General features: G+C 62.8%; 219 protein-coding genes, 2 tRNA genes and 2 pseudogenes. 120 read left to right on the forward strand and 103 right to left on the reverse strand.

Annotated elements, in window-relative coordinates; all coding sequences use genetic code 11:
• Positions 1–376: 376 nt before the first annotated feature.
• Both argC and ACXYMS_RS17040 read right to left on the reverse strand, forming a co-directional pair.
• Positions 377–1,330 carry an N-acetyl-gamma-glutamyl-phosphate reductase gene (gene argC, locus ACXYMS_RS17035; protein WP_458908025.1) on the reverse strand — a complete coding sequence of 318 codons (954 nt, stop codon included), beginning with the start codon at positions 1,328–1,330 and terminating at the stop codon, positions 377–379.
• A 56-nt stretch (positions 1,331–1,386) separates the two neighbouring features.
• On the reverse strand, positions 1,387–1,851 hold the full coding sequence (locus ACXYMS_RS17040) for an SRPBCC family protein (RefSeq protein ID WP_458908026.1): 465 nt from the start codon (positions 1,849–1,851) through the stop codon (positions 1,387–1,389).
• 123 nt (positions 1,852–1,974) lie between these two features.
• Between ACXYMS_RS17040 and deoD the strand changes: the two genes are divergently transcribed.
• Entirely contained in the window at positions 1,975–2,688 is a 714-nt protein-coding gene (deoD, locus tag ACXYMS_RS17045) for a purine-nucleoside phosphorylase (protein WP_458908027.1), read from the forward strand.
• Positions 2,688–3,053: a DUF1304 domain-containing protein gene (locus tag ACXYMS_RS17050; RefSeq protein ID WP_458908028.1), complete on the forward strand. Its 366-nt coding sequence runs from the start codon at positions 2,688–2,690 to the stop codon at positions 3,051–3,053. Before deoD ends, ACXYMS_RS17050 begins: the two co-directional genes overlap by 1 nt.
• A 68-nt stretch (positions 3,054–3,121) precedes the next feature.
• Here the strand turns inward: ACXYMS_RS17050 and ACXYMS_RS17055 are convergent, their stop codons facing one another.
• A complete protein-coding gene (locus ACXYMS_RS17055; protein ID WP_458908029.1) occupies positions 3,122–4,510 on the reverse strand; it encodes a M20/M25/M40 family metallo-hydrolase in 1,389 nt (462 codons plus the stop codon).
• A gap of 149 nt (positions 4,511–4,659) precedes the next feature.
• Here ACXYMS_RS17055 and ACXYMS_RS17060 point away from each other — a divergent pair, with 149 nt between their 5' ends.
• Positions 4,660–5,427, forward strand: a complete 768-nt coding sequence (locus ACXYMS_RS17060; protein ID WP_458908030.1) for a FadR/GntR family transcriptional regulator — start codon at positions 4,660–4,662, stop codon at positions 5,425–5,427.
• Positions 5,428–5,438: 11 nt separating this feature from the next.
• Here ACXYMS_RS17060 and ACXYMS_RS17065 read toward each other — a convergent pair.
• Together ACXYMS_RS17065 and ACXYMS_RS17070 are read right to left on the reverse strand one after the other, a co-directional pair.
• A tRNA-Ala gene (locus tag ACXYMS_RS17065) sits at positions 5,439–5,514 on the reverse strand.
• Between the two features lie 85 nt (positions 5,515–5,599).
• On the reverse strand, positions 5,600–6,628 hold the full coding sequence (locus ACXYMS_RS17070; RefSeq protein ID WP_458908031.1) for an SDR family oxidoreductase: 1,029 nt from the start codon (positions 6,626–6,628) through the stop codon (positions 5,600–5,602).
• Between the two features lie 71 nt (positions 6,629–6,699).
• Here ACXYMS_RS17070 and ACXYMS_RS17075 point away from each other — a divergent pair, with 71 nt between their 5' ends.
• A complete protein-coding gene (locus ACXYMS_RS17075) occupies positions 6,700–7,263 on the forward strand; it encodes a TetR/AcrR family transcriptional regulator (RefSeq protein WP_458908032.1) in 564 nt (187 codons plus the stop codon).
• Here ACXYMS_RS17075 and ACXYMS_RS17080 read toward each other — a convergent pair.
• Positions 7,260–8,270, reverse strand: a complete 1,011-nt coding sequence (locus ACXYMS_RS17080; RefSeq protein ID WP_458908033.1) for a Gfo/Idh/MocA family protein — start codon at positions 8,268–8,270, stop codon at positions 7,260–7,262. The two genes, ACXYMS_RS17075 and ACXYMS_RS17080, sit on opposite strands and share 4 nt — an antisense overlap.
• A 183-nt stretch (positions 8,271–8,453) precedes the next feature.
• On the opposite strand from ACXYMS_RS17080, the gene ACXYMS_RS17085 reads away from it, so the two are divergent.
• The 3 genes from ACXYMS_RS17085 to ACXYMS_RS17095 all read left to right on the forward strand — a co-directional run bounded on the left by ACXYMS_RS17085 (position 8,454) and on the right by ACXYMS_RS17095 (position 10,985).
• Entirely contained in the window at positions 8,454–9,809 is a 1,356-nt protein-coding gene (locus tag ACXYMS_RS17085) for a hypothetical protein (protein ID WP_458908034.1), read from the forward strand.
• Complete coding sequence (locus ACXYMS_RS17090; protein WP_458908036.1) at positions 9,806–10,624, forward strand: COG3904 family protein; 819 nt, start codon at positions 9,806–9,808, stop codon at positions 10,622–10,624. Before ACXYMS_RS17085 ends, ACXYMS_RS17090 begins: the two co-directional genes overlap by 4 nt.
• 82 nt (positions 10,625–10,706) lie before the next feature.
• Positions 10,707–10,985, forward strand: a complete 279-nt coding sequence (locus ACXYMS_RS17095) for a hypothetical protein (protein WP_458908037.1) — start codon at positions 10,707–10,709, stop codon at positions 10,983–10,985.
• Here ACXYMS_RS17095 and ACXYMS_RS17100 read toward each other — a convergent pair.
• Both ACXYMS_RS17100 and ACXYMS_RS17105 read right to left on the reverse strand, forming a co-directional pair.
• Complete coding sequence (locus ACXYMS_RS17100; protein WP_458908038.1) at positions 10,975–12,180, reverse strand: GGDEF domain-containing protein; 1,206 nt, start codon at positions 12,178–12,180, stop codon at positions 10,975–10,977. The genes ACXYMS_RS17095 and ACXYMS_RS17100 overlap by 11 nt on opposite strands.
• A gap of 78 nt (positions 12,181–12,258) precedes the next feature.
• The gene (locus ACXYMS_RS17105) at positions 12,259–13,266 is read right to left on the reverse strand and encodes an LLM class flavin-dependent oxidoreductase (protein WP_458908039.1); all 1,008 of its coding nucleotides are present in this window, start codon (positions 13,264–13,266) and stop codon (positions 12,259–12,261) included.
• Positions 13,267–13,506: 240 nt separating this feature from the next.
• On the opposite strand from ACXYMS_RS17105, the gene ACXYMS_RS17110 reads away from it, so the two are divergent.
• Complete coding sequence (locus ACXYMS_RS17110; RefSeq protein ID WP_458908040.1) at positions 13,507–14,076, forward strand: acyloxyacyl hydrolase; 570 nt, start codon at positions 13,507–13,509, stop codon at positions 14,074–14,076.
• On the opposite strand, the gene ACXYMS_RS17115 is transcribed toward ACXYMS_RS17110, so the two are convergent.
• On the reverse strand, positions 14,073–15,263 hold the full coding sequence (locus ACXYMS_RS17115) for a BaiN/RdsA family NAD(P)/FAD-dependent oxidoreductase (RefSeq protein WP_458908041.1): 1,191 nt from the start codon (positions 15,261–15,263) through the stop codon (positions 14,073–14,075). The two genes, ACXYMS_RS17110 and ACXYMS_RS17115, sit on opposite strands and share 4 nt — an antisense overlap.
• Positions 15,264–15,677: 414 nt before the next feature.
• On the opposite strand from ACXYMS_RS17115, the gene ACXYMS_RS17120 reads away from it, so the two are divergent.
• Together ACXYMS_RS17120 and ACXYMS_RS17125 are read left to right on the forward strand one after the other, a co-directional pair.
• Positions 15,678–16,721: an aspartate-semialdehyde dehydrogenase gene (locus ACXYMS_RS17120; RefSeq protein WP_458908042.1), complete on the forward strand. Its 1,044-nt coding sequence runs from the start codon at positions 15,678–15,680 to the stop codon at positions 16,719–16,721.
• Positions 16,722–16,890: 169 nt separating this feature from the next.
• Positions 16,891–17,772: an EamA family transporter gene (locus tag ACXYMS_RS17125; protein WP_458908043.1), complete on the forward strand. Its 882-nt coding sequence runs from the start codon at positions 16,891–16,893 to the stop codon at positions 17,770–17,772.
• Positions 17,773–17,815: 43 nt separating this feature from the next.
• Here the strand turns inward: ACXYMS_RS17125 and ACXYMS_RS17130 are convergent, their stop codons facing one another.
• The 3 genes from ACXYMS_RS17130 to ACXYMS_RS17140 all read right to left on the reverse strand — a co-directional run bounded on the left by ACXYMS_RS17130 (position 17,816) and on the right by ACXYMS_RS17140 (position 19,530).
• On the reverse strand, positions 17,816–18,136 hold the full coding sequence (locus ACXYMS_RS17130) for a hypothetical protein (protein ID WP_458908044.1): 321 nt from the start codon (positions 18,134–18,136) through the stop codon (positions 17,816–17,818).
• Between the two features lie 156 nt (positions 18,137–18,292).
• Positions 18,293–18,544 carry an EF-hand domain-containing protein gene (locus ACXYMS_RS17135; protein WP_458908045.1) on the reverse strand — a complete coding sequence of 84 codons (252 nt, stop codon included), beginning with the start codon at positions 18,542–18,544 and terminating at the stop codon, positions 18,293–18,295.
• Positions 18,545–18,891: 347 nt separating this feature from the next.
• Positions 18,892–19,530: a carbonic anhydrase gene (locus ACXYMS_RS17140; protein WP_458908047.1), complete on the reverse strand. Its 639-nt coding sequence runs from the start codon at positions 19,528–19,530 to the stop codon at positions 18,892–18,894.
• Positions 19,531–19,603: 73 nt separating this feature from the next.
• Here ACXYMS_RS17140 and ACXYMS_RS17145 point away from each other — a divergent pair, with 73 nt between their 5' ends.
• The gene (locus ACXYMS_RS17145) at positions 19,604–19,810 is read left to right on the forward strand and encodes a DUF1737 domain-containing protein (RefSeq protein ID WP_458908257.1); all 207 of its coding nucleotides are present in this window, start codon (positions 19,604–19,606) and stop codon (positions 19,808–19,810) included.
• 73 nt (positions 19,811–19,883) lie between these two features.
• Here ACXYMS_RS17145 and ACXYMS_RS17150 read toward each other — a convergent pair whose 3' ends face one another.
• Positions 19,884–20,480 (reverse strand): NUDIX domain-containing protein, encoded by a 597-nt coding sequence (locus tag ACXYMS_RS17150; RefSeq protein ID WP_458908049.1) that lies wholly within the window; start codon positions 20,478–20,480, stop codon positions 19,884–19,886.
• A 350-nt stretch (positions 20,481–20,830) separates the two neighbouring features.
• Between ACXYMS_RS17150 and sdhC the strand changes: the two genes are divergently transcribed.
• The 6 genes from sdhC to ACXYMS_RS17180 all read left to right on the forward strand — a co-directional run bounded on the left by sdhC (position 20,831) and on the right by ACXYMS_RS17180 (position 25,932).
• A complete protein-coding gene (sdhC, locus tag ACXYMS_RS17155) occupies positions 20,831–21,217 on the forward strand; it encodes a succinate dehydrogenase, cytochrome b556 subunit (RefSeq protein WP_458908050.1) in 387 nt (128 codons plus the stop codon).
• Position 21,218: 1 nt separating this feature from the next.
• A complete protein-coding gene (gene sdhD / locus ACXYMS_RS17160) occupies positions 21,219–21,611 on the forward strand; it encodes a succinate dehydrogenase, hydrophobic membrane anchor protein (RefSeq protein WP_458908051.1) in 393 nt (130 codons plus the stop codon).
• A 4-nt stretch (positions 21,612–21,615) separates the two neighbouring features.
• Entirely contained in the window at positions 21,616–23,427 is a 1,812-nt protein-coding gene (gene sdhA / locus ACXYMS_RS17165) for a succinate dehydrogenase flavoprotein subunit (protein WP_458908052.1), read from the forward strand.
• Positions 23,428–23,551: 124 nt separating this feature from the next.
• Positions 23,552–23,842, forward strand: coding sequence for a hypothetical protein (locus tag ACXYMS_RS17170; RefSeq protein ID WP_458908054.1), 291 nt, complete (start codon positions 23,552–23,554; stop codon positions 23,840–23,842).
• Positions 23,843–23,907: 65 nt separating this feature from the next.
• Positions 23,908–24,690: a succinate dehydrogenase iron-sulfur subunit gene (locus ACXYMS_RS17175; protein WP_458908055.1), complete on the forward strand. Its 783-nt coding sequence runs from the start codon at positions 23,908–23,910 to the stop codon at positions 24,688–24,690.
• Between the two features lie 168 nt (positions 24,691–24,858).
• The gene (locus tag ACXYMS_RS17180) at positions 24,859–25,932 is read left to right on the forward strand and encodes a FecR domain-containing protein (protein WP_458908056.1); all 1,074 of its coding nucleotides are present in this window, start codon (positions 24,859–24,861) and stop codon (positions 25,930–25,932) included.
• A gap of 61 nt (positions 25,933–25,993) precedes the next feature.
• Here ACXYMS_RS17180 and ACXYMS_RS17185 read toward each other — a convergent pair whose 3' ends face one another.
• The 4 genes from ACXYMS_RS17185 to ACXYMS_RS17200 all read right to left on the reverse strand — a co-directional run bounded on the left by ACXYMS_RS17185 (position 25,994) and on the right by ACXYMS_RS17200 (position 29,352).
• Entirely contained in the window at positions 25,994–27,082 is a 1,089-nt protein-coding gene (locus tag ACXYMS_RS17185) for a hypothetical protein (RefSeq protein ID WP_458908057.1), read from the reverse strand.
• A 79-nt stretch (positions 27,083–27,161) separates the two neighbouring features.
• A complete protein-coding gene (locus tag ACXYMS_RS17190) occupies positions 27,162–28,109 on the reverse strand; it encodes a DMT family transporter (protein WP_458908058.1) in 948 nt (315 codons plus the stop codon).
• A gap of 90 nt (positions 28,110–28,199) precedes the next feature.
• Positions 28,200–29,129, reverse strand: a complete 930-nt coding sequence (locus ACXYMS_RS17195; protein WP_458908060.1) for a tyrosine recombinase XerC — start codon at positions 29,127–29,129, stop codon at positions 28,200–28,202.
• 43 nt (positions 29,130–29,172) lie between these two features.
• Positions 29,173–29,352 carry a hypothetical protein gene (locus ACXYMS_RS17200; RefSeq protein WP_458908062.1) on the reverse strand — a complete coding sequence of 60 codons (180 nt, stop codon included), beginning with the start codon at positions 29,350–29,352 and terminating at the stop codon, positions 29,173–29,175.
• A 124-nt stretch (positions 29,353–29,476) separates the two neighbouring features.
• Between ACXYMS_RS17200 and ACXYMS_RS17205 the strand changes: the two genes are divergently transcribed.
• The 7 genes from ACXYMS_RS17205 to ACXYMS_RS17235 all read left to right on the forward strand — a co-directional run bounded on the left by ACXYMS_RS17205 (position 29,477) and on the right by ACXYMS_RS17235 (position 39,361).
• Positions 29,477–31,645 (forward strand): primosomal protein N', encoded by a 2,169-nt coding sequence (locus ACXYMS_RS17205; protein WP_458908063.1) that lies wholly within the window; start codon positions 29,477–29,479, stop codon positions 31,643–31,645.
• A 262-nt stretch (positions 31,646–31,907) separates the two neighbouring features.
• Positions 31,908–32,510: a F0F1 ATP synthase subunit delta gene (locus ACXYMS_RS17210; RefSeq protein WP_458908065.1), complete on the forward strand. Its 603-nt coding sequence runs from the start codon at positions 31,908–31,910 to the stop codon at positions 32,508–32,510.
• Positions 32,510–34,045 (forward strand): F0F1 ATP synthase subunit alpha, encoded by a 1,536-nt coding sequence (gene atpA, locus ACXYMS_RS17215; protein ID WP_458908067.1) that lies wholly within the window; start codon positions 32,510–32,512, stop codon positions 34,043–34,045. The genes ACXYMS_RS17210 and atpA overlap by 1 nt, the downstream gene beginning before the upstream one ends.
• Before the next feature lie 22 nt (positions 34,046–34,067).
• Complete coding sequence (locus ACXYMS_RS17220) at positions 34,068–34,955, forward strand: F0F1 ATP synthase subunit gamma (RefSeq protein WP_458908069.1); 888 nt, start codon at positions 34,068–34,070, stop codon at positions 34,953–34,955.
• Positions 34,956–34,976: 21 nt separating this feature from the next.
• Positions 34,977–36,416, forward strand: coding sequence for a F0F1 ATP synthase subunit beta (gene atpD, locus ACXYMS_RS17225; protein WP_458908071.1), 1,440 nt, complete (start codon positions 34,977–34,979; stop codon positions 36,414–36,416).
• Between the two features lie 144 nt (positions 36,417–36,560).
• Entirely contained in the window at positions 36,561–36,983 is a 423-nt protein-coding gene (locus ACXYMS_RS17230; protein ID WP_458908072.1) for a F0F1 ATP synthase subunit epsilon, read from the forward strand.
• A gap of 212 nt (positions 36,984–37,195) precedes the next feature.
• On the forward strand, positions 37,196–39,361 hold the full coding sequence (locus ACXYMS_RS17235) for a methyl-accepting chemotaxis protein (protein ID WP_458908073.1): 2,166 nt from the start codon (positions 37,196–37,198) through the stop codon (positions 39,359–39,361).
• 7 nt (positions 39,362–39,368) lie between these two features.
• On the opposite strand, the gene ACXYMS_RS17240 is transcribed toward ACXYMS_RS17235, so the two are convergent.
• From ACXYMS_RS17240 to ACXYMS_RS17325, 18 genes and pseudogenes are all read right to left on the reverse strand, one after another.
• Positions 39,369–40,070, reverse strand: a complete 702-nt coding sequence (locus ACXYMS_RS17240; protein WP_458908074.1) for an aspartate/glutamate racemase family protein — start codon at positions 40,068–40,070, stop codon at positions 39,369–39,371.
• A complete protein-coding gene (locus ACXYMS_RS17245; RefSeq protein ID WP_458908075.1) occupies positions 40,063–40,602 on the reverse strand; it encodes an RNA pyrophosphohydrolase in 540 nt (179 codons plus the stop codon). Before ACXYMS_RS17245 ends, ACXYMS_RS17240 begins: the two co-directional genes overlap by 8 nt.
• Positions 40,603–40,611: 9 nt before the next feature.
• Positions 40,612–41,745: a divergent polysaccharide deacetylase family protein gene (locus ACXYMS_RS17250; RefSeq protein ID WP_458908077.1), complete on the reverse strand. Its 1,134-nt coding sequence runs from the start codon at positions 41,743–41,745 to the stop codon at positions 40,612–40,614.
• An 86-nt stretch (positions 41,746–41,831) separates the two neighbouring features.
• Positions 41,832–43,268 (reverse strand): S41 family peptidase, encoded by a 1,437-nt coding sequence (locus tag ACXYMS_RS17255; RefSeq protein ID WP_458908079.1) that lies wholly within the window; start codon positions 43,266–43,268, stop codon positions 41,832–41,834.
• A gap of 7 nt (positions 43,269–43,275) precedes the next feature.
• Positions 43,276–44,682 carry a murein hydrolase activator EnvC family protein gene (locus tag ACXYMS_RS17260; RefSeq protein ID WP_458908081.1) on the reverse strand — a complete coding sequence of 469 codons (1,407 nt, stop codon included), beginning with the start codon at positions 44,680–44,682 and terminating at the stop codon, positions 43,276–43,278.
• A 100-nt stretch (positions 44,683–44,782) separates the two neighbouring features.
• The gene (gene rlmH, locus ACXYMS_RS17265) at positions 44,783–45,265 is read right to left on the reverse strand and encodes a 23S rRNA (pseudouridine(1915)-N(3))-methyltransferase RlmH (protein ID WP_458908082.1); all 483 of its coding nucleotides are present in this window, start codon (positions 45,263–45,265) and stop codon (positions 44,783–44,785) included.
• Positions 45,266–45,280: 15 nt separating this feature from the next.
• Positions 45,281–45,673, reverse strand: a complete 393-nt coding sequence (rsfS, locus tag ACXYMS_RS17270) for a ribosome silencing factor (RefSeq protein WP_458908083.1) — start codon at positions 45,671–45,673, stop codon at positions 45,281–45,283.
• 190 nt (positions 45,674–45,863) lie between these two features.
• Entirely contained in the window at positions 45,864–46,496 is a 633-nt protein-coding gene (locus tag ACXYMS_RS17275) for a nicotinate-nucleotide adenylyltransferase (protein WP_458908084.1), read from the reverse strand.
• Positions 46,497–46,499: 3 nt separating this feature from the next.
• Positions 46,500–47,783, reverse strand: coding sequence for a glutamate-5-semialdehyde dehydrogenase (locus tag ACXYMS_RS17280; RefSeq protein ID WP_458908085.1), 1,284 nt, complete (start codon positions 47,781–47,783; stop codon positions 46,500–46,502).
• Positions 47,770–48,927, reverse strand: a complete 1,158-nt coding sequence (gene proB, locus ACXYMS_RS17285) for a glutamate 5-kinase (protein ID WP_458908086.1) — start codon at positions 48,925–48,927, stop codon at positions 47,770–47,772. The genes ACXYMS_RS17280 and proB overlap by 14 nt, the downstream gene beginning before the upstream one ends.
• A gap of 151 nt (positions 48,928–49,078) precedes the next feature.
• The gene (gene obgE, locus ACXYMS_RS17290) at positions 49,079–50,122 is read right to left on the reverse strand and encodes a GTPase ObgE (protein WP_458908087.1); all 1,044 of its coding nucleotides are present in this window, start codon (positions 50,120–50,122) and stop codon (positions 49,079–49,081) included.
• Between the two features lie 21 nt (positions 50,123–50,143).
• Entirely contained in the window at positions 50,144–50,710 is a 567-nt protein-coding gene (locus ACXYMS_RS17295) for a GNAT family N-acetyltransferase (protein WP_458908088.1), read from the reverse strand.
• Positions 50,707–51,231, reverse strand: coding sequence for a GNAT family N-acetyltransferase (locus ACXYMS_RS17300; protein WP_458908089.1), 525 nt, complete (start codon positions 51,229–51,231; stop codon positions 50,707–50,709). Before ACXYMS_RS17300 ends, ACXYMS_RS17295 begins: the two co-directional genes overlap by 4 nt.
• Positions 51,222–51,749, reverse strand: a complete 528-nt coding sequence (locus ACXYMS_RS17305) for a GNAT family N-acetyltransferase (protein ID WP_458908090.1) — start codon at positions 51,747–51,749, stop codon at positions 51,222–51,224. The genes ACXYMS_RS17300 and ACXYMS_RS17305 overlap by 10 nt, the downstream gene beginning before the upstream one ends.
• Complete coding sequence (locus tag ACXYMS_RS17310) at positions 51,746–52,285, reverse strand: GNAT family N-acetyltransferase (RefSeq protein WP_458908091.1); 540 nt, start codon at positions 52,283–52,285, stop codon at positions 51,746–51,748. The genes ACXYMS_RS17305 and ACXYMS_RS17310 overlap by 4 nt, the downstream gene beginning before the upstream one ends.
• A gap of 116 nt (positions 52,286–52,401) precedes the next feature.
• Positions 52,402–52,668 carry a 50S ribosomal protein L27 gene (rpmA, locus tag ACXYMS_RS17315; RefSeq protein ID WP_458908092.1) on the reverse strand — a complete coding sequence of 89 codons (267 nt, stop codon included), beginning with the start codon at positions 52,666–52,668 and terminating at the stop codon, positions 52,402–52,404.
• 138 nt (positions 52,669–52,806) lie between these two features.
• A pseudogene (rplU, locus tag ACXYMS_RS17320) lies at positions 52,807–53,223 on the reverse strand (50S ribosomal protein L21); the annotation flags it as partial.
• Positions 53,224–53,460: 237 nt separating this feature from the next.
• A complete protein-coding gene (locus ACXYMS_RS17325; protein WP_458908093.1) occupies positions 53,461–54,234 on the reverse strand; it encodes an MBL fold metallo-hydrolase in 774 nt (257 codons plus the stop codon).
• A gap of 221 nt (positions 54,235–54,455) precedes the next feature.
• Between ACXYMS_RS17325 and ACXYMS_RS17330 the strand changes: the two genes are divergently transcribed.
• From ACXYMS_RS17330 to panC, 5 genes are all read left to right on the forward strand, one after another.
• Positions 54,456–54,545 (forward strand) — tRNA-Ser (locus ACXYMS_RS17330).
• An 86-nt stretch (positions 54,546–54,631) separates the two neighbouring features.
• Complete coding sequence (locus ACXYMS_RS17335; RefSeq protein WP_458908094.1) at positions 54,632–55,198, forward strand: pseudouridine synthase; 567 nt, start codon at positions 54,632–54,634, stop codon at positions 55,196–55,198.
• A 116-nt stretch (positions 55,199–55,314) separates the two neighbouring features.
• Positions 55,315–56,133 (forward strand): 3-methyl-2-oxobutanoate hydroxymethyltransferase, encoded by an 819-nt coding sequence (panB, locus tag ACXYMS_RS17340; protein WP_458908095.1) that lies wholly within the window; start codon positions 55,315–55,317, stop codon positions 56,131–56,133.
• A 3-nt stretch (positions 56,134–56,136) separates the two neighbouring features.
• Positions 56,137–57,348 carry a bifunctional phosphopantothenoylcysteine decarboxylase/phosphopantothenate--cysteine ligase CoaBC gene (coaBC, locus tag ACXYMS_RS17345; protein ID WP_458908096.1) on the forward strand — a complete coding sequence of 404 codons (1,212 nt, stop codon included), beginning with the start codon at positions 56,137–56,139 and terminating at the stop codon, positions 57,346–57,348.
• Positions 57,345–58,199, forward strand: a complete 855-nt coding sequence (panC, locus tag ACXYMS_RS17350) for a pantoate--beta-alanine ligase (protein ID WP_458908097.1) — start codon at positions 57,345–57,347, stop codon at positions 58,197–58,199. Before coaBC ends, panC begins: the two co-directional genes overlap by 4 nt.
• On the opposite strand, the gene ACXYMS_RS17355 is transcribed toward panC, so the two are convergent.
• A complete protein-coding gene (locus tag ACXYMS_RS17355; protein ID WP_458908098.1) occupies positions 58,179–58,580 on the reverse strand; it encodes a YciI family protein in 402 nt (133 codons plus the stop codon). The two genes, panC and ACXYMS_RS17355, sit on opposite strands and share 21 nt — an antisense overlap.
• Before the next feature lie 45 nt (positions 58,581–58,625).
• The gene (locus ACXYMS_RS17360; protein WP_458908099.1) at positions 58,626–59,516 is read right to left on the reverse strand and encodes an EamA family transporter; all 891 of its coding nucleotides are present in this window, start codon (positions 59,514–59,516) and stop codon (positions 58,626–58,628) included.
• A 396-nt stretch (positions 59,517–59,912) separates the two neighbouring features.
• On the opposite strand from ACXYMS_RS17360, the gene ACXYMS_RS17365 reads away from it, so the two are divergent.
• The 5 genes and pseudogenes from ACXYMS_RS17365 to ACXYMS_RS17385 all read left to right on the forward strand — a co-directional run bounded on the left by ACXYMS_RS17365 (position 59,913) and on the right by ACXYMS_RS17385 (position 65,999).
• The gene (locus ACXYMS_RS17365) at positions 59,913–60,974 is read left to right on the forward strand and encodes an aldo/keto reductase (protein ID WP_458908100.1); all 1,062 of its coding nucleotides are present in this window, start codon (positions 59,913–59,915) and stop codon (positions 60,972–60,974) included.
• Positions 60,967–61,650 (forward strand): fumarylacetoacetate hydrolase family protein, encoded by a 684-nt coding sequence (locus ACXYMS_RS17370; protein ID WP_458908101.1) that lies wholly within the window; start codon positions 60,967–60,969, stop codon positions 61,648–61,650. Before ACXYMS_RS17365 ends, ACXYMS_RS17370 begins: the two co-directional genes overlap by 8 nt.
• A complete protein-coding gene (locus ACXYMS_RS17375) occupies positions 61,650–62,741 on the forward strand; it encodes an ATP-dependent DNA helicase (RefSeq protein ID WP_458908102.1) in 1,092 nt (363 codons plus the stop codon). The genes ACXYMS_RS17370 and ACXYMS_RS17375 overlap by 1 nt, the downstream gene beginning before the upstream one ends.
• 235 nt (positions 62,742–62,976) lie before the next feature.
• Positions 62,977–64,851 (forward strand): annotated as a pseudogene (locus ACXYMS_RS17380) (cation:proton antiporter domain-containing protein); the annotation flags it as partial.
• Positions 64,852–65,570: 719 nt separating this feature from the next.
• Complete coding sequence (locus tag ACXYMS_RS17385; protein WP_458908103.1) at positions 65,571–65,999, forward strand: RrF2 family transcriptional regulator; 429 nt, start codon at positions 65,571–65,573, stop codon at positions 65,997–65,999.
• Between the two features lie 327 nt (positions 66,000–66,326).
• On the opposite strand, the gene purU is transcribed toward ACXYMS_RS17385, so the two are convergent.
• The 6 genes from purU to ACXYMS_RS17415 all read right to left on the reverse strand — a co-directional run bounded on the left by purU (position 66,327) and on the right by ACXYMS_RS17415 (position 72,436).
• The gene (gene purU / locus ACXYMS_RS17390; RefSeq protein ID WP_458908104.1) at positions 66,327–67,181 is read right to left on the reverse strand and encodes a formyltetrahydrofolate deformylase; all 855 of its coding nucleotides are present in this window, start codon (positions 67,179–67,181) and stop codon (positions 66,327–66,329) included.
• Positions 67,182–67,647: 466 nt separating this feature from the next.
• Positions 67,648–68,151, reverse strand: coding sequence for a DUF1579 domain-containing protein (locus ACXYMS_RS17395; protein ID WP_458908105.1), 504 nt, complete (start codon positions 68,149–68,151; stop codon positions 67,648–67,650).
• A gap of 227 nt (positions 68,152–68,378) precedes the next feature.
• On the reverse strand, positions 68,379–69,185 hold the full coding sequence (locus ACXYMS_RS17400) for an ABC transporter permease subunit (protein ID WP_458908106.1): 807 nt from the start codon (positions 69,183–69,185) through the stop codon (positions 68,379–68,381).
• A 1-nt stretch (position 69,186) separates the two neighbouring features.
• Entirely contained in the window at positions 69,187–70,140 is a 954-nt protein-coding gene (locus tag ACXYMS_RS17405; protein ID WP_458908107.1) for an ABC transporter permease subunit, read from the reverse strand.
• Complete coding sequence (locus ACXYMS_RS17410; protein WP_458908108.1) at positions 70,137–71,291, reverse strand: ABC transporter ATP-binding protein; 1,155 nt, start codon at positions 71,289–71,291, stop codon at positions 70,137–70,139. The genes ACXYMS_RS17405 and ACXYMS_RS17410 overlap by 4 nt, the downstream gene beginning before the upstream one ends.
• 62 nt (positions 71,292–71,353) lie before the next feature.
• On the reverse strand, positions 71,354–72,436 hold the full coding sequence (locus ACXYMS_RS17415; RefSeq protein WP_458908109.1) for a polyamine ABC transporter substrate-binding protein: 1,083 nt from the start codon (positions 72,434–72,436) through the stop codon (positions 71,354–71,356).
• Positions 72,437–72,874: 438 nt separating this feature from the next.
• On the opposite strand from ACXYMS_RS17415, the gene ACXYMS_RS17420 reads away from it, so the two are divergent.
• Complete coding sequence (locus ACXYMS_RS17420) at positions 72,875–73,810, forward strand: pseudouridine-5'-phosphate glycosidase (protein WP_458908110.1); 936 nt, start codon at positions 72,875–72,877, stop codon at positions 73,808–73,810.
• Positions 73,807–74,691 (forward strand): carbohydrate kinase family protein, encoded by an 885-nt coding sequence (locus tag ACXYMS_RS17425; RefSeq protein WP_458908111.1) that lies wholly within the window; start codon positions 73,807–73,809, stop codon positions 74,689–74,691. The genes ACXYMS_RS17420 and ACXYMS_RS17425 overlap by 4 nt, the downstream gene beginning before the upstream one ends.
• A gap of 2 nt (positions 74,692–74,693) precedes the next feature.
• Here ACXYMS_RS17425 and ACXYMS_RS17430 read toward each other — a convergent pair whose 3' ends face one another.
• A complete protein-coding gene (locus tag ACXYMS_RS17430) occupies positions 74,694–75,338 on the reverse strand; it encodes a DUF2726 domain-containing protein (RefSeq protein ID WP_458908112.1) in 645 nt (214 codons plus the stop codon).
• Positions 75,339–75,425: 87 nt separating this feature from the next.
• Positions 75,426–76,235 (reverse strand): siderophore-interacting protein, encoded by an 810-nt coding sequence (locus ACXYMS_RS17435; protein ID WP_458908113.1) that lies wholly within the window; start codon positions 76,233–76,235, stop codon positions 75,426–75,428.
• 137 nt (positions 76,236–76,372) lie between these two features.
• Between ACXYMS_RS17435 and ACXYMS_RS17440 the strand changes: the two genes are divergently transcribed.
• Positions 76,373–76,894 carry an HPP family protein gene (locus ACXYMS_RS17440; RefSeq protein WP_458908114.1) on the forward strand — a complete coding sequence of 174 codons (522 nt, stop codon included), beginning with the start codon at positions 76,373–76,375 and terminating at the stop codon, positions 76,892–76,894.
• A gap of 5 nt (positions 76,895–76,899) precedes the next feature.
• Here ACXYMS_RS17440 and ACXYMS_RS17445 read toward each other — a convergent pair whose 3' ends face one another.
• Positions 76,900–78,213, reverse strand: coding sequence for an NAD(P)H-dependent oxidoreductase (locus ACXYMS_RS17445; RefSeq protein ID WP_458908115.1), 1,314 nt, complete (start codon positions 78,211–78,213; stop codon positions 76,900–76,902).
• A gap of 278 nt (positions 78,214–78,491) precedes the next feature.
• On the opposite strand from ACXYMS_RS17445, the gene ACXYMS_RS17450 reads away from it, so the two are divergent.
• The 6 genes from ACXYMS_RS17450 (at position 78,492) to ACXYMS_RS17475 (ending at position 83,604) form a co-directional block, all read left to right on the forward strand.
• Complete coding sequence (locus tag ACXYMS_RS17450) at positions 78,492–78,821, forward strand: STAS domain-containing protein (RefSeq protein WP_458908116.1); 330 nt, start codon at positions 78,492–78,494, stop codon at positions 78,819–78,821.
• On the forward strand, positions 78,818–79,183 hold the full coding sequence (locus ACXYMS_RS17455; RefSeq protein ID WP_458908117.1) for a response regulator: 366 nt from the start codon (positions 78,818–78,820) through the stop codon (positions 79,181–79,183). The genes ACXYMS_RS17450 and ACXYMS_RS17455 overlap by 4 nt, the downstream gene beginning before the upstream one ends.
• 39 nt (positions 79,184–79,222) lie before the next feature.
• Entirely contained in the window at positions 79,223–81,571 is a 2,349-nt protein-coding gene (locus ACXYMS_RS17460; RefSeq protein WP_458908118.1) for a chemotaxis protein CheA, read from the forward strand.
• Positions 81,572–81,666: 95 nt separating this feature from the next.
• A complete protein-coding gene (locus tag ACXYMS_RS17465; RefSeq protein ID WP_458908119.1) occupies positions 81,667–82,155 on the forward strand; it encodes a chemotaxis protein CheW in 489 nt (162 codons plus the stop codon).
• A 184-nt stretch (positions 82,156–82,339) separates the two neighbouring features.
• Complete coding sequence (locus ACXYMS_RS17470; RefSeq protein WP_458908120.1) at positions 82,340–83,290, forward strand: sodium-dependent bicarbonate transport family permease; 951 nt, start codon at positions 82,340–82,342, stop codon at positions 83,288–83,290.
• Positions 83,287–83,604 (forward strand): DUF190 domain-containing protein, encoded by a 318-nt coding sequence (locus tag ACXYMS_RS17475; RefSeq protein ID WP_458908121.1) that lies wholly within the window; start codon positions 83,287–83,289, stop codon positions 83,602–83,604. Before ACXYMS_RS17470 ends, ACXYMS_RS17475 begins: the two co-directional genes overlap by 4 nt.
• Before the next feature lie 110 nt (positions 83,605–83,714).
• Here ACXYMS_RS17475 and ACXYMS_RS17480 read toward each other — a convergent pair whose 3' ends face one another.
• On the reverse strand, positions 83,715–84,068 hold the full coding sequence (locus tag ACXYMS_RS17480; protein WP_458908122.1) for a hypothetical protein: 354 nt from the start codon (positions 84,066–84,068) through the stop codon (positions 83,715–83,717).
• A gap of 166 nt (positions 84,069–84,234) precedes the next feature.
• Between ACXYMS_RS17480 and ACXYMS_RS17485 the strand changes: the two genes are divergently transcribed.
• The 18 genes from ACXYMS_RS17485 (at position 84,235) to ACXYMS_RS17570 (ending at position 106,228) form a co-directional block, all read left to right on the forward strand.
• Positions 84,235–84,825 carry a chemotaxis protein CheD gene (locus ACXYMS_RS17485; RefSeq protein WP_458908123.1) on the forward strand — a complete coding sequence of 197 codons (591 nt, stop codon included), beginning with the start codon at positions 84,235–84,237 and terminating at the stop codon, positions 84,823–84,825.
• Between the two features lie 202 nt (positions 84,826–85,027).
• Positions 85,028–86,578: a methyl-accepting chemotaxis protein gene (locus ACXYMS_RS17490; RefSeq protein ID WP_458908124.1), complete on the forward strand. Its 1,551-nt coding sequence runs from the start codon at positions 85,028–85,030 to the stop codon at positions 86,576–86,578.
• 33 nt (positions 86,579–86,611) lie between these two features.
• The gene (locus ACXYMS_RS17495) at positions 86,612–87,454 is read left to right on the forward strand and encodes a CheR family methyltransferase (RefSeq protein ID WP_458908125.1); all 843 of its coding nucleotides are present in this window, start codon (positions 86,612–86,614) and stop codon (positions 87,452–87,454) included.
• On the forward strand, positions 87,454–88,512 hold the full coding sequence (locus ACXYMS_RS17500; RefSeq protein WP_458908126.1) for a protein-glutamate methylesterase/protein-glutamine glutaminase: 1,059 nt from the start codon (positions 87,454–87,456) through the stop codon (positions 88,510–88,512). The genes ACXYMS_RS17495 and ACXYMS_RS17500 overlap by 1 nt, the downstream gene beginning before the upstream one ends.
• Before the next feature lie 115 nt (positions 88,513–88,627).
• On the forward strand, positions 88,628–89,017 hold the full coding sequence (locus ACXYMS_RS17505; protein ID WP_104892861.1) for a response regulator: 390 nt from the start codon (positions 88,628–88,630) through the stop codon (positions 89,015–89,017).
• 268 nt (positions 89,018–89,285) lie between these two features.
• Positions 89,286–91,820: a methyl-accepting chemotaxis protein gene (locus tag ACXYMS_RS17510; protein WP_458908127.1), complete on the forward strand. Its 2,535-nt coding sequence runs from the start codon at positions 89,286–89,288 to the stop codon at positions 91,818–91,820.
• Positions 91,821–91,960: 140 nt separating this feature from the next.
• Positions 91,961–94,021 carry a methyl-accepting chemotaxis protein gene (locus ACXYMS_RS17515; protein WP_458908128.1) on the forward strand — a complete coding sequence of 687 codons (2,061 nt, stop codon included), beginning with the start codon at positions 91,961–91,963 and terminating at the stop codon, positions 94,019–94,021.
• A gap of 275 nt (positions 94,022–94,296) precedes the next feature.
• Positions 94,297–96,336 (forward strand): methyl-accepting chemotaxis protein, encoded by a 2,040-nt coding sequence (locus ACXYMS_RS17520; protein WP_458908129.1) that lies wholly within the window; start codon positions 94,297–94,299, stop codon positions 96,334–96,336.
• A gap of 153 nt (positions 96,337–96,489) precedes the next feature.
• Entirely contained in the window at positions 96,490–98,562 is a 2,073-nt protein-coding gene (locus ACXYMS_RS17525; protein ID WP_458908130.1) for a methyl-accepting chemotaxis protein, read from the forward strand.
• A gap of 291 nt (positions 98,563–98,853) precedes the next feature.
• Positions 98,854–99,489 (forward strand): methyl-accepting chemotaxis protein, encoded by a 636-nt coding sequence (locus tag ACXYMS_RS17530; protein ID WP_458908131.1) that lies wholly within the window; start codon positions 98,854–98,856, stop codon positions 99,487–99,489.
• Positions 99,490–99,572: 83 nt separating this feature from the next.
• Positions 99,573–99,866 (forward strand): hypothetical protein, encoded by a 294-nt coding sequence (locus ACXYMS_RS17535; protein ID WP_458908132.1) that lies wholly within the window; start codon positions 99,573–99,575, stop codon positions 99,864–99,866.
• Entirely contained in the window at positions 99,863–100,225 is a 363-nt protein-coding gene (locus ACXYMS_RS17540; protein WP_458908133.1) for a DUF1801 domain-containing protein, read from the forward strand. The genes ACXYMS_RS17535 and ACXYMS_RS17540 overlap by 4 nt, the downstream gene beginning before the upstream one ends.
• Before the next feature lie 111 nt (positions 100,226–100,336).
• Positions 100,337–101,890, forward strand: a complete 1,554-nt coding sequence (locus ACXYMS_RS17545) for a protoglobin domain-containing protein (RefSeq protein WP_458908134.1) — start codon at positions 100,337–100,339, stop codon at positions 101,888–101,890.
• 79 nt (positions 101,891–101,969) lie between these two features.
• Positions 101,970–102,332, forward strand: a complete 363-nt coding sequence (locus tag ACXYMS_RS17550) for a methylglyoxal synthase (protein WP_458908135.1) — start codon at positions 101,970–101,972, stop codon at positions 102,330–102,332.
• A gap of 107 nt (positions 102,333–102,439) precedes the next feature.
• Positions 102,440–103,222: an ABC transporter ATP-binding protein gene (locus ACXYMS_RS17555; RefSeq protein WP_458908136.1), complete on the forward strand. Its 783-nt coding sequence runs from the start codon at positions 102,440–102,442 to the stop codon at positions 103,220–103,222.
• Positions 103,223–103,224: 2 nt separating this feature from the next.
• Positions 103,225–103,929, forward strand: coding sequence for an ABC transporter ATP-binding protein (locus ACXYMS_RS17560; protein ID WP_458908137.1), 705 nt, complete (start codon positions 103,225–103,227; stop codon positions 103,927–103,929).
• Between the two features lie 2 nt (positions 103,930–103,931).
• Positions 103,932–104,936, forward strand: a complete 1,005-nt coding sequence (locus ACXYMS_RS17565) for a branched-chain amino acid ABC transporter permease (RefSeq protein ID WP_458908138.1) — start codon at positions 103,932–103,934, stop codon at positions 104,934–104,936.
• Positions 104,933–106,228 (forward strand): branched-chain amino acid ABC transporter permease, encoded by a 1,296-nt coding sequence (locus tag ACXYMS_RS17570; RefSeq protein WP_458908139.1) that lies wholly within the window; start codon positions 104,933–104,935, stop codon positions 106,226–106,228. The genes ACXYMS_RS17565 and ACXYMS_RS17570 overlap by 4 nt, the downstream gene beginning before the upstream one ends.
• On the opposite strand, the gene ACXYMS_RS17575 is transcribed toward ACXYMS_RS17570, so the two are convergent.
• Positions 106,225–106,821, reverse strand: coding sequence for a class I SAM-dependent methyltransferase (locus ACXYMS_RS17575; RefSeq protein WP_458908140.1), 597 nt, complete (start codon positions 106,819–106,821; stop codon positions 106,225–106,227). The genes ACXYMS_RS17570 and ACXYMS_RS17575 overlap by 4 nt on opposite strands.
• A 152-nt stretch (positions 106,822–106,973) precedes the next feature.
• The gene (locus ACXYMS_RS17580) at positions 106,974–108,170 is read right to left on the reverse strand and encodes an ABC transporter substrate-binding protein (RefSeq protein WP_458908141.1); all 1,197 of its coding nucleotides are present in this window, start codon (positions 108,168–108,170) and stop codon (positions 106,974–106,976) included.
• 231 nt (positions 108,171–108,401) lie between these two features.
• Between ACXYMS_RS17580 and ACXYMS_RS17585 the strand changes: the two genes are divergently transcribed.
• From ACXYMS_RS17585 to pyc, 7 genes are all read left to right on the forward strand, one after another.
• Positions 108,402–109,439, forward strand: a complete 1,038-nt coding sequence (locus ACXYMS_RS17585) for a glycine betaine ABC transporter substrate-binding protein (protein ID WP_458908142.1) — start codon at positions 108,402–108,404, stop codon at positions 109,437–109,439.
• Between the two features lie 251 nt (positions 109,440–109,690).
• The gene (locus ACXYMS_RS17590; RefSeq protein WP_458908143.1) at positions 109,691–110,719 is read left to right on the forward strand and encodes an ABC transporter substrate-binding protein; all 1,029 of its coding nucleotides are present in this window, start codon (positions 109,691–109,693) and stop codon (positions 110,717–110,719) included.
• Between the two features lie 135 nt (positions 110,720–110,854).
• Positions 110,855–111,724 carry an ABC transporter permease gene (locus ACXYMS_RS17595; RefSeq protein ID WP_458908144.1) on the forward strand — a complete coding sequence of 290 codons (870 nt, stop codon included), beginning with the start codon at positions 110,855–110,857 and terminating at the stop codon, positions 111,722–111,724.
• A 1-nt stretch (position 111,725) separates the two neighbouring features.
• On the forward strand, positions 111,726–112,778 hold the full coding sequence (locus tag ACXYMS_RS17600; RefSeq protein ID WP_458908145.1) for a quaternary amine ABC transporter ATP-binding protein: 1,053 nt from the start codon (positions 111,726–111,728) through the stop codon (positions 112,776–112,778).
• A gap of 187 nt (positions 112,779–112,965) precedes the next feature.
• On the forward strand, positions 112,966–114,468 hold the full coding sequence (locus tag ACXYMS_RS17605; RefSeq protein WP_458908147.1) for a putative bifunctional diguanylate cyclase/phosphodiesterase: 1,503 nt from the start codon (positions 112,966–112,968) through the stop codon (positions 114,466–114,468).
• Between the two features lie 167 nt (positions 114,469–114,635).
• A complete protein-coding gene (locus tag ACXYMS_RS17610; protein ID WP_458908148.1) occupies positions 114,636–115,052 on the forward strand; it encodes a protein tyrosine phosphatase family protein in 417 nt (138 codons plus the stop codon).
• A 102-nt stretch (positions 115,053–115,154) separates the two neighbouring features.
• Entirely contained in the window at positions 115,155–118,595 is a 3,441-nt protein-coding gene (pyc, locus tag ACXYMS_RS17615) for a pyruvate carboxylase (RefSeq protein WP_458908149.1), read from the forward strand.
• 160 nt (positions 118,596–118,755) lie between these two features.
• Here the strand turns inward: pyc and ACXYMS_RS17620 are convergent, their stop codons facing one another.
• Positions 118,756–119,046 (reverse strand): YkvA family protein, encoded by a 291-nt coding sequence (locus ACXYMS_RS17620; RefSeq protein ID WP_458908150.1) that lies wholly within the window; start codon positions 119,044–119,046, stop codon positions 118,756–118,758.
• A 277-nt stretch (positions 119,047–119,323) separates the two neighbouring features.
• Here ACXYMS_RS17620 and ispG point away from each other — a divergent pair, with 277 nt between their 5' ends.
• Both ispG and ACXYMS_RS17630 read left to right on the forward strand, forming a co-directional pair.
• Positions 119,324–120,565: a flavodoxin-dependent (E)-4-hydroxy-3-methylbut-2-enyl-diphosphate synthase gene (ispG, locus tag ACXYMS_RS17625; RefSeq protein WP_458908151.1), complete on the forward strand. Its 1,242-nt coding sequence runs from the start codon at positions 119,324–119,326 to the stop codon at positions 120,563–120,565.
• Between the two features lie 143 nt (positions 120,566–120,708).
• A complete protein-coding gene (locus ACXYMS_RS17630; protein WP_458908152.1) occupies positions 120,709–121,560 on the forward strand; it encodes an SH3 domain-containing protein in 852 nt (283 codons plus the stop codon).
• Between the two features lie 49 nt (positions 121,561–121,609).
• On the opposite strand, the gene ACXYMS_RS17635 is transcribed toward ACXYMS_RS17630, so the two are convergent.
• The 6 genes from ACXYMS_RS17635 to ACXYMS_RS17660 form a co-directional block, all read right to left on the reverse strand.
• Positions 121,610–122,053, reverse strand: a complete 444-nt coding sequence (locus tag ACXYMS_RS17635; protein WP_458908153.1) for a PACE efflux transporter — start codon at positions 122,051–122,053, stop codon at positions 121,610–121,612.
• Between the two features lie 127 nt (positions 122,054–122,180).
• Positions 122,181–122,798 carry a class I SAM-dependent methyltransferase gene (locus tag ACXYMS_RS17640; RefSeq protein ID WP_458908154.1) on the reverse strand — a complete coding sequence of 206 codons (618 nt, stop codon included), beginning with the start codon at positions 122,796–122,798 and terminating at the stop codon, positions 122,181–122,183.
• Positions 122,795–123,193: a hypothetical protein gene (locus ACXYMS_RS17645; protein ID WP_458908155.1), complete on the reverse strand. Its 399-nt coding sequence runs from the start codon at positions 123,191–123,193 to the stop codon at positions 122,795–122,797. The genes ACXYMS_RS17640 and ACXYMS_RS17645 overlap by 4 nt, the downstream gene beginning before the upstream one ends.
• Positions 123,194–123,670 (reverse strand): YbaK/EbsC family protein, encoded by a 477-nt coding sequence (locus tag ACXYMS_RS17650; RefSeq protein WP_458908156.1) that lies wholly within the window; start codon positions 123,668–123,670, stop codon positions 123,194–123,196.
• Between the two features lie 9 nt (positions 123,671–123,679).
• Positions 123,680–124,321, reverse strand: coding sequence for an MOSC domain-containing protein (locus ACXYMS_RS17655; RefSeq protein ID WP_458908157.1), 642 nt, complete (start codon positions 124,319–124,321; stop codon positions 123,680–123,682).
• A 3-nt stretch (positions 124,322–124,324) separates the two neighbouring features.
• On the reverse strand, positions 124,325–125,227 hold the full coding sequence (locus ACXYMS_RS17660) for a polyprenyl synthetase family protein (protein WP_458908159.1): 903 nt from the start codon (positions 125,225–125,227) through the stop codon (positions 124,325–124,327).
• Between the two features lie 203 nt (positions 125,228–125,430).
• On the opposite strand from ACXYMS_RS17660, the gene ACXYMS_RS17665 reads away from it, so the two are divergent.
• The 3 genes from ACXYMS_RS17665 to fumC all read left to right on the forward strand — a co-directional run bounded on the left by ACXYMS_RS17665 (position 125,431) and on the right by fumC (position 127,982).
• Positions 125,431–126,141 carry a transglycosylase domain-containing protein gene (locus ACXYMS_RS17665; RefSeq protein WP_458908160.1) on the forward strand — a complete coding sequence of 237 codons (711 nt, stop codon included), beginning with the start codon at positions 125,431–125,433 and terminating at the stop codon, positions 126,139–126,141.
• Positions 126,142–126,278: 137 nt separating this feature from the next.
• Positions 126,279–126,458, forward strand: a complete 180-nt coding sequence (gene rpmF / locus ACXYMS_RS17670; RefSeq protein WP_458908161.1) for a 50S ribosomal protein L32 — start codon at positions 126,279–126,281, stop codon at positions 126,456–126,458.
• Between the two features lie 123 nt (positions 126,459–126,581).
• The gene (gene fumC / locus ACXYMS_RS17675; RefSeq protein WP_458908162.1) at positions 126,582–127,982 is read left to right on the forward strand and encodes a class II fumarate hydratase; all 1,401 of its coding nucleotides are present in this window, start codon (positions 126,582–126,584) and stop codon (positions 127,980–127,982) included.
• 63 nt (positions 127,983–128,045) lie between these two features.
• Here the strand turns inward: fumC and ACXYMS_RS17680 are convergent, their stop codons facing one another.
• The 3 genes from ACXYMS_RS17680 to ACXYMS_RS17690 form a co-directional block, all read right to left on the reverse strand.
• A complete protein-coding gene (locus ACXYMS_RS17680; RefSeq protein WP_458908163.1) occupies positions 128,046–128,636 on the reverse strand; it encodes a DUF1989 domain-containing protein in 591 nt (196 codons plus the stop codon).
• Positions 128,636–129,337 (reverse strand): guanitoxin biosynthesis heme-dependent pre-guanitoxin N-hydroxylase GntA, encoded by a 702-nt coding sequence (gene gntA / locus ACXYMS_RS17685; protein ID WP_458908164.1) that lies wholly within the window; start codon positions 129,335–129,337, stop codon positions 128,636–128,638. Before gntA ends, ACXYMS_RS17680 begins: the two co-directional genes overlap by 1 nt.
• A 94-nt stretch (positions 129,338–129,431) precedes the next feature.
• The gene (locus ACXYMS_RS17690) at positions 129,432–129,914 is read right to left on the reverse strand and encodes a VOC family protein (RefSeq protein WP_458908165.1); all 483 of its coding nucleotides are present in this window, start codon (positions 129,912–129,914) and stop codon (positions 129,432–129,434) included.
• A 181-nt stretch (positions 129,915–130,095) separates the two neighbouring features.
• Between ACXYMS_RS17690 and ACXYMS_RS17695 the strand changes: the two genes are divergently transcribed.
• Entirely contained in the window at positions 130,096–130,548 is a 453-nt protein-coding gene (locus tag ACXYMS_RS17695) for a hypothetical protein (RefSeq protein ID WP_458908166.1), read from the forward strand.
• Positions 130,549–130,557: 9 nt separating this feature from the next.
• On the opposite strand, the gene ACXYMS_RS17700 is transcribed toward ACXYMS_RS17695, so the two are convergent.
• The gene (locus tag ACXYMS_RS17700; protein ID WP_458908167.1) at positions 130,558–130,818 is read right to left on the reverse strand and encodes a hypothetical protein; all 261 of its coding nucleotides are present in this window, start codon (positions 130,816–130,818) and stop codon (positions 130,558–130,560) included.
• 148 nt (positions 130,819–130,966) lie between these two features.
• A complete protein-coding gene (gene gloB / locus ACXYMS_RS17705) occupies positions 130,967–131,734 on the reverse strand; it encodes a hydroxyacylglutathione hydrolase (RefSeq protein WP_458908168.1) in 768 nt (255 codons plus the stop codon).
• Positions 131,735–131,835: 101 nt separating this feature from the next.
• Here gloB and ACXYMS_RS17710 point away from each other — a divergent pair, with 101 nt between their 5' ends.
• The 3 genes from ACXYMS_RS17710 (at position 131,836) to ACXYMS_RS17720 (ending at position 135,122) form a co-directional block, all read left to right on the forward strand.
• Positions 131,836–132,567, forward strand: a complete 732-nt coding sequence (locus tag ACXYMS_RS17710; protein ID WP_458908169.1) for a class I SAM-dependent methyltransferase — start codon at positions 131,836–131,838, stop codon at positions 132,565–132,567.
• Between the two features lie 492 nt (positions 132,568–133,059).
• Positions 133,060–134,154 carry a histidinol-phosphate transaminase gene (hisC, locus tag ACXYMS_RS17715; RefSeq protein ID WP_458908170.1) on the forward strand — a complete coding sequence of 365 codons (1,095 nt, stop codon included), beginning with the start codon at positions 133,060–133,062 and terminating at the stop codon, positions 134,152–134,154.
• Entirely contained in the window at positions 134,151–135,122 is a 972-nt protein-coding gene (locus tag ACXYMS_RS17720; RefSeq protein WP_458908171.1) for a prephenate/arogenate dehydrogenase family protein, read from the forward strand. Before hisC ends, ACXYMS_RS17720 begins: the two co-directional genes overlap by 4 nt.
• A 45-nt stretch (positions 135,123–135,167) precedes the next feature.
• Here the strand turns inward: ACXYMS_RS17720 and ACXYMS_RS17725 are convergent, their stop codons facing one another.
• Positions 135,168–136,139 (reverse strand): DUF2125 domain-containing protein, encoded by a 972-nt coding sequence (locus ACXYMS_RS17725; protein ID WP_458908172.1) that lies wholly within the window; start codon positions 136,137–136,139, stop codon positions 135,168–135,170.
• Positions 136,140–136,293: 154 nt separating this feature from the next.
• On the opposite strand from ACXYMS_RS17725, the gene ACXYMS_RS17730 reads away from it, so the two are divergent.
• Positions 136,294–136,878 carry a gamma-glutamylcyclotransferase gene (locus ACXYMS_RS17730; RefSeq protein WP_458908173.1) on the forward strand — a complete coding sequence of 195 codons (585 nt, stop codon included), beginning with the start codon at positions 136,294–136,296 and terminating at the stop codon, positions 136,876–136,878.
• On the opposite strand, the gene ACXYMS_RS17735 is transcribed toward ACXYMS_RS17730, so the two are convergent.
• The 4 genes from ACXYMS_RS17735 to ACXYMS_RS17750 all read right to left on the reverse strand — a co-directional run bounded on the left by ACXYMS_RS17735 (position 136,866) and on the right by ACXYMS_RS17750 (position 139,795).
• Entirely contained in the window at positions 136,866–137,207 is a 342-nt protein-coding gene (locus ACXYMS_RS17735) for a hypothetical protein (RefSeq protein WP_458908174.1), read from the reverse strand. The genes ACXYMS_RS17730 and ACXYMS_RS17735 overlap by 13 nt on opposite strands.
• A 121-nt stretch (positions 137,208–137,328) precedes the next feature.
• Positions 137,329–138,141 carry a lysophospholipid acyltransferase family protein gene (locus ACXYMS_RS17740; RefSeq protein WP_458908175.1) on the reverse strand — a complete coding sequence of 271 codons (813 nt, stop codon included), beginning with the start codon at positions 138,139–138,141 and terminating at the stop codon, positions 137,329–137,331.
• A 69-nt stretch (positions 138,142–138,210) separates the two neighbouring features.
• Positions 138,211–139,140, reverse strand: a complete 930-nt coding sequence (locus ACXYMS_RS17745; protein WP_458908176.1) for a cell division protein FtsX — start codon at positions 139,138–139,140, stop codon at positions 138,211–138,213.
• Positions 139,133–139,795, reverse strand: coding sequence for a cell division ATP-binding protein FtsE (locus tag ACXYMS_RS17750; protein ID WP_458908177.1), 663 nt, complete (start codon positions 139,793–139,795; stop codon positions 139,133–139,135). Before ACXYMS_RS17750 ends, ACXYMS_RS17745 begins: the two co-directional genes overlap by 8 nt.
• 212 nt (positions 139,796–140,007) lie before the next feature.
• Between ACXYMS_RS17750 and ACXYMS_RS17755 the strand changes: the two genes are divergently transcribed.
• Complete coding sequence (locus tag ACXYMS_RS17755; protein ID WP_458908178.1) at positions 140,008–140,979, forward strand: DUF3426 domain-containing protein; 972 nt, start codon at positions 140,008–140,010, stop codon at positions 140,977–140,979.
• 10 nt (positions 140,980–140,989) lie between these two features.
• On the forward strand, positions 140,990–141,400 hold the full coding sequence (locus ACXYMS_RS17760) for a response regulator (protein WP_458908179.1): 411 nt from the start codon (positions 140,990–140,992) through the stop codon (positions 141,398–141,400).
• A 3-nt stretch (positions 141,401–141,403) separates the two neighbouring features.
• On the opposite strand, the gene lysA is transcribed toward ACXYMS_RS17760, so the two are convergent.
• The 3 genes from lysA to argH all read right to left on the reverse strand — a co-directional run bounded on the left by lysA (position 141,404) and on the right by argH (position 145,010).
• The gene (lysA, locus tag ACXYMS_RS17765; RefSeq protein WP_458908258.1) at positions 141,404–142,660 is read right to left on the reverse strand and encodes a diaminopimelate decarboxylase; all 1,257 of its coding nucleotides are present in this window, start codon (positions 142,658–142,660) and stop codon (positions 141,404–141,406) included.
• 122 nt (positions 142,661–142,782) lie between these two features.
• Positions 142,783–143,502: a gamma-glutamylcyclotransferase gene (locus tag ACXYMS_RS17770; protein WP_458908180.1), complete on the reverse strand. Its 720-nt coding sequence runs from the start codon at positions 143,500–143,502 to the stop codon at positions 142,783–142,785.
• A gap of 59 nt (positions 143,503–143,561) precedes the next feature.
• The gene (gene argH, locus ACXYMS_RS17775) at positions 143,562–145,010 is read right to left on the reverse strand and encodes an argininosuccinate lyase (protein ID WP_458908259.1); all 1,449 of its coding nucleotides are present in this window, start codon (positions 145,008–145,010) and stop codon (positions 143,562–143,564) included.
• A 19-nt stretch (positions 145,011–145,029) separates the two neighbouring features.
• Between argH and ACXYMS_RS17780 the strand changes: the two genes are divergently transcribed.
• Complete coding sequence (locus ACXYMS_RS17780; RefSeq protein ID WP_458908181.1) at positions 145,030–145,692, forward strand: TlpA family protein disulfide reductase; 663 nt, start codon at positions 145,030–145,032, stop codon at positions 145,690–145,692.
• Positions 145,693–145,797: 105 nt separating this feature from the next.
• Here ACXYMS_RS17780 and ACXYMS_RS17785 read toward each other — a convergent pair whose 3' ends face one another.
• The 6 genes from ACXYMS_RS17785 to ACXYMS_RS17810 all read right to left on the reverse strand — a co-directional run bounded on the left by ACXYMS_RS17785 (position 145,798) and on the right by ACXYMS_RS17810 (position 148,810).
• A complete protein-coding gene (locus ACXYMS_RS17785) occupies positions 145,798–146,007 on the reverse strand; it encodes a hypothetical protein (protein ID WP_458908182.1) in 210 nt (69 codons plus the stop codon).
• 10 nt (positions 146,008–146,017) lie between these two features.
• Entirely contained in the window at positions 146,018–146,200 is a 183-nt protein-coding gene (locus ACXYMS_RS17790) for a putative motility protein (protein ID WP_458908183.1), read from the reverse strand.
• Between the two features lie 93 nt (positions 146,201–146,293).
• A complete protein-coding gene (locus ACXYMS_RS17795; protein WP_458908184.1) occupies positions 146,294–146,977 on the reverse strand; it encodes a rhomboid family intramembrane serine protease in 684 nt (227 codons plus the stop codon).
• 109 nt (positions 146,978–147,086) lie between these two features.
• Entirely contained in the window at positions 147,087–147,683 is a 597-nt protein-coding gene (locus ACXYMS_RS17800) for a cob(I)yrinic acid a,c-diamide adenosyltransferase (protein WP_458908185.1), read from the reverse strand.
• 10 nt (positions 147,684–147,693) lie between these two features.
• A complete protein-coding gene (locus ACXYMS_RS17805; protein WP_458908186.1) occupies positions 147,694–147,888 on the reverse strand; it encodes a twin transmembrane helix small protein in 195 nt (64 codons plus the stop codon).
• 1 nt (position 147,889) lies between these two features.
• Entirely contained in the window at positions 147,890–148,810 is a 921-nt protein-coding gene (locus ACXYMS_RS17810) for a LysR family transcriptional regulator (protein ID WP_458908187.1), read from the reverse strand.
• A gap of 89 nt (positions 148,811–148,899) precedes the next feature.
• Here ACXYMS_RS17810 and ACXYMS_RS17815 point away from each other — a divergent pair, with 89 nt between their 5' ends.
• Both ACXYMS_RS17815 and ACXYMS_RS17820 read left to right on the forward strand, forming a co-directional pair.
• Positions 148,900–149,847: an NAD-dependent epimerase/dehydratase family protein gene (locus ACXYMS_RS17815; protein WP_458908188.1), complete on the forward strand. Its 948-nt coding sequence runs from the start codon at positions 148,900–148,902 to the stop codon at positions 149,845–149,847.
• Positions 149,844–150,242 carry a DUF4260 domain-containing protein gene (locus tag ACXYMS_RS17820; protein WP_458908189.1) on the forward strand — a complete coding sequence of 133 codons (399 nt, stop codon included), beginning with the start codon at positions 149,844–149,846 and terminating at the stop codon, positions 150,240–150,242. The genes ACXYMS_RS17815 and ACXYMS_RS17820 overlap by 4 nt, the downstream gene beginning before the upstream one ends.
• Here ACXYMS_RS17820 and gluQRS read toward each other — a convergent pair.
• Complete coding sequence (gluQRS, locus tag ACXYMS_RS17825) at positions 150,239–151,084, reverse strand: tRNA glutamyl-Q(34) synthetase GluQRS (RefSeq protein ID WP_458908190.1); 846 nt, start codon at positions 151,082–151,084, stop codon at positions 150,239–150,241. The genes ACXYMS_RS17820 and gluQRS overlap by 4 nt on opposite strands.
• Between gluQRS and ACXYMS_RS17830 the strand changes: the two genes are divergently transcribed.
• The 3 genes from ACXYMS_RS17830 to ACXYMS_RS17840 all read left to right on the forward strand — a co-directional run bounded on the left by ACXYMS_RS17830 (position 151,083) and on the right by ACXYMS_RS17840 (position 153,087).
• A complete protein-coding gene (locus ACXYMS_RS17830; RefSeq protein WP_458908191.1) occupies positions 151,083–151,778 on the forward strand; it encodes a DNA-3-methyladenine glycosylase family protein in 696 nt (231 codons plus the stop codon). The genes gluQRS and ACXYMS_RS17830 overlap by 2 nt on opposite strands.
• Positions 151,775–152,440 carry an alpha/beta hydrolase gene (locus ACXYMS_RS17835; RefSeq protein ID WP_458908192.1) on the forward strand — a complete coding sequence of 222 codons (666 nt, stop codon included), beginning with the start codon at positions 151,775–151,777 and terminating at the stop codon, positions 152,438–152,440. The genes ACXYMS_RS17830 and ACXYMS_RS17835 overlap by 4 nt, the downstream gene beginning before the upstream one ends.
• A gap of 89 nt (positions 152,441–152,529) precedes the next feature.
• The gene (locus ACXYMS_RS17840) at positions 152,530–153,087 is read left to right on the forward strand and encodes an HNH endonuclease (RefSeq protein WP_458908193.1); all 558 of its coding nucleotides are present in this window, start codon (positions 152,530–152,532) and stop codon (positions 153,085–153,087) included.
• Between the two features lie 2 nt (positions 153,088–153,089).
• Here ACXYMS_RS17840 and ACXYMS_RS17845 read toward each other — a convergent pair whose 3' ends face one another.
• Positions 153,090–153,590, reverse strand: coding sequence for a disulfide bond formation protein B (locus ACXYMS_RS17845; RefSeq protein ID WP_458908194.1), 501 nt, complete (start codon positions 153,588–153,590; stop codon positions 153,090–153,092).
• Positions 153,591–153,670: 80 nt separating this feature from the next.
• Positions 153,671–154,501, reverse strand: a complete 831-nt coding sequence (locus ACXYMS_RS17850; RefSeq protein ID WP_458908196.1) for a DUF72 domain-containing protein — start codon at positions 154,499–154,501, stop codon at positions 153,671–153,673.
• A 155-nt stretch (positions 154,502–154,656) separates the two neighbouring features.
• Between ACXYMS_RS17850 and ACXYMS_RS17855 the strand changes: the two genes are divergently transcribed.
• Both ACXYMS_RS17855 and ACXYMS_RS17860 read left to right on the forward strand, forming a co-directional pair.
• Positions 154,657–155,469, forward strand: a complete 813-nt coding sequence (locus ACXYMS_RS17855) for a thermonuclease family protein (protein WP_458908197.1) — start codon at positions 154,657–154,659, stop codon at positions 155,467–155,469.
• Positions 155,466–156,944, forward strand: coding sequence for a M48 family metalloprotease (locus tag ACXYMS_RS17860; protein WP_458908198.1), 1,479 nt, complete (start codon positions 155,466–155,468; stop codon positions 156,942–156,944). Before ACXYMS_RS17855 ends, ACXYMS_RS17860 begins: the two co-directional genes overlap by 4 nt.
• 27 nt (positions 156,945–156,971) lie before the next feature.
• Here ACXYMS_RS17860 and ACXYMS_RS17865 read toward each other — a convergent pair whose 3' ends face one another.
• From ACXYMS_RS17865 to ACXYMS_RS17890, 6 genes are all read right to left on the reverse strand, one after another.
• On the reverse strand, positions 156,972–157,184 hold the full coding sequence (locus tag ACXYMS_RS17865; protein WP_458908199.1) for a Flp family type IVb pilin: 213 nt from the start codon (positions 157,182–157,184) through the stop codon (positions 156,972–156,974).
• 115 nt (positions 157,185–157,299) lie between these two features.
• A complete protein-coding gene (locus ACXYMS_RS17870; protein ID WP_458908200.1) occupies positions 157,300–157,707 on the reverse strand; it encodes a (deoxy)nucleoside triphosphate pyrophosphohydrolase in 408 nt (135 codons plus the stop codon).
• The gene (locus ACXYMS_RS17875; protein WP_458908201.1) at positions 157,704–158,453 is read right to left on the reverse strand and encodes a GNAT family N-acetyltransferase; all 750 of its coding nucleotides are present in this window, start codon (positions 158,451–158,453) and stop codon (positions 157,704–157,706) included. The genes ACXYMS_RS17870 and ACXYMS_RS17875 overlap by 4 nt, the downstream gene beginning before the upstream one ends.
• 1 nt (position 158,454) lies before the next feature.
• Complete coding sequence (gene argJ, locus ACXYMS_RS17880) at positions 158,455–159,690, reverse strand: bifunctional glutamate N-acetyltransferase/amino-acid acetyltransferase ArgJ (RefSeq protein ID WP_458908202.1); 1,236 nt, start codon at positions 159,688–159,690, stop codon at positions 158,455–158,457.
• A 96-nt stretch (positions 159,691–159,786) separates the two neighbouring features.
• Entirely contained in the window at positions 159,787–161,778 is a 1,992-nt protein-coding gene (locus ACXYMS_RS17885) for a BCCT family transporter (RefSeq protein WP_458908203.1), read from the reverse strand.
• A 105-nt stretch (positions 161,779–161,883) separates the two neighbouring features.
• Entirely contained in the window at positions 161,884–162,114 is a 231-nt protein-coding gene (locus tag ACXYMS_RS17890; RefSeq protein ID WP_458908204.1) for a hypothetical protein, read from the reverse strand.
• 99 nt (positions 162,115–162,213) lie between these two features.
• Here ACXYMS_RS17890 and ACXYMS_RS17895 point away from each other — a divergent pair, with 99 nt between their 5' ends.
• Positions 162,214–162,849, forward strand: a complete 636-nt coding sequence (locus ACXYMS_RS17895) for a TetR/AcrR family transcriptional regulator (protein ID WP_458908205.1) — start codon at positions 162,214–162,216, stop codon at positions 162,847–162,849.
• Positions 162,850–162,905: 56 nt separating this feature from the next.
• Here the strand turns inward: ACXYMS_RS17895 and ACXYMS_RS17900 are convergent, their stop codons facing one another.
• On the reverse strand, positions 162,906–163,832 hold the full coding sequence (locus ACXYMS_RS17900) for a peptidylprolyl isomerase (RefSeq protein ID WP_458908206.1): 927 nt from the start codon (positions 163,830–163,832) through the stop codon (positions 162,906–162,908).
• 411 nt (positions 163,833–164,243) lie between these two features.
• Between ACXYMS_RS17900 and secA the strand changes: the two genes are divergently transcribed.
• Positions 164,244–166,958, forward strand: a complete 2,715-nt coding sequence (gene secA, locus ACXYMS_RS17905; protein WP_458908207.1) for a preprotein translocase subunit SecA — start codon at positions 164,244–164,246, stop codon at positions 166,956–166,958.
• Positions 166,959–167,012: 54 nt separating this feature from the next.
• Here secA and ACXYMS_RS17910 read toward each other — a convergent pair whose 3' ends face one another.
• From ACXYMS_RS17910 to ACXYMS_RS17930, 5 genes are all read right to left on the reverse strand, one after another.
• Positions 167,013–167,705, reverse strand: coding sequence for a hypothetical protein (locus ACXYMS_RS17910; RefSeq protein WP_458908208.1), 693 nt, complete (start codon positions 167,703–167,705; stop codon positions 167,013–167,015).
• 133 nt (positions 167,706–167,838) lie between these two features.
• Positions 167,839–168,876, reverse strand: coding sequence for a L,D-transpeptidase family protein (locus ACXYMS_RS17915; RefSeq protein ID WP_458908209.1), 1,038 nt, complete (start codon positions 168,874–168,876; stop codon positions 167,839–167,841).
• 219 nt (positions 168,877–169,095) lie between these two features.
• Positions 169,096–170,049 carry an acetyl-CoA carboxylase carboxyltransferase subunit alpha gene (locus ACXYMS_RS17920; RefSeq protein ID WP_458908210.1) on the reverse strand — a complete coding sequence of 318 codons (954 nt, stop codon included), beginning with the start codon at positions 170,047–170,049 and terminating at the stop codon, positions 169,096–169,098.
• 155 nt (positions 170,050–170,204) lie between these two features.
• A complete protein-coding gene (locus ACXYMS_RS17925) occupies positions 170,205–171,113 on the reverse strand; it encodes a site-specific tyrosine recombinase XerD (protein ID WP_458908212.1) in 909 nt (302 codons plus the stop codon).
• Positions 171,110–171,331 carry a hypothetical protein gene (locus ACXYMS_RS17930; RefSeq protein ID WP_458908213.1) on the reverse strand — a complete coding sequence of 74 codons (222 nt, stop codon included), beginning with the start codon at positions 171,329–171,331 and terminating at the stop codon, positions 171,110–171,112. Before ACXYMS_RS17930 ends, ACXYMS_RS17925 begins: the two co-directional genes overlap by 4 nt.
• Before the next feature lie 167 nt (positions 171,332–171,498).
• On the opposite strand from ACXYMS_RS17930, the gene ACXYMS_RS17935 reads away from it, so the two are divergent.
• The 3 genes from ACXYMS_RS17935 to ACXYMS_RS17945 are packed head-to-tail and all read left to right on the forward strand — an operon-like array spanning position 171,499 to position 174,496.
• A complete protein-coding gene (locus ACXYMS_RS17935; protein ID WP_458908214.1) occupies positions 171,499–172,083 on the forward strand; it encodes a shikimate kinase in 585 nt (194 codons plus the stop codon).
• Positions 172,080–173,201, forward strand: a complete 1,122-nt coding sequence (gene aroB, locus ACXYMS_RS17940) for a 3-dehydroquinate synthase (protein ID WP_458908215.1) — start codon at positions 172,080–172,082, stop codon at positions 173,199–173,201. Before ACXYMS_RS17935 ends, aroB begins: the two co-directional genes overlap by 4 nt.
• Positions 173,198–174,496, forward strand: a complete 1,299-nt coding sequence (locus ACXYMS_RS17945; protein ID WP_458908216.1) for an HlyC/CorC family transporter — start codon at positions 173,198–173,200, stop codon at positions 174,494–174,496. Before aroB ends, ACXYMS_RS17945 begins: the two co-directional genes overlap by 4 nt.
• Here ACXYMS_RS17945 and ACXYMS_RS17950 read toward each other — a convergent pair whose 3' ends face one another.
• The gene (locus ACXYMS_RS17950) at positions 174,497–174,766 is read right to left on the reverse strand and encodes a BolA family protein (protein ID WP_458908217.1); all 270 of its coding nucleotides are present in this window, start codon (positions 174,764–174,766) and stop codon (positions 174,497–174,499) included.
• Positions 174,767–174,809: 43 nt separating this feature from the next.
• Between ACXYMS_RS17950 and ACXYMS_RS17955 the strand changes: the two genes are divergently transcribed.
• The 4 genes from ACXYMS_RS17955 (at position 174,810) to ACXYMS_RS17970 (ending at position 179,551) form a co-directional block, all read left to right on the forward strand.
• Entirely contained in the window at positions 174,810–175,433 is a 624-nt protein-coding gene (locus ACXYMS_RS17955) for a J domain-containing protein (RefSeq protein ID WP_458908218.1), read from the forward strand.
• A 116-nt stretch (positions 175,434–175,549) separates the two neighbouring features.
• Positions 175,550–176,533, forward strand: coding sequence for a cobaltochelatase subunit CobS (gene cobS / locus ACXYMS_RS17960; RefSeq protein ID WP_458908219.1), 984 nt, complete (start codon positions 175,550–175,552; stop codon positions 176,531–176,533).
• A gap of 127 nt (positions 176,534–176,660) precedes the next feature.
• On the forward strand, positions 176,661–178,550 hold the full coding sequence (gene cobT / locus ACXYMS_RS17965) for a cobaltochelatase subunit CobT (protein WP_458908220.1): 1,890 nt from the start codon (positions 176,661–176,663) through the stop codon (positions 178,548–178,550).
• A complete protein-coding gene (locus ACXYMS_RS17970) occupies positions 178,547–179,551 on the forward strand; it encodes an esterase-like activity of phytase family protein (RefSeq protein ID WP_458908221.1) in 1,005 nt (334 codons plus the stop codon). Before cobT ends, ACXYMS_RS17970 begins: the two co-directional genes overlap by 4 nt.
• A gap of 149 nt (positions 179,552–179,700) precedes the next feature.
• Here ACXYMS_RS17970 and ACXYMS_RS17975 read toward each other — a convergent pair whose 3' ends face one another.
• Both ACXYMS_RS17975 and rpmB read right to left on the reverse strand, forming a co-directional pair.
• Positions 179,701–180,336, reverse strand: coding sequence for a VUT family protein (locus ACXYMS_RS17975; RefSeq protein WP_458908222.1), 636 nt, complete (start codon positions 180,334–180,336; stop codon positions 179,701–179,703).
• Positions 180,337–180,509: 173 nt separating this feature from the next.
• Positions 180,510–180,797 (reverse strand): 50S ribosomal protein L28, encoded by a 288-nt coding sequence (rpmB, locus tag ACXYMS_RS17980; RefSeq protein WP_458908223.1) that lies wholly within the window; start codon positions 180,795–180,797, stop codon positions 180,510–180,512.
• 242 nt (positions 180,798–181,039) lie between these two features.
• Between rpmB and ACXYMS_RS17985 the strand changes: the two genes are divergently transcribed.
• On the forward strand, positions 181,040–181,822 hold the full coding sequence (locus ACXYMS_RS17985; RefSeq protein ID WP_458908224.1) for a DUF3108 domain-containing protein: 783 nt from the start codon (positions 181,040–181,042) through the stop codon (positions 181,820–181,822).
• A gap of 365 nt (positions 181,823–182,187) precedes the next feature.
• Here ACXYMS_RS17985 and ACXYMS_RS17990 read toward each other — a convergent pair whose 3' ends face one another.
• Positions 182,188–182,520: a nuclear transport factor 2 family protein gene (locus ACXYMS_RS17990; protein WP_458908225.1), complete on the reverse strand. Its 333-nt coding sequence runs from the start codon at positions 182,518–182,520 to the stop codon at positions 182,188–182,190.
• Positions 182,521–183,014: 494 nt separating this feature from the next.
• On the opposite strand from ACXYMS_RS17990, the gene ACXYMS_RS17995 reads away from it, so the two are divergent.
• The 4 genes from ACXYMS_RS17995 (at position 183,015) to ACXYMS_RS18010 (ending at position 187,858) form a co-directional block, all read left to right on the forward strand.
• Entirely contained in the window at positions 183,015–186,023 is a 3,009-nt protein-coding gene (locus ACXYMS_RS17995; RefSeq protein WP_458908226.1) for a helicase-related protein, read from the forward strand.
• 3 nt (positions 186,024–186,026) lie between these two features.
• Entirely contained in the window at positions 186,027–186,437 is a 411-nt protein-coding gene (locus ACXYMS_RS18000; protein WP_458908227.1) for an RNA-binding S4 domain-containing protein, read from the forward strand.
• Between the two features lie 153 nt (positions 186,438–186,590).
• Complete coding sequence (gene fdxA, locus ACXYMS_RS18005; protein ID WP_458908228.1) at positions 186,591–186,929, forward strand: ferredoxin FdxA; 339 nt, start codon at positions 186,591–186,593, stop codon at positions 186,927–186,929.
• Positions 186,930–187,288: 359 nt separating this feature from the next.
• A complete protein-coding gene (locus ACXYMS_RS18010; protein WP_458908229.1) occupies positions 187,289–187,858 on the forward strand; it encodes a CarD family transcriptional regulator in 570 nt (189 codons plus the stop codon).
• Positions 187,859–187,915: 57 nt separating this feature from the next.
• On the opposite strand, the gene ACXYMS_RS18015 is transcribed toward ACXYMS_RS18010, so the two are convergent.
• From ACXYMS_RS18015 to ACXYMS_RS18025, 3 genes are read right to left on the reverse strand one after another with little or no spacing between them, the layout of a single operon-like run.
• Positions 187,916–188,467 (reverse strand): AAA family ATPase, encoded by a 552-nt coding sequence (locus ACXYMS_RS18015; protein ID WP_458908230.1) that lies wholly within the window; start codon positions 188,465–188,467, stop codon positions 187,916–187,918.
• Between the two features lie 2 nt (positions 188,468–188,469).
• Complete coding sequence (locus ACXYMS_RS18020) at positions 188,470–189,117, reverse strand: glutathione S-transferase family protein (protein WP_458908231.1); 648 nt, start codon at positions 189,115–189,117, stop codon at positions 188,470–188,472.
• Entirely contained in the window at positions 189,114–189,956 is an 843-nt protein-coding gene (locus tag ACXYMS_RS18025) for a methyltransferase domain-containing protein (protein ID WP_458908232.1), read from the reverse strand. The genes ACXYMS_RS18020 and ACXYMS_RS18025 overlap by 4 nt, the downstream gene beginning before the upstream one ends.
• Positions 189,957–190,010: 54 nt before the next feature.
• Between ACXYMS_RS18025 and ACXYMS_RS18030 the strand changes: the two genes are divergently transcribed.
• Genes ACXYMS_RS18030 through ACXYMS_RS18055 form a run of 6 tightly spaced genes read left to right on the forward strand, consistent with a single transcriptional unit; the run spans position 190,011 to position 192,774 of the window.
• On the forward strand, positions 190,011–190,370 hold the full coding sequence (locus ACXYMS_RS18030) for a double zinc ribbon domain-containing protein (protein ID WP_458908233.1): 360 nt from the start codon (positions 190,011–190,013) through the stop codon (positions 190,368–190,370).
• On the forward strand, positions 190,333–190,818 hold the full coding sequence (locus ACXYMS_RS18035) for a ComF family protein (protein ID WP_458908234.1): 486 nt from the start codon (positions 190,333–190,335) through the stop codon (positions 190,816–190,818). The genes ACXYMS_RS18030 and ACXYMS_RS18035 overlap by 38 nt, the downstream gene beginning before the upstream one ends.
• Before the next feature lie 36 nt (positions 190,819–190,854).
• Positions 190,855–191,109 (forward strand): glutaredoxin 3, encoded by a 255-nt coding sequence (grxC, locus tag ACXYMS_RS18040; protein ID WP_458908235.1) that lies wholly within the window; start codon positions 190,855–190,857, stop codon positions 191,107–191,109.
• Positions 191,110–191,114: 5 nt separating this feature from the next.
• Positions 191,115–191,942: a carbon-nitrogen hydrolase family protein gene (locus tag ACXYMS_RS18045; RefSeq protein WP_458908236.1), complete on the forward strand. Its 828-nt coding sequence runs from the start codon at positions 191,115–191,117 to the stop codon at positions 191,940–191,942.
• Between the two features lie 59 nt (positions 191,943–192,001).
• On the forward strand, positions 192,002–192,424 hold the full coding sequence (locus ACXYMS_RS18050) for a DUF1178 family protein (RefSeq protein WP_458908237.1): 423 nt from the start codon (positions 192,002–192,004) through the stop codon (positions 192,422–192,424).
• Positions 192,421–192,774, forward strand: coding sequence for an MmcQ/YjbR family DNA-binding protein (locus ACXYMS_RS18055; RefSeq protein ID WP_458908238.1), 354 nt, complete (start codon positions 192,421–192,423; stop codon positions 192,772–192,774). The genes ACXYMS_RS18050 and ACXYMS_RS18055 overlap by 4 nt, the downstream gene beginning before the upstream one ends.
• Positions 192,775–192,920: 146 nt before the next feature.
• Here ACXYMS_RS18055 and ilvD read toward each other — a convergent pair whose 3' ends face one another.
• Together ilvD and ACXYMS_RS18065 are read right to left on the reverse strand one after the other, a co-directional pair.
• Positions 192,921–194,765 (reverse strand): dihydroxy-acid dehydratase, encoded by a 1,845-nt coding sequence (gene ilvD / locus ACXYMS_RS18060; RefSeq protein ID WP_458908239.1) that lies wholly within the window; start codon positions 194,763–194,765, stop codon positions 192,921–192,923.
• A gap of 315 nt (positions 194,766–195,080) precedes the next feature.
• Positions 195,081–195,800, reverse strand: a complete 720-nt coding sequence (locus ACXYMS_RS18065) for a helix-turn-helix transcriptional regulator (RefSeq protein WP_458908240.1) — start codon at positions 195,798–195,800, stop codon at positions 195,081–195,083.
• 87 nt (positions 195,801–195,887) lie between these two features.
• On the opposite strand from ACXYMS_RS18065, the gene ACXYMS_RS18070 reads away from it, so the two are divergent.
• A complete protein-coding gene (locus ACXYMS_RS18070) occupies positions 195,888–196,838 on the forward strand; it encodes an alpha/beta fold hydrolase (protein ID WP_458908241.1) in 951 nt (316 codons plus the stop codon).
• A 128-nt stretch (positions 196,839–196,966) separates the two neighbouring features.
• Here ACXYMS_RS18070 and ACXYMS_RS18075 read toward each other — a convergent pair whose 3' ends face one another.
• The gene (locus ACXYMS_RS18075; protein ID WP_458908243.1) at positions 196,967–197,572 is read right to left on the reverse strand and encodes a hypothetical protein; all 606 of its coding nucleotides are present in this window, start codon (positions 197,570–197,572) and stop codon (positions 196,967–196,969) included.
• 168 nt (positions 197,573–197,740) lie between these two features.
• Between ACXYMS_RS18075 and ACXYMS_RS18080 the strand changes: the two genes are divergently transcribed.
• Both ACXYMS_RS18080 and ACXYMS_RS18085 read left to right on the forward strand, forming a co-directional pair.
• A complete protein-coding gene (locus ACXYMS_RS18080; RefSeq protein WP_458908244.1) occupies positions 197,741–198,112 on the forward strand; it encodes a hypothetical protein in 372 nt (123 codons plus the stop codon).
• Between the two features lie 209 nt (positions 198,113–198,321).
• Complete coding sequence (locus ACXYMS_RS18085; RefSeq protein WP_458908245.1) at positions 198,322–199,209, forward strand: hypothetical protein; 888 nt, start codon at positions 198,322–198,324, stop codon at positions 199,207–199,209.
• A 74-nt stretch (positions 199,210–199,283) separates the two neighbouring features.
• Here the strand turns inward: ACXYMS_RS18085 and ubiG are convergent, their stop codons facing one another.
• Positions 199,284–200,030 carry a bifunctional 2-polyprenyl-6-hydroxyphenol methylase/3-demethylubiquinol 3-O-methyltransferase UbiG gene (gene ubiG, locus ACXYMS_RS18090; RefSeq protein ID WP_458908246.1) on the reverse strand — a complete coding sequence of 249 codons (747 nt, stop codon included), beginning with the start codon at positions 200,028–200,030 and terminating at the stop codon, positions 199,284–199,286.
• 329 nt (positions 200,031–200,359) lie between these two features.
• Here ubiG and ACXYMS_RS18095 point away from each other — a divergent pair, with 329 nt between their 5' ends.
• The 7 genes from ACXYMS_RS18095 (at position 200,360) to clpB (ending at position 213,488) form a co-directional block, all read left to right on the forward strand.
• Entirely contained in the window at positions 200,360–203,491 is a 3,132-nt protein-coding gene (locus tag ACXYMS_RS18095) for a PAS domain S-box protein (protein WP_458908261.1), read from the forward strand.
• Positions 203,492–203,610: 119 nt separating this feature from the next.
• Entirely contained in the window at positions 203,611–204,876 is a 1,266-nt protein-coding gene (locus ACXYMS_RS18100; RefSeq protein WP_458908247.1) for an aspartate kinase, read from the forward strand.
• A gap of 69 nt (positions 204,877–204,945) precedes the next feature.
• Complete coding sequence (gene ptsP, locus ACXYMS_RS18105; protein WP_458908248.1) at positions 204,946–207,216, forward strand: phosphoenolpyruvate--protein phosphotransferase; 2,271 nt, start codon at positions 204,946–204,948, stop codon at positions 207,214–207,216.
• A 391-nt stretch (positions 207,217–207,607) separates the two neighbouring features.
• Positions 207,608–208,684 (forward strand): peptide chain release factor 1, encoded by a 1,077-nt coding sequence (gene prfA, locus ACXYMS_RS18110; protein ID WP_458908249.1) that lies wholly within the window; start codon positions 207,608–207,610, stop codon positions 208,682–208,684.
• A 23-nt stretch (positions 208,685–208,707) separates the two neighbouring features.
• On the forward strand, positions 208,708–209,565 hold the full coding sequence (gene prmC / locus ACXYMS_RS18115; RefSeq protein WP_458908262.1) for a peptide chain release factor N(5)-glutamine methyltransferase: 858 nt from the start codon (positions 208,708–208,710) through the stop codon (positions 209,563–209,565).
• Positions 209,566–209,911: 346 nt separating this feature from the next.
• On the forward strand, positions 209,912–210,505 hold the full coding sequence (locus tag ACXYMS_RS18120) for a DUF4167 domain-containing protein (protein WP_458908250.1): 594 nt from the start codon (positions 209,912–209,914) through the stop codon (positions 210,503–210,505).
• A gap of 367 nt (positions 210,506–210,872) precedes the next feature.
• Entirely contained in the window at positions 210,873–213,488 is a 2,616-nt protein-coding gene (clpB, locus tag ACXYMS_RS18125; protein ID WP_458908251.1) for an ATP-dependent chaperone ClpB, read from the forward strand.
• A gap of 54 nt (positions 213,489–213,542) precedes the next feature.
• On the opposite strand, the gene ACXYMS_RS18130 is transcribed toward clpB, so the two are convergent.
• Positions 213,543–214,550, reverse strand: coding sequence for an MBL fold metallo-hydrolase (locus tag ACXYMS_RS18130; RefSeq protein ID WP_458908253.1), 1,008 nt, complete (start codon positions 214,548–214,550; stop codon positions 213,543–213,545).
• Positions 214,551–214,646: 96 nt separating this feature from the next.
• Here ACXYMS_RS18130 and ACXYMS_RS18135 point away from each other — a divergent pair, with 96 nt between their 5' ends.
• Both ACXYMS_RS18135 and ACXYMS_RS18140 read left to right on the forward strand, forming a co-directional pair.
• On the forward strand, positions 214,647–215,558 hold the full coding sequence (locus ACXYMS_RS18135) for a LysR family transcriptional regulator (protein ID WP_458908254.1): 912 nt from the start codon (positions 214,647–214,649) through the stop codon (positions 215,556–215,558).
• Between the two features lie 97 nt (positions 215,559–215,655).
• Positions 215,656–215,994 (forward strand): VOC family protein, encoded by a 339-nt coding sequence (locus ACXYMS_RS18140; RefSeq protein ID WP_458908255.1) that lies wholly within the window; start codon positions 215,656–215,658, stop codon positions 215,992–215,994.
• A gap of 6 nt (positions 215,995–216,000) precedes the next feature.
• Here ACXYMS_RS18140 and ACXYMS_RS18145 read toward each other — a convergent pair whose 3' ends face one another.
• Positions 216,001–217,965: a M23 family metallopeptidase gene (locus ACXYMS_RS18145; protein WP_458908256.1), complete on the reverse strand. Its 1,965-nt coding sequence runs from the start codon at positions 217,963–217,965 to the stop codon at positions 216,001–216,003.
• Positions 217,966–218,882: the final 917 nt, after the last annotated feature.

Consider the following 218,882-nt stretch of genomic DNA (forward strand, 5'->3'; position numbering starts at 1 on the left):
GCACGAAAAGGGGTGTAAGTTGATGCGAGGCGGTCGCAGGACCGCTGACAAACTTCGCGCACCCCGACATCCGCGGACTAGGGTTTAACAGTCCACGACCGGGGTCTGCGGGGAACCCGCCCCTTACCTTTGATTTCCATTGCGTCCCCACTCAGGTGGCTGGAGAATAGGTGGTGATGTTAAAGACATCGCCCTCCGCTTGACCGCGATTCGCATCATCGAGGTCAGCTTTTCTGAGTGACTGCCCACAAGCCGCCAGTCCGCAAACCACCCCGTTCCAGACATCAAGCGCGGAGCCCTCGGCTCAAGGCCGGGGGTGACGGTCGGTGTTGGTGGTAGCGGCCAGAGCTGATGTCCGGTCCGCCTGTCACGCAGATCAGGCCGCGAGACTTTCTCTCGCACCAACACCCAGCATGATGTTGAGGTTCTGCACCGCCGCGCCGGAAGCACCCTTGCCCAGATTGTCATAAACCGCGCAGATAACGGCCTGGTTGGCCGCGTCATTGGCGAAGACAAAGAGGGTCATGGTGTTGGTGCCGTTATGCGCCTGCGGGTCGAGCGCCGGAGTTTTGGCGAGCGATGCGTCATAGGGAGCGACACGGACGAAGCTATCGGGAATGGCTGCGTAGAAATCGGAGAGGGCCGCATGGAGGTCCTTGCCGGTGGGGATATCGGCGACCATGTCGGTGTGGACCGGCAGGGACGTCGTCATGCCTTGCGCGAAATTGCCGACCACCGGCTCGAACAGCGGCGCGCGGTTGAGCTTGGCGTAAAGCGCCATTTCGGGCAGGTGCTTGTGCTGGAAGGTGAGGGCGTAGGGCATGAACTGGCTGGGAGATGCTCCAGGCGCCTCGTATTCCTCGATCATCTGCCGTCCGCCGCCGGAATAGCCGGAAATGCCGTGATAGGTGAGCGGGTAGTCGCCGGGCAGCAGTCGTGCCTCGACCAGCGGCCGCGCGGCGGCGATGAGCCCCTGCGGCCAGCAGCCGGGATTGGCGACATAGCGGGCCTTGGCGATCTCGTCGGTCTGGCCGATATCCATTTCGGCAAAGCCATAGGCCCAGCCCTCGGCGGTCCGATGGGCCGTGGAGGCGTCGATAACGCGGGTGGTGTCATTCTCGATCAGCGCCACGCTTTCCCTTGCCGCGTCATCGGGCAGGCAGAGGATGGCGACGTCTGCCGCGTTGAGCAGGCGCTTGCGTTCGTCCTGGTCCTTGCGCTTGTCATGGGCGATGGAAATGACTTCGAGGTCGCTGCGACCGGCCAGGCGCTCGCGGATCTGCAGACCCGTGGTTCCAGCTTCGCCATCGATGAAAATCTTTGCGACCATTTGTTCCATGCCTCCAGATTGCGGCGGGCCGTAAATGAGGCCCTGTGGCGCCGGCGTCAAGCGTTCAGGCGCAGCGTCATGTCGATGGCGTCGAGCATGTTCATCCAGGCGCGCTCGGTCTGGGGCAGCCAATCGGCCCATTCGGCACCCATCTCGTTGTAGAGGGTGACGATGGCGCCGTTGCCGCCGGGTTCGGGTTCGATGATGATGGTGACAAGGGAGGGATCATCTTCCTCGCTCTGGTCGACAAGGAAGGTGTAGCTGACCCTGGTGGGGCGATCGAGCGCGAGAAAAGTGCCCCAGCTTTGCGATTGTTCGCCGTCCCGTACCCCCTCGATGCGGTATTGGCCGCCCATTTGCGGGTCGTAGCTGAAACCGGTGATTTCGCCCTTGCCGCCATGGTGGTTGAGCCAGGCCTCCTGCCAGAGTCGGACGAGGGCCGGATCGACAAAGGCGTCAAAGACGCGGTCGGGGGGAGCCGGGAAGCGGTGGGTGACCTTGGCTTCGATCTTTTCGGGCATCGGGCGTCGCCATTGTTGCATCAAGGGCAAATGCGGGTCGCGGTGCAAGCGTTCCGCTCGCGATGTTGTCAAGCCAGCGTCCCGATGGCAATGATTTGACCAGAAGGACAAAGGAAACGCGCCATGACCACCCCGCACAACCACGCCAAGCCGGGCGACTATGCCGAAGCGGTCTTGCTGCCGGGCGATCCGCTGCGCGCCAAATGGATTGCCGAGACGTTTTTCGAGAACCCGAAAGTGGTCAATTCGGTGCGCAATTGCCTTGGCTATACCGGCAGCTGGAAGGGCAGGCCGGTTTCGGTGCAGGCCTCCGGCATGGGGCAGCCGTCGCTGGCGATCTATGTGCATGAACTGATCAATGTCTATGGGGTCAAGTCGCTCATCCGCGTGGGCACCTGCGGGGGCTTGAATGCAAATGTGAAAGTGCGCGACGTGATCCTGGCGCAGGGCGCCTCTACGGACTCGTCCATTGTCAAGGGGCGGTTCGGGGCGTTCAATTTTGCGCCGATTGCCGATTTCGGCCTGTTGCGCTCGGCCGCCGACAAGGCCGATGCCAGGGGGCTGCGCTACCATGCGGGCAATATGCTTTCGTCCGACATCTTCTACCATGAAGACGGCTTTGCCGGGTATGACAAGCTGCCCGATCACGGGGTCATCGGGGTCGAGATGGAGGCGGCGGCGCTCTATACGTTGGCGGCGCGGTTCGGGGTCAAGGCGCTGACCATCTGCACCATGACCGATTGCCTTATCACCCATGAGGAGATCGACGCCGAGGCGCGGCAGACCTCGCTCAAGGACATGGTCGAGCTGGCGCTGGACGTGGCGGTGGAGGCATGATGGATGCCATTGCCTTCGTGCTCATTGCGCTCGTGGCACTGATCCACGTCTATATCATGCTGCTCGAAATGGTTTGGTGGGACACGCCGCGCGGCCGCAAGGCCTTTGGGATGACGCCGGAATTTGCCCGCGAGACGAAGGTGCTTGCAGCCAATCAGGGGCTTTATAACGGGTTTCTGGCAGCCGGGTTGATCTGGAGTCTTGTGCATCCCGATCCAGCCACGCGCTGGCAGATTGCCCTGTTTTTCCTCAGTTGCGCGGCGGTTGCGGGGATTTTCGGGGCTGCGACTGCGAAGAGCCGCAAGATATTGTTCATCCAGACCGTGCCGGCAGTGCTGGCGATTGTGGCGCTGGTGCTTGCCTGAGGGCGCTACGCTGATCGGCACCGCCGCGTAGGCGAGGATGACAGGCGGTGGGCGCCAATGCCCCAGTGTTAATCCGCCAGCGCCCCCAGCACCCGGACCCAGCTCCGGATGCCGCGATGGAAGCTCTCAAGATCGTATTTCTCGTTGGGCGAGTGGATCTGGTCGTCCACATGGGCAAAGCCGATCAGCAGGGTGTCGAGCCCGAGGATGGACTTGAAATCCCCCGCAACCGGGATTGAACCACCCGAGCCGGTGATTACTGCAGGCTTGTTCCATTCGTCCGAGAGGCCTTTGAGGGCAAGGCGCAGATGCGCGCCATCGGCCGGCACGGTGATGGCCGGCGATCCACCGTGAGCCGTGAATTTCACCGAGCAATCGGGCGGGATCATTTTTTCGACATGGGCGCGGAAGGCGGCGCGGATTTTGTCAGGCTGCATGCCCGAGACCAGTCGGAATGATATCTTTGCCGAAGCCTTGGCCGGAATGACAGTCTTGAAGCCGTCGCCGGTATAGCCCCCGATCATGCCGTTGATTTCGCAGGTGGGGCGGGCCCAGAGCATTTCGAGGACGCTGCGGTCCTGCTCGCCGGCGGGGGACGAAAGGCCCGCTTCGCCAAGGAATGCCTTGTCGTCAAAGCCAAGGCCGGCCCATTGAGCTTTGAGTTCGGGCGAGATTTCGGCCACGTCGTCGTAAAAGCCGGGCACGGTCACCGAGCCGTCAGGGGCGCGCAGGCTGGCGATGATTTCGGCCAGCACCTGATTGGGATTTCGGGCGGCATTGCCGAACATTCCTGAATGCAGGTCCTTGTTGGCGGCAGTGATTTCCACTTCTTCGGCGACCATGCCGCGCAGCATGGTGGTGATGGAGGGCGTCTGGCGATCCCACATGTCGGTGTCGCAGACCAGCGCTATGTCTGCTTTCAGTTCATCGGCATGCTCGCGCATGAAGGGCGGCAGGTTCTTGCCGCCGGATTCTTCCTCGCCCTCGAGCATCAGCGAGATGCGGATGGGGAGTGCGCCAGTGGCGGCCTTCCAGGCGCGGCAGGCCTCGATGAAGGTCATCATCTGGCCCTTGTCGTCGGAGGCGCCGCGCGCCACGATCACTTTCCGCCCGTCCTTTTCCCGGATCTGCGGCTCGAAGGGATCGGTGTCCCAGAGGTTGAGCGGATCGACGGGCTGCACATCGTAATGGGCGTAGAACAGCACATGGGTGCCGGGCTGTTCGGGACCATGGGCCACAACCACCGGATGGCCCGGCGTCGGGCGCGCCGCAGCATCGAAACCCAGGCCATCAAGTTCGCCGGCAATCCAGTCGGCGGCTTTCCGGCATTCGGCGGCATAGGCCGGATCGGTGGAGATGGACTTGATGCGCAAGAGGTGGAACAGCCGATCCAGGCTTTGATCAAGCCCCGAATCGACGGCGGAAAGCACTTTGTCGATGGTGGCTGGGCTGATCATGCTATGCATCCTTGAAGCGAATCCGGTCTGGTGGCCGGCACCATGGCGCGACGGATCGGGCTCTGTCCAGTCCGGCGCAGCTTCGTCTTATTGTCATACTAATGAGCCTGTGGTTAGTTCGATTGCAATCAGGTTGGAGCATCTCGGGCATGGATAGATCGGGTGGACGCGCACGGCATTCGGGCGATCTGATCGCGTCGCTTTCCGGACGCAATCCGGCCCGCAACCTGCATTCGGACGTCTTGTGGGCGCTGGGCCTGGCCGTGGTCTCGGGCACTTATGCAGAGGGGGCCATCCTGCCCTCGGACAGCGAAATGCTGGAGCGGTTCGGCGTGTCGCGCACCGTGTTGCGGGAGGCGCTCAAGACCCTGGCGGCCAAGGGGTTGATCGAGGCAAGGGCGCGGATCGGCACACGGGTTCTGCCGCGCAATCGCTGGAACCTGTTCGACGCGGACGTACTGGCCTGGTTCTTCGAACTGGGGCCGGATGTGTCCTTCCTGCGAAGCCTTGCCGAAGTGCGGATCGGCATCGAGATCGAAGCGGCGGCGCTGGCGGCGGAGCGCGCCGAACCGGGCGAGGCCACAGCCCTGATGGGCTGGGTGGACAGCATGGCGGGGTCAGAAACCCCGGCGGATTTCGCGCGCTATGACCTAGAATTTCACAAGGCGGTGGCCGAGGCTTCAGGCAATCCCTTCATGGCGTCGATCAGCGCGCTGGTGGAAATGGCGCTGACGGCAGCCTTCACCATTTCTTCCCCGGTCAATGATCCGGAGGCGCTGGCGGAAACGGTGGGCGTGCATCGCCGCATTGCCGACGCCATCGGCAAGCGTGATCCCGCGGCGGCGCGGCTGGCCATGCGCGAAGCCATATCCCAGGGTTTCGACCGGGCGGCGGGACGGATGGAACAGGGGGATTGAATCGGGTGGCATGGTGGAGCTGAGCGGGATCGAACCGCTGACCTCGTCATTGCGAACGACGCGCTCTCCCAACTGAGCTACAGCCCCGCACCATGGCGGTATATGGACAGAATCGGGCCAAACGGCAAGAGGGGCGGGGTTGATGTGATGGCATCTGCGCCCGCCCCCAATGTCAGACGAGCTTGTGTTCGACCAGGCTTTGCGCGGTGGCGAAGAGGGCATCGCGGGTCGGGATCAGCGGACGGCCAAGCAGGGCGATGGCGGGGCCGGAGTCGAGGCGCTTGGCATAGCCGAGTTCACCAAGATTGCCGCGTACATCGCGGTCGAAAAGGGCATAGAGCCGCACGGCCCAGTCTGGCATTTCCAGGCGCGGAATCCTGTAACCGGGGAATTGGCTCCGCAGGATCCGCGCGACCTCGATGAAGTAAACCGGTGCATCGGCCATGGGGAAGCGCTGGCCGCCCGCCTCGGGGCTGGTCATGGCCGCGACATGGGCGGCGGCGACATCGCGCACATCGATCGCCGTCACGGGGATACGCGGGGCCGCTGGCACCGAGCCGTCGAGCATGCGCTTGACCAGAATAGCCGAGGTACCGGGGTCCTCATCGAGCAGGGGGCCAAAAATGGCGCTGGGATTGATGGTGGCGAGGTCGCCGCGACGACCGGCTTCTTCCATCAGCTCCCAGGCGCGGCGCTCGGCACGGGTCTTGGATTCGACATAGGCATTGATGGGGCGGCCATCGAGCCGGGTCCAGTCGCTGGCGGTAAAGAGCGTATCGCGCGTTCTTTCGTGGCCATAGGCAATGGCGGCCATGGAGGAGGTGAGGACGATCCGCTCCACCCCGGCGCGCAAGGCTGCGCTAACAGCCCGCTCGGTGCCGGCGACGGCCGGGCCGATCAACTCGTTGCGGTCATCGGGCATCTTGAGCACGAAGGGCGAAGCTGTGTGCTGGAGATAGCGCGCACCCTGCATGGCCTCGTTCCAGCCCGCATCCCTGGTCAGATCCAGTTCGACAAAATCGAGCCGGGTTGTCTCAGCGCCGGCGCGGGCCAGGGTGTCGCGCACCTTGTCGGCCCGCTTGAGATTGCGCAGACTGCCGCGAACATGGAAGCCGGCATTGAGCAGGGCGAGGGCAATATGACCGCCGAGAAAACCCGATATGCCGGTGAGAAGAACAGTGTCGGACGCAGGCTGGGACATGAGGTACTCCTTGAACTGAACGAAATATACGTCTATCGTTCAATGTGTTCAATAGGGCCGCGGAGAGAAACGTGACGGGCAGTGCCGATCGCATGCTGGAAAAGCGGGAGCGTATCCTGGTTGCGGCCAGGAAACTGTTCCTGCGCAATGGCTTGCGAGCCACCACCATGGAGGCGATTGCCCGCGAGGCGCAGATCGCCAAGCCGACGCTCTATGCCCATTTTGCCGACAGGCATGCGGTATTCGGGGCGTTGCTGGAGCAATTGGTGCGCGACAAGCATGCGGCCTTCGATGCGGCGCTGGCCGGCGACGGACCGGTGGTGGACCGCATCGGGCGGGCGCTGGCGGCCAAGTTCGGGGTGATCTCGGCGGCGGTCGCCGGTTCGGCCCATGTGGATGAGCTGTTTGCCGCCCATCATGAAGGGGAAGAGCTGTTTGCCGCATCGAACCGCTGCATCGCCGACAAGCTCTCGGCGTGCCTCCAGGCGGCTGGTGCCGCGGAGCCGCAGCGCCTGGCCCTGCTGCTGCTGGCGGCCGCCAAGGGCGTGGCGGAGGCGGGCATTGCCTCGCCGGCCCTGGCTGATGACCTGATGCTGTTGTCCGCGCGGCTGGTGGGGCCGGCTGTACCCTCCTAGCGCGCCACCTGCGCCCAGGCGCCGGTCTTCTCACTCTCGAAAATGGCGTCGATCACCCGCATGGAGGCAATGGCATCGTCCACGCCATAGGGCAGCGGGGTCTTGCCCAGGACTGCCTGGGCAAAGGCCTCGGCCTGGGCGGTATATTGGTCGCAGACGGGCAGGATTTCGCGGCGGGCCAGGCCGCCATCAAAGGGGGCGCCGATATCGACGGTAATGGCGGTCCGCTCGTCGGGCGGGGCGTTGAAAGGAATAATGATCTCGGCCTTGGCCCTGGTGCCGAAGATCTGCACGCGCTGATGCGGGGTGGCCTGGGTCGAGCAGGTAAAGCTCAATTGCCGTCCGCCGCCGAAATCGGCCATGACGCTGGCAAGCCGGTCGGTACCGAAAGCGGGATCGCGCTCGACCAGCGAGACGACGCGGCTGGGTTCGCATTCGAAGAAATAGCGCGCGGCGGTGATCGGGTAGCAGCCGATATCCATGATGCCGCCGCCGCCGATATCGGCCTGGTTGCGCACATTGTTGGGGTCGACATTGTGGTAGGTGAAGACTGCATTGATCGAGCGGATGTCGCCCAGTTCGCCAGAGCGGATGATCTCGCGCATGCGGTGCCATTGCGGGTGGAAGCGGACCATGAAAGCTTCCATGAAGACAATGCCGGGAGGAATTTCGCGCAATTGCTCGGCCTCCGCGGCGCTGAGAGCAATGGGCTTTTCGCACAGAACATGCTTGCCGGCGCGGGCGGCGGCCAGGGTCATGGGCACATGGAGATGATTGGGCAGGGGGTTGTAAATGGCGTCGATGTCGGGATCGGCAAACAGCTCCTCATAGGAGCCATAGGCCTTTTCGATGCCGAGCTGATCGGCGGCGGCGCGGGCTTTTGCGGCATCGCGCGAGGCAATGGCGACCACTTCGGAACTGGGGGAGAGCTGGATGGCCGGCGTCACCTTCTGCATGCCGATATTGGCGGTGGACAGAATGCCCCAGCGGATCTTTTTCGATGTCATCACTTGCTCCCTCATCGTGCAGGACGTGGGTAAACCTGCTTGCCACTCCGGCGCAAGGGGCGCGCTCACCGAGACGTCATCGCCCGGTATTAACCTTGCTCCCCTCTGCCGCGATTCTGCCGGGATGCTTGTGTTAACCTCAGGTTAAGGCCCGGTGGCGGGCCAGGACAAGTCGGGGCCCACATGCAGCTCAAGCCGAATGCCTTCCGCCTGCATGAGACCGCACGCGGCGTCGAAACCATGAGCCGGTTTGCGCTCGCCGTGCTGGCGCTGGCCTCGGGTGTCTATACTTATCTCGGGGTCAGGGGGCTGCTCGACGGGTCGGCGAGCTTTGTGTTTTTTGCCGCCATCATCTATTCGGCCGCCGTGTCGGTCGCGATCTATGCCTTCTGGACCTATATGATGCGCTTCCTGCCGCTGGTGATCAGCGGCGTGCAGCGTCTGGCGCTGTTCGCCACCATGCTGATCGGCTGTGTCATGATCGTAGCGATGAGCTCCTGGCTCAATGCTGCGGCCCTGGCCGGCTCGGCTGCGCTGGAACAGCATATGGCGGTGACGCTTCAAGGCTATGCCGAAGACCTAGACAATGCCCATGCCAAGGCATTGGCCAGCCAGAGCCTGTTGCCGGACGTCGAACGCGCCGCGGCGCGTTTTGCGGCGCTGGCGCAGGACGAGCGCGACAGCGGGGCGCTGACCGGCACCCAGGGCTCGGGCAGCGTGGTGCAGCTTCTCAGCCAGATGAGCACGCAGATGACCCAGTTGGCCGGCACCATTTCGGGCTCGCGCGAAGAAGCGGCGGGGCTTTTCACCCAGGGTTCCGAGCGGCTCGCCACCATGCGTGAGCTGGTGTCAACGCCGGGCCAGATCGAGCCGCGTTCCGACGCTTTCCAGGCCGAAGCAGTACAATTGTCCGCCATCATCGCCGCGCTCGAGCAGACCGATATCGCCGCCTCGGTGAAGCGCGCCGCGACCGATCTTTCGGCCGGATTCATTGCGCCGGTGGCCGATGGGCGGGTGGGCGACCTGGCGATGCGGCAGAACCAGGTGATGGCAACGGTGCAGGCCTCGGTGGATGCGCAATCGGCGGCGCTGGTGGCGGCGGCCGACGAGATCCTGGCTGTGCCGGCGGTTGAGCAGCGCCGTTTCGTCCCCCTGTCTTCGGCCGAGGCCGTCATCCGCTATTGGGGTGATTTCATCCCCTCCTGGGCCGGTGCCATTTCCATCGACCTCCTGCCGGTGGTGCTGGTGCTGGTGCTGATGATCGTCAATGACGCCATGCGGCGCGACGCCGAGACCCTCAAGGAGGCCGAGACCATTACCGCCGCCGAAATGCTGCGGGCCATGGCGCTCTATCGGCGCATGGAAGCCGAGGGCGCCAGCGAGGCCGCTGCGGCGCTGGCGCCGCAGATCGAGGAGTTAGAGGCACGAGGTGCCCCGGACGCTTCGCCCGTGGAGGAAAAGGTTGTCGCCGAGGACGGTACCGTGACCCCGATCGAAGCCGCGCAGCGCAAGCGTGGCGATGGACCGCGCCCGGCATGAAGAGTGACGCCAATGCCCGCGCGGCGAGCGATGCGGGACCATTCTATCGCCATATGATTGCCAAGCTGGCGCAGATCGAGGATGGCGCGATCCTGCGCTTCGCCTTCTTCACGCTGCTGGCCGGAACGATGGGGGTGCTCTATGTCGATTATCGCGAGTTGAGCGCCGGTGCGCCCGAGGCGCTGACATTCGCCCCGCAACCCATATTGCCGCCAGCGACAACCGAAGATGGCGGAGGGCGGGCGCGTCCGGCGCTGACCACCGCGCCTGAAGTTCTCGACGAACCGCTGCGCATCGAACTGGGCAGCAATGGTGAGCTCAGCCTCACTGGCACGATCGATCCGGGAGCAGCGCAAAGATTTGAAGACGAAATCGCCGCGCGGGGCGAATATGTGTCAACCGTACTGCTGGATTCCCCCGGCGGCTCGGTGGACGATGCCCTGGAAATTGGTCGGCTGATCCTGGAAAGGGGGTTATCGACGGAAGTGCGGGATGGCAAGCTATGCGCCTCGTCCTGCCCGGTGATCCTTGCGTCCGGGACGGAGCGGATTGCGGGGCGCGATGCGGCGATCGGCGTGCACCAGATCTATGCGGCAGCGTTGAGTGGAACGACGGTGGATGCGTTGAGCGTTGCGGGTGTGGCCATGGCCGATGCGCAATTGGCAACAGCGGAAATCACCCGGCACCTTAATGAGAGCGGGGTCGATTCTGCCCTTTGGCTGCATGCGCTGGAGACGCCGCCGGACCGGCTTTACTATTTGTCGCCCGAGGAGATGGAGCAGTATCGGCTCGTCACCGAATGGGCGCAAAATTGATCGTGTGAACAGGGAACCGGTGGAGGACTGGCTCGGTTTCACGAAGTGAACGTCAAGGTTGATTGCGGCGAGGAGGCCACGCATGACACAAGCCCATATGTTGATCCGGCACCGGGACATCCAGAACTGGGTCAATGACCGGCAGGGCCGCCCGGCCATTGCCCGTGTGCGGGACCGGTTCGGGGATGAGCGCGCTCAGCTCAAGCTGCGTTTTGCCCATAATGCGGAGGGGCGAGAGGATGTCGGCATGAGCCCGGTCTCCTGGACGGCCTGGCTGGCAGAGCTGGACCGGCAGCAGCTGGCCCTGCGGGTTGAGCCGACCGGCGATTGTGAGCTGGTTTCGCGTCAGGTCATGAACTGAGATTGCCGCGCCGGCGCGCCGCAGAGAGCGGGCGTGCCGGTTCGCTCATGGCCATGCGGACGCAGTCGCGACCATCGGTCTTGGCCTGGTAAAGAGCTGCATCGGCGCGCCGCAACAGGTCGGACAGGTGATCGAATGGCATGAGCTGGGCGACGCCGAACGATGCGGTGGCCGGTTCGCTGATGCCGGTAGCGTCGAAGGGCAGGTTGCGGAAGGCATTGCGCACGGTTTCGGCATAGAGCTTGCCTGCGGCCAGATTGGCGCCCGGCAGAAGGATTGCAAATTCCTCGCCCCCCAGGCGCCCCAGCACCGCGTGCTGAGTATCACAATCGCGCATTACGGTGGCGAAGCTGGCGATGACCTTGTCGCCGGTCGCGTGACCATATGTGTCGTTGATCTGCTTGAAATGGTCGAGGTCGGCCACGACCATCACCGTCGGCACGCCAGCCCGGGCGGCCAGGTTCATGGCCTTGTCGCCGCGATCCTCAAATCCCCGCCGATTGAGCAATTGCGAGAGGGTGTCGGTCTCTGAGCGGGCCGTCATATCCGCCATCACGTCGCGCACGATGATGAGCAGCATCAAGAGGCCATTGGTGATCAGCAGTACCGCGCCCACGGTTTGGGACACCGCGGCATAGGTGGAGGTGATATAGGCCTGGGGCGCTTCGCCGGAGCCGATGGCCATGGCGAGAAATGGTTTGGCGAGGAAGTGGAGCGCCGAGAGGGCGAACAACGCGATAAGCGCTATGTCGAGCGGCCCCTTGCGCTGGTTTCTCATAATCACGGCGAGGGCAATGACCTGCACCAGCGCATAGGGCGCCTGATACAGCAGATTGCGCGCAAAGCTGGCTCGCGGCATGTCGAGAATGGCGATGTTGACCAGCAGCGAGGCGACGACTGCGAGTGCGAGCAGACGCCAGGGCGGGGTCAGCCGGTAATGATGCGCCATCCCGATCACGCAGCCGCTCAGGGCGAACAGGAAGATTGCGAAAATGCTGAAGCTGACCAGGCGATGATCGTCCTGGAAGGGCAGGATGAACTCGAACACCACATTGAGGACGCCGAGGCTATAGGCCAGGGCCAGCCAGCGCGCGCCAAGGGCCGAGCGTTGGTAGGCCGCCACGACGCCGAATGCCGTGGCAAAGATACCCGCGACAAACAGGTTTATGGCGAGCACAAAGGCTGCGGCACTCATGGATAATCAGTCCGGTCTCAGATGCGCGCTATTCTAACCACCCCGGCAAAACGAGACGTTAACAAATTCATGCTGCTGCTATCGCGTTGCCACGCCCAGGGCCTCGGCGAGCAGGGCAAAGGACCGGCGGCGTAGGGCATAGGAGTGGATGGTGGTGGTGATCATCACCTCGTCGGCCCTGGCGGCGCGGGCCTTTTCGGTGATGGTTTCCGCCAATTGCTCGGGATTGCCCACCAGCCACAGGCTCGACTGGTGTTCGATGACCTGTTGCTGCTGCGGCGACAGCACGCGGACAGAGGCCTCTTCGGGGGGCATCAGGTGGCGCTGTTCGCCGGTGACGAACAGCGCCCAGCTCACCGCCTGCGAGGTGGCGAGAAATTTCGCCTCTTCCTCTGTCGGGGCGCAGATGGCGGAGAGACAGAGGATCGTGCGCGGTTCCGGGAAATCGGCGCTGGGCTGGAAAGCCTCGCGATAGGCGGCAAAGGCGGGCGCGGCGGGGGTGTGGCTGAAATGGGCGGCAAAGGCGTAGCCGAAGCCCAGTTGTCCGGCGGCCTGGGCGCTGGCGCCGGACGAGCCGAGTAGCCATTTGGGTGGCAGGGTGATGCCGCCGGGCGAGACGGGCACGCGCGAATAGGGGTGGTCGGGGGGAAAGCTCTCCTCGTCAAAGGCCATCAGTTCGGAGAGATACGCCGAAAATTCCTTGCCGCCGCCGCTGCGGAGCGCGCGCATGGCATAGCCATCGCCGCCGGGCGCGCGGCCCAAGCCGAGGTCGATGCGGCCGGGATAGAGGGCTTCGAGCGTTCGATAGGCCTCGGCAATGCGCAGCGGCGCATGGTTGAGCAGCATGACCCCGCCCGAGCCGATGCGGATGTTGCTTGTGGCCGCAGCGGCGCTGGCAATCAGGATTTCAGGAACCGAAGAGGCAATGGAAGGCATGCCGTGGTGCTCGGCATACCAGAGCCGCGAATAGCCCAACCGATCGGCCTCTTCGGCCAGACGCACGGTTTCGGCCAGGGCCTGCTGGGTGGTCGACCCCTCGGCGATGGGGGCAAGATCCTGGAGCGAGAGGGCGAAGGGGGCGGGCATGGCAATGGCTTTCGAGGGCAATGGATCATCGGTAGATCACGATGGAAAGGCGAAAGGTCAAGGCCCGGGAATGCAATTGTGCGGCGAGATTGTCCTCAAGGCCATGTTAGCGATAATTATCCTGGACCGCGCCGGACCCTGTTACATGCAGACTGTGTTTGGCGTCCCAGCGGCACAAAGGGCCTTGACCGATCGGGGGGTGCTGCGTGCTAGATGCGCGGCAGGCGGAGAGCGGATGCGATGAAACTGACAATACTTGCGGGCTGGACCCTGGCACTGGTGGTGGCGATGGCGCTGACACAGGCGGCGCGCGCGCAGGATCTTACCCTGTCAGAAGTGCGCGGCGGCATCTTTGCCCATAGCGTGGACGAGCCGGGTGCGTTTTTCGGCGTCTTCGACACCTCCCGTGTGCAGGACCTCAATGTCGAAATGCTGTTCGAAGTGCCCAGCCTTACCCAATGGGTCAGCTGGGGCGTGGTGCGTCCGCATCTGGGCGCCACAGTCAATTTCGGCGGGCTGGAAAGCATGGTCTATGGCGGCGTCACCTGGACAGTGCCGGTCTTTGACAGCCCGGTCTTCGTCGAAGCCAGCTTTGGCGGCGCCGTCCATAATGGCGCGGTGGCGGGAGCGGCCTATCCGGCGCGCAATCTGGGCTGTTCGGTGATGTTCCGCGAATCGGCCAGCATTGGCGTGATGATCAATGACAATGCCTCGGTCATGGCCACGATCGAGCACGCCTCCAATGCCAATCTCTGCGCTGACAATCGCGGCCTGACCAATATGGGCGTGCGCTTCGGCTGGAGGTTCTAGGCTGCCTGGCCTGCGGCCCAGCCCGAGGCCCAGGCCCACTGGAAATTATAGCCGCCCAGCCAGCCAGTGACGTCCACCGCCTCCCCCACGAAAAACAGCCCCGGCACGTCGCGGGCCATCATGGACTTTGCGTCGAGGCCCGTGGTGTCGATGCCGCCCAGGGTCACTTCGGCGGTGCGGTAGCCTTCCGAGCCAACGGGCTTGAGGCTCCAGCGCTGCACATGCTCGGCCGCGGCTGCCAGCTTCTTGTCGGAAAAATCGCCGATCATGCCGGGCTGGTCGATGAGATCACCCACCAATTGAGCGAGACGCTTGGGCAGCTTTTCGGAGAGCACGGTCTGCAGGTGCAGGCGCGGTGTCGCCTTGCGGGCGGTACGGAAGAATTCGAGCGCATCCTCGCCGGGCAACAGGTCGACAGAAATGGTCTCGCCCTCGCGCCAATAGGACGAGATCTGGAGGATGGCCGGGCCGGACAGGCCGCGATGGGTAAAGAGCAGCGCCTCCTCGAAGCGGGTCTTGCCATGGCCGACCACTGCATTGGTGGATACACCAGCCAGGGGTTTCAATTGTTCGAGCGCGCCGGGTTCGAAGGTCAGAGGCACAAGGGCCGGGCGGGTTTCGGTCAGCTTGAGGCCAAACTGGCGCGCCAGGTCATAGGCAAAACCGGTGGCGCCCATCTTGGGAATGGATTTTCCCCCTGTGGCGACGACGAGGCTCGTGGTGGTCACCCGCCCGTCGCCGACCATGACATCGAAGCCGTCCGCGGTCTTTTCGACGCTGCCGATGCTGCGGCCGGTCCAGGTGGTGGCGCCAGCAGCGCGCAGGTCATTGGTCAGCATGGTGACGATCTGGGTGGCCGGCCCGTCGCAGAACAGCTGGCCCAGGGTCTTTTCGTGAAACGCGATGCCCTGCTTCCTGACCCGTTCAATGAACATTTCGGGGGTGTAGCGCGACAGGGCCGAGAGAGCGAAGCGCGGATTGTGGCTGAGGAACCGCTCGCGCCCCGCCACATGATTGGCATTCACATTGGTGAAATTGCAGCGCCCGCCGCCGGAAATGCGGATCTTTTCGCCGGGGTCGCGGGCGTGGTCGACCACCAGAACCTTGCGGCCGCGCTTGCCCGCCTCGATGCCCGCCATCATGCCGGCAGCGCCGGCACCCAGAATGATTACATCGAAGTCGGGCATTTTTGGTCCTCGGTTCGGGCATATCCAACAGCGCGGGGCCGCCCTCGGGCGTGACCCGAGGGCCTGTTGTCACGCGGTATGCGCCGGGAATGGTCCCGGGATCAAGTCCGGGGAACGGTTTGGCGTCTCCGAAGCGCTCGAATGCAACTTCATTGACTTTTTCCTATTTCCCAGTATGAGAAGTCCTGCTTTTCATAGGAAGCATTGTTCGTCATGCGCAGCCACAGCAGCCTTATCGCCGCTCTTGCCACCACCCGGCCTCTCGCCGGGGGCATGCTGGCCATGACCAAAACCACCAAAACCGCCTGACGCTTTTCCCCGGGTCGCTCTCCCGACGGGGAGAGGCTCAAAACCAGGACCGCGACGGGCTAGCCGTCGCGCGGGGGTGAGTTGGTAAGGGACTGGAGTTCCATCATGGGTTATCGCGTCGCTGTCGTCGGAGCCACAGGCAATGTGGGCCGCGAAGTTCTCAACATTCTGGCCGAACGCAAGTTTCCGGCCGACGAGGTGATCGCGCTCGCCTCGTCCCGTTCCACCGGGCGGGAAATCTCCTATGGCGACAAAATCCTGAAGGCCAGGAATCTCGACGATTTCGACTTCAAGGGCGTCGATTTCGCTATCATGTCGGCCGGTGGCAGTATTTCCAAGGACTGGGCGCAGCGCATCGCCGCCTCGGGCTGCATCGTCATCGATAATTCGAGCTATTGGCGCTATCATTCCGATGTGCCGCTGGTGGTGCCGGAAGTGAACGCGCATGTGCTCGATCGCTGGCTCGCCGACCCCAAGCGCAGCAACATCATCGCCAATCCCAATTGTTCCACCGCCCAGCTGGTGGTGGCACTCAAGCCCCTGCACGACCTTGCCAAGATCACCCGTATTGTCGTTTCGACCTATCAGTCGGTGTCTGGCGCCGGCAAGGAAGGCGTCGACGAGCTGTGGAACCAGACCAAGGGCATTTTCGTCAATGACAGCCCGACGCCGGGCAAGTTCCCCAAGCAGATCGCCTTCAATGTCATTCCCCATATCGATGTGTTCATGGAGGATGGCTACACCAAGGAAGAGTGGAAGGTGCTGGCCGAAACCAAGAAGATCCTCGATCCCAAGATCAAGGTGACCTGCACGGCGGTGCGGGTACCGGTATTCGTGGGCCATTCCGAGGCGGTCAATATCGAGTTCGCCAACCCCATCTCCGCCGATGAAGCGCGGGATGCGCTGCGCGAGGCGCCGGGTATTTCGGTGCTCGACAAGCGCGAAGCCGGTGGCTACGCGACCCCGGTCGAGACGGTGGGCGAATACGACACCTTTGTCAGCCGCATCCGCGAGGACAATACGGTGGAAAATGGCCTGGTTATCTGGGTGGTGAGCGACAATCTGCGCAAGGGCGCGGCGCTCAATACCGTGCAGATCGCCGAGACGCTGATTGAAAAGGGTCTCAAGGCGCGCGCTCTGGCGGCTTGATCAGGGCCGGGTGGAGGAGTAAGGCCCCCTCACCCGGTTCTTTGGACCGACCTGTTCTTCAAGGGAGAGGTGGCGCCGTTGCGGCGTCGGTTCCTTCTCAACATCTCCCTCTGGGGGAGAGGTCGCGCGCAACGCGGGTGAGGGAACCTTTCTTCAACGACGGTGCCCCATGCCCCTCCGCCACATCCTCCTCGCCCTGTTGGTCGTCGCCATCTGGGGCTTCAATTTCGTGGTCATCAAACTGAGCGTCGAGGCGCTGCCGCCGATCCTGGCGGCGGCGCTGCGCTTTGCGGCAGCGGCCTTTCCAGCGGTGCTGTTCGTGCGGCCGCCCAAGGCACCCTGGTGGATCGTGGCCAGTTTCGGGCTGGCCTTCGGGGTGGCGCTTTATGGCTTTCTCAACCTGGGGATGGCCTGGGGCATGTCGGCGGGCCTGTCTTCCCTCGTGCTGCAGACCCAGGCCTTCTTCACCATGGTCATGGCCTTCGTGCTGCTGGGGGAGAGGCCGAGCCGCTTCCAGATCATCGGCGCCGGCATTGCCTTTGCCGGGATTGCGGTGATTGCCACCGAAAGGTTGCAAGTGACCAATCTGGTGCCGCTGCTGCTGGTGCTGCTGGCCGCGCTGAGCTGGGGTCTGGCCAATGTGCTGACCAAGAAGGCGGGCAAGGTCAATGCCGTTTCGTTCACGGTCTGGGGCGTGCTGGCGGCGCCGTTGCCATTGCTGGCCCTGTCGCTGGTCACCGAAGGCTGGCCGGCCATTGCCTCCGCCATGGCCGAATTTTCATGGGCCGATGCGGGGCTGATCGCGTTTCTCGCCTATCCCGCGACGCTCTTGGGTGGGGGCATCTGGAGCTGGCTCCTGGGCAAGCATCCCGCTTCTGTCGTGGCGCCATTCACGCTTCTGGTGCCGATCACCGGGCTGGCGTCGGGCTATCTGGTGCTGGGCGAGACCATTACCCGCATCGAGGTGTTCGGTGCCCTTTTGGTGATCTGCGGGCTGATCGTGACACTGCGCAAGGCGAGAAAGAGCGAACCGCCGATCCGGCTCGATTAGCGCGGCAAGGCCACTCCCCGGGGGAGGGGAGCGGCCTGGCAGGTCAGTCGGTGGTATCGAGCAGGGATTCGTTGTCACCAAGGGGCACAGCAGGCGCGGACATGCCACCATCGAGGGGCGCAGGTGCAGGCAGCGTGCTGGGCTGCAACCCGCTGAGCTCGTCGGCACTGAGACTGCCATTCATATCGAGATCGACGGTGTTGAACTCGTCCTCGGTGAGGTCGGGCCACACGGCCTGCAATTCTGTGAAGCTCAGCTCACCGCTGGCATCACTATCGACATCGACGAAATTGAGCGGCGCCTGGGCGAAGGCGGGCGCGGCAAAAAGGGTGAGGGCAGCAAGGCCCAGTGCAATCTTTTTCATTTTGATCGTTTCCTTGTTTGGGGTGTCTTCACCCCATTTCTGATGTGAGGCAGCCACCCCGGGGGATTGAGGTGGCTGGCTGGACTGCCCCCACAGGGAGGTGAGCATCCGGCGCGAACGACTGGCCGGTGGACGCTTGGGGGCAGACGGCGCGCCTTACTGGGCTGCAGGTGCCGCTGATGCGGCTACATGAGCCTCGTATTCCTCGGCGGAGAGTTCGCCATTGCCATCGGTATCGGCGGCGGCGAAGGCCTCTTCGGTCAGACCAGGCCAGGCCAGCTGGGCCTCGGTCAGCGACACACCACCGCTTGCGTCGGTATCGACCGAGACAAAATCGGTTGCCGCCTGGGCCATGGCGGCGCCGGACAGGCCAAGGGCGAACAGCGACGTCAGGACGATCTTCTTCATGGGTATCTCCATGTTGACTTGGAAGGAGCGGCATTGGAGGGGTCCGTTGCCGGCGACCCGCTCACTGGCGGCCCGCGACCCAGACAGTCGTGGCCCAATGTGGCCGGCGCTGGTCTTGAGCTTGGCGCTGCTGGACAAATGTCGCGACGATTTGCGGGCGGTCGGAAAGGCCGGGAAACCGGCGTTCTTGAGTCGCGGCTATTCGTCCGCGCGGTGAAGCGGAGAATAAAACCGGGCTTTAGTGCTCACGATTACGTCAGCGCAGGTACAAGTTTGCGGCAAAATGCCGGTCCGGTGATCACGCGCAAGTGATCGACTTCAAGAACGCTCGTCCCGTCGTGACGAAATCAGAGCACAGGGCGGATAAAGTCGCCGTTGGCGTCCATGATCCACAATTCGCCGGTGGAAATGTCAAACCAGGCGCCGTGGACGGCCAGCTTGCCCTCGGTCTCGAGCGCGGCAACATAGGGGAAGGTGCGCAGGTTGCGGATGGAATTGCGGATGGACACCCGCTCCAGCGCGGTCTGCCGCTCCGTGGGGGTCATGAGAGTGTTCTGCCCCAGTTGGCCGGGCAGCTCGCCCAGCATGCTCATCCACTTGCCGATGAAGTCGCCGCTGTCGAGCGGTTCCAGATTGGGATCGAGCGCCGCCTTGATGCCGCCACAGCGCCCATGGCCCATCACCACGATATTGGAGATGCTGAGGCCCTTGATGGCGAATTCGATGGCTGCCGAAGTGCCGTGCTGGCCACCATCGGGCTGATAGGTCGGAACCAGATTGGCCACGTTGCGCAACACGAACAGTTCGCCCGGCCCCGAATCGAAGATCATCTCGGGCGCGGCGCGGCTGTCGCAGCAGGCAATGATCATGGTCGTCGGCTTCTGCCCGACCTCGGCCAGGTCGCGAATGCGCTCTTTCTCCCGGGAATAGCGTCCGGACATGAAATTGGCGTGGCCATCAAGCAGGTGCTGAGGAAAGCTGTGCATGATCCTTCGATTAGCTGTAAGACGCGACAAGATCAATCACCGGCACGCCACTGCCGGCACATGGGGGACTTGCATGCTGATCTACCGTTTCCTCTCGGGCGAGGATGACAGCGCCTTCTGCCACAAGGTCACCAAGGCGCTTTCGGAAGGCTGGCAGCTGCATGGCGGCCCGACCTATGCCTATGACGCGGTCTCCAAGAAGATGCGCTGCGGGCAATCCGTCACCAAGACGGTCAAGGACCAACCCTATGATCCGGACAAGAAGCTGGTGGAATACTGACCGGCCAAATGCGAAATCTGTCTGGTGGAGCGATTTCAGGTCAGGAGGCCATGAGGCCATGAGGCCATGAGGCCTATGGCGAATGGCGAATGGCGAGAGGCTCTTGCCGCAGCGCCAGGTGCTGGAGCAGGACGATCGTCTTCGCATCCATGATGCGGCCGTCGCGCGTCATGGCCAGAGCCTCGGCAAAGCCGAGTTCGACCAGCTCGATCTCCTCACCCTCCTCAACCAGCCCGCCGCCGGCATGGCGCAGGGTCGCCTGGTCATAGGTGCCGATATAGAGGCTGACCTTCTCGGTCACTGAGCCGGGGCTCATGTAAGCGTCGCACACATGACGGACGTCGCGGGGTTCGTGTCCGGTCTCTTCAAGCGCCTCGCGTGCGGCCGCAATTTCGGGCACATCGTCGTCGAGCAGGCCGGCGCAGACTTCGAGCAGGTCGGGGTGATCGCCATTGAGCATGGGCGGGTAGCGGAACTGACGCACCAGCAGCACGGTGTCGCGTGCCGGGTCGTGCAACAGCATGGCGGCGGCATTGCCATGGTCATAGACTTCGCGCGCCAAGCGCTGCACCGCGCCATCGCGGCGGCGATAGTCGATTGTGGTGCTTGTCAGCCGGCCCCAGTTCTCCGCCAGGGTCTTGGTCGAAACAATGGTCACCCTGGGGCTCATCCCGGTCTCCTCTTTGATCTCGGGCGACATAGCCCGTTGCGTCGTCCGCCGGAAGGCCCCGAGGCGGCATGGGCGGGTGGCGAAAGCTGAACAGCAGTTAAATGGCGAGTTCACGCTGGCGTGAAGTTGGTTCCACCAGAAGGCGCACGCGGCCCTGACGTCGTCAGCCAAGAACCGGCGGACGTCGAACAGTCTGTGCGCTATACGAACAAAGTGCGGAATGCGCCGAAAGTTGGGTCCCAGACCGGGTTGGGGGCTTTGATTTCGTAACCATTGGGCGCTAAAGACTCGAACCATTCCAAACTAGACGTGGCATCACGCCGCATCAGGAAAGGCCCCGGATACGCCCCATGTCGGTCAGAGCTCGCCCCACATCCCCGCATCTGCAAATCTATCGCTGGACCGTCACCATGGCGATGTCCATTTTCCACCGCGCCACCGGCATCGCCAATTATGGCGGCATGGCTCTCCTGGCGATCTGGATGGTGGCTGCCGCCAGCGGCCAGGAGGCGCTCACCGCCATCAATTACATCTATGGCAGCTGGTTCGGCCAGTTCGTGCTGTTCGGCTTCACCTGGAGCCTTGTGCACCACATGCTTGGCGGGCTCCGGCACTTCATCTGGGATTTTGCCGTGATGATGGAGCCGGGCCAGCGCGAGGCGCTTGCCTGGGCCAATCTGGCCGCCTCGGTGGTCATCACAATCCTGATCTGGACCCTCTTTGTGTGGATGGCCTGACATGCGCGACACCGTGATCACCAAGGACATCATTGCCGATCCCAAAAGCCATTACGGGGATGCGAAAGCCTCGACGCGCCATTTCCTCACCCAGCGTATCACCGGCGCGATCAACATCGTGTTCCTCGGTTTCCTGCTGTTCATCGTGGTGCGGCTGGCCGGGCAGGATCGCGCCGACATGGTCGCCGTGATCGGCCAATACTGGATCGGCCTGCCATTCGCGGTGCTGATCGGCATCGTCGCGATCCACATGCGCAATGGCATGCGCGAAACCCTGGAGGATTATCTCCACGGTTCGGTTTATCGCCTGGCCATGCTGCTCAACACGTTCTTCTGTCTGCTTGTGGCCCTGGCCGGTATCGGCGCAGTGCTCAAAATCGTCTTCTGGGGTTGATCTCATGGCTAGTTACGAACTGATCGACCACGAATTCGACGTGGTGGTGGTTGGCGCGGGCGGCGCGGGGCTGCGCGCGACGCTGGGCATGGCAGAACAGGGGTTCAACACCGCCTGCATCACCAAGGTGTTCCCGACCCGCAGCCATACCGTGGCGGCACAGGGCGGCATCGCGGCCTCGCTGCAGAACATGGGGCCGGACAGCTGGCAGTGGCATATGTACGACACCGTCAAGGGGTCGGACTGGCTGGGCGACAATGACGCCATGGAATATCTGGCGCGCGAGGCGCCGGCGGCGATCTATGAGCTGGAACATTACGGCGTGCCGTTCAGCCGTACCAATGAGGGCAAGATCTACCAGCGCCCCTTTGGCGGCCACATGACCGAGTTTGGCGATGGTCCGCCGGTGCAGCGCACCTGTGCCGCCGCCGACCGCACCGGCCACGCCATCCTGCACACGCTTTACGGGCAGAGCCTCAGGAATAACGCGCAATTCTATATCGAATATTTCGCCCTCGACCTGATCATGGGCGAGAATGGCGAATGCCAGGGCGTGATCGCCTGGAAGCTCGATGATGGCACGCTGCACCGCTTCCGCGCCAAGATGGTAGTGCTGGCGACGGGCGGCTATGGCCGCTCCTACTTCTCGGCGACCTCGGCCCATACCTGCACCGGCGACGGCAATGGCATGGTGGCGCGCGCCGGCCTGCCGTTGCAGGATATGGAATTCGTGCAGTTCCACCCCACCGGCATCTATGGCGCGGGCGTGCTGATCACCGAGGGCGCACGCGGCGAGGGCGGCTATCTCACCAATTCGGAAGGCGAGCGCTTCATGGAGCGCTATGCGCCCAACGCCAAGGACCTGGCCTCGCGCGACGTCGTTTCGCGCTGCATGACGCTCGAAATCCGCGAAGGCCGGGGCGTGGGTCCCAAGAAGGACCACATCTATCTCCACCTCGATCACCTCGACCCCAAGGTGCTGCATGAGCGCCTGCCGGGCATTACCGAATCGGCAAAGATCTTTGCCGGCGTCGATCTGACCCGCGAGCCGATCCCGGTGCTGCCAACGGTGCACTACAATATGGGCGGCATCCCGGCCAATTATCATGGCGAGGTGCTCAACCCGACCGCCGAGGATCCCAATCGCATCGTGCCGGGCCTGATGGCCGTGGGCGAGGCCGCCTGCGCCTCGGTGCATGGCGCCAATCGCCTGGGCTCGAACTCGCTGACCGACCTTGTGGTGTTTGGCCGCGCCGCGGCGCTGCGGGCCGGCAAGGTGCTGGACAAGGCGGCGCCAGTGCCCGGCATCAATGCCGCTGAGGACGAGAAGATCCTCGCCCGCTTCGATCGCCTGCGTCACGCCAATGGCTCCCAGCCGACGGCAAAGCTGCGCGACGAGATGCAGCAGACCATGCAGGCCGACGCCGCCGTGTTCCGCACCGATGCCTCGCTCAAGAACGGCGTTGCGGCGATGAGCGAAATCTACAAGCGCCTGCCCGACGTCAAGGTCACCGACCGCTCGCGGATCTGGAATTCGGACCTGGTAGAAACCCTCGAGCTCGAAAACCTCATGACCTGCGCCATCGCCACGGTGGTGTCGGCGGAGGCGCGGCACGAAAGCCGAGGCGCCCATGCCCATGAGGATTTTCCCAATCGCGATGACATTGAATGGCGCAAGCACACGCTGGCGACCGTCGATGTCGACACTGGCGGGGTGAGCCTGAGCTATCGTCCGGTCATCATCGATCCGCTGACGCCGCAGGACCAGGGCGGAATTGATCTCAAAAAGATCGCGCCCAAGGCGCGCGTCTACTAAGGCCCTGGCATGTGCCATCTCTGCGAGGAGCGCAGCTACGATACCTTTCGGCCGAGGCCCTGTGCTCCGGCCGAGGCGGACAAGCCGAGGGCGCACAAGAGCCGCCCCGATCAAGGAGCCAAAGATGGGAAAGTCATTACTGATCTTGCCGATGCTGCTGTTGGGCCTGACGCCGGTGCTGGCGGCTCCGCCGACCGGCGCGCAAAAGGATGAGTTCTACAGGGTCTGTGTCGACATTTCGCAGAACACCGAGCTTTGCGGGTGCAAGGCCGACGCGGCCATGACGCTGATCGACGAGCGGTTCATGACTGTGGTGATCAAAGCCATGAAGGGCGGCGCGACCGAACCTGGCCAGGGCGACGCCTATAACAGCTACTTGTTCAAATCGAACCAGATCTGCAAGCCGAATTACTGAACCGGCGACACGACGAAATTGCCTTGGGGTCCGTGGCCCCGATGTTGAGAAGGAAAGTGCGAAAAATGGCCGAACTGACATTGCGCAAGGCCGATCAGCCGCAAAAGGGCAAGACCTGGCCCAAGCCGGAAGGCGCGACCCGCCTGCGCGAGTTCCACGTCTATCGCTATGATCCGGACAGTACCGACAATCCGCGCATCGACACCTATTTTGTCGATCTCGACAATTGCGGGCCGATGATCCTCGATGCCCTGCTTTACATCAAGAACAATACCGACCCGACCCTGACGCTCCGGCGCTCCTGCCGCGAGGGCATTTGCGGCTCGTGCTCGATGAATATCAACGGGCTCAATACGCTGGCCTGTACCAAGGGCATGGACGACAGTTCGGGGCCGATCAAGATCTACCCGCTGCCGCATATGCCGGTGGTCAAGGACCTGGTGCCGGACCTTTCCAATTTTTACGCCCAGCACCGCGCCATCGAGCCATGGCTCAAGACCACCTCGCCCACGCCGCAAAAGGAATGGACGCAGTCGGTGGAAAGCCGCGCCAAGCTCGACGGGCTCTATGAATGTATTCTGTGCGCCTGCTGCTCGACCTCATGCCCGTCCTATTGGTGGAATGGCGAGAAATATCTGGGACCGGCGGCGCTACTGCAGGCCTATCGCTGGCTGATCGACAGCCGCGACGAGACCCAGTCCGAGCGACTTGATAATCTCGAAGACCCGTTCAAGCTCTATCGCTGCCACACCATCATGAACTGCGCCAAGGTGTGCCCCAAGGGGCTGAACCCGGCCAAGGCCATTGCCCAGATCAAGAAGATGATGGTGGAACGTAAGGCGGCGTAATTGCTGCGCCCGCTACCGGCCATGCCGACCAAAATGGGCAGTTCTTTTCCAATAATGACTTAACCATTGCAGGCGGTGTGAACGCACGCCTCCTGTCGAGAAGGAAGTTGGCAAGGAGTAAAGCGCTCCATTGATGCGTGCGAAACTAGCCGCATATGGAGGAACAGAATGTTCAGAATTCTACTTGCCGTTATGCTTGTGTGCATGGCGTCCGGCAGCGTTGTTGCCCAGGAATGGGTGGCGTCTCGCCTGCGCGGTGAGGTGCAATTGTTCGAACGGGGACAGTGGGTGCCGCTTCAGCGTGGCGACAGTGTGGACAATGGGGAGAAGGTGCGGACCGGTCCCGGAGGTCAGGTCGAATTAGTTCGCGGACAAGAATCGATATCCTTGGCGGCTTCGACTGAAGTTGAAATTCGCGATGAGGCCGGGCGCAAGATGACGAGCGTCCTGCAGCGGCACGGGGCTGTGACGATCCAGGCCGAACGCCGCAATGTGCAGCACTTCTCGGTACAAACGCCGGTATTGGCGGCCGTGGTCAAGGGCACCCAGTTCACAGTGATCTACAGCAATGGTCAGGCGCGGGTGGATGTTCGAGAAGGGGTCGTTCAGGTTCAGGATTCCGGGCATGAGACCGTGGTTGATGTGACACCGGGACAAACTGCCGAGGCGAGCCAATCGCGCCCTGTAGCAGTGTCAGGCCCGGGGGCGGACCGCACCGTCTATCTTATCGAAGGACATGCGGTTCCGGCGCCGGCCCGGGAGGCCGTGCTGAGCAATGCCATCAGTCCCGCCGAGGTTGAGCGTCTAACAAAGTCAGGCGATTTCAAAGATGTTCGAGACCTTGTGAAACAGGCCGAAAAGGCTGCCAAGGAAGCGGAAAAGGCGACCGGGGACGCTGCCAAGGCCGCCGCGAACGTTCAGAAGGACGCTGAGAAAGCTGCCAAGGAAGCGGAAAAGGATACGGAGAAAGCTGCTAAGGAAGCGGAAAAGGATACGGAGAAAGCTGCTAAGGAAGCGGAAAAGGCAGCCGAGAAAGCTGGAAAAGAGGCCGAAAAGGTTGTGAAGGAAGCTGAGAAGGAAGCCGAAAAGGTTGTGAAGGAAGCTGAGAAGGAAGCCGAAAAGGCGGAGAAAGAAGCCGAGAAGGCTGCCGAAGAAGCCGAAAAAGAGACCGAAAAGGCGGCGAAGGAAGCGGAAGAGATAATCGAGAAGGCCGAAAAGGAAGCGGAAAAGGCAAACAAATGACGCCCGATGGCAGGGGCCAAAGCAATCCCTGCGTGAGCGGATAGCCTGGCCCCTCCAGAGTTTAGCGCAGCATGATCATGCCTGCATCATACGCCCATCGACAGTCGGTGGCATCTCTGGCGATATCAATCTGGTCGAGCCTCTTACCCATTGTCTCGCCTGCAAAGCGCAGATCATCACATTCCCCGTCGTTCGCCCATTCCGAGGTATCGTCGCCGAAATTGATGGAGGGTTCGGCTACGCCCGACTTCAAGCTGGCTGTACCAGCCAGAAAGGCCGCGCGGCAGTCACTGGCATCTTTCTGGCGTTCGCTTTCTGCGGATTCAGGAACCACACCCGGGCCGAAAAAGTCGGGATCGTCGCATTCATTGTCATTGGGCCAGGTGCCGCTGTCGTCACCGAAGTTAATGCGGGCAGCCAGGGCTTCGATTACTGAGCCGGAGACCGGCGTCATCGGCGGTTCGTCCGGCGCATCCCTGGCCAGGGTGATGGTGCCGTCCTCATAGGCCTGGCGGCAGTCAGAGGCGTCACGCATGATATTGACGTTGTCCAACTCGCTGGCCATGGCCGAACCGGCAAAGCGGGGATCGTCGCATTCCTGGTCCTTGGCCCATTCCGAGGTATCGTCGCCGAAGTCGATATCGGCCGTGGTGGTGGGGTCGTTGTCGCCAATCAGGGTGATGGAGCCGGCCTCATAGGCGGTGCGGCAATCGGTGGCGTCGCGGGCGATGTCCACATCCTCGAGTTCGATGGCCATGCTGGCGCCGGCAAAGCGCGGGTCGTCACATTCCCCATCATTGGCCCAGCTGGAGGTGTCGTCGCCGAAATCAATATCTGCCGGTCGAGCGGTCACAGGCGCGGTCGCCTGGTCGTCGCCCTCATCGGGCTCCGCCAGGGTGATGGAGCCGGCTTCGAACAGCGATTGGCAATCGGTGGCGTCGCGGGCGACGTCGGCGTCCTCCAGTTCCTCCGCCATCCCGGTGCCGGCAAAACGCATGTCGTCGCATTCGCCGTCATTGGCCCATTCCGACGTGTCGTCGCCAAAATCGATCCCGGTGCTGCTGTCCTGTGCCCAGGCCGGAGCCGCAATCCCGGTCACAAGAAGCAATGCCAGGCCGGTTGCGCCCAGGCGCATGTTGATTGCACGCATCGGTCGTTCTCCCTCAACCATTGTGTCGCCCACATGGTCCCATCCTATAGCGGCTTTGTGGCGGCCAGAAGTGGGAAAGCTATGCTTCTTCGGCCCGATTGCGCGTTTCGCGCCGGGCGAAGATCCATGACCCGAACAGCACCATGGCGGTGCCGAAGGCATGGAACAGCGTAAAATCCTCGCCCAGGATCACCACGGCCAGTACGATAGTGATGACGGGACCGAAAGAGGCGGTCGAAGAGGTGGCGCGGGCGCCGATGCGGGCAATGCCGGCATTGAGCAGGAAGGAGGGCAGCACCGTGCCGAAGACACCCAGCATCAGGCCAAGATACCACACATAGGGGCTATAGCTGGCATAGGTCTGGGGGCCATCGATCACCAGGCTCTGCCCGATAGCCAGGATCGCGGCGGTGGACATGCCGATGCAGGTAAACAGTGCCGAGCCCAGGATGAGCATCTGCCGCCGCGCCAGGTGCTGGTAGAAGGCGAAGGTGATGGCTGAGCCAAGCACCAGAATAGTGCCGACGAGCAGACCCTCGGGGCGCACGCTCAGGTTCCAGGTGAAGATAACCAAGAGGCCCCCATAGCTGAGCATCATGGCGGGTACCAGGTTCCAGTTCATGCGGTCGCCGAAAAACCAGGCGCCGAACAGGAGCACGAAGAACGGATAGGTGAAAAGCACCAGTCGCTCATATTGCGCAGAGACGAAGGCGAGCCCGGAAAAATCGAGATAGCTCGAGACATAATAGCCCAGCACTCCCACAGCCATGGTGGCAAGGAGGCGAGGCGGCGTCAGCAAGGGCAGTAGCCTGGAATTGCGGCGCAGCAACGAGGCAAGGATCACCAGATAGACCGGGACGGCCACCAGCATGCGCAGGGCCAGCGTCGCCTCGGTGGAGACGCCTTCGGCAAAGGCGAGCTTGATGAAGATACCCTTGGTGGAAAACAGCGCGGCGCCGAAAAAGGCAAGGCCATAGCCGATGATATCGATCGTAGGGGGTGTCGTTACCGGATTGGATGGGGTCATCAGGTAGATCCTTCGCACGAGCTTTAGGCCCGGGCGCGGCGCATTCAAAGCCGCGATCGTGCGAAATCGTCCATTTCCAGGGGCCGTCCGTCAGCCGCGCGGATGGGCTTTGGAATAGCTTTCAAGCAGCCTTTCGGTATCGACGGCGGTATAGATCTGGGTGCTCGAGAGGCTGGCATGGCCCAGCAATTCCTGGATGGCGCGCAGGTCGCCCCCCTTGCCCAGGAGGTGGGTGGCAAAGGAGTGCCTGAGCGCGTGCGGGGTGGCCGAGGGCGGCAGGCCCAGGGCACCGCGCAGCTGGGCCATGCGCAACTGGATGAGGCGGGGCGACAGCACGCCGCCGCGCACACCGCGAAACAGGGGATCTTCGGGCCAGAGCTTGAAGGGGGCGAGGCCAAGATAGGTATCGATGGCCTGCCGGACCACGGCAATCAGGGGCACCATGCGTACCTTGCCGCCCTTGCCGGTGACCCGGAGCGTATCAGTCTCGAGATCGGCCTTGGTCAGGGACAAGGCTTCGGAAATACGCAGACCCGCACCATAGCAGAGCGAAATTACCGCCATGTCGCGGGCCGCGACCCAGGGACGGTCTTCGAGTTCATTAGTGGTGTCGATGGTGCGCCTGGCCTCTACCACCGACAGCGCCTTGGGCAGGGAGCGCGGGATTTTCGGGGTGCGAATGACATTGAGCGCCTCGGTGGCCAGGGTCCCCTCGCGTTCGAGAAAGCCGAAAAAGCTCTTCAGCGCCGAGAGCACCCGGGCCAGCGAGCGCGAGCCAAGGCTTTCGCTGCGGCGCTGGGCCATGAAGGCGCGGATGTCGGCGCCGCGCAGATCCTTGAGAAATTGCAGCGAGACCGGCCCACCCAAATGGGAGGCAAGAAAGCCCATGAACTGGCCGAGGTCACGGCCATAGGCCTCGAGCGTCCTGGGGGCGAGGCGGCGAACTGAACCCAGTTCGCGCAGCCAGGCCTCGATGCGGGCGCGGACAAACTCATCGGTGGCAAAGGCGCTGTCAGTCATGAGGGCAGTCTAGGCTGATCCGGTTAGCAATCCACCACCAGCCTCACCTGACCCAGTGTCGTTCATGCGGCGGCGCCAGGCCCAGGTCGGCGTAAAGCCGGAGTGGCACAGGCTGCGGTCGCCGACGGATGTGGGTGAGCCCGATCAGCCATTCATGAAGGCTGGCCTGGCCAGTAATTCCGGCCAGGCTGGGTTGCGCCTCAAGATGATTTCTGTCGGCCATAGCATCCTCCTCTTTGCAAGCGAGCCTGAGAACATTAGAAGAACAACATGACGGCTTATGTCAGCAGCCTATTGGCAGAATCGCTTGCAATGGCAGCGTGTGAATGCGAGCAGAACAGGCATAGATGATCGAACGTCCTGACATCGTGGCGGTAATGGTGGGGGTGGCCGTCGAGGGTCCCTATAGCTATCGCGTGCCCGAAGGGACAAGCGTGGAGCGCGGCTCTATCGTGGCGGTGCCGCTGGGGCCGCGGCTGATTCTGGGCGTGGTCTGGGGGCCGCCCAAGGACATGATCGCCCACAACAGGTTGCGCGACATCGCCCATGTCTATGATGTGCCGCCGCTGTCGGAAGAACTGCTCAGAACGGTGGAATGGGTGGCGCGCTATACGCTGACCGCACCGGGCCAGGTGCTGCGTGGCGTGCTGCGCTCGCCCGAGGCGCTCGATGCGCCAAAGCCGGTCATTGCCTATCGCCGCACGGGACAGGAGCCGGAAAAACTGACGCCGGCCCGGCTGCGGGTGCTCGATTGCCTGATGGACGACATGGCTTGGCCAAGGCCGGCGCTGATCGGGGCCAGTGGCGTCTCGATTTCGGTCATCGATGGACTCGAGCGGGCAGGCGCACTGGAAAAGCTCGAAATGGCGCCGCCGCCCGTGGTGATGCCGCCGGACCCGGATGACAATCCGGCAAGGCTCAATCCAGAGCAGCAGAAGGCACTCGACCAGATCCTGGCGCTGGATGCTCATGCCTTCGGGGTGGCGCTGCTCGATGGGGTGACCGGGGGTGGCAAGACCGAGGTGTTCTTCGAGGCGGTGGCCGATACGCTGAGGGCCGGGCGGCAGGCGCTGGTGCTTTTGCCCGAGATCGCGTTGACCAATACGTTTATCGACCGCTTTACCCGCCGCTTCGGCACGCGACCGGCCGAGTGGCATTCGGACATGACGCCGGTGCAAAGGTCGAAGGTCTGGCGCGGCGTGCTCGATGGCACTGTACGGGCGGTGGTGGGCGCGCGTTCTTCGTTGTTCCTGCCGTTTCGCGAGCTTGGACTGATGGTGCTCGATGAGGAGCATGACGGGGCCTACAAGCAGTCCGATGGCTTTACCTATCACGCCCGCGACATGGCTGTTGTGCGGGCCAATCTGGCGCAGGCGCGGGTGGTGCTGTCCTCGGCAACGCCCTCGGTTGAGTCGCGCAACAACGCCAATGCCGGACGCTATGCGCATGTGACGCTGGAAAGCCGCTTCGCAGAGGCGGCCATGCCTGATGTCACCGCCATCGACATGCGCATGGACGGACCGGAAAAGGGAGAGTGGATCGCCCCGGCCCTGGCTCGCGAAGTGTTCGCGGCACTCGACCGGGGTGAACAGGCGCTCTTGTTCCTCAACCGCCGGGGCTATGCGCCGCTGACATTATGCCGGTCCTGCGGGCATCAGTATCAATGCCCGGATTGCTCGACCTGGATGGTGGAGCATCGCTTTCGCGGCGTGCTCATGTGCCACCATTGCGGGCATAAGATGCGGACGCCCAAGGTATGTGGTGAATGCGGGGATACAGAGAGCCTGGTGGCAGTCGGGCCAGGGGTCGAGCGGGTGGCCGAGGAGGCTGCGGCACGCTTCCCTGACGCGCGACGGGTGCTGCTCTCCACCGACATGGGCAGCCATGCCCAATTGCGCGAGCGTTTCAGCGAGATAGAGCGGGGGGATTATGATCTCATCATCGGTACCCAGCTGGTATCCAAGGGACACCATTTCGAAAAGCTCTCGGTGGTGGGTGTGCTCGATGCCGATCTGGGGCTGGCGCATGGCGATCCGCGCGCGGCGGAAAAGACCTTCCAGATCTTGACGCAGGTGGCGGGCCGCGCCGGCCGTGCATCACGGCACGGCAAGGCGTTTCTCCAGACCTACCACCCTGACCACCCGGTGATGAAGGCCATGGTCAGCGGTGACCGGGAGGCTTTCTATGCGCAGGAACTGCTGGCACGCGAGGCGGGGGGCATGCCGCCTTTCGGCCGGCTGGCAGCTCTGATCATCTCCGCCAATAGCCAGCAGTCCGCCATGGCCCATGCAAGGCTACTGCTCTCGGCGGCGCCCATGGCCGAGGGGGTGCGGCTGTTCGGGCCAGCCGATGCACCCATCGCGATGATCCGGGGGCGCCATCGCGTAAGGCTGCTGGCCCAGTCGGGCAAGGATTTCGACCTCTCGGGCTATATGCGCTTCTGGCTCGGGAGCGCTGAGAAGCCCAAGGGCGACCTCAAGGTGCAAGTAGACATCGATCCGATGAGCTTCATGTGAAGCCAGTGAAGTTAGCAGGAGGGCCGGTTCCAAGCATTGGCGCTCAGCTCTCATGGCCGCCTCACCTCGAATCTGTCCACTGGACAGATTGCTCCAAGGGGTCGGCTCGACATGCGACACTTTCGCCCCATTTGAATCACACCCCCAAGCCTTGCAAGCCGCGCAAGCCATGTGCTAGAGCGAGCGCGACTTACGAGGGGTCCGGCTCGCGGCCCGTTTCCGAGCACGTCCAAGCGTTCATAACCCGCCCGGGTTCCGTTCAATGGAATCAATGAAGGGCCGGACAAAAGAGGGTGAAGCGGCATTGGCAGCGCAGAATTCAGTGCTTACCCAGATCGCGCGGCCATATGCGTCCGCGCTGTTCGATCTTGCCCAGGGCGAGAACCAATTGGCCCAGGTGGAAACCGGGCTCTCCGACATCTCCCGGCTGATCGGTGAAAGCGACGATTTTTCGCGCTATCTCCGCTCCCCGGTCATCTCGGGCGACGTCAAGGCGTCCGCCCTCGAGGCGATCCTGAACAAGGCCAAGGTCAATACGCTGCTGGCCAATTTCCTGCGCCTGGTGGCCAAGAACGGGCGCCTGTTTGCGCTCGATACCATTATTGCCGTGTTCCGCGAGCTGGCCGCTACAGCCCGCGGCGAAGCGACGGCCGACGTCACGTCGGCTGCCCCCCTGACCGATGCGCAGGCCAAGTCGCTGGCCGAGACGCTCAAGGCCAAGCTGGGCAAGACCGTGACGCTCAACCAGTTCGTTGATCCCTCGCTGATCGGTGGCCTTCAGGTGAAGGTCGGCAGCCAGATGATCGACTCATCCCTCAAGACAAAACTCGCTGCGATGAAGATCGCCATGAAAGAGGTCGGATAATGGACATCAAAGCCGCGGAAATTTCTGCGATCCTCAAGGACCAGATCAAGAATTTCGGCCAGGAAGCCCAGGTTTCCGAAGTTGGTCAGGTGCTCTCCGTCGGTGACGGTATTGCCCGCGTCTATGGTCTCGACAATGTGCAGGCCGGCGAACTGGTCGAGTTCCCCGGCGGCGTCCGGGGCATGGCGCTGAACCTTGAAACCGACAATGTCGGCGTCGTGATCTTCGGCAATGACCGCGCCATCAAGGAAGGCGACGTGGTCAAGCGGACCGGCGCCATCGTTGATACTCCCGTTGGTCCGGGCCTGCTCGGCCGCGTGGTCGATGGCCTGGGTAACCCGATCGATGGCAAGGGCCCGATTGAGCACACCGAGCGTCGCCGCGTCGACGTCAAGGCTCCAGGCATCCTGCCGCGCAAGTCGGTGCATGAGCCGATGTCGACCGGCCTCAAGGCCATCGATGCGCTGATCCCGATCGGCCGCGGCCAGCGCGAGCTGATCATTGGCGATCGGCAGACCGGCAAGTCCGCCATTATTCTCGATACCTTCCTCAACCAGAAGCCGGCGCATGACGCCGATGCTTCGGACACAGACAAGCTCTACTGCATCTACGTCGCTGTTGGGCAGAAGCGCTCGACCGTCGCCCAGTTCGTGAAGCAGCTCGAAGAAGCCGGTGCCTTGCAGTATTCAGTGGTGATCGCCGCGACTGCTTCGGAAGCCGCGCCGCTCCAGTACATCGCGCCCTTCACCGGCTGCGCCATCGGCGAGTGGTTCCGCGACAATGGCAAGCATGCCGTGATCGCCTATGACGATCTGACCAAGCAGGCGGTTGCCTATCGCCAGCTCTCGCTGCTGCTGCGCCGTCCGCCGGGCCGCGAGGCCTATCCGGGCGACGTGTTCTATCTACACAGCCGCCTCCTCGAGCGCGCCGCCAAGATGAACGAAGACCACGGTCTTGGTTCGCTCACCGCCCTGCCGGTTATCGAGACCCAGGCGAACGACGTGTCGGCCTATATTCCGACCAATGTGATCTCGATCACCGATGGCCAGATCTTCCTTGAGACCAACCTCTTCTTCCAGGGCATCCGCCCGGCCGTGAACGTGGGTCTGTCGGTGAGCCGCGTGGGCTCCTCAGCCCAGATCAAGGCGATGAAGCAGGTGGCCGGTTCGCTCAAGGGCGAGCTGTCGCAGTACCGCGAAATGGCGGCTTTCGCCCAGTTCGGCTCTGACCTTGATGCTGCAACGCAGCGTCTGCTCAACCGCGGTGCGCGCCTGACCGAGCTGCTCAAGCAGCCGCAGTTTTCGCCTCTCAAGACCGAAGAGCAGGTGGCTGTGATCTTTGCCGGCGCCAATGGCTATCTGGACAGTATCCCGGTTTCCAAGGTCAGCGATTTCGAGAAGACGGTGCTCAGCGCCATGCGCTCGAAATATTCGTCCATCCTGTCGACCATCGCCACCGAGAAGGCGCTGAGCGACGACACCCGGGCCCAGCTCAAGTCGGCTCTTGACGAGATCAAGAAGACCTACGCGGCTTAAAGCCTGAAGGAGACGACAGGCCATGCCGTCGCTAAAGGACTTAAAGAACAGGATCGACTCGGTCAGATCGACCCAGAAGATCACCAAGGCCATGCAGATGGTCGCGGCGGCCAAGCTCCGTCGCGCCCAGGAAGCTGCCGAGGCCGCGCGCCCCTATGCCGAACGCATGGGCAAGGTGCTTGCTGCACTTGGCGCGGTCTATGACGGCCAGGAAAACGCACCGGTGCTGCTCGGCGGCAACGGCAAGGACCAGGTGCATCTACTGGTGGTTGCCACCGGCGAGCGCGGCCTGGCCGGCGGTTTCAATTCCTCGATTGCCCGCCTTGCCCGTGATCATGCCCAGAAGCTGATTGCCCAGGGCAAGACGGTGAGGCTCCTCACGGTGGGCCGCAAGGGACACGATATCCTGCGCCGGCAATATCCGGACCTGATCGTGGACACGTTCAACTTCCGCGAAGTGCGCCAGGTTGGCTTTACCCAGGCCCAGCAGGTTGCCGACAAGGTGCTCTCGATGTTCGCCGCTGGCGAATTCGATGTTGCCACACTTTACTTTGCCAAGTTCGGCTCGGTGATCAGCCAGGTGCCGACGGCCCAGCAGATCATTCCGGCCAAGCTCGAAGTGCCCAAGGGCCAGGGCGATCTGGCTGCAAGCGCCGTGCCCTATGAATATGAGCCAAGCGAGGAAGCGATCGTTGAAGATCTGCTGCCGCGCAATATCTCGGTGCAGGTGCTGCGTGCCCTGCTCGAAAACTCCGCCTCGTTCTACGGTGCGCAGATGTCCGCGATGGACAATGCCACCCGCAATGCCGGCGAAATGATCAACAAGCTGCAGCTGAGCTATAACCGCCAGCGCCAGGCCCAGATCACCAAAGAACTCATCGAAATCATTTCGGGCGCGGAAGCGCTCTAACCCATCAGCGAGGACGAACAAATGGCAGAGAAGAAGGCCGGTCGCGTTTCGCAGGTCATTGGCGCCGTCGTTGACGTGGTGTTCGACGATCACCTGCCCGCCATCCTGAACGCGCTTGAAACCACCAATAATGGTCAGCGCCTGGTGCTCGAAGTAGCCCAGCATCTTGGTGAGAATGCCGTGCGCACCATCGCCATGGACACCACCGAAGGCCTCGTGCGCGGCGCCGAAGTGACTGATCTGGGCACCGCAATTTCGATTCCGGTTGGCGAAGCGACACTGGGTCGCATCATGAATGTGATCGGCGAGCCGATCGATGAGGCGGGCCCGATTGTTGGTGAAGCGATCCGCGAAATTCACCAGGAAGCTCCGAACTTTGCCGATCAGAACCCCGAAAGTGAGGTTCTGGTGACCGGCATCAAGGTGGTGGACCTGATCGCCCCTTATGCCCGTGGCGGCAAGGTTGGCCTGATGGGCGGCGCCGGCGTGGGCAAGACCGTTCTGATCCAGGAACTGATCAACAACGTCGCCAAGGCCCATGGTGGTTACTCGGTGTTCGCCGGCGTTGGTGAGCGCACTCGCGAGGGCAATGACCTCTACCACGAAATGATCGAATCGGGCGTGAACAAGGACCCCAAGGAAAATGGCGGTTCGGCTGCAGGCTCCAAGGCAGCTTTGGTGTTCGGCCAGATGAACGAGCCCCCGGGTGCGCGTGCCCGCGTGGCCCTGACCGGTCTGACGATCGCCGAGAACTTCCGCGACAAGGGTCAGGACGTGCTGTTCTTTGTGGACAACATCTTCCGCTTCACCCAGGCGGGCGCTGAAATGTCGGCGCTGCTGGGTCGCATTCCTTCCGCCGTGGGTTACCAGCCGACCCTGGCGACGGACATGGGTGCGATGCAGGAACGCATCACCACCACCAACAAGGGCTCGATTACCTCGGTGCAGGCCGTGTATGTGCCCGCTGACGACTTGACCGACCCGGCCCCGGCAACCTCGTTTGCCCACTTTGACGCCGTGACGGTGTTGAACCGTGCGATTTCGGAAAAGGGCATCTATCCTGCCGTGGATCCGCTGGCCTCAAACTCCCGCATTCTCGATCCGCACGTGGTTGGCGAGGAGCACTACCAGGTCGCTCGCGACGTGCAGGCGATCCTGCAGAAATACAAGGCGCTGCAGGACATCATCGCGATCCTGGGCATGGACGAGCTTTCTGAAGAGGACAAGCTGACCGTGGCCCGCGCCCGCAAGATCGAGCGCTTCATGAGCCAGCCCTTCGACGTGGCTGAAGTGTTTACCGGTTCGCCCGGCGTGTTCGTGTCGATCGAAGATACCATCAAGGGCTTCAAGGGCCTGGTGGCTGGCGACTATGACCACCTGCCGGAAGCCGCCTTCTATATGGTCGGTACCATCGACGATGCCGTCGCCAAGGCCCAGAAGCTGGCCGCGCAGGCTGCCTGATTTCGGTTGCGGGCCCTCGGGGTCCGCGCCATCTCGTCATGGGGCCCGGATGACAATGCGGGCTCCAATGGACAATAAAGGCCGCGCGGTCGAACCGCGAAAGTAGAGTCACTTTCGCTGACCACGCTTCAGAGGACCAAAAGAATGGCTGAAGGCCTCAAGATCGAGATTGTGTCGCCCGAGCGGCTGGTGCTGTCCGAAACCGTGGTTTCGGTCACCGTGCCGGGCACGGAAGGCTATTTCACTGTGATGGACGACCACGCGCCGTTCATGACGACGCTGAAGCCCGGCTTCATCACCGTGACCAAGGAAAGCGGCGCGACCGTCTATTTCGTCAAAGGTGGCTTTGCCGATGTGTCGCCCACCGGCCTGACCATTCTGGCCGAGCAGTCGGTGCCGTTCTCCGAGTTCGACCATGGCGACCTGCAGGCGCAGATCAAGGCCGCCGAGGAAGAACTCAATCGTGCTGCAACGCCGGAAGACAAGTCCTATGCCCAGGATGTGGTGTCGGGCCTGTTGAACCTGGCCATCGAAGCCCAGCATATCGACGGAGCCCATGTGCACTAGCGGGCTGTGTGACGCTGTTGATTGACTTTGGAGGCCGCCCATTGGGCGGCCTTCTTGCTTTTTATTTATGCAACAAGCATAACATTTGTGCAAGTCATTGATATTGCAGAGAAATTCTTCCATCTCAACCTGTGCTTAACCCTTGGGGTCCAGTGTCCACTCGGGACACACGGAAAGCTGGCCAATGGCGGCCGGACTTCGGGGGCACGATCATGGGTTCATTCCTGCGCAATATCCGTCTGACCTTCGCCATTTCCAGCATGACCATTGGGGCCATCGCCATTGCGGTGCTGGCAGTGCTGGGCGGGCTCTATGTGAGCCTGAGCGCCTCGGTGGCGCAGGACGAAGACAAAGCGCTGACCGATACGATGCGCATCGCGGCGCAAATCTTCCAGGTCAACCTGCCAAGCCTGGAAGTGGGTGTGGACGAGACCGGCAATGTGATGGCCCTGACGGCCCGCAACATGCCCCGCTTCCGGAGCCATGACGTGATCGACGCCGTTGCCAGGGTCGCGGGCCAGCATGTCGCGGTCTATGTCTTTGACCCTGAGACCAGTCCCGACATGGTGGTGGGCAGCACGAGCCTGCTGGATACCGCCGGCGAACGGCGCATGGATGCGAGGCTGGTCGCGGGTAGTCCGATATTCGAGAGCCTGGTCGGGAATCACCCCGTGCTCTCGCAAGAGGCCTATGACGGCGCCAGTTATCTCCTCAGCTACAAGCCGATTGCCACCACCGACGGGATGGTGATCGGGGCGCTGATGGTGGCTGTCGATCGGGGCCCGCTCGCAGAGGTGCTGGGCCAGACAATGACGGTGCTGGGGGCGATGGCGCTGCTTGGCATGCTGGTGACGGGCGTGTTGGCGCTGCTGCTGGCGCGCAAGCTGATGCGGCCCATTCCGGAACTGGCCGGGGTGATGGGCGCGCTGGCCAATGGCGCGCTCGATAGGTCGGTGCCTCACACGGGACAGGGCAATGAAATTGGCGCCATGGCCCGCGCCGTTGAGGTGTTTCGAGCCAATGCGGTGGAAAAAGCCGCGCTCGATGCGCAAGCACGGCAACATCTGGCCGAAGCCGCCGATCATACCGGGCAGCTGCAGGCCATTTCGCGCAGCCAGATCGTGGTCGAGTTTGATCTCGATGGTACGGTGCTGGCAGCCAACGAGAATTTTCTGGCGCTGCTGGGTTATGGTCTTGAGGACGTGGTCGGACGGCCCAATGCGCTGTTCTTGTTCGATGCCGACCCGGCCAGTCAGAGTTATCGGCAATTCTGGCAGGACCTGGCCGCGGGCGCCTTCAAGAGTGGGGAATATCGCCGCCGCAGCCGCGACGGGCAGGACGTCTGGATCCAGAGCACCTTCACACCCATTTCCGACGCAGACGGCGTTCCCTATAAGGTGGTCCAATTCGCTACCGACGTGACAGCACGCAAGAAATCGGTCGCTGCCATTGGCGCCGGGCTGCAAAAGTTGGCCGCGGGTGACCTGACCAGCACCATCCCATCTCCCTTTCCGCCTGAGTTCGAGGATTTGCGCGTGGCTCTCAATGGCACCGTGGAGCGCTTTGCCGATGTGGTGGGGCAGTTGCGGTTGACCACGCGTTCGCTGCGCACCGCCAGCGGGGAACTGCTTTCGGGGGCCAATGATCTTTCCGAACGCACAACCAGACAGGCTGCGACCATCGAAGAAACATCCGCGGCCATGGAAGAGCTTGCGGCCACGGTCGCAAGCAATGCAGGCATGGCCGAAGACGCCGCCAGCAAGGCCGACACGGTGTCGAAAGCTGCCTCGGAAAGTGGTGCGGTGATGGACGAGGCGACCGGGGCCATGGAGCGCATTACCCAGTCGTCCAGCAAGATTTCCAACATCATCGGCATGATCGACGACATTGCCTTCCAGACCAATTTGCTGGCGCTCAATGCTTCGGTCGAGGCGGCCCGCGCCGGAGATGCCGGCAAGGGGTTTGCCGTGGTGGCGGTGGAAGTGCGGCGGCTGGCCCAAAGCGCCGCGCAGGCCTCCTCAGAGGTCAAGGCACTGGTTGAAAAGAGCGCGGGCGAGGTCAAGACCGGGTCTGGCCTGGTTGCTGCGGCCGGTGACCGGCTTCGGGCAATGCTCGACGCGGTCGCAGAGAACAGTGCTCTGGTCCGCTCGATCGCCCTGGCCAGCCGCGAGCAGGCGGCCTCGATTGACGAGGTGAGTGTCGCTGTGCGGACCCTGGACCAGATGACCCAGCACAATGCGTCTCTTGTTGAACAGACCAATGCGGTGATCGAGCAGACCGAAGGTCAGACCCAGGCGCTGGATCAGATCGTCGACGTGTTCAAGCTGCAGGAAGATGGCGCCGGGGCGCTATTGCAGACGGGGCGAAAGGCAGCCTGACTGTTGCCTAGGCCAGCGCTGCACTCACCAGCGCCCGAGCATGCAGGTCCGTGGTGTCATAGGTCGGCAGGGAACTGGTGCTGTCATCGATCAGCATGCCGATCTCGGTGCAGCCCAGAATGACGGCCTGGGCCCCGCGCGCCGCCATGCGGTCTATCGCCGCCTGATAGACGCGGCGCGATTCCTTGCGCACGATGCCCTTGCACAGTTCGTCATAGATGATGCCGTTGAGATTGGTGTGGTCCACTTCGGGGACGAGCGCCGTCAGGCCCCGGGCGGCCAGCCGCTCCTTATAGAAGTTCATCTCCATGGTGAAACGCGTGCCCAACAGGCCGATGGTATCAAAACCATCGACCAGCAGCGCGTCAGCTGTCGGTTCGGCGATGTGGACGAAGGGTATGGTCACGCCCTCCAGCATGAGATCGGCAACAACATGCATGGTGTTGGTGGCAAGGCCGAGAACCTGGGCACCGGTGGCTTGCAGCGAGAGCGCGATTGCGTTGAGTTGGCGGCCGGCTTCATTCCAGCGCCCTGCCGCCTGCAATGCTGCTATGGGCGCAAAATCCAGTGAATGCAGGATGACCGGTGCTGAATGCAGGCCACCGAGCCGCGCTGCCGTCTCCTCATTGAGGATGCGGTAATAATGGGCGCTCGATTCCCAGCTCATGCCGCCGACCAGCCCGATAGTCTTCATATTGGCTTCAGACATGGGTGAAACGCCGCGGGATATCGCGGAATGCCTCGACGACCTGTTCGTAAGCAGGGCGCTTGAAGGGCACAATGAGCGATGGGGTGCGGCTGAGCTTTTCCCAGCGCCAGGCATTGAATTCCGGTTTAAATCGGCCACCACCGGGGCTGTCGACGTCGATCTCGCTGTCGGGACCGGTAAAGGCGAAGGCAAACCAGCGCTGGCGCTGGCCGCGATATTTGCCATTCCATGCCTGGCCCAGCACATCGTCGGGCAGGTCGTAATAGATCCATTCCGGTGCCTCTGCGAGCAGGCTCACCGAGGTTATGCTGGTTTCCTCATGGAGTTCACGCAGCGCCGCTCGGAGCACATCCTCGCCCTTGTCGATGCCGCCCTGGGGCATTTGCCAAGCCGAACCATGGGCCGCCGACTGGTCGGGATCGCCAGCGGACTTGCGATGGCCAAGGAACACATTGCCATGGGCATTGAACACAGCGATCCCCACGCAGTCCCGATAGGGCATGGAATCGCGTTCGGGCCGACTGGTTGTCATGGGAAGCCTCTATTTCATCAGGGCGCTGACCGGAACCAGTGCAATGCCCTTGGCATCGAGTTCCTGCGCCCAGTCGGACACGGCCTGCACCGAGATGGGCAGAGCGCTCACAATACCAATAGCGCTGCCCGATTCCATGGCCTGGGCCTCAAGGCTGGCAAGCGCTGCGAGTATGGATGTCCGGGCGGGATTGGCATCGATGACCTGGCCGGCGCGACCGAAGGGCACACGGTTGGACGCAGCCAGTTGTGCGGCAACGGAACGATTGGACGATCCGTCATCGAGATAGCCGAGGCCCCGGGCGCCGAACTCTTCCATGATCGGGGCCATATCGGCGGCCGAGGCAGTGAAGCGGGCGCCCATATTGTTGATGATGCCGAAATAACCGCCGAACCGCGCCATCAGCCAGAACAGCTTTTCCAGGTTGTCGCGCGGCGTTTCGCCAGTCAGGATCGTATGCGGACCGGGGTCGTTCTGTGGATAGTCGAAGGGTTCCAGTGGCACTTCGAGCATGACTTCATGGCCCGCGGCACGGGCCGCTGCAACGCTGTTCTGCAAGGACCGTCCATAGGGCGCAAAAGCAAGGCTTACCTCGTCGGGCAATTGGTCGATGGCATGGAGGGAGCCCTGTTCGTTGATCCCCAGGCCCGTGACCACGATGGCAATCATCGGTCCGCCCGCCGCGAGCACGCCGCCGGCCGGGCGGCGATAGGCGGCGAAGGGCGTGAGCCCGGTGCCCGACATGCGCGGAATGGTGCCGGCCGACGTTTCCTCGCTCAGGTCGAGCAGGGCGCCGAAGCGATCGGGCATCTGGCCCAGAGCAGTGCCGGCACCGGCGGGCGGGGGCACCGCCCCTACCGAGCCATTGGCCGGAACCTGTTCTGGGTCAGCCGTGATGGTGGCCGGACGGCTGGCCGCTGAATTGGCAACCTGGTTGTTGTCGCGGGTGGAGGTAATGGCCACTTCTTCGCTGGGACGACCGCCGTCAGGGTCCTCGACCAGCACCAGGCGCAGGGCGACGCCGCCGATAATCAGGAAGATCAGGATGAACAGCAGGCGGGCCATCGGAAAGTGGAAGCGTCCGGAACGGGCCTGGTTCCGGCGCCCGCGTCCGGTCAGCGGCGTGGACAGATCATTGGCCATAGGCGGTTCACTCATCCCCGGCTGGGCAGGTGCGGGATGCGGCACGAATCAAGCCGCCGCATCCCCAGTCTATCATGGACCAGGCCCTATTCCGCCTTGGGCGGGTAGGCCGGGTCGGTCTCGTCACCCTTGATGAGGCTGAGGGCATATTGCAACTGGGTGTCCTCTGCCTTTTCCACCGGGACATAGACCGACGATCCAACGGTGGATTCTTCCTGGCCTTCAATGGTGATGTGGCCCTCGAGCCCGGCTTCCCCGATGATCTCGTCGCGACCCTGGAATTCCTCGGGCACGACCTGGCGAACTTCGATGTCCGGGGTGATGCCGAGGGCCTGGATCGAGCGGTTATCGGGCGTGTAATAGCGCGCCGTGGTCAGGCGCATGGCGCCATCTGGCCCGAGCGAGATGATCGACTGCACCGAACCCTTGCCGAAGGAGCGCGTCCCAACGAGCGTCGCGCGCTTGTGATCCTGGAGCGCGCCGGCGACGATCTCGGATGCTGAGGCCGAACCGCCATTGATCAGCACAACCATGGGTACGTCGGCAATGCGGGCGTCGAGCGGGTCGGGAACCGCGTCATAGCGGGCGCTCTCGCTTTCACTGCGGCCGCGGGTCAGCACGACTGCGCCGCGATTGAGGAAGGCATCGGCCACGTAGACCGACTGGTCGACCAGTCCACCCGGATTGTTGCGCAGATCAAGGATGATGCCCTTGGGCGCCACGCCATCGCGTTCTTCATAGATGGATTCAATGGCCCGCTCGACACCAACAAATGCCTGTTCGGAGAAGCGCGACAAACGCAGCAGGGCAATGTCGCCTTCGCCCTCGGTCTCGCCGCCCTCCATCGACCAGCGCACGGCCCGCATCGAAATTATGCCACGCGTAAGCGTGAACTCGATCGGATCGGTCACGCCCTCACGCAGTACGGTGAGGGTGACGTCGGTGCCAACGCGGCCGCGCATCTTCTCGACCGCTTCGTCCTGGGTCATGCCCTGAACTGGCAGGCCATCGATCTCATAGATCAGGTCATTGGCCATGATCCCGGCGCGGGCAGCCGGGGTGTCATCGATGGGGGAGACCACCTTTATGAGGTCTTCTTCCATGATGATCTCGACACCCAGTCCGCCGAATTGCCCCGAGGTATCCTCGCGCATTTCGTCGTAGTCGGCAGGCGGCAGATAGCCCGAATGCGGGTCGAGCGAGGTCAGCATGCCCTGGATGGCGGCGCGAATCAGTTCTTCCTCGTCCGGTGGATCGACATATTCGGCGCGGATGCGGTCGAAAATTTCGCCGAACAGGTTGAGATCGGCATAGATTTCGAGCGGATCGCGGGCGGCCTCGGCGCGCTCTGCTGCCGTCGGCTCGGGCTCTTCGCCGCTAGGATTGGGTTCAACCTGCTCTTCCACCGGTGCCGGATCGACCGGCGCCTGGTCGACCGGGTTTTGATCCTGGGCGATCAGGACGGTGGCGGGCACCAGCACTGCCGCAGCAAGAGCGGCAAGGCGAAGGGTGGTCAGGCGCATGGGTTCGTTATCCCGTCTGTTCGTTTTTGGCCCACCACCCGGCCGGGTCGAAAGGCTCGTTGTCTTGTCTCAGCTCAATATAGAGGGTCGGCTGCGCGTTTCCAGCATTGGTGGTTACGGTCCGTCCAATTGTGCGTGATCCCATCATCCCCAGGGGCTCGCCCATCTGCACGAACTGGCCGATCTCGGCGGTGATGGTGTCGAGGCCGGCGAGCAGGGCCGTGTAGCCGCCGCCGGTATTGAGAATGACGATCTGGCCATAATTGAGGTAAGGCCCCTTGTAGAGCACCCATCCATCGGCCGGCGCTACCACCTGAGCCTCGGCACGGGTGACGATAGACTGTCCCTGGGCGATGCCGCCCAGCCCGTCATTCGTGCCGTATTCAACAACGGTCACGCCATTGGCCGGCGGGGGCAAATAGCCACGGGCCAGGGGGAAGGGTACGGCGGGCTGGGTTCTGGCGGCGTCGGCAAAGGCCAGTTCGATAGCCTCGGGCGAGAGTTGGGGCAGGTCCGGATCGGTGGTTGCGGGAGCCGTGGTCGCACCCGTGGCGGCCCGCTCGGACAGGGCGCCAATCAGCTCGCGCAGAGAACTGGCCCGTTCGGCCAGCGCCACGGCTTCCGCCTCTTCGGCCAGAAGTTCTGCGCTCATCTGGGTGATGCCCTGCTTGCGTGCCGCGATCAGGGTGGCAATGCGCAATTGCTCTTCCTCGAGCACGTCATAATTTGCCCGAAGGGTTGCTTCTTCGGCTAGGGCAGCGACCTTTATGTCGGTCAAGGCCTTGAGGTCAGCGGCCACATCATCGGCCCTTCCCCGCAACTGGGGCAGGATGGCGGCGATCAGCATGGCGCCGCGCGCTGACCCCAGAGCATCGTCGGGATCGACGATGAGCGCGGGGGGCGGATTGAGTGAAATGCGTTCCAGGGCCGCCAATACATTGGCGATCTCTGCATCGGCACCATCGAGCCGGCCGCGCACCTCGAGTTCGCGCACGATCAGGTCAGCGATCCGCTCCTCGACATCGGCGACCTCGATCTCGGCCAATTTGACCCGCTGGGCCGCGGCAATGAGTGCGGCATTCTGCTGAGTGCGGTCGCCCTCCATGGCCGCAATCTCGGCCTTGAGCTCGTCAATGCGCTCGCGACTAAGGCCCAGCGAGGCCTCCACTTCCTCGAGGTCGACGGCACTGGTCGCAGCAGGCAGTGGGGGCCCATCCGTTTCCGACGCCGGATTGGCCGGAGCCGGTGCATTCGTGTCGGAGGCAGGCTCTAGCGCCAGTGAGGGTCGCAACTGGATATCCTCTGGCTCAGTCGGCGTCGTGTCGGTCTGCGCCAGCAAGGGCGAGGCGCCGAGCCCGGCGAGAATAGTGCCCGCCAGCAGGGCCTTCACAATGCTCGCCGGCCGCAGGGGCATGGCATCTCCTCTGGAGGGGCGGGACCCCGAATCATTTCGCGCACTCTAGCAAGCGGGCGGCAAACTGCCGGTTAACATTGCCTAACCATGCCGTGAGAGCTCAATCGCCGCGATGATAGGGATGGCCCGAGAGTATGGTGGTGGTGCGGTAGAGCTGTTCGGCCAGCATGATACGTACGAGCTGGTGCGGCCAGACCATGGGCGAAAAGCTGACGACGAGGTCGGCGGTCCGTACGAAGTCGGGATCAATGCCATCGGCGCCGCCAATGACAAAGCCGATCGCGGGCCGCCCGTCGTCGCGCCAGCGGCCGATCTGGGCGGCAAAGGCGTCCGAGGTGATCGCCTTGCCGCGCTCGTCGAGCATCACCTTTATGCCCTCGGGTAAGCTCGCCCGCAGAGACTTTGCTTCCTCCGCCTTGCGAGCGGCAGCCGAACCGGCGCGGGATTCATTGATCTCGGTTACCTCGAAGCCAGTGAGGGCCAATGGCTTGCCGCTGGCGCTCGCGCGCTCAAGATAACGGGCCACAAGCTCGCGCTCTGGCCCGTTCTTCATCCGGCCGATGCCCGCAATGCTTATCCGCATGTGGTCAGGGTGGTTCTAATGCTGATCGGCGGCGAAATCGGCCTGCCACATCTTCTCGATGTTGTAGAACTCGCGCACTTCCGGGCGGAAGATGTGCAGGATCACATCACCCGCATCCACCAGCACCCAGTCGCAATGAGGCAGGCCCTCGACGCGCGGCTTGCCATAGCCGTTTTCGCGCAGGGCGTTGACGACCTGGTCGGCAACCGCGCCGACATGGCGCTGCGAACGGCCGGAGGTCACGATCATGTGGTCGGCCAGCGACGACTTGCCGGTGATGTCCACCGCGACCGTTTCTTCGGCCTTGGCGTCATCCAGCGTATCGAGAATGAGGTCGATCAGGGGCTTTTGCGCACCGGCCACGGAGGCGGGCGAAGCGGGGAGGGTGTTATCGGGCAGCGCGGCCATCAGAAACGGCCTTCCGCCCATGCGTGGGCATGGGTCATGCGAAAGTTAAGCATCCTTGGTTGTTGATCGGAATGTTGCGGCGTCGTGTAAACGGCAAGCCGTCTGTTCCTGTTCCGGTGACAATGATCACACTTGGTGCTGAATATGCGCTTTCGGCGCAGATTTCGCAAGGTCGAGGCGACCGGAAGCCTTAATTTGTGCCATTGGCGGCCCGGATGGCGGTCGAAGAAAGCCCCGACTGCCGGCCCTGGAGGTAGATCCATGCCGGCGGTCTGGCGCCCGCCAGCAGGGGCGCATCGGTCCCGTCGAGCTGAGCATGGTCAAGCGCCGCCGCCGCGCGCGAGGCCAGGGCACGCCGCGACGCGCCGGGACGCACATAGACGGCAATGGGTATTTTGGCGGCCATACCGCGCCAGCGCTGCCAGCGGTGGAAATCGGCCAGGCTATCGGCGCCCATGATCCAGACAAAGCGCCGGTCCGGCATTGTCGAGGTCAGGAAGTCGATAGTCTGCCAGGAATAGGCAAATCCCCTTGCCGCCTCGAAACCGGTGACCCGGATGCGTGGGTCAGCGACGAGCGCGCGCGCGGCGCGAACCCGTGTTTCCAGCGATGGCAGGCCGGCATTGTTCTTGAGCGGGTTGCCCGGCGTCACCAGCACCCAGAGGCTGTGCAGATCCAGCCGCCTGAGCGTTTCCTCCATGACCAGAAGGTGCCCGTCATGCATGGGATTGAAGCTGCCGCCAAACAGACCAATGCGCATGCCCGGCGCGGAGGGCGGAATCTCGGTGATGCCGGGGATGCGGAGGGGTGGGCGCAGGGTCAAATCTTATGGTCTCAACTGCCCATTGCCGCGGACGCGATATTTGAAGCTGGTCAATTGTTCGACACCGACGGGACCACGCGCGTGCATCTTGCCGGTGGCGATGCCGATTTCGCCGCCAAAGCCAAATTCGCCGCCATCGGCGAACTGGGTGGAGGCATTGTGCATGAGGATGGCGCTGTCGATCTCGTTGAAAAACTTTTCGACGGCGGCGGGGTCCTCGGCGATGATCGCCTCGGTATGGTGGCTCGAATAGTGTTCGATATGGGCGATGGCCGCTTCGATATTGCCCACCACCTTCACGGCGATGATGGCGTCTTCGTATTCGGTCTGCCAGTCGGTCTCGGTGGCCGCCGTGGCTTCGGGGATCATCGCCATAACCGCCGCGTCGCCGCGGATTTCACATCCCTTGGCGACCAGCGCGTCTATGATCGGCCGCAGATGGGTCTCGACCACATCCTTGTGCACAAGCAGGGTTTCCGCGGCCCCGCAAATGCCAGTGCGGCGCATCTTGGCGTTGAGAGTGACGCTGACGGCCTTTTCGAGGTGGGCGCTCCTGTCGATATAGACATGCACGAGGCCCTCGAGATGGGCAAAGACTGGGACACGCGCTTCGGACTGGACGCGGCCCACCAGCGTCTTGCCACCACGGGGCACGATGACGTCAATATTGCCATCAAGACCCTTGAGCATTTCGCCCACGGCGGCGCGGTCGGTCGTGGGGACCAATTGCACGCATTCGACCGGCAGGCCGGCCAGATGCAGCCCATCGAGCAGGCAATCAACGAGGGCACGGCTGGAATGGAAACTGTCGCTGCCGCCGCGTAGGATGACGGCATTGCCGGACTTGATGCAGAGCGCGCCGGCATCGGCTGTGACATTGGGGCGGCTTTCAAAGATCACACCAATGACCCCAAGCGGGGTGCGGACGCGCTCGATATGAAGGCCATTGGGCCGGTCCCATTCGGCAATCACGGTGCCGACGGGATCGGGCAGTTCGGCAATGGTCCTGACCGCTTCGATGATGCCGTCGATACGGGCGTCGGTGAGCAGCAGCCGGTCGAGAAACGCCTTGGAAATGCCCTTCTGCTCGGCCGCCTGCATGTCGAGTGCATTGGCAGCGAGGATCTGCTTGCGATGAGCGTTGATGGCACCGGCGGCCGTCAGCAGCGCGGTGCGCTTCTGCTCAGGCGCGGCGATCTTGAGCGCATTGGCGCCGATGCGGGCGTTGCGACCAATTTCTGCCATCAAGGCGGGGATGTCGTTGGAAACGGCTTCAGCCAGGCTCATGGTTGGCCTCCAGATGCTTGATGTCGTCCTGCGTGCCGGTCAGCACCAGATTGTCGCGGTGCACCATGGCGCCCCGATTGCCCGATCCGAGCAGTTCGATTACCGCATCGCTGCGCTTGCCGATCACCAGACGCGCGTCCTCGCTGTCGAAACTGACCAGACCCCTGGCGATCTCGCGCCCATCGGGATTGAGCACAGCCACGGTGTCACCCCGTTCGAAATCACCGTCGATCTGGGTTACGCCGATGGGCAATAGCGATTTTCCCAGTGTCAGGGCGCGGGCGGCGCCTGCATCGACGCGGATGGTTCCGGCCACAACCAGGGTACCCATGATCCAGCGCTTCCGCGATTGGGCGCGGGTGGTTGCGGGGTGAAACAGAGTGTGGCGGCCGCCCTCGATCAGAAGTCGTATGGAGTGGGCCTCGGTGCCCTTGGCGATGACCATGGCGGTGCCGGCCAGGGTCGCGATCTTGGCGGCCTCGATCTTGGTGGTCATGCCGCCGCGTGACAGATGGCTCGCAGCGCCACCGGCCATGGCCTCGATGGCGGGGGTGACCTGTTCGACGACCGGAATATGCGTGGCGTCAGGAACCTTGGCCGGAGGCGCGGTATAGAGCCCGTCAATGTCCGAGAGCAGGACCAGGAGATCGGCCTCGATCATGGTGGCGACGCGGGCCGAAAGGCGGTCATTGTCGCCATAGCGGATCTCGGCGGTGGCCACCGAGTCATTCTCATTGATGATGGGAATAGCCTTCAAACCCAGCAGCGTCTGGATCGTGGTGCGGGCATTGAGGAAATAGCGGCGTTCCTCGGTGATATTGGGGGTGATCAGGATCTGCCCGGTGACAATGCCATGCTGTCCAAGGGCCTCGGCCCAGGCCTGGGAGAGCGCGATCTGTCCCGCGCTGGCAGCGGCCTGAGACTGTTCGAGCGTCAGGGCCAGGGCCGAAAGGCCCAAGAGGCCACGTCCCAGCGCGATTGCGCCCGAGGAGACAATGACGATCTCGCGGCCTTCGGCCTGGAGCGCGGCGATATCCTCTGCCAGCCCGGCCAGCCATGCGGACCGCAGCTTGCCGGCCGCGTCGACCAAAAGGGCCGAGCCGATCTTGATAGTGATGCGGCGATAGGGGGCGAGGGGGTTCATTGGGAGGCAAGCTCGATCAGCACCCTCCCCCTTGCGGGGAGGGATGGGGAGGGGGGATGACCGGCAGGATGTCGAGTGCGTGAGCACCCCCTCCCATCCTCCCCCGTCAAGGGGGAGGTGCCGAACCGAGTGCGCGGGAGCGCCGCAGCTTTCAAGGCGTCCATTTCTCTTCGACCTTCTTGCGCTCGGCTTCGGCGGTGGCAGCCTTTTCGGCATCGAGGATAGCGAGCACGTCATAAAGAATCTGCTCGACGCCTTTACCGGTGGCGCCTGAAACCTGGCGAACTTCGGCCTTGGACGCTTTCTTCAATGCCTTGACCTTGGCGTTGAGTTCGTCGGGGGTGAGGGCGTCGACCTTGTTGAGCACGACGATCTCTGGCTTGTCGGCCAGCACATCGGCATAGGCCGCCAGCTCGTAGCGGACAGCCTCATAGGTATGGGCGACATCCTCATTGGTGCCATCGATGAGATGGATCAGGACGCCGCAGCGCTCGATATGCCCCAGGAATCGATCGCCAATGCCGATGCCCTCGCTGGCCCCTTCGATCAGGCCCGGAATATCGGCCAGCACGAATTCCCGCTCGCCGATACGCACCACGCCCAGATTGGGGTGGAGCGTGGTGAAGGGATAATCGGCGATCTTGGGCTTGGCGGCCGAGACGGCAGCAAGGAAGGTCGACTTGCCGGCATTGGGCTGACCGACGAGGCCCGCATCGGCGATCAGCTTGAGCCTGAGCCAGATGCCCTTTTCGGTGCCTTCCTGCCCCGGATTGGCCCGGCGGGGCGCCTGGTTGGAAGAGGTCTTGAAATAGGCATTGCCGAAACCGCCATTGCCCCCTTTCAGGAGCACGACGCGCTGGCCCACTTCGGTGAAGTCGGCGATCAGGGTTTCCTGGTCTTCCTCGAAGATCTGGGTGCCAATGGGGACGCGCAGAATGATGTCCTCGCCATCGGCGCCGGTGCGGTTCTTGCCCATGCCATGCACGCCGATACCGGCGCGGAAATGCTGCTGGTAGCGGAAGTCGATCAGGGTATTGAGACCATCGGCGCATTCAGCAATGACATCGCCGCCGCGCCCGCCATTCCCACCGTCGGGGCCGCCGAATTCAACGAATTTTTCGCGCAGGAAGCTGACGGCGCCAGCGCCGCCGGAACCGGACTTGATATAGACCTTGGCTTGGTCGAGGAATTTCATGCCTGTCGTGCCTTCCGGCGGCTAGTGCGCCGCGCTGCCGGCCCGCGCCATCGGCGGCCGACTGTTGTGGAAACGCTGTCGCGTCAACTTGGTGTCGATATGCTCCAGCTCGGCGCCACGCGCAAGGCAGAGCAGGGAAGAACGGCCAGTCTCGGTAAATCCCAACCGCCGCTGGATGGCCAGCGAGGCGGCGTTGAAATGAAAGACGCCGGAATAGATGGCGGGTGCATCGGTGGCGCCAAAGAACCAGTTTATGGCGGCCGTGGCCGCCTCGGTCATGATGCCGCGACCCCAATAGGGCTTGCCCAGCCAATAACCGATGATCGCATTGTCGCCCAGCGGCTGGTAGCCGATATGGCCCACATAGCCGGCCCCTGCAAGCTCGATGGAGAAATTGGCCTCGTGGGGGGACTGGTCGGCCTGCTGGGTCCGCAGCCAGGCTCGGGCATCGCTCAGGTGATAGGGAAAGGGTACGCGCGCCAAATTGCCGGCCACTTCCATGTCATTGAGAAAGCAGGCAATGGGCTCGGCATCGCCTATTTGCGGGGCGCGCAAAAGAAGCCGGGGGGTTGTCAGGGTCGGGATCACGCCTGCCACTCCATCACCAGCAGGGATTTGCCGCGATGCCGCTCGACCACACTGTGGGTTCGCTCAATAGTGACGAAGCCGCTTTTTTCCAGAACCCTGATCGATCCAGTATTGGCGGCAAGGACGCGGGCGCGGATAGGCCGCAACCCGATTGCGGATGCAGCGCCGAGCAGCGCGCTCACGGCTTCTGAAGCAAGGCCCTGCCTCCAATGCGCCTCGCCCAGCCAATAGCCCAGCTCAGCAGGCTTTTGCTCATCGAAGTAGACGCCCAAGACACCCACCAACCGGTCATCCTCGCGTCTCGCAAGCACATAGGAGCGCTTATCGGGATGATGCACGACGCGTTCGATAAAGCCGCGACCATGCTGCTCCAAGTAGGGGAAAGGCAGGCTTGCTGTGGGTTCGAGCACGCTCCAGTTGTTGGCCTTGGCGACAAGGGCGTCGAGATCGGATGTACGCGGGTGCCGCAGTACCAGCCTTTCAGTTTCGATCCGGTCGGGCAGGGCGTCTCTCAGGCGCATTCTCGGGTCTCCAGCGTCAGCCACTGGCTGCGCGTCAGTCTGGTTAGCACATGTTGCACATTGTGCTGCAAGGCCTGGGAAAAACGCATGTCGCGGCCGACCTGTTCAAAACCCAGCTTGGCCTTAACGCGCAGCGAAACCAGATTACCCTCCTGGGCGCTGGAATTGATTGCCTCGGCCGAACCACGCGAAAAGTGCCAGTCGACAAGGGCGCTGGCGGCTTCGGTGGCATAGCCACGGCCCCAGTGCGGCCGGGCTATCCAGAACCCCAGTTCATCGGCAAGGGCAATGCAGCCGATCAGGCCCCGCCCCGGGAGCTCGATGATGAACATGGCCTTGTCAGGCTCGTCGGCCGGTGCGAGGCGGAGCCAGTCATTGGCCATGGCGAGGGTAAATGGAAAGGGCAGCGGCGTCAGCCAGCGGGCAACGGCGAAGTCGCTGACCCCCAAGGCAAAGCGGGGTGCGTCGCCGGGCCGAGCCGGGCGGAGGATCAGGCGGGATGTCTCAAGCTCGGTCATCTCGATAAAACCTGCCGCATGAGGACCATGGTCCGGCCAGCCAGATTGGCATTCGCCTCGATCGCTTCGCCAACCTCGATAAATCCCGACTTGGTCAACACCTTGCGCGAGCCGGCATTGTCCGTGAGCGCGCGGGACCGTAAGGCGGTCGCGCCCGCCGCTCGGGCGGCCTCAACCAGCGCAATGGCCGCCTCGGTGGTGTAGCCATGGCCCCAATGCGGTTCGCCCAGCCAATAGCCAAGCTCGGGTGCCTCGCCATCGGCAAAATGCAGCCCGACGACCCCGAGGAATGTGTCCTCCTGGGTGATCGCCAGGCAGAATTCCTCGGCGCTGGGTACAATTTCGTTGATGAAGAATTCCGCGTCGCTCAACCCATAGGGAAAGGGGAGCCGCGCCATCCATTTGTGCACATTGGCATTGTTGGCGAGGGCGGCGATCGCGGGAGCATGGGCCATGGTCGGGGTGGTCAGCACCAGGCGCGCGGTGCGGATCGTGGTCGGCAGGCGGTCCTTGAGGGGAGTGGCGACGATGGTCATGGCTATGCTCCAGAAACGAAAAGGGGAACCGGCTGACCGGTTCCCCTTGATTTGTCGTGTCTGTCGCCAAACGCGCCGGGGAACTGGTCTCCGGCGGGTCTATCAGGCCTGCCGGGTTATTCGGCGGCCTCTGCCGGGAGGACAGAAACGTGTACTTTGGAGTTCGCACGGGTGCGATACGCCACAGTGCCGTCGATCAGCGCAAAAATGGTGTGATCCTTGCCCAGGCCGACGCCGGTGCCCGGAGCCCACTTGGTGCCGCGCTGGCGGATGATGATGTTGCCGGCGATCACAGCTTCGCCGCCGAACTTCTTGACGCCGAGACGACGGCCAGCGGTATCACGACCGTTGCGGGATGAACCGCCTGCTTTCTTATGTGCCATGGTCTAAGCTCCTTATTCCTTGTCGGCCTTGGTTGCGGCCTTCTTGGCCGGGGCCTTCTTCGCCGGCTTCTCAGCGGCGGTGTCTTCCTTGGCGGCAGCGGCCTTCTTGGTGGCCGGCTTCTTGGCGGGGGCTGCTGCGGCAGCTTCAGCCTTGGGAGCAGCCTTGGTCTCTGCCTTCTTGGCCGGGGCCTTTTCGGTCACTGCTTCGGTCTTTTCGGCCTTGGCAGCCGCCTTGATCGTCGGCTTGGCGCCACCGGTCAGGATTTCGGTGATGCGCACGGTGGTCAGCAACTGGCGATGGCCATTGCGGCGACGCGAATTGTGACGGCGGCGCTTCTTGAAGATGATGACGGTCTTCTGCTTACGGGTCTCGACCAGTTCAGCAGCAACCAGAGCACCTTCCACCAGCGGCGCGCCGATGGTGTCGCCAACCATGAGAACCTGGTCGAAGGTGACGATGTCACCGGCCTCGGCCTCGAGCTTTTCGATCTTGATGACGTCGTTGGCAGCAACTTTGTACTGCTTCCCGCCCGTCTTGATAACGGCGAAAGTCATAGTTCATGCCACGTGATTTTTTCACGCGGTCCCTTATCTGTCGCGCCCTGCGGCGCCGTGGATTCCATGCCGATCCACGGGCTTGCGAAGTGTGTGGGCCAAAAATTTCGGCCGGCAGCCTCGAGCAGCGTTTTCAAACAAAACCAGCGCACCGGACGGACCAGTGCGCAGATTGGTTGGGCTTATCGGAGGAAAGGCCTCAAGAGTCAAGCCATTTGGTCAGGCATTCCGCCCGTTTCAGCCCCCATTGGGATACCAGTTTCTGAGGCGCACCTCGGTGGCGCTGTCCACATCGGTTTCGAGCGGGCCCAGATCGCTATCACCGTAATGGTAGGGATAGATCACGGCTGGCTTGAAGGTGTTGATGGCCTCGACCGCCTGGGCGGGTGTCATCGTATAGGGCAGGTTCATGGGCAGGAAGGCGACGGCGATATCGGTGAGACCCAGCATGTCCTCGGTCGGTTCGGTGTCGCCGGCGATATAAACCTGCTTGTCTGCAAAAGTCAGGACATAGCCATTGCCGACCCCAACCGGATGGTAGCGCATCCGGTCTTCGGTGATGTTGTGGGCGGCGATGGCGCGGATGGGCAGGTCGATGATAGTGCCGCTCTCGCCATTTGCCAGCGCAGTGGCTCGGGCCTTCAGGCTCTCGGGCAGTTTGCCCAGGACATCGGCATTGACGATCAGCGGCGCATCTCCGGCAATGGCTTCGAGTGTCGGCACGTCGAAATGGTCGCCATGCCCATGGGTGATGAGAATGGCCGAAGGGGCGGGCAGCGCGGCGTAACGCTCGGCCCCGCCCACGGGATCGACATAAATGGCCTTGCCATCCCATTCGAGCACGAGGCTAGCGTGATCCACCGGCTGGATAATCAGATCGCCTGCGCTGGTGGTGAGCGTATCGGCCACGGGTATCTCCTGAGCATGGACTTTGCTTGGTGTCAGAGTGGCGGCAAGGCTGGCAAAGGGCAAGCCAGCCAGGCCGGCAACGAGCGTACGGCGTGTAACCATGACGAAGTCTCCCATTCTGTCTTGATGACAGGGAGCTTAACGCCTTGAATGGGGCCTGGATCAGGCTGCACACGATTGTGACAGGCTCGGCGATCCACCCTGCTGGCCTCGGTTTTACGTGCCCGCGGACGCACAAGGGGTGTTGCAGGCGCGATTGGGCTATGTCATAAGCCGCCCCGTATCGACCAGCCGCGCCTCTGCTTGGGGCGTTTCGATCTCGCGGAGAGATGGCAGAGCGGTTGAATGCACCGCACTCGAAATGCGGCATAGGGGCAACTCTATCGGGGGTTCGAATCCCTCTCTCTCCGCCAGCTTCCTTCGCGGATATTGACAAGGTGCGCTTTGGTGGCCATGCCCAGCCCCTGATTGTGCATATGCCGTGATGGATCCAGTTTCGATGGCCCGTCTTGTCCTTCTCAACAAGCCCTTCGGAGTCTTGTCGCAATTTACCGGCGGCGGGCCGGGCGAGACGCTTGCCGATCTTGTCGAAATACCCGGCGTCTATCCGGCCGGTCGGTTGGACAAGGATAGCGAAGGCCTGTTGCTGCTGACAGATGACGGGGTCTTGCAGGCGCAGATTTCCTCGCCTCGCTACAACAAGGCCAAAACCTATCTGGTGCAGGTCGAGGGCATCCCCAGCGACGACGCGTTGGCGCAATTGCGGGCGGGTGTGACGCTCAAGGACGGGCCGACGCGGCCGGCGCGGGTTTCCCGCATTGATCCGCCGATTTTGTGGGAGCGCGATCCGCCGGTGCGGTTTCGCAAGAGCGTCCCCGATTGCTGGATTTCGATCACCATTACCGAGGGACGGAACCGGCAGGTGCGGCGGATGACGGCGTCCATCGGCCATCCGACGCTGCGGCTGGTGCGCTGGCAGGTGGGCGACTGGACGCTTGAGGGCATCGCGCCGGGCACATGGCGCGAGGTTCCAGTGGGGCCGTTGCGCCGCGGCCCGGGTCACTAGAGGCTGCTCGCCAAGCGCATAGCACCAATGAAGGGCTGGCGCCGGGCGGTCGTTTGCCCTATCTCCCCCGGAAATGGGCGGGCCATGTTGGACCCGGCCGGGTTGGAGGACTGAATTTGTCGACCCAAACCCCTCTCAAGCGCCTGACCACGCGAGATATTGCCGCCATGCGACGGCGTGGCGAGGCCGTGGCTATGCTCACCGCCTATGACGCCACCATGGCGGCGCTGGTCGAAATGGCCGGTGTCGACATCATCCTGGTGGGCGATAGCCTGGGCAATGTGGTGCTCGGGCACGAGACGACGCTGCCGGTGATGCTGGACGACATGATCCGCCATGCGGCGGCGGTCAAGCGCGGCTCGTCGCGGGCGCTGCTGGTCTGCGACATGCCGTTCGGATCGGTCACCGATCCCGATATAGCGCTCCGCAATGCGGTGCGGGTGATGAAGGAAACCGGGGTCGAGGCGGTCAAGCTGGAGGGTGGCCTGGCCATGGTGCCGACTGTGGAGCGGCTGGTGGCCCATGGCATTGCAGTGGTCGCGCATATTGGCCTGACGCCGCAGCATGTGCACCAGATGGGCGGCTATTACATGCATGGCAAGGACGAGGCCTCGGCCGAGCGCTTGCGGGCTGAAGCCAGGGCGCTCGAAACTGCCGGGGCCTTTGCCATCGTGCTCGAATGCGTCACCCCGGCGCTGGCTGCCGAGATCACGCATATGCTGACCATTCCCACCATCGGCATCGGCTCGGGCAAGGATTGTGCGGGGCAGGTGCTGGTGGTCAATGACCTGATCGGGCTCAATACCAGCCCGCCGCCCAGCTTTGCCAAGCCGCGGGCCGACGTGGCCTCGGTCATCAAGGCGGCGGTTGGTGAATATGTCAGCGAAACCAAGGCATTGCGCGGTCCCATTCCGCTGCCGCGCCGGGCGGACTGAGCCATGTCCAATATCCTTATCGCCATTTCCGGATCGATCTCTGCCTATAAAATTGCTGATGTGGTGTCCGAACTGAGCAAAGCCGGGCATCAGGTGCAGTGCCTTCTTACCAAGAGTGCCACCGAGTTCGTGAGCCCGCTGGTGCTGGAGACCTTGAGCGGGCGGAAGGCGCGGTCGGAGTTGTTCGGGTCGGATGTTTCGGGCACCGAGCATATCGATTTTGCGCGGTGGGCGGAGGTGATGGTTTTTGCGCCGGCGAGCGCTAACATGTTGGCGCGGCTGGCTTTAGGGTTGGCGGATGACCTGCCGAGCACCGTGGCGCTGGCGAGCGAAGCGCCGATCCTGATTGCCCCGGCGATGAATACCGTCATGTGGGAAAAACCCGTTGTGCAACAACACCTCGCGACGCTGGTGGAGCGTGGCGCGACGGTAATCGAGCCGGCTTCGGGGCTCCTGGCCTGTGGCGAAGTGGGGATGGGAAAGCTGGCGCCGGTGGCCGATATCGTGGCTGCAATCGAAGCCGCGATCCCTCCGAACCGGGTCCTGGACCTCGTTCATGAACGAATTCTGATCACGGCGGGGCCGACGACGACGGCGATCGATGCGGTGCGCTATATCACCAATCATTCGACCGGGCGGATGGGCGCGGCCATGGCCGAGGAAGCGCTCAGGCGCGGGGCGGTGGTGGACTATGTGCTTGGCGTGGACAAGGGCGTCGTGCGGCCCGTGCCGCCACGCGGGACGGAAGGCCATTTGCATCTGGTCGAAGTGCGGACCGCCGAGGAGATGGCGGCGGCTTCATTGGAGCGGTTGCCGAACGCGACCGGCGTCGTGGCGACGGCGGCGGTGATGGATTATTCGGTGGCTGCGCCATCGGCCAGCAAGCTCAAGCGAGCGTCGGATGCCATTGCGTTGGACCTGATGCCTTCCACCGATGTGCTGGGCAGCCTGAAGCAGGCGGCGAGCGGGCAGTGGTTCCTCGGCTTTGCCGCCGAGACCGACAATGTCGAGGCCCATGGGCAGGGCAAGCTCGAAGCCAAGGGGCTCGATTTTCTCTTTGCCAATAAAGTCAGCAAGCTTGGCGCAGCCGGTCAGACCGGCTTTGCCGTGGGCACCAATGCGGGCGTGCTGCTGAGCGCCAAGGGCGGGCGCCATGAACTGGTGCTGGGCAGCAAGGCCGATATCGCCCGGCAGATCTGGGACTTGATTGCATGACGCTGATCCTGCGGGACAAGGAGAGTCTCAGGGCCTGGCGCGGCAAGCTGACCGAGGGCACGCGCCTCGGCTTCGTGCCGACAATGGGGGCGCTGCATGAGGGGCATATGAGCCTTGTGGCGCAGGCGCGAAGTGCGGCGGACGTGGTCCTTGTCTCGATCTTCGTCAATCCGCTGCAATTCGGTCCGAACGAGGATTTGAGCCGTTATCCGCGTCCCATCGAGGCTGATATCGCCAAACTGGAGGCGGCGGGGGTCGATGCGCTGTTCCTGCCAAGTGTCGAGGACATGTATCCCACCGGCGCCTCGACGCTGGTGGAGGAGAATAGGGTTTCCGGGCCGCTTTGCGGCGCCATGCGGCCGGGGCACTTCCGCGGCGTGACCACGGTGGTGCTGAAGCTCTTCAACCTGGTGCAGCCGCATGTGGCCGTGTTCGGGCAGAAGGATGCGCAGCAATGCGCCGTCATCGAGCGCATGGTGCGCGACCTCGACGTACCGGTGGAGATTTTGCGCGGCGCCATCGTGCGGGAAGCCGATGGCTTGGCGCTGAGTTCGCGCAATGTCTATCTCTCGCCCGAGGACCGGGCGGCGGCGCCGCTACTTCACCAGAGCCTCAAGGCGGTGGAAGCGGCCTATCAAGCCGGGGAGCATGATGCGGAAAAGCTCGGTGTCATCGGCATGGCGGTGCTGGCGCAGTCTGAGCGGATCAAGGTGCAATATTTCGAGGTGCGGGATCCCGAGAGCCTGGGCGCCATTGCGATTGTTGGCGCGCGCGGGGCGCTGGTGGCTGTCGCCGCGCATCTGGGCGCGACGCGGCTGATCGACAATCTGCTACTCGGCAGCGACGTTTAGCAATTCAATGCTGTTCAGCTTGTTGTCACCAAAGTAGCGCATGGGCCGGATTTCGTAGGAGCCAAGGCCGGGATTGGCGATCGCGAGCTGCTTGGCGAAGTCGAGCGCTTCGTCCATGGTTTCGCAATCGGCGACATAGAAGCCCAGAAACTGTTCCTTGGTCTCGGCAAAGGGGCCGTCGAAGACGACCGGCTGACCATTGGATTTCTTGAGGGTCTTGGCCTCGTCGGTGTTCCACAGGCGGACCACAGGGCCGAGCTTGCCTTTGGCGCTCATGCCGGCCTGCACTTCACCCAGCCGCATCATGCAGGCTTCGTCCTCTTCCCGGGTCCAGGTGGCGACGGCGTCTTCGTCGTTGTAGCAAAGAATGGCATAGAGCATGGCGGAACCTCTTGCTGGGCTGGGCGGGACTATGCCCCCATCGGATCAGGATTCCAAGACCTCGGGCGGCGGCACGCGGCGGGCAATGGTGAGGGTCGCGCCAATAGAGGCGGTCACGATGGCGGCCATGCCGGCGAGTTGAACCAGAGTCAGCGTCTCGCCCAGGATGACGAGGCCCGAAAGCGCGGCCAGGGCCGGCTGCCCGCTCATCAGGATGCCGAAGAGGCGCGAGGGGATATGGGGCAGAGCCACCATGTCGAGCGCATAGGGAATGGCGCTGGAGAGCAGCGCCACGGCGAGGCCCAGCATCAGGATATAAGGATCGAGCAGGGCCGGGCCGGCGGTCGCGGCGCCAAAGGGCAGGGCGATGATCGCGGCCGTGCCGACGCCGAGCGCGGCAATATGAGGCCCCCCGGCTCCATCTTCTCCTGACTGCCCGGCGCGCTGGCCGAAAATTATATAGCCGGCCCAGCAGGCGCCGGCGCAGAGGGCGAGGACCACGCCGATGGGCGAAATGTCGCCCTGGGTCTGGGTCCAGGGCAGCAGCAGAGTGAAGCCGGCAAGGGCGAGGACAATCCAGAAGAAATCGAGCGGCTTGCGGGCGCCAAAGAGGGCGACGGCGAGCGGCCCGGTGAATTCGAGCGCCACGGCAATGCCGAGGGGGATGTGTTCGAGGGCGGCGTAGAAGAAGAGGTTCATCGCCCCCATGGCGGTGCCGTAGAGCAGCACGGAACGCCATTGCCTGGTATTTAGCCGCCGACGCCAAGGGCGGAAGACGAGAATAAGGACGAGGGCGGCCAGCGTCAGCCTGAGGGCCGTGGCGCCCCCGGCGCCGACCAGTGGGAACAGCAGCTTGGCAAAGCTGGCGCCGGTCTGGGTGAAGACCATGCCCAGGGTGACGAGGAGGACAGGGAGGAGGATGGAGTTTGGCCGCACGGGAACGGGCTTTCGGAATTGCTGCCTCGGCTCTAGCAGAGATTGGCTACATCGTCAGGTAGTCCTGCGCCGTTTGTGGCGCAACTTTCCCCCCACCCTACCTTCGCTAGCGCCTGATCGGCGCTGCCGCGCTACCCTCTCCTCAAGAGGTGGTGGGCGCCGGTGTATGCCTGGAGTGCCTGAACAAATCACTGGTCCGTCCTCGGGCGTGACCCGAGGACCTGAGGCATCAAAAGGGGCAGTTGTGTTTGGCGTGAGTGGCCCTCGGGTGGAGCCCGAGGGCGGTTCGGTGGTAGGGGGTAGTTTGGTGTGCAGCGCAAACTTCGCTGGCATGAAGATTGACCCGACTCCCTGCCCCCTTTAGTCCTTGGCGTACTGGAACAAAGGAGGAATATCATGGAATATCGTTATCTCGGTCGGTCGGGGCTGAAAGTCTCGGTGTTGACCATGGGGACCATGACCTTTGGCGGCAATGAGCGTATCGGCAATACCAGCCCGGCGGATGCTGCGCGGCAGGTGGATATGTGCCTCGACGCGGGGATCAATCTCTACGACACGGCCAATGTCTATAATGCCGGAGTGTCCGAGGAAATCCTGGGCGGGATTCTTGCCGAGAACGGGCGCCGGCAGAAGGCGCTGGTGGCCACCAAGGTGCGGTTCAAGATGGGCGAGGGGCCCAATGAGACCGGGCTCTCGCGCCACCACATCATCGATCAGTGCAAGGCGAGTCTCAAACGCCTCAAGACCGATGTGATCGATCTCTACCAGGTGCATGAATGGGACGGCATGACGCCCATTGAGGAAACGATGGAGGCGCTCGACATTCTCGTGCGCCACGGGCATGTGCGCTATATCGGCTGCTCGAACTATTCGGGCTGGCATATCATGAAGGCGCTGATGGCGGCCGACCGGCGGCAGGGCGAGCGCTTCGTGTCCCAGCAGATCCATTATTCGCTGCATAGCCGCGACGCCGAATATGAGCTGGTGCCGATCAGCCAGGACCAGGGCCTGGGCATTCTGATCTGGTCGCCGTTGGCGGGCGGACTGCTGTCCGGAAAATATCGCCGCGACAGCGGGCCGGAGAGCGGACGCCATGTCGGCGGGTTCCGGGAGCCGCCGGTTTATGACGAGGACAAGCTCTATGACACGATTGATGAGATCGTCGCCATTGCCGAGGCGCGCGGGGTTTCGGGCGCACAGGTGGCGCTGAGCTGGCTGCTGGGGCGACCTGGCGTCACTTCGGTGATCATCGGCGGGCGCAATGAGACCCAGTTCGCCGACAATATCGCTGCCGCCGATTTCAGCCTCAGCGACGCGGAGCGGGCAAAGCTCGACGCGGTCAGCCGGCCGCCGCTGCTCTATCCCTATTGGCACCAGTCGTTCTCGGCCCAGGACCGGTTGAGCCGGATCGACATGGACCTGATCGGGCCCTATGCCGAGGAGTTCACGCGTGGCTGACCTGGTGTTTCCGGCGCCCGCGCCGGTGCTTGTTCCCGTGGCCGGCGGGGGCTTATTTCCGGTGCGCCGCATCTATTGCGTGGGGCGCAATTACGCCGAGCATGCCCGCGAAATGGGCCATGACGAGCGTGAGCCGCCGTTCTTCTTCGCCAAGCCCGCCGATGCGGTGGTGATCGAGGGCGGTTCAATCGGCTATCCGCCGCAGACGGAGGATCTGCATCACGAGATTGAACTGGTGGTGGCCATCGGCAAGGATGGCACGGGGATTGGCGAGCATGAGGCGCTAAGCCACGTCTTCGGCTATGCCGCCGGGCTCGACATGACGCGGCGCGACCTGCAGGCGATTGCCAAGAAGGGCGGCCGCCCGTGGACCATGGCCAAGGGGTTCGACCAGTCGGCGCCCATGGGCACCATCGCCCCGGTCAGTGTCATCGGTCATCCAGATCGCGGTGCGATCAGTCTTTCGGTCAACGGTGCTGAACGGCAGCGCGGGGATCTCGCCGACCAGATCTGGAGCGTGAGCGAAACCATTGCCTTTCTCAGCCGGCTGGTGACCCTGAGGGCCGGTGACCTGATCATGACCGGAACGCCGGCCGGGGTCAGCGCCGTGCGGCGGCGCGATGTGCTGGAAGGCGCAATCGAGGGTGTGGGAAGCGTGTCGACGGTGATCGGCTGATGGCGCCGGTCTGGTCGAGCCAGCAGGACGCGGCGCTGGTCGCGGTTTCGCAATGGCTCAAGGACAAGAGCGGGCCGCAGGTGTTTCGCCTGTTCGGCTGGGCCGGGACCGGGAAATCGACGCTGGCGGTGCATCTGGCGCAGGATGTGCGCTCAGTGAAATATGCAGCCTTCACCGGCAAGGCGGCGCTGGTGATGCGCAAGCGCGGCTGCAAGGGCGCCCAGACCATCCATAGCCTGATCTATACGCTCGTCTCCGAGAAGGAAGGCGAGCCGCGCTTCGTGCTCGACCCGGAAAGCCCGGCGGCCGATGCCGATCTGATCGTCATCGACGAGGTGTCGATGGTGGACGAGATGCTGGGCAAGGACCTCTTGAGTTTCGGGGTGAAGGTGCTGGTGCTGGGCGATCCGTTCCAGCTGCCGCCGGTGCAGGGGGCGGGGTTCTTCATTGCGGAAGAGCCCGACATCATGCTGACCGAAATCCATCGCCAGGCGGCGGATAATCCGATCATCCAGCTGTCGATGGCGGTTCGCGAGGGCGGGTATCTTGAGCATGGCCGTTATGGGGAGAGCCTCGTGGTCGGGCGCGACAAGGTGGATCGCGACGCTGTGCTGGAAGCCGACCAGGTGCTGGTGGGGCGCAACAAGACGCGGCTGACCTATAATGACCGCTTGCGCGAATTGAAGGGCCTGCCCTTCCACGAGCCGGTGGTGGGCGACCGCATGGTGTGTTTGCGGAATAATCCGCGCAAGCGCCTGCTCAACGGACAGATTTGGATCGTCACCGACACGACGCGGCGGTCAAACGGCAAGTGGAGCCTCTTGCTGGCCGACGATGAGGGCAAGGGCGAGGCGCGCGTGCTCACGCACAAGGCCTTCTTTTCGGGCGAGGAGGACGCCATGAGCTGGCCGGAACGGCGGCAGTTCGACGAGTTCACCTTCGGCTATTGCCTCACCGTCCACAAGGCGCAGGGCAGCCAGTGGGACAGCGTCTATCTCTTCGACGAGAGCTTCGTGTTCCGCGAGGAGCGGGCGCGCTGGCTTTATACGGGGATCACGCGGGCGGCGGAGAAGATAACGATTGTGAGCTGAGGGAGATGCGCATGGTGAATGAATGGCTCGGGTGGAGCCGTGAGCGCTATGCTTGGATGGTGGTGCAAGGCTATAGCCGCGAAGGGTCAAAGTTCAGACATACTTGACCTCATTTATAGGGATAGCGCGCGAGTGCGCCGAATGGCGGAGATGCCGGACGGAATCGGCTCTTGCGTGGCCGGGGGAAAATACCCCATTCTTTCGATAGACTTACCCCAGATGGCCGGAGGCGCGGATGCACCATGACACCCCCCTGATCTCAACGATCGTTGCGGGTCTGGTGCTGGCCTATATTTTCGGCATGGTCGCCAATCGTCTGCGCATGCCGCCGCTGGTGGGGTACCTGTTCGCCGGCATTATCGTAGGGCCCTATACGCCGGGCTTCATCGCCGACCAGGCGCTGGGGGCTGAACTGGCCGAACTGGGGGTGATCCTCCTGATGTTCGGGGTGGGGCTGCATTTTTCTTTGAAGGACCTGATGAGCGTGCGGGCGCTGGCCATCCCGGGCGCCGTGGCGCAGATGGGCTTTGCGACGCTCTTGGGTGCGGGCCTGGGGCTGATGCTGGGTTGGGACCTGTTCGGATCGATCCTGTTCGGGCTGGCGCTGTCGGTGGCCTCGACCGTGGTGTTGCTCAAGGCGCTGCAGGACCGGCGGCTGATCGAGAGCGAGCGCGGGCGCATTGCGGTGGGCTGGCTGATCGTGGAAGACCTGGCCATGGTGCTGGCCCTGGTGCTGGTGCCGGCCATCGCCAGCATCAATGGCGGCGGTACGGGGGTGCACGATCCCTTTGTGTCCTTCGTGACGCGGCTTCTGGGCCTCAATATCGGCATTTGGGGCATTCTGGGCCTCACTGTGCTCAAGGTCGCGGCCTTTGTGGGGTTCATGCTGGTGGTGGGCCGGCGGGTCATCCCCTGGGCGCTGCACGCCACCGCCCATACCGGCAGTCGCGAACTGTTCCGGCTGGCGGTGCTGGCCATGGCGCTGGGGGTGGCGCTGGGCTCGTCGGTGTTGTTTGGCGTGTCGCTGGCGCTTGGTGCCTTCTTTGCGGGCATGATCCTCAGCGAAAGTGAGCTGTCCCATCGTGCCGCGCAGGAGACACTGCCGCTGCGCGATGCCTTTGCGGTGCTGTTCTTTGTCTCGGTGGGCATGCTGTTCGACCCCACCATCATCGTCACCCAGCCGCTGCTGGTGCTGGCCACGGTGTTCATCATCGTCATCGGCAAGTCGTTGGCGGCGTTCTGGATCGTGGTGCTGTTCAAGCGACCCGTTTCAACAGCGCTGACCATTTCGGCCTCGCTGGCGCAGATCGGCGAATTCTCCTTCATCCTGGCCAGCATGGGCGTTGCGCTGGCGGTGATGCCGCCCGAGGGGCAGGACCTGATCCTGGCGGGCGCGCTGATTTCCATCGTACTCAATCCGGTAGTGTTCTTCGTGCTCGACCTGGTCAAACCGCGACTCGAAGCCAAGGTCGCGGCGCGCCGGGGAGATGCTGCCGAACTTGCCAGCGCCGCACGAATGGAGCCCTCAAGGGCAGCCGTTGGCCCAGCAACAACCGACATCCCCAGTGAGGGTGCGGTCGATCGCGGCGCCCATGGGGCCGATGACGATACCGGCGAGCCCTCGCACCAGACCGGGCATACCGTGCTCGTCGGCTATGGCCAGGTCGGGCGGATCGTGGCTGCCGGCATCAAGGCGGATGGCGGTGGCCTCGTGGTCATCGAGGATTCCGACCATGACGTGGCTGCGGCGCGGGCCGAGGGCTTTGAGGTCGTGTTCGGCAATGCCGCCAGCCAAGACGTTCTCAAGCTCGCCAATCTTGGCGCGGCCAAGGCTTTGCTGGTGGCTATTTCCAATGGCTTCGAGGCTGGATCGGTCTGCGAGAGTGGGCGCAAGCTCAATCCGGGTATCGCCATCATTTCGCGCGCCTATTCGGAGGAGGAAGAGAGTTTCCTCCGCAATCTGGGTGCGACCACGGTCATTCGTGGCGAACAGGAAATCGGCAAGGGCATATTGGCGTATTTGCGCAGCGATGCCGGCAAGGACCGGACAGGGGTCGCCATGCCTGGCGAGCCGAAACTGCCGACTGCGGAAAACATTCTCGCCACTGCGGCCATGGGAGCGGCACTGACCGAGGCGGCGCTGAACGAGCCGGAGCCGGACATTGCGGCAGACGGGGTGTCTGAATTGGAGGCGCCACTCGACCAGTCGGAGCCCGACAGTGTGGTGGACGAGGCGTCACAACCCGAGGCAAAGGACGCCATTGCCGTCGTCGAGACTGTCACCCCGGAAACGCCGGAGACACATGCGGGCACTGAAACTGTCGACGTAATCGAAGTGCCGCCGGCGACGGAGACGAACATAAGCGAGCCGGAGCTGGAAAACGAGGCGAATGACGCTGATGTTGAAGGGCCGGAGGCTGAGACCAAGGACGAGATCGCCGTGGTCGAGGCGGTCACTCCGGAGGCGCCGGAGGCTGTCGTGGCCGGGGAAACTGCCCACGTGATCGAGGTGCCGCCGGCGACAGTCGAGCCCCTGGCATCGACGCCATCCATTGGTGAAGCGCCAGCGGACATAGACGAGATCGTCAAAGTACCGGCAATTACCGATGCGCCTGAAACGGCGCCGGAAGGGGCCGAAGATGCGGCCGATGACGATGCGGCCGATGACGAGGGTGACGATAGCAAGGCCGATGAGGACGAGGGAAAAGTGGTGCCACCGGTGGAGCCGGAGCCAAAAACCTAATTCCGTGTTTGTCGCGTTTCCGAATCGCAAAACCGTTGCCACTTTTGCTGGAAGCGCTCTGGGGCGATCAACGCCGGGGGGAATGAATGATTTCGCAGAAGGCAAAATATGCCTTGCGGGCACTGGTGTCGCTGGCCCGGGCCGGGCGCGGCCAGAGCCGAATGATTGGGGAAATTTCCAGGGATCAGGCGATCCCCAAGAAGTTCCTCGAACAGATCCTGCTCGAACTCAAGCGCGCTGGCATGGTCAATTCGCGGCGCGGCCGCATGGGTGGCTATGAACTGCTTCGGGCGCCCGAGGAGATCACCTATGGCGAAGTGCTGCGGCTGATCGACGGGCCCATTGCACCACTGCCCTGCCTTTCCAAAATCGCCTATCGCAAATGCGTCGACTGCCAGGACGAGGGGTCTTGCGAAATCCGGCACGTCTTCGAGCGGGTGACACTGGCGACGCGCGCGGTGCTGGACCAGACGAGTCTCGCGGATTCGCTCAATCTGGAAGAACTGCCGGTTTAGGCTCAGTCGCACACTGTTGCCTCACCCACGATCCTTCCTTCCCGCAGAAAGAAATGACGTGCAGACCTAATGGTATGCGCACCTTCAGGGGTCAGGAACCTCGACCCGACGCGCCTTTTTCCACCGGGAAGAATAGGTGCACCGTCAAACAAAAACCGTGCGTCCCAGCCCCGGAATGGGGGCTCCGCAGTCGTTGTGCATGGGCAGCCGTATCCGGAGGTAACAGGATTTATCTTGCCGCCAGCGCTCTGCGGGTAAAGCAGCACGTCCGCAAACAGGTCTGGTTCAAGCACGCCCATTTGTCTTGCTGCCTACGCAACCGGGTCCCTAGCCGAACACCACCGTCTTCTTGCCATTGAGCATGACCCGGCTCTCCAGGTGCAGCTTGACGGCGCGGGCGAGGACGCGGCTTTCGATGTCGCGGCCGGCGGCGACCAGGTCGTCGGGGCTCATGGCATGGGTGACGCGGGCGGTTTCCTGCTCGATGATCGGGCCTTCGTCGAGGTCGGGGGTCACATAATGGGCGGTGGCGCCGATGATCTTGACGCCGCGCTCATGGGCCTGGTGATAGGGCTTGGCGCCCTTGAAGCTGGGCAGGAACGAGTGGTGAATATTGATCACCTGGCCGAAAAGCCGGGTGGAGAGATTGTCGCTCAGCACCTGCATATAGCGGGCCAGCACGACAAGATCCGCGCCGCTCGACTTGACGATGCCCAACACCTGTTCTTCCTGTGCCGCCTTGGTGTCCTTGCTGACCGGCAGACAGTGGAAGGGGATGCCCGCATCCTCGGCGATCTTGCGTGCATCCTGATGGTTGGAGACCACCGCGGCGACTTCGGCTTCGAGCCAGCCGACGCGGATCTGGTAGAGCAGGTGCAAAAGCGTATGGTCGAATTTGGAGACCAGGATGACGATCCGTTTCCTGCGGCTTTCATCGCTGAGGGCGGTCTTCATGTCGAAGCGCTCGATGGGCGATTTCAGCGCCTTTTCGATCATGTCGCGTCTGACGCCTTCGGGCGCGGCAAAGGCCAGACGCATGAAGAAGCGGCCGGTTTCGCGGTCCCAGAACTGATTGCTCTCGGCAATATTGGCCTTGAGCGCCGCCAGTTCGGTGGTGACGGATGCCACGATGCCGGGGCGGTCGGTACAGGAAAGGGTGAGGACGAAATTGGCCGAGGACAAGGCTGCCTCCAAAGATAGGTTGGCAGCGGTATCAATGGCTTGGCGCCCGCCGTCAAGCCCGCGCGGCGCTCATGGTGAAAGACGGCGGAAACAGAAAAGGGCTGCCCTTTGCGGACAGCCCTTCCTGAGCTTGTCGGCCTCGAGGGCCAGGAGATGCGTGTTGTTAGCCGAGATCACTCCCAGTCAACACGCGAAAACCCAGACCTTCTTCGAGAGCCAAAACCTCATAAGACACTGGATCACCTCCTTTGCTTTGGTTGAACATGAGGCGAGCATGCGCCCGTTTGACGGGGCTGTAAAGTCACGAAAAAGGCAGGCGCGCTGGCGGTCGCTCTGATGGAAACTTCTGCAACTGACCCGTTTCGCTCATTGGTGGAAGATTGGATCACCATCTAAGGCGGTCATTCCCCCACTCAGGAATTCATTGGATCTTGGCTTCCGTGTGGTGGTCATCAACTCCCCAGAGCTAGATGACTTTGTTGGGACTGGGATCGAGCCGCGAGAAATCCATGGTCCAGTTCGTTTCCCACGTCACACCGTCGTCAATGGACATCGCCTGTTCCCAACGTGGTGTTGCAGAATCTGTTTCCAGCCAGAGAAAACGAGTAACGACGGGTTTGCCCTCTATCATCTCGTTCGCGAAGAAACTGCCAATCCCGTTGTGGAAACTGCCTGTTACCGGAACTTCGAGCCGATGCGGATCGGCAGAAGAAAGCCACCAGATCGCCCATGACTTTTGCTGGGGATTGTAGGATCGGAGTGCGATCGCACGGACCAGCCCAGTAGGAGTCTCAAGGAGATTGTCTTCCACATTGCCGTTGCCGCCTAGAACCAGACGGGTCTCCGAGACGCCGTTGAAAACATCCCACTCGTCGCATGCAACGAGGCGTGCACGCAATCGACGATGTTGAACGTGCCAGTTCCCAATCTCAAAATCAAAATCCGGAGAAATCGCGGAAATATTTTGCATCCAAGCACTCCAAGCAACGCCACGAACGGGCCAAATTGCACCTCGCCGCGAATACGACCATCCTATCTGCAGACGCCCGATTTTTGGCCGCTGAGAGGTGCCAACCGCGCTATCAGCACTTCCTGCCACAATACGTCAGTAGCAGGGCGAATTCTTCAACCGGCGAAGGTCAGCTTGCCCGCTCTACTGGCCACAAGCGGATAGGCCGCCACCCACCCCAACCCATGTCAGGCGCTCCGCTTCGGTTTACTCCGCAACTGGATGATGGTGGCGGCCAAGACGCCCAGGGCCACGATGCCGATGATGATGGTGGCCAGGGCATTGACGTCGGGCGAGACGCCGAGGCGGACCTTGGAGAAGATCACCATGGGCAGGGTCGAGGAGCCGGGGCCGGAGACGAAGCTGGCAATGACCAGATCGTCGAGGCTGAGGGTGAAGCCCAAGAGCCACCCCGAGACCAGCGCCGGGGCGATGATGGGCAGGGTGATGTCGAAGAAGGTGCGGACGGGCGAGGCACCCAGGTCCATGGCGGCTTCCTCGAGGCTCCGGTCGAAATCGGACAGGCGCGATTGCACGACGACGCAGACATAGGCGGTGCAGAAGGTGGCGTGGGCAATGACGATCGTGAGCATGCCGCGGCCCTGCGGCCAGCCGAGCATGGATTCCATGGCCACAAAGAGCAGCAGCAGCGAGAGGCCGGTGATGACATCGGGCATGACCAGTGGCGCCGAGACCATGCCGGAAAACAGCGTCCGGCCCCTGAAGCGCCGGAAGCGCACCAGCGCCACGGCGGCCAGTGTGCCCAGGACCAGGGCGATCGTGGCGCTGAGCGCCGCGATCTGCAGGCTCAGCCAGGCGGCGCCCAGCATTTGCGGGTCGTTGAGCAGTTCGCCATACCATTTGAGAGAAAAACCCGACCAGACAGTAACCAGCCGGTTCTCGTTGAACGAGAAAATGACCAGTGAAGCGATGGGCGCGTAGAGGAACGAGAAGCCCAGTGCCGCTGCGATGGGAAGAAACCAGCCCCGGCGCATCTTACTTCTCCACCACGGCGCCCTGGGCGCGTTGCAACAGCATGATCGGCACCACCACCACGATCAGCATGGCGCAGGCCACGGCGGCGGCACGCGGCCAATTGGTATTGGTGAAGAACTCGTCCCAAAGGACGCGGCCGATCATCAGGGTTTCGGGGCCACCGAGCAGCGAGGGAATGACGAATTCGCCAATGGCCGGGATGAAGACCAGCATGGAGCCGGCAATGACGCCGGGCAGCGAGAGCGGCAGGGTGATGAAGAGGAAGGTGTGGATCGGCCTTGCACCCAGATCGGCGGAGGCCTCGAACAGCGAGACATCGAGCTTCACCAGCGTCGTATAAAGCGGCAGGATCATGAACGGCAGGTAGGTGTAAACAATGCCTACATAGACCGCGAAATCGGTCTGCATTATCACCAGCGGCTCGAACCCGAAGAGGCCGATGAACTGGTTAATCACCCCATTGCCGCGCATGAAGCCGGTCAGCGCATAGACCCGGAGGAGGAAGGAGGTGAAGAAGGGCAGGATCACCAGCATCAGCAGGATATTGCGCCAGCGGTCGGACGAGCGGGCAATGGCATAGGCCATCGGGTAGCCGACGACGAGAGTGATCATTGTGGCGATGGCGGCGATGCGAATGGAGCTGAGATAGGCCGCCACATAGAGATTGTCGGTGAAGAGGCGAATGTAATTGTTGAGGTGCAGGGTGAGTTGCACCGTGCCCTCCTCACTGGTGAGGAGCGGGGTATAGGGTGGGCGGCCGAACTGCTTGCTGGCGAGCGAAATGCCGAAGACAACGGCCAGCGGGATCAGGAAAAAAACCAGCAGCCAGATGACCGGCGCGGCCAGCACCAGCATGCGTCCGGTAATACCGACACGGGCCAGGCCGCGCTCGACGGCGACCCATGGCTTGAGACGCCGGGGCGGCGGGATCGTGGGGTCGCGGGTGGCGGTCATGAGGTCAGCACCGAGCCGGCGTCCTCGTCCCACGTGACATGGACAGTTTCTTCCCAGGTGATGGCGTGGGGATTGCCGCGCACCGAATTGGTCTGGCTGACGCGCAGGCGTTTGCCGCTTTCGAGCGCGATCTGATAGACCGAGATATCCCCCAGATAGGCGATTTCCTCGACGATGCCGGTGGCTACATTGGCGCCATGCAGACCTGCGGGCTTCTCACGGCTGAGCACCATTTTCTCGGGACGAATGGCCCACCAGAGCAGCTGGTCGGGCGCGCAGTCGACGCCGTGGCCGACATAGATGTCGCAGCCCAGTTCGGCCGAACGGATGCGGACATGGTCGGGCTCATCCTCGGTGACGACGCCCTCGACCATATTGGCCGAGCCGATGAAATTGGCGACGAAGCGCGAATTTGGAAATTCATAGATATCGGTGGGCTCGCCTATCATGGCGATTTCGCCCTGGTTCATCACCCCAATGCGGGTGGCGAGGGTCATGGCCTCTTCCTGGTCGTGAGTGACGACAATGAAAGTGACGCCGAGCTGTTCCTGGATCTTGACCAGTTCGAACTGGGTTTCCTCGCGCAATTTTTTGTCCAGAGCGCCCAAGGGCTCATCAAGGAGCAGCAGTTTTGGACGCTTGGCGAGAGCGCGGGCAAGGGCGACGCGCTGGCGCTGTCCGCCGGACAACTGGTGCGGTTTGCGCTTGCCGTAGTCCTGTAATTTCACCAGCGCCAGGAGCTCGGCCACCCGCTCGGCAATCTCGCCGCGGGGCAGGCCGTCGCGCTTGAGGCCATAGGCGATGTTCTGTTCGACAGACATGTGCGGGAACAGCGCATAGGACTGGAACATCATGTTGACAGGGCGGTTATAGGGCGGCACCGCGGTCATGTCCTGGCCGTCGATCTCGACTGTGCCCGAGGTGGGGGTCTCGAAACCCGCCAGCATGCGCAGCAGCGTCGACTTACCCGAGCCCGAACCGCCCAGCAGGCAGAAGAGTTCGGAGCGGTAGATGTCGAGCGAGACCTCGTGGACGGCAGAAATGTCGCCGAATTTCTTGGTGACGTTCTTGATGCGCACGAAGGGCTTGTTGTTGGCCGTGTCGCGCCAGGGGCGGGTGGCGATCGCCAGTTGCTGCGGCTTCTTTGCCATGTGCGCTCTCTATCGAGAAGGAAAAAGGGGCGGCGGGCGCCGCCCCCTTGCTCAGGGTGAACTTACTGGCCGGTCTTGATGCGGGTCCAGGTGCGGGTGAGGACTTCCTCGAAGTCCGGCGAGTGCGCCTTCATCACGAAGGCCTTGGCGATGGTCTCGGCCGGCGGGTAGATGCCGGGGTTGGACTTGACTTCGTCATCGACGAATTCCAGCGCCGGCAGGTTGGGATTGGCATAGAACACATAATTGGTGATCGCGGCCACCACTTCGGGTTCCAGGATGTAGTTGATGAAGGCATGGGCGTTTTCCGGATGCGGGGCATCGGCGGGGATGGCCAGGAAGTCGAACAGGGTCGCCGCGCCTTCCTTGGGGATCAGGTAATTGACTTCGACGCCCTCGGCGGCACTGTCGGAGGCAATGAAGATATCACCCGAATAGCCCAGGGACAGGCAAACCTCGCCATTGGCCAGATCGTCGATGTACTGGCTGGAATGATAGTAGCGCAGCGAGGGCTTAATGGAGTTCATCAGCTCCTCGGCCTTGGCCAGGTCTTCCTCGTTTTCCGAATTGGGATCGAGGCCGAGATAGTGAAGCGCAATGCCCATCACCTCGGAGGGGCTGTCGAGCACGGTCACGCCGCAGCCGGCCAGCTTTTCCACCACTTCGGGCTTGAACAGCAGGTCCCAGCTTTCGAGATCGGCATCGGGGCCCAGCGCCTCGGTAACCTTGGCGACATTGTAGCCGAGGCCAATGGTGTTGATCATATAGGGCACGGCATGGCTGTTATCCGGGTCCTGCTCGGCGGCGGTGGCCATGACGGCCGGATCAAGATTGCCGAGATTGGGCAGCTTGGACTTGTCGAGCGGCAGGATCAGGCCGGCCAGGATCTGGCGTTCGAGGAAATTGCCCGAAGGCACGACGATATCATAACCGGAATTGCCGGCCAGCAGCTTGGAGTCGACGATCTCGTTATTATCATAGACGTCGTAATTGACCTTGATGCCGGTCTCCGCCTCGAAATTGGCGATCGTGTCTTCGGCGATATAGTCCGACCAATTGTAGATGTTGAGGACCGGCTCTTCCTGCGCAAGGGCAGGGTTCGCGACCAGAAGAGCGCCAAAGGCAATGGCGAGGGACTTTTTCATGGGCTTAGTCTCCTGTGGGGACCATGGTGGAGGCGATTGGCGTCCCAATGGGACAGCCGGTTCGATGCGCCAGGCGCGCTATCCGCGGAAAGAGCCGCGGCTCAACCCCGGAGCCTCATCTTTGAGGGCCCGGAAACGGTGAAGGTGACGTCGTAAGGTGCGTGATGGAGGGACGCCGGCAAGCGCCCGGTGCCGTCGCTGCGATCAGCCCGAGGCCGGGCGCGTATCGAGGCGCTGACAATGCGCCCGCAATGCTGGACCTGTTCAGCGAAGTGCCCTTTCCCTCTCTTGCAAAAGGCAAATTATCGTCAAAGTCCGGGGCCGACAAGGCGGATAAGTGCAAGAATTGGCAAGGCTTGACCGGTCTTTGCCAGCGGCGCACAAGCTCGTCTAAATCAGTTGCCAAAGGCAAGGCGAAACAGTGACGGAGCGTAGAACATGAGCGCAAAGGCCTATCTTTCGGTCTCGGGCGAGGTGAAGGCGGCACTGGCTGCGGGTCGGCCGGTGGTGGCGCTGGAATCCACCATCATCACCCATGGCATGCCCTATCCACAGAACCTGGATATGGCGCGGGACGTCGAGGACGTGGTTCGCGCCCATGGCGCGGTGCCCGCGACCATTGCCATCATGGACGGACGAATGTGTGTCGGGGTTTCGGGTGAAGACCTGCAGCGCCTGGCCGAGGAAGGGCATGCAGCGGCCAAGGCCAGCCGGCGCGATATGGCGAGCCTGCTTGCCGGGGGCGTCATGGCGGGCACCACCGTTGCCACCACCATGCAGATCGCGGCGCTGGCCGGCATCAGCATCTTCGCCACGGGCGGCATTGGCGGCGTGCATCGCGGCGCCGAGGACAGCTTCGACATTTCGGCGGACCTCGAGGAACTGGGCCGGACGTCGGTAGCGGTGATCTGCGCGGGCGCCAAGTCGATCCTCGACATCGCCAAGACGCTCGAAGTGCTCGAAACCAATGGCGTGCCGGTGCTCGGCTTCGGCACTGAGGATTTCCCCGCCTTCTGGGCACGGACCAGCGGATACAAGGTCGACCAGCGCTTCGATACGCCGGAGGACGTCGCCAGAATGCTGGCCATCCAGTCGGACCTCCATATGGGCGGCGTGCTGATCGCCAATCCGATCCCGGAGGCGGATGCCTGGGAGGCATCGGCTATCGAGGGCTTCATCGGCCAGGCCCTGGCCGATGCCGAGGCGCAGGGGATCAAGGGCAAGGCGACGACGCCGTTCCTCTTGCAGCGCATCTTCGAATTGACCGGCGGCAAGTCGCTGGAAAGCAATATCGCGCTGGTCAAGAACAACGCGAAAGTGGCCGCCCAGATTGCCGCGGCGCTCTCGGCTTTGCAGGCGTCGCGCCCCGCATGAGTGCACGGGTGCTCGTCATCGGCGACGTGATGACCGACATCATCGTGCGGCCAGAGGGGCCTATCGTGCCCGGTTCGGACCGGCGGGCGGAAATCCGCAACCGGCCGGGTGGCTCGGGCGCCAACCAGGCCGTGTGGCTGGGGGCGGCAGGGGCGAACGTGCTGTTCGCGGCGCGGGTCGGGGCCGATGAGCGGGCCATGTACGAAAACTATTTTCGTGGCTTGGACGTGGTGCCGGCGCTTGCGGGGGACAGGGAATTGCCCACGGGGGTCCTCGTGACCATTCTCGATCGGGGCGGCGAGCGGAGCTTTCTCACCGACCGGGGCGCCAATCTCAATCTCAATTCCGACGACCTGCCGGAGAGCCTTCTCGACGGGGTCGGGCTGGTGCTGGTGTCGGGGTACAGTTTCTTTGCCCCGGGGCCGCGGCTGGCGGTGCAGGGCCTGCTCGAGGCGGCCCGGCGGCGCAGCGTGCCGATTGGCGTGGATCCGGCTTCGGCCGGCTTTCTCGATGAGGTGGGGCCGCGCGCGTTCTGCGACTGGGTCGGCAAGGCCGACTGGCTGTTTGCCAATGAAAGTGAAGCCGAACTGCTTACGGGCGAGGCCGAATGCGAGGCACAGATGCGGGTGCTCGGCGAGCAGTTCACTCATGTGGTGATCAAGCGCGGCCGGTTCGGCGCGGTGCTCGGCGGGCGCGACGGCGTGCTCGAGAGCCGGCCCGCGCCCATCGTCAAGGTGGTCGATACCACGGGGGCAGGCGATGCCTTTGCCGCCGGGTTCGTGGCAGCGTTACTCAGGGGCGGGGGTCATGCGACCTGCCTGGAGGCTGGCATTGCCAGCGGCGCCAAGGCGGTGCAGGGGGTGGGCGGGCAGCCGCAATAAGGTCAGTCGCGATCCGCCCGAGGAGAGGGTACTGCGGCAGCTGTCGGCGGCCTGCTGCGTTCGATCGCACCCGAAACCAGCGAGCAGATATCCTCGGGTTGATGGTGCTGGAATATTTCCAGGTATTCGATTCCGGCTCGCCGCAAGGCCTCCCGCTTGACCGCGTCTCGGGCGGCGGCATCATTCTGGTAGTGGCCGGTGCCTTGATGTTCAATGGCGACGACCGCGAAGCCGAAGGTGTCGATAACAACCATGTCGACACGCTTGGAGTTGATCGAGCTATGGGCGGACGGGTCGGCAGACTTGATAAATTCGCCCATGCTGGTCTGCGCCATGAGGCGATAACCAGGGCCACAGCGCCGCAAATGCGTCTCGACGACCCGAAAGACGTCATACTCGGATCGCGACATCAGCCGGGTTTTCTCGAACGACGCATTCATGACCACGCGCAATTGGTCAGATGAATCGAGGACGGGCGTGGACCTTGGGACAGGTCGCGGGTAGGCGTTCTGCGGCGTCGAGGCTGTGCGCTTTGGGCCGGAATAGGGCTCACGCCGTCCCGAAGGCCTGAATAGCCGTTGCTTGCGGCCTGAACCAAAGGCGGCATAGAGCGCCGCTGCGGCCAGCAGCAGAAACAGTATCTCCACCCACCCCTCCATCAAATACCCGCCCGGATGGCGAAGCATTCGGACCAACGGCGAGACCTGTCAATCAACGGGTTCTTCCGTCGGGCGTTAATGATCCTCGTGGGCGTCGGCCACGCCCAGGTGCCAGTAGCCGGCAGCCTTGACCCATTCAGGGTTGAAGCCGCGTTTGTCCACCAGGTGCGCCTTGACGGCGCGGGCCATGTTCACTTCGCCCGCGATATAGGCATAGGCGTCGCCTTGCGGCAGGGTGGCGGCGGCAATGGCGTCGGGGACCAGCGTGGTGGTGCCGGCGGCAGCGCCATTGCGGTGGACATAGGTGAGGCTGAGGTCGGCTGCGGTTTCGAAGGCCTGTTCTTCGGCCTTGTTTTCCACCTCGATCACAGCGACCACTTTGGTTCCGGCCGGCAGCTCCTCGATGCGGCGGCCAATGGCGGGCAGGGCGGTTTCGTCGCCGGCCAGGAGGTACCAGTCAAAGGCCAGCGGCACGACCTGGGAGCCACGCGGGCCGCCGATGACGAGGGTATCGCCGGGCTTGACCGATGAGGCCCAGCCCGAGGCGGGGCCATCACCATGCAGCACGAAATCGAGGTCGATCCAGCCTTCCCCGACATTCCAGTGGCGCGGGGTATAGTCGCGCATTTCGCGGGTGGTGCCGGGCGGGAACTGCGCGCCATTGGGGCCGACGGGCGGCAGTTCGGCCGGGGTGCCGTCGGCGAAGAAGAACGCCTTGATGTGATCGGCATGGCCGAACGAAGCGAAGCCGGTCATGTCGCCGGCAAGCCGCACCCGGCGCACCAGCGGGGTGATGTCGGTGACGGCAGTGACCGTCAGCAGGCGCAGGCGGGTGTCGTGGCGGTGGCGCTTGATGGCGCGCGGGTCGGTCGCTGTCTCGGGCATGTTTTATTCCTGATAATCTGGATCAGCAATTACGTCATGGGTCCCGGCTTGGCAAGCACAGGGCAAGCTTTCCTAATCTGGACATTTGGGGCCGGGGGCGGAGTTTTGTTGTGCGGCCGGGTCTGGCAAAAAAGGGAATGCACAAGCTGATCGCCCGTTTCATCGCCAGGCATGAACCCCGCAATGACTGGCGGGTGCATGCCAAATCGGCCGCCGCCGCGGCGGCAGCGGTGACGCTGATCGGCTATCTGTCGGCGGTCACCGGCCTGCCCTTGCTGTTGGCGCCGCTAGGACCGACCGCCCTGGTGATTTTCGGGCAGCCCGATTCTCCCAATGCCCAGCCCATCAATATCTTTGCCGGCTATTTCATCGGCACGGTGGTGGCGGTGTTGGCCATGATGGTGGTGCCCGAGCCGTTCTGGCTGGCAACGCTCTGCGTCGGGCTGGTGATGCTGATCATGCTGGCGCTGCGGGTGACCCACCCACCGGCGGCGGCCGTGCCGCTGCTGACGATGACGGGGCCAGTCGAGCCGCTGACCCTGTTTCTCGTGCTGTTCCTGGCCTGCCTGCTGCTGGTGGGGCTGGGCATGATCATCCACCGATTGCCTCCCAAGCGACGCTATCCATTGCCGCTGGTCGAGGAAATCGAGGGGGAGTGAGGAACTCAGTATCCAAGCATTTTGTCCTGCTCCTGCCGCAGCGCAAAGAGCCTTGTCGTGACATCGGGCTGGGCATTGGCGCTGGTGAGCAGTTCGCCCTTTTTCACGGCCGCCGTGACCTTGCCGCCTTCGAGCAGGCCGACGGGCCAGGCACCGGCGGCGCGGGCGTCCGTCACTTTCATGGCAAAGGAGCGGTAGCAAGTTTCACCGATGGCATCGAGCGCCTCACCGGGCTTTAGATCGCGCTTGGCGACGGAGCAGACTTCGGCCACCGGGCGGGGCAGGGGGACCATGTCCGGCCTGCCGGTCAGTATGATGCGGGCACAGGTCAGCGGCACTTCAAGGCTGGTCAGGTGATAGGGCCGGAAGAACGCATAATAGGGGCCGTGGCCGATATGCAGATCATCCATGCGCTCAATGATGCGAGGGTGCTCGGCCTTGACGATGACGAAGACGCCCGGCGCCACGCCCTTGCCGATGGTGAAATCAACCACGCCCGAGCCGTTGAGAATGCCGCCATCGGCTTTGGGGATGAGTACTTTTGCCATATCGTCGCGATCGGCGGCGGGGCCGTGCATGCCGGGAATGTCCGGCATCAACCCGGTGGCGTTGGCGATGGCGGTCATCTCGACGGCGGTCTTCGAGCCATCGACGAACTCGACCAGCATGCGCGGGTTCATGTTGCGGCGGGTCGCTTCGTCGCGATAATCGTCGGGGACAGCATCGTGCTTCAGGGGGTTGTTCTTGCCCTTGCCGGCGGCGATCACGTCGAGCCCGAGGACCGAGACGAACTCGATCAGTTCCATGCAGGAAGAGGGTTCATCGCCGGCGCCGACCGAATAGACGACCCCTAGCCGGTCGGCCTGAGCCTTCAGATAGGGGCCGATGGTGACGTCGGCCTCGACATTCATCATCACCAGATGCTTGCCGTGTTCCATGGCCATCAGATCGTAATCGGCGGCAACGCCCGGCTTGCCGGTGGCGTCGATGACCACGTCGATATTGGGCGTGGTGACCAGGGTCTCGGCCGAGGTGATGGCGATCTTGCCCTGCTCGATGGCGGCGGTGGCGGCGGCGGGTGTGTCGCAGACCTTGCCCATGGAATCCTCGCCATAGGCGATGGTCATGGCCTCGAGCGCGGTATGGGGGCGGCGCGTGGCGATGGCGGCCATCTCGATGCCGGTCATCAGGCTCATCTGGGTGACGAGGTCGGTGCCCATCTCGCCCGAGCCGATGACGCCGACGCGAATGGTCTTGCCCTCGGCAGCGCGCTGGGCAAGGTCACGGGCGAGGCCGGTCAGGGCTATTCTGGTGGGCATGGGGCGGTCCGGTTTGGTGTCGGGGATGCGATAGCGCTGTGCGGGGGCGGGGGCAAGGATTTCTCTTGTGCAAGGGGGCGTAGCCCAGCCATTCGAGCGTAGCTCCCATGGCCTCTGTGCCTCCAATCGCTCCACTGGAGCGCCTGGCCCGCTGGGACGGCGGATCGCCCTGCGAGCGTAGCTCACCGGGCCTATGACCATCCAGTCGCGCCACTGGCGCGCCTGGCCCCTGCGGGTACTGGTCATAGTTAGCACTTCTTAAACCGTTCGCGCTGAATATGCCGCTTGGAGCGGAGTCCGGGGGCACCCTTACGAACATGGTCAAGCAAACCAAGAAGACGGTCACCTTGCCTGAGGTTATCGATCTGGATGCGATCGATGGCATTCGCGATCTGCTGATCGACGCGCTGGAGGAGGGGCCGGCGACGGTCGAGGCCAGCGCGGTCGAGCGGGTTTCCACCAATGCTCTCTTGCTGCTGGTGAGCGCGGCCGAAACAGCCCGAAGACACCATTTTGATTTTACGATTGAAGCGCCGAGCGCGGCCATGAGTGCCGCCATCGAGCGACTGGGCCTTGAGGCCCGGTTTTCGGGGATGATGAAACAATGACGCTGCGCGTACTCACCGTCGACGATTCGCGGACAATTCTGGCGATGCTGCACCATACCCTCTCCAATGCCGGCTTCGAGGTGTTCCAGGCCGAGGATGGCAAGCAGGGACTGGACGTGCTCAAGGCCCAGGCCGTGGATGTGGTCATCACCGACATCAACATGCCGGTGATGGATGGCATCGAGTTCATCAAGAATGTGCGCGCCACCGGCCAGCACAATTCGCTCCCCATTCTGATCCTGACCACCGAAACCAGCCAGGACAAGCGCGACCAGGGCAAGGCGGCCGGCGGCACCGGCTGGATCGTCAAACCCTTCGATCCGGAAAAGCTGATTTCGGTCATTCATCGCGTCGTGCACTAAACCCAATGAAGCAGACCCAGAAGGGTTGGAAGCGTAAGAATGAGTGATCTCGACGACTTCAAGGCCACCTATTTCGACGAATGTTCCGAGCTTCTGACCGAGCTCGAGGAGCAGTTCGCTGTCATCGAGCAGGGCGAACGCGGGGCCGATCGCCTCAACGCCGTGTTCCGGGCCATTCACTCGATCAAGGGCGGCGCCGGCGCCTTCGGCTTCTCGGCTCTGGTGGGCTTTGCCCATGCCTATGAAACGCTGCTCGACTATGTGCGCGACGGGCGGGTCGAATTGACCGACGATGTGGTGAACCTCTGCATCAAGGCCAATGACATTGTCGCCGATCACGTCAACGCCGCCCAGTCGGGCGAGGCGCTGGCGGCTGATTACGGCGCCGAGGAAAAGGCGCGTTTCGACGCCCTGGCGCGCGGCGAGGCCGCTTTGGAAGACGACGACACCGGCGGCGAGATGGTCGAGGAATTCGACATCGACTTCACCCCGGTGATGGTCAATTTGGACGGCGCTGCCAGCGGCGAAGCGCCGGTGGAGGACGTGTTCGACAGCGCTCCCATGGCGGCGGCCGAGGGGCAGTGGGAAATCCGCTTCACCCCGCACCGGGCGCTTTATGCGCGGGCCAACGACCCGCTGTTGCTGTTCCGTGAACTGGCGGCGCTGGGGAATATGAGCGTCCGCGCCATGCTGGGGGACGTGCCGCCGCTGAGCGACTTCGAGCCTTTTGCGGTCTATTGCGCCTGGGAAATCACCCTGGTGGCGCCGGGGCTGACCGAGGCCTCGATCCGCGAAGTCTTCGAATTCGTGGACGGCGACTGCGATATCGTCATAGCCCAGGCCGGCATCGTGCCCAGTCTTGCTGATGCGGGCTTTGACATTCCCGAGCCCGAGAGCGCCGTCGCGGCACCGATTGACACCGAGAGCGGCGAGGCGGATCTGTCGAGCCTGTTGGCCCTAACCGAAGAGGAAGTGGCGGCTCCGGCCGAACCGGTTGCGCCGCTTGCCGATTTCACGCCCGACCCGACACCCGAGCCGATCAGCGAACAGGACAGTTTCGAGGAACCGCCGGCGCTGAGTTTTGCCGATATCGCCGCTGAGATCGCGCCGCCCCCACCGCCGAAGCCCAAGGTCGAAGCGGCGCCCGTTGCCAAGGCGATGCCAAGCGGTGGCAATGGCGAGAGCGAGGAAGGCGGTGGCCGTTCGGTCGGCGTGCAGTCGATCCGCGTCGATCTCGACAAGGTGGACCGCGTCGTCAACATGGTGGGCGAACTGGTCATCACCCAGTCCATGCTGACCCAGCAGATGGATGAGACGCTGCGCGCCCGCTACACCGAACTGGTGCGCGGCCTCGAAGTGCTGGCGCAGACAACGCGCGGTTTGCAGGATTCGGTGATGGCCATCCGTGCCCAGCCGGTCAAATCCGTGTTCTCCCGCATGCCGCGGCTGACGCGCGAACTGGCGACCAAGACAGGCAAGAAGATCAAGCTCGAGACCATCGGCGAGAACACCGAAATCGACAAGACGGTGATCGAACAATTGTCCGATCCGCTGACTCACATGATCCGCAATTCGGCCGACCACGGCATAGAGACCCCGGACAGGCGCCTGGCCGCCGGCAAGCCCGATACCGGCACGATCCGGCTTTCGGCCGAGCAGGCGGGTGGCAATATCCTGATCATCGTCGAGGATGACGGCGCCGGCATCAATCGCGAACGCGTGCTGAAGCTCGCCCGCGACAAGGGCATCGTGGCCCCCGACATCACCCCGACGGACGAGCAGATCGACCAGTTGATCTTTGCTCCGGGCTTCTCTACCGCCGAGGCGGTGAGCGATATTTCCGGGCGTGGCGTCGGCATGGACGTGGTGCTCTCCAATATCAAGAAGATCGGCGGCTCGGTGCATGTCCGCTCCTGGACCGGCAAGGGCACGCGCATGACGCTGCGGCTGCCGCTGACCCTGGCGGTGCTCGATGTCATGCTGGTCAAGGTCGGGGACAGCCCCTATGTGGTGCCGCTGAGCTCAATCGTTGAAACCATGCAGTGCTCGCGCGCCAGCTTCGAGCGCGTCCCCTCCGGTGGTCGCGTGCTGCAGGTGCGCGGCGAATATGTGCAGGTCATCGACCTGGGCCAGCGCTTCGGCCTTGCTACAGAGGTCGCGGAATCCGAGCAGTTCGTGGTGCTATGCGAGACCGAGGGCAATATGAAGGTGGCGCTGGTGGTGGACGACATCATCGGCCAGCAGCAGGTGGTCATCAAGAGCCTCGAAGAGAATTTCGAGCGCGTCGATGGCATTGCCGGCGGCACCATTCTGGGCGACGGCAATGTCGCGCTGATCGTGGATGTGCAGGGCCTGCGCACCACCCATCTGCACCAGAACGCAGCTTAGCAATTCGGGCAGTGCCGTTAAGAGATTGGCGTCGATTGACGCAGTATAGTTGAGTCAAAGGCGCCCAGGACGGGCGGGATGAAAAGGCGAGAAAGATGGAAGCGCTGAGCCTTCGCGACGACATGAGCGACAAGTCGGCCGTTGCCGGCCAGAACACATTGCAGCTGATTGCTTTCTCGATCGGCGAACAGACCTATGGCGTGGAAATTACCACGGTGCGCGAAATCCGTGCCTGGAATGGCGCGACCCCGCTGCCCAATACGCGTGAATATGTGCGCGGCGTGATCAACCTGCGCGGCACCATCGTGCCGATCTTCGACCTGCGCGCCCGCTTCGGCGACGGCCAAACCTCGCCCACCAAGAACCATGTGGTGGTGGTGATGAGCGTCGGCGACAAATGGGTTGGCATCCTGGTGGATGCGGTCTCGGACATTCTCACGGTCAACCGCGACGACATCCACAATGTGCCCGAGGGTAATTCCATCGACACCGAACTGCTCAATGGCATCGTCACCCATGAAAGCCGGATGGTGGGGCTGATCGACCTGCATTCGGTGGTGACCGGGGCCAAGATGGACGGCTAGGGCTGGTCCAGACCCGCCGGCATGACGCATAAAGGGCGCTTCGGCGCCCTTGGCATTTGTGAATGCTTCGCACGGCTCGATGCTTTGATGTCTCGTCCTGGGTGTCCCGTGCGGATATGGTCCCCAGATGAGCCGCGCCCACTATGGTGCAATGGTCTTAGGTATCGGCCCGAAGGGGTGATTTTTGGAAACCTTACTCTCGCCGGTTGTCCTGTTCTTTGTTCTTGGTGCTTTGGCGGCATCGCTACGCTCGGACCTGTCGATCCCAGAGGCCGTTGGCAAGGGCATCTCGCTGTACCTGATGGTGGCGATTGGCCTTAAAGGTGGTGTCGAAGTATCCGAGGCGGGATTTACAACGGATCTCATGGTCGCGGCACTGGCCGGTGTCGGACTTAGCTTTGTGATCCCGATACCGGTATTCCTGATCCTGCGCAGCGTGGGCGCCCTTAGCGCGGTCAATGCCGCTGCGGTTTCGGCACACTATGGTTCAGTATCCGTGGTGACCTTCGTGACCGGGCTCGAAATTCTGGCCCGACAACAGATGCCGGCAGCCGGCTACATGGTTGCCGTACTGGCGCTGATGGAGACGCCGGCCATTATCTCCGGCCTGTTGCTCGCGCAACGCTATGGCGTGGCGGGAGCGCGACCCGCGCGGGAATTGGTGCATGAGACCCTGACCAATGGCTCGGTAATGCTGCTGGTTGGCAGCTTTGCCATTGGCCTTGTGGTCGGAAAGCCCGGGTTTGTGTCGATTGCGCCTGTGTTTGAGGGTGCCTTCCGAGGCGTTCTCTGCCTGTTTCTGCTCGACATGGGCCTGGTGGCAGCCAAGCGTCTGAAAGAGGGCCGCAGCCTTACTCCACGGCTGATTGGTCTTGCCGTAGCGATGGCGTTGACGAACGGAACGCTGGGCGTGCTGCTGGGCAGCCTGCTCGGTCTTGACGCGGGAACTGCTGCTGCACTTGGCATCCTTGCGGGCAGTGCCAGCTACATCGCGGTGCCGGCAGCCATGCGTCTGGCACTGCCACAGGCCGATCCGGGCCTTTATCTGGGCATGTCGCTAGCGGTGACGTTTCCGTTCAACATCCTGTTCGGTATTCCCTTTTATGTCTGGCTAGCCCAGTGGGTGGTGAGATGATTCAACTCGGCGTGGAACGCACGCGTATCGAAGTGCTGGTGGATGCTCCATTGGTACAAGAACTGGTCGGCCTGCTCGAAAAGCATGGAATCACCGGCCATACGGTCATGCCAACTCTATACGGGCAAGGCGCATCTGGAAGCTGGAGTGACGATCTCATCACCAGCGCACAGCACAAGGTGACCCTTCTGACAGTGGCGGAGCCGGCACGTGCCGAAGGCTTTGTGAATGACTTGCGCCCCCTGCTCGACAGCTATGGAATGCTGGTGATGATCAGCACCGTGAATGTGCTCAGGCCCGACAAGTTCTCCTGACCCGATCGGGTCTGCGGGAAGCCTGCGCGATTGTATGGTGAGGTTCGTACCTCGGCCAGAAATGCAAAAGGCGCCAGAGGCGCCGTGCTGAAAAGCCGGATCGTGGAAGGCTAGAACAGTTCGGCGTCGCCGTGGGCCTGGTGGGCGGCGATGCCCGAGAGCGCGGGGACGCGCAATTCATCAAGGGTGAGACTCGCCCAGATCTCGTCATAGACCGAATCGGGGGCAGTAGGGGGCAGCAAGGCGAACTGGCGCACCGCCAGCGCCATATTGTGGCAGCGCTGTTCGATACGGTCCTGGCCCTGGAGCGCGGTTATGATCAGCTGCACGGCTTCATTGACCGTGGCATCCTTTCCCAACTGCTTTTCGGCAAGCAATTCGAGCGCTTCGGTGATGCCTTCTAGCATTGAAGCGGTCTGCCGTGCCGTCTCGTCCAGTTCCCGTGCGAGTTTCTGCAGTGACATTATACGTATTCCTAGCCCCGATCCGGCTACCCTATAGCGCTATTTCTAAACCCCTCCTTGCTGAATCAGGGCTTGTCGGTGAACTCGTCCGTCGTGGTTAGCAATTGGCTAACGAGTTTTCCTCTACGATCCGAACAATTCGCCCGTAGAGGTAGATGAAGACGAGATGGCCCTTTCGAATACCCTGCCTCCCGAGTTCGATCGCGGGGTAGTGACCACCGTCCACCAGGGCGATTGCCACGTGTCCAATGCGGCTGACATCACGTTCTCGACAGTGTTGGGATCGTGTATTTCAGCCTGCGTACGCGACCGGGTAGCGCTGGTGGGGGGAATGAACCATTTCCTTCTGGCCGAACAGTCCGGCTCGGCCAAGGACCGCTACGGGGCCTCGGCCCGCTATGGCGCCTTCGCCATGGAACAGCTGATCAACAAGGTCCTGTCCCAGGGGAGTGGCAAGAAGAGCAATCTCGAGATCAAGGTGTTTGGCGGCGGCAAGATCAATGCAGCGCTGGACGATGTCGGGGCCAAGAATATCGAGTTCATCCGCCAGTTTCTTGCCGATGAAGGCTATAGCGCCACCAGCGAGGATGTGGGCGGCAATTTTGCCCGCAGGGTGCTGTTCAAGCCTCATTCCGGGCGGGCCTTCGTCAAGCGCCTGGACAGCGATGCGGGCGCCAATGTGGCGCAGGAAGAACTGGCCATCGCCCGCCGCCGTGTGGTGGTGCCCGTGCCGGTGGACGATATCGAACTCTTCTAAGATGTTCCCCCGTTTCGTGGAAATGGGGGAACGAGCGAGGTCTTTTGAGTGGTCGCGTTTTGCTGGTGCGGCCCTTCAGGCCCGAACTGTAAAACCGTTTCCACTTTTGCTGGAAACGCTCCGGGGCCCGAGCTTTCAAAAGTATTACCGGGCCGGGTCCACTTATAGATTTGGTTAACCATTCTGGGCCTAGGGTCCCAACATGCCGGACCATGCTGCCCTTATTGTCGATTCGCGCCCACCACGCCGGGGTTTGCGGCTCATGCTGGCGGCTGCGGGCCTGTGGACCATTGCCGGGGCGATAGCCGTCGGGCTGCTGCTGGCAACGGGTCCGGGGCCGGGCTGGTTTGCCGCCGTGGGCAGCCTGATCGGCCTTGCCATTGCTGGAAGCCTGGTCATCGGACAAGTCGCCGACCGCCGCGAGGCGGCTCGCCTTGCCGCGGTGGCGCAGGCGGCGGGTCTCTCCGACCGGCCGGGCGAAACGCTCTCGATTGGCTCAATCGTGACGCGGCTGGGGACACGACTGGAACGGGCTCATCACTTCCGTGCGGCGCTGAGCACGCTCAAATCCCCGGTGCTGGTGATCGACGAACATGGGGTGATCCTGGCGGCCAGCCAGGGCATGGAGCGGCTGGCGCCCGACGCCATGGAGGGCGAAACCCTCGACGGGCTGTTCGGTGCCGGTTATCTCGAAGCCGGGGGCGGCGCGCCCGAAGAGGCTCTGGTGATGCTCCGGGACAGGCGGTTCGTGGCGCAAAGACGGCCTCTGCCGTCGGGCCGGTATACGCTCGAACTCAGTCCGGCCGGGTATTTCGTGGAAGAAGACGACCTCGGCTCGGTACTCGAGGCGCTGCGCCAGGGGCAGACGGGTTTCCGTTTCGAAAGCGAGGCTGCCGCGGGTGACCCGGTTCTGGGTGGTTTCAACCAGGCGCTCGACGCGCTCGATGCCGGGGTCACGCAATTGCGCGCCGTGATGTCGGGGGAAGCCATTTCGGACACCGCGCTGCCGCTGGCGAACGAAGCGCAAATCGTAATTGACCTGTTTGCCGGGCTGGACGAACAGCAGCGGGACGAGGCCCAGGCCCGCTCGGCTCTCGAAACCCGGCTCGGTACGGTCAAGACGCTGTTGGCCCAGTTCGAGGCGCGCGCAGCCGAGCTCGAACAGGCGGCGGAAATCGGACGCCAGGCGCTGGCTGATGGGGTCGAGAAGATGGCCGGGCTCGAAGCCGAACTGGCGGCGGCGCGGCGGCGTAGCGACGAGGCGTCGGGGCTTGCGGGTCAGGTCGAACAGGCGGCAGGCCGCACACGGGCGCTGGTCAGCGAGATCGACCGCATGGCTCAGGAAATCGACACCATGACGGCGGGCATCGAAGATGTGTCGTTCCGCACGAACCTGCTTGCGCTCAACGCAGCGGTGGAAGCGGCACGGGCCGGCGAAAAGGGCGCGGGGTTTGCGGTGGTGGCCGACGAGGTGCGCCAATTGTCCCAGGTCACCAATCGCAGCGCCAAGGAAATCCGCATCATTGCCGACAAGGGACGGGCCCAGGCGCGGATTGGCCTCGATGAGGCTAGCGACCTGCAAAAAATCACCGCTGCCCTCAGGGAGAATTTACGCAATCTAAGCAATGCACCAGCCAGTATTGCGCCAGTTGTGGAGAACAGGTCGGTGCAAAAGGCGCCGATCGCTTCAAGCAAGCCGGTGGGCGATGTCGATGGTCAGGAGACCGTCTTCGTTCAACGCGTGGCCAGTTAGCCGGAAGAAATCCGGTCAAGAAGGGGTGGTTGCATGGAACAGGGGGAATACTCCCTCAGCGAGCGGGAGTTCGCGCGGATCAAGGCCCGCGTCTATTCCGAAGCTGGAATTTCGCTCAGCGATGCCAAGCGGACCCTGGTGGTTTCCCGGCTGTCAAAGATTTTGCGCGCGCTGCGGCTGCCCAGCTTTGACGCCTATGTGGACTATCTGGAGCGCGGCGGCACGGCCCAGGACGGGCAGGATTTCGTCAATGCCCTCACCACCAATCTCACGCGCTTCTACCGCGAGGACCACCATTTCGAGCATCTGCGCACCCATGTGGGGGCGCTGATCGCCGAGAAGCCGCGCGGCAGCCGATTGCGCATCTGGTCGGCGGGCTGCTCGACCGGGCAGGAACCCTATACGATCGGCATGGATCTGCTTGGCGCCTTTCCCGAACTCAAGCGCTGGGACTTCAAGATCCTGGCCACCGATATCGATACGGCGGTGATCGCCAAGGCGGCCGGCGGGGTCTATCCCCAAAACGAGCTGTCGGGGCTGACACCGGAACGTATGCGCCCGTTCGAGCGGGCGGGTGACGGCATGGTTCGCATCCCCGCTGCGGTGCGCGAACTGGTGTCGTTCAAGCCGCTCAACCTCATCGGCGCCTGGCCGATGAAGGGGCCGTTCGACGCCATATTCTGCCGCAATGTGGCGATCTATTTCGACAAGCCCACCCAGGGCGAGGTGTTCGGGCGCTTTGCCCAGCTGATGGCGCCCGAGGGCTTCCTCTATATCGGCCATTCGGAAAATCTGGGGTCCGGCGGCGACGGGTTCCGGCTGGTGGGCAAGACCATCTACCAGTCCAGGGAAAAACAGAACAAGCGAGCTGCATGATGAGCATCAAGGTACTGGTCGTCGACGATTCGGCGCTGATCCGAGAGGTGCTGGCCCGCATGCTGACGCGGGACGGGGATATCGAGGTGGTGGGCACGGCCACCGATCCGATCGATGCGCGCGAGAAGATCAAGGCGCTCAATCCGGATGTGCTGACGCTCGATATCGAAATGCCCAATATGAACGGACTGGAATTTCTCGAGCGGCTGATGCGGCTGCGGCCGACCCCTGTGGTGATGGTCTCGACGCTGACCAAGAAGGGCGCCAGCGAAACGCTGTTGGCGCTCGAACTGGGCGCGGTGGATATCGTGGCCAAACCCAGCGTCGAGTTTTCCGGGGGCCTTGATGCCTTCGGCGCCGGGCTGCGTGACAAGATCAGGGCGGCCTCGAAATCGGACGTGCGGGGGCGCTCGGCCAGCCGGGCGGACCCCCCCAAGGCCGGCAGGATACCGCTCAAGACCGCCGCTGCCCCCGAGGGCGCGGTGATCGCCATTGGCGCCTCGACCGGTGGCGTGGAGGCGATCCGCGCCGTGCTCATCGAATTGCCGGCCGATTGCCCGCCCGTGGTGATCGCCCAGCACATGCCAGCCGGCTTTACCGGCCGCTTCGCCGCGAGGCTGGACGAGCTGTGCGCGCTCAAGGTGGTGGAGGCGGAAGACCGCATGCCGCTTCTGGCGGGTCATGCCTATGTGGCCCGTGGCGATTATCACCTCAGGGTCGAAAAGTCCTCGGGACAGCTCAAGTGCCGCCTTGGACAGGATGGTCTCGAGAGTGGGCACAGGCCGAGCGTCGACGTGCTGTTCGAATCGGTGGCCAAGACCGTGGGTCCAATGGCCGTTGGCGCCATCCTGACCGGCATGGGGCGTGACGGGGCAAGGGGCCTCAAGCAGATGCGGGAGGCCGGCGCCTATACGGTGGGCCAGAGCCAGTCTTCGGCGCTGGTCTATGGCATGCCGCGCGTCGCTTTCGAGGAGGGCGCGGTGGTGGACCAGGCCCCGGTGGAACAAATCGCGGCCAAGCTTGCCAATGCCCTGGTCAAACTCAAGTCGGCCGCGTGAGCGGATAGCGAAAACAATGCCAATCGGGCAGTTGAGAGATTTGTAACGCTTGGCTCTTAGAGTCGGACGTCAAGTGCGGCCCGAAGGCCGAAGGCGCGTAGAGGTAAGAACAACCATGCCAAAAGCGAGCGCTGTGAGCGTCCTGATTGTTGATGACCAGCAGTCCATGCGCGGCATCTGTAAATACATCCTGACCCAGCTGGGCTTCAAGGACATCATCGAAGCCAAGTCCGGCCGCGATGCCCTGGGCAAGCTCGAAAAGTCCAATGTCGACCTGATCATTTCGGACTGGAACATGGAAGACATTGACGGGCTGACCCTGCTCAAGGTGATCCGCAAGCATCCGCGGACCCAGGCCATGCCCTTCATCATGGCCACCGGGCGTTCCGACAAGGAACAGGTCAAGGAAGCCATTTCCTTTGGCGTCAACAATTACATCATCAAGCCGTTCGATGCGTCGACCATGAAGAAGCGCATCGAGGCGGTGATCGGCGCGCTGACCTGATCGGCGGCGACAGACCTGTCTGACAAGATGCCCTTGCCGATCCCGGTGGGGGCGTCATGTTTTTCGGCAGGAGAATTCCCTTTGTATAGGTACTTGCCCAAGAAATGTGCGCTTGGGACTTATCCGTAAGAAGTGATTAATCCACGAGATATATCGTTTCCACAATTCGGTGTGCCGCGCGTGCCGGGTGACCGTTTGCGCAGGACCCCGTCGGGGAAGTAGCCCGCGCGGGGGATGACGGTCGCTTGAGGGGGAATTGAGGACAGACATGAAGTTCATTCCGCAGTTGAAGATCGCCCAGAAACTGCCACTGGCCCTGGTCGGCTCGGCCCTGGTGGTCAGCGCAGGCGTCGGCATTGCCAGCTATCTGATCGGCCTGGGCACGGTGACCGAGCAGCGGAACCAGTCGATGCAGGCTTCGCTGAACACGGCGACCTCGCTGGTCAGCGACTATTATTCCAGTGCCGAGGTGGATCTACGCCTGTTCGTGCAGCGATCCGACACGGTTACGGCGATGAAGAACATGACCCGTGCCATGGACGAATTGCGCATGGGCCTCAAGGAACGCGCTGCGATCCAACTGCAGACGGCCTATGTCACTGACAATCCCAATCCCGATGACCGTGCCGCAGTCGACAGCGTGGGTGCCATGGGCGCCAGCTATGATCCGGTGCACAAGCGTTATCATCCGGGCTTCCGCACCTTGCAATTGGAGCGCGCCTATTCGGACGTGCTGATGATCAGTGCGGCGGGCGACGTGGTCTATTCGGTGGCCAAGAACAATGATTTCGCCACCAATGTGCTGACCGACACCACGGCCGCTGCATCGGGCCTGGGGCAGGCCTTCACCGCCGCCAAGGACCTAGCCGATGGCGATACCGCCTTTGTCGATTTCACGGTTTATGGACCGACGGGCACGGCGCAAAGCTTCATGGCCATGCCGGTCTATGACAAGGAGGAAAAATCCGGGGTCATGGTGCTGGCCATGTCCCCCGAAACGCTGAGCGCGCGCGTTTCCGGCCTCTCGGGTCTGGGGCGCAGCGGCGAGGTGGTGGTCGTGGGCCAGGATGGCCTGCTGCGCTCCGAGTCCCCGCGCACCGAGGAAGTGGACGTTCTCTCCACAACGCTGACATCCGATGTCATCACCGGCGCCTTTGCCGGCCAGACCGGGGAGGGCATCAGCACCGATTATCGCGGCGCACCCATGGTGGTTCGCGCCCAGCCGGTCAGCGTGGGCAATGTCACCTGGGCCATCGCGGCCGTGCAGCCCGAGCAGGAAGCCTATGCTGCCGTCGTGCAGATGCGCGACATGACGCTGGCAATCGGGGGCATATTGCTGGCCATTGCCGCGGTGATCGGCTTCTTCTTTGCCCGCTCGATCAGCAAGCCGATCACGCGGCTGACCGATACGATGGAGGCTCTGGCTGACGGCGATCTCTCGGTCGAGGTCAAGGGCAGCCGCCGCCCGGACGAAATTGGCGCCATGGCCCGGGCCGTGGAAGTGTTCCGGGAGAACGCGCTCAAGGTCAATGAAATGACCGATGCGGAAGCGGCGCGTATTGTCGCCGCCCAGGAAGAACGCGTCGCCATGATGCAGGATCTGCAGCGTGCCTTCGGGCAGGTGGTCGATGCGGCCATTGAAGGAGATTTCTCCAAGCGCGTCGACGCCGAATTCCCCGATGATGAAATCAACACCCTGGCCCGCTCGGTCAACGAGCTGGTGGAAACGGTGGATCGCGGCCTCGGCGAAACCGGCACGGTGCTTTCGGCGCTGGCCAATACCGACCTGACGCAACGCATGCAGGGCGATTACCAGGGTGCCTTTGCCCGCCTCAAGGCGGATACAAATGCGGTGGCGGAAAAGCTGACCGACATTGTGGGCCAGTTGCGCGATACGTCGCGCACTCTCAAGACCGCCACCGGGGAAATCCTGTCGGGCGCCAATGATCTTTCCGAACGCACCACCAAGCAGGCTGCCACCATCGAGGAAACCTCTGCGGCCATGGAGCAGTTGGCGAGCACGGTGCTGGCCAATGCCGAACGCGCCAAGGAAGCCTCGACCGCCGCCACGGGCGTGACCCATACCGCTGAAGAAGGCGGGCAGGTCATGGGTCAGGCGACCGAGGCGATGGAGCGCATCACCCAGTCTTCGTCCAAGATTTCCAACATTATCGGGCTGATCGACGACATTGCCTTCCAGACCAATCTCCTGGCGCTCAACGCCTCGGTCGAGGCGGCACGGGCGGGCGAGGCCGGCAAGGGCTTTGCGGTGGTGGCCGTGGAAGTGCGGCGCCTGGCCCAGTCGGCGGCGCAGGCGTCCAGCGACGTCAAGGCGCTGATCGAGCAGAGCGCCATCGAGGTCAGGGGGGGCTCCAAGCTGGTGGCCGATGCAGCCGGCCGGCTGGAGGAAATTTTGACTTCGGCCCGCTCCTCGAGCGAATTGATGAACGGCATTGCCCGCGAGAGCCGCGAGCAGGCTTCCTCAATCGAAGAGGTCAACACGGCCGTGCGGACCATGGACGAGATGACTCAGCACAATGCGGCGCTGGTTGAGGAAATGAATGCCTCGATCGAGCAGACCGAGGCCCAGGCCACCCAGCTCGACAAGATCGTCGACATCTTCGCCATCGAGCAGCGCTCGGCTGCACCACAGGCTCCGCGCAAGGCCGCTCCTGTCAGTGCCGGCCCGGTGCAGGCTATCGCCCAGGGGGCGCGCGGCCTGCAGGCGAAGCTCAGTACGGCGGCCAAGTCTTATCTCAGCAAGGGCAATGCCGCGGTCGATACCGACTGGAGCGAATTCTAAGGTATAAGAAAGGGCGCCGAGCAGGCGCCCTTTTTGCTTATCGTGCTGACTACCATACAAGATCAACCTTGCGTTAAGCCGCAGGGTTTAGCGTCACGGCGCCGGGTGGGAAGAGCGCGGTATCGGGTGCGGAGGGGAAAATGAAGGTACTGACCGGCTGGCGCCATATGCGCCTGACCACTGCCATTGCGGCGCTGATGCTGACCAGCATCGTGGTGACCATCGTCGCCTATAGCATAAGCACTTATCTCAGCCTGCGCGGCCAGGCGGTCGGACAGGCCGTGGCCCAGCAGAGCGCCGATCTCAAGACCGCAGCGACCATCTATGAAAAGCGCCTGTCCGGCTCGATTGTCACCTGGGCCGAAGAGGACGGCAGCATCGCCGTCTTCAACACCTATTCCATTCCCAATTTCTATGACACCGGCGCGGTGGATTCGGTGACACGGGTCACCGGCGGCGAAACGGTGATCTTCAGTCTCGACGAAGCAGGCCAGTTCATCGCCAAGTCCACCAGTTTCGAGCTGGAAGAGGGCGAGCGGGCCGTCGACTTCATCATCGATCCGGCGAGCCCGGCTGCGGCGGCGCTGGCGGCGGGCACGGCCTATTACGGCGAGATGAGCCTGGAGGGCAGCACCTTCAACGCAGCGGCCTTCCCGATCTACAAGCTCGACGGCACGCTGCTCGGCGCCTTCTGGGTCGGCAAGGATGCCGCGCTGGCCGATGCTGCGGCCAATGCGGCGCTGCCGGGCCTGGCGGCCATGGCCGGGGTACTGCTGCTGGTAATGGGGGCCGTGGGCCTGCTGGCCTCACGCCTCCTGACAAGGCCGATTCCCCGGCTTGCGGGAACGATGGATGCCATTGCCGCCGGGGATTTCGAGGTGGATGTGCCTTTTGTCGATCGCGGCAATGAGGTCGGGGCCATGGCAAGGGCGGTGGAAGTGTTCCGCGAGAACGGCCAGCGTGTCAGCCAGATGACCGAGGCAGAAGCCGCACGCATCATTGCCGACCAAGAGGAGCGGCAACGCATGATGAGCGAGTTGCAGGGGGCTTTTGGCGCCGTGGTGGACGCCGCCAGCGCGGGCGATTTCGGCCGGCGGGTCAATGTCGAATTCCCCGATCCGGAGCTCAATATGCTCTCGAGCAGCATCAACAATCTGGTGGCGACTTTTGATCGCGGAGTTGCCGAAATCGGCACTGTGCTCGGCGCCCTCGCGAATACTGATCTCACCTGCCGGATGGAAGGCCATTATGAGGGGGCATTGGCCCAGCTCAAGGCCGATACCAATGCGGTGGCTGACCGATTGAGCGACGTGGTCGGGCAATTGCGCGCCACTTCGGGGACGATCAAGACGGCGACTGGCGAAATCCTCTCCGGCGCCAATGACCTTTCCGAGCGCACCACACGGCAGGCGGCAACCATCGAGGAAACCTCGGCCACCATGGAACAGCTGGCCGGCACGGTGCTCACCAATGCCGAGCGGGCCCAGGAGGCCAGTTCCAGCGCGGGCCTCGTCACCCGCACCGCCGAGGAGGGCGGGCAGGTGATGGGCGAGGCGAATGCGGCGATGGAAAAGATCACAACGTCATCGGGCAAAATTTCCAACATTATCGGCATGATCGACGACATTGCCTTCCAGACAAACCTCTTGGCGCTCAATGCTTCGGTAGAAGCGGCGCGGGCTGGAGAGGCGGGCAAGGGATTTGCCGTGGTGGCGGTGGAAGTGCGGCGGCTCGCTCAGAGCGCGGCCCAGGCCTCGTCGGATGTGAAACTGCTGATCGAGCAGAGCGCTGCGGAAGTCCGGGGCGGATCGCGCCTCGTGGCCGATGCAGCGAGCAAGCTGGGCGCAATTCTGGAGGCGGCGCGGGCTTCCAACGACCTGATGCACCAGATCGCCTCGGACAGCCGCGATCAAGCCTCGTCCATCGAGGAGGTCAATACCGCTGTGCGGACCATGGACGAGATGACCCAGCACAATGCGGCGCTGGTGGAGGAGATGAACGCGGCCATCGAGCAGACCGAGGCGCAGGCCACCCAGCTCGACCGCATCGTGGATGTATTCCGCACAACGCAACAAGGGCAGGCAATTGCCCGCGCCCCTTCTGCATCACGACCGGTGGCGGCGGAGCGGGCGGCGCCGGCAGGTCGGTCCTATCTCAGCCGCGGCAATGCCGCCGTGGATGTCGACTGGAACGAATTCTAGGGACGGACCGGGGAAAAAGAATCGCTTCCTGGACCGGTTTCTCGCAGGCCCTCAAGGGCGTGGGGAGCCATTATCCGAACAGGATCCGCATTTTTTCATCCTTAAGGGTCGATGAAATCGATTGCGGAAATATCCGTACAGCTTTCGGTAAATACTTTCCCATAACCTTGCGAGCCATTGAGCCGGTTCCAGGAATGACTCCAGGAGACATTCCGGGCCTGCGAGGGGGAGTAGATGCTATGAAACAGATTGCGCGCCTTTTGGGAAATGTGCGCATGACCACCAGCATTCTGGTGCTAGTCATGTTGTCCATCATTGGATCGATTGCCGCCGTATCGTGCGCGATCTATCTGAACCTGCACAGCCAATCCATGTCCGACAGCCGGATACAGCAGGAGACCAATCTTGGTGTTGCCGCCACGATCCTGGAACGGCGCATTTCCGGTTCGGTGCTGACCTGGGCCGAGGATGGCACGATTGCCGCCTTCCAGAGCTGGGCCATTCCCCCCTTCTACGACACCGTCGTCATCGATTCGGTGACCCGGGTGACGAAGCAGGATGCGGCCATCTATGTGACCGACAACGCCACTGGCGACATGATCGCCAAGACTACCAGCCTGACGCTGCCTGACGGCACGCGCGCAGTGGACGGTATCCTGCCCGCCGGCAGCGATGTGGTCACCCGGCTCAATGCCGGCGAAATGGTACTGGGGCAGATCCAGATCGACGGCGTGAACTATTACGCCGCGCTGCAACCGATTCAGAAGACTAGTGGCGAGGTGATGGGGGCGATCCTCGCCGGTACGCCCATGGCCAATGTCGAGGCTGCCGCCAACAGCGTGCTGGGCCTGATCGCAATTGTCGGTGGTGCGGCCATTGTCGGCTTCGGGCTGATCGGTTTTGTGGCTTCGCGCATGATCACCCGACCGATCCCGAAGCTGGCGGGGGTAATGGAGGTGGTTTCCCAGGGCAATTACGATGTTGCCGTGCCGTTCACGGAGAAGGGCAATGAAGTGGGCGCCATGGCGCGGGCCGTGGAAGTGTTCCGTGAAAACGGGCTGCGCGTCAGCCAGATGACCGAGGCCGAAGCCGCCCGCATCGTGGCCGACGAGGAAAAGCGCCGCCAGATGATGAGCGAGCTGCAGGGCGCCTTTGGCGAGGTGGTGGATGCCGCCATTGCCGGGGACTTTACCCAGCGTGTCACCGCCGAATTCCCCGATGCCGAACTCAACGGGCTGGCAACGAGCGTCAACAATCTGGTCGAGACCTTCGATCGCAGCGTGGCGGAAGTGGGCGAGGTGCTTGGTGCCATGGCCGACACGGATCTTACCCGCCGCATGACCGGCAATTACGAGGGCGCCTTCGCCAAGCTCAAGTCCGACATCAATGCGGTGGGCGACAAGCTGACCGAAGTGGTGATGCAGTTGCGCAGCACCTCCGGCTCGCTCAAGACCGCTACGGGGGAAATTCTCTCTGGCGCCAATGATCTGTCCGAGCGCACCACCAAGCAGGCAGCGACGATCGAGGAAACCTCGGCCGCCATGGAACAGCTGGCGAGCACCGTGCTGGCCAATGCCGAGCGCGCCAAGAATGCCAGTGCCAGCGCCTCCAAGGTCACCCATACCGCCGAAGAGGGCGGCAAGGTGATGGATGCCGCCAATGAGGCGATGGAGCGGATCACGGCCTCCTCGGCCAAGATCTCCAACATCATCGGGATGATCGATGATATCGCGTTCCAGACCAACCTGCTGGCGCTGAACGCCTCGGTTGAAGCGGCTCGCGCTGGCGATGCCGGCAAGGGCTTTGCCGTGGTGGCCGTGGAAGTGCGGCGCCTGGCCCAGTCCGCGGCCAGTGCCTCCTCCGATGTCAAGGCGCTGATCGAGCAGTCGAGCGGCGAAGTGACGACCGGCTCCAAACTGGTGGGGGAAGCCGCCGGCAAGCTCGCCAGCATGCTCGAGGCAATCCGCGAAAACACCCAGTCGCTCGAAGCCATTGCGCGCGACAGTGCCGAACAGGCCACCTCGATCGAGGAGGTGACCGCGGCGGTCCGGACCATGGACGAGATGACGCAGCACAATGCGGCCCTCGTGGAAGAGACCAACGCCGCCATCGAGCAGACCGAGGCCCAGGCGACCGAACTCGACCGGATCGTGGACATCTTTGCCATCGACCAGTCCGCCACTGATTCGCAAGCCAGGCCGCCGGCGCGAAGGGACAGCCCGGTGTCACAGCCGGCCAGAGCGGCTCCAAAGGCCCGCCGCGCCTATCCGACCCAGGGCAATGCAGCCGTATCGACCGACTGGGACGAGTTTTAAGTCCCTGTCGATGCACAAAAATCATGCGGCCTGCTCAAGCAGGCCGCAATCGTTTTGCATATATAATACTCGGTTAATCGAGAGCGGTTAGGATTTCTCCCAAGTATTGCGCCCGGTTCGCGGGGAACCCGGCGCTGAATTGGGGACCAACCAATGGTCAGTGCAGTTAAGCGTTTTCTCGGCAATATTCGGATGACGACGGCCATCGCGGCCCTGGTCATTGTCGCCATCCTCTTGTCGGTATCGCTGGTTTCGGCGGCCATCTATGTCAGCCTGAGCTCGACCCTGCGTGCGCAGGCGGTGGGGCAGCAGACATCCAACCTCAAGACGGCTGCTACCATCCTCGCCAGCAACCTGCCTGGCGCAGATGTGAGCTGGGCCGAAGATGGTACCCTGGCAGGGATTTCCACCTTTGCCATGCCGCGGCAGTTCCTCAATCACGACATCGTCGATTCCATCGTCCGCCTGACCGGCGAGACGGCAACGATCTTCGGCTGGGACGAAGCGAGCCAGGACTTCGTGCGCTTGAGCACCAATATCCTGGACGCCAATGGCGAGCGGATCGTGGGGACGCCGCTGGGGCAGGCCAGCGCTGCCTATGCCTCGGTGATGAAGGGCGAGCTCTATATGGGTGAGGCCATGATTCAGGGCAAAGCCTATTACACCGCCTACCAGCCTATTGTCACAGCAGCCGGCGTGCCTATGGGTCTGCTCTATGTCGGGGTCGACAAGGCTGGCGTCGAGGGCGTGGTCAATGGCGTGCTCATGCTGCTGCTGATCGTGGGTGGCGGGGCGCTGCTGGTGCTGGGCGTGGCCGGGTTCTTCATATCGCGGGCGCTGATGGCTCCGGTGCCGCGGCTGGCCCAGACCATGGAGGTCATTGCCGAGGGCCAATTTGAAACCGATGTGCCTTACGTGGCCCGGCAGAACGAGATCGGCGCCATGGCGCGCGCCGTGGAAGTGTTCCGCGAGAACGGACTTAAGGTCAGCCAGATGACCGATGAGGAGCGCGCAGCCTCTGAACGCCGCCGCATCGAGCGGACCGACATGATGGTGGCCCTGCAAGCCGCGTTCGGCGAAGTCGTGGATGCCGCGATAGCCGGGGACTTTTCCAAGCGCGTGCATGCTCAGTTCCCCGATGCCGAACTCAATAGCCTCGCCGGCAGCGTCAACAGCCTGGTCGAAACGGTCGACCGGGGCCTGGCCGAAACTGGCGCGGTGCTGGCGGCGCTGGCCGAGGCAGACCTGACCCAGCGCATGGAAGGAGACTATCAGGGCTCCTTTGCCAAGCTGAAGACCGACACCAATGCGGTCGCGGAAAAGCTCAGCGACGTGATCGGCAAGCTGCGGGTGACCTCGCGGGCGCTCAAAACCGCCACGGGCGAAATCCTCTCGGGCGCCAACGACCTTTCCGAGCGCACCACCAAGCAGGCCGCAACCATCGAGGAAACCTCGGCCGCCATGGAACAGTTGGCCAATACCGTGGCCGAGAATGCCCGCATGGCGGACGACGCCAATGCCTCTGCCGATTCGGTGTCAGCCGACGCGGCGCGCAGCGGCGCAGTCATGGAAAAGGCCAATGCCGCCATGGAGCGCATTACCCAGTCCTCGGCCAAGATCTCCAACATCATCGGCATGATCGACGATATCGCCTTTCAGACCAATTTGCTGGCCCTCAATGCCTCGGTCGAAGCGGCGCGGGCCGGCGATGCGGGCAAGGGTTTTGCCGTGGTGGCCGTGGAAGTGCGGCGCCTGGCTCAGAGCGCGGCCAGCGCATCGTCCGACGTCAAGGCGCTGATCGAAGCCAGCGCTAATGAAGTCAAGGGTGGCTCGGACCTGGTGTCGAGCGCGGCCACGCAATTGCGGGACATGCTTGGCGCGGTGACCCGGAATGCCGGCCTGATGCAGTCCATCGCCAAGGCCAGCAAGGCGCAGGCAGCGGCCATCGAGGAAGTCAGCGTTGCCGTCCGCACGTTGGACGAGATGACCCAGCACAATGCGGCGCTGGTGGAAGAGACCAATGCGGCCATCGAGCAGACCGAAGCCCAAGCAGGTGAACTCGACCTTGTGGTGGATATCTTCACCCTCGATGAACCGGCAATTGCCATGACCCAGGCGCCGCGCCGCGGGGCAGTGTCCGCGCCAATTCGTGCGGTACAGAAGGCCAGCCGGACTTACCTCAGCCAGGGCAATGCGGCGGTATCGACCGACTGGGACGAGTTCTAGGTTCTCCTGGGAAATCCTGACGTCTGAAAGGGGGCACGGTGTGCCCCCTTTCGTGTCTTCACGGCTCTGTGCGTGGTTTGCCGGGCTTTAATGGGACCTGTGCAATCTGGCGGTGGACGCAGATTCGAATGCAGCACACCAGCCCTGCGGCTGGCACATCGAAGAGGCGTCATCTTTCCCGTTTGATGACATGGCCAACTCCGTCACCCCGAAGCGGGTGCGGTGCATTGGCTCGTAAAAAGACGCGCGTAAACGGCCGGCCAGGATGGTCAGGCTCCTGAGGCAGGCACGATGAAACTGAGCAATCTGTCCATTCAAATCAAACTGGTCCTGGGAGCAGGCGTCGTCTTCCTTCTGGCAACCGGCGGCCTCATCGCGGGCGGCCTCGCCCTGCTGGCGCTCAACGCGTCGGTGGAAGCGGCGCGGGCCGGCGATGCGGGCAAGGGTTTTGCCGTGGTGGCCGTAGAAGTGCGGCGGCTGGCCCAGTCGGCGGCCAGCGCCTCCTCCGACGTCAAGGCGCTGATCGAGGCCTCATCGGGCGAAGTGGACGCGGGGACGCGCCTCGCGGCCGAGGCGGCCTCCAAGCTCGAGGCCATGCGCGAAGCGGCCAAGTCCAATACCGGCCTGATGGAGGGCATTGCCCGCGATAGTCGCGAGCAGGCCTCGGCCATCGAGGAGGTCAAGGTGGCGGTGCGGCAGATGGATGAACTGACCCAGCACAATGCCGCGCTGGTCGAAGCGACCAATGCGGCCATCGAACAGACCGAGGCGCAGGCCGGCGCGCTGGACCGCATTGTAGGGGTGTTCTGTCGCAGCGGCGCCAAGACGGTAGCAGCTCCGGCCGCGTCCCCGGATCGGGCGCCGCCACGCTTCGTGAGCCGGGTTGCAGGCAATGCGGCGCTCGCCGGCGACTGGGAAGCATTCTGAGGACCGAGGCTGCTGCCATGGATTGTCACTGATCGCCCGCAAATGCAGTTCGCGCCATGGGAGGCGCGAACGGGAGACTGCTAATGCTGACGACTGAACTTGTGACTTTTCGCTTATCCGGCGCCGACCGGGACGCTTTTCTGGCCGCCAATGCCCAGGTCAACGACTGGGCGCGTCAGCAGGCGGGATTTGTCAGCCGTACCCTGAGCGAGGGGGACGACGGGGTCTGGACCGACATGATCGTCTGGTCGAGCGCAGAGGACGCCAAGGCCGCCGCTGCGCGGATGGAACAAGAGATGGGCAGGTTCGCGGCCATGGCGATGATTGAGCCGACGAGCGTGGTGATGCGCCACAGCGCCATCGCGCTGACAGCATGAGCATCCCACCAGGGGTTGAAGTCGACGCTTTGCTCGCACCCCATTCCGAGAACATTGCCGCGCTGTTTCGGCCTCTGGTGGACTTGCTCGGCACCGTGCCGGAGATGACGGGAGTCGCGCGGTTCGGATGGCGTTCGGTCAATTTCAGGCATAGCCGCGCCGGCCTGATCTGCGCGGCATTTCCATATGCGGATCGTGTTGCACTTTATTTCGAGAACGGCCGGATGCTCGACGATCCAGAGGGCCTGCTTGAAGGCGATCTCAAGAAGGGCCGGTTCCTGCGGCTCTACCCGGGACAGCCCCTTCCGCGCGACGCCATCTTGTTGCTAGTTGCCGAGGCAATTGCCCTGCGTAGCTGAGGTCTTGCTGCGGACCCTACGTAGAAGCCGATAAGCACCTATTAACCATAGTATTTACTCCGGCGCGTTCTCATGGACCAAGGACGCAATGACACAGGTTCGGGGATCAGGATGCAGGACAATCTTCAGCAGCGGCTCGATTTCATCGGGCTTGGCGAAGGCGTCGAAGCAAAGCTCGCGCCCATTTCGGCCAGTGTCGCCGAGCATCTGGATGGCGCCTTGCAGCGGTTCAATGCCCGGATCGCCACGACGCCAAGCGCGGCGCGGTTTCTTTATGGCCGGGACAATATCGAGGGGAACAATGGCGGCCCGGCTGCGCACTGGCATGCGCTGGCGGCGGGCCGGCTCGATGCCGCTTTTGCCGAGGCTGCCGCGAAAACCGGACAGCGCCATGCCCGCATCGGCGTCGATCCCCGCTGGCATGCGGGCTGCCATGCCGTCATCGCCCAGGCCCTGGTCAGGGGTGTCATCGGGGATGGCATTGCCGCGGCACTGCGGCAGCGGCGCGGTCCACTGGGACTGCTGGCAGCGGACCCGGCGCCGGTTCTGGCGGCCAGCGAAGTTATGGCGGAAGGCCTCTCGGCGCTGGTCGGCGCGATCGTCCTTGATCTCGACCTCACCTTTTCAGGCTATGCCGAAAAGCTGCGACAGGAGGCGCAGGCCGGGCTCGCTGCCCAGCAGGCGCGTCTGCGGCGGAGCGTGGAAGAGGCCAGCATGGTGCTGGAACTGGCGGCAGAGGGGCGTCGCGACGATGCGCTGATGGCGCAGAAGGAAGCCGATCTGGCGCCGCTGAGAGCCAGCGCCGAGAAACTGGCCGATCGGGTGGGCGGGTTGATCGAAGACCTCGACGTCTCCGGTCGCGCCGTCAAGGCCCTGGCGGCCGAGGTGCTGGAGAGCGGACGCCTGCTGGTGGAAACTCGTTCGGCGCAGGTGAGCGAGGCCGGGACGCTGACCGCGGTTTTGACCGAAGAGGTCATCGCGGCCGGGACAATGTCGAGTCATCTTGCCGATCTGACACGGGCCGGCAGGGCGCAGGCGCGTCGATGCAGCAAGGGCCGGCGGGCGCTGGATGCGGTCCGGTCCGCGCTCGATACTTTTCCCCTCGATGCCGATCGGGAACATAGCGCCAGCGAAAAGGCCGATGCGCTGAGCTATGCGGCCAATCTGCTGGCGGCGCGGTTTTCGGCCGGGGAGAGCCCGTCGGCCGATGGCAAGCCGCTGGACGAAGAGATGCGCGCGCTCTCCATGGAATTGGCGCAGCTGGCGGCGCAATTGCGGGCCGGGCAGGACAGGACGCTGCGGGCCGTTGACGATGCTGGAGCTGCGTTGGACGGTGTGGCGGCACTGATGGACCGGATCAGCGAGGAGAGTGGGGCAGGGTTGCGGATGATGGCAGCGCTGGAGCGCGACGGGCAGCGGCAGGCCGCTTCCCTGGCGGCCGCTTCGGGCCTGGCGCAGGCACTGGAAGATGACTTGCAGGCCGATCTGGCGAAAGTTGCCGGTATCGACCAGCGCTTGAAAGAGACAATCGAGGGGGCGGAATCCCTCGTCGGACTGGCCGATATGCTTGCTGGCAAGGGTCAAGAGCCGGACCTGCCCGATACCTGCAACTCATTCTCGGCGCCGGATCATACGGCATTGGCGGCGCATTGGCATGTGCTCTGAGCGGGCCTGGAGCCTTTGACCCATTGCCCTTTTGCCCCGCGCCGGGCAAAAAGCGCCGACCAGCGGCGGAGGCTTTGGGATGGCGCGAATTGGCCTGGTGGCCCATGACGACAAGAAGGATGATCTTTGCCGCTGGGCCGAAGTGCATAAGCACAAGCTTGGTGAGCATGAACTGTGGGGTACCGGCACCACCGGCAGCCGGGTGACTGCGGCGACGGGCCTGCATGTGCAATTGCTCAAGAGTGGTCCGCTGGGTGGCGACCAGCAATTGGGCGCCATGATCTGCGAGGGGCGGCTCGACGTGCTTATCTTTTTCATCGATCCGCTCTCGGCCCAGCCGCATGACGTCGATGTGAAGGCGCTCACCCGTCTGGCCACGCTTTACGATGTGCCGCTGGCCAATAACAAATCTACCGCAGACGCCGTGCTGGCGGCGGTTTGACCGTCTGGTTAAGGTTGAATTTGCCGCGCGTCTGTGAACAGATGCCGCAAAATCGCCCGGATTGAACCGGGCGGGCAGAAATTCAGGAAACCGGGGCTCCAATCAACTTGTCCTCAGACTTGGTCATTGACGTTCGCAACGTCTCAAAACGCTTTGGCGGGCTCACCGCCGTCAGTAATTGCTCGCTCTCGGTCCGGCGCGGCTCCATCACCGGATTGATCGGCCCCAATGGCGCGGGCAAGTCGACCCTGTTCAACATGGTGGGCGGTAATATCACCCCCGATAGCGGGCAGGTCATCTTCGATGGCCAGGACGTGACCGGCTTCAAGCCGCACCAATTGTTCCGCATCGGCATGCTGCGCACCTTCCAGATTGCGCATGAATTTTCGCAGATGACGGCGCTGGAAAACCTGATGATGGTGCCGGGCGACCAGCCGGGAGAGCATCTGCTCGACACATGGCTGCGGCCGCGCCTGGTCCGGAGCCGCGAGACCGATGTGCGCAAGAAGGCGCTGGACGTGATCGATTTCCTCAAGCTCGGGCATGTGCGCGACGAATTGGCCGGCAATCTTTCGGGCGGGCAGAAGAAGCTGCTCGAATTGGGACGCACCATGATGGTCGATGCACGGATCGTGCTGCTCGACGAGGTGGCGGCGGGTGTCAACAAGACGCTGCTCAACGACCTGGCCAGCAATATCGAGCGGATGAACAAGGAACTGGGCTATACGTTCTTTGTCATCGAGCACGACATGGACCTGATCGGGCGCCTCTGCGACCCAGTGATCGTGATGGCCCAGGGCGAGAAGATCGCCGAGGGCCCGATGGCGGAAATTCGCGCCAATCCGGCGATCGTCGAAGCCTATTTCGGCACGCCGGTGGAGGCTGCATAGACATGCCCCTGATCGAACTCAAACACGTCGTCGGCGGCTATGGCGGCGCACCGATCCTCAACGGCGTCAACATGGCCATCGAGAAAAGCGATATCGGCGTCATTGTCGGCCCCAATGGGGCGGGTAAGTCGACCACGCTCAAGGCCATATTCGGGCTGCTGAAGGTCACCGGCGGCACCATCGACTTCGGCGGCGAGGACATCGCCAATTCGCTGCCTGACAAGCTGGTGCCCAGGGGCCTGAGCTTTGTGCCGCAGGAAAAGAACGTCTTTACCTCGATGAGCGTGGAAGAGAACCTCGAAATGGGGGCCTTCACCCGCAAGGACGATTTCAAGGATACCATGGCCTGGGTCTATGAAATGTTCCCGGTGCTGGGCGAGAAACGCCGCCAGCCGGCGGGCGAGCTTTCGGGCGGACAGCGGCAGATGGTGGCCATGGGTCGGGCGCTGATGAGCAAGCCGAGCCTTCTGATGCTCGACGAGCCTTCGGCGGGCCTGTCGCCCCGCTACGTCATCGAGATTTTCGAGACCATCAAGCGGGTCAATTCCGAAGGCGTGGGCATTCTCATGGTCGAGCAGAACGCCCGCCAGGCGCTGGCATTCGCCTCCAAGGGCTTTGTGCTCGCCAGCGGGCAAAACCGCTTTACCGGCACGGGAGCCGAGCTGATTGCCGACCCCGAAGTCGCCAAGTCTTTCCTCGGGGGCTAACCGTGACCGAAATCATTTTCTTCATCAACCAGGTGGTGATCTCCGGCCTTGTGCTGGGCTGTATCTATGCGCTGGGGGCCATCGGTATCACGCTGATTTTTGGCATTCTGCGCTTTGCTCATTTCGCCCATTCCGAGCTGATGACGGGCGGCGCCTTTATCGCCTTCCTGCTCGCCAGCGCCTTTGCGGCCTGGGGTATCGTCACCCCGATCCCGACCGGTTTCGTGGTGCTGCCCCTTGCCATGGTGCTGGCTGCTATCCTGGCGCTGGGCATCGACAAGGGCTTCTATGCGCCGTTGCGCAAGCGTGGCGCCAAGCCGGTGACGCTGCTGATCGCCTCCATCGGCGTGACGCTGATGGTGCAGGGGTTGATCCGCCTGTTCTTCGGCGCCGGCTCCTATTCGTTCTTCGAGAACGAACCCAAGGAAATTTTCCGCATCGATACTTCAGCCATCGGCTCGACCCGTCCGCTGGTGATCACCGAGCCGCAGGTGCTGATGATCCTCGTGACCGTCGTTTCGGTGATTGCGCTGCATTTCTTCCTCACCCGCTCACGGCTGGGCAAGGCGATGCGCGCCATGGCCGACAATGCGGATCTCGCGCAGGTGTCGGGCATCAATACCGCGCTGGTGGTGCGGGTCACCTGGGTGATTGCCGGGGCGCTGGCCTGCATGGCCGGCACCATGCTGGCGCTGGACGTGACGCTCAAGCCGGACCTCGCCTTCAACATCATCCTGCCGATTTTCGCTGCAGCTATCGTCGGTGGCCTCGGCCAGGCCTATGGCGCCATTGCCGGGGGCCTGCTTATCGGCTTTGCCGAGACGCTGGCGGTGTTCAACTGGACCATGCTGTTCCGTCCGCTCAACGCCGTGCTGCCTGACTGGATGCAATTGCCCTCGACGCTGGCGCTGGTGCCCACCGAATACAAGCTCACCGTCGCCTTCGTGATCCTTGTGGTGACGCTGCTTGTCCGGCCTACCGGCATCTTCAAGGGAGCATCGTCATGATCCAGCGTTCCCTCATGCTTTTCGGCGGCCTGTTCGTACTGATCCTGGTTATCGGCTGGGTCATGGGCATGCCCTTCACCTCCTCTCGCCTCGTCGAGGCTGCGGCCTATGCGCTAATCGCGCTGGGGCTCAATATCCAATGGGGCTATGGCGGGCTGTTCAATTTCGGCATCATGGGCTTTCTCATGGTGGGCGGCGCGGCCGTGACCTTCATCTCCTTTCCGGTCAATCCCGAGTTCTGGGGATCCGACGGCCCGATGATGCTGGGGCGGGCACTCTTGGCCTTTGCCGGCGGGGCGCTGCTGGTGCTGGGTGCGCGCAAGGCGGACCGCATCGGGGTGACCGGCAAGTGGAAGGCGGCGCTGACCGTCCTGGCCTGGTTCGTCGCCTATGTGCTCTATCGCAGCCAGCTCGACCCGGCGGCGGCCTATATCGAAAGCGCCGGTGGCGGCTGGATCGGCGGGCTGGGCGCCCATCCGGTGCTGGGCTGGATATTCGGCGGCGTGCTGGCCGCGGGCATCGCCTATATCATTGGCAAGATCTGTCTTGGCCTTCGCACCGATTACCTCGCCATTGCCACGATCGGCATTTCCGAGATCATCAGGGCGCTGATCAAGAACATGGACTGGCTGACCCGCGGCACGCTGACCGTGTCGCCCATCCCCTGGCCGACGCCGCTGCCACAGGATTATGCGGGCGGCGGCATGGATCTAGGCTCCTCGCTGTTGTTGGCGCGGGCCGGTTACCTGCTGCTGGCGCTGGTGGTGCTGGGCCTTGTCATGTGGCTGATCTCGCGCGCCTATGCCGGGCCCTGGGGCCGGATGATGCGCGCCATCCGCGACAATCACGTCGCCGCCTCCTCGATGGGCAAGAACGTCACCGCGCGGCAGCTCGAAATCTTTGTCTTTGGCTCGGTGCTGATGGGCATTGGCGGGGCCATGCTGGTCAGTTTCGTCCAGATATTCGATCCCTCCAGCTATCAGCCGATCAACCACACCTTCCTTATCTGGGTCATGGTGATCGTGGGCGGGGCCGGCAATAATTGGGGCGCGCTATTTGGGGCGGTCCTGATATGGCTGGTTTGGGTGGTGTCCGAGCCGTTGGCCAAGGTGGTGTTCGACTTTGTCAGCTATTGGTCGACCGAAGCCGGCTGGGGCGCCATTCCCGAAATCGAGGCGCGCTCGGCGCAAATGCGGGTGTTCGTGCTCGGGCTGGTGATCACCATTGCGCTCAGATTCGCGCCCAGGGGGCTGATCCCGGAAGTGGTGAAGCGCGAGGGCGCGCGGAGCTAAAGGGCCGGCTTTCTCGCCGTCACCCAGAACCATTGCGTGGGCAGCGCATCAAAACCGCTGCCCATATTGGTTTCCAGCACCAGGTCGGTCCATCCGGCGGTGGCATAGGCGGCCAGCAGCGCTTCGGATGTGGGGTAGTTGTAGTAGCGCCCCATGCCGTCCCGGCCTTCGCCGGTCCCAGATTTGAAACTGGCCACGAAGACGCCGCCCGGTTGTAGGGCGCGATGAATGCGGCCGAGGATATCCGGCAGGGTCGCCGCCGGCACATGCAGCAGGCTGGCGCAGGCCCAGACACCATCATAGCCGGCCTCTGCATCGAGCTGCCCGAAACGCAATATTCGCGCCCGGTCGCCGATGCGGCGGCGTGCCTCGGCCACCAGTTCAGGTGTGCCATCGGTGGCATCGACGTCAAAGCCCCGCGCCAGCATGTATTGGGCATCCATACCATTGCCGCAGCCCAGTTCGAGAATGCGGGCACCTTGCGGCACGGTTGAGAGAAAGGCGTTCAGGCGCTCGCCGGTCGGGCGTCTCCGATGCTCGGCATAGGCTGCGGCATTGTCGGCGTAAAAGCCCAGTGTCTCGTCGTCGGCCAAGTCTGACTCCTTCAAACGAGAGGCCCGGGATCGCTCCCGGGCCTCGTATAGATCGAGTCTTCGTGCCCTGCGCGCGTAGCGCTCCGGGCCTCGGCTTCTCCAAAGCCTCCACCGGAGGCTTTGGATGGCGCCTTGCGCCGGATGAAGCCGAGTTAGTCGATCAGACCCTTTTCGACGAACGAACCGCCTTCGACGGCCAGCTCGACGATGATGCCGTCCACGTCGCCGACGTCGTCGAAGTCGAGCGCGCCGCCGGCGCCCTCATAGTCGATGTCGGTGCCGGCAGCGATCAGTTCCTTGGCCTTGGCCCATTCACCCGGCAGGATCTTCTCGCCCGGAGCCGATGCGACCTCGCGCAGCGCGGCCGAGAGGCCTTCGCGCGATGTCGAGCCGTTCTTCTCGATGGCAAGGGCCATCAGGAATGCAGCATCATAGGCCTGAGGGGCATAAGTGGCATTGGCGGTGAAACCTTCGCCGGTGAAGGCGTTGTAGAGGTCCACGGCCTCGCCGGTCGGGGCGCCGGCGCGGGTGGCGATCATGCCTTCCACGGCAGCGGCGTCGATGCCGTTGAGCAGGTCGTCGCCGACCATGCCGTCGCCGCCCACATAGGTGGTGAAATTACCGCTTTCGACGGCCTGGCGCAGGATAGTGTTACCCGAAGCATTGGCATAGGCCAGCACGACCAGGTTCTGCGAAGCGACCAGGTTACCCAGCTCGGCGCGGTAGTCGGCCTTGCCTTCTTCATGGGCGAGATTGGCCGCAATGGTGCCGCCACCAGCTTCATAGGCTGCGGCCAGCGCATCGGCAAAACCCTTGCCGTAATCGTTGTTCACATAAGTGATGGCGATGTCGTTCACGCCCTTGGCCAGCAGCAGGTTGGCGAGCTTGACGCCCTGGAGCGCGTCGGACGGGGTGGTGCGGAACACCAGATCATTGTCCTCAAGCGTGGTCAGTGCCGGGGCCGAGGAGGCCGGGGAGATGAACACCACGCCGCCCGAGAGACCCGAGCCGTTGAAGGCGCCGATGGTTTCGCCGGTGCAGAGCGCGCCGACGACGCCGGTGACGTTGTCGGTGTTGATCAGGCGGTCGGCAGCGCCAGCCGCAGCGGTGGCGTCGCAGGCGCCGTCGGCGGAGACGATGGAAAGTTCACCGCCCAGGATGCCGCCCTGCTCGTTGACCTGGCTGACAACCAGTTCGGCGCCGGCAAAGATCGGCGGGGTCAGGGATTCGATAGGGCCGGTAAAGCCGCCGATGAAACCGATGGTGGCGCCGCTGTCCTGTGCCAGGGCCGGAGCGGCAATGGTCAGAGTGGTGGCGGCGACCGCCAGGGTCAGGGTTTTCTTGAACATGGACGTCCCTCTGTTTCGGTTGCGCGCCGGGTGGCCTTGCTGGCCTCCTTCTTGCGACGCGACAACTGTTAAAGGGGGCGCGATGCGCGCCCCGCTGGGCCAGACTGTTGCACACTCGGGGCGGCACTGTCACCGGGATTTGCACGCCAAATCCGTTACCTGCCACAGTTGCTTAACGGATAAGGGTTGGGCATAGACTGGGGCGTGGTCCGGAAGGGATCGACAAGGCGAATGATGAGATTTTTGCGCCCCATTCCAGTTGCCGTCGCACTCGCCCTGTCGGTGCAATCGACGCTTGCGCAGATCACCGTGCTCGATAGCGCCCAGGATGCGGTGGAGACGCCGGCCCCGCAGGTGGAGGCAGCCGCTCCGCCACCCCCCTGCGGCCGCCGCACCATCTCAATTGCGCGGATGAGCTGGCCTTCGGCGGCGATCCTGGCGGAAATCCATGCCCGCATCCTTGCCGGCGCCTTTGACTGCGAGGTGCGCATAGTTGCCGGTGACCTCGCCGCCACGGTCTCCTCCATGGGGTCGACCGGACAACCACAAGTGGCGCCCGAGATGTGGATCAACCGAATCGCGGACCTGTGGAACGGCGCCATGGAGGGCCAGCAGGTGCGCAGTGCCGCGCCGACTTATACACCAAGCCAGTTCGAGGGCTGGTACATGCCTTCGACGCTGGCGGGCATGTTTACTGGGACACCGGTGGCCGCCGAGCTGGCGCTGACCCTGCCGCAATTGCAGGTCGAGGGGCGCATGCGCTTTATATCCTGCCCCGTGGACTGGGCCTGTTCGATCATCAACCGCAATCTGATCGCCGCCCATGGGCTGACCGAGATTGTCGAGCTGGTCGAACCAGCCAACAGGCTGGAGATGGACCAGTTGATTGCCGAGGGGCTGAACCGGCGCGAGCCCTTCCTGTTCTATTATTGGCAACCCAATGCCATCCTGGCGCAGCTCGATTTCACCGCCATCGATCTGGGCGCCTATGACGAGGCCGCAGCGCAATGCCTGGCCGACCGGATCTGTGCCGAGCCACAGCCATCGGCCTTTCCCAGCGACAGCGTGGTGATCGCGCTGGCCGAGCGGGTGTTCGCCGATACGCCGATGGTCGCCGGCTATTTCCAGCGCGCCAGCCTGCCGCTCGATGAAATGGACAGGCTTCTGGCCCAACTCAATGAGCCTGGCGGCACCGCAGAAGCGGTGGCCGAGCGGTTCGTGGCCGAGCGCGCCGATCTCTGGCAGGCCTGGGTCGGCTCGGTTCCCTGACAATTTGATCTTCGGCGCCGGCCACGATTGCCGTGATATTTTTTCGACTTGAGGTAAGTCGAATTTGTACCTGTTTGCTGTTTGGGCAATCAAGAAGTAACGTCAGTTCAATTAAATTTTGAAGTTTTGCAGTCCGTTGATCAAGAATAGGCGGGCGCTGTTGTTTGTTACTGATCAACTATTGTCAGATTTGACACATATTTCTGCCATCTTTATGGTCCGCGCATTCCACAACCGCAGGAGTTGACCTGATGATTTTGAAATCCGGTGGCATTGCCGCCGCGATCGCTGTTGCCTTTTTGTCGGCAACCAGCCTTCCCGCCATTGCCCAGGATGCAGATGCCGCAGCATGCGGTACTGATCGCACCATCGATATCGCCGAAATGACCTGGCCCTCCGCTGCAGCCCTGGCGCATATCCATGCGACGATCCTGGAACAGGGTTATGGCTGCGACGTCGAGATCGTGGCCGGTGATACAGTGCCGACATCGTCCTCGATGATGAGCCGTGGCACTCCGGCCGTTGCGCCCGAACTCTGGACCAGTGCCATCGAGGACGCCTGGGGCGCCGCCATCGAAGATGGGACGGTGGTCGAATTGTCCGACGCCATCACCGATGGCACAGTCGAAGGCTGGTTCATCCCCAAATATACCCAGGAAGAATATCCCGAGCTGACGACGGCGGAAGCCGTGATCGCCCGACCGGACCTGTTCGCCGATCCCGAGGATCCGAGCCAGGGTCGCATCTATTCGTGCCCTCCGGGCTGGGCTTGCGAGCTCTCCACCACGGCCCTGTTCGAGGCCTTCGACATGGAAGAGACCTGGAACCTGTTCTCGCCGGGTTCGGGCGGGGCGCTGGATGCATCGATCGCCCGCGCCTTTACCCGCGAAGAGCCGATCCTGTTCTACTACTGGGGTCCGACCGCTATCCTGGGCAAATACCCGGCTGTGCAGATCGACATCGGCGAAGCCGACATGGCGGTCTACCAGTGCAACACCGATCCCGAATGCGATGAGCCGGCCGGCGTAACAGCCTATCCGTCCAGCCCTGCCGTTGTCGGCGCCGCTGCCTGGATCCAAGAAGAAGCTCCGACTGTCGCCGAGTATTTCTCCAAGGTCGGCCTGACCAATGCCGAAATCAGCGAGCTTCTGGTTTATGGTGACGAGAACCAGGCTGATGCCGAGGCGACCGCCGAGAACTTCCTCATGACCAAGCAGGACGTCTGGACCAATTGGGTTCCGGCCGAAGTGGCCGAAAAGGTGCTGGCTGCACTCGGCTAACGCTGACACACAGCTTTCCTCACGGCGGCCGGGTTTCGACCCGGCCGCTTTGTGCGTTCGATCCCCAAACCAACTTTCTGGCTGGCTTCGTGATCGCACGCGGCAACCGATCCTCTTTTCGAAGAAAGAGAAGAAATGTTTCCAGAACTGATCGATACCCGCCCCTGGCGCCGTGCCGTCGACGACAGCCTCAATTGGGTCGTGCGCAATTGGAGCGATGAATTCGAGGCGGCGGCCTATCCGTTGCTGATGCTGCTTAAGTTCATTGAGGATACCCTGATCGCCACGCCCTTCTGGCTGATCATGATCATCCTGGTGGGCGTTGCCTGGCTCGCGACGCGACGCTGGCAACTGCCGTTCATTGTCTTCCTGTCGCTGATCTTCCTCGGGGTCATGGACCTGTGGGAAGACGCCATGACCACCATGGCGCTGATGATCGCGGCCACGCTGACCGCCATCGTCATTTCCATCCCCTTTGGCGTGTGGATGAGCCGCTCGGCCCGGGTGCGACAGGTGATCACGCCGATGCTCGACCTGATGCAGACCCTGCCCAGCTTCGTCTATCTCATCCCCACGGTGATGATCTTCGGGCCCGGCAAGATCCCGGCGCTGATCGCCACCATCGTCTATGCGGCGCCACCTCTGGTGCGGCTCTCCGACCTGGGGCTGCGCTCGGTCGATCCAGCGGTGATGGAAGCCAGCCGGGCCTTTGGCACGACGCCCGGCCAACGCCTCTTCGGCGTGCAGATTCCGCTGGCCCTGCCCACGATCCTGGCCGGTATCAACCAGACGACGATGATGGCGCTTTCCATGGTGGTGATTGCCTCGATGATTGGCGCTGGTGGTCTTGGCTATCAGGTGCTGCAGGGCATCGGCCGGCTGGAAGTCAGCCGTGGCCTGTTCGCCGGGCTCGGGATCGTGGCGCTGGCCATCATCTTCGACCGCATCACCCAATCCTTCGGCAAACAGCTCCAGGCCCGCATCGGCCTGACGGAGGCGCGCTGACATGCATGAGATGAAAACCGATACCGATTTCGCCATCCGCATGCGCGGGGTCACCAAGATCTTCGGCGACAACCCGCAAGGCGCGCTCGAATTGCTGCGCTCGGGCAAATCCAAGTCCGAGGTGCAGGCCGAGACCAATCATGTGGTGGGTCTGGACGATGTCTCGCTCGATATCGCCCGGGGCCAGATCTTTGTGGTCATGGGCCTGTCGGGCTCCGGCAAGTCGACGCTGATCCGCCACGTCAACCGGCTGATCGACCCGACGGCCGGGGAGATCATGGTCGAGGGCAATGATGTGCTCAAGATGAGCCTGCCTGAACTTCGCGCCTATCGGCGCAGCACGGTGGCCATGGTGTTCCAGAAGTTCGGCCTCCTGCCGCATCGCTCGGTGATCGACAATGTCGCCTATGGCCTGGAAGTGCGCGGCGTGCCCAAGGCCGAGCGCATGGAAAGAGCGGCCAAGTGGATCGAGACCGTTGGTCTTTCCGGCTATGAACAGAGCCGGCCGCGCCAGCTCTCGGGTGGTCAGCAGCAGCGTGTGGGACTGGCGCGGGCGTTGGCGCTCGACACCGATATCATACTCATGGACGAGGCCTTTTCGGCCCTTGATCCGCTGATCCGCTCGGGCATGCAGGACCAGTTGGTCGAATTGCAGAAGAGCCTGGGCAAGACCATCCTCTTCATTACCCATGACTTCGACGAGGCGCTTAAGATCGCCGACCGCATCGCGGTGCTCAAGGATGGGGCGGTGCAGCAGGAGGGCAAGCCCGAGGATATCGTGCTGAAACCGGCCAATGAGCATATCGAGGAATTCGTGCGCGAGGTGAACAAGGCCCGCGCCATCCATGTGCGCACCATCATGGAAAAGGGCGAGTTCGAGGCCTGCGAATATACGGTGCCGGCCAATGTGCGCTGCGAGGATGTGCTGCCTTATTTCGCCGAGCATCAATGGGTGGGCGTCACCAATGACGAGGGCGTGCAGATCGGCCGGGTGACCGCCAAGCGCGTCATCGGCGCGCTGGCCCGTTATACGCCGGGCGTCGGCGAAGGCTGAGCCGTTAGAACTTCATCAACGCTGGCCTTTCGGGGCGTCCGCTTTGTCATCTGCTTGTCGCAGAGGGACATTAGCGTGGCGCCCCGATTGTGCAATGCCTGTCATTTTGACTTAAAAATCAGGTGTTTAGCATTGATTTAGAATTGCTGAGTCATGTTGGTGCAACCCCGACTATCCAGGTTGCCCCATGCAGATCCGTCCCATTTTCGCCCTCGTCAACCAGGCCTATGAATGGCTGCGGGTGGCCATAGGGCTACTTGCTACCATGCTGCTGGGGCTCAGCCTGGCCATACTTTTTGGTTTTGGCACCCAGTCGGTCATTGCCTGGACCATGGCGGGCCTAGCCATCGCCATTCCCGTGGTGCTGTTGCAGGCTCATCGCTTGATGCGCCGCCGCATGGCGGAAGCGCAGATGGCCATGACCGAGGCATTGGCCTCGGCCAATCGCGATGCGCTGACCGGCAGCTTTACCCGCTCCTATTTCCTCGACGAGCTCAATCGCTTTGCCCGGCGCGGGTCGCTGTCGGCCCTGGGCTATCTGCAAATCGACATGGACAACCTCAAGGTGCTCAATGACAGCGCCGGGCATGGCGCGGGCGATGCGGCGCTGGTGGCGCTGGTGCGCGAGATGCGCGCCCTGATGCCTAATGCCATTATCGGCCGGCTCGGCGGGGACGAGTTTGGCGTGCTCATTCCCGGCCACGACAACAAGGGCGGACTCTGCCGCCTGGGCGACCGGCTGCTTCGCCAGCTCAGCGAACCGCGCAATATTGCCGGTCGGATGACGCGGCTTTCGGCCACCATCGGGGTGGCGCTGGCGCCGCTCGACAGCGATGACCCCAATGAACTGATCGCCATCGCCGATCTGGCGCTCTACAAGGGCAAGCATGCCGGGCGCGGCTGCGTGGTGCCCTTTGATCCCGACATGCTGGGCGATGAGCGTCATCGCCGCTTTGTCGAACGCGAATTGCGCGCCGCCATCCTGATGGACGAGCTGGAGCTGCATTATCAGCCGGTGTTCGACAGCGCGACGCTCAAGGTGCGCTCGCATGAGGCCCTGGTGCGCTGGCGGCATCAGGTGCGGGGTACTATTGCGCCGGCCCAGTTCATCGGCGTGGCCGAGCAGAGCAGCCTGATCGACCGATTGGGCGAATGGGTATTACGCCGGGCTTGTGCCGACCTGCCACGGCTCGAGGGGCCGGTGGCGGTCAATGTCTCGCCGGTGCAATTGCGCCGGGCCGAATTTGCCGAAAGCTTTTCCGACATCCTGATCGAGACCGGCACATCGCCAGCCAGCATCATTGTCGAAATCACCGAGAACGCGCCGCTGGTGGCTGGGAGCGTCGAGATGGACAATCTGGCAGCCCTGCGCGCGATGGGCATCCGCGTTGCCATCGATGATTTTGGCGCAGGCCATGCGAGCCTTCACTATCTGCGCGATTTTGCCTTCGACATCATCAAGATTGACCGCACCTATGTTGCCGATTTCGCCGCCAATCCGGTCAATGCCATGATCGTTTCGGCGGTCTGCAACATTGCCCGCTCGCTCAATCTCGAAGTGGTGGCCGAAGGCATCGAGACCGAGGAGCAGTTGCAGATGCTGGTCGATGCCGGCTGCACCGCATTGCAGGGTTATTATCTGGGCCGGCCCCAGCCTCTGGTCATACAGCAGGCGGTCTGCGCGGCCTGACCGCGTTCTGCGACAGCTCGGTGACAGCTTTGCGCCGCTGCCAGTTGCGTCGGGTGCGACCGCGTGGCTATAACGGGCCATTGCGCGCCGGCGCTCTGCCTGTGGATCTGTTCTCGAAGCGGTGACCGCTTCAGGGATTGCCGCAGGGGCTTGTGGGAGAAGAAGCCTTGGAACTGAAGCGGATCAACGATCACGTCAGCGTCTCTGGACAAATCCAGCCCGACGACGTCAAAACGCTCAAGGATCTGGGCTTTGTCGCCATTGTCAACAATCGGCCGGATGGAGAGTCTCCAGATCAGCCGCAGGGCGCAGCAATCGAAGCGGCTGCCAAGGCCGCAGGCCTCGCATATCATGCCATTCCGCTGGGACGGGAGGGGGTCAGCCCCGATCTCGTCAATGCCACCAAGGCCGTGCTCGAGGGGAGCGACGGCAAGGTGTTCTGTTTCTGCCGTTCGGGAACGCGCTCGACGACGCTCTGGGCGCTGAGCCAGGCGGGGGAAGTCCCCGCCGATCAGATCATCTCCCAGGCCGCCGAGGCGGGATATGACATGAGCCACCTGGCCGGATATCTCGGCCAGAACTGAAATCAGGTTTTCGGCGGTTGGGCGGTCAACCGTCCCTTCCGTCGGCATTTGCTGAGCCGGACCCTTGCGGTCCTTGCCCCCTCCTGCTCGGAACGGATACCGATGACTATCAAGAAAATCCTCGTCGCCAATCGCAGCGAAATCGCCATTCGCGTGTTTCGCGCCGCCAATGAACTTGGTCTCAAGACCGTCGCGGCCTATGCCGAAGAAGACAAGCTGGCGCTGCATCGCTTCAAGGCCGACGAGGCCTATCTGATCGGGAAGGGCAAGGGCCCGGTCGAGGCCTATCTGCAAATCGACGAATATATCCGCATTGCCCGCATTTCGGGTGCCGATGCCATCCACCCCGGCTATGGGCTCTTGTCGGAAAGCCCCGAGTTCGTTGATGCCTGCGAGGATGCCGGCATCATCTTTATCGGGCCGCGCGCCCAGACCATGCGCGATCTCGGCAACAAGGTTGCCGCGCGCAATATGGCGATTGCCAGCGACGTGCCGGTGGTTCCAGCCACCGAGCCACTGCCCGACGATCCCGAAACCATCAAGAAGCTGGCGGCCGAAATCGGCTATCCACTGATGCTCAAGGCCTCCTGGGGTGGCGGCGGACGCGGCATGCGCCGCATTCTTGACGAAAAATCGCTGCTTTCGGAAGTGTCCGAGGGCAAGCGCGAGGCCAAGGCCGCCTTTGGCAAGGACGAGATGTATCTCGAAAAGCTGATTGAGCGCGCCCGCCATGTGGAAGTGCAACTGATCGGCGACGATCACGGCAATCTGGTGCATCTGTTCGAGCGTGACTGCTCGGTGCAGCGGCGCAATCAGAAGGTGGTGGAGCGCGCACCCGCGCCCTATCTTTCCGACGATGTGCGCAAGGAATTGACCGACGCCGCGGTGCGGCTGGGCAATGCCGCCAATTATCGTGGCGCCGGCACCGTCGAATTCCTGATGGATGCCGATACCGACCGATTCTACTTCATTGAGGTCAATCCGCGCATCCAGGTCGAGCACACGGTCACAGAGGAAGTGACCGGCATCGACATCGTCAAGGCACAGATCCATCTGCTCGACGGTGCCGTCATCGGCACACCCGAGAGCGGCGTGCCTTTGCAGGAAGACATCAAGCTTAACGGCAATGCCATCCAGTGCCGGGTGACCACGGAAGACCCGGAACAGAACTTCATCCCCGATTATGGCCGCATCACCGCCTATCGCGGCGCGACCGGCTTTGGCGTGCGGCTCGATGGTGGCACAGCCTATTCGGGTGCGGTCATCACGCGCTATTACGATCCGCTGCTCGAAAAGGTGACCTGCTGGGCGCCCAGCGCCGACGAAGCCATTGCCCGCATGCACCGGGCCTTGCGTGAGTTCCGTATCCGCGGCGTCGCCACCAATCTGGCGTTTCTTGAAAACATCATCACCCATCCGGACTTTGTCGAGAACCGCTACACAACGCGCTTCATCGACACGACGCCGGACCTGTTCAACTTCAAGCCGCGCAAGGACCGGGCGACTAAGCTCTTGAGCTATATCGCCGACGTCACCGTTAACGGACACCCGGAAGTGCGGGATCGCCCGCGGCCGCCCGAGGATGCGGCGGCGCCGATCGTGCCCGAATTTCCGCCGCTATCGGTGGTGGAAGGCAGCCGGCAGATTCTCGACCGTGATGGGCCGCAGGGTCTGGCCAGGTGGATGAAGGCGCAGAAGCGGGTGCTGTTCACCGACACCACCATGCGCGATGCGCATCAGTCGCTGTTGGCGACGCGCATGCGCAGCTTCGATATCACCCGCATTGTCCAGGCCTATTCGCGCGGCCTGCCGAACCTGTTTTCGCTCGAGTGCTGGGGCGGGGCGACGTTCGATGTGTCCATGCGCTTCCTCAACGAAGACCCGTGGGAGCGCCTAGCCAAGGTGCGCGAGGGCGCGCCCAACATCCTCACCCAGATGCTGCTGCGCGGCTCCAATGGCGTGGGCTACACCAATTATCCCGACAATGTGGTCAAGTTCTTCGTCAAGCAGGCGGCGGCTGGCGGGGTCGATATCTTCCGTGTCTTCGATTGCCTCAACTGGGTCGAGAACATGCGCGTCTCGATGGATGCGGTGATCGAGGCCAACAAGGTCTGCGAGGGCGTGGTATGCTATACCGGCGACATGCTGGACCCGGAACGGTCCAAATATGATCTCAAATATTACGTGGCGCTGGCCAAGGAGCTGGAAGCCGCGGGCGCCCATGTGCTCGGCCTCAAGGACATGGCGGGGCTGCTTAAGCCTGCTGCGGCGAAGAAGCTGATCGCGACCTTGAAGGAAGAGATCGGCCTGCCGATCCACCTCCACACGCACGATACTTCGGGCGCGGCGTCTGCGACTGTGCTGGCGGCCGTGGATGCGGGGGTCGATGCGGTGGATGCCGCCATGGATGCCCTCTCCGGCACCACCAGCCAGCCGACCCTCGGTTCGCTGGTCGCGGCCATGGCCGATGGTGAGCGGGACCCGGAACTCGACGCCAGGGCGATCCGCCAGATCTCCTTCTATTGGGAAGCCGTGCGCACCCAGTACCGGGCCTTCGAGAGTGATTTGAAGGGCGGCGCCTCGGAGGTTTACCTCCACGAAATGCCGGGCGGGCAGTTCACCAACTTGAAGGAACAGGCGCGCTCGCTGGGACTCGAAACCCGCTGGCACGAGGTCGCCCAGACCTATGCCGACGTCAACCAGATGTTCGGCGATATCGTCAAGGTCACGCCCTCATCCAAGGTGGTGGGCGACATGGCCCTGGCCATGGTCTCGGCCGGCATTTCGCGCAAGGATGTCGAGAACCCCGACAAGGACATTGCCTTCCCCGATAGCGTCGTCGGCTTCTTTGCCGGCGATCTCGGCCAGCCGCCCGGTGGCTTTCCGGAAAAGCTGCAAAAGAAGGTGCTGAAGGGACGAACACCGCTCACCGAGCGTCCGGGCTCCTATTTGAAGCCCACAGACCTTGAAGCCGAGCGCAAGAAAATCAGCGAGGAAGCGGGCATCGAAATCGACGATTATCGCCTCGCCTCGTTCCTCATGTACCCCAAGGTCTATTCAGACTTCGAAAAGACCCAAGATCGCTATGGCCCCACCGAGGTGCTGCCGACGCCGGTCTATTTCTACGGCCTCAATGAGGGCGACGAACTGCTGGTCGATATCGAGAAGGGCAAGACGCTGGTTGTGACCTATCAGGGCCGCGCGCCAACTAATGAAAAGGGCGAGGTCCGCTGCTTCTTTGATCTCAACGGCCAGCCGCGCACCATCGTGGTGCCGGACCGGCTGACGGCGGGCGAGCTCACGGTGCGGGCCAAGGCCGTCGCGGGCGACCCGAAACAGGTCGGCGCGCCGATGCCGGGTGTCATCTCGACCCTTGCCGTCAAGCAGGGTCAGTCGGTCCAGGCCGGCGACGTACTCTGCTCGATTGAAGCCATGAAGATGGAAACGGCAATCCACGCCGAGACTGATGGCACGGTGGCAGAGCTCCTCATCAAGCCGGGCGACCAGATCGACGCCAAGGATTTGCTGGTGCGGTTGGACTGAAAACACAAAGGTCCTGAGCGATCCGAGCCTTCTGCCTTAAAACGCGGCGCTGTCCTAGAGCTTGACCCGAGGACCACAGACAGCGCCACGTCATTCGCGTCGATATAGGCCTTCGGATCAAATCCGAGGGCGGCGCGGTGAATAAGGCTTCATTGGCGCCTCAGCGCCGCCGCGCATTGCCATCGACGGTCTTGCCGTGCTTTTCGGCATAGGCTGGCACTGGCAAGCGGGAAACGATCCAGCTCACCATCATCGGGACCAGGACAATATCATCGATCCAGCCCGCAAGCGGGATGAAGTCGGGGATGATGTCGATGGGGTTCACCAGATAGAAGGCGGCAAACAGCGTTGCGGCCTTCAGATGAAGCGGGGTGTGCGGCGACCAGAAGGCCTTCCAGAGCTGCACGACTTCCTTGCGGAACAGAATGAGGCGGGGGAGGAGCATGTTCATCATGTCTCCTAAATGGCCCTGCCTGTACCTCGGTTCAAGGTCGCCCGATCACAAGTGCGGCAGGGCAATCCCGGGCCATCCCGCCTCGTGGAGCGCGATCGGCGTGGATGGCGATGTTGCCGGTGAGCTTTTGGGCAGATGCCGGCATTGTCGAATTGCGGCAAGCAGCAGGCGAATGAAAATCTGGCGCAAGGGCCCTCCCTCCCTGATCACGCAAGCGTAACATTGCGTCTCTAGTCTTGGGGGCTTATCTGTGGCGCAAAGACGAGGTGTTGTTATGGCGGGGCCAGCGCTGCGCAGGCAATCAGTGGGTGTGGATGTAGGTGGCGTCGCGGTGGGCGGCGGCGCCCCGGTGGTCGTGCAATCCATGACCAATACGGATACCGCCGACATCGATGCGACGGTCAAGCAGGTGATGCAGTTGGCCCGCGCCGGCTCGGAAATCGTGCGCATCACGGTCGACCGCGACGAGAGTGCTGCCGCCGTCCCCATTATCCGCGACCGCCTCGCCTCCATGGGCTATGACGTGCCGCTGGTGGGCGATTTCCACTATATCGGCCACAAGCTCCTCACCGACCATCCGGCCTGTGCCGAGGCTTTGGCGAAGTATCGCATCAATCCGGGAAATGTTGGTTTCAAGGCCAAGCGCGATACGCAGTTCTCGACCCTGATCGACATTGCCAATCGCTACGGCAAGCCGGTGCGTATCGGGGTGAACTGGGGATCGCTCGACGAGGAGCTGCTGACCAGACTGATGGATGAGAACGCCGTCTCGCCCAATCCCATCTCGGCCGCCGCCGTGCAACGCGAGGCGATCATCCAGTCGGCGCTGCTCTCGGCGCAGCGGGCCGAGGCGTTGGGCATGGGCCGCGACAGGATCATTCTCTCGACCAAGGTCTCGGACGTCCAGCATCTGATCGCGGTCTATCAGGACCTGGCAGCGCGCTGCGATTATGCGCTGCATCTGGGGCTGACCGAAGCGGGCATGGGGTCCAAGGGCATCGTCGCTTCCTCGGCAGCGCTCGGTATCTTGCTGCAGCAGGGCATTGGCGACACGATCCGCATTTCATTGACGCCGGAGCCGGGCGGCGACCGCACGACCGAGGTCAAGGTGGCGCAGGAACTGCTGCAGACCATGGGCTTCCGTCAGTTCCTGCCGGTCGTGGCGGCCTGTCCCGGTTGCGGGCGCACCACATCCACCACTTTCCAGCATCTGGCGAAGGACATCCAGGACCATCTCAATATTTCGATGCCCGAATGGCGCGAGCGCTATCCTGGGGTCGAGACGTTGTCGGTCGCCGTCATGGGCTGCATCGTCAATGGTCCAGGCGAGAGCAAGCATGCCAATATCGGCATTTCCCTGCCTGGCACGGGTGAAAGTCCGGCGGCGCCGGTCTTTGTCGATGGGCAGAAGGTCGCGACCCTCAGGGGCGCAGACGTGGCAGACCAGTTCAAGGTCATGGTGGCCGATTACATCGAAAAGAAGTTTGGCGCGGGCCGGCAGAACGCGGCGGAATAAGCTTTCGTGCTTTGACCTACCCCGCCGGTCAACAGCCGAGACTTCTCGCGTCCGGTCACGCTTCGGTGAGGATGGAACTCCTGCGGTATTTGTCAATTGGCTCCTCCTAAGGGGCGGACGCAACCGATCCAGGAGGAACGACAATGTCGTCAGCTAAATCTATCATCAAAACTGCCTGCTTGGCGCTTGGGCTCAGCCTTGTAGGCACAGCGGCAGCCCAGGCTGCTCAATCCACCGCGTCACTCAATGTCCGGTCCGGGCCGAGCACCAGCTATGGCGTGGTCGATGTTCTCTACCAGGGGGAGAACGTAAACGTCGAACAATGCCGCTCCGGCTGGTGCCGCATCAACCATAGCGGACCGGACGGCTGGGTTTCGGCGCGCTATCTCACTGATCGCGGCGATGGCGGGCAGCAGGATTCCGGTTCCAACACAGGTATCTCAGGCGATGCCCGCGCCACCGTGTCTCTCAATGTGCGCTCAGGTCCAGGTGTTCGCTACCGCGCCGTGGACGTGCTGGACCGCGGCGAGCGGGTAGAGGTTGAGCGCTGTCAGTCCGGCTGGTGCCGCATCAGCCATAGCGGACCTGACGGATGGGTATCAGCACGCTACCTTTCCAATACCGGCGGCGGTAGCAGCGGCGGCGACCGGAATGATGGTCCAGATATCGGTTTCAGCATCAGCACCCCGAACTTCTCATTTTCCATCGGAAATGGTGGAAGCTTCGATCCGCGCCCGGGCCGTCCCAGTGGAGAGGTCTGCTTCTATGAAGATTTCGACTATCGCGGCGCCAGTTTCTGCGCCACGCCAGGCACCCGCTATACCAGCCTGAACCGCTTCAATGATCGCATTTCCTCCATCCGGGTGCGCGGCGACGTGCAGGTCCAGGTTTGCGAGGACAATAATTTCCGCGGTCGCTGTGCGGTGCTTGATCGGAGCCGGAGCAGTCTGGATGGGCGCAATAACGACATCATCTCGTCGATCCGCGTGCGGTAAACGCGGCAGATGCTGTCAGCAGGACCAGCCGGTACAACCGGCTGGTCTTTTATTGTGACTGCTGAGTTTGTGACTTCTGCCATTCCGGTAACGGAAACAGCCGGTCATAGGCCCAGTTATAGACCAGCGCATAGGCCATGTAGAACAGGGCAAAGGCCAGGTCCATGACCAGCGCCTCCCAGAGCGTAATGCCCAGATAGAGCGCGATCAGCGGCATCAGCATGAGCAGGAGGCCCAGTTCGAACAGCACGGCATGGGCGACGCGCAGGGCCGGTGTCTTGAGCGTGGTGCCGCGCCGGGCCTGCATCAGCTTGTCGAAGCCGAGATTGAACACATAGTTCCAGCCCATGGCCAGGGTGGCACTGCCGATGACGATGATAGCGCTGTCGCCGGCGTGGAGATGAAACACGACGGCGCCCAGGGGCGTCGCCAGCAGAATGCCGATGATTTCGAATAGAAGCGCGTGACGGATACGGTCGGCGGTGGTTCGCATGGAAAGCTCCATGAGTTCCGGGCCGTCCCGAACGCTGAACCCGAAATGGGGGAGGTCGTCCTCGCTGAGCCGGGATATAGAGCGCTCCGCAATTTGGGGCAAGGCCGGGCACGGCATATCCGACGGCCTAGGGATGCAGGGCAAAGATGCCGGCCCGCACCGGGCCGTTGCTGCCCATGTCCGGCACCTGGTATTCGGTCAGCAGCTTCAGCCGGTCCAGTGGCAGATCGCGGCGGAAGGGGTCGCCGATGACGACAGTCGCGCCGCGCGCGGCCGACTGGGTCAGGATGGGCAGGGTGCGGTCCACAACCTCGGGCAGGTAGAAGATATCACCGGCCAGGACCACATCGGCCTGGGGCCATTCCGCGCCAGTCCAGAGCGGCAGGTCCACCCCGTTGGCTTCGGCATTGAGCCGCAGCGCTACCTGGCCAACAGGATCAGTTTCAATGGCCCAGGCACAGGCCGCGCCGGCCTTCAGCGCGGCAATGCCGACCAGGCCTGATCCGGCGCCGAAGTCGAGCACGGTCCGGCCCAGGACCAGTTCGGGATGATCGCGGAGGTAGAGCGCCAGCACGGCGCCGCCGCCCCAGGCATAGGCCCAATAGGGCGGCGCTTCGTCATGCCCTTCTGCGGCCAGCCAGCCATTGAGGCCGCTCCGGGGTGTAGGGGAATAGAGGGAAATGTCAGGGCGAAAAGGCAGGGGCTTCAACGTCAGACGCTGGCGGATAAACTCGAAGGAGTTCACTGCAGGTGCCGCGTGCGCAGAAACAACAAGAGGCAGAGCGCAATGTTGATTGCAGGGAGCATCAAGTACGCGATGAGGATAAACCAGATGACATCAGTGCTCTGGGCGTAGTCAGCATAGTCAGGACCACATGGCGTTTGGAAGAAGATGGTGTCGAACCAGATTCCAAAGGTCAGCGCTACGGTTACCATCAGCACCAGACCCGTTGAAAGGGGCCTGGCGCACCTTGGATTTAGCAGCAGCGCCCTGAGCAGCATCACGAAGCAGAGAACAAGCAGCGGGGACGAGAGAAAGCTGCCAGCAACTGCGCTGTCGCTGTCTCCCATTGTGCAGGTGGCTGCGTGGCCGAGCACTTGCAGCGGAAGCGCCAGCGATGCAGCGACCAGCGCAATCATCTAGTCAGCATCCTCCGGCGGCTGGCACGCATCGACCCATTGATTACCGCAGAGTTCGGCAAGGCGCTCGACAGAAAGCCTGACCGAGGAATGGGTATCGCCCGCGGCCGGAATGACGAGGTCATAAATCCGAAGCGAGGTATCCAGGTAGATCGGCAGCGGCGCGGGCAGACCGAAGGGGCAAACCCCGCCCACCTGGTGGCTGGTCAGACGCAATACGTCCTCGGCGCCCAGCATGCGGGGCCGGCCGCCCAAGGCGGCCTTCGATTTCTGATTGTCCAGCCGGGCATCGCCCCGTGTCACCAGCAGGACTTCCCCGCCATTGACCCGGATGCACAGCGTCTTGGCGATCTGCCCGGGCTCGACGCCATGGACCTCGGCTGCGAGCTGGACGGTGGCGGTGGACGCATCGGTGACGATGACGTCGAGGTCAGGGGCGCGGGTGGCCAGATCGGCGCGAACGGTATCGAGGCTCATGGGTGACCTTTAGAACAATCGCGCCAGGCGCTCTTCATAATCGGCGCGCATCTTGTAGTGGATGGGTGTCTTGAGCACGCGTTGCATCAGCTCGGGTTCGATGTCGCGTTCGCCCTCGAGCGCCAGCAGCTGACTGACAGTGATGCGATCGCCCGCAAAAGGGACGTGCAGCACCGGCTCGCCGGTGCGTACCGCCCCTGCCTCGATCACCCGGCAATAGGCGCCCGGCCGGCCCGCCTTGAAGAACTGCTTCACCCAGGCTGGACTGCCCATGCGCAGAGCGAAGGTCTTGCAAGGGGTGCGGTGGGAGGTGACCTCGATCACGACCTCGTCGATCTCGAAGCGATCGCCGATGCAGACGCCGCGGCCTTCGACGCCGCCAATGGTGAAGTTTTCCCCGAACGTGCCGGGGGCAATGTCGCGTTCCAGCGCCTTGCTCCAATAGGCGTAGTCGTCGGCAAAATAGAGATAGACGGCCTGGTCGACCCCGCCATGATGCTTGCGGTTCAGGATAGCGTCCCCCTCCAGACCCTGTCGGGTGATCTCCACTTCAATGTCGTCCGCAACCGGTTCCTTGTAGATGCCGGTCATGGCGGATTTGGTGGGGATAGGCCGGGGCTGGCCGATATTGATGCTTTGCAGAATGGCCATGATCTATTTCTCCCGGCTGGCGAAGTAGCGCGCGGTGGCCCGCAATCCGTCGGCTCGGGGACCGAAGGTGCGCAGCGCCGAGAGCGCGTCATTGACGATGGTGTCGAGCATTCGTCGGGCGCCATCAAGGCCGAGCCGAGCCACGATGGTCTGCTTGCCCAGGGTTGCATCCTTGCCGGTCGCCTTGCCCATGGCTTCGGATGTAGCGGTCACGTCGAGAATGTCGTCGGCGAGCTGGAAAGCGCGTCCGGCGGCCTCGGCATAGGCGGTCAGAGCAGAGAGCGCACGCAGGTCGGCGCCACCCAGAATGGCACCCATGCGCACCGAGGCCCGGATCAGTGCGCCGGTCTTCATGGCCTGCATGATGGCGATGTCGGCTTCAGAAAAGCCGCCCTTCTCGCCCTCGATATCGCGCATCTGCCCGCCCACCATGCCACCGGCGCCGCTGCCGGCGGCCAGTTCGGCAACCATGCGAACGCGCACCTCTGCATCGGGATGGCATTGGGGATCGGCCAGCATGGCAAAGGCGTGCGTAAGAAGGGCGTCGCCGGCGAGGATTGCCGTGGCCTCGTCAAAGGCCTTGTGCACGGTCGGGCGGCCACGGCGCAAATCGTCATCGTCCATGGAAGGCAGGTCGTCATGGATCAGCGAATAGCAATGCACCATTTCCACGGCGAGGCCGGCATTGAGGGCTGTCTCGCGCGGGACCGAAAAGATCGCGGCGGCCTGGCGCAGCAGCAGCGGCCGCAGCCGCTTGCCGCCTTCAAGGCTTCCATGGCGCATGGCAGCCACGATCCGCTCGGCCGCCGGACCGGGGCCGGAAAGCCGCGCGCCGCTGAGAAAATCTGTCAGCCCTGCCTCGATGGCACGGGCGCAATCGGCGCTGTCGGCAGAGAAGTCGTACATGGGCATGTTGCTAGCCCGGCGCGAGGAGCGGAGCAATACCCCTCGCCTGTCTCGGCCTGCGCCCGATCCACCCTCTCCTACAAGGGGCGAGGGGTGGACCGGTGCCCGTTCAACGCGGTGCCCCTTTTCCCGTTGTTGAGAGAAGGTGCCGAAGGGCGGATGAGGGGATTACTTCCTCAAGCTCAAGCGATAATGAAAGCACCATGGCCCGGCGCAAGAAGACCATCTGGCGGTTTGTCCGCATTCCCCTCGGCATTCTTGCTGTGCTGTTTGCCATTCCACTGGTGCTGACCCCGCTCTATTTAGTCGTGCAGCCGGTCTCGGTGCATATGTTGTCCCGCATGCTGACCGGCCAGAACGTGACGCGCGAATGGCGCGATATCGACGAGATTTCCGACCGGCTCAAGGCCGCGGTAATTCTCTCGGAGGATGGCCAGTTCTGCCGTCACTGGGGTGTCGACGTGGCAGCGCTGCGCGAGGAAGTCGATAATTTTCTTGCCGGTCGGGAGACCCGTGGCGCCTCGACGCTGACCATGCAGGTGGCGCGGAACCTCTTTCTCTGGAACCAGCAAAGCGCCATCCGCAAGGGGCTCGAGGTGCCCCTGGCGCTCTATATCGATCTGGTCCTGCCCAAGAAGCGGATCATGGAAATCTATCTCAACATTGCCGAATGGGGGCCGGCGGGCGAATTCGGCGTCGCGGCCGGATCGCTGCGGGCCTTTGGGCGCGAGCCGCAGAACCTCGACTGGTCGACGGCGAGCCTCCTCGCGGTCACCCTGCCCAATCCCATCCTGCGTAATCCGGCGCGGCCCAATGCCGGTCTCCAGCGCGTTGCCGGCATTGTCGAAGACCGCGCGCGCCAGTATGGGGAACGAGCGGCCTGCGTGGGCAAGAATGGACAATTGTCGCTCTAGGGCCAGTTCGCGCAGAAACCGCAGCAGAAGCCCCTAGCCAAGCCCGTTATTCTCCTCTATAGACCCCACCAATCCTGACAGAGCACGTCTCTGGCCGCTTTTGGCGGCGCAACGATTTTGAATTCGGAGTACCGACCATGGCAGTGCCAAAACGCAAGACCTCGCCGATGAAGCGCGGCTTCCGCCGTTCGCACGACGCGATCGCCAACCCCACCTATGTCGAAGACAAGGATTCGGGTGAGCTGCGTCGTCCGCATCATGTCGACCTCAAGACCGGCATGTATCGCGGCCGCCAGATTCTCGCGGCAAAGAAGTAAGCCGAAAGGCGAGCGGGCGCTGATGCGCTTTATCTGATATTTCAGCGGCCGGCCCCCAAAAGGGTCGGCCGTTTTGTTTTTCCAGCCGCCACGGATGGGCGGCCAAACCGGAGCAGGGCAATCATGAGCATGCGCGTCGAATCGGACACCATGGGCAATATCGAGGTTCCGAACGATAAGTATTATGGCGCGCAGACGGCCCGGAGCCTCATGAATTTCGATATCGGCGGGGAAAAGATGCCTACCGAGATCATCACGGCCTTCGGCATCCTCAAGAAGGCTGCGGCCCTCGCCAATCACAAGCTGGGCCTGATGGACGAAGCGACCCGCGACCTTGTGGTCGCTGCCGCCGACGAGGTGATCGAGGGCAAGCTCACGGATCATTTTCCGTTGGTGGTCTGGCAGACCGGTTCGGGCACCCAGTCCAACATGAATGTCAACGAGGTCATCTCCAACCGCGCCATCGAGATGGCCGGCGGCACCATGGGCAGTAAAAAGCCCGTGCACCCCAATGACCACGTCAATATGAGCCAGAGCTCCAACGACACCTATCCCACTGCCATGCATATCGCGGCGGTCGAGGCCGTCGAGGGCTATCTCTATCAGCGCGTGCTGCTGCTGCGCGACACGCTGGCCAAGAAGGCCGATGACTTCATGGATGTGGTCAAGATCGGCCGCACGCATCTGCAGGATGCGACGCCGCTGACCCTGGGCCAGGAAATATCGGGCTGGGTGGCGCAGATCGATTATGCGCTGGCGGCGATCAAGGCCACCATGCCGCAATTGAAGGAACTGGCGCTAGGCGGCACAGCCGTTGGCACGGGACTCAATGCGCATCCCGATTATGCCGTCACCGTTGCGGCCGAGATTGCCACGCTGACCGGCCGCGACTTCGTCACCGGCCCCAACAAGTTCGCGCTGCTGGCCGGGCATGACGCCTTTGTGGGGTCTTCAGGGGCTTTGAAGCAACTGGCCGTGGCCTTCATGAAGATCGCCAATGACGTGCGCTGGCTGGCCTCGGGCCCGCGCTCGGGCCTTGGTGAAATCGTGATCCCGGAAAACGAGCCTGGAAGCTCGATCATGCCGGGCAAGGTCAATCCGACGCAGTCCGAAGCCATGACCATGGTGGTGGCGCAGGTGATGGGCAATGACGCCGCCATCGGCTTTGCCGCATCACAGGGCAATTTCGAGCTTAATGTGTTCAAGCCAGTTATCGCCTACAATTTCCTGCAGTCGGTGCGCCTCCTCGCAGATGCGGCCAAGAGCTTCAACGACAATTGCGCCGTCGGGATCGAGCCCGATCACAAGCGCATCAAGCAGCTGGTCGACCAGTCCCTGATGCTGGTGACCGCGCTCAACCGCCGCATCGGGTATGACAATGCCGCCAAGATCGCCAAGACCGCCCACAAGAACGGCACGACTCTCAAGGAGGAAGCCATCAATCTGGGCCTGTTGACGGCGGAAGAGTTCGACGCCGAAGTGAAGCCCGAACAGATGGTGGGGCCGCTCAAGCTCAAAGCCTGATCGCTTCCTGGGTTTCAGCATCGGACCCGCGCACGCTTTTCTGCCTGGAGCGGGTCAGCGCGCTCAGGCGTCCTCGATGCGGTAGTGAATGGGTTTGAAAGTGCCGCCATTGCTTGCCGGCGCCGAGCAGGCCGTGAGACCGATCACAAGGTTCATCCGGGCGCGGAAGCGAATGTAGTCACCGGCTTTGCTCAAGGGGGGCAGGACCTTGAATCGTCCGGTTTCGCCGTCCACCGGTACGTTCATGAAACAATTGAAGGCAACCGGAATCGCGTCCTCGGCGATGCCCCAGGGTTCGAGCGCGTGATGGAGATTGCCGTGGCAGCCCTGATGAGGTGGCTCGTTATCGTAGCACAGGCGAAACGTTGCTTCGCTACAGGGGGTGAGAAGGAAGTCGTGCCGGCCCACCTGATCCTCCATGATTTCGAGCATGATATTGGACCGGTTTGAATAGAGCTTGTGGCCGGTCGTCAGGTAGATCGTTTCGGCATAGTCGAGGGTGCGGCCCGAGGACAACATCTCCGCCGTGTCGGCCAGCGAAATCGCCAGGAGGTCAGCGACCTGACCGCCGAGCGGATCGATGACGGTCAATATCTGGTCTTGTCCAAGCTCGAATGCCCTGCCCGATCTCGGGGGTATGACTTGAGCCTCCATCAGTGCCGGCCCTCCTGCGCCAAGGGATCGGTGGATTCAGGTTTTTCTGGCTGGCGGTGGTAGGGGCAAGACCAGTTTTCGGACACGGCCCGCCCGCTATATTGACGGGCTTCGGATGTCGAGCCGTGGCGCGCCAGCATCGGATTGACGCTGCCAGCGAGTTCGACGTCCCGTTCAAGGATCGAGCTGCGGAGCTTCTCGTAACGGTTCTGCGCTCGCAATGTTTCGAACTGGTCGTGCAGATTGAACACCATGGCGGGATGCGCGAACCGCCGGGCCGGCCGGCTGGCTTGCGGATGCAGGCCGACGACGAAAAAGGCCTCGCCCCCGAAACTGAGGGAGAAATGCGGATCGTCGGGATCGGTGCTAACGCGTGGATCGGAACGTTGACCCCGCCAGCTGTCCTTTTCCGTGAGCGATTGCACCCGGTCCCATAAAAAGGCTTCGAACCTGGCCTCATCGAGGTCCAGCGGGCCCTCGAAAATCACTGCAAAGCTGGTGTAGAGGGTGGGCGCGCCCTTATAGTCCCAGGCAAACTGCATAAGCTGATCGTGAATATCGACATCGTTCCAGGCGCTGTCGATACTCCGCGCGACATAGGTTTTGAGCTGGCCCTTGCCCAGTGCCGACTTGGCACCGACACAGGGGAATGCCGGGTCCTTGATGAATTCGACCAAGGCTCGTTCGGATTCGAAAAGCATGACACAACGGGGGCTGACTAAGGTCTTTTAGCAAGACTTCAGCAGACGACCCCGTTCCATCACAACCCGGTGGTGTCGCGATTCTGAATCGGCCTCAGGAGCCCCGTATAGCCGCCTCGATCTTCGCTACGTCGATCTTTTTCATCTCCATCATGGCGTCGAAGGCCCGCTTTGCCCGATCGCCGCCCTGCTGCATGGCCTCGGAGAGGGCGCGAGGCGTGATCTGCCAGGAGATACCCCATTTGTCCCGGCACCACCCGCACATGCTCTCCTCGCCGCCATTGCCGGTGATGGCGTTCCAATAGCGGTCGGTCTCCGCCTGGTCCTCGGTGGCAATCTGCATCGAAAAGGCCTCGGTGTGCTTGAAGGCCGGGCCACCATTGAGTCCGATGCAGGGAATGCCCATCACGGTGAATTCCACAGTCAGCACCGCGCCGGCCTTGGTGGACGGATTGTCGCTAGGCGCGCGATGCACCGCCGTGACCCTGGTATCGGGAAAGGTCGCCGCATAGAAATTGGCCGCGTCCTCGGCGCCCGTATCATACCAGATGCAGATGGTGTTCTTGGCATTTGCCATGGTTCTATCCTCCGGTTGGGGTCCACAAGACCTATTTGGCGGCCGCTCACAAAGGGCTGCCACTGGGGCGACGGACGAGCATTCTCCATTTGAACAGATAGCGCAGCTTTTTTGCAATTTGCTCGCCCTTCCGCCGATGGGAAAGCTCTGGCATGGTGACCGCAGCAAGCCGGAGGCCCAGATGAGCGAAACCGTCATGATGCCAACCCACCATACGCCGCGTCCCCGCAGCAACGGCTTCATCATCCCGCTGCTGGTCGTCCCGTTCCTGATCTACAATCTGGTGGTGTTCCTGCTGTTCGGCGGCAACCCGGTCAATTGGGGCGCCGGGATGTTTTCCATCCCCATGCCCTCGGGCATGCCATGGGCCATCTCCGCCGGGGATTTTCTCCTGGTGGTGGGCATCTTGCTGCTGTTCTTCGAAGTGCTCAAATCCACCAATACCGCGCGCAGCTCGATCATCGAGCACATGCTGTCCATGGTGGTTTTCGTGGCGTTTCTGGTCGAATTCCTGCTGGTGGGCGCGGCTTCCAGCTCGGTCTTCTTCCTGCTTATGGTGATGAGTCTGATCGATGTGGTGGCCGGTTTCACCGTCTCGATCACCAGCGCCAGCCGCGATGTGTCGATGAACTGACGGGCCGCGTCAGACGACGATCGTCTTGCGATAGCCCTGCGGCATGCGACGCTGCGACAACAGCGCAGTCTGGCCATAAGCGCCGATAGCCCCTTCGGCGGTGCCACGACGCCGGGCGCGCTGCGGCGCCATATGCGCCCGTGCGGCCAGCAATTGGCTGACAAAGGCGGCTCCCGCTGCGCTGCGCGCCAGCGACGGGCGCGGCGCGGCAGGACCAATTCGCACGGGCAGACCGGGGCTGAGTGTTTCGCTTTGAGCCAGATCGGACATGGACTGTACCATTTCGGGCCGCCCTGTGCCGGAATGACACAGACCAGGCGGTGCTATACCCCGATAGGGGCAAGCGCCGTGCCAGATGGTAACAGTTTGTTAATGAATTTCGATCCGCAAACATGATCGGTTCACAGCCAATTGTGATTCAGAAGTTGTCCTTGCCCTTGCGGATGGCGGCAAAGACTTCCGCCGGGTTAGCGCCTTCAAGCCCATAATGGCGGGCCAGTTCGGGTGCATCGGCACGCAGGAACGGGTTCGCCCTCTTGTCCTCGCCCAGATTGAAGGGAATGGTCGGCCTGCCGGCTACCCGCAGGGCGTCCACCTCGCCGGCGCGGGCCTGGAGCGCGGCATTGCCGGGATCGATGGACAGGGCAAAGCGGGCATTGCCTTGGGTATATTCGTGCCCGCAATAGACCAGCGTCGCGTCGGGCAGGGCGCGGAGGCGCTTCAACCCCTCCCACATCGGTCCCGGCGTGCCCTCGAACATGCGCCCGACGCCGAGCGAAAATAGCGCATCGGCCGAAAACAGGTGACCGCCCGCCTGATTGTAGAACACGACATGCCCCAGCGTGTGGCCGGGGGTGGCCATCACCGCGAAACGGGTTTCGCCCAGCGTTATGGTGTCCCCATCGCCCACCAGTTCATCAAGACCTTCGATCTTGTCGGCCTCGTCGCGCGGGCCGACCACCCTCGCGCCGAATTCGGCCTTGAGTTCGGGGATGGCTTCGACATGATCGATATGGTGGTGGGTGATGAAGATATCGCTCAGCGTCCAGCCGCGCTGTTGCAATGCCGCGCGGATGGGTCCTGCTTCGGGGGCATCAATGGCGGCGGTGCGGCCAGAGGCCTCGTCATGCACCAGATAGCCGAAATTGTCGCTGCGGGCGGCAAAGACATCCACGATCAGGCCCATCATCACTCTCCTTGAAATGCGTTTGCCGCAAGCTAGGGAGCGTCGCTCGCGATGACAACCGGGGATTGGACAAGTTCACGTGGCTTTGGCACTGTCCGGCCATGACCAGTGATGTCGCCCGCCTCATTGATTACTACAAGTCCCCACTGGGCCGGTTGACCCGGGCGCTGGTGCGCGAACAGGTGATGGACCTGGCGGGAGACCTGCGCGGCCGACGGGTGCTGGGACTGGGCTTCGCCACGCCCTATCTGCGCTTCGCACTGGAGCCAGCGGAGCGGGTGCTGGCCTTCATGCCGGAGCGACAGGGGGCTTCGGCCTGGCCGCGGGAAGGCCCGTCGCGCACGGTATTGTGCGATCCGCTGGAAATGCCGCTGACCGATGCGGCCATCGACATGACGATTGCCATCCATGCGCTCGAGCACATTGCCGATGCCGAGGAACTGATGCGCGAGCTCTGGCGCATCACGGCGCCCAATGGCCATCTGCTGCTGGTGGTTCCAAGGCGCAGGGGTATCTGGGCGCAGCGTGACAACACGCCCTTCGGCCAGGGCAATCCCTATTCGGGCGGGCAGATCGAAAAGTTGTTGCGGGACCACAGCTTCGTGCCAGAGGCGTGGCGCGATGCGCTGTTCCTGCCGCCCTTCCAGTCGCGGCTGGTGATCAAATATCCCCGCTTCTTCGAGCGTTTCGGGCGCCTCTTTGGCCCGGCCATGAGCGGGGTGATCTGCATTCGCGCCCGCAAGGAGGCCTTTCCTGCCGTGCCGCGGCGCAAGAAGGCCGAGCGCTATGTGCGATTGCCGGGCCTGAGCGCGGCGACAGCGCGTAGCGGTTAGACGGGGTTCTGACGGTTCTGAGCCAGCCGTTCCGCCGCGCGCGGCCGCCGTTCCTAATCGAGAAAATCTTATCCCCGGGTCTAAATCCTCCCCCATACTGACACCCATTCCTCTCGTGAAAGGGCGGACTGCAGCGAACGGTTGCGGGAGGGAAAGCCGGGCATGGGGCAGTCGCTTGCGGCCATGGTCTGGTGGGCGGTGGATGAGAGTTCGACCTCTGTCGATGCAAATCGACAGCGACAGCGCGTGCCCCAGGGTGGGCGTGTCGGACAGTTCACCAAGGTCCTGCCTAACGAGAAATCCCGGCGTCCCGAGGCGGCTTCCGTCTCACATTTATTTACTTAGGGACGAAAGCCGTCTCGGGGCACCGCTCTGTTTACCGCAAGCCGAAAGGCCGGGCGGCTGGTGGCGCTGGTGCGATCAGACAGGCTTTGCCTTTACCACGCGCTTTCACTATGGTCCGCGCGGCTTTTCCTGCCTTCGTGAAGCATCATGTCCCATACACAGCGTCCCACGCCCCATCCCGGAATTCTCGATATTGCCGCATACAAACCCGGCAAGTCTGCCGACAAGGGCCAGTCGGCGGTCAAGCTTTCGGCTAACGAGTCCCCGCTTGGTGCCAGTCCTCATGCCCTGGCTGCCTTCGCAGAAGCTGCGCAGCATCTTGAGATCTATCCGGAGGGTTCTTCTCGGGATCTTCGAGAGACCCTGGGCGAAGTGCATGGCGTGAATCCGGACAGCATCGTTTGTGGCAACGGGTCGGGGGACATCCTGTACCTGCTCGCCCAGTGCTATCTGGGCGAGGGCACAGAAGCGATCATGAGTCAGTACGCCTTTTCGCTCTATCCAATCGCAACCCGGTTTACCGGAGCGGACTTGGTTCAAACCGCGGCGCGCGACTATGTAACCAATGTCGATGCCATCCTTGCTGCAGTGACCGAGCGGACCCGGCTGGTGTGGCTGGACAATCCCAATAATCCGACAGGTACCTGTCTGCCGTCAGCCGAGATCGCGCGGCTGCATGCAGGCCTTCGCCCCGACATATTGCTGGTCATTGACAACGCCTATGCCGAATATGTCACTGCGGATGATTTCAGCACCGGGATCGAACTCGTCAGCGCGGCAGAAAACGTCGTCATGGTGCGCACCTTCTCCAAGATGGGTCTTGCCGCCGCCCGTATCGGCTGGATGGTCGGGCCGCCCCATGTGGTGGATGCTATTCACCGCATCCGTGGGCCGTTTAACGTGAACCTGCCTGCCCAGATGGCAGCCGCGGCAGCGGCGCGCGATACCGAATTCAACGCGCGTCTCAAAGCCCATAATGCGCGGTGGCGCGACTGGCTGAGCAACGAACTTGCCGGCAACCATATCCGGGTGCTGCCGAGCCAGGCCAATTTCGTCCTGGCGCTTTTCGACGATGCTGCCAGCGTCAGCCACGCCTTCAAGGCGCTGATGGGCGCCGGCTATATCGTGCGTGAAGTCGGCCACTCCTATGGCATTGACAATGGTCTTCGTATTTCCATTGGCAGCGAAGAGGCCATGCGCGGCGTGGCCGCAGTCCTCAAATACATGGGGGCGGCGCGGTGAGTGTACATTTTCGCAAGCTGGCCCTGGTCGGTATCGGGCTGATCGGTTCGTCCATTGCCCTGGCCGCGCGGCGGCAGGGTCTGGTCGAGGTCATATCCATTGCCACCCGCAGACAGGAGACGCTGGACGAGGCCAGGGATCTCAGGCTGGGCGATATCTATACGCTCGACGCGGCCGAGGCCGTGCGGGGGGCGGACCTGGTCATCCTCTGTGCGCCGGTCGGGGCCTATGCAGCGCTGGCCGAAGCCATTGGCCCGGTGCTGGAGCCGGGCGTCATTCTCTCCGATGTCGGCTCGGTCAAGGAGCATGTGGTCAAGGTCGTGGGCCCGCATGTGCCGCAGGGGGTCAGCTTCATTCCCGGCCATCCCATCGCCGGCACCGAGCATTCGGGCCCCGCTGCGGGATTTGCCGAACTCTTTGCGGGGCGCTGGTGCGTATTGACGCCCACGCCCGGCGTGCCGCAGGTCGACACCGACAGGCTCGTGGCCTTTTGGCAGGCCATGGGCTCGATGGTGGAATGCATGGATGCGGCCCATCACGACATGGTCCTGGCCATTACCAGCCATATTCCGCATCTGATCGCCTACAATATCGTGGGCACCGTGGCCGACCTTGAAACCGCGACGCAGTCCGAAGTCATCAAGTTTTCGGCCTCGGGCTTTCGCGACTTCACCCGCATTGCCGCCTCCGATCCGGTCATGTGGCGCGACGTGTTCCTCACCAACAGGGAGGCAGTGCTCGAAATGCTGGGTCGCTTCAACGAGGATCTGTCGGCCCTGCAGCGGGCGGTGCGGACCGGGGACGGGCCGACGCTGGAAGCGCTGTTCACCCGCACCAGGACCATTCGCCGCTCGATCATCAGCGCCGGGCAGGAAACAGCAGCCCCCGATTTCGGCCGTCCGCACGAACAGCCTCCGGCGCCCGAGACGCCGCTGGTGCGCGAACATGGCGGCGGAGACGATGCCTAGAGGGAATTAGAGCTCCATTTCGATTTAATCGAAATGGATACGGCCCTAGAACAGTGGCGCCAGAGATGCGATGGGAACCAGACCCGAGGATAGGCTGCCGCCGCCGAAGTTGAGCTGGTTGGCATGACGGCCATCGGCGCCAGGCACACCCAGCACCAGGGTGCGCCAGGGTTCCTCGAGATAGGGGCCAATGCGTTCGGCCACGCCGAACGAATCCACTGTAATGCTGCCGGTCGGGTATCCTTGGGCGTCAAGGCTCAGTTCGCCGGTGGCATTAAGGTCGGCGCTGCCGTCATTGGCGCGGATTCCGACAATGCGGAGCTGGCCGCCGGCCTGCTGCCAGTCGGGCAATAGTGGCATGGCGCCCCAATTGCGGACGTCATCGGGCAAGGCGGTCACCTCGATCTCGATCTCCGCATTGGTGGGCGCGGGGGCAATGGAGGGCACTTCCACGTCCTGGGCGCGCAGGTAGCCGGCCAAGGCAGAGCGATCAGAATCGGGGGGGTGCTGCTCGGGCATGTCGAGCAAGTGCATTTCGACCTGGGGAGATTGGGCAATCAGGGTGTCGCCGAACAGGCGGTCGCTCCAGGCCAGGTCGCTGCCCAGCAGCGACAGGCGGCCGATGCGCCAGTCTTCAAGGCGGAGGCTCGCTTCCAGAGTGCTCCAGGTGACTTCCTGGCGGAGGCCCGTAAAAGCGTCGGACAATTGCGCCGGTCCAAGAGCCGAGGCCACTAAATGGGTGGGGCGATATACCATGGCGCTGGCCCTGATGCCCGGAATTTCAACCAGCAGATCGCCCGAAACCAGGCTCGCGTTCGTGCAGTCGATGTCGAAGCGGAACGGGAAACCCCCGAGATTGAGGGTGCCGCAGTGCAATTGGGGCGTGGTTTCGCCGTCGGCCAGCGCCAGCAGTTCGATCTGCTGGCGGATCTGCCCGGCGATAAAAAACCATCCGCCCGTCCAGGCCAGGATGACGAGCAGGACGACGCTGCCCAGAATGATGATTCGCTTCTTCATGGCTTCTATTTACCTGTGAAGCGCCGCTGCCAGAAGCGGGTTTGCTTGCTGTGGATGGATCGGTATTTATCCCCGGACCAGAGCGGTTGCGCTAATCTGCGGCTGCCTGACATTGTGCCAAGGCGGCTAAGTTAGCCCAGAAAGTGGTTGTGCTATGGCGGAAGACGCGGAGAGAGATGGTAGGCGGGCCACCCACTGGGTGTTCGGCTACGGGTCATTAATCTGGAATCCTGGGTTTTCTTTTTGCAGCGCACAATTGGGTCTGCTCCGCGGCGCGCACCGCTCACTCTCGATCATCTCGCATCATCATCGTGGGACCCGCGATACGCCGGGATTGGTCTTCGGCCTGACCCGGGGCGGTTCATGTCGCGGCATGGCATTCGAGGTCGGGCAGGAGGCCTGGGCCGAGGTACGCGCCTATCTCGATGCCCGCGAGTTGGTGACCGCGGTCTATCGCGATGTCTGGCGGCCGGTGACTCTGGCAGATGGGCGGCGTGTGACGGCCTTGACCTATGTGGTGGACGAAGCCCATGAGCAATTTGCGGGGCAACTCAGCGTCGACGCGCAATTGGCGATGATCCGCGCGGGAGTAGGCATCTCGGGGCGCAATGTGGACTATGTGCTCAACACGGCCCGACATCTGGCGCAGCTGGGCATTCGAGACAAGGCTCTCATGGCATTGGCCAGGGCGCTGGAGGCGAGTGACGCACCGGTGCCCGGAAACGGTCAGGCGGCGTGAGCCACCAGTTCAGGCGCCGGCACGGCCTGTTCGAGATCCCAGATCGTGGAGAGCCGGTTTTCCGGTGCATCGAGGCGGAAAACGGAGGTGGCGCAGTCCAGCGCGAGGCGAAAGCGGGTGCGGCTCATCGGATCAGCCACCAGGTCTTCGGTCGAACCAACCCAAAGCACATGCGTACCCTTGGTAATCAGATACAAGTCCGATTCGGCCATGGCAAAACTTTCGAGGCTTTCAGCACTCAGTCCATAAGCGCGGCCCGACTGGCCCTGCCATTTAGAGAGGCCCCGCTTGGGCAGTCCCATGCGCTCAAGATCGCTGTAATGCACCATTATCCCTGTTTCCCCTGCGTCCCCAGAAGAAGAACAAAATTAGAACAAAACGTCCCTTGCGTCAACCCCTTCCGGAGCTTGATGCTACATCTATGGTAGCGTTTGCCTGTGGCGTCAATATCTAGTGGGTGTCGGTTGGGCGCAGTACCTGCAGCCGGGCGCGCAGTCGGTCGTCAAGCGGGCGGCCAATGCCCTGGTCAATGGCCTCAATGGACAGGCGCGTCGACTCGGCTTCGATGGCAGTCTTGAGGCGCTGCTGAAACACGTCTGGACTGAGGCCTGGTTCGATAGCGGGCAGGAAACGTGCCGTGGCGGTGCCAGGCCAGATCACCAAGCTGTTCCGGCCCCAGAACAATCCGGAATTGAGCGCGACGGGCACGACCGGCACGTTCAACTCGGTATAGAGGCGCACAATGCCTTGGCGGTAGTCGGGCGGTGCGAGCGCCGCCCTGCGAGTGCCCTCGGGATAGATGACGATGCGGCAGCCACGGTCGATGGCGGCGCGGGCCTGCCGAATCATTTCCGGTATCGCCTGGGCGCCCCGCTGGCGATCGATCTCGATGCAGTCGAGCGAGCGCGCGGCCCAGCCGAAGAAGGGAATGCGCATCAACTCCTTCTTGGCGATATAGGCCGGCCGGCCGGTATGTGGGAAGATCGCGAAAATGTCCCAGTCCGACTGGTGCTTGGAGGCGATGATGCAGCCGCCAGGCGGGATGTTCTCATCGCCCTCGACCAGGGTACGAACCCCGGTCAGGTAGCGCAGGAAGAATATGTTGGAGCGGCACCAGTAGCGCGAAATGGCCTGACCGAAAGACGTCGTGCCGAAAATGAGGCCCACAATTCCCGCCGTGAAGGCCAGCAGGGCCGTCTGGCCGATGAACACGAAATAGAACAGGGCGGTCCGGATCGCCTGAATTGCGGCCTTTATCGACATGAAATCCCCCGCCTACCCGACAATAAGTCCCTCATAGCGGGACGAGGCGCACTTGGCGAGGCCATTACCTTACGAGGCTTCGCTGAGATAGCGGCGCACTGTGACGCGCGAAGTTACCGCGGTCAGCACAGCAATCACCGGCACGACGCAGAGGATCACGATCATGCCATCCCATCCGAGCAGGAGCCGACCAAAAAGGGCGCCGACCTGTGCCGTGGCTTCGCTGGGCAGGACACTGCCGGCGGCCGCGCCGATGAGCACGAAGAACAGGATGGCCAGCAGCGCGCCCAGGAACCCGCCCTGCAGGCCTATGGAGAGGAACCGTCCCTGGAATTCTCCAGCGATGAACTTGTTGGAGGCACCGATGAAGTGCAGCACGTCGACGATTTCGCGGTTGCTGGCCATGGCACCACGAGTGGCAAAGACAATTGCAAGGACCGTGGCGACGCCGATCAGTCCCAGCACCAGAAGGCCCGACAGCACCACAGTGCCGGCCATGGTGTTGAGCTGCTGCCGCCAGGCGGCATGGGTATCAAGGCTGGCGCCATTGATGGCGGAAAGATTGCGCTGCAATTGTTCGATATCGGCTTCAGCCGGATCGGAGAGTTGCACTACGACAAGGCGCGGAATGGCGATGGCCGAGAGATCGAGGCCGGCGCCGAGCCAGGGTTCGAGTAGCGCCTGGCTTTCCTCGATGGTGAGGGCCCGGGCGGCGCCGACGCCGGGGGTGGACTGGGCGAGAGACACGGCTGTGCGCAAATTGCTCTCCATCACCTCCCCCTCGACGGGGCGGATCTGGATAGTCAGCTCGCGCCCCACATCGGCGGACCAGGCAATGGCCGATTTCTGTACCAGCACCACGCCGCCCAGGGTCACGGCTGACAAAAAGGCCATGATGGTGATGAGCAGGAGGAGGGTTCGTCCGGCGACGCTTCTTTCCGGCACGATGGGCGCCGGTCCGCCGCGGCGGGGCAGGAGGGAAAGCAGTTGCCTAATCATGAATGGTCAACTCCCCCTTGTTGAGCACCATGCGCGGATAGGAAAAACGATCGAGCAGCGGCAATTCATGGGTGGCGAGGATAATGGTCATGCCCAGCGTGCGATTGAGCTCGGCGAACAGGTGCACGAGGCGGCTGGAGAGGTCCGGATCGACATTGCCGGTCGGCTCGTCGGCCAGCAATATCTTGGGCCGGGCGATAACGGCGCGCGCGATGGCCGCGCGCTGCTTCTCGCCGCCCGAAAGCAGGGTCGGCAGGGCATGCATGCGCTCTCCAAGCCCCACCCATTCGAGCAGTTCGATGACATTGGGCCGGTATTCGCTTTCGGGTTGGCCGAGTACGCGCAGCGGCAGGGCGACATTTTCGAATGTGGTCAGATGGTCGAGCAGACGGAATTCCTGGAAGACGATGCCGATATGGCGGCGCATCTGCAACAGACTGTCCTGGTCGAGATCGCCCACATCCTCTTCGAACATGGTGACCTTGCCGCGGCTGGGCTTGATCGAGAGCAGCAGCAGGCGCAGCAGGCTGGTTTTGCCCGCGCCGGACGGCCCGGTCAGGAAATGGAATGAACCAGGCTCGATGGAAAAGGAAAGATCCTTGAGGATTTCTGGGCCGTTGCCGTAGCGCAGGCCCACATCGGAAAACTCGATCAAGAACGGGTGCTCCCCAGCTCGTCCGGTGGCTTTGGCGGCGGTGAGGCGAATCAGCCCCGAGGCATCATAGCAGCGCTAAGCGCTCGCCGCGGCATGTGGCGGTCTTTGGCCGGGGGAAAGCGGCATAATTTTGGTCACTCCGGGGTTTGAGGAGTCTTAACCCTGCAGAGGATAGGGTCGGCAACCATCACGGGACTGCGCGCACCACCTTCATGATCATCACCTGTCCGCATTGCCAGACCAAGTACCAGGTGACCTATGAGGCCATCGGCTCGGCCGGTCGCAAGGTGCAGTGCGCTCATTGCCATCAGGCCTGGAATCAGGATGCCACGGCTGCTGCCGCCGCTAGCGGAACCGCCAAGATCAATGATGGCGAGCAGGCCGACAAGCTTTTCGATGCCATTGCCGAGGATGCGCTGGACGAGGCCATGAGCGCCGAGGAAAGCGCAGCAGGCGGACGGAACGGGCCGGCGGCAACGGCAGGAAGCCAGCCCCAACCCCTTTCAGGCGCCGAAGCAGCCGAATTGCAAAAGCGGCAGATGGCGTTTCTCCGCCGGCAGAATGCCATGATTTCGAGCCTGCCGCTGGCGCGCCTGCGCCGGGCGGCCCGCTTTGTCGGAGTCGCCATACTGGTCGGGCTGGTCGGTGGCGCCTATTTCGGGCGGGTCCCGATCGTCGAGCGCTATCCGGACCTGGCCGGCCTCTATGATGCGATTGGCCTGGGGGTAAATGTGGTGGGTCTGGAATTCTCCGATCTCGCAACGCTCAAGCAGCTGTCGGGCGGCAATGACGTGCTTACGGTGTCGGCGCAGATCGTAGGCCGGGCCAGCCGACCGGTCGCGGTGCCGCCGGTCGTGGTGAGCCTGCTCGATGCAGACGGCCGGGCTGTCTATGAGTGGAGCGTCTCCCCGCGGGTGCGTGACCTGATGACTGGCGAGCGCGCAACCTTTGACACAAGGCTCTCGTTGCCACCCAGCGAGGCTGTGCGGGTCCGCCTGAGCTTTGCCAGTGGGGGCGCTAGCGAGCGTGGCACGGGCGTCGTCCCCGAACAGCCGCCGCCCGGCCTGATTGACACCCTTTTGGTGCCGGTCGAGTCAACCGGCCCGGCGGCACCCGTCGCACCTTCCGATAACCAAACCGCCCAGCCGGACCACGCGCCGGCGGCGGTTAGCGAACACCAGTAGGAGAGCGCCAATGGCCCGCATCCTGGTTGCCGAAGACGATCCTTCGGTCCGTGCCTTTGTCGTCAGCGCCCTCACCATGAAGGGCCATGAAGTTGTGGCCGAGGAGGACGGGGGACTGGCCGCCGAGACTATCGATGCAGAAGCCGGGCGGTTTGACCTGCTGCTGACCGATATCAAGATGCCGGTCATGGACGGGATCGCGCTGGCCTTGCATGTGGGCGCTGCTTATCCCCAGGTCATCATCCTGATGATGACGGGCTTTGCCGACCAACGCGAACGTGCCCATGGCCTGGACGCGCTGATTTATGATGTCATTGCCAAGCCCTTCAGCCTGGCCGATCTGCTAGCCAAGGTGGACGATGCCCTCAATGGGCGGCCTGTCGAAGTGGTGTCGCTGGCCCGGCGGTCGACTGGCCAATAGACCTCAAAGCCAGTCGGGTAAGCTGTCGAGGGCGAGCAGGTCGTCGATGGACCTGCGCGGCCGGATGACGTGCCAGCGAACGCCATCGACCAGCACTTCGGGGATCAGAGGCCGCGAATTATAGGTCGAGGCCATGACCGCACCGTAGGCGCCGGCACTCATGACCGCGAGCAGATCGCCCTCCTCGACCCCGGCAAGGGTGCGGCCCTTGGCCAGGTAATCGCCGGTTTCGCAGACCGGCCCGACAATGTCGCCGGTGATCGGCGCAAGGTTGGAGGGGTTCACTGGCTGGATGTCGTGATGGGCCTCGTAAAGCGTTGGGCGGATCAAGTCGTTCATGGCCGCGTCGACGATGATGAAGTCAGCCTCGCCCCGCTTCACATATTCGACCTTTGTCACGAGGATGCCGGCATTGCCCACCAGAAGCCGCCCCGGTTCGATCACCAGCGAGCAGCCGAGTTGCCCCACCTTGTCGCGGACCACCGAGGCATAGGCCTCCGGATGGGGCGGGGCGTCTTCGTCGACATTGTATGGAATGCCCAGCCCACCGCCGATATCCACATGCTCGATGTTGTGACCATCGGCGCGCAGCGTCTTCACCAATTCAGCCATCAGCCCAAAAGCATTGCCGAAGGGTTCAAGATCGGTAATCTGACTGCCGATATGCATGTCGACACCCACGGCCTCGACATTGGGCAGGCTGGCAATGCGCGCATAGACCTCGTGGGCGCGCTTGTACGGGATGCCGAATTTGTTCTCCGACTTGCCGGTGGAAATCTTGGCATGGGTGCGCGCATCGACATCGGGATTGATGCGGACCGAGACGCGTGCCGTCAGCCCCATGTCCCTAGCGATTATCGAGAGGCGTTCAAGCTCGGGCTCGCTTTCGAGATTGAAGCATTTGATCCCGACTTCGAGCCCGCGCCGCATTTCGGTCACGGTCTTGGCGACACCGGAAAAAACGATCTTTTCCGGCGCGATGCCGGCTGCAAGGGCGCGCTCGAGTTCGCCAAGCGAGACCACGTCGGCGCCGCAGCCTTCGGCGGCCATGAGCTTCAGGACCGCCTGGTTGGAATTGGCCTTCATGGCATAGGCCATGAGCATGGGAATGCCGTCAAAGGCCTGGCGCACCACCCGCACATGGCGGCGCAAGGTGGCGCTGGAATAGACGTAGAAGGGCGTACCTACCTCGCGCGCCAAATCATTGAGATTGACGTCCTCGGCAAAAAGAACACCGTCCCGATGTTGAAAGTGATGCACCACGATAAGCCCCGTTGGGTCGATACAGCCACTACGCCATCACGGAAAGTGACGGGGATAGCTTGTGCTGTCATTCGGTGCGAGCACCTCTAAGCCAAGCACGGTCAAAACGAAAGCCAGACTTATCGATCTGCCTCATAAGCGGCTTCGATGCGCTCTGCGACCAGATGCTGGAGCCGCCAGAGATGGGGGTCGTGAATGCCCATCTGTTCAAGGTGGTCGACCGTGGCGTGAAGGTATTCCGCCATGGAGCCGCGCGTGCCGACGGCCCTGGACAGCACATCGGCGATCTCGGCTTCGCTGAGACCGGTAACATAGCGGCCCGAATGGCGGTCGATGCAGAATGTGAGGGCGCGGATGGTCCGCTCGCCGGTGCGCACCCGTACCCAGCGCGGCGGGAAGGCGGTGGGCGCCCAGCCCATTTCCCGCTCGAACAGTTTTGTCAGGCATTCGTCGCGCCGGTCGGGCGGCAGGCGATACAGAGCGCCCTTGCAGGCGCCGCCCCGGTCGAGCGCCAGCATCAGGCCCGGATTGGCCTCGCTGCCACGAAAGCGGGTGTTCCATCCTAGGCAGAAGGCGCGGTGCCAGCCATGCAACAAGCCGGCGCGCACCTCGACGTAGTCGCAGGCCGGCTTCCAGATCAGCGAACCATAGGCAAAGACCCAGGTCTCGTCATGATGGTCGGGCTCTGCGAACAGGGTGCGGATGGTCGCGGCGTGGTCATCAGGCGTCGCCTCGCGCATGCCGGGCGGTGGCGGTGGCAGGGCCTCGAAGACCTCTTCGGGCTGGAGATAGGCGACATGACGGGCGCTGAGGCGCATCTGTCGCTTGGCATGGTGCACAATCGTCTCCGTATTCCCTCTCCGCAAGAGAGAGAGGAAGATTGGCGTAATGGCTGGGGTTAGGCAATCCCGCCGTCGCCATGGCCGCCATGCTTTTTCGCCTTGAGGGGGCGCGGCTCGTGGTGCTCGCCGGTCAGCGCCGTTTTCCAGCGAGCGGCCTGAGCGAGAACATTAGCCGGGGCGGTGCCGCCATAAGAGGCGCGGGCGGCAACCGAGGCCTCGACCGTCAGCACCTTGTGGATGCGGCTGTCGATGCGGTGATCGACCAGCTTGAAATCCTCGATGGTGAGGCCTTCGAGCCCGCAGCCTTTCTGCTCGCCCAGCGACACGACCTGGCCGGTGATGTGATGGGCATCGCGGAAGGGGATGTTGAGTTCGCGCACCAGCCAGTCGGCCACGTCGGTGGCCGTCGAGAAGCCGGCTGAGGCCGAGGCGTGCATGCGCTCGCGATTGGGCACCATGTCCTTGACCATGCCGGTCATGGCGGCCAGAGAGAGGGACAGGGCGTCAAGGGCGTCGAAGGCGACTTCCTTGTCTTCCTGCATGTCCTTGGAATAGGCCAGCGGCAGGCCCTTCATCACCACGAGCAGGGAATTGAGCGCCCCCATGATGCGGCCGATCTTGGCGCGCACCAGTTCGGCAGCATCCGGATTGCGCTTCTGCGGCATGATGGAGGAGCCGGTGGTGAATTTGTCCGAGAGTTTTACGAAGCTGAACTGGGCCGAGGACCAGATCACCATTTCCTCGGCGAAACGCGAGAGGTGCATGGCGCAGATCGACGCGGCGGCCAGAGTTTCGAGGATGAAGTCGCGATCCGAGACGGCGTCGAGCGAATTGGCCGTCGGCCGGTCAAAGCCCAGGGCCTTGGCGGTCATGTCACGGTCGATGGGATAGGGCGTACCGGCAAGCGCGGCCGAACCGAGCGGATTTTCGTTGAGGCGCTTGCGCGCATCTTCGAGCCGCCCGGCGTCGCGGCCGAGCATTTCGACATAGGCGAGCAGATGGTGGCCAAAGGTCACCGGCTGGGCGTTCTGAAGATGGGTAAAGCCGGGCAGGATGGTTTCGGCCTCGTCCTCGGCGCGGGTGACAAGGGCCAGTTGCAGGGCCCGGATCTGGGCGACCAGATTGTCGATATAGTCGCGCACATAGAGGCGGAAATCGGTGGCCACCTGGTCATTGCGGGAGCGGGCGGTATGCAGGCGCCCGGCGGCATCGCCGATCTTTTCGCGTAAGCGGCTCTCGACATTCATATGGATGTCTTCGAGTGCCCGCGAGAATTTGAACTGACCGCCCTCGATTTCGGCGAGGACCTCATCTAGACCAGCAAGGATGGCGTCGCGGTCGGTCTGCGTCAGAATGCCCGTGGCCGCGAGCATTGTGGCATGCGCCTTCGATCCGGCAATATCCTGGCGGTAGAGGCGCTGGTCGAAGCCGATGGAGGCGTTGATTTCCTCCATGATGGCGTCGGGCGCCTCGGCGAAGCGGCCGCCCCACATCTTGTTGCTCAGAGCCTTGTCCGGAGACACCATGGAAAATACCCGCTCAAAAGGCCCCCGATCCGCTCTTGCCTGGGCACTGCCCGTCGCGGCGGGGGTGGTCGTTGTTGCTGGGTCTATAGCGGCATGGCTGTTGCTGGGCAATGCCGGCACCGCCAATGAATGTCCGGCGCAGGCCGCTGTCGCCCAGATCATCGATGCCGCCGCCGTAGGTGAACTGGCCGCGCTCAAAGGCACCGGCGAGGGGCGCGGCTATGCCGACATGGCGTTCAAGGACGAGAGCGGCGCCGATATGAGCGTAGCCGATTTTGCCGGCAAGGCGCTGCTGGTCAATTTCTGGGCCAGCTGGTGCGTGCCCTGCCGCGAGGAAATGCCGGCGCTCGATGCCGTTGCCACCCAATATAATTCGGAAAAATTCATGGTGCTGCCGATCAATCTCGACATCGGCGAGGGCGGGCTGGACAAGGCGCAGGATTTTCTCGACGAGGGGCAGTTCGCCAATCTGCCGCTTTATGCCGACAACACATTTGCCGCCTTTGAGCGGTTGAAGCGCGAGGCGGTGGCCATCGGTCTGCCGGCGACGCTGCTGCTCGATCCGGAAGGGTGTGAGCTGGCAGTGTTGCAGGGACCGGCCGAATGGTACAGCGATGACGGCAAGGCGGTGATCGAGGCGCTGATCGGATTGAGGGGCTAGGTCTCCCTTCTTCAGGGAGAGGCCGGGTGTGGCGCTATTGGTTTAGCCGCATGGAGATGGAAAGCCGACATGCGGCGGGTGAGAACAGCTGGCCATTAAGCCCGGCTAAATCAGCAGATCGACTTCGGCGCCGTTGATTGGGGTCTCGATAGGCCTTGTGGTCGGCAAGGGCGAGGCGGCGTTTTCGGACTGCGTCCGCATCATCTCGGCGCGCAGGCGCGCGACCTCCAGCAAATGCCCGGCCTTCGGGACATTGGCCTCGTGGACCATGCGGTTGACCATGATGGAGGGAGCAATGCCGATGCCCGTTCCCATGGCGCCAGCCTCAGGCCTGCTTGTCGACCTTGGTGCCCTGGCCCGGCGGGGGCGGGCTCAGCGCGGTCTGCATCAATGAATTGAGCAGGTTCGACTCCATTTCATGGGTCTTCTTCAGCACCGCGATCTGCACGGAATTCTGCGTCACCGCCGTGCTCGCCGTCAGCAAATTCGTCGACAGGTCGGAGTTCATTTGCAAACCCAAACGGGTTGAAGGTCATTGAATCCTAATGTGCCCGCGTTAACGCAAGCTTTTCCGGCGGTGCAACTTGTCTTCAAATTATTCCTATCGCCCGCCCCAGAGGGGAACGTTGCAGCGCTTGAGGAGCGGCGCGAGTACGAGGCCGGCAGCGAAGCCGCCCAGATGGGCCCACCAGGCCACGGGTTCGTCCGAGCCGATCACGACATAGAAAAGCTGCGTGGCGATCCAGAAGCCGAGCATCCAGAAGGCCGGCACCGGCAGGGGGATGAGCCAGACAATCCGGGCGAGCACGAAGACCCGCGCATGGGGATAGAGCAGGATATAGGCGCCCATCACCCCGGCCACGGCGCCCGATGCGCCGATCAGCGGACCATTGCCTTCAAGGTTGAAGAGCAGATGCGCCAGGGCCGCAAAAACGGCGCAGGCGAGATAGAAGGCGAGGAATTTCCAATGCCCCAGCGCGTCCTCGATATTGTCGCCAAAGACCCAGAGGAACAGCATGTTGGTGAGCATATGCAGCCAGTCGGCATGGAGGAACGCATAGGTGACCAGATTTGCCCAATCCGGCAGCCAGGCGACGGGCTGCGGATAGAGATCGCGCACCACGATGGGGATCATCCCGAAATCAATGGTGGCCTGATCGAAGGCGGTGGGCGGCAGGACGGCCTGGACCAGGAAGATGAGCGCGGTCAGCCCCATCAGCCCGTAGGTCACGAAGGGGAAATCGACATGGCGGATGGGATTGCTGTCATGCAGGGGCAGGAACATCTTTTCGCTTTTTCATCCCTGCACAATGCTAGGCGTCATTGCCGCTTCACCGCCGCGCGTCACCCTCGGGTCAAGCCCGCGGGTGACGGCCCGAGTTTTTGATCCAGGATCAATCGGCCTTCTTGACGTCACCATAATTGCCCGGGACCCACAAGACATCCCGTGTGCCATTGGCATTGGCCACGCGTCCCAGGACGAAGAGCAGGTCGGAGAGGCGGTTGAGATAGCGCAGGGCCTCGGGGCTGGTGTCGGGCTCGGCTTCGAGCAGCGCGGCCACCAGCCGTTCCGCGCGGCGGGTGACGGTGCGGGCAATATGCAGCGCGGCCGAAAGCGGGGTGCCACCGGGCAGGATGAAGCTGGTCAGCGGGGCGAGATCGGCATTGAAGTGGTCGATCTGATTTTCCAGCCAATCGGTCTGGACGGGGCGCACCCGGAGGCTGGGATATTCGGCGTCGGGATCGTCAGCTCCGGGCGTTGCCAGGTCCGAGCCGACATCGAAGAGATCGTTCTGGATGCGGCCCAGCACCATGTCGATGCGGGGCTGGGTGGTGGTCGAGAGCCTGGCCTGGCCGACAAAGGCATTGGCCTCCTCGGTGGTGCCATAGGCCTCGATGCGCAGATCATGCTTGGCCCGGCGCGGCCCCCGGACAAGGCCCGTGGTACCGCTATCGCCGGTGCGGGTGTAGATGACGTTGAGCTTGACCAACGGCTTGGTCCTAACCGCGCCCGAACAGGAACAGGGCGCCGAGCAACAGGACCAGCGCAACCGCCTGGCCGATGACGCGCAGGCGCATCAGGCGCTGGCTGGTATTGCCGGGGCCGCCCTTGAGCATGTTCCAAAGGCCCATGCCCAGGACGATGACGACAAAAAGCAGCGCCAAGGCGATGCCGATATTGAAAATGGTCTGCATGTCAGCCCTGTCGAGAAGAGGAGGCGGAGGGTTCGCCTGCTATATAGGCGGTGAGGCCCTCCGCCACAGCATCATAGATGGCACGGATTCGGTGCGAGGTGAACAATTCCCTGTGTGTCGTCAACCAGACCGGCAGCGGCGGGACAGCGAGGTCGAGAGGCAATATGACGAGGCCAGGCGTCCGCTGCGCCAGGTTTTTCTGGCCAAAGCCGATGCCGAGCCCGGCCTTGAGCAATTCCCACAGATGCGGCTGATCGTCCGAGCGCAACATGAACTGCTCGCGGGAGATGTCAAAACCGAGGTTTCGGGCATGGAGGATGACCGCATCGGAGCGGTCAAAGCCGAGAATGTCATGCTGCCAGAGTTCGGTGAGGGTGGTGGGGCGGCCGCGCCGGGCCAGATAGCGTTCATGCGCCACCGGCACGAGCGGGATATCGCCCAGATGGCGAGTGACCAGTTCAAGCTGGGTGGGGCGGAACATGCGCACGGCAATATCGGCCTCGCGCATGAGGAGGTTCTCGGCGGAGTCCGAAGGCACGGTTTCTATGGCGATGCGGGGATGGAGGGCGCGGACGCTGGCCAGGATGGATGGCAGCACATAGTTGGAAATCATGGTGCTGGCGGTCAGCCGCACCGTGCCGCCGCTCTCGTCCTGTGCTCCGGCCGCGAGGATTGCGGCCTCGGCAAGAGCCGTCTGTGCGGACTGCACGGGGGCATAGAGCCGCAGGGCGGTGGCATTGGGCTTGAGGCCGGTGAGGCTGCGCTCGAAGAGGCTGAGGCCGAGATCGGCCTCGAGCGTTTCAATATGGCGCCCCACAGTCGGCTGGCTGAGGCCGAGACTGCGGGCGGCGCCAGACAACGAGCCTTCGCTGATGACAGCGGCAAAGCTGCGCCACAGCGCCCAATCCGGCTCCCTATTCATTTTTGAATGTCAAACCCAGATTATCTGCCAATCGATATTCATCGTTGTATCGACGATCTTGGGCTCCAGCAACAGCAAAGGAGCATGGCATGTCCAAGGGTAAGGTTACGGTTCTGGGGAGCAATGGCCATATCGGCAATGCGGCAATGATCGCGTTTCACGAAGCGGGTTGGGCAGTGACGGGCCTGGGGCGGAGCAATCGCAAGCCAGTCAATGGCACGCAATTCGTCGCCGGCGATGCCGATGATGTCGCGGTGGTGCGGGCGGCCATCGCCGATGCCGATGTGGTCGTCCATGGCCTGCACCTGCGCTATGACCAATGGGGCGAGGGACGGGCCGAAAAGCAATTGCAGGTGGTGCTCGACGCCATGGGTAATTCGGGCAAGACGCTGCTGTTTCCCGGCACGATCTATAATTATCGGGCCGGCGACCGCACCGTTTCACCGGGCCTGCGCCAGAGCGGGGAAAAGCCGCGTGGCGCAATCCGCATCAGGCTTGAACAGATGCTCGCGGACGCAGCGGCCTCGGGGCGCATAAAGGTGATCATCATTCGCGCTGGGGATTTCTTCGGGCCGCGCAATCGCGGCGAGTGGTTCGAAAGCGCCATGCTGATGGACCAGGACAAGGGGCGGCTCTATCACATGGGCGATCTCCAGCTGCGCCATAGCTGGGCCTATCTGCCTGATCTCGCCCGGGCCTTTGCGGCGGTGGCCGAGCAGCGCGCGAGCGTTGCTGCCTTCGAGAATTTCCATTTTGCCGGTTATTGGGTATCGCATGGCCAGTTGATGGCGGCGATCCAGGAGGGCCTAGGCCGGCAGATGAAGGTGGCGCCGCTTCCCTGGTGGATGCTGCGGGCCATGGGCCTTGTCGACCCGGTGGTGCGCGATATCTATCGCATGCGCTATCTGTGGACCCATGAGATGGAACTGGTCGACCCGCGGCTCGATGCGCTCCTGGGCGAGGGGTTCACCACGCCATTCGAGACGGCCGTGGCGGCAACTGTCAACGAGCTGGTCGAGAGCCGGAAAGCGGCATGAGCGGGCAGGAAAGGATCATCGAGATGCGTGAATTTGTTATCTGGCAGCGCGTCGAAGGCGCGCTGGTGTTTGCCGCCGGGCTGGGCCTTTATGGGCTGGCCGGAGCTGACCTGGCCTGGTCGGGTGCGCTCTTGCTGTTTTTCGTGCCCGATCTCAGCTTTGCCGCCTATGGGCTGGGGCCGCGTATCGGATCGGTGATCTACAATGGCGTGCATGTTTATGCGTTCGGGGCGGTTCTGCTTGCCCTGGGCGGCGTGCTGGGCCTGCCGCTTGTCGCTGCCCTGGGGGCGTTGTGGTTGGCCCATTCAGGCTTTGACCGCATGCTGGGCTATGGGCTGAAATCTACATCCAGCTTTCAGGACACCCATCTGGGGCGGATCGGGAAGACGCGCTAGAGGCCCACCGCGCGGCGTACATCCTCGGGCGTCCAGCCCAGGGCTCGTAAATCGCGCAGGCTTCGCGAGCCTTTTGACTTGGAAAGTTTCCCCCCATCGTTGCCCAGCAGCAGGCGATGGAAATGATAGAGGGGGCTCGGCAGGCCGAGCAGCATCTGGAGCAGCACATGGATATCGGTCGCCGCTTCGAGGTCGCGGCCGCGGGTGACATGGGTGATGCCCTGTGCCGCGTCATCGACCACGACGCTCAGATGATAGCTGGTGGGGGTGTCCTTGCGCTGCAGCACCACATCACCCCAGCGCTCGGGGCGTGCGTAGCGGATCTGCGGGCGGTCGTGCAGTGTGGGGCCGATGACCGAGAAGGTCAGAAAGCCGGTGCGCTTGAGGGCCGCTTGGGTATCGAGCCGGAACTGCACCGGATCGACGCGTTGCAATCGTTCGATGCGTTCGGCATTGGAGAGGTGTCGGCAGCTGCCGGGATAGAGCGGGGCGCCGTCGGGGTCGGTACCGGTGGCATTTTCGGCGATATCGGCGCGCGAACAGAAGCAGGGATAGAGCAAGTCGGCGTCGCGCAGGTGGTTAGCGGCCTCGGCATAGAGCTCGAAACGCTCGGACTGGACCAGGACCGGTTCAGGCCAGGTGAGGCCGAGCCAGGCGAGGTCCTCGGAGATCGATTCGGTAAATTCGGGTTTACAGCGGTTGAGGTCGATGTCTTCGATGCGCAGAAGGGCGGTGCCGCCGAGCAGGTCCGCGGCGCTCCAGGTCACGAGGGCGGAGAGCGCGTGGCCGAGATGGAGATGGCCATTGGGGCTGGGTGCGAAGCGGAGAAGTGGTCTTGACATGGATCAGAACGGTTTCGGGTTGACGGCCAATAGCATTTTTACCACTGCGGCGACACCGCGTATCGACACTCCCGAGGGGGTAGCCTGGCATCTGCAAGCGCTGACCGGGTTGGTTCCGGCGCTGCGGCCCATGCATGAGGCGGTCGGTGCGGTCTTGCCACGGGTCAACCCCAGGGGATTTGCCGGCATGGCCAAGGTCATCTGCGGCCAGCAATTGTCGGTGCAGAGTGCCGCAGCCATCTGGGGGCGGTTTTCGCTGCTGCCCGGAGCGCTGGAGCCGGAAAGCTATCTCGATCTGAGCGAGGAAATGGTGCGAGGATCGGGCTTTTCGCGCGGCAAGTTTCTGGCGCTGCGGGCGGTGGCGGAGGCCGTGGCGGCCGGCGAGCTCGATTTTGCACACGTGGATATCCTGCCGGCCGAAGAGGCGATTGCACGGCTGGTGGCGCTCAAGGGGGTCGGGCCCTGGACGGCGGAGGTCTATCTATTGTTCTGCGCGGCGCACCCGGACATCTTTCCGGCCGGGGATCTGGCGCTGCTCAAGGCCGCCCATCATGGTCTTGGCCTTGACGCTCGCCCGACGATCAAGGAGATGGTCGGGCTCGCGCAGGACTGGTCGCCGCATCGTTCGGCGGCGGCCCTGCTGTTCTGGCGCTATTTCGCGGCGCTCAAGCAAAGGGAATCGAGCCTTTTATGACCAGATTGTCCGGACCCATGCTGCCGCCCGCCAATGGCCAGACGCCCGATGCCGCGGTGGTGCTGCTGCATGGCTATGGCAGCGACGGCCATGACCTGATCGGGCTGGCGCCGCATTGGCGGGACCTGCTGCCCGGCGCGCTGTTCGTGTCGCCGCATGCGCCTGAGCCGGCGGCGATGACCGGGTTCGGCCATCAATGGTTCGCCGTCGATTTGAATGGCGACCGGCTGGCGAGCCGCCAGACCGGGGTCACACGGGCGCGTCCGGTGCTTGTCGATTTCCTCACCGAGCTCTGGGCGCAGACCGGCATAGCGCCTGACCGCACCATCCTGGCGGGGTTCAGCCAGGGGACGATGATGGCGCTGCATGTGGGTACATCCCTGCCGGCCAGCCAGCGGCTGATGGGGATCATCGGCTTTTCCGGCGCGTTCCTGCCGCCGGATGAATTTGGTGGCGAGGACCTGGCGCAGCCGCCGATCTGCCTCGTGCATGGCGACATGGATGGGACGGTCGATCCCAATCTCAGCGCCGAAGCCGATGCGGTCCTGCGAGAGGCCGGGTTCGATGTCAGCTACCACGTCAGTCGCGGCGTGGCCCATGGCATTGCCCCGGATGGTCTCGCCTTCGCAACCGATTTCATCGCGCGGGTGAGCCAAAAATAAGCCTAGTGCCCCGGCTTCACATGCCCGACACAAAGGGCTTAGTATAAGAGGGCTATGGACTTACGCGATTCCCGTTTTGGGAGACTCAAGTGACTATCCATGTGTCGCCTGAGGCTTGTCCCGCCCTGGTACTGAACGCCGACTTCCGGCCGCTCAGCTACTATCCCCTGTCATTATGGTCCTGGCAGGATGCGATCAAGGCTGTGTGCCTGGATCGCGTGAACATCGTCTCGCAATATGACACGGTCATCCACTCGCCCAGCTTCGAGATGCGGCTGCCCAGCGTCGTGTCGCTGCGCGACTATGTGAAGCCGGCACGGCATCCGGCCTTTACCCGTTTCAATGTGTTTCTGCGCGACCGCTTCCAGTGCCAGTATTGCGGCAGCACCCATGACCTGACCTTCGATCACGTCATTCCCCGCTCCAAGGGCGGCCTGACCACCTGGGAAAATGTCGTGGCCGCCTGTGCGCCATGCAATCTGAGGAAGGCCAATCGGCTGCCGAGCGAAATCCGCATGTTCCCGCATCAGGCGCCCTATGCCCCGAGCGTGCATGACCTGCACAATAACGGCCGAGCCTTCCCGCCCAACCATCTGCACCAGAGCTGGCTCGACTATCTCTATTGGGACATCGAACTGGAGCCGTGAGCTCAGGCCCGGCTGCTACGACGCTGAAACACCATTGCCGCAATCAGCAGACTGACGACGGCAAGTGACACCAGGGCGTTGTAGCCGGCCAGCGAGAGACCAAGGAAGCGGAACTGTACCACATCGCAGCCGATGACCGGCTGGAGGTTGTCGAGCATGTCCATCGAGAGGGCCTCGCCGACCCCGGTGCAGGCTGTCGGGCCAGGCCAGAAGCCCCATTCGACCCCGGAATGAAACCCGCCCATATAGGTTCCCCAGGCAAAGAGCGCCGTGATAATGCCCATGGCCAGATACCAGACCGGCAGCGGCAGCCGGTTCCACAATATCAGCACCAGCGCCAGGAGCGGCAGGCCCCAATAATAGGGCAGGCGCTGTTCGAGGCAGAGCTCACAGGGCTGCAAGCCGCCGATGAATTGCGACCCGAGCGCGCCCAGAATGGTGGCGAGGCCGAGAATGAAGGCAAGGCCTGCGGCGATCTTGTCGAGGGGGCGGGCTGAAGACATGGATAACTCGTGGTGACGCTTTTGATGGGAAGGGAATAGGATGCGGCTGTGGCGAAATCCAGATGCAAACTTAGCTGTGATCAGTCGCCGGGCAGGGTGACCCCCAGCGCCTGGCGCAGGGCGATGGCATTGGCCGGGGCGTGCAGTTTGTCCTCATGCACGAAATAGGCGAAGACGTCGTGGCCCGCATCGCGCCATTTGCCGATAGTCCTGGCCCAATCCTGGATGTCCGCAGCGCCATAACCCTCAGCATCCGGCCGGGCCGGACCTTGCAGGCGGCAATAGGCGAAATCAGCGGTGAGGTCGCGAGCGGGGCTCTCTGTCGTGTCGGCAACGACCCGGGCAATATTGTGCTTTGCCAGGAGGGCGTTGACCTCGGGGGCGTCAAAACTGGGATGACGCGGTTCGATGGCATGGCGGATGGGACCGACATGGCTGGCGTCGAGAAAGGGCTCCCCCTTGGCCCCATCGGCTTGACCGGCGAGAGCCAGATAGGCATCGATATCCTTTGGCAGAAGCTCGAGAAAGGCGGCGAAGCTGGCGGCGTCATAGACAAGGTTGGGCGGCAATTGCCAGACAAAGGGCCCGAGCCTTGCGCCCATGGCAAGCGGGCCGGAGGCAAAGAAATTGGCCAGCGGCTCAGCGCAATTCTTCAGCCGCTTGATATGGGTGACCAATTGCGGACCCTTGACCGAAAACTGGAAGCCCTCGGGCGTCTCACCGGCCCAGCGGGCAAAGCTGGCGGGCTTCTGGTTGGCGCGGAAGGTGGCGTTGATCTCTATGCTGGTGAGGCGGCTGGTGGCATAGGCCAGCTCTTTTTTCTGCACCAGGCCCGGTGGGAAAAAGGTGCCGCGCCAGGGTTCATAGACCCAGCCGGCTGTTCCGGTCCTGACTGTTCCGCTCTTGCTCATGGCGCCCTCCGAAGGCCGTGAGCTTGGCCGTAGCGGGCGGGCTTGGCAATGGGTAGGGTGGGGCCGGGACCCCGGCGGCGCGCCCTGCCGGCCGGTAATCTTTTTTTGCCGCATTTGGGTGCATGGTGAACGCGAAATTACAAAGGGGCTTTCACTTGCGTCGCACCACTATCGCTTCCGTGACAGCCGCCATGCTGATTGGTCTCAACCCTGCTGCTGCGCTGGCCTGCGAGGCTTTGCGAATGGCGCCGGGCGGCGTGGTTACCCAGGTCACCGATGGCGACACGGTGGTGCTTGATTCGGGGCTGGTGGTGCGCATGATCGGCACGCAGGCCCCCAAGCTGCCGCTGGGACGGGAGGGGTTTCCCACCTGGCCGCTGGCGCCCGAGGCCAAGGCAGCACTCGAGACGCTGGTGCTGAACAAGCCCGTTTTGCTGGGTTATGGCGGCGAGGAAGTGGACCGCTATGAGCGGGCCCTGGCGCATGTGTTCGTCCAGGAGCCCGTTGATGAACAGGTCTGGGCGCAATTGCGCATGGTGCAGAACGGGCTGGCGCGGGTCTATTCCTTTCCCGACAACAGGAAATGCCTTGATCAACTCTTGGCGGGCGAAGCCCAGGCGCGTGCGGAGCGGCTTGGCATCTGGGCCGATCCCTATTACAGCGTGCAGGCGGCGGACCGCCCGGACGAACTGATTGGCAGGGCAGGACAATACGAATTGGTGGAAGGGCGCGTGCTGCTGGCGGACCGCAGCGGCTCGCGGGTCTATCTCAATTTCGGCCGGTTCTGGAAGGAAGACTTCACCGTGGTGATCGAAGCTGCGGCCTTGAGGTTGTTTGCCCAGGACGGGCTCGATCCGCTGACGCTGGAGGGCGCGCTCATAAGGGTGCGCGGATGGGTGGACGACCGGGATGGTCCGCGCATCGAAGTCACTCATCCCGAGCAGATCGAGGTTCTGGCCAGGCGATGAGTGCGCAATTGGGCAAAAGGGCATTTCGGATCGGGGTTCTGGCCGTCAGTCTTCTGGCGCTGTCGGCCTGTACCTCGCTGACCGGCTCGGGCGTCAATGTGGCGCGCACCGGCGACAACCGGGCGCCGAATGTGGTGCCCGAGGGTACCGAACCCGATGACGCCGTGTTGGGCCTGCGTGAGCATCCGCGCATTATTGCCGCCTATGGCGGGGTCTATGAGGACCGACCGGCCGAGATCATGGTGGCCCGGATCGTGGGGCGCCTGCTGGCCGCATCCAACCAGCCCAATGCCAAGTTCCAGATCACCATTCTCGACACGTCCGAGGTCAATGCCTTCGCGCTGCCTGGCGGCTATATCTATGTGACGCGCGGTATCCTGGCTTTGGCCTCCGACACCAGCGAACTGGCAGCGGTTCTGGCTCATGAGATCGCGCATGTGACGCTGCGCCATGCGCGCGCGCGCACCGACAGGACGCGCCAGACCCAGATCGTTGACCGGGTGATTACCGGCATTTTCGGGGGCGACACCTCAACCGATGCCACCGCCAATCGCACCCGCGAGCAACTCGCCGCGTTCAGCCAGAACCAGGAACTGGATGCCGACAAGGAAGGCATCAAGTTTGCCGGCAAGGCAGGATATGATCCACAGGCCGCCGCCCGGTTCCTTGGCGTGATGAGCCGGTTTGCCGCCTTCTCGGCCGGCGCCGCCAGCGGCAGCGAAGGGTTTCTCTCTTCCCATCCCTCGACACCGGCGCGCATCGAAACGGCGATGTCGACGACGCGCGGCATGTTCGGAGCGACCGAGATCGGCGAATCTGACCGGGAAGCCTATCTCTCGGCCATTTCGGGGATGAGCTTTGGCGACAGCCCGGCTCAGGGCTCTGTTGTGGGCCAGCGCTTCATTCACCCGGCCAACAGGTTCACCTTTACCGTGCCGCAGGGCTATGCGCTGCAAACCTCGCAAAGCGCCGTTGTCGGGGTTGCGGGCGATGGCGAAGCGGTGCGCTTCGACAGCGCTCAGGTGCAGGAGAACATGTCGCTCACCGACTATCTCAAGTCCGGATGGATTGCCGGGCTCAAGGTCGATACGGTGGTGGCACAGGAGCACAATGGCCTGGAAATGGCCTCGGGCCTGGCCCAGACGGACCAATGGTTCTTCCGGGTCGCGGTAATGCGGCTTAATGGCGATGTCTATCGCTTCATCTTTGCCGCCAAGAGCGACAGCGATCGCTTCCGGCAGGGCGCCGAGGCCACGATCCAGAGCTTCCGCCAGACCAACGCGGCAGACTTGAGCCAGATCCGGCAGCTGGCCATCCGCCTGGTCACCGCGCGGGCAGGCGATTCAGCCGACCGGCTGGCCCAGCAGATGGTCGATATTTCCGGCGCGCGAGAGCTGTTCTATATCCTTAACAACCTCTATCCGGGCGACCCCGTGGTACCCGGGCAGCGTTACAAGATCGTCGCGCGGCCCTGAGTCGGGCGGCGTTGCTGACAGGTTGTTTCAGAGGCTGTTGACGGCGTTGTTGATGGTGCCGGTGGCCCCGGTCGTGCCCGAGCCGAACATGTTGGCGACACTGTCGCCCACGAGGGTAAAGCTGGCGACCAGTGCGACGGCGATCAATGTGCCGAGCAAGGCATATTCAATGGCGGTCGCCCCGGAAGTGTCCTCGGCAAAACGCCGCAAGTTCTGCGCCAGCATTTCTGCTCCATGCATCGCGGCCTTCTGGCCGTCGGAGCCGTATCCATCTCGATAGAATCGAAATGGGCTCCAAGCTGTTTAATGTCGCGTGATCGAACCGCAAAAGTCTGCACCTTTTGCTGATCACGCTCTAGAGTAGATCGCAAAGGGCTGCGATCAGTGGCTCGTCCGCCGGCGGCATCGGATAGTCACGCAGGGCCTGCGGGCGGACCCATTTGAGGGCCATGTGCTCGCGGGCCACCGGAGTTCCCTGCCATTTGCGGCAGACGTAAAGTGGCATCAACAGGTGAATGCTTTCGTAAGCGTGGCTGGCAAAGGAGAGTGGCGCCAGGCAGGCCTCGCGGGTTTCGATGGCCAGTTCCTCGGACAGTTCACGGATCAGCGCTGCCTCCGGCGTTTCCCCCGGTTCGACCTTGCCGCCGGGGAATTCCCATAGGCCTGCCATGGACTTACCCTCGGGGCGCTGGGCAATGAGCACGCGCCGGTCGGCATCGACCAGGGCGCAGGCGACGACGAGCAGGATGGGCTTGTCGGTCACGCTTGCGCTCCGGGAACGCGATAGTGGTAGTCGTACTGATGGGTATAGCCAAGGCCCTGGTACAGCGCCCTGGCCGCAATATTGTCGGCCTGCACATTGAGGGCGGCAAATCTGGCGCCTTCGCGCCTGGCCCAGGCCAGGCCGGAGCGCATCATGGCCGCTGCAAGGCCCTGGCGGCGACGCTGCGGGTCGGTCACGACATTGCCGGTCACGACGATGCCGTCCGCAATGGCCATGATGGAAGAGGCGACAGCGACCCCATCGCGGGTGAGGACCACGCCCACTGCGGGCACCTTGAGCACGGCAAGCAGGTTGGTCATGCCCGTCATGGCAGCAGCGTCATAGTTTTGCAGTCTTTGGGCCACGGCCAGGAATTTCGGGTCGAGCACGGGCAGGATTTCGGCATTGTCGTCTGCTTGGTGCTCTGCAAGTTCCATGGCCAGCAGGTGGCTGTGATCAAGCGTCTGCCAACCGGATTCGTCCAGGGTGGCGTTGAGTTCAGCGCTTGAAAGCGGGGTGATGCGAAAGACCGGGCGGATCTTGCGGATCACCATCCATGAGCACGCAGAGATCACCCGCAGGTCGGCGTCTTCGAAATCGTCAGGATCAAAACACTGGGTGGAATTGGCGCGCTTGGTGTAGCCGCCTGCGGCCCGGCGCACCCAGGCGCCATCCCATTTTTCCTCGATACCGGGCCAGGCCAATAGGCCTGCCCGTTCAATGGTCTGGGCGTCGGGCAGGCTCACGTCAGCTCCGGTAATCGCCATTGATGGTGATGTAGCCATGGGTCAGGTCGCAGGTATAGACCGTGGCGCGGCCTTCGCCGAGGCCGAGGCTGACGGTGAGTTCGAGATCCTCGCCCTTCATATAGGCGCTGGTGGCGGCCTCGTCATAGCCGGCGACGCGCTCGCCGTCCCTGGCCACCAGCAGATCGCCGAAGCGGATGGAAAGCCGGTCGCGGTCGGCCGGTTCGCCGGCCTTGCCCACGGCCATGACGACACGGCCCCAATTGGCGTCCTCGCCGGCAATGGCGGTCTTGACCAGGGGGCTATCGGCAATGGATTTGGCGATGCGGAAGGCGCTTTGGTCCGTGACGGCGCCCTCGACATGCACGGACACCTGCTTGGTGGCGCCTTCGCCGTCGCGCACCACATGGATGGCCAGTTCGAAAAGAACATCGAACAGCGCCTGCCCAAAAATCTCGGCACGCGGATCATCGAGGCTGAGGATTGGTTCGACCGCCGCCTTGCCGGTGGCAAAGGCCAGGAGCGTGTCGGAAGTCGAGGTGTCGCTGTCCACGGTGATGGCATTGAAGCTGGCCTGGTTGTGCCTGGCGAGAAGCGCCTGCAGCACATCGGCGGCGATGGGCATGTCCGTGACGACAAAGCTCAGCATGGTGGCCATGTCGGGGGCAATCATGCCCGAGCCCTTGGCGATGCCGTTGATCTTGACCTCGACCCCGTCGATCTCCAGCACGGCGCCGGAGAGCTTTGGATAGGTGTCGGTGGTCATGATGGCCCTGGCCGGCTCAATCCAGGGCGTGGCACCGAGACGGGTGGCACTCTGGTCCAGCACGCCGGCAAATTTGTTGGCATCAAGCGGCTCGCCGATGACGCCGGTGGAAGCGAGGAAAATTTCGCCTGTAGCGCAGTCCAGCGCCTTGGCGGCGATCTCGGCGGTCTGCTGCACGCTGTCCTTGCCCCTGATGCCCGTAAAGGCATTGGCATTGCCTGAATTGACAACTAGGCCCCGTGCCTTGCCGCCCGGCAGGTTGGCGCGGCACCAGTCGACGGCGGCCGAGGAGCATTTCGAGCGGGTCAGAACGCCAGCGGCCACCGTGCCCTCATCGAAGGCCATCAACAGCACATCGGTGCGGTTCTTGTACTTGATCCCGGCTTCGGCCGTGGCAAAGCGCACGCCCGCGATGGCGGGCAGGTCCGGATAGGATTTTGGAGCGAGGGGGGAAACCGGATGGGCGGCCATGAGACGAACCTTGAGCGGGCAAAACGCGGTGGGAAGGGTGTGCCCCAAAGCTGCGGCAGGCGCAAGACGCCCGCCGCAGACAGCAGTTCCGCTCGATCAGGTGCCGCTGGGATGCTCCGGCGCGGCATGCAGTATCTGGGAATCGGGGGAATGGACCAGGTGAAGGTAGCGCTCGAACTGCACCAGGACATCGGCGATGATCTGGTCGCGGTGCATGCCCATGATGTCATAGCCGCGGCCGCCGCTGGAGAAATAGGTGCGGGCCTCATAGCGCAGATCCGGCTTGCCGGCGTCCAGTGGTGCCAGGATGGGCAGCGGCTGGCTGCTGGTGCTGACGCCATAGACAAAGTCGCGCATGCCCTCAGCGGGCGCCCTAAGGGCGATGGCGCCGCCCTCTTCCTCGATCACCTCGGCAGGACGACCCCGCTGCGTGAGTTCGCTGGCGACCTGTTCAAGGGCCGGACGCACCTCCTTTGCCAGGAACTGATCGACATCGCCCTGGCCAGGCGCGCGCAGCATCAGGCCCAGCCGCCGCTGCCAGGTGATGCCCGCGGCCGGTTGGGCGGGGGCGAAGCCGGCATTGGCATGGGTGGTCTGCTGGGCCAGGTCGGCGCGCATGCCGATGTAAAGCGACCAGACCAGCGCCAGCATGACAAAGGTGAAGGGCAGGGCACTGGCAATGGTGGCCGATTGCAAGGCCCCCAATCCACCGGCCAGAAGCAGCGAGGCGGCCACGACCCCCTCGAGCACGCACCAGAAGACGCGCTGGCCGGTGGTGGTGGCAGTCTCGCCGCCGGCGGCGATGGAATCGACGACCAGGGAGCCAGAATCCGAGGAGGTGATGAAAAAGATTGCCACCAGCAGGATCGCAAGGGTTGAGGTGACGGCTGGGAAGGGGAGGTATTGGAAGAACTGGAAGAGCCCCACCGAGACGTCGTTGGCGATGGCGGTACCCAGTTCGCCTGCGGCCACGCCGGTATCGATGAAAATGGCGGTATTGCCGAAGACGGTCATCCAGAAAAAGGTGAAGCCCGCGGGGATGAACAGCACCGCGGTGACGAATTCGCGCACCGTACGGCCGCGCGAGATGCGGGCGATGAACATGCCGACAAAGGGCGACCAGGAAATCCACCAGGCCCAGTAGAACAGGGTCCAGCCATCGATCCAGGGCGTGGGTTCATAGGCGTAGATGTTGAAGGTGCGCAGCACCAGCGTGTCGAGATAAAGACCCAGATTCTGCACGAAATCGCGGAAGAGATCGGCCGTGGGGCCGAAGACCAGCACGAAGATCATGAGCAGGATGGCCACCACCAGATTGGTCTCGGAGAGGATGCGCACACCCTTGTCGAGGCCTGTGACCACCGAGACCGTGGCCAGCGCGGTGATGCCGGCAATCAGCGGCAATTGTACCATGGGCCCCACGGGCATTCCGAGCAGGTAGTTGAGTCCGGCATTGATCTGGGAAACCCCAAGGCCCAGGGATGTGGCAATGCCGAACATGGTGCCGACAATGGCGAAGATATCGACCGCGTGTCCGATGGGCCCGTTGATGCGCTCCTTGAGCAGGGGGTAGAGGCCCGAGCGGATGGTGAGCGGCAGATTGTAGCGATAGCCGAAATAGGCCAGGGACAGGCCGACAACCGCGTAGATGCCCCAGGCGTGGATGCCCCAGTGGAAGAAGGTCACGCTCATCGCCTCGCGCATGGCTTCCACGGTGCGCGGCTCGGCTGTCGGGGGCGCCATGAAATGGGTCATGGGCTCGCCTACGGCATAGAACATCAGGCCGATGCCCATGCCGGCGGCGAAGAGCATGGCAATCCATGAGGTGAACTTGAAGTCGGGGGTGGAATCGTCTGGGCCGAGCTTCAGCCGGCCGAAGCGGCCCAGGCACAGAAGCAGCACGGTGACCAGGAAAATGCCAACGGACAGGAGGTAGAGCCAGCCGAAGCTGGTGAGGATGCCCGCTTGCAAGGCACTGAAGAACTCGCTCGCGCCACTGGGAAAAACCACGCCAACGGCCAGAAAGAGGCCGATGATGATCACCGAGCCGAAAAAGACCGGCGGATTGATAACGAAGCTTTTGAACATGGTGCCCCCCTCATGACGCTCAGTGACTAAAGCATGAGGGGCACCGAAGTTCCAAATTGCGTCCTGGCGGGAGAGCGCAACGCGCGCCCGGCGTAACCGGTTGCATCACACCGGGAGCGGTTTGCGGCCGGCAATGAACTCAGAAAAGCGCCTGTTGATGAAGGGCACGACGAGCAGGACAATTGTCGCCGACATCATCGGGACCAGGATCAGGCTGCGCTGCCAAATTTCCCAGCCATTGGTGAGGGGCATCAGCACATAGAGATAGAGGGTCACCACCGGATAGACCGAAAGGGTCATCAACAGGGTGAGGCGAAGGCGGGCGGGGAGGGACATCGGAAACTCCTATCGAAACGCTACGTTTCGTTTTATAACCGAAACGAGCCGTTTCGTTCAAGTCTTTTCTTCGAGGATGTTCTGGGGCATGTTGGGGGCATGAAACCAGACGCTGAAACTATTCCTGTCGCGCCTGACGAGGAGGACAATGCCCGCCGCTCCATCGGGGCGCGCCGCAATCCGGCCAGCCAGGAGGCGATCCTGGATGCGGCCGAGGCGCTGCTGCGGGAAAGCGGCATTGCCGGCTTTTCCATCGAGGCAGTGGCGCGGCGGGCGCGGGCGGGCAAGCCCACCATCTATCGCTGGTGGCCGCACCGCACGGCGCTGATGCTGGACGTCTACAAGCGCTTCAAAAACGCCAAAAGCTTCCCCGATACCGGCACGCTGCGCGGCGATCTCAGCGATTTTCTCGTCAATCACCTGCTCGGTTTCTGGAAGGACAGTCTCTGCGGCACGGTCTATCGGGCAGTGGTGGCCGAAGCCCAGACCGATGCCGGGGCCGCCGAGGTACTCCTGGCCTATCAGCATGAACGCAAGCTTTACGCGGCGCGCATCATCGAGCGGGCCAGGGCGCGGGGCGAGGTGCCCGAAGAGACCGATGCGGCGCTGGTGATCGACCTTGTCGTCTCCTATGCCTGGCACCAATTGCTGCTGGGACAGCTGGAAGAGGCGCTCGGCAAGGCGCCTGACGTGGTCGACATGATCCTTCGTGGCGTGCCGGTCTATCATGGATAGCAAAGAAAAAGCCCGGCGCGATGGCCGGGCCTGGTTTCCGTTCGGCAGTAGCCGGCTTACTCGGTCGGGGGTGTGCTTGCCGCACCGGCCTCGGCGGCTTCCTGGGCGTCGAATTTGGCCTTGAGGTCGGGATCGACAATATCAACCGTAACACCCGACATCAGCTCGTCGACCTTGGCCGTGAAGGTATCCATCAGCAGCTGGTTCTGGATCTGGGGGGCGACCTGTTCGAAAGCCGGCGGCGCCGACTGGCGCTTTTCGGCCAGCTTGATGATGTGCCAGCCGAACTGGGACTGGACGGGCGCGGAAACGTCGCCTGTTTCGGCGAGCCCAAAGGCGGCCTCCTCGAAGGGCTCAACCATCATGCCGCGGCCGAAAAAGCCGAGGTCGCCACCATTGGCAGCACCGGGGTCGATGGAATGCTCGCGGGCCAGCGCGGCAAAATCGGCGCCACCGTCGACCTTGGCCTTGAGGTCATTGGCCAGGTCTTCGCTTTCCACCAGGATGTGGCTGGCGCGAATTTCCTCGACCGGCGCGAACTGGGCGACATAGGCGTCATATTCGGCCTGCACGGCCTCCTGGGTGACGGAGCCGGCGATGGCTTCGGCAAAATAGGCGCGGCGCAGGGCTCGTTCCTCAAGATAGGTCTTGCGCTGGGCGAAGATCTCGGTCTGGTCCATGCCGGCTTCGCGGGCGGCCTTCGACATGACCTTCATGTCGATGAGGATGCGCACGAGGAAAGCGCGGCGCTCCTCGGGCGGCATCTGGGCCAGGTCCTGGGCCATGTCCTCGGCGGCAAAGGCCAAGTCTCCTTCGGTGATGCTTTCATCGCCGACAGTTGCAACGACGGTGCCTGGGTCCACCGCCTCGGCTGCCACTGCGGGCGCGGTGCTGTCCTGGGCGAAGACCGAAAGTGCCGGAGCGGCAGTGAGCAGGACGGCGAGGCTGGCGGCGCGCAGCAGGCGCTGGGTCGTGTTCGACATGGGATCACTTGTCTCCTTGGCCGGCCAGAAACGGGCTCGCCAGCATGGTCTGAAAATCTCCGGCACTCCGCTGGCATGGCAAGGGGGCCAAAATGTGCCAGCCCGTGAGGCGATCACCCAGTTGTCATCCGGGACCGCCATGCCATTCGAGCCAGAGGGTCGGGAAGGTGTCGCCCATTTCCGATACGTTGACAAGCCTGACACCCACTCTTACATCTCACCCGCTTTTCATTGAGCATGAGACTGCTGTTGCGCCTTTATAAGTGTTCACAGGCCATGCGCTAATTCCGCTCTCGGGAACCGAGAAGGGTTCCCCAAGTTGTGACGAGGCGAAACGAGGCCCGCCAGCGCCTGCACTTGCAGGTCGCCCGCCCCATTGCCCCGCCGCTCACAAACAAAGGACCACAAACAATGGCACTTGCTTCGCTTGCCCGGAAAATATTCGGGTCACCGTCGGACAGGCAGGTCAAGCGGTATCAGGGCAAGGTGGCAGCGATCAACGCGCTGGAGCCCGAGCTGGTCAAACTCAGCGACGAAGAGCTCAGGGCCCGCACGGCAGAGTTCAAGGCCCAGATCGAACAGGGCGCCAAGCTGGACGACCTGATCGTGCCGGCCTTTGCCACGGTGCGCGAGGCCAGCAAGCGCGTGCTGGGCATGCGGCACTTCGATGTGCAGCTGATCGGCGGCATGGTCATGAACGACAGCTCGATCGCCGAAATGCGGACCGGCGAAGGCAAGACGTTGGTGGCCACCCTGCCGCTCTATCTCAATGCGCTGGCCGGCAAGGGCGCGCATCTGGTCACCGTCAACGACTATCTGGTGCGGCGCGATGCGCAGTGGATGGGCCAGATCTACAATTTCCTGGGCCTTTCCTATGGCATCATCGTGCACGGCGTTACCGATGCCGAGCGCAAGGCGGCCTATGCCGCCGACATCACCTATGGCACCAATAACGAATTGGGGTTCGACTACCTGCGCGACAATATGAAATATACCCGCGCCCAGATGGTGCAGCGGGGTCATGAGTTCGCCATTGTCGACGAAGTTGACTCGATCCTGATCGACGAGGCGCGGACGCCGCTCATCATTTCGGGTCCGTCCGAGGACCGCTCCGAGCTCTATATGAAAATCGACGCGATGATGCCGATCATCGAAGAGGGCGATTTCGAGCTCGAGGAAAAGCATCGCTCGGCGACCTTCACCGACCAGGGTGTGGAAAAGCTGGAAGCTGCCTTTGCCGAGGCCGGGATGCTCAAGGGCGAGTCGATGTATGACGTGGAAAACGTCGCCCTGGTGCATCACGCCAATTCGGCGCTGCGGGCTCACAAGCTGTTCCGCAAGGACAAGGACTATATCGTGCGCGAGACCCCCGAAGGGGGCGAAGTGGTCATCATCGACGAGTTTTCGGGCCGTATGATGCCGGGCCGCCGCTATTCGGAAGGGCTGCACCAGGCGCTTGAGGCCAAGGAAAAGGTCAAGATCCAGGCCGAGAACCAGACCCTGGCCTCGATCACCTTCCAAAACTATTTCCGTCTCTACAAGCGGCTGGCCGGCATGACCGGTACAGCCCTGACCGAGGCTGAGGAATTTGCCGACATCTACAAGCTGGGCGTTACCACTGTGCCGACCAATGTGCCGGTGCAGCGCATCGACGAGGACGACGCCATTTTCCGCACTGCGGAGGAAAAATTCGACGCTATCGCCGACCTGATCAAGGAATGCCAGGACCGGGGCCAGCCGGTGCTGGTGGGCACGACCTCGATCGAGAAATCGGAAATGCTGGCGGATATCCTGCGCAAGAAGAATGTCGGCCAGATGAACGTGCTCAATGCCCGCCATCACGAGCAGGAGGCCTTTATCGTGGCCGATGCCGGCCTGCCGGGCGCCATTACCATTGCCACCAACATGGCCGGCCGCGGCACCGATATCCAGCTGGGCGGTAATCTCGAAATGCGCATCGAGCGCGAGGCGGGCGAGCTCGAAGGCGAGGTTCGCGATGCCAAGATTGCCCAGATCAAGGAAAAGATCGCCGAGGACAAGGCCAAGGCACTGGCAGCCGGCGGCCTGATGGTGATCGGCACCGAGCGGCATGAAAGCCGCCGTATCGACAACCAGCTGCGCGGCCGTTCCGGGCGCCAGGGCGATCCGGGGCATTCGAAGTTCTTCCTGTCGCTTCAGGACGACCTGATGCGCATCTTCCCGGTCGAGAGCATGGATTCCATGCTGGGCAAGCTGGGGCTGGAGCAGGGCGAAAGCATTACCCACCCCTGGGTCACCAAGGCCATCGAGCGGGCGCAGGGCAAGGTCGAGGCGCGCAATTTCGATATCCGCAAGAACATCCTCAAATATGACGACGTGATGAATGATCAGCGCAAGGTGATCTTCGAGCAACGTCTTGAATTCATGGATGAAGAGGATGTCAGCGAGACCATCACCGAGATGCGCCATGGCGTCGTCGCCAATGTGGTCAGCAAGGCCATCCCGCCGCGCTCCTTCCCCGAGCAGTGGAATGTTGAACAACTGGCCGCCGCGGCCAAGACCTATCTCAATGTCGAAATTCCCGCTGCCGAATGGGCACAGGAAGAAGGCATAGACGCCGAAACGGTCGAGGACCGGTTGCGCGATGTGGCTGACGCCCATATTGCCGCCAAGGAAGAGAAATACTCGCCCTCGATCATGCGCCAGGTGGAAAAATCCATTCTGCTGCAATCGGTGGACGGGCTTTGGCGCGAACACCTAGTGATGCTTGATCACCTCAGCAAGGTGGTGGGCTGGCGCGGCATCGCCCAGCGCGATCCGCTCAATGAATACAAGCAGGAAGCCTATGAGCTGTTCCAGGCCATGCTGGGGAATTTGCGCGAACTGGTGACCACCCAGATCAGCCATGTGGAGCTGCAGATCCGCCAGCAGGAGCCGCCACCGCCGCCGGCGCTGGACGTGTCGAAGCTCACCGAAACTCATATCGATCCGCTGACCGGCGAAAATGACGCCGCCGGCGAGGCCGTGGCGAATTTTGACGGGCTGCCGCCGGTTGACCCCAAGCTGTTGATCGGCGTGTCGCGCAACGCACCCTGTCCCTGCGGCTCGGGCAAGAAGTTCAAGCACTGCCACGGCGCGTTTGCCTGAGCGGGATTGCGATGAAACGACAGGGCGGCCTTCGGGCCGCCTTTTTTTGTTGGCTCAGCAGCTGACCCGGATTTCAGCGTAGCCGGTCAATCCCTCGTCGCCGCCGGAGGTGACCGAGAGCATACAGGCGCTGCCGGCCAGCGGCGTGGTGCCGCCGGAGGCCACCGAGGTGCCGTCGGCAAGGGTGATATAGCCATTGTCGACGACGCTCACCGCGACTTCGGCGGACTGTCCGCAGATGGGATAGCTGTCGCCGGCCGCGACCAGCAGGCGCATGCCGTCGGGCAGGCAATCCTCGGGGGCGCTGGTCGATGTAGTCGGCGGGAACAGGGGAGCCGTCGGGTCGGTGCCCGGCATGGGGACGCTATCGCCGCGCGCGCCTGTTTCAAGCGCGGTGAGACGGGTTTCGAGGTCGGTGAGGTCTGTGGCGCTGCCTGTGCCGTTGCGGGCATAGAGATCAAGGCTTACCCGCAATTGCGCCAGTTCGGTCGAGAGACGCAGGATTTCGCGCTGCCCTTCGCCATAGGTCCAGATGCTGAAGCCAAGGGCGCCAAGCCCCAGTACCAGACCTCCTGCTGCAAGGAGCAGCGGCCAGCGAGCCATGGGGTGGCTGGCGGTCGCAGGGGCGCCAGGCTCGCGCTCCGGCACATCCCGGCCGGCAGCACCGTCGAGGCGTGAGGGACGCATCTCGGGGGTCAGCGTGATCCGGGCGCCGTCCTGAGATTGTGCGCTCTGGGGCTGATCCACGACATGTCTCCGATAGGGGTATTATCGCCTTCCCACCCAAGTGGGGCCAAAGCGGGGCCGCCGCAAGGCCGGGTCAGTCTAGGGCATGGGCGTCCTTATCGCGACACCGGGTCCGTCACTTTTTGCCGGAACCTCAGGGGCGCTGGCTGGCCGGCGTGGGCAGGGTGGCCGGCTTGCCGGACATGACTGGGGCAATATTGGGATCCTGGCCTGCCTTGCCGCCAAAGAGGCCGCCAATGCCCGAGCCGATGCCGCTGAAAAAGCCATTGACCGCGGCTTCGCGCTCCTTGAGCGCGGCCTCCTCGGCGCGCTTGCGTTCGGCTGCCTTCTGCGCGGCATCCGCCTTGGCGGCGAGATCGGCCTCGTCTGCCTGGAGCTTGGCCGAGAGGGCGGCGTTATGCACCGAAGGGGGGCAGGCGCCGGCGGCGTTGAGCGCGCCCGAGCCGGCGGGATTGAAGATATATTGCTTCTCGCACACGTCCCAAACAGGCGGAGATTTGGTCAGCTCAAAATAATCGTGGCCTTCCTTGATGTCCTTCCAGAAATCCATGTGCTGGCTGGTGGCATGCCTGGCCATGTTTGCCGTGGTCATGCGGAAGGGGAAGATCTGGAGCTGGAAGCTGGTATTGCCGCCCTTGAAGGTCTCGCGTGCCAGAGCATAGATCTCGGCAATGCCGGCATCGGTCATGGCGTAGCAGCCGCGCGAGGAGCAATCGCCATGCACCATCAAGTCCGAGCCGGTGCGGCCATGGACGCGGTCGAACTTGTTGGGAAAGCCGGTATTGAAGGCCAGGAAATAGTTCGAGCGCGGATTCATCAGGCCGGGCGTGATCGTGTAGAAGCCCTCCGGGCTCTGGCGGTCGCCTTCTCGGAACTTGGGACCCAGATCGCCGGAGTAGGCGCAGATCTCATAGGTCTTGAAATGCTTGTAGGTGCCCGAAGCGGTCTTCTTCCAGACCTCAAGGATCGATTCTTCCTTGAAGATGCGTACCACCATGCCCTCATTGGGCGATGATCCCATATTGCGCAGACCCTGCACAACGCTGCCGGCCAGCGGGACATTATGGCGGTTGTCGCCGCCCTTGACGAAATTGGAGCAGGCGGCAAGGCCAACAGCCAGCCAGAGCAGGATGACGATGGCGCCAAAGCGATGGAAAAGGGTGGCAGTCAAAAAGGTTCAGCCCGTCACAAAGGAACGCCCGGTCCCGGGCAATAGGTTAGCGCAATATGAGCCGATGCGGTGAAGGAAGCCTTTACCACGGCGCGCTAGGCGCCGGAAGCGGGCGGTGATCACGGCGATGTGTGGTCAGGGTTTCGGCGCTCAGTACCGGACGTCGCCCTCGGACCTCGGGCCGAGAGTGACGATTTGAGGAGATGTCGAGGCCTGAGCCTAAAGATTCGTGCCGATCGCCAGGAACTTCTCGCGGCGGTGCTCGCGGGTTTCCAGCCGCGACTTGCCGGCAAAGTCCTTGAGGAACCTGTCGAGGGCGGCGCGGGTGGCGTCCATGATGACGCCATGGTGGCGATGGGCGCCGCCGGCAGGCTCGGGGATAATGGCGTCGATGACGCCAAAGCCGAGCAGGTCCTGGGCGGTGATCTTCTGGGCGGTGGCCATATCCTGCGCCTTGGCGGCGTCACGGAAGAGAATGGAGGCGCCTGCCTCGGGGGAAATCACCGAATAGATCGAGTTCTCCAGCATCAGCACGCGATTGGCGGTGGCGATGGCAATGGCTCCGCCCGAGCCGCCCTCACCGATGATGATGGCGATATTGGGCACACCCAGTTCGAGGCCCTTTTCGGTGGAACGGGCAATGGCCTCGGCCTGGCCGCGTTCCTCGGCGCCAATGCCGGGATAGGCGCCGGCGGTGTCGACAAAGGAGATGACGGGGACCGAGAAGCGGTCGGCCATGTCCATGATGCGGACGGCCTTGCGATAGCCCTCGGGATTGGCCATGCCGAAATTGTGCTTGAGGCGGGTTTCGGTCGAATTGCCCTTTTCCTGGCCGAGAATGGCGACCGGCACGCCGTTGAAGCGCCCGAAGCCGGCCTGGAGGGCCGCGTCTTCGCCGAACTTGCGGTCGCCGGCAAGCGGTGTCCATTCGGTGATCAGCGTGCGCACATAATCGGAAAAATGCGGGCGCTGCGGATGGCGGGCGACCTGCGTCTTCTGCCAGGGCGTGAGCTTACGGTAGATCTCGACCAGCGCCTCATCGGCACGGGCTGAGAGCCGGTTCACCTCCTCGTCGATGGACACGGCCTGATCGCCCTGTGCCATTGACTTCAGTTCGGCGATCTTGGCTTCAAGATCGGCGACCGGCTTTTCAAAATCGAGATAAGACTGCATCCCACCGCCCGTAAGGGTCATTGTTTTGGCAACAGGCCTGCGGCCCATGCATCATGGCCCGCTGCTCTTGCGCCTTAAAGTGGCCGGAAAGTGGCGAGGGAGCAATGGCAAGTCAAGCTTTGGAGCCGAAATGGTTGGGATTTCGTGACGATGGTTCAGCCATTGGCCAGCGGATGGTGGCTTTCCACCAGATTGCGCAGCTTTTCATCGAGGACGTGGGTGTAGATCTGGGTTGTGGAAATATCGGCATGGCCGAGTAGCATCTGGACCACCCGCAGGTCGGCGCCACCGGCCAGCAGATGGCTGGCAAAGGCGTGGCGCAGCACATGGGGCGCCACGCGGGCCGCTGAAATTCCGGCGCGGGCGGCGAGTGACTTGAGGTCGCGGGCAAAGACCTGGCGGCTGAGATAGCCATCCTCGCCCTTGGCCGGAAAGAGGAAGGGGCCGGGGGGTAGATTGGCGATCCAGGCGCGCACGGCATCGCGGGCGCGGTCGTTCATAGGGACGACCCGTTCCTTGTTGCCCTTGCCAATGACGGTGATGAAGGCGCTGTCGCGCATCACGGCGGCGCGCCTTAGGCTCACCAGTTCGGAGACGCGCAGGCCCGTGGCATAGAGCATTTCGAGCAGCACGTAGAGGCGCTGGGCCGCGAGCTGCTTCTGCGGGCTGTCGGACGCATTGGCCTCGGTTTCGGCCAGGGTCAACAGGCGGTCGACCTCGGCCAGCGAGAGCACCTTGGGCAGGGCGCGACGGGATTTTGGGCTGGAGACGATGCGGGTGGGATCATCGACGCGCAATCCGTCGGCGCAGAGAAATTTGTGGAACTGGCGCACCGCCGAAAGTCGCCTGGCGCTGGAGGAGGCCGAAAGCCCCTCGGTCTTGAGATCATCGAGCCAGGCCGTGACGGTATCGCGCGGGGCGGTCAGCAGCGTCTGCCCCTGGCTGGAGACAAAGGCAGAATAATGGGTGAGATCGCGCCGATAGGCCTCAATGGTATTGGCCGCGGCGCCGCGTTCGGCGCTCATCATTTCAAGAAAACCGGCGATCAGGTGCCCGCCGTTCATTGACCGGTACTGGGCTCGGAGGTGACATTGGGTTGGGGCAGGCCGGCGGCTGCGCCGGGACGGGAGGCCTCGGTTTCGCCCAGCAGTTCGCGGGTGGGCACGCGCTGGCTGACCTCCTTGGGGGTCGGTTTAACGAATGTGACCAGCGCAAACATGCTGGCAAATGCCAGGCCTGCCAGAAAGATCAGAGTGATGAACAGGCGTATCAGGGAGGGCATCGTCGTTCCAAGAGGTCTTGTGGGCGCAAGACTAGGGCCAAATGGTTGCAGTTCTGTTGTTGGGCGCAGTGTCGCGCAAATCGGGGTACGGGATCAACCGGGTGTGCTGCGCTTGACAGGCCGGGCCCGGACCGGTTGATAGCGGCGATGAGCGGAGGGCGCGGCAGGTGAGCAGAAGCGATGGCGGCGGACGGCAGGGCCGGGCCAAGGCGCTGGCCAGCCGGCTGGGTGGAAAACCGCTGGTGCTGGTGGGCATGATGGGGGCCGGCAAGACCACCGTGGGCCGGCGCCTGGCCAGCCGGTTGGGCCGCCAGTTCATCGACAGCGACGAGGAAATCGAACGCGCCGCACAGATGAGCATTCCCGAGATCTTCGAGCAGCGGGGCGAAAGCGAGTTCCGTACCGGCGAGATGCGGGTGATCGCGCGGCTGCTCAAGGAAAAGGATGTCGTGCTGGCTACGGGCGGCGGCGCCTTCGTCAACGATGACACGCGGGCCCTGGTCAAGCGTGCAGCGGTGTCGGTGTGGCTCAAGGCTGATCTCGAGGTGCTGTTCGAGCGGGTATCGCGCCGCGCCAACCGGCCGCTGCTCAAAACCGCCGATCCACGCGGAACGCTCGAAAAGCTGATCGCGGATCGCTACCCGCTTTATCAGGAGGCAGACATTACGGTCATCAGCCGCGATGTGCCGCAGGACAATGTTGCAGGCGATGTGATTGTCGCGCTGCTCGATCATCTCAAAACCCAGGCATGACCATGGCCCGCATCGACCACACAGTTCACGTTGCGCTCGGGGCACGGGCCTATGACATTCTCATCGGTCCCCGGCTGATCGACGAAGCCGGGGCTATCCTCAGAGAAAAATTTCCGGGTTGCCGCTATGGCATCGTCACCGACGAGACGGTCGCTGCAGCGCAATTGCCGCGTCTTGTTGCAAGTCTGGATGCTGCGGGCCTCTCCCATGACACCATAGTCCTGCCCGCGGGCGAGGCAACCAAGAGCTATGCCATGCTCGAAAAGGTGGTCGAGGGCCTGCTCGCAGCCAAGCTCGAGCGCGGCGACCTGGTGATTGCGCTGGGCGGCGGGGTCATTGGCGACCTGGCCGGGTTCGCCGCCTCGGTGACGCGGCGCGGCATGGACTTCGTGCAGATCCCTACCTCGCTTCTGGCGCAGGTGGATTCCTCGGTGGGTGGCAAGACTGGGATCAACTCACCGCATGGCAAGAACCTGGTCGGCGCCTTTCACCAGCCTAAACTGGTGCTGGCCGATCTTTCGGCGCTTGACACGCTGGCGCCGCGCCAGTTTGCCGCCGGATATGCTGAAGTGGTCAAATATGGGCTGATTGACGACCCGGATTTTTTCGAATGGCTCGAAGCCAACCGCGCCGAGATCTTTGCAGGGGGACCGGCACGAGGCGAGGCCGTGGCGCGCTGCTGCGCCCACAAGGCACGCGTGGTGATCGAAGACGAGAAGGAAACCGGGGTTCGCGCCCTTCTCAATCTCGGCCATACTTTCGGGCATGCGCTGGAAAAGGACACCGGCTATTCCGACCGGCTGCTGCATGGCGAGGGCGTTGCCGTGGGCATGGTGCTGGCGCATGGCTTTTCCAATCGTCTGGGGTTGGCGCCTGGACAGGATACGGGCCGGGTCGCGGCGCATCTGAAACTTGCCGGCCTGCCCACGCGGCTGGACGATATTCCCGGCGCGCTGGGGTCCACCGATGCGCTGATGGCCGCCATTGCCCAGGACAAGAAGGTTTCGCGCGGAGCGCTGACCTTCATTCTGACCCGTGGCATTGGCCAGGCGTTTATCGAGAAGAATGTGAGCCCGGACGCGGTTCGGAGCTATCTTGAGGAGATGCGCACATCATGAGCATTGCATTGTGGCTGACCTCGGCCGGGATTCTCGTTCTCCTGGCCATGAGCTTCTTCTTTTCCGGCTCGGAGACCGCGCTGACCGCCGCTTCGCGTGCCCGCATGCACCAATTGTCGCGCTCCGGCGACAAGCGCGCGGCCCTGGTGGAACGGCTGTCCGCCGACAAGGAGCGGCTGATCGGGGCCATTCTTCTGGGCAATAATATCGTCAACATCCTCGCCTCGACCCTTGCCGCCAGCGTGCTGATCGCGCTTTTTGGCGAGGCCGGAATCGCTTACGCAACCATCGCCATGACAGCGGCGGTGGTGGTCTTTTCCGAAGTGCTGCCAAAGACCCTGGCTTTGATGCGACCCGATGGCTTTGCGCTGGGCGTGGCGCCTGTCATCCGGGTGGTGGTGGTGATCTTTGCGCCGGTCACTCTGGCCGTCCAGGCCATCGTCAACGCCATCCTGAAGCTGTTCGGCCTCGACGCCAGCAATGTCAGCGCCATTTCGGGGCATGACGAAATCCGCGGCACGCTGGACCTGCTGCACTCCGAAGGCGAAGTGGTCAAGGGCGACCGTGACATGCTGGGCGGGCTGCTCGACCTGCGTGACCTGGTGGTCAGCGACGTGATGGTGCACCGCACCCAGATGCTGGCGCTCGATGTCACCATGGGCGCCGACGACCTGGTCAAGGCGGTGCTGGAAAGCGCCTATACCCGTATCCCGCTCTACCAGGGCGAGACGGATGACATTGTCGGCATCATCCATGCGAAAGACGTGCTGCGTGCCCTGATGGCGGCCAATGGCGATGCCAGCAAGGTCGACATCCGCCAGATCATGACCAAGCCTTGGTTCATCCCCCAATCGACCGCGGTCCAGGTGCAGTTGACGGCCTTTCTCAAGCGCCATTCACATATGGCGCTGGTGCTCGATGAATATGGCGTGCTCGAAGGCCTGGTCACGCTCGAAGACATCATCGAGGAGATCGTCGGCGACATTTCCGACGAACATGACGAGCCCGATGACGAGGCGGTGTTCGGCATCGACAAGCAGGACGATGGCAGCTTCATTATCGATGCAAGCATTGCCATTCGCGATCTCAACCGCCTGCTTGACTGGGATCTGCCCGACGAGAGGGCCAACACGCTGGCCGGCATCGTCATCAACGCAGCCAAGCTGATCCCCGAGCCGGGGCACGAAGTGAGCGCGCACGGCTTTACCTTCCGCGTGCTGGAACGGGACCGGCAGCGCGTTTCCAAGGTTCGGATCACCCCGCAACAGCAGGGTGGCGGAGCTTCGGCGAGTTGACTATATGGAAGCAGACGGCAGCACCTCGATGGCGAGGGCATGCACACTGGCCTTCAATTCATCGTCAAGCGCGCTCATCACCGCCCGGTGTTGCGCAACGCGGCTCAGGCCGTCAAAATCACGGGTCGCGATTCTGACACGAAAATGGGTTTCACCACCCTCGCGCCAGCCGGCATGGCCGTGATGGCTTTGAGATTCATCAATCACCTCCAGGTGGAGGGGAGCAAATTTTTCGCTGAGCTTGGCGTGGATCGTGTCCGTCATGGACATGGTAGTCGGCTCCGAGACTGGTTTTGAGACCTAATTAGGCGCAATGAAAACGCAATCCAAGCTCTTCGATAATATTCGTATCCGGTCGCGCCGCGAGGAAAAGCCCGCAGAGGCCAGTGTAACCTGCGACTGGGAAGGTTGCGAGGAGCCGGGTGAATACAAGGCGCCAAAGGGCGTTCGCTCCGAGGGCCAGTATCACAATTTCTGCCTTGAGCATGTGCGGCACTACAATAAGGCCTTCAACTTCTTTGCCGGCATGAGCCCGGACGAGCTGGACGAGGCGCTGCACGCGCCGCCTAAGGCCGATTCCCGTTCGAGCTTTGCCACCGGCAATCCCAATACTGCGCGGGCCGCCGGGCGGCAGGGAGGCGCAACTGGCGACAAGTATGGCGATCCGTTCGGCGTCTTCGCCCGCTATCGCTACCAGCAGTCCAAGCGTCCTGCCGCCGAGCGAGTGAAGCCTCTCAACGAGCCGGACAGGCGGGCGCTGGAAACGCTGGGGATCATGGGTCATGCCAAGTCCGACGAGATCAAGGCGGCCTACAAGGGCCTGGTCAAGAAGCACCATCCAGACGTCAATGGGGGCGATGCTTCATCGGAAGAGCGCCTGCGCTCGGTGATCGCGGCCTATACGCACCTGAAAAAGATGGGGTTCGTGGTGCGCTGACCCATGCCCGGTGGGCATCGGCGCGCCGCCATCCCAAGGCTACCCGCACCGTCACATTGCTGCTATAGAGCCACCGCCTTCCAAGATTTTCTTTCCGCATTTCCAAGAGCCCGACCATGACTGAATTCGCCAACCTGCCTGACACCGAGTACAAGGCTCGGGACCTTTTCGGCATCGATACCGACATGGTGGTCAAGGGTTACAAGGATCGCTCCGAGCATGTGCCGCCGATCGACCCGGACTATCTGTTCGATCGCAACACCACGCTGGCGATCCTGGCGGGTTTCGCGCATAACCGACGCGTCATGGTGCAGGGCTATCACGGCACCGGCAAGTCGACCCATATCGAGCAGGTCGCCGCCCGGCTGAACTGGCCGCTGGTGCGCGTCAATCTCGACAGCCATGTGAGCCGTATCGATCTCGTCGGCAAGGACGCGATCGTGCTCAAGGACGGCAAGCAGATCACCGAATTCCGTGACGGCATCCTGCCCTGGGCGGTGCAGAACAATGTGGCTCTGGTGTTCGACGAATATGATGCCGGGCGCCCGGACGTGATGTTCGTGATCCAGCGCGTGCTGGAACAGTCGGGCCGGCTGACGCTGCTCGACCAGAACCGCGTCATCGTCCCGCATCCGGCGTTCCGGCTGTTCTCGACCACCAATACGATTGGCCTGGGCGACACGTCGGGCCTCTATCACGGCACCCAGCAGATTAACCAGGGCCAGATGGACCGCTGGAGCCTGGTGACGACGCTCAACTACTTGCCGCATGACAAGGAAGTCGGGATCGTCCTGGCCAAGAACAAGGCCTATGGCGAGACCGAGAAGGGCAAGAAGCAGATTGCCAATATGGTGCGTCTGGCCGACCTCACCCGTTCGGCCTTCATCAATGGCGATGTCTCGACCGTCATGTCGCCCCGTACCGTCATCACCTGGGCCGAGAACGCCCAGATCTTCAATGGCGATATCGGCTTCTCCTTCCGGCTGACCTTCCTCAACAAGTGCGACGAGCTCGAACGTCCGGTGGTGGCCGAGTTCTACCAGCGAGTGTTCGGCGAAGACTTGCCGGAAAGCTCCGCCAATCTGGCAGTGATGGCTTAATCCAGCGCGCACGACCTCGCCCTTCGACAGGCTCAGGGCGAGGTCTACTGTGAATTCTGCGTCGTCTCGTAGACCTCATGGTGAGCTTGTCGAACCACGAGGTCGCCGCCACCAAGGCAACTGATCCATGGCAAATCCTCCGCGCAGCAAGCCCAACAAGCCCGACCAAACCCAGGCCTTCAAATCGGCCATGGGCGCGACGGTGCGCGCCATCGGGGGCAAGGCCGAGCTGGAAGTAACTTTCACGGCCGACAGGCCATTGCTCACCTCGGACAAGGCACGGCTGGCCAATCTGCCGCGCCTGCCAACCAAGCGCGACATCGCCATTGCCCGCGGTCAGGGCGACGCCATGGCCATGCGGCTGGCCAGCCACGATCCGGAAGCCCATCGCAAGCGTTCGCCCATGGACCCGCAGGCGCGGGCGGCCTTCGATGCGCTTGAACAGGCGCGCGTCGAATCGCTGGGCTGTATCCGCATGCCCGGCATGACCGGCAATATCCATGAAATGCTGGAGGACCGGCTGTTCCGCGCCAATTTCGCCGAAGTCGACGACAAGGGCGACGCCCCGTTGGCCGAAGCCCTGGGACTGATCCTGCGCGAGAAGCTGGCCGGGGTCGACGTGCCGCCCTCAGGCCACGCGCTGGTCGAGCTCTGGCGCAAGGAAATCGAGGCCAAGGCCGGCACCTCGCTCGATACGCTCCTCAACGCCTATGAGGACCAGGAAGATTTTTCCCGTGCCGCCCGCAAGGTGCTGCGCGATCTCAACCTGATCGCTGAAAGCGACATGGAGGACCCGTCCGACAGCGACGAGGACGCCAACGAGGACAACCAGCCTGAACAGGCGCAGGGGTCGGACCAGTCGCCCGAACAGGGTGATGGCGAGAACGAGAGCCAGGATTCCGAAGACGATCAGCAGGCCGGCGAAAGCGAAGACACAGGTGATGTCGAAGGCATGGAAGCCGACATGGCCGATGCCGACGAGGATTCCGAGGGCGAGGCGGGCGAAGATGCACCCATGCCGCCGCCGGCCAAGGATGGCGGCGAACGGCTGACGAACCAGTTCAACTACAAGGTCTTCACGCAGAAATATGACGAGATCGTCAAGGCGGCGGACCTCTGCCCGCCCGATGAACTGGACCAGTTGCGCGCCCTGCTCGACAAGCAGCTCGAGAACCTGGCTGGCGCCGTGGCGCGGCTGGCCAACAAGCTGCAGCGCCGGCTTATGGCCAAGCAGAACCGCAGCTGGCAGTTCGATCTTGAAGAGGGACTGCTCGACACAGCGCGGCTGACCCGCGTGGTCACCGATCCGATGCAGGCGCTGAGCTTCAAGGTCGAGAACGACACCGAATTCCGCGATACCGTCGTCACGCTGCTGATCGACAATTCCGGCTCGATGCGCGGCCGCCCGATCACCATCGCGGCGATCTGCGGCGACATTCTCGCGCGCACACTGGAGCGCTGCGGGGTGAAGGTCGAGATCCTCGGCTTCACCACGCGCGCCTGGAAGGGCGGCAAGAGCCGCGAATCCTGGCTCGAGGCCAACCGTCCGGCCAATCCGGGCCGCGTCAACGATATCCGGCACATCATCTACAAGGCGGCCGATGAACCCTGGCGCCATGCGCGGCGCAATCTGGGGCTGATGATGCGCGAGGGGCTGCTGAAGGAAAATATCGATGGCGAGGCGCTCGAATGGGCGCGGAAGCGATTAATGGCCCGGCCCGAGCAGCGCCGCATCATGATGGTGATTTCCGACGGTGCACCGGTCGATGACTCGACGCAGTCGGTCAATGCCGGCAATTATCTCGAAGCCCATCTGCGGCAGGTGATCGAGGACATCGAGACGCGCTCTCCCATCCAGCTTGTGGCCGTGGGGATCGGGCATGATGTGACCCGCTACTACCGTCGCGCCGTGACTTTGCTGGATGCCGAGGAACTGGCCGGGGCGCTGACCGATGAACTGGCGTCGCTGTTCGACGAGGAATTGCCAGCCCAGACGCGACGGCGGGCGCGGGGATGATGCTCCGGGCCGCCCTTGCCGCTGCGCTGCTGTTCGTGGGTTCGCCGGCCGGGGCGGTGGAGGCGACCGTCAGCGCGGCGCCGGTGACCCAGTTCAGGGGTGCTCAACTCGACGAACCGGTTGACCGGCTGATCTTTCGGGGTGGGCTGACGCTGCAAAGTCCCGTCGATATGTTCGGAGGCCTCTCCAGCCTCGCCCGGACGGGGCCGGATCAGCGTATTGCCTTTGTCACCGACCGGGGCAATTTCGTCGCGGGGCAACTGGCCTATGATCAGGCGGACCGGCTTATTGGGCTGATTGGGGTGACCATCGAGCCAATGCAGAATTCGGGCGGTGACATCCTGCCCCGCCAATATGCGCGCGACGCCGAGGGCATGGACACGGTCTGGCGCAGTGGCGAGCCGGTTGCGGTGCGCGTCGGGTTCGAGAATCTGACACGGGTGGCCGATTTCGCCATCAACGATGGCAAGCCGGGCGGTGCGGCGCGCGAGATCCCCATTCCGCAATGGCTCACCGACCTCAGGACCAATGAGACGCTGGAATCGGTCTGCATCGCGCCGCCGGCCTCGCCCATTGCCGGGTCCACTCTGCTGCTGGCCGAAGAAGCGCTGGATGCGAATGGCAATCACCGGGGCGAATTGCTGGGGGTGAACGACAAGGGGCCGATTGGCTATGCCAACAGCCCGATCGTCAATCCGACCGATTGCAAATTCCTGCCCAATGGCGACTTGCTGGTGCTGGAGCGCGGCGTGTCGCTTTTTGCCTTCGTCATGAACCTGCGCCGCATTCCGGCTGCCGAAGTGCGACCGGGGAATTTGATGCAAGGGGAACTGCTGCTCTCGGCCCAGGGCGGCGAGATCGACAATATGGAAAGCCTGATGGTGCATGAAACGCCCGGCGGCGAGATGCGCATCCTCATCGGCTCGGACAATAATTTCAATGATTGGCAGCGGACGATGCTGCTGGAGTTTTCCATCCCGGAGACGGCCATAACGCAGTGAGGGCCGCGTGCGAGAGCAGGTTTCTTGCGCTTCCGGCGCTCACGTACCGATGTGCGCTCCGCGCCGGTTCTCGGAAACCAGCCCTCTCGGCTTGCCCTGACTGCATTCTGACCATCGCCGGTGCGGAGCACAGGTTTTGGTAGCGGCCGCTAAACCGCTACAGGAATGCGCTTGAGCACCAGGTCGCGGACGGTTTTGTAGGGGGCGAGCAGAGCCACGGCCATCACCAGCTTGACCAGGAAATCGCCCAACGCCAGGGACTGCCAGAGTTCGACTTCGGCGCCGACGCCGAGCAGAGGCGCGGGGAAGGCGAGCGAGGAATCAGCCATGCCGAACAGCGCATCGATGCCGGCGAAGGCCGGCGCCATGGCGAGGGAAAAGAAGAGAATGGTGTCGAGTGCGGACGAGACCAGCGAGGACACGATGGGCGCATGCCACCAGGCGCCGTTGCGCAGGCGGTGGAAGATAGAGACGTCGAGCAGTTGCGCGACGAGGAAAGCCGAACCCGAGGCGATGGCGATGCGCGGGGTGGCCAGCCAGATCGAGAGCACCACGGCCACGGCAAAGCCTGCGACCACGACGAGCCGCGTGCGCTGAGGCCCGAAGGCGCGGTTGGAGAGATCGGTGACAAGGAAGGCCACCGGGTAGGTGAAAGCGCCCCAGGTGAGGATGTCACCGATATGGACGCCGCCAAGCGTCACATCGACCGGGAACTGAACGAGGACATTGGAGGCGGCGACAACGGCCACCATGGCGGCCAAGGCCACCAGCAAGCGAGACAGCATCAGACTGTACCTTCATGTAACCGCAAGCCGGCAAAAGACCGGAGCGGGGGATTGGATTGGGGCAGAATATCACTCCGTCCCCGGGACGTCATGGCGTGTTGTGGCACACCGCTAAAACAAAACCGCGTGGACTTGGCATCCACGCGGCCAGAATTCAATGCTGGGGAAGTCGATCAGGCAGCGGCGAGGGCTGCGCGGATTTCCTTCTTGAGGCCCAGGGCCAGCGGAGAGAGGTCGGCGTCGTCCTGCTTGACGAGGAAGGCGTCCAGACCACCGCGGTGCTCGACGGTGCGAAGGGCGGAGGTGGTGATACGGAGCTTGACCGAACGATTGAGCGCGTCCGAGATCAGCGTCACGTTGACCAGATTGGGGAGAAAGCGGCGGCGGGTGCGGTTGAGGGCGTGGGAAACATTGTTGCCCATCATTACACCCTTGCCGGTGAGTTCGCAGCGACGTGCCATTTGGCTGATATCCTATTTGTGTAAAGGTCCTACGTGGCGGGGTGTCCCGCGACGGGCCTCGATTGTCATGAAATCTCGCGGGTCTTTAGAGAAAACGGCTCCATCCGTCAACCCAAGCGGCGATTCAAAGGGGCGCGAGTGCCTTGCTTGTGCCCGGAGTGGACGGCACTTTGGAGCTATCCAGTGATTCGCCCCGCCGCGTTCTTGCCTCGTGCGGGCATTTGCAGCCGAGAAGACCACACGTGATCCGTACTGCCTTTGCGCTTTGCGCCGTGCTTGCCCCGCTTTTTGTGCAGACAGCCCAGGGGGCGCCTGTCGACGCGCGCGCCAGCTATGTGGTCACTGTCGGCGGAATCAATGTGGCACTGGTCGATATCGACCTTGAAGATGATGGCGCGCGCTACGCGCTGGACTTGGCGGCGCGGGTGGCGGGCCTCGGAACGGTGGTGGCCAGCGGAACGGCCACGGCACGCGCTGCGGGTTCCTCGGCCGGCCCGACCCTGCAGTCGCAGGATTTTGCCCTCGAGACCCGGGCCAATGGTGAGGTGTTCACCGCCAGCGTCAATTATGCCGGCCGCAATGTCAGCGGTTTCCAGGTCGAGCCGCCCATGCTCGATAATTACGATCGGGTACCGCTCGAACGCGCGCAACTGACCGGTGTGGGCGATTTCCTTTCCGCATTCGTGCTCAAGGGCAATGGTCTTGAGCGGAGCCTTTGTGACCGGACCCTGAAAATCTTTACGGGGGTCGAACGGTTCAATATCCGGCTCGATTACCTCGATAATGACGAAGCCACCTCGCCCCGCACTGGTTATCAGGGGCCGCTGGTGGCGTGCGCGCTCAAATACCAGCCCATTTCGGGCCATTTCGAGAGCTCAGAAATGACCACCTACCTGGCCGAGACCAGCCGGATGATCCTCTGGTACGCGCCATTGGGGCAGACCGGCTATTTCATCCCCTATCGGGTGATCATCGGCACCTCCATGGGCGATCTCTCGATGGTTCTGACCCGCGCCGACACCTGAGGCTGTCCCGCTTTGTGACGGTCAAAGCCTTTTTTGACAATTTTGTCTCTGCGATTGCCGCAAAGGCAGCGTCTTCCGGTTAACGGGTGGGCGCCATTTGCATTTTGTCCCAGTAAGGGCTCGGCAGGGAAGACCCCAAAAGCACCAAAATTAACCCGATCTTCATCGGTGTGAACGGGATTTTGCTCGTTTTTACAGGAAGTTGACCGGCCTGGTGGGTCTGGCGCGTGGCGGCCACAAGATATGGTGGAGAACAAAGCCGCATTTGCGGGATTCGCCCGATTCTGTCCCTGTTCGTTCCAGCTTTGGTCCGGACGTTAACCAGCACATGATGGTCCGGGCAAAACTGTGCCGGATCGGGATGGCTAGAGAGTTTCCAGCCGCTCGATTTGCGCGTCGCCGTTGAGGATGAAGGCCTGGCGCAGCACTACAGGACTGCCGGGGAAGGTCCCGGAGACTTCGACGCTCACCACGATCTGATTGCCATCCATCTCTGCGGCTCGAACATGGTAGCGCGGCTGGTACCGGGCCTCGACGCGATCAAGCCACGCGCCGATCTCGACCCGCCCGCGATGCGTCTCCCCTTCATCGCGCACGATTGCGTTGTCGGCAAAGAGCGGCGCGGTAGCGCGGTGATCTTCGGCGTCGAAATAGTCGGGCAGGGGTGCGGGCAGCTTGGCGAGATCGATCTTGGTCATCATCGTTCCTTTTGGAAGACTTGGAGACAATCTCTGTGGCAAGACCCGCGACAGACCCTGTCAGCAGCCTCTGTCCCAATCCGGCACGTCAACGCTGTTTATCCTCAACACTGGCTGTAAGAACCGAGGACTCACTGATGTGTCGCGGTGAAGGCGGTAAAAAACTTTTCGAAACAGATGTTTACCTCTTGGTCACAGTTGTCCGTTTTGAGCAGGCGTTAACCAGATGACAAGCATGCTGAACGGCATAAAACCTTCTGTGTCCACGGCAATTTCAGCAGTCCGCACTTGCTTGTATAGAATCGGGTCCCAGCGCCCCCACATCTAGCCGTGAACAAACCCGGACTGGGTGAGTCGCGCTGATTCGGTTCCGTTTCGTTCGGCCTCCGTTCCGGCCATTAAGGGGCGTGGCAAAAACACGACAAAACTGTGCTTTGTCGGGACAATGTTCAGAGCCTCTCGCAAGCAAGGCGATGACGCCCTAAATAGGGGCAATGAGTTTTTCTCCCTCCCATTCGGTCAAGGCGATTCTCGGCCCGACCAATACCGGCAAGACCTATTTCGCCATCGAGCGCATGCTGGCCCATCCCACCGGGATGATCGGCCTGCCGCTGCGCCTGCTGGCGCGCGAGGTCTATCAACGCGTGGTCGAGCGGGTGGGGGAGCAGGCGGTGGCGCTGATCACCGGCGAAGAACGCATCGTCCCGGCCAGGCCGCGCTATTGGGTAGCGACGGTGGAAGCCATGCCCATGGATATCCATGTCGATTGCGTGGCGGTGGACGAGATCCAGACCGCCATTGATTTCGACCGGGGCCATGTGTTCACCGACCGCATCCTCAAGGCTCGCGGCCTGCATGAAACCCTTCTGCTGGGGTCCGCGACCATGGCGGGGGTGGTGCGCAAGCTCATTCCCCATGCCGAGATCATCGACCGGCCGCGTTTTTCGCAGCTGACCTATGCGGGATCGAAGAAAATCTCGCGCCAGCCGGCGCGTTCGGCCATCGTCGCCTTCTCGGCCCGGCAGGTTTATGCCATTGCCGAGTTGATCCGCCGGGAGCGCGGCGGTGCCGCCGTGGTCATGGGCGCATTGAGCCCGCGCACGCGCAATGCCCAGGTCGAACTTTACCAGAATGGCGATGTGGATTTCCTCGTGGCCACCGATGCCATCGGCATGGGCCTCAACCTCGACATCCACCATGTCGCCTTTGCCGATGACAGCAAGTTCGACGGCCACCAGAGCCGGCCACTGACGCCCTCGGAACTGGGGCAGATCGCCGGTCGCGCCGGCCGCCACAAGCAAAATGGTACCTTCGGCGTCACCGGCGGCACCGAAGGGTTCGACGAAGAGACGGTGGTGGCGCTGGAAACCCATGATTTCCAGCCGGTCAAGCAGGTGCAATGGCGCAATTCCGACCTCAATTTCAGCTCGGTCGAGGCTTTGCGCAATTCGCTCGAAATCGTGCCGCAGGACCGCACGCTCACAAGGGTGCCGATTGCCACCGACCAGCACGCGCTCGAATTTCTCATGCGCAACGAGGCCGGAGCCTTGGCGCGTGGCCACGATGCGGTCAAACTGCTTTGGGAATGTTGCCAGATTCCCGACTATCAGGGGATTTCACCGGCGGCTCATGGCGAGATCGTCACCCGCATCTATTCGGATTTGAGACGAATTAGAGCGGTCAAGTCAGACTGGATTGCCGAGCAGGTCCGGTTTTGCGACAATGCGGAGGGTGACATTGACACACTCAGTAACCGGATCAAGCAGATCCGTACCTGGACCTTTGTCGCCAACCGAAAAAACTGGCTTGAAGACCCCGGCTATTGGCGCGAAAAGACGCGAGACATTGAGGACCGCCTGAGTGACGCTCTGCATGAGCGCCTCACCCAGCGCTTCGTCGACCGGCGCACCAGCGTGTTGCTCCGCCATCTGAAAGACAAACGTATGGTATCTCCCGAAATCAACAGCCAAGGCGAAGTGCGGATCGAAGGTCACCTCATCGGCACGATCGAGGGCTTTCGCTTCACCCTGGCCCGCAATGATGGCGATACGGACGCCAAGGCGCTGCGTGGCGCGGCCGACTCGGCAGTTGCCCCGGAGATAGTCCATCGTGCCGAACGGTTGGCCGGTTCGCCAAATGAAGAATTCGTGTTGGCGACCGATGGCCGCCTGCGCTGGCGCGGCGAGATCGTCGCTGAACTGGCCGAGGGCGACAGTCTCTACCGGCCCCGCATCATCATGCTGGCCGACGAGACGCTGACCGGACCGGACCTGGACAAGGTGCAGGACCGGCTTTCGCTGTGGCTGCGCCATCATATCAACACCGTGCTCGAACAGGTCATGGCGCTCGAAGCGCCGGCCGATCTCGAAGGGCCGGCGCGGGGTCTGGCCTATCAGCTCTTTGAACATATTGGCCTCCTGCCGCGGGCGGCGGTGGCCGATGAGGTCAAGAGCCTCGACCAGGATGTGCGCGGCAAGCTGCGCAAGCTCGGCATCAAGTTCGGCGCCTATCACATCTATCTGCCGCTTTCGCTCAAGCCGGCGCCGCGCGAATTGGCCCTGATCCTGTTTGCGTTGAAACATGGTGGCGTGCGCCAGGCCGGTGTTACCGACATTCCCCATATCGTGCTCTCGGGCCGCACCTCTTTCGTGGTCGATCCGGAAGTCGATACGCGGCTCTATGAAATAGCCGGCTTCAAGGTGGCCGGCAGCCGGGCGGTGCGCGTCGATATTCTCGAGCGGCTGGCCGACATCATCCGCCCACTGATCGGGCTCGATGCCGGGCGCCCCTATCAGGGCGAATTGCCGGCCGGGGCCGCCGAGGGCAATGGCTTCCGCGTTACCGTGGAAATGACGAGCCTCCTGGGTTGCTCGGGCGAGGATTTTTCCTCGATCCTCAGCTCGCTGGGCTATCGCCTGCGCCGCACGCCCAAGGCAACTGCGTCTGTGATGCCGGCCGATGCATCGTCCGAAACTCCAGCAATGGAACAGTCGCTGGAGGCTGCGCCGGCCAATGTCGTGGCGGCAGAAGCGACGGCGATTGCCGAGCCCGTGGATGCAGCGCCAGCAGTCGAAGCGGCCCTTGTCGATCCGGCCGAAGGCGCCGTGCCCGACGCGGCGCCTGTAGAGGCCATTGCCGAGACGCCTGCCGAGCCCGAATTCGATGAAGTCTGGTTCCCCGGCGGTCGCCGTCATAATGAGAACCGCCGCCATGAGGCACGGCCGCGCCGCGATGGCGATGCCGAGGGCCAGCCGCCGCGCCGCAATGACCGACAGCGTCCAGCCGGCAAGGGTCCGCGTCGTCCCGAGGGCGAAGAGCAGCAGTCGCGTCCCAATGGCGGACGCCCTGCACATGCCAAAGGCCGCAATGAACGCCCGCGTCCCGACAAGGGCGACCGGCAGGAGCGTCCTGATCACCGCCCGGTGCGGGAGGAGCGCAAGGTTGCATTCGATCCCGACAGCCCCTTTGCCGCCCTTGCCGCCCTGCGCGGCAAGACCGAGTAGCGATTGGTAGGGCCGGGCGAAACGCCGCTTCGCAGGGAGCGGCTCGACCGGTTCCTGTTCTTCTCGCGCGCCGTCAAGTCGCGCACGCTGGCCCAGAAGATCATCGAAAGCGGCGCGGTGCGCGTCAATTCCGAGCGGACCGACCGGACCGATATCAAGGTCGGCGCGGGCGATGTGCTGACCATGGCGTTGCATAATCGCATCGTGGTCTGGCGTATCCTCGATTGCGGCACGCGGCGCGGTCCGGCGAGCGAGGCGCAGGGGCTCTATGAGGACATTTCCCCGCCCCCGATGCCCCGCGAAGAGCTGTCCCCCTATGACGCGGCCATTGCCGAAAGGCCGGCCGGCGCGGGGCGTCCGACCAAGAAGGAGCGGCGCCAAACCGACCACTTGCGCAGCGACCGCGAGGATTAGACAAGTCTTCCGGTTGGGCGACAGACTGCGCCAAACCGTCCCTCCTGACGGCCTTGCGATGCAACGGAAAACCGTTTAGCACCGGACCCGTTGAGACAGGCGGGCTGACCTGCGCCATGGGTCGGACCGCAACGAGATGGGATCGCCTCCTAGATGACTTATATCGTCACCGACAATTGCATCGCCTGCAAATATACCGACTGCGTGGAAGTGTGTCCGGTGGACTGCTTCTATGAAGGCGAGAACATGCTGGTGATCCATCCGGACGAGTGCATCGATTGCGGCGTGTGCGAGCCCGAATGCCCCGCCGAAGCCATCAAGCCAGACACCGAAAGCGGACTGGACGAATGGCTCGCCCTCAACACCAAGTTCGCCTCCGTCTGGCCGAACCTGACGGAGCGGCGCGAGCCGTTGCCGGAAGCCAAGGAGCGCGACGGCGAGGACGGCAAGCTGGGCAAGTACTTTTCCGAGGCGCCTGGCGAGGGCGACTGAGGCTCGTCGTACCGCTCTAAAACCATAGGCATGACAAGGGTTTGTCATGGTTTCGTCACAGGCGGCCGCTTGCCGGGCGGCCCGCTGGGGCTTGGCTTGATTCGTTCTTTTTGATTCTGCTGAAAAATTGTGCTATGGTGTCACCATATGCAGTTGAGCCCATCACCCAGCCCGTGCCGCAAGGCACGATTTTTTTGACACCAGACAGAGCTGTTGCATGACGTTCCGGAAAAGCGGACCCGGAACGACGTGGGGTTTGACTGTGCTCACGCGCCCGGGTCGGGTGCCAAACGAGTAGAAGTGGCCGGTCCTTGCCGCAAGGAACCAGCCATTGGGGCGTCAACAAGGAGTTCCAGCATATGGTAGCCAAGAAGCAGCAGCAGCGGCTCGGGTTCAAGACGGGCGAGCATGTCGTCTACCCCGCCCATGGCGTCGGCATGATTGTCGGCATCGATGAGCAGGAAGTCGCTGGCCTGGTTTTGGAGCTGTTCGTCATCAGCTTCGAGCAGGACAAGCTGACCCTTCGCGTGCCTGTCGCAAAAGTCAAATCTGTCGGCATGCGCAAGCTGGCCGAAGATGAAGAAGTCATGCGCGCGCTTGAGACCGTCACCGGTCGCGCCCGCGTCAAGCGCACCATGTGGTCGCGTCGCGCCCAGGAATACGAAGCCAAGATCAATTCGGGCGATCTTATCGCCATATCCGAGGTGGTCCGCGATCTATACCGCTCTGATGAACAGCCCGAGCAGTCCTATTCGGAACGGCAGCTGTTTGAGCAGGCCATGGATCGCATGAGCCGCGAAATCGGCGCCGTGCGCAAGCTCACCCTCACCGAGGCCGTGCAGCTGATCGAAAAGCAGCTCGCCAAGAGCCCGCGGCGCACCAAGGCCGATGCGGCCGATACCGAAAGCGACGAGGAAGCTGCTGCTTAAGCAGAGGTTTCGTCAGAAGCATCAAGGGCCGGTAGCAATACCGGCCCTTTTTTGTGCTCAGACGCGCAGTGAAAGCAGGCGATGACGCCCGCTGTCCAGAGCCGCGACGAGGGTTTCCATAGCCGTGGCGCGGTCCAGTTCACCCACAGGTAGCGCAAATTCCTCATGATCACCAAGTTCGGCAAATTCGGCATGAAGGCTCGCCACCACGACCGGGTCGGTGAGGCTGTCGCCGCCCCGCTCTGCGCAACGGGCGACGGCTTCCTCCTGCGAAGTGCGTAGCACAATATAGTGCAGCGGCAGCTCGAGCGCGGTAAATGCGGACAGGGCCCATGGGCGGATGACGCCGTCGAGAAGCACGACATAACCATGGATTGCATAGGCACCGGCCACGCCCGCGGCGATCTGCATGACCATGGTGTTCTGCGTGTGCGACTGCGGCAGCCAGGGGTCGATCTTACCGGTCTTGATATAGCCCCAGAAATCGTCGGAATGCAGATGCACTTTGGGCGTCCCAGGCAAATGCGCCAGGGTTTCGGCCAGCGTGGTCTTACCCGAGCCGGGATGCCCGGAGAGGATGATTATCTGACCTGCCAGGTGTTCCAGCATGTTCAATCCCTCACGCGTAGATCGTCGTAGGAGACCATGACATGGGCGGCAAAGGCCGGCCGCTGCGTGAGGCCCGCATAATAGAGCTGGATATGCGGCCAGTGCGGCCTGGCGATGGCAATGTCGAAATAGCGATAGAGCACGTGGCCGAACTGGATATCGGCCAGGGTAAAATTGTCGCCAGCGAGGAAGTCATTGGCCGCCAATTGCGCTTCGGCAATGGACAGAACGCGCTCGAACCCTGCCAGAGCATGGGCAATCGCAACCGGATCCTGCTGTGATGGAGCGGTACGCACCACGCGCCAGAAGATCGGCGCTGTGAACGCCATGGCGACATTGATCTTGGCCCATTCGGCCCATTTGTCGACCCCGGCCCTTGTCAGCGGATCGACGGGCCAGAAGCTGTCGGTGCCGTAGCGGGCGGCGAGATAGCGCAGGATCGCTCCGGTCTCCCACAGGGCAGGTCCATCGCCGTCGCACAGCACCGGCACGGTGCCATTGGGGTTCATGGCCAGGAATTCCGGCGTGTCATTGCCGCCGAAACGCTGACCAATATCGTGGCGTTGAAAATCGAGGCCCAGTTCGCCAATGCACCACATCAGCGCTTGCACATTGGACGAGGTTGTCCGACCCCAGACCCTGAGGGTCACGGCGTGTCCCCACCAGATTGGCCCAGCATGTCCTTCATGCTGACCGTTGCGCTGCCGGGTCGCAATGGCTTTTGCTGGCTTTCATGCGGCACCCACCCGGCCAGCCAGATGATTTCCAGCGTGGCGCGCACCCGTCCATCGGGGTCGGCATCGCGCTGGGCATAGGCCTCTGCGGCGGCGGCCAGCAGGGTGCGGGTGGCAAAGCGGCGGGGCCGGTCGGAGAGGGGATTGGCGGCGCCCAGCGCCTTCAATTCAGCCATCAGCGCAAAGGGATTGGCATAGCGCACGCGGTGGGTTTCCACATCGGCCACGGGGAGCGCAAATCCGGCGCGTTGCAGCAGGCCCCCGGCATCACGCACCTGCGCCATGGGCGACACACGGGCGGAAGCGCCGCCGGAGACGGCGAGGTCCGCGGCGAGGAAGGCCTCGCGCAGTTCGGTCAGGCTTTCGCCGCCGATGAACGCCGCCAGCAGCAGTCCATCGGGTTTGAGCACCCGGCGCAGGCGCGCCAGATGGCCTGGCACGTCATTGATCACTTGCAGATGCAGGAGTGAAACAATGAGGTTATGCTCTCCCTCAGGCAGGTCCGGAAACTCCGCGCCGGAAAAGGCCTCGACACGGTGAACCCGAACCGGGCCATTGGCGGTGGCGAGCGTTTCGGGCAGGGATTGGGCATCGGGGCCGATCAGTACGGCGCGGGGAAAATCGCGCCTATAGGTGCTGAGCCGGTCGGCCAGATCCTCCAGCACGAGGCCGCGCACGAAATTGTCGAGGCTTTTGCGACGCGCCAGATTGCGGGCGAGCTGTCGGGGATCGAACAGGGGGGGAGGATTGTTCATCGATAGGGCCTTCGCCGGGGCCGGGGCTTTCGCGCGGCAGGGATCAGGAGCAATATGGCCCTTATGGAGACGGGTTCAGGGGAAGTCAAAGAGATCGGCCTCATGGCGCAGCTCGGGCGGCGATTGGCCGGGCTTGGCCGGGTCATGCTCGACGAGCTCTACCCGCCGGGCTGTCCGGCCTGCAATGCGCCGCTGGTGGGTCACGATGGGCTATGCCCCGATTGCTTTGGCGACTTAAGGCAGATCAGCGCGCCGCTCTGTCCGGTGCTGGGCATTCCATTCGAAACAGATATGGGGCCGGACATGCGTTCGGCCGAGGCGCTGGCCGATCCGCCGCCCTTTGCTCGCGCCCGCGCCGCCGTGGGCCTATGGCGCGGTGGCCGGCACGCTGGTTTCCCGGCTCAAATATGGTGACCGACCGGAGCTGGCGCATTTCTGTGCCCGGCTGATGGCGGCGGCAGGACGGGAGTTCTGGGAGAGCGGACCGTTGATCGTGCCGGTGCCGCTCCATGCGAGCCGGTTGCGGTTCCGGCGCTATAATCAATCCATGCTGCTGGCGCGTGAACTGGGCAGACTGACCGGGCTCGATGTCGATGCGCATCTGGTGCGACGGCACCGGAAGACGCGGCAGCAGGTCGGCCTTTCGGGCGATGGGCGGCTGCGCAATGTGCAGGGCGCGTTCGAGGTGCATCCCCTGGTGCTCGAGCGGCTCAGGGGGCGGTCAGTGGTGCTGGTCGATGACGTCTATACCACAGGCGCCACGGTCAAGGCGGTGACGCGGGTGCTCAGGCGCGCCGGTATCGAGGCAGTGAACGTTCTGACCTTTGCCCGCGTTGTCATTGGCCAGGATTCACCCATATAAGGGGTCAACACCCTGATTTCCGAGAGCCCGACAGCCATGCCCAAGGTCGAAATCTATACTACCCCAACCTGCCCCTATTGCCACGCGGCCAAGTCGCTGCTGCGCGAAAAGGGCGTGGACTATACCGAGATCACCGTGCTCGATCCCGATCTGCGTCAAAACATGATGCAGCGTGCCCATGGCCGCCGCACTGTGCCGCAGATCTTTGTCGGCGACACCCATGTGGGCGGCTATGACGACATGGCCGCACTTGATCGGCGTGGCGGGCTGGACCCCTTGCTGGCGCAATAAATCTTATGAAAATCGCCGCCATCCAGATGTGTTCCGGCCTCGATCCGGAGGCCAACCTGACCGCGCTCGCGCCGCTGCTGGCCGAGGCTGCGGCGCAGGGCGCGCGCTATGCGCTCACCCCGGAAGTAACGCTGATCTTCCCGGAAAACCGCGACCAGCTCAAATCGGTGGCCGCGCCGTTCGAGGGCCATCCGCAACTGGCGAAAGTGGGCGAACTTGCCCGCCAGCATGACATGTTCGTGCAGGTTGGCTCACTCCCCATCCCCCTCGAGGACGGGCGCTTTGCCAATCGCTCGGTGCTGTTCGGACCGGATGGGGCGCAGATCGCGACCTATGACAAGATCCACCTCTTCGACGCCGATATTGCCGGGCTCAACGCTTATCGCGAAAGCGCCACCTATCGCGGCGGCGAGCGGGCGGTGACGGCGGCGGTGGATGAGTTCATGCTCGGCTTTTCCATCTGCTACGACATGCGCTTTCCGCGCCTCTACAATGCGCTCGCCAATGCTCGCGCGACGCTGATGGCGGTGCCGGCGGCCTTCACCGTACCCACGGGGCAGGCGCATTGGCATGTGCTCTTGCGGGCAAGGGCCATCGAGACGGGCTCCTATGTCATCGCCGCCGCGCAGGGCGGGCAGCACCCTAACGGCCGCGCCACCTATGGCCATTCGCTGATCGTGGACCCATGGGGCAAGGTGATTGCGGAGCTCGACCATGACCGGCCCGGCGTGCTGGTGACAGAGATCGACCCGGAGGCAGTCACCGACGCGCGGGGTCGGGTGCCCGCCCTTCTCAATGCGCGCGACTTCGCCCCGCCGGGTTTGCACAGCTGAGCCAAGCGCCTATATGGTGCCGAACACGCGCCATAGCCCACCAACAAGCGACAAGACCATTGATCCAGTATTCACTCCAATGTTCGCAGGGGCATCGTTACGAGGCCTGGTTTAAGAGCGCCGCTGCCTATGACGAGCAGCAGGCGCGCGGCATTGTGCATTGCGCCCAGTGTGGCGACATTCACGTCGAAAAAGCGCCGATGGCCCCCAATGTGGCCCGCGCCGCTTCCCAGCGTGTTCCGCTCAGCGCCGCCCATCCGGATGCCGCGCATATCCGCGCCATGCTGCGTCAATATCGCCAGAAGGTGATGAGGGAAGCCGAACATGTCGGGCCCCGGTTTGCCGAGGAGGCTCGCAAGATTCATTTCGAGGAGGCCGAGGCCCGAGGCATCTATGGCGAGGCGACGCATGACGAGGTCGTCGGTCTGATCGAGGATGGCGTCGAATTTCTGCCCCTGCCCGACGTGGGTGAGGACAATTGAGCCTTTATGATAAGGGCAGTTTTGACCGGAGCCTCGGCGCGCTGCCGGGCGTCACCTTTGTCGACCAGTGGGATGCCCATATCGCCAAGGTCGGCGGCAAGTTGTTTTGCCTGCTCTCTGACAAGGCGCCGCACCAGCTCGTCTTCAAGTGCGGCGAAGAGAGTTTCGACATCCTGACAGCGCTCGATGGGGTCGAGCAGGCCGCCTATTTCGCCAAACGGCAATGGGTGAGCGTGACAGAGGGTTCGGAGCTCAGCGAGGCCGATCTTCTCGCTTATGCCGGCCGATCTCACGCCCTGATCGCCAAGGGGCTGACCAGGAAGCTCCGGGCGGAACTGGGCATTAGCTGACAATTTGGGGGTTCGGGTCGGTCCGATAGGGAGGGTGGAATCCCCGCTATCGGACCTGACCAGTTCGACAGTCTTGGCAGACCGCCGAGTGGCTGGGCCGGGTGTTAACACCGGGCCAGAGAATTGTCACGCGATTGTCGCAAGCCTTAGTCGCTGAGCTTGCTCACATCGCGCACGGCGCCGGTCGAGGCGGAGGTGACCAGCGAGGCATAAGCCCGGAGCGCGGTGGTGATCTTGCGCTTGCGCGGTTCGACGGGCTTCCAGCCCCTGGCATCCTGCTCGGTGCGACGCGTGGCCAGTTCGGCATCGGAGACCAGCACGTTGACGGTGCGGTTGGGGATGTCGATCTCGATGATATCGCCTTCGCGCACGAGGCCGATGGCGCCGCCTTCGGCCGCTTCGGGCGAGGCATGGCCGATGGAGAGGCCCGAGGTGCCGCCCGAAAAGCGACCGTCCGTCAGCAGCGCGCAAGCCTTTCCGAGTCCCTTGGATTTCAGATAGCTCGTGGGATAGAGCATTTCCTGCATGCCGGGACCGCCGCGCGGACCCTCATAGCGGATGACGATGACATCGCCTTCCTTGATCTCGTTCGAGAGGATCGCCTTGACCGTCATGTCCTGGCTCTCGAAGACGCGGGCCGGGCCAGTGAACTTGAGGATGGACTCGTCGACGCCCGCCGTCTTAACGATGCAGCCATCGAGCGCGATATTGCCCTTGAGAACGGCCAGGCCCCCATCCTTTGAGAAGGGGGTTTCGGCCGAGCGGATGACGCCGTTCTGGCGGTCGAGGTCAAGGTCGGCCCAGCGGTTGGACTGCGAAAAGGCCTGGGTGGTGCGCACGCCACCGGGCGCGGCCATGAAGAACTGGCGGACGCTTTCCGAATTGGTGCGGGAGATGTCCCATTTGTCGAGCGCGTCGCCCATGGTGGCGGCATGGATGGTGGGCTCGGAGCGGTTGATCAGGTTGGCGCGGTCGAGCTGGCCCAGAATGGCCATGATGCCACCGGCGCGGTGCACGTCTTCCATATGCACGTCCGCCTTGGCCGGGGCGACCTTGGACAGCACCGGGACGCGGCGGCTCAGCCGGTCGATATCGTCCATGGTGAAGTCGATGCCGCCCTCATGGGCCGCCGCCAGGATGTGCAGCACTGTGTTGGTCGAACCGCCCATGGCGATGTCGAGCGACATGGCGTTTTCGAAGGCCGCCTTGGTGGCGATATTGCGCGGCAGGATGGTTTCGTCCTCCTGTTCATAATAGCGGCGCGCCAGATCAACGATCAGGTGCCCGGCTTCCTGGAACAGGCGCTTGCGGTCCGAATGGGTGGCCAGGGTCGAGCCATTGCCGGGCAAGGAAAGACCCAGCGCCTCGGTCAGGCAGTTCATGGAATTGGCGGTGAACATGCCCGAGCAGGAGCCGCAGGTGGGGCAGGCGGCTTCCTCGACGGCCTGCACTTCCTCGTCGGTGTAATGATCGTCGGCGGCCATCACCATGGCATCGACCAGGTCGAGCGCCTGGAGCTTGCCCTTGAGCATGGCCTTACCCGCTTCCATCGGGCCGCCCGAGACGAAGACCACCGGAATATTGAGCCGCATGGCGGCGTTCAGCATGCCGGGGGTGATCTTGTCGCAATTGGAAATGCAGACCATGGCGTCGGCGCAATGCGCATTGACCATATATTCCACCGAGTCCGCGATTATGTCGCGGCTGGGCAGGGAATAGAGCATGCCGTCATGGCCCATGGCGATGCCATCATCGACCGCGATGGTATTGAATTCCTTGGCGACGCCGCCGGCCGCTTCGATCTCGCGGGCGACCAACTGGCCGAGATCCTTCAAATGCACGTGTCCAGGCACGAACTGGGTGAACGAGTTCACCACCGCGATGATGGGCTTGCCGAAATCGCCGTCCTTCATGCCGGTGGCGCGCCAGAGGCCACGCGCGCCGGCCATGTTGCGGCCATGGGTGGTGGTGCGGGAACGGTAGACGGGCATGGCTGATTTCCTCGGTCTAATGCCGGTGGGGCCGGAATTTGTGTTGCCCTTCAATAAACCCATTCCCGAACGGCGGCAAGAATTTTCCGTACCGTACCGTACGGTACTGGAATGGTTTGAGGGAGTTCACCGGAGGCGGTGTATCGAAAGTGCTTTATGAAGGGAGGACGCCAGAAGCGGTTGAGGGCAGTTCATCTGTGCCACCCCCGTCCAATCCACCGGTCCTCATACGCGGTCTTGAACTCAAGGTGCTGCGCGTCAAGAGGCTGTGGACGAGGTTAGGCCTCGCCGTATCAGGTTCCAGTTTTTCTTAGGTCAGCGGGACAGATCACGAATGGGGCGGACATGATCCTCGAACGGCACGTGCCGTCGCTGAAAAGATGTGTTCTCACCGATTTCCGGCGTGCTGATCCGGTCCATGCGAAAATGGCGGAAGCCTTCGCGCGATGGGTCCCAGGCCACCAGATACCAGAGCGGCGGCAGGATCAGCATGGCTTGCGGCTCGACATGCCGGCTGGTCACCGCTCCTTTCGCGTCGTGGTAGCGGAATCGCAGGCACCGCTTTTGAAGAAAAGCTGTCTCGAAGGCGGGGAGCAGCCCGGCGTCCATCTCACCGAGGTCCGAGATGTCCACCTGCGACGACAATTGCCCGACGAACAGGCAATCGAGAAACCGGCGCAGGTCGCGCAATTTGTCCGATGGCAAGGCTTTCTCGATTTTGGAAAGCCCGGCATCCGCGAGCGCCGAGAAGGGCAGGTTTCCGGCAGCCCGCATGGATGCCACGCTGATGAGAAGCGCAAATATTTCGACCACCGAGAGGCGTGTGGTGGTCTGGACCGATTGTGGGTCCAGTTGCAGGCCACCCCCACGGCCGGGTTCGGAATGGATGACAAAACCCGCATCGCGCAGCGCGCTGATGTCCCGCAACACGGTGCGCCTCGACGCGCCGACCCCCTCGGCCAGATCAGCGATTGTCGAAGTGCCGTTGCGTCGAAGGCTGCGCACGATGGCGTCTTGTCGGAGGCGAGCATTCATTGGGCAACCCTGCCGATTAATGGTGTCAAAGTTTGGCACCTTTTGTCTCTAGGCAGCGCCAGTACATGTCAGCAAGGCGAATGATCAATGCTCAACAGAACCGACTTTCCCAAGCCCACCCTTATCGCGGTTAATGGTGTGGAACTCGAAGTCTTCGAGGCAGGTCGCGAAAACAAGGGAAAACCAATAGTGCTCTGTCACGGCTGGCCCGAGCATGCCTATTCCTGGCGACATCAAATGCCCGCCCTTGTTGCAGCTGGCTACCATGTCATCGTCCCGAACCAGCGCGGCTATGGCAACTCGTCCTGTCCGGACGAGGTGACGGACTATGACATCGAGCATCTTGCGGGCGATCTCGTCGCCCTTCTGGATCACTACGGATACCAGGATGCGACCTTTGTCGGCCATGATTGGGGTGCGGCGGTCGTCTGGGGGTTGACCCTGCTGCATCCGAACCGGGTCAACAAGGTGATCAATCTGAGCCTGCCCTATCAGGAGCGCGGGGAAATGCCGTGGATCGAATTCCTGGAGCTGATCCTGGGCAGTGACTATTACTTCGTTCACTTCAACCGGCAGCCAGGCGTGGCGGACGCGGTCCTCGACGAGAATACATTCCGGTTTCTTCGCAACCTCTACCGGAAGAACGTGCCGGTCCTGCCGCCCGAGCCGGGCACGACCATGATCAACCTCGCCAGAGCGGAAACGCCACTCGGTGAGCCGGTGATGATCGATAGCGACCTGGCCGTCTATGTCTCGGCCTTCGAGACATCCGGGTTCACAGGCGGCATTAACTGGTACCGAAACCTCGATCGCAACTGGCATCTGCTGGGGGAGGTGGACCCAATCATCCATCAACCCACGCTCATGATCTATGGCGAGCGGGATGTTATCCCGAAATCTGAAAATCTGGCCGATTTCGTGCCCAATGTGGACGTGGCCAGCCTCGATTGCGGCCATTGGATCCAGGAAGAAAAGCCGGAGGAAACTACAAAGGTCATTCTCGACTGGCTGCAACGGCAGGATGGCGCTTCCGGCTGACCCAGCGTGCTGCCCTCGGGCTCGATCCGAGGGCCATTTTCGAGAAGCACCGGTTTACGCGTGCGCCACTACTCGTCCTTGGATCGGGTCAGAGGACGGACCGTGTTTTTCGATATCAAGGGCGCGCCTCAGAACTTGTAGCGCAGGCCTATGGTCAAGGCGTTGGAGCCGTCGATATGGGCGATCGTGCCAAAACCGCCGGAGCGATGCTGGATGCGGCCGAAGGCCTCCCATTCGGGATGTTCGTCATGCGACACGGCGATTTCGGGGGCCAGATAGTAAAGCAGCGTGGCGCTCTGCCCGGATGCGGCAGCGCGGGTGGTTTCGACGCCGATGGTGTCGGTCACCACCGAGATGCCTCCGGTCACCGATGGGGTGATGTTGATGGGGCCAAATTCGAATTCGGTCAGCCGCCCGACTACGCCCGCCCAGGCCTCGCCGGAAACGGGGGAGCCAATGCGTACGCCCAGCCCGGCTTCGAGGCCAAGCTGGAAGCTCTCATATTCATAAAAGAAGCGCTGATAGCCGACGCCGACAAAGGCATTGGATTCCAGCTGCCACGCCCAGGGCTGAATAGCGTCGCTGAAATACCCGCTCGTCATCGGCCCACCAAAGAGGAAGACGTTCTGGCCGGACCGGGATTGCGATATTTCGGGGGATTGGGCGAGCGCGGGCACGGCAACGCAGAGCCATACTGCACCCATGCAGGCAAGCGCGCGGGGGAGGGGAATCATCGGCAATTTCTCATGCTATCTCAGAGAGAAAATGGTTTGCCATGGGTTTTGGTTCACGCTGGCGCGATCACGTTTTCTGCGAGCACTTCCAGCCCCCGCGATTGCGGGAGCGCGTGGGAACGGGCCCGGCTGCGAGGCGTTTTGCCTCCACAACAAAAGGAGAAAGACATGCACGCCATTCCCAATAGTGTTCATGAAGGCATGAAGGTACTCGACAGCGCCATGCACGATATCGGCACCGTCGAGACGTTCCGCGTGACCGACAAGGCGCCCGGCAATTCCGACATCGACGCCGCCGGAGTCAGCCCCGCGCTCGAAACGGAGCGGAACAATTTTGCAGCGTTGCTCGCCGATGTGTTCAGCGGGGAAGAGGAATTGCCGCAAGAAATGCAGGAAAAGGCCTTACGCGAAGGCTTCGTGCGTCTCGACGCCGATGGCCTATTTGCGGCGGATCGCTATATTTTCCCCGAGCATATCGACCGCGTCGAAAGCGACCAACTGGTGCTTTCGGTTTGCAAGGAAGACCTGCTCAAGGCGTAATAGGAGCTCACTGGAACAGGCTCGATTTATATGGTTACCGGAAGAAAAACGTGGATTTTCAACACCCGAAACTGCGTTTAACCACATGGGTTTACCACCCTTGCGCTTAGCCGGTGCCGAATAGGTAGAAGGCCGGATTTCGGCGCCGGTCGTTCGCCTGATCATCCCAATAACGGTGGCACACGCCATCGCCTTTTTAGGAGATGATCATGTTGTACAAGCGTATGATTGCGGCCGTCATGGTGTCGGTCGTGTTGATGCCGGCACTGGCCTCGGCCAATGGATTGCTCGGCGGGGTCCTAGGCGGCGGCTCGGATGATGGCGGCCTCCTCGGTGGCGCGCTGAGCGGTTCGGACGGCTCCAGCGTGCTCGGCGTCATTGGCGACGGTAATAGCGGCGCCCTGGTGACCGTCGAATCGGCCAATGCCGGCACTTCGGGCCTGCTCAATGTCGGCCTCGGTGGCAGCGACGGCGTGGTGACCGCCAATGTCGGGGCCAATGATCCGGTGATCGGGGCTCAGGCGCTCGGCCCGCAGGGCATCGTGGATGTCGATGTGGACCTGGGCGATGTCGGCGCCAATGTGAATGTCGGCGGGCCCAATCTCATCGATCTCACCCTCGATCTGCCGAATGGCGGGAATGGCGGGAACGGGGGCAATGGCGGGAATGGCGGCAATGGCGGGAATGGTAATGGCGGCGGTGGAAACGGCTCCGATGGCTCTAACGGGTCCAATGGCTCCAATGGTGGCAACGGCCAGGTTTCGATCTTCTCGAATGGCGGCTCCAGCTCAAGCTCGGCCATCACCGCGGTCTGCGCTGGTCAGAGTTCTAACCAGCTTCTGGCCCTGTTCAACAAGAGTACCGTCCGCGGCTGGAACCGCGCCACTGGCATTCAGCTCATTCCTATCAGGGTCTGTGCCGATCTGCGGCGGCAGATGGCCAATTGGCTCCAGGGCAATGGTGACTATCACCGGCTGCTCGGCGCCGTGGCGCAGGACCCCCTGATCAACGCTGCCCTCAGCCGCACCCAGTACCGGCCAGGCCATGTGCTTGGCGTTCACCGGCAGGGGTCGACGCTGATGGTCTACGTGTTCTGATCCTGCCTCCGATCAGGCCGTAGAGCGGGCCGGCTGTCTTCCCCAGGGCAGCCGGTCTTTCGCATCAAGTTACATCAGGCGGCGGGTCGTTCGGCCAGCACCATGTAATTGACGCCCATGTCGGTGGACTTGCGCCAGTCATCGGCCAGCGGGTTGAAGCTCACTCCGGTCTGGTCGATGACGCGGAGACCGTTGCGGCGCAGTTGGGCGCTGATCTCCTCGGGGGTCAAAAATTTCTTCCAGTCATGGGTGCCGCGCGGCAGCCAGCGCAGTACATATTCGGCGCCCACAATGGCCAGTGCCCAGGACCGGGCGGTTCGATTGAGCGTGGCGGTGAACATCAGCCCGCCGGGACCAACCAGGTCGGCGCAGCTCTTCATGTAGAGCGGCACATTATCGACATGTTCCACCACTTCCATGTTGAGCACGACGTCATAAGTTTCCCCGGCCGCAACCAGGGCCTCGCTGGTGGTGGCGCGATAGTCCACGGCGATGCCGGATTGCTCGGCATGGATCCTGGCAATGGCGATATTGCGCTCGGCTGCGTCAATGCCGGTCACGCTCGCCCCAAGCCGGGTCAGCGGCTCGCAGAGCAGCCCGCCGCCGCATCCGACATCGAGAATGCGCAAGCCTTCGAAGGGCCGGATGGAAGTGGCGTCGCGGTTGAAATGGCGGACCAGATGCTCGCGGATATAGGAGAGGCGCACCGGGTTGAACTTGTGCAGCGGCCTGAACTTGCCCTTGGGGTCCCACCATTGCTCGGCCATGGCGGTGAACTTGGCAATTTCGGCGTCATTGACTGTGGTGGTCGTGCTGTTCATGGGCGGCTCCATCTGGCGAGATATGAACCGGGTAACGCTCTGGGGCAAGACAAAGACAGACGATCGGACGCGAGAATGTAACCACTCGCTGATAGCCAGGTGTCACAAAAAAGAGAGCACGGAGACACCTTTTGGCAGTCCTGCCTGGAACTTCGCAGGTAAGTGAGCCATTTAGCGAAGATGAGACGGTGCCTGGTTTGACCGGGATCGTTCTGCCGTGGGGTCCTGTTCGCCAGGTTCGATGGCAATTGATATCCGGGGCTAAGGACTTCGCATTGGACGCTAAAGATGTGGCAATTCATTCCCTTTTTCTCGCTGGGGGCGGAGAAATGGGGCAACGCATCAGGACACATGATTGGTCTGGGACCGCTTTAGGCGACCCGAGAGATTGGCCAGTAGCACTATCCACCCTCGTAGGGGTGATGCTGTCTTCAAACCAGGCGATGTTCATCGCCTGGGGCAAGGACCAAACTCTCCTCTATAATGACGCGTATTCGAATATATTGGCGGACAAGCATCCGCAGGCCCTCGGCACGGGTTTTCTGCAGGTCTGGCAGGAAATTCGCGGGGATCTGGTGCCCATCGTGGAGAAGGCTTATGCGGGTGAGCCAGTTCATATGGACGACATCACCCTGCTGATGATGCGCAAGGGTTATCTGGAAGAGGCGCATTTCAGCTTTTCCTACACGCCGGTCCGTGACGAAACTGGACAAGTCGCTGGCTTTTTCTGTCCCTGCAACGAGATAACCGGGCAGGTCCTGGCCGACAGGCGCCTTCGTGAAAGCGAGGCCCGTGCCAAGGGTGTGCTTGATGGCATGGCGGAAGGGTTTTGGCTTCTGGACACCGATTTCCGTCTTCTGGACGTCAATGTCGCCGCGCTTTGGTATGACACGCGGTCCCGCGCTCAGCTGCATGGCCTGAGCTATTGGGACATTTATACGGGCAGCAAAGATACAGACCTGGGAGCGCATCTGCAGCGCGCCATGAAGCTGCGCGAGACGGTATCGCTCGAATATGAACACACTTGGCCCGACGGGCGCCAGTCCTGGCTGGAAACGCGGGCTTATCCTGTCGATGAGGGACTGGCCGTCTTTTTTCGCGACATTTCCGAGCAGAAACGGACCGACGCGATCGCTCGTGAAACGGCTGAGCGCTATCGCCTGGCGATCAAGGCCACCAATGATGCGATATGGGACTGGCAGTTTTCAACGAACGATGTGCTCTGGAACGAAGCACTGGAGTCTGCTTACGGGCACAAGCCCGAGGACGTCGAGCCGACAGGCGATTGGTGGATAGATCATATTCATCCTGAAGATCGCCAGCGTGTCGACGACAGCATCCATGCCGCGATTGACGGCGTCACGGAAAGCTGGACCGATAGCTACCGCTTTCAGCGCGCCGATGGCAGCTATGCGGAGGTGCTCGACAGGGGTCACGTGATCAGAGACGCCACAGGCCGGGCGACCAGAATGATCGGGGCGATGCTGGACCTGACTGAGCAGCGCCGCAGCCAGGCAGCACTGAAGGAAAGCGAAGAGCGGTATCGCACTCTCTTTACCTCGATCGAGTCCGGATTCTGCGTGGTGGAAGTGGACTTGCACAGCCCGGAAGGACAAGTCGATTATCGGGTGGTGGAAGCCAATCCGGCGTTCTACCGCCAGACTGGTTTTCACGAATCCATTTTTGGCCAGTGGCTCCGCCAGGCGGCTCCGCTGCTTGAAGAGCATTGGTACGAGATTTATGGGCGGGTCGCGCGAACTGGCCAGGCGGAGCGCTTCGAGCAAGGCTCGGAGGCATTGGGGCGATGGTTCGACGTCTATGCATTTCCTCTGGGCAAAGCAGAAAACAATCGCGTTGCCATCCTATTCAACGACATTTCGGCACGGCGAAATGCCGAGGAGCGATTGCGGGTCCTCAACGAAACCCTTGAGGCGGAGGTATTGGCCCGTACAGCAGAGCGCGATCGGATCTGGGAGACGTCACCAGACCTGATGTGTGTCATTGATTTCGAAGGTTATTTTCGCCGCGTCAATCCTGCCTGGACGACGCTGCTTGGCTATGCGCCAGACGAATTGGTAGGGCACCACGTCAACGAGTTTGTCCTGGCTGATGACCATTCTTCGACCGTAGACGCCTACGAACTGGCGGCGAGCGGTGGGCGGCCCAAAATTGAAAATCGCTACCGTCACCGTGACGGTTCCACTCGCTGGATCTCCTGGGTCGCGGCGCCGACCGGCGAGGTAACCTATGCAATCGGACGCGACGTTACCGCAGAGAAGGAAGCAGCAGCCGAACTGGGCCGGGCTCAGGAAGCCTTGCGCCAAAGCCAGAAAATGGAAGCCGTGGGTCAACTCACCGGCGGGCTGGCCCATGACTTCAACAATTTGCTCGCAGGCATTTCCGGCTCCCTGGAATTGATGAGCAACCGCATCGCTCAAGGCAGGATCGCCGATGTCGAACGGTATCTCATCGGCGCGCAGGGTGCGACCAAGCGCGCGGCCGCATTGACCCATCGTCTCCTTGCATTTTCGCGCCGACAAACGCTGGATCCCAAGCCGACCAATGTCGGCGCGCTCATCGGTGGGATGGAGGATCTGATCCGCCGGACTGTCGGCCCATCGATTGCGGTGGAAAGCGTTGCCGGGGGCGGCGTGTGGAGTGTCCTGGTGGATCCGAACCAGCTGGAAAACGCCTTGTTGAACCTGTGCATCAACGCGCGTGACGCAATGCCCGATGGTGGAAACATCACCATCGAGACAGCCAATCGCTGGCTAGACCACAAGGCAGCGAGCATGCGTGACCTGCCGCCGGGGCAATATGTTTCCCTGTGTGTCAGCGACAATGGCACGGGCATGGCGCGGGATGTCATCGAGAAAGCCTTTGATCCCTTTTTCACCACCAAGCCTATCGGCATGGGGACCGGATTGGGCTTGTCCATGATCTACGGTTTTGCACGCCAGTCCGGCGGTGGCGTGCAAATCTATTCCGAACTCAATCAGGGCACGATGGTTTGCATCTACCTTCCGCGCCATGTTGGCGAGAATGACAGTATCGCTGAGGAGCCCGAATTGCCCAGCGTAGAAAGAGCAATGGCCGGGGAAACCGTTCTGGTTATCGATGACGAGCCGCTGGTGCGGATGTTGGTCGTGGATGCTTTGGAGGAGCTGGGATATACAGCCATTGAAGCCGGCGATGGACCATCCGGCATGACGGTGATCCAATCCGACGCGCGGATCGATCTCCTGATCACCGATGTTGGCCTTCCCAATGGCATGAACGGACGGCAAGTGGCCGATGCTGCGCGGGAAATCCGGCCCGGACTGAAGGTGCTTTTTGTTACAGGCTATGCCGAAAATGCGGTCCTCAATCATGGGCATCTGGGCCATGGGATGCAGGTCATAACCAAGCCGTTCCAGATGGAGGAACTCAGCCGACGCATACAGACCATCATATCGGAATGAGGGAGGACAGAATCGGGCACCGGAGGGAGCAGACCCATTGATTGCGCACCGGCTTTGTGGCATGTCCCCGCCGAGCACTAAGCGTACCGCCGGGTTCGGTGAGTCAACGGGGAAACAGAGTGGCCCGTATCGTCGTCAAGTTCGGTGGCACGTCGGTGGCCAATGTCGAGCGCATCCGCAATGCGGCGCGCCACGTCAAGCGCGAGGTCGAGGCCGGCAATGAGGTGGCCGTGGTGGTTTCGGCCATGAGCGGCAAGACCAATGAGCTGGTCGGCTGGGTCAATGAAGCCTCCAAATTCCATGATGCGCGCGAATATGACGCCGTGGTCGCCTCGGGCGAACAGGTGACGGCGGGCCTGATGGCCATTGTCCTTTCGGAAATGGGTATCCAGGCGCGCAGCTTTGCCGGCTGGCAGGTGCCGATCCATACCGATGACGCCCATGGCGCGGCGCGCATCACCGAGATCGAGCCGACCGAGCTGGACAAGCGCATGAAGGAAGGCTGGGTGCCGGTGATCACCGGCTTCCAGGGGATTTCGCCACATGGCCGGGTGACGACACTGGGACGGGGTGGTTCGGACACTTCGGCGGTGGCGGTTGCGGCGGCGGTAGGCGCGGATCGCTGCGACATCTATACGGATGTCGATGGCGTCTACACCACCGATCCGCGCATCGTGCCCAAGGCGCAGCGCATGACCAAGATTTCCTTCGAGGAAATGCTGGAAATGGCCTCGCTCGGCGCCAAGGTGCTGATGATCCGCTCGGTGGAAATGGCGATGGCCTACAAGGTGCGCCTGACTGTTCGTTCCAGTTTCGATGATCCGGACGCGCCACAGATCGCCCCCGATGGTACGCTTGGTGTTCCGGGCACGCTCGTTTGCGATGAGGATGAGATCATGGAAAAGCAGATCGTTTCGGGTGTGACGCTCGCCAAGGCCGAGGCCAAGATCACCCTGCGCGACGTCAAGGACAGCCCCGGCGTGGCCGCCGCAATCTTTGGTACGCTGGCGGACAAAGGCATCATCGTCGACATGATCGTGCAGAACATTGCCGATGATGGCGCCACCACCGACATCACCTTCACGGTGCCGGACAGCGAGTATGAAAAAGCCACCAGGGCTCTCGAGGATAATGGCGGGCGCTTCGAATATGCGCGGCTTTCCGGTTCGCGCGGTGGGGCGAAAGTCTCGGTCGTGGGCGTGGGCATGCGCTCGCATGCCGGCGTTGCCGCCTCGATGTTCAAGGCCCTGGCCGACAAGGGCATCAACATCCAGCTGATCACCACTTCGGAAATCAAGACCTCGGTGTTGATCGATGAAGAATATGCCGAGCTTGCGGTTCGGGCGCTCCACACCTATTACGGTCTGGACAGACAGGACGCCTGACCCAGTCGAGGGGACAAGGGCCGCGTCCTTAAGAAGGGAGGCGGCCTTGCGAGCTGCCTTGAAGAGGCGATGGTGGCGACCATAAGCGGCCCGAGGGTGCTGCTGCGGCAATTGCGCGAGACGATGGCGGAGCCTCTGGCGTCGCAGGACCGTCTCGACAAGATCGTGGGCCTGATCGCCGAAAACATGCGGGCCGATGTCTGCTCCTTCTATGTGCTGCGCGATGATGGCGCACTGGAACTGTTCGCTACCCGCGGTCTCAAGGCCGAATCGGTTCACCTGACGACGCTTCGCCTGGGCGAGGGCCTGGTGGGCTTGATCGCGGCCGAGGCCGAGCCGCTCAGCCTCGACGATGCGCCAAGCCATCCGGCCTTTGCCTATCGCCCGGAAACCGGCGAGGACAAGTATAATTCCTTTCTAGGCGTGCCGGTGCTGCGCGCCGGACAGATGCTGGGCGTGCTGGTGGTGCAGAATGCCGACCGGCGCCATTACGGCGAGGATGAAACCGAGGCCATGCTGACCACGGCCACAATCCTGGCCGAGATGATCGCTACCAGCGATTTCGACAATCTGATCAAGCCCGGGTCGGATATCGATCTCAGGCGGCCCCGTATGTTCAATGGTGTCAGTTTCACCGATGGCGTCGCGCTGGGGACTGTGGTCCTCCACGATCCGCGCGTCGTGGTCACCAATTTCATCGCCGAGGACACCGATGCGGAAAAGCAGCGGCTCGAGGTGGCGCTGGCCTCAATGCGCGTCTCCATCGACGCCATGCTCGACCATGGCGATATGCAGCCGACCTCGGATCATCGCGAAATTCTCGAGACCTATCGCATGTTCGCCAATGACCGGGGCTGGGTGAACCGGCTGACCGAGGCGATTGACAACGGCCTTTCCGCCGAAGCGGCTGTGGAGCGGGTACAGAACGATACCCGCGCCCGCATGCTCAGGCAGACCGACCCCTATATTCGCGATCGGCTGCATGATCTGGACGATCTGGCCAACCGGCTGCTGCGCGTGCTGACCGGTGACGGACATGCACTGGGCCGGAAGGAACTTCCCGATAATGCGATTCTCGTGGCCCGCAATATGGGGCCGGCGGAACTGCTCGAATATGACCGCAAGAAGCTGCGCGGCGTGGTGCTCGAAGAGGGTGGTGCCACCGCCCATGTAGCCATTGTCGCCCGATCGCTGGGCCTGGTGGCCGTGGGGCAGGCTCAGTCCATCGTGTCGATGTGCGAGAGCGGCGACGACATCATTATCGACGGGCCGCTGGGGCAGGTGCATCTGCGACCCACCCCGGATATCGAGCAGATCTATATCGACAAGGTGCGCATCTCGGCCCGGCGCCGGGCGCATTATGCCGCGCTCAAGGACAAACCCAGCGTCACCAAGGACGGCGTTGCAATCACGCTGTTGCACAATTCGGGGCTGGTGGCGGACCTGCCCATGCTCGACGATACGGGTGCGGTCGGGGTGGGGCTGTTCCGCACTGAATTGCAGTTCATGATCGCCAGCCGCCTGCCGCGATTGCAGGAGCAGGTCGCCCTCTATGCCGAGGCCATGGAGATCGCCGGGGACCGCCCGGTGGTGTTCCGGCTGCTCGACATTGGCGGCGACAAGGTGGTGCCCTATCTGCGCTCGGCTGCCGAGGAGAACCCGGCCATGGGCTATCGCTCGATCCGGCTGGGGCTGGATCGGCCGGGCCTATTGCGTACCCAGATCAGAGCGCTGCTGCTGGCGGCGGGGGGCCGGCCGCTCAAGATCCTGGTGCCCATGGTCACCGAGACCTTCGAGTTCCGGCAGACCAAGCTCGTGCTCGCCAAGGAGATGGAAAGGCTGAGGCGTGCAGGACATCCGGTACCGGAAAAGGTCGAGATCGGGGCGATGGTGGAAGTGCCTTCGCTCTTGTTCGAGCTTGACCAGATCATGCCCGAGAGCGATTTTGTTTCCATTGGTTCGAACGATTTGGTGCAGTTCCTGACAGCGGCTGACCGCGCCAATCCGCGTGTCTCCAAGGCCTATGACCCTATCGGGCTGCCGCGCCTCAGGGCCATACGCCTCGTGGTCGAAGCTGCCGCGCGTCACAACAAGCCGGTGACCATGTGCGGTGAACTGGCCGGCAAGCCCATAGAAGCGCTGGCGCTGATGGCTATCGGCATGACCCGGCTCAGCATGGGGCCGGCCTCGATCGGGCCGATCAAGGAAATGATCCTCAACCTTGAATTGAAGCCGATCCAGGAGGCAGTGTCGGCGGCGCTCAGCGTCGGGGCCAATGGCCATTCGATCCGCCAATTGCTCACCGAATGGGTGGACAAGCAGAACCTGCCCATGGGGTAGCGGCTGGGGAAAGATATCCCCGCCCCCTCAGTCCGCCCCTATACTCCCACCCATCACTCCCGCGCGGACGGACTGCAGCGAACTTTGCGGGGGGAGCCGGGCATAGCTGGGTCGCTCCAGTTGTGCGTCTAGGAAGCGGTCACCCTGCGACGAGCGTTCAATGGGGACCGGAGTCCTCTACGAAAAACCGGTGTCCCGAGGCGGCGACGTCTCTATCTATTCAAATTTACTGAGACGCACGCGCCTCGGGATACGTCCAGTTTCAGAACCAGAAGCAGCGATGCCGTCTGGCGCATGGGCATGCCTCCAGGGCCGGGTTGGGTCCTGGCCACTTGAACTTGATGCTTGCGGTCTTTACAGCCACGCTGACAATTGCCCCGAAAGCCCGCCCATGCCCGCTCTACCCCAGGACAAGCTCGACGCCCTTGAAACGCGCTTCCAATATATCGAAGCGGCGCTGTCCAGTGGCGCCGCACCTGACGAATTGGCCAGGCTCTCCAAGGAGCATTCGGACCTTTCCGAAATCGTGGGCGAGATCACGGCATTCAAGAAAGCACAGCGCGACCGCGCCGAAGCTGAGGCGCTGCTGAAAAGCGGCGACAGGGACATGGCCGAAATGGCCGAGGCCGAAATCGAGGTGCTGGACGACACCATCGAGCGGCTCGAACAGTCGATCCGCATCATGCTGCTGCCCAAGGACGAGGCGGACGAGAAATCCATTATTCTGGAAATCCGCGGCGGAACGGGCGGCGACGAGGCGGCGCTGTTTGCGGGCGATCTCTTCCGCATGTATGAGCGCTATGCGGCCGGGCGCGGCTGGAAGGTCACGGTGATGGAAGAAAGCCCCGGCGAAATGGGGGGCTTCAAGGAAATTATCGCCAATGTCTCGGGCAAGGGCGTTTATGCGCGCATGAAATATGAGAGTGGCGTGCACCGGGTGCAGCGCGTGCCAGCAACTGAAGGCTCGGGGCGTATCCACACATCGGCGGCCACGGTGGCGGTGTTGCCGGAAGTGGAAGACATCGACATTGAGATCCGCAACGAGGATATCCGCATCGACACGATGCGGGCTTCTGGCGCTGGCGGCCAGCACGTCAATACCACCGATTCGGCGGTGCGCATCACCCATTTGCCGACCGGACTTGTGGTCACTTCTGCCATGAAGAGCCAGCACCAGAACCGGGCCCAGGCAATGGTCGTCTTGCGCTCGCGGCTCTATGAGTTGCAGCGCGAGGAGCGCGATAGCGCCCGCTCGGCCGAGCGCAAGGGACAGGTGGGCTCGGGCGACCGTTCCGAACGCATCCGCACTTATAATTTCCCGCAGGGGCGCGTGACCGACCACCGGATCAATCTCACGCTCTACAAGCTCGACAAGGTGATTGCCGGGGAAGCGCTGGACGAGCTCATCGAGGCGCTGATCACCGAGAACCAGGCTGCCCAGCTGGCCGCCATGGAGCAGGTCAACTGAGCCAGGACGTCAGCATCGGCGCGCTGTGGCGCGGCTGGCGCGATGTGCTGGCACGGCTGGGCTTCGACACAGCGGCGCTCGACGCCAAGCTGCTCACCAGCCATGCGCTGGGTCTGGATGCGCTGGGACTGGCGACGGGCGAGCAGGCGCCGGTTTCGCCCGAAGCCGCCCATGCGGTCGCCGAACTGATGCAGCGGCGGATGAGTGGAGAATCGGTAGCCCGCATCATTGGTGAGCGGGAATTCTATGGCCTTGCCTTCGGGCTCACTCACGCAACGCTGGAGCCGCGGCCCGATACCGAATTGCTGGTCGATCTGGCGCTCAAGGCGCTGCCTGAGGGCGGACGCCTGCTCGATCTGGGGACCGGGACAGGCTGTATCCCGATTTCGATCCTGGCCAACCGTCCCGATGCGACCGGGTTGGCGACCGACCTCAGTCCCGATGCGCTGGACATGGCGCGACGCAATGCGACGCGGCACAGCGTGGATGAGCGGCTGGGCTTTGCCGAAGGAAGCTGGTTCGAGGCGCTGGCTCTCGCCTTGCCGACGGTAGCAGAGCACGAAAAGTTCGATCTCATTCTCTCCAATCCGCCCTATATCACCAGCGTTGTAGTCGAGGCGCTGGCGCCAGAGGTCAAGGATTTCGATCCGCGCCTGGCGCTTGATGGCGGACCTGACGGGCTGGGGCCCTACCGGGTCATTGCCACTGGAGCGGCGCGCTTCCTCAGGCCAGATGGCTGGGTGATGGTGGAGATCGGGCACGACCAGGGGGGCAGTGTGCCGGCGCTATTCGGTCAACAGGGCTTTGACGATATTGCCGTTCACAAGGACCTCAACGGGCTTGATCGTGTGGTTCTGGCGCACCACTTGGGGAAGGAGTAGACGGCCCGGTTAAGCCAAAACGCAGTTTGTGCTGGCCAAGCCGGAGCGAAGCGGTTAGTTTGTTGGTGCTGTCAGTGGCGCATCATGAGCGCCGCAGCGATCACACCCGATCCAAAATGCATTGAGCTGCCGAAAGCAGCGCGGTTCCGGCGAGCCGGAACGACGCGAGGGACGGGACGGACTTTTCCGTAGGTCGCTGCCGACCGCATTCGGTCTTCATGAAGCCATATAAATCCCGCACGGTGCGCTCGTACCACCGCCGGGGTCACGGGCCGGATCGGGCCTTTTGTACCGGTCAGCCCCCATGATGTGACGCTTAACTTTCAGAGTTAGACAAAGCGACCCGATGAGACCAAACCAGAACAAGAACCGGCAGCGTGGCCGGAACGGCGGACGCAAGCATGTCAATCCGCTGTCGCGCAACTATGAGAGCAACGGCCCTGACGTAAAGGTGCGCGGCAACGCCGCCCATGTGGCCGAGAAATATTTGCAGCTTGCTCGCGACGCCCAATCCTCGGGCGATTCGGTGATGGCCGAAAACTACCTGCAGCATGCCGAGCATTATTTCCGCATCGTCTCCTCCGCCCAGCAGGCCCTGAACGGTCCGCGCGACGGGCAGAGCCAGGACGAGGTGGATTTCGACGATGACGCCAATGACGTCAATTCGCGTTTCTCCTCTCCGCAGCCAGCGCAACACGCGCAGCAGAACAATGAGAACGAGACCGAATCGTCGCAGGGCGATAACCAGGCACTGCCGGCTCAAGAGGCTGCTGCCGATGCCGCCGAAGGCGATGGCGAGCAGACACCGCGCAAGCCGCGTGAACGGCGTCCGCGCCGTCGTCGCCCGGCGGGTGGTGAGGGCGGATCCGATCCGGGCAATGCCCCGCAGCCGGACGTGCCGGACCTGCCGGCCTTCCTCACCGGCAATGTGGCCGAGTAGGCAGAGACCAGAATGAAAAATGCCGGGCCCAGCGCCCGGCATTTTGTTTTCCTCGCTTCCGCGGGCTGCGGCATACTGGCCTCTCCACCCTCGAAGGCAGTGCGCCAGGGGAACCTCGAATATGTCCCTGCCGAACAAGCGCTATTCTCTTGCCTTGTCTAGTAGGGCCGCTGCCTCGCCGCTGCCGCTTGCCCGAGCGGGCCGTGCGGGCAGCGACGATTGTGCGGCGTGCCCCCCTTTTGTTCGGGGTTGCGATACCTACATCTAGTGCGAACGATGCGCCGATCCGGGCATTGTCCAAACGACGCTTCCGCCGTCATGCCGGTGCCTTGATGGGCCGCATGGCGGGCGAGACCAGGAGAGTTGCATGAATATTGAAAAATACAGCGAACGGTCGCGCGGCTTCATCCAGAGCGCGCAGACGGCGGCCCTGGGCAAGGGCCACCAGCAGTTTTCGCCCATTCACCTGCTCAAGGTCCTGCTCGACGATGACCAGGGCATGGCCGACGGCTTGATCAACAAGGCCGGGGGCGACGCCAAGGCGGCGCGGGCGGGCGTGGAAGCCGCGCTCAACAAGATTCCCAAGGTTTCCGGCGATGCCGGCCAACTCTATCTCAGCCGTGAATTGGCGCGGGTTTTCGACACGGCCGAACAGGCCGCACAGAAGACCGGCGACAGCTTTGTCACGGTCGAGCGGCTGCTGCTGGCGCTGGTGATTGAGAAGGACACCGATGCCGGCAAGATCCTGAGTTCTGCCGGCGTGACCGCGCAGGGCCTCAATACGGCCATCGAGGCCATCCGCAAGGGCCGTACCGCCGACAGCGCTTCGGCCGAAAATACCTATGATGCTCTCAAGAAATATGCCCGCGACCTGACCCAGGACGTGCGCGAGGGCAAGCTCGACCCCGTGATCGGGCGCGACGAGGAAATCCGCCGCACCATCCAAGTGCTGAGCCGTCGCACCAAGAACAATCCGGTGCTGATCGGCGAACCGGGCGTGGGCAAGACCGCCATTGCCGAGGGCCTGGCCATTCGCATCGTGAATGGCGACGTGCCCGAAAGCCTCAAGAACAAGAGCCTCCTGGCGCTCGACATGGGCGCACTGATTGCCGGTGCGAAATATCGCGGCGAGTTCGAGGAACGGTTGAAATCGGTCCTTTCCGAAGTCACGTCTGCCGAAGGGCAGATCGTGCTCTTCATCGACGAGATGCACACGCTGGTCGGCGCCGGCAAGAGCGAGGGCGCCATGGATGCGTCCAATCTTTTGAAGCCCGCTTTGGCGCGCGGTGAGCTCCACTGCGTGGGGGCCACGACGCTCGACGAATATCGCAAGCATGTGGAAAAAGACCCGGCCCTGGCCCGGCGCTTCCAGCCGGTCTTTGTGTCGGAGCCGACGGTCGAAGACACCATCTCGATCCTGCGGGGTCTCAAAGAAAAGTATGAGTTGCACCACGGCATCCGGATTGCCGACTCGGCGCTGGTGAGCGCAGCGACCCTCAGCAACCGCTACATTACCGACCGCTTCCTGCCCGACAAGGCCATCGACCTGATGGACGAGGCCGCGGCTCGCCTGCGCATGGCCGTCGACAGCAAGCCCGAGGCGCTGGACGAGCTGGATCGCAGGATCATGCAATTGAAGATCGAGCGCGAGGCGCTGAAAAAAGAAACCGACGAGGGTTCGCGCACGCGGCTGGAACGGCTGGAGCAGGATCTTGTGGGCCTCGAAGAACAGGCCCAGACGCTATCGGCCAAGTGGATGGCCGAGAAAGAGCGGCTGCAAGGTTCGACCAGGATCAAGGAAGAGCTCGATGCGGCGCGTGGCCAACTCGAGATCGCGCAACGCCGGGGGGATTTGGCCAAGGCGGGCGAGCTTGCCTATGGCGTTATTCCCGATCTCGAAAAACGGCTGGCTGCGGCCGATGATCCCGATGGCGATGGCAAGGCCGATCCGCGCATGGCCAAGGAAACCGTCGAGGCCACCGACATTGCCCAGGTGGTGTCGCGCTGGACCGGCATTCCGGTTGACCGGATGCTGGAAGGGGAGCGGGAAAAGCTCCTCCACATGGAGACTTCGCTGGGCGCCCGCGTTATCGGCCAGGCCGAAGCGGTCCGCGCCGTCGCCAAGGCGGTTCGCCGCTCTCGGGCCGGCTTGCAAGACCCGCATCGGCCGATCGGCTCGTTCATGTTCCTCGGCCCCACGGGCGTGGGCAAGACCGAGCTGACCAAAGCGCTGGCCCAGTTCCTGTTCGATGACGAGACCGCCATGGTGCGGCTCGACATGAGCGAGTTCATGGAAAAGCACTCGGTGGCGCGGTTGATCGGCGCCCCTCCGGGCTATGTCGGCTATGACGAGGGCGGGGTGCTGACCGAAGCGGTGCGCCGGCGACCCTATCAGGTGATCCTGTTCGACGAGATCGAAAAGGCCCATCCCGATGTGTTCAACGTGCTCTTGCAGGTGCTCGATGATGGACGGCTGACCGATGGGCAGGGTCGCACCGTCGATTTCCGCAATTCGGTGGTCATCCTGACCTCGAACCTGGGCGCGGAATATCTGGTTGAGCTCAAGGATGGTGATCCGGTGGAACTGGTGCGGGGCAAGGTGCTCGATGCCGTCAAGGCGGCATTCCGGCCCGAATTCCTCAACCGCATCGACGAGATCCTGTTGTTCCATCGCCTCGGGCGCGAGCACATGGCCTCGATTGTCGATATCCAGTTCGGGCGGCTCGAAGCCCTGCTCAAGGATCGCGACATTGCCCTGGAGCTGACGCCCAAGGCCCGCGAGTGGCTGGCCAATGAAGGCTATGACCCGGCCTATGGCGCCCGACCGCTCAAGCGCGTCATCCAGCGTGAAGTGCAGGACGAATTGGCCGATGCCATTCTCTCGGGCACGGTCAGCGACGGGGGAAGGGTGCTGGTCGACGCCGATGACAGCGGCATCGTGCTGCAGCCGGGCGGCAATGCCGAGGCCGAAGCGGCCGCCTAGGCGTAACTCAAGATGGAATGGGGGCCGGTCAGGCGACCGGCCCCCAAGCCTGTCTCAGGCGCTGAAATCGGGCGGGGCGGCGATATAGCGGTAAGCGTTGTCACGGCGTTCGACATAGCCCAGGGCCGGGAAGTCGAGATGCATGCCGGCCACCAGCAGATCGTCGCTCGCGACCATGTCGAAGAGCCGCTGGCGGCTGGCAATTGCGGTGGGAATATCGGCATCGAAGGCCACCGACCAGTCCGGATGGCTGAACTGATAGGCGGGGGCATGGACGATGTCCCCCCAGATCAGCAGGCTTTCGCCATTGCTTTCAATGCGCAGGCCCATATGACCGGGCGTATGCCCCGGCATGGGCACGGCCGTGACGCCGGGCGCAATGTCGCTCTCCCGGGTCATGGACAGCATGTTGCGACCCTCGGCATAGGGCCCCAACAGGGCGCGGGACGCAAGAAAGTTGCCCTTGAACGCGTCGGGAACGGAGGCGAACACGCCCTCGTCATGGGTGAAGAACCATTCGGCCTCCGCTGCCACCAATTGCGCATTGGGGAGGATGCGGGTGGAAACGCTGTCGCTCAGGCCGCCGACATGGTCGGTATGGGCATGGGTGAGAAAGAGCGTATCGATCTCCTCGAGCGCAATGCCCGCCAGCGCCAGGCTGTTCTGCCAGGCGCCGAGTGTGGGACCCATGGCGCTGCCCGCCCCGGAATCCACTGCGATGATCCGATTGCCGGTGCGGATCACATAGGCGTTGATGGAAATGGTCATGTTGTCCGGGTCATGCGGCTTGTGGGCCTGGGTCGCGGCAAGGCGCGCAGCGCCGTCCTCAAGGCCCACCATGACCCCGGTGGGTACGGCGCCAAAACCGTCGGAAAGGGCGATGACCTCGATCTCGCCAATGCGGTGGCGGGCGATGGCGCCGGCAGGCGCGGACATGGCAGCGGGAGATTGGGCCCGGGCGCCGCTGGAGCCCAGAAGGCCTGGCATGACCAGGGCCGCCGGGGCCAATGCAAGGGCGCCGAGCAGGCTACGGCGAGAAAGATGGGGCAGGTGTTCGGTCATGGTCTTATCCCAGAAGAAGTGACGACCTGCCCGATTTAGGTATAATCTGTTCTCGGAAAACTCCGGAATAGCTTTTTGTAGATATAAGAGGTGGTTATGGATGTAATCGCGCTCCGCAGCCTGGTTGCGGCGGTGGATGCCGGATCGATCTCCGGAGCCGCCAGGCGGCTGTCGGTGTCACAGCCGGCGGTGAGCCAGAAGCTGGCCAGTCTCGAGGCCGCGCTGGGCCAGCAATTGCTGGTGCGCTCGCGCAATGGTGTGTCTCCCACGCCCGCCGGAGACGTGGTGCTGGACCATGCGAACCGCATCCTCTCGTCGCTGGCCGAGATGCAGACGGCGCTGGATGCAATGCGCGGCGAGGTGGCCGGACGGCTAAAAGTGACGGTCAACATGCTGTTCGGTCAGGCGGTCATGGGCCCGATGCTGGCCGACATGCGAGGCCGTTATCCGGCGCTGCGTGTCATCGTGCTGCCGACGGACAAGGTGGTGGACCTGGAGGCCGAAGACATCGATGTGGCACTGCGTGGCGGTACGCAAGGTTCAGGCCGGGGTTTGGTGCGCCGCATTGCCACCATGGAGGGCGCGATTGTAGCGTCGCCCGCTTATCTGGCGGCGGTAGGACGACCCTCTGCCCCCGATGATCTGGCACGGCTGAGCTATGTGCAGTATCGCGAAGATCCCGAGGAGCACGCGATTGCGATGGTGCATGACGAGGAGACCCTGTCGGTCGCGGTCACGCCGTCATTTTCTGCGCAACATCCCGATCTGACACTCCATGCCGTGCTGGGCGGAATGGGCTTCGCCAAGGCCCCGCGGTTTTTCATCGAGGACCAGATGCGTGCGGGTGCCATGGAGGATGTGCTGCCGGGCTACGCACCGGTCCCAAAGCCGCTTTACCTGGTCACCCGTGAGCATCTTCGCGACAGCCCCAATGTGCGCGCTTTTCGCACAGTGCTGGTTGAGCACCTTTCCCGCATGAGCGGTTTTACCATCAGCCCCGATCTCTAAGACCTTGCAGGTCGGCCCGGGTCCAGCTAGAACATAATAAGAACATCTTATGATCGGCCGACAGTTGGCCCCTCATCCAGGGAGAAGCGAGTTCACGGTGGAGCGCATCGACTATATCGAATTTCCATCGACCAGCCGGTCGGACACCAGCAATTTCTTTCGCGCAGCCTTTGGCTGGGGCATCACCAGCTATGGCCCCGACTATGACGGCGTCGAGGGGGCGGGTCTCGACGGTGGGGTAGATCAGGCGGAAGGCCGGGTAGAGGCCACCATGGCCGTCATCCGAACGGACGACCTGGACGATGCCGAGAGACGCGTCCTGGCTGCCGGCGGCGCGATCACGCGGGCGCAGTTCGACTTTCCGAGCGGACGGCGCTTTCATTTTCGCGAGCCGGGAGGGAACGAGCTGGCCGTCTATGTCAGTCGACCTGAATAGAAGCCTTTAGTTGGCTTCTGCAACCGAGACTGGCGCAGGCTCGCGGGCCATCAGGTCGTTGATCTGGGCAATGGTCTGGTCAAACTCTTCGCGATACTGGGCGGCAAGCACGTTGTCCTTGGGCAGCTTGACGCTGAGCGGATCGACCAGATTGCCGTTGATGAGAATTTCGAAATGCAGGTGCGGGCCGGTGGACTGGCCGGTGGACCCGACATAGCCGATGAGCTGACCCTGTCGTACCCTGGACCCCACGCCCAGTCCGTCAACATAGCGGGACATGTGGCCATAGGCGGTCTCGTAGCCGTTGACATGCTGGATCTCGACCTTGTTGCCGTAGCCCGACTGCCATTTGTAGTAGGAGATGACGCCGTCGCCAGCCGCATAGATCGGCGTGCCCGACCGGGCCGCAAGGTCAACGCCGGTGTGGAGCCGCCTGGTCTTGAAGATCGGATGGATGCGATAACCGAAGCGGGAACGCAGGGTGCCGCCGCCTTCAAGCGGCCGGCGGTTGAGGAAGCGCTTCCCGGTCTCGCCGTCGGGGTCGTAGAAGTCCACCACGCCGTCTTCGGTGGTGAACCGATAGAGCTGCCGCTTGGTGCCCGAGAGCGTGAGGCTGACATAGAGCAAATCGTCTGCCGACATCTCATCGACGTCGCCGGCTTCCAGGATTTCGATCGTGTCGCCAGCGGTGATGCGCTTGGTCATGTCGATATCATAGGCGAACATGCCGATGATGCGCTCGATGGTCTCGGCGCTCAGGTCGTGCTTGCGGCCGGTTTCCCAGATGGACCGGTAGATAGTAGGCAAATTGCCCACATTGATCTGCTCGACGTCCTCGGTGGGGAAATCCACCCAGTCGGGCTGCAGGCCAACGACATATTGGCCATTGTCGGACAGTGCCACGGTGGCGATGTGCCGGTCGCCGGGCGCGCCATCAGGCCGGTAGATCGACATGCGGTAGGGAACCAGGCTGTCCGCGGAGTGGGAGAGCGGGCCATAGAGGATGCGCAGCCTGATGCCAGCCGGCAGCCCGGCGGCAGGGATGAGATTGGCCAGTGTGTTTTCAACCATGCCAACCTGGGCCGGGGAGAAGCCGTTGCGCTCCAGCGTGTCGCGCAGCGGTCCGATCTCGCGCACGGTGAGGAACCGCTCTGTGCGGCCCAGCCCCTCGCCGGAGGCAAGCGTGGTCTTGGGGACGACAGTGACATTCTCGGCGACGCCGTTGATGCTCGCTGCCTCGGAACCGGCCAGGTCGCGCAGGGTTGGCGCCAGGGCGGCGTAGGCCAGCACCGGGGTTCCGCCGTCGACCGAGAATTGGGCGCCGGCCGTGTTTCTTACAAAATCGGCGGCGCTCTGGTCTGAAACCGACCGCACCGGCACGAAGCCGGATGGCATGCCGGTCTGGCTCACGGCGACTTCACCGTCAATATCGGTGCCATAAACATCGGTGGCGATGTCGAGAGTTGCACTGGTCAGAGGCTGGGTCTTGTTGAGGATGGCCACCGGATCGTAGGCCGGCACATCGGCGGATAGGGACGTGCTGGTCGTGGCCAGCGTGGCGGTGATACGGACAAAAGGCTGATTGCGGATGATCTCGCGGCCCTCAACGGTCTGGCGTATTGCGGCCTCGACGATTTCACGGTCGGAGCGCGTGGCCGCGACCGGACGCAGGCGCGAGGTCTTGGATGTCAGGTCCGTGGCCAGAGGCTGGTCGATGCGGGGGGCCGCAAGGTTGAGCGCTGCATAGGCGGTGGAGAAGGTGTCCTGGCCCTGAAACGAGACATAGAGTGCCGCGCCCATCAGCAGCACGCTGGTCAGGCCCGTCATGACCGTGCCGCTGAGCCAGGCGAAGCTGAGTTCGCGCCCCTGTGGAATCTCGCCATCCGTGGATTGCACGGTCAGTGCCGGGCTGTCCTCGTAGCCGGTGGCGTGCAGCAGCGCTACATGCCGTCGTCTTTGCGTCGCGTTCAACGCTCCATCCTTCAGATGCGTGACGGGATCGGTTCCCCCGCCGGTTGATCCGGCTATGGACGCTTGCGCGTCGCGCGTAACCTACGTACGCGCGCAGGCGTTCGCAATGCTTTCGGCCTATCCCGCATAAATGCGGCGAAACTGGGAGTCGCTTGCCTCGGAGGGCGACCAAAGGCGGTCTTGAACTTTGCCATGCCAACACCCATCTGGTGAAGTGTCGGCGGAGACCCCTTTAATCACTGGTGGTCTGGTCGAGTTTTCCACATTGTCCTGATTGGACGGCCAAGAAAAATGGCGTTTTTGCCATAAGGGGGCTTCCCAGTGGCACAAGCGGTCTCTATAACCCGCCCATCGCTGAAGAGCGCGGCGCCAGACGGCGGCGAGTTCGGAAGCAAACCTCTGAAATCGTGAGCAATTTTCGGTTTCAGGTTTTCGAATTTCGGTCTCGGCGGAAAAGAGAAAATGGGGTGTTGACAGACGAAAACGTCTCGACTACAACCCGCCAGCGTTGACGACGCGAGCACTTGTTGCTCCCACAGTTCAGCGCAATCTGACAGGGCAGACGATCTGCCGGGCAACCGGACACCGGATCGCGTTTCTCTGAAAGAACACGAAGGCTCCGCCTTCACCGACGCTTTGTTCCTTTTGGGCACTGGGTCAGCTCTTTGACATTGTGAAGATTGAAGAAAGAGAAACGTGGACGGCGAGGTTCTTGCGGGCTGAAGCTGGGGTTTACTCCGGTGGAAGTTGTTAGACTTTCGATGGGTGCACGTTTCTGAGGTACACTCTTTAATACGCGCCGACTTTGGTTGGTGCGATTGATGTGTGTCCTCGTCAAACGCAAATGTGCATTCAGCGACCATGTCAGATTTCAAACTTGAGAGTTTGATCCTGGCTCAGAACGAACGCTGGCGGCA

Source organism: Devosia sp. CAU 1758 (genome assembly GCF_054482695.1).

Excerpts from the sequence above, each read along its gene's own strand:
- argC (WP_458908025.1), bottom strand. The coding sequence starts at position 1,330 with ATGGTCGCAAAGATTTTCATCGATGGCGAAGCTGGAACCACGGGTCTG.
- ACXYMS_RS17040 (WP_458908026.1), bottom strand. The coding sequence starts at position 1,851 with ATGCCCGAAAAGATCGAAGCCAAGGTCACCCACCGCTTCCCGGCTCCC.
- deoD (WP_458908027.1), top strand. The coding sequence starts at position 1,975 with ATGACCACCCCGCACAACCACGCCAAGCCGGGCGACTATGCCGAAGCG.
- ACXYMS_RS17050 (WP_458908028.1), top strand. The coding sequence starts at position 2,688 with ATGGATGCCATTGCCTTCGTGCTCATTGCGCTCGTGGCACTGATCCAC.
- ACXYMS_RS17055 (WP_458908029.1), bottom strand. The coding sequence starts at position 4,510 with ATGATCAGCCCAGCCACCATCGACAAAGTGCTTTCCGCCGTCGATTCG.
- ACXYMS_RS17060 (WP_458908030.1), top strand. The coding sequence starts at position 4,660 with ATGGATAGATCGGGTGGACGCGCACGGCATTCGGGCGATCTGATCGCG.
- ACXYMS_RS17070 (WP_458908031.1), bottom strand. The coding sequence starts at position 6,628 with ATGTCCCAGCCTGCGTCCGACACTGTTCTTCTCACCGGCATATCGGGT.
- ACXYMS_RS17080 (WP_458908033.1), bottom strand. The coding sequence starts at position 8,270 with ATGACATCGAAAAAGATCCGCTGGGGCATTCTGTCCACCGCCAATATC.
- ACXYMS_RS17085 (WP_458908034.1), top strand. The coding sequence starts at position 8,454 with ATGCAGCTCAAGCCGAATGCCTTCCGCCTGCATGAGACCGCACGCGGC.
- ACXYMS_RS17090 (WP_458908036.1), top strand. The coding sequence starts at position 9,806 with ATGAAGAGTGACGCCAATGCCCGCGCGGCGAGCGATGCGGGACCATTC.
- ACXYMS_RS17095 (WP_458908037.1), top strand. The coding sequence starts at position 10,707 with ATGACACAAGCCCATATGTTGATCCGGCACCGGGACATCCAGAACTGG.
- ACXYMS_RS17100 (WP_458908038.1), bottom strand. The coding sequence starts at position 12,180 with ATGAGTGCCGCAGCCTTTGTGCTCGCCATAAACCTGTTTGTCGCGGGT.
- ACXYMS_RS17105 (WP_458908039.1), bottom strand. The coding sequence starts at position 13,266 with ATGCCCGCCCCCTTCGCCCTCTCGCTCCAGGATCTTGCCCCCATCGCC.
- ACXYMS_RS17110 (WP_458908040.1), top strand. The coding sequence starts at position 13,507 with ATGAAACTGACAATACTTGCGGGCTGGACCCTGGCACTGGTGGTGGCG.
- ACXYMS_RS17115 (WP_458908041.1), bottom strand. The coding sequence starts at position 15,263 with ATGCCCGACTTCGATGTAATCATTCTGGGTGCCGGCGCTGCCGGCATG.
- ACXYMS_RS17120 (WP_458908042.1), top strand. The coding sequence starts at position 15,678 with ATGGGTTATCGCGTCGCTGTCGTCGGAGCCACAGGCAATGTGGGCCGC.
- ACXYMS_RS17125 (WP_458908043.1), top strand. The coding sequence starts at position 16,891 with ATGCCCCTCCGCCACATCCTCCTCGCCCTGTTGGTCGTCGCCATCTGG.
- ACXYMS_RS17130 (WP_458908044.1), bottom strand. The coding sequence starts at position 18,136 with ATGAAAAAGATTGCACTGGGCCTTGCTGCCCTCACCCTTTTTGCCGCG.
- ACXYMS_RS17135 (WP_458908045.1), bottom strand. The coding sequence starts at position 18,544 with ATGAAGAAGATCGTCCTGACGTCGCTGTTCGCCCTTGGCCTGTCCGGC.
- ACXYMS_RS17140 (WP_458908047.1), bottom strand. The coding sequence starts at position 19,530 with ATGCACAGCTTTCCTCAGCACCTGCTTGATGGCCACGCCAATTTCATG.
- ACXYMS_RS17145 (WP_458908257.1), top strand. The coding sequence starts at position 19,604 with ATGCTGATCTACCGTTTCCTCTCGGGCGAGGATGACAGCGCCTTCTGC.
- ACXYMS_RS17150 (WP_458908049.1), bottom strand. The coding sequence starts at position 20,480 with ATGAGCCCCAGGGTGACCATTGTTTCGACCAAGACCCTGGCGGAGAAC.
- sdhC (WP_458908050.1), top strand. The coding sequence starts at position 20,831 with ATGTCGGTCAGAGCTCGCCCCACATCCCCGCATCTGCAAATCTATCGC.
- sdhD (WP_458908051.1), top strand. The coding sequence starts at position 21,219 with ATGCGCGACACCGTGATCACCAAGGACATCATTGCCGATCCCAAAAGC.
- sdhA (WP_458908052.1), top strand. The coding sequence starts at position 21,616 with ATGGCTAGTTACGAACTGATCGACCACGAATTCGACGTGGTGGTGGTT.
- ACXYMS_RS17170 (WP_458908054.1), top strand. The coding sequence starts at position 23,552 with ATGGGAAAGTCATTACTGATCTTGCCGATGCTGCTGTTGGGCCTGACG.
- ACXYMS_RS17175 (WP_458908055.1), top strand. The coding sequence starts at position 23,908 with ATGGCCGAACTGACATTGCGCAAGGCCGATCAGCCGCAAAAGGGCAAG.
- ACXYMS_RS17180 (WP_458908056.1), top strand. The coding sequence starts at position 24,859 with ATGTTCAGAATTCTACTTGCCGTTATGCTTGTGTGCATGGCGTCCGGC.
- ACXYMS_RS17185 (WP_458908057.1), bottom strand. The coding sequence starts at position 27,082 with ATGCGTGCAATCAACATGCGCCTGGGCGCAACCGGCCTGGCATTGCTT.
- ACXYMS_RS17190 (WP_458908058.1), bottom strand. The coding sequence starts at position 28,109 with ATGACCCCATCCAATCCGGTAACGACACCCCCTACGATCGATATCATC.
- ACXYMS_RS17195 (WP_458908060.1), bottom strand. The coding sequence starts at position 29,129 with ATGACTGACAGCGCCTTTGCCACCGATGAGTTTGTCCGCGCCCGCATC.
- ACXYMS_RS17200 (WP_458908062.1), bottom strand. The coding sequence starts at position 29,352 with ATGGCCGACAGAAATCATCTTGAGGCGCAACCCAGCCTGGCCGGAATT.
- ACXYMS_RS17205 (WP_458908063.1), top strand. The coding sequence starts at position 29,477 with ATGATCGAACGTCCTGACATCGTGGCGGTAATGGTGGGGGTGGCCGTC.
- ACXYMS_RS17210 (WP_458908065.1), top strand. The coding sequence starts at position 31,908 with ATGGAATCAATGAAGGGCCGGACAAAAGAGGGTGAAGCGGCATTGGCA.
- atpA (WP_458908067.1), top strand. The coding sequence starts at position 32,510 with ATGGACATCAAAGCCGCGGAAATTTCTGCGATCCTCAAGGACCAGATC.
- ACXYMS_RS17220 (WP_458908069.1), top strand. The coding sequence starts at position 34,068 with ATGCCGTCGCTAAAGGACTTAAAGAACAGGATCGACTCGGTCAGATCG.
- atpD (WP_458908071.1), top strand. The coding sequence starts at position 34,977 with ATGGCAGAGAAGAAGGCCGGTCGCGTTTCGCAGGTCATTGGCGCCGTC.
- ACXYMS_RS17230 (WP_458908072.1), top strand. The coding sequence starts at position 36,561 with ATGGCTGAAGGCCTCAAGATCGAGATTGTGTCGCCCGAGCGGCTGGTG.
- ACXYMS_RS17235 (WP_458908073.1), top strand. The coding sequence starts at position 37,196 with ATGGGTTCATTCCTGCGCAATATCCGTCTGACCTTCGCCATTTCCAGC.
- ACXYMS_RS17240 (WP_458908074.1), bottom strand. The coding sequence starts at position 40,070 with ATGTCTGAAGCCAATATGAAGACTATCGGGCTGGTCGGCGGCATGAGC.
- ACXYMS_RS17245 (WP_458908075.1), bottom strand. The coding sequence starts at position 40,602 with ATGACAACCAGTCGGCCCGAACGCGATTCCATGCCCTATCGGGACTGC.
- ACXYMS_RS17250 (WP_458908077.1), bottom strand. The coding sequence starts at position 41,745 with ATGGCCAATGATCTGTCCACGCCGCTGACCGGACGCGGGCGCCGGAAC.
- ACXYMS_RS17255 (WP_458908079.1), bottom strand. The coding sequence starts at position 43,268 with ATGCGCCTGACCACCCTTCGCCTTGCCGCTCTTGCTGCGGCAGTGCTG.
- ACXYMS_RS17260 (WP_458908081.1), bottom strand. The coding sequence starts at position 44,682 with ATGCCCCTGCGGCCGGCGAGCATTGTGAAGGCCCTGCTGGCGGGCACT.
- rlmH (WP_458908082.1), bottom strand. The coding sequence starts at position 45,265 with ATGCGGATAAGCATTGCGGGCATCGGCCGGATGAAGAACGGGCCAGAG.
- rsfS (WP_458908083.1), bottom strand. The coding sequence starts at position 45,673 with ATGGCCGCGCTGCCCGATAACACCCTCCCCGCTTCGCCCGCCTCCGTG.
- ACXYMS_RS17280 (WP_458908085.1), bottom strand. The coding sequence starts at position 47,783 with ATGAGCCTGGCTGAAGCCGTTTCCAACGACATCCCCGCCTTGATGGCA.
- proB (WP_458908086.1), bottom strand. The coding sequence starts at position 48,927 with ATGAACCCCCTCGCCCCCTATCGCCGCATCACTATCAAGATCGGCTCG.
- obgE (WP_458908087.1), bottom strand. The coding sequence starts at position 50,122 with ATGAAATTCCTCGACCAAGCCAAGGTCTATATCAAGTCCGGTTCCGGC.
- ACXYMS_RS17300 (WP_458908089.1), bottom strand. The coding sequence starts at position 51,231 with ATGCGCCTGAGAGACGCCCTGCCCGACCGGATCGAAACTGAAAGGCTG.
- ACXYMS_RS17305 (WP_458908090.1), bottom strand. The coding sequence starts at position 51,749 with ATGACCGAGCTTGAGACATCCCGCCTGATCCTCCGCCCGGCTCGGCCC.
- ACXYMS_RS17310 (WP_458908091.1), bottom strand. The coding sequence starts at position 52,285 with ATGACCATCGTCGCCACTCCCCTCAAGGACCGCCTGCCGACCACGATC.
- rpmA (WP_458908092.1), bottom strand. The coding sequence starts at position 52,668 with ATGGCACATAAGAAAGCAGGCGGTTCATCCCGCAACGGTCGTGATACC.
- ACXYMS_RS17325 (WP_458908093.1), bottom strand. The coding sequence starts at position 54,234 with ATGGTTACACGCCGTACGCTCGTTGCCGGCCTGGCTGGCTTGCCCTTT.
- ACXYMS_RS17335 (WP_458908094.1), top strand. The coding sequence starts at position 54,632 with ATGGCCCGTCTTGTCCTTCTCAACAAGCCCTTCGGAGTCTTGTCGCAA.
- coaBC (WP_458908096.1), top strand. The coding sequence starts at position 56,137 with ATGTCCAATATCCTTATCGCCATTTCCGGATCGATCTCTGCCTATAAA.
- panC (WP_458908097.1), top strand. The coding sequence starts at position 57,345 with ATGACGCTGATCCTGCGGGACAAGGAGAGTCTCAGGGCCTGGCGCGGC.
- ACXYMS_RS17355 (WP_458908098.1), bottom strand. The coding sequence starts at position 58,580 with ATGCTCTATGCCATTCTTTGCTACAACGACGAAGACGCCGTCGCCACC.
- ACXYMS_RS17365 (WP_458908100.1), top strand. The coding sequence starts at position 59,913 with ATGGAATATCGTTATCTCGGTCGGTCGGGGCTGAAAGTCTCGGTGTTG.
- ACXYMS_RS17375 (WP_458908102.1), top strand. The coding sequence starts at position 61,650 with ATGGCGCCGGTCTGGTCGAGCCAGCAGGACGCGGCGCTGGTCGCGGTT.
- ACXYMS_RS17385 (WP_458908103.1), top strand. The coding sequence starts at position 65,571 with ATGATTTCGCAGAAGGCAAAATATGCCTTGCGGGCACTGGTGTCGCTG.
- ACXYMS_RS17395 (WP_458908105.1), bottom strand. The coding sequence starts at position 68,151 with ATGCAAAATATTTCCGCGATTTCTCCGGATTTTGATTTTGAGATTGGG.
- ACXYMS_RS17400 (WP_458908106.1), bottom strand. The coding sequence starts at position 69,185 with ATGCGCCGGGGCTGGTTTCTTCCCATCGCAGCGGCACTGGGCTTCTCG.
- ACXYMS_RS17405 (WP_458908107.1), bottom strand. The coding sequence starts at position 70,140 with ATGACCGCCACCCGCGACCCCACGATCCCGCCGCCCCGGCGTCTCAAG.
- ACXYMS_RS17410 (WP_458908108.1), bottom strand. The coding sequence starts at position 71,291 with ATGGCAAAGAAGCCGCAGCAACTGGCGATCGCCACCCGCCCCTGGCGC.
- ACXYMS_RS17415 (WP_458908109.1), bottom strand. The coding sequence starts at position 72,436 with ATGAAAAAGTCCCTCGCCATTGCCTTTGGCGCTCTTCTGGTCGCGAAC.
- ACXYMS_RS17420 (WP_458908110.1), top strand. The coding sequence starts at position 72,875 with ATGAGCGCAAAGGCCTATCTTTCGGTCTCGGGCGAGGTGAAGGCGGCA.
- ACXYMS_RS17425 (WP_458908111.1), top strand. The coding sequence starts at position 73,807 with ATGAGTGCACGGGTGCTCGTCATCGGCGACGTGATGACCGACATCATC.
- ACXYMS_RS17435 (WP_458908113.1), bottom strand. The coding sequence starts at position 76,235 with ATGCCCGAGACAGCGACCGACCCGCGCGCCATCAAGCGCCACCGCCAC.
- ACXYMS_RS17440 (WP_458908114.1), top strand. The coding sequence starts at position 76,373 with ATGCACAAGCTGATCGCCCGTTTCATCGCCAGGCATGAACCCCGCAAT.
- ACXYMS_RS17445 (WP_458908115.1), bottom strand. The coding sequence starts at position 78,213 with ATGCCCACCAGAATAGCCCTGACCGGCCTCGCCCGTGACCTTGCCCAG.
- ACXYMS_RS17450 (WP_458908116.1), top strand. The coding sequence starts at position 78,492 with ATGCCGCTTGGAGCGGAGTCCGGGGGCACCCTTACGAACATGGTCAAG.
- ACXYMS_RS17455 (WP_458908117.1), top strand. The coding sequence starts at position 78,818 with ATGACGCTGCGCGTACTCACCGTCGACGATTCGCGGACAATTCTGGCG.
- ACXYMS_RS17460 (WP_458908118.1), top strand. The coding sequence starts at position 79,223 with ATGAGTGATCTCGACGACTTCAAGGCCACCTATTTCGACGAATGTTCC.
- ACXYMS_RS17465 (WP_458908119.1), top strand. The coding sequence starts at position 81,667 with ATGGAAGCGCTGAGCCTTCGCGACGACATGAGCGACAAGTCGGCCGTT.
- ACXYMS_RS17475 (WP_458908121.1), top strand. The coding sequence starts at position 83,287 with ATGATTCAACTCGGCGTGGAACGCACGCGTATCGAAGTGCTGGTGGAT.
- ACXYMS_RS17480 (WP_458908122.1), bottom strand. The coding sequence starts at position 84,068 with ATGTCACTGCAGAAACTCGCACGGGAACTGGACGAGACGGCACGGCAG.
- ACXYMS_RS17485 (WP_458908123.1), top strand. The coding sequence starts at position 84,235 with ATGGCCCTTTCGAATACCCTGCCTCCCGAGTTCGATCGCGGGGTAGTG.
- ACXYMS_RS17490 (WP_458908124.1), top strand. The coding sequence starts at position 85,028 with ATGCCGGACCATGCTGCCCTTATTGTCGATTCGCGCCCACCACGCCGG.
- ACXYMS_RS17495 (WP_458908125.1), top strand. The coding sequence starts at position 86,612 with ATGGAACAGGGGGAATACTCCCTCAGCGAGCGGGAGTTCGCGCGGATC.
- ACXYMS_RS17500 (WP_458908126.1), top strand. The coding sequence starts at position 87,454 with ATGAGCATCAAGGTACTGGTCGTCGACGATTCGGCGCTGATCCGAGAG.
- ACXYMS_RS17505 (WP_104892861.1), top strand. The coding sequence starts at position 88,628 with ATGCCAAAAGCGAGCGCTGTGAGCGTCCTGATTGTTGATGACCAGCAG.
- ACXYMS_RS17510 (WP_458908127.1), top strand. The coding sequence starts at position 89,286 with ATGAAGTTCATTCCGCAGTTGAAGATCGCCCAGAAACTGCCACTGGCC.
- ACXYMS_RS17515 (WP_458908128.1), top strand. The coding sequence starts at position 91,961 with ATGAAGGTACTGACCGGCTGGCGCCATATGCGCCTGACCACTGCCATT.
- ACXYMS_RS17520 (WP_458908129.1), top strand. The coding sequence starts at position 94,297 with ATGACCACCAGCATTCTGGTGCTAGTCATGTTGTCCATCATTGGATCG.
- ACXYMS_RS17525 (WP_458908130.1), top strand. The coding sequence starts at position 96,490 with ATGGTCAGTGCAGTTAAGCGTTTTCTCGGCAATATTCGGATGACGACG.
- ACXYMS_RS17530 (WP_458908131.1), top strand. The coding sequence starts at position 98,854 with ATGAAACTGAGCAATCTGTCCATTCAAATCAAACTGGTCCTGGGAGCA.
- ACXYMS_RS17535 (WP_458908132.1), top strand. The coding sequence starts at position 99,573 with ATGCTGACGACTGAACTTGTGACTTTTCGCTTATCCGGCGCCGACCGG.
- ACXYMS_RS17540 (WP_458908133.1), top strand. The coding sequence starts at position 99,863 with ATGAGCATCCCACCAGGGGTTGAAGTCGACGCTTTGCTCGCACCCCAT.
- ACXYMS_RS17545 (WP_458908134.1), top strand. The coding sequence starts at position 100,337 with ATGCAGGACAATCTTCAGCAGCGGCTCGATTTCATCGGGCTTGGCGAA.
- ACXYMS_RS17550 (WP_458908135.1), top strand. The coding sequence starts at position 101,970 with ATGGCGCGAATTGGCCTGGTGGCCCATGACGACAAGAAGGATGATCTT.
- ACXYMS_RS17560 (WP_458908137.1), top strand. The coding sequence starts at position 103,225 with ATGCCCCTGATCGAACTCAAACACGTCGTCGGCGGCTATGGCGGCGCA.
- ACXYMS_RS17570 (WP_458908139.1), top strand. The coding sequence starts at position 104,933 with ATGATCCAGCGTTCCCTCATGCTTTTCGGCGGCCTGTTCGTACTGATC.
- ACXYMS_RS17580 (WP_458908141.1), bottom strand. The coding sequence starts at position 108,170 with ATGTTCAAGAAAACCCTGACCCTGGCGGTCGCCGCCACCACTCTGACC.
- ACXYMS_RS17585 (WP_458908142.1), top strand. The coding sequence starts at position 108,402 with ATGATGAGATTTTTGCGCCCCATTCCAGTTGCCGTCGCACTCGCCCTG.
- ACXYMS_RS17590 (WP_458908143.1), top strand. The coding sequence starts at position 109,691 with ATGATTTTGAAATCCGGTGGCATTGCCGCCGCGATCGCTGTTGCCTTT.
- ACXYMS_RS17595 (WP_458908144.1), top strand. The coding sequence starts at position 110,855 with ATGTTTCCAGAACTGATCGATACCCGCCCCTGGCGCCGTGCCGTCGAC.
- ACXYMS_RS17600 (WP_458908145.1), top strand. The coding sequence starts at position 111,726 with ATGCATGAGATGAAAACCGATACCGATTTCGCCATCCGCATGCGCGGG.
- ACXYMS_RS17605 (WP_458908147.1), top strand. The coding sequence starts at position 112,966 with ATGCAGATCCGTCCCATTTTCGCCCTCGTCAACCAGGCCTATGAATGG.
- pyc (WP_458908149.1), top strand. The coding sequence starts at position 115,155 with ATGACTATCAAGAAAATCCTCGTCGCCAATCGCAGCGAAATCGCCATT.
- ACXYMS_RS17620 (WP_458908150.1), bottom strand. The coding sequence starts at position 119,046 with ATGAACATGCTCCTCCCCCGCCTCATTCTGTTCCGCAAGGAAGTCGTG.
- ispG (WP_458908151.1), top strand. The coding sequence starts at position 119,324 with ATGGCGGGGCCAGCGCTGCGCAGGCAATCAGTGGGTGTGGATGTAGGT.
- ACXYMS_RS17630 (WP_458908152.1), top strand. The coding sequence starts at position 120,709 with ATGTCGTCAGCTAAATCTATCATCAAAACTGCCTGCTTGGCGCTTGGG.
- ACXYMS_RS17635 (WP_458908153.1), bottom strand. The coding sequence starts at position 122,053 with ATGCGAACCACCGCCGACCGTATCCGTCACGCGCTTCTATTCGAAATC.
- ACXYMS_RS17645 (WP_458908155.1), bottom strand. The coding sequence starts at position 123,193 with ATGATTGCGCTGGTCGCTGCATCGCTGGCGCTTCCGCTGCAAGTGCTC.
- ACXYMS_RS17650 (WP_458908156.1), bottom strand. The coding sequence starts at position 123,670 with ATGAGCCTCGATACCGTTCGCGCCGATCTGGCCACCCGCGCCCCTGAC.
- ACXYMS_RS17655 (WP_458908157.1), bottom strand. The coding sequence starts at position 124,321 with ATGGCCATTCTGCAAAGCATCAATATCGGCCAGCCCCGGCCTATCCCC.
- ACXYMS_RS17660 (WP_458908159.1), bottom strand. The coding sequence starts at position 125,227 with ATGTACGACTTCTCTGCCGACAGCGCCGATTGCGCCCGTGCCATCGAG.
- ACXYMS_RS17665 (WP_458908160.1), top strand. The coding sequence starts at position 125,431 with ATGGCCCGGCGCAAGAAGACCATCTGGCGGTTTGTCCGCATTCCCCTC.
- rpmF (WP_458908161.1), top strand. The coding sequence starts at position 126,279 with ATGGCAGTGCCAAAACGCAAGACCTCGCCGATGAAGCGCGGCTTCCGC.
- fumC (WP_458908162.1), top strand. The coding sequence starts at position 126,582 with ATGAGCATGCGCGTCGAATCGGACACCATGGGCAATATCGAGGTTCCG.
- ACXYMS_RS17680 (WP_458908163.1), bottom strand. The coding sequence starts at position 128,636 with ATGGAGGCTCAAGTCATACCCCCGAGATCGGGCAGGGCATTCGAGCTT.
- gntA (WP_458908164.1), bottom strand. The coding sequence starts at position 129,337 with ATGCTTTTCGAATCCGAACGAGCCTTGGTCGAATTCATCAAGGACCCG.
- ACXYMS_RS17690 (WP_458908165.1), bottom strand. The coding sequence starts at position 129,914 with ATGGCAAATGCCAAGAACACCATCTGCATCTGGTATGATACGGGCGCC.
- ACXYMS_RS17695 (WP_458908166.1), top strand. The coding sequence starts at position 130,096 with ATGAGCGAAACCGTCATGATGCCAACCCACCATACGCCGCGTCCCCGC.
- ACXYMS_RS17700 (WP_458908167.1), bottom strand. The coding sequence starts at position 130,818 with ATGTCCGATCTGGCTCAAAGCGAAACACTCAGCCCCGGTCTGCCCGTG.
- gloB (WP_458908168.1), bottom strand. The coding sequence starts at position 131,734 with ATGGGCCTGATCGTGGATGTCTTTGCCGCCCGCAGCGACAATTTCGGC.
- ACXYMS_RS17710 (WP_458908169.1), top strand. The coding sequence starts at position 131,836 with ATGACCAGTGATGTCGCCCGCCTCATTGATTACTACAAGTCCCCACTG.
- hisC (WP_458908170.1), top strand. The coding sequence starts at position 133,060 with ATGTCCCATACACAGCGTCCCACGCCCCATCCCGGAATTCTCGATATT.
- ACXYMS_RS17725 (WP_458908172.1), bottom strand. The coding sequence starts at position 136,139 with ATGAAGAAGCGAATCATCATTCTGGGCAGCGTCGTCCTGCTCGTCATC.
- ACXYMS_RS17730 (WP_458908173.1), top strand. The coding sequence starts at position 136,294 with ATGGCGGAAGACGCGGAGAGAGATGGTAGGCGGGCCACCCACTGGGTG.
- ACXYMS_RS17735 (WP_458908174.1), bottom strand. The coding sequence starts at position 137,207 with ATGGTGCATTACAGCGATCTTGAGCGCATGGGACTGCCCAAGCGGGGC.
- ACXYMS_RS17740 (WP_458908175.1), bottom strand. The coding sequence starts at position 138,141 with ATGTCGATAAAGGCCGCAATTCAGGCGATCCGGACCGCCCTGTTCTAT.
- ACXYMS_RS17745 (WP_458908176.1), bottom strand. The coding sequence starts at position 139,140 with ATGATTAGGCAACTGCTTTCCCTCCTGCCCCGCCGCGGCGGACCGGCG.
- ACXYMS_RS17755 (WP_458908178.1), top strand. The coding sequence starts at position 140,008 with ATGATCATCACCTGTCCGCATTGCCAGACCAAGTACCAGGTGACCTAT.
- ACXYMS_RS17760 (WP_458908179.1), top strand. The coding sequence starts at position 140,990 with ATGGCCCGCATCCTGGTTGCCGAAGACGATCCTTCGGTCCGTGCCTTT.
- ACXYMS_RS17780 (WP_458908181.1), top strand. The coding sequence starts at position 145,030 with ATGGAAAATACCCGCTCAAAAGGCCCCCGATCCGCTCTTGCCTGGGCA.
- ACXYMS_RS17785 (WP_458908182.1), bottom strand. The coding sequence starts at position 146,007 with ATGGGAACGGGCATCGGCATTGCTCCCTCCATCATGGTCAACCGCATG.
- ACXYMS_RS17790 (WP_458908183.1), bottom strand. The coding sequence starts at position 146,200 with ATGAACTCCGACCTGTCGACGAATTTGCTGACGGCGAGCACGGCGGTG.
- ACXYMS_RS17795 (WP_458908184.1), bottom strand. The coding sequence starts at position 146,977 with ATGTTCCTGCCCCTGCATGACAGCAATCCCATCCGCCATGTCGATTTC.
- ACXYMS_RS17805 (WP_458908186.1), bottom strand. The coding sequence starts at position 147,888 with ATGCAGACCATTTTCAATATCGGCATCGCCTTGGCGCTGCTTTTTGTC.
- ACXYMS_RS17810 (WP_458908187.1), bottom strand. The coding sequence starts at position 148,810 with ATGAATAGGGAGCCGGATTGGGCGCTGTGGCGCAGCTTTGCCGCTGTC.
- ACXYMS_RS17815 (WP_458908188.1), top strand. The coding sequence starts at position 148,900 with ATGTCCAAGGGTAAGGTTACGGTTCTGGGGAGCAATGGCCATATCGGC.
- ACXYMS_RS17820 (WP_458908189.1), top strand. The coding sequence starts at position 149,844 with ATGAGCGGGCAGGAAAGGATCATCGAGATGCGTGAATTTGTTATCTGG.
- ACXYMS_RS17830 (WP_458908191.1), top strand. The coding sequence starts at position 151,083 with ATGGATCAGAACGGTTTCGGGTTGACGGCCAATAGCATTTTTACCACT.
- gluQRS (WP_458908190.1), bottom strand. The coding sequence starts at position 151,084 with ATGTCAAGACCACTTCTCCGCTTCGCACCCAGCCCCAATGGCCATCTC.
- ACXYMS_RS17835 (WP_458908192.1), top strand. The coding sequence starts at position 151,775 with ATGACCAGATTGTCCGGACCCATGCTGCCGCCCGCCAATGGCCAGACG.
- ACXYMS_RS17845 (WP_458908194.1), bottom strand. The coding sequence starts at position 153,590 with ATGTCTTCAGCCCGCCCCCTCGACAAGATCGCCGCAGGCCTTGCCTTC.
- ACXYMS_RS17850 (WP_458908196.1), bottom strand. The coding sequence starts at position 154,501 with ATGAGCAAGAGCGGAACAGTCAGGACCGGAACAGCCGGCTGGGTCTAT.
- ACXYMS_RS17860 (WP_458908198.1), top strand. The coding sequence starts at position 155,466 with ATGAGTGCGCAATTGGGCAAAAGGGCATTTCGGATCGGGGTTCTGGCC.
- ACXYMS_RS17865 (WP_458908199.1), bottom strand. The coding sequence starts at position 157,184 with ATGCATGGAGCAGAAATGCTGGCGCAGAACTTGCGGCGTTTTGCCGAG.
- argJ (WP_458908202.1), bottom strand. The coding sequence starts at position 159,690 with ATGGCCGCCCATCCGGTTTCCCCCCTCGCTCCAAAATCCTATCCGGAC.
- ACXYMS_RS17885 (WP_458908203.1), bottom strand. The coding sequence starts at position 161,778 with ATGTTCAAAAGCTTCGTTATCAATCCGCCGGTCTTTTTCGGCTCGGTG.
- ACXYMS_RS17890 (WP_458908204.1), bottom strand. The coding sequence starts at position 162,114 with ATGTCCCTCCCCGCCCGCCTTCGCCTCACCCTGTTGATGACCCTTTCG.
- ACXYMS_RS17895 (WP_458908205.1), top strand. The coding sequence starts at position 162,214 with ATGAAACCAGACGCTGAAACTATTCCTGTCGCGCCTGACGAGGAGGAC.
- ACXYMS_RS17900 (WP_458908206.1), bottom strand. The coding sequence starts at position 163,832 with ATGTCGAACACGACCCAGCGCCTGCTGCGCGCCGCCAGCCTCGCCGTC.
- secA (WP_458908207.1), top strand. The coding sequence starts at position 164,244 with ATGGCACTTGCTTCGCTTGCCCGGAAAATATTCGGGTCACCGTCGGAC.
- ACXYMS_RS17920 (WP_458908210.1), bottom strand. The coding sequence starts at position 170,049 with ATGCAGTCTTATCTCGATTTTGAAAAGCCGGTCGCCGATCTTGAAGCC.
- ACXYMS_RS17925 (WP_458908212.1), bottom strand. The coding sequence starts at position 171,113 with ATGAACGGCGGGCACCTGATCGCCGGTTTTCTTGAAATGATGAGCGCC.
- ACXYMS_RS17930 (WP_458908213.1), bottom strand. The coding sequence starts at position 171,331 with ATGCCCTCCCTGATACGCCTGTTCATCACTCTGATCTTTCTGGCAGGC.
- aroB (WP_458908215.1), top strand. The coding sequence starts at position 172,080 with ATGACCATGGCCCGCATCGACCACACAGTTCACGTTGCGCTCGGGGCA.
- ACXYMS_RS17945 (WP_458908216.1), top strand. The coding sequence starts at position 173,198 with ATGAGCATTGCATTGTGGCTGACCTCGGCCGGGATTCTCGTTCTCCTG.
- ACXYMS_RS17950 (WP_458908217.1), bottom strand. The coding sequence starts at position 174,766 with ATGTCCATGACGGACACGATCCACGCCAAGCTCAGCGAAAAATTTGCT.
- ACXYMS_RS17955 (WP_458908218.1), top strand. The coding sequence starts at position 174,810 with ATGAAAACGCAATCCAAGCTCTTCGATAATATTCGTATCCGGTCGCGC.
- cobS (WP_458908219.1), top strand. The coding sequence starts at position 175,550 with ATGACTGAATTCGCCAACCTGCCTGACACCGAGTACAAGGCTCGGGAC.
- cobT (WP_458908220.1), top strand. The coding sequence starts at position 176,661 with ATGGCAAATCCTCCGCGCAGCAAGCCCAACAAGCCCGACCAAACCCAG.
- ACXYMS_RS17970 (WP_458908221.1), top strand. The coding sequence starts at position 178,547 with ATGATGCTCCGGGCCGCCCTTGCCGCTGCGCTGCTGTTCGTGGGTTCG.
- ACXYMS_RS17975 (WP_458908222.1), bottom strand. The coding sequence starts at position 180,336 with ATGCTGTCTCGCTTGCTGGTGGCCTTGGCCGCCATGGTGGCCGTTGTC.
- rpmB (WP_458908223.1), bottom strand. The coding sequence starts at position 180,797 with ATGGCACGTCGCTGCGAACTCACCGGCAAGGGTGTAATGATGGGCAAC.
- ACXYMS_RS17990 (WP_458908225.1), bottom strand. The coding sequence starts at position 182,520 with ATGACCAAGATCGATCTCGCCAAGCTGCCCGCACCCCTGCCCGACTAT.
- ACXYMS_RS17995 (WP_458908226.1), top strand. The coding sequence starts at position 183,015 with ATGAGTTTTTCTCCCTCCCATTCGGTCAAGGCGATTCTCGGCCCGACC.
- fdxA (WP_458908228.1), top strand. The coding sequence starts at position 186,591 with ATGACTTATATCGTCACCGACAATTGCATCGCCTGCAAATATACCGAC.
- ACXYMS_RS18010 (WP_458908229.1), top strand. The coding sequence starts at position 187,289 with ATGGTAGCCAAGAAGCAGCAGCAGCGGCTCGGGTTCAAGACGGGCGAG.
- ACXYMS_RS18015 (WP_458908230.1), bottom strand. The coding sequence starts at position 188,467 with ATGCTGGAACACCTGGCAGGTCAGATAATCATCCTCTCCGGGCATCCC.
- ACXYMS_RS18025 (WP_458908232.1), bottom strand. The coding sequence starts at position 189,956 with ATGAACAATCCTCCCCCCCTGTTCGATCCCCGACAGCTCGCCCGCAAT.
- ACXYMS_RS18030 (WP_458908233.1), top strand. The coding sequence starts at position 190,011 with ATGGCCCTTATGGAGACGGGTTCAGGGGAAGTCAAAGAGATCGGCCTC.
- grxC (WP_458908235.1), top strand. The coding sequence starts at position 190,855 with ATGCCCAAGGTCGAAATCTATACTACCCCAACCTGCCCCTATTGCCAC.
- ACXYMS_RS18045 (WP_458908236.1), top strand. The coding sequence starts at position 191,115 with ATGAAAATCGCCGCCATCCAGATGTGTTCCGGCCTCGATCCGGAGGCC.
- ilvD (WP_458908239.1), bottom strand. The coding sequence starts at position 194,765 with ATGCCCGTCTACCGTTCCCGCACCACCACCCATGGCCGCAACATGGCC.
- ACXYMS_RS18065 (WP_458908240.1), bottom strand. The coding sequence starts at position 195,800 with ATGAATGCTCGCCTCCGACAAGACGCCATCGTGCGCAGCCTTCGACGC.
- ACXYMS_RS18070 (WP_458908241.1), top strand. The coding sequence starts at position 195,888 with ATGCTCAACAGAACCGACTTTCCCAAGCCCACCCTTATCGCGGTTAAT.
- ACXYMS_RS18075 (WP_458908243.1), bottom strand. The coding sequence starts at position 197,572 with ATGATTCCCCTCCCCCGCGCGCTTGCCTGCATGGGTGCAGTATGGCTC.
- ACXYMS_RS18080 (WP_458908244.1), top strand. The coding sequence starts at position 197,741 with ATGCACGCCATTCCCAATAGTGTTCATGAAGGCATGAAGGTACTCGAC.
- ACXYMS_RS18085 (WP_458908245.1), top strand. The coding sequence starts at position 198,322 with ATGTTGTACAAGCGTATGATTGCGGCCGTCATGGTGTCGGTCGTGTTG.
- ubiG (WP_458908246.1), bottom strand. The coding sequence starts at position 200,030 with ATGAACAGCACGACCACCACAGTCAATGACGCCGAAATTGCCAAGTTC.
- ACXYMS_RS18095 (WP_458908261.1), top strand. The coding sequence starts at position 200,360 with ATGGGGCAACGCATCAGGACACATGATTGGTCTGGGACCGCTTTAGGC.
- ptsP (WP_458908248.1), top strand. The coding sequence starts at position 204,946 with ATGGTGGCGACCATAAGCGGCCCGAGGGTGCTGCTGCGGCAATTGCGC.
- prfA (WP_458908249.1), top strand. The coding sequence starts at position 207,608 with ATGCCCGCTCTACCCCAGGACAAGCTCGACGCCCTTGAAACGCGCTTC.
- ACXYMS_RS18120 (WP_458908250.1), top strand. The coding sequence starts at position 209,912 with ATGAGACCAAACCAGAACAAGAACCGGCAGCGTGGCCGGAACGGCGGA.
- clpB (WP_458908251.1), top strand. The coding sequence starts at position 210,873 with ATGAATATTGAAAAATACAGCGAACGGTCGCGCGGCTTCATCCAGAGC.
- ACXYMS_RS18130 (WP_458908253.1), bottom strand. The coding sequence starts at position 214,550 with ATGACCGAACACCTGCCCCATCTTTCTCGCCGTAGCCTGCTCGGCGCC.
- ACXYMS_RS18135 (WP_458908254.1), top strand. The coding sequence starts at position 214,647 with ATGGATGTAATCGCGCTCCGCAGCCTGGTTGCGGCGGTGGATGCCGGA.